We start from the raw sequence: 227,760 nt of genomic DNA on the forward strand, positions 1-227,760 counted from the left end.
GCCTGGACGGGAAAATGTGGATACCATTGGGCACACAATTAAAAATGGCCTATACCTTCCCGCATTTCATGGGCTATCGGTTTGCTTTGTTTAATTATGCTACAAAAAATATAGGGGGAGCGGCTGATTTTGACTTTTTTCATATAACAGGTGCCATTTGATATCAATATTTTTTTAATGGGAAGATGGTCAACTATGGGCGGGAAAACCAGCCTGTTCGACCGGTACATTCATATATAATATACACACCCACATAAATTTAGAACAACAATGAATATTAGAAAGAAAGTATTGAGCCCACTAACAATGGCCGCTGGCATTGCCTTGCTGTTTAGCGCGCAAGGCCATGCGCAGGAGTTGTCTATTAATAAAGGGCCGTTTAAGCCAACAGAGGAATCGTTAAAAGAATATAAATATCCCGATTGGTTCAGGGATGCCAAGTTTGGCATTTGGGCGATGCAGTGAAGCAGGCTATTGTAAACGAAGGTGTAATTTGCAAGCTGGCCCTCTTAGATTATCAATATCAACGTTGCTTAGATGACACCATTAATTAATACTATACTATGATTATAAAGACCAAATTTCCTAAAGTTGTAAAACGTATATTTATTCTAATTGCGTTAATCAACTGTTCATTTTGCGTTTACGCAGCAGATAATGTCTACAATGTTAAAAATTACGGTGCCAAAGGCGACGGAAAATCGATGGACGCACCTGGTATTAATAAAGCCATTGAAGCAGCAGCTGCCAACGGAGGTGGGACGGTATTGGTGCCTGCAGGCAATTATCTGTGCGGTTCAATTCGCCTTAAAAGCAATATTAATTTATTAATAGACCAAGGTGCTACAATTATTGCAGCAACTATTGCCGAAGGTGGTATTTACGACGAACCCGAAGTGCCCGAAAATGATAAATATCAGGATTTTGGGCATAGCCATTGGCATAATAGTTTAATATGGGGTGAAGACCTGGAAAATGTGTCGATAACTGGTACCGGCATAATTCATGGCAAAGGCCTTGTTCGATACAACGAAAAGGGCGATAAAAGGGCAAATAAGTCTATCGCATTAAAACGCTGCAAAAATGTTTTACTGCGCGATTTTACGATATATGAAGGCGGTTGGTTTGGCATACTGGCAACTGGTGTTGACAACTTTACCCTTGATAACCTTAAACTCGACACGAACCGTGATGGAATTGACATAGATTGCTGTCGCTATGTTACTGTTTCCAACTGCCGGGTTAACTCACCAAATGATGATGGCATTTGTTTAAAAAGCAGCTTTGCGCTAAATCAACTTCGCACAACGGAAAATGTTACTATCACTAATTGCATTGTAAGCGGCTACAATATGGGCTCCGTGGTAGACGGTACTTATAAAAAGACGCCGCCATCAAATAATTTTGATCGCGGGCCTTTTGGCCGAATCAAGTTTGGAACAGAATCTAATGGCGGTTTTAAGAATATTACTATTTCAAACTGCGTATTTGACTACTGCCGCGGTTTAGCAATAGAAACAACCGATGGAGCTTCAATTGAGGGTGTAACAGTAAATAATATTACAATGAGGGATATTGTTAACTCTCCCATCTATTTGCGGATCGGAGGCAGAATGCGAGCTCCTGAAGGAACCTCCCCTGGCCAGTTGAAACGAATTAATATTGGAAACATAGTAGCCTATAACGCCGACCCAAGGCAAGCTTCAATTATTAGCGGGATTCCATCAGCTTACATTGATGATGTTAGCCTGCATGACATTCTTATATACACCGCCGGCGGCGGAACGCTGGAGCAGTCTAAGGGAGAGATGCCGGAAGTTATTAAAGACTATCCTGAACCTGAACGACATGGCATAACGCCTTCTTATGGTTTTTATGTGAGACATGTAAAAAACATTGACATGCACAACATTAAAGTAATGTCTTTAACAGCCGACCACCGCCCTGTATTTTTCTTTGATGATGTAATTGGTGCGCAAGCTAACAATCTTGATATAGCAAAGCCGACAGGAGAGCCCCGGATAACGTTTAAAAACGTTGAGAACATCAGTTTAAACGCTGTTACCGAATTAAAGAACATTACAATTACGAAATCTACAACTACAGAGTTAAAGTGAGGTGCCCAAAGGCAGCTTTGCAGAAGTAATCGCGAGAACACTCAAATACACTTAGAATAAAATATAAAATAACATGAAACGCAGGCAACTTTTAAAGCATCTGGCAGCTTCAATTCCGGCAGTGGCATTGGCTAAACATATTCATGCTGCTGATAACCTACTTAATAGTAACCACGAATTTATGGCTTCGGGCCCATTTAAACCAAGCTGGGACTCTCTGTCTTCCTATCAAGCTCCGGAATGGTTCCGTAATGCCAAGTTTGGGATATGGTCGCACTGGGGGCCACAATGCCAGCCAGAGCGCGGCGATTGGTACGCGCGGGGCTTGTATGAAGAAAACTCCGATTATTACAAATGGCATCTAGCCCATTATGGGCATCCTTCCAAAGCAGGTTTCAAGGAAGTAATACACGATTGGAAAGCTGAGAATTGGGACCCGGAGAAACTTGTGGCATTGTATAAACGTGCAGGAGCACAATATTTTTTTGCCATGGCAAACCACCATGACAATCTTGATTTATGGGACAGCAAATACCAGCAATGGAACTCAGTGCGTGTAGGCCCTAAAAAAAACATTGTTGCCGGTTGGGCTAAGGCAGCTAAAAAACACGCACTTCCATTTGGGTTAAGTGTTCATGCAGCTCATGCATGGATGTTTTACGAAACTTCGCAGGGTTCGGATAAGAGTGGCCAATTTGCAGGGGTACCCTATGATGGCAATCTTACAAAAGCTGATGGCAAAGGCACCTGGTGGGAAGGGCTTGATCCTCAGGAATTGTATGCCCAAAATCATCAATTAAGCAAAACGTTCGATTGGGATTGGGAAGATAAAACGCGCTGGCCCTCACCGGCTTACTGCGAAAGGTTTTACAATCGCACTATGGACTTGATCAAGCAATATAATCCTGATTTGATTTATTTTGATGACTCAAGCCTCCCGCTTTACCCGGTAAGCGATGTAGGATTAAGACTTGCGGCCAATTATTATAACCAGAATATGGCAACACACAACGGAAAACTTGAAGCTGTTTTGTTTGGAAAAAAACTTACAGATACAGAGAAGAAATGTATGGTTTGGGATGTAGAACGCGGCGTACTGGATAATGTACAAGCCCATCCATGGCAAACATGCTCGTGTATTGGAAACTGGCATTATGATAGGGGATTGTATGAACGTGGTGGATATAAATCTATCCAAACAGTTATTCAAATGCTGGTTGATATTGTGAGCAAGAATGGCAATCTCCTGCTCAATATCCCTGTTCGCGGCGACGGAACTATAGACGAAAAAGAAGTAGCGATTGTGGAAGGCATCGGCGCGTGGATGGATATTAACAGCGACAGCATATTTGGCACACGACCCTGGAAAGTTTTTGGAGAAGGGCCGGCTACGGAGTCGGTAGCCGCACTTTCGGGTGCGGGTTTTAATGAAGGTAAAGGCAAGTCTTTTGGAGCAGCCGATATCCGCTTTACAACTAAAAATGGCCTGGTATATGCAACAGTACTGGGCTGGCCAGAGAACGGGCAGGTATTAATAAAAAGCATGAAGGCGGGAAACGTTAACCAGGAAAAGGCTGTATCGTCCGTGGAAATGCTTGGTAATGTACAAAAACTCAAATTTAGCCAAACAAATGAGGGCCTGCTTGTAAAATTAAGCGAAAAGCCGAAGCTCTCTTATGCGTTTGCATTGAAGATTTCTTGAGAGCGGGGATGAGTATGGGGTTAAATTATATTGACAACGTGATAAATTTGATACATCGAAGCATCTCTATAAGCGGAGTAAAAGGAAAGTTTATAATTAAATAAAGACCTCGGTAGAATATGATTTTGAGAACGATCAGGTTAAATATAATTCAGTATTAAATAAAGATGAAAGATTTAAGGTTTAAATTTTTAATTGGTATTGCAATTTGTTTAATTGCATTTTGCTCTATTGGCAATGCGCAGACACCTGCTGCTACTGCAGATGCCCAAATGCAACAATGGCGCGATGCTAAGTTTGGGCTCTTTTTGCACTGGGGTTTATACTCGCAGGCAGCAGGCGATTGGAAAGGCAAGCCCTACAAAGGCAATGAGCATTTTATGATCTATGAAAAGCTTTCACTGAAAGAATATGGCAGTTTGGCTAAAGACTTTAACCCAACTTCATTTGATGCCGGTAAATGGGTAAAAGCAGCTAAGCAGGCCGGAATGAAATATATAATTATTACATCCAAGCATCACGATGGCTTTGCCATGTTTAACTCCCATACAAACGATTATAATATTGTAAAACAAACCCCTTTTAAACGAGATCCTCTTAAAGAGCTTGCCGATTCTTGTAAAGCATACGGGATGAAGTTAGGATTTTACTATTCTTTGGGAAGAGATTGGGAGGATCCGGATGTAGCTACCGATTGGCCAACAAAGGGTGCCAGAAGTAATGTAGTTGATTATCCAAATGAAGATGCAAAAGATTTTTCTAAATACTTTGAAAGAAAAGTAAAACCTCAGGTAAAACAATTACTTTCTGAATATGGCCCTGTTAGCGTTATTTGGTTTGATACACCCGAACGGATAAGCAAGCCTCAAAGTGAAGAGTTGTATGCAATGGTCAAATCGTTACAGCCAAATTGTGTAGTAAACAACCGTGTGGGCAACGGGTTAGGCGATTTTAAAGTATCCGAGCAGCAGATCACAGATAAAACAGATAATCAACCATGGGAGTCTTGCATTACCATGAGTAAAGGTTGGGGTTATAATAAGCATGATACGGAATGGAAAAGTCCCGAGCTTATTGTGAGGCAACTGGTTGAGGTTGTTTGTAAGGGTGGGAACCTTTTATTGAATATTGGCCCCAAGGGTGATGGGACTTTTCCTCCACAGGCAATTGAAAGATTAAAGGCTGTTGGGAAGTGGATGAATATAAACAGTGAAGCAATTTACGGCACAAGACCATGGATGGTTGCCGGAGAACAGATATCTGAGGTTGCACTTAGTTCAAGCGCAATAAAAATAGATGTTGATAATGATGCCACTTCTACAGCAATACTGCCCGACATTTATTTTGCGGCAAAAGGGAAGGTGATCTACGTTTTTGCACGTAGCTGGAAGGAACCGGCTATAAATATCAAAAGTATTAGTGCTGATAAGTTTACTGTGGTCAAAGTAACTTTGCTTGGGGCCAAAACTGCGGTTAAATGGGAACAAAATAAAAACGGATTAAACTGTAGTGTGCCATTTGTGTTGCCCGATGAAATACCTGTTTACGTATTTAAAGTGCAATTGAAGTAATTATAGTGCAGCATGAATAATGTTGAAGTATGTTTCCGGTTCCCTAATTACCCTCGAAAATTAGCGTTTCATGCCACCGCTACCCAATGAACGCCCGGGATTCTGATCCTGCCTGTTGTGCTCCCTGAATATATCAAGTATCATCCTGGCAGTTTCCGCTGTGAATTTGTTTTTGAGCCGTTCAGCAGTAATGGTTGTTTTTTGGTCGGTGAGGCTTTGATGGGCGGCATACACCATTGTTTGCAGTTGTTCGAGATAAGCGTTAAAAGTTTTGGATGATTCTTCCTTTGTGCCTTTTAACCGCCCTGCTCTGCTATTCCATTGCATAGGGTCGACACTGCGTGCGGTGGCAGTTTCCGCCCGTTTACCGGCCACGGTAATACGAAGATAGATTGGCACTGGGCCATCTGAGTAGTTTTTGGGTTTCTTCAAGTAGAAGAGTAAGCTGAAATTAGTTTTCATGTTTAATAACATTAAAAGGTGAAACAAAACTAAGCTTGCAGCTGATCATAATCAAGATGTTTAGTTATTGAACATCTTGACAGTCAAAAAGATATGACTAATGAGGTGAGTTTAAGTATCTAAAAATTCACTCACCTCATTACGCACTGTTTTTATGCGATTGGGTGGATATTTTGAGCATTTGATATAAAAACAAAAGCCTGCAATCATTTGACTTGCAGGCTTTTGAATAATTTGATATCAAAATTTGCGGAGAGGGAGGGATTCAAACCCCGGTACCTATAACAGTACACCTGGTTTCGAATCAGGCACATTCGATCACTCTGACACCTCTCCGGATAGGTTCAACAAAACAAAAAATCCTGCCGTTGCAGGATGCATTTTGCGAAAGACAAATATAGCGCAGCTGGCATAAAGCGCAAAATTTAGTTCAATTAAAGTTTATTTAGCTCCGGCGGCATCAACAACAACCTTATTGATAGCTAAGCGCCAGTTCATGTAAGTGCTGTTATGCGTGGCTTTGCGTATTATAGCGACGTAGCTGTCATCAAAATAAGCCGCCAGGGCGAAGGTTTCAATACCATTCTTCGGCTCGAACAAAGTACCGGGCGCGTAACCTTTTTCGTTGTTTTGGGCACGCTTTAAATCAAACGGTACCTTACTTTTCACAAATTCGGGGTGTGTTTTTTCACCCGTCATAAACGGCGTCATGTAATCAACACATTTTTTAATGGACGAACCATTCGCCGTTTGATAAGTAAAGCAGTTTTTGCCGGTTGCCCTGTAAATGGCAATGCAGGCAGATAATAGTGGCTCCAGGTCATAAGTTTGGTAATGAAAGGCATCGCGTTCCAGCAGGTCGTGCGTGGTGCCGTCGGGATTTAGGTTAACGTTCAGTTGTTTCTCCAGTTCCTGTGTGATGATGTTGGTATAGCTGTCATCATGCAGGGTATACGCAATAAGCGTTATCATTTTTATACGGTGCGAATTCCAGTTGTTGATAGCCGTTCCCCTGCCGCTTTTAGCGTACGGACTGTTCACCAGCGTATCGGCAATGCTTTTCATCCAGGCATCTACAAGGGTGCGGGTATCGGGTTTTATTTTCTTTCTTAAGAGGTCGTAAGCAGTTACCATATCCTCCAGTTTGGTTTGGTTGATAGGGTCGCCGGTAGCTTTATTTGTGGTAGCCCAGGCCTTCAAAAAATCGGTGGCCTTAGTTAAATACGTTGCTTTGCCGAAGTAAGTATAGGCCAATGCCAGCGAATAGGTTTTATAAGCGTCCTCAACAGCTTTAAGGCTGGCGGTTTTCCTCGGGTCGCCCGCCAACAAACCCTGCGATAATATTTCCACAATAGGATTTGGCGTTTCGTTCAGCGCGCTGTCTGCCGCTTGCCGATAGGGCTCAAATGCTTTTTTATAGTCGTCGTTACTGTTTATGGCCTTGCGCATTAGCGCGACTTCTTTTTTATTGAGACTGGTAATCTGCGCCTTTACAGCAAATACCGCCGTCATTAAACTCAAAAAACATATCAGCTTTTTCATTTCGCAAAAAATAATTATACGATGTTTATCTAAACCTAATCCAGCTTTATTAGCTGCCGGTACTTACAAAATCCAGTCGTGCCGGGCTAAAGGCATCTACCAGTACGCCATCTTCCAGGCAAACACAACCATGCACCGTAAAGGGAGGTACATAGTAACCATCACCTTCGCGGATGATTTTTACCGTTTCGCCGAGCGTCATTTCAAACGCGCCACTTGCCACATACGCTACCTGCGAATGCTCGTGACTATGCAAGTCACCGCGGCCCCCTTTGCTGAATTTTACTTTCACCATCATCAGTTTATCATCGTAACCCAACACTTTCCGCTGAACGCCCGGAGCTACGGTTAGCCACTCGGTACTATCTTCAAACTGGAACAGATCGCTTTGTATCATCACTAAATTTTTAAATTACCATCGGCGTTTATCACCGGTTTCTTATCTGCAAGGCGCTTTTGGCGAAGCAGGGCCTCAAGGTAGTAGTAATCCGCGTAAATTATCGGCACATCAATTTCGCTGTTGGCCGGTTTATGCCCGGTACTATGTAGTAGCAGAAAACCGCGCGCGCTAGCTGGCTGGGGCTGGTACTCGTTGGTTAAGGAGTTTAGAATTTTATCTGCCTTTTTCTTGTACGATTTTCCATTTGTGCTGTAAGTGCTCAACTCATAAAGTGCTGATGCTGTAACAGCGGCTGCAGAAGCATCGCGCGGTTGGTTGCCTTGTTTGGCTGCGTCGTAATCCCAGTAGGGGACAAGGTCGGCGGGCATTTGCGGGTCGCTAAAAATGTATTTGGCAATCTTTTCGGCTTGCTGTAGGTAGATTGTGTTGCCGGTTTCGCGATAGCACATGGTATAGCCATATAAACCCCATGCCTGCCCGCGCGCCCACGACGAACTATCCGCAAAGCCCTGGTGTGTTTGTTTGTGCGCCACCTGGCCGGTTTCCGGGTCGTAATCTATAACGTGGTAAGAACTGTTATTCGCCCTGAAATGGTTCTTCAGCGTTGTATTGGCATGGGTTACCGCTATTTTATAAAAGCTGGAATCGCCGCTTAATTTGGTCGCCTCGAAAAGCAGCTCGAGATTCATCATATTATCAATAATAACCGGGAACTTCCATTCTTTGCGGTTATCCCACGATTTCAGGCTGCCTACCTTTGGGTTAAATCGGGTTATCAGCGTTTTTGCCGCTTCAATAACATCATCTTTATACTTTTGCCCGTGGGTGAGGCGCCAAGCATTACCCACGCTGTTGTAGACCTTAAAGCCCATATCGTGTGTGCCGCCATTTGTTTTTTCGGTCTCCATAACGGCGGTAAAAGGTTCTGATTGCTCTTTCCAGAATTTATCGCCAGTGTACTCATACAAAAACCACAAGTTGCCCGCAAAAAAGCCGCCGCACCAATCTTTGGGCGATACAAGTACCAGGTTGCCGCTGCCATCCAGCGTACGCGGCGATAATAGGTTTGGCTTGCCAGCCGCTGCTTTTGTTTTAGCTGTTTCGGTTAGTAATAGCCGGGTTTGGCGCTGCGCGAATTGCATTGCTTTAGCATTGTTGCTTTGTGCCGATGCGCTAATGGTTGCCGCGCTAAATAGCAAAAGTGAAAAGATGTGTTTGATTTTCATATTGGTTGGTAATTGGCATATGCTTACAGCGCTTATACCTGGGCGGAACTGGCGCTATCACAAGCCAATATTACAAGGAAATACTTAATAAGCACCTCAGTGGGGCATGTAATTCTACGCAAACGTTATAGTTGACCAATGGTCCTTTAGAGGGAAATAGCCCATAAAAAGACAGCATATTCCATTTTGTAAGCCCTTGTATTAATTGCTTCAGTTTTGCCCTCTTTTACTAACCATTGTGCATAGTTGCGTAGGATTTAGGGTTAACATAACTTAACACAATTTCAATAAAAAATTTCAAATAACTGATAATCAATAATTAAAAAATTACTTGGGTTAACATGTTTTCACCATAATAGTGTCACCATAAATCTGAAAACTTTTATTATGAACACGTAAAGAAATTTAATAAACACTGTATTCTGATGAGCTATTGCTTTTTGGGGAGCAGATGCATTTAAACTCTTCGATAACGTTTGCGTAGAAATAACAAGCCGATTGCTTTTGATTGCTCTGGCATAGTTGTACACTTGCCAAACAATTATAATTTAACCCTAATATTTCTTGTTTTGAAAGTAATACACAGTGTTCATCCTGATGATTTTAAGATCTATCAGACCGAACTGATACGCGAAAGATTTTTGCTGGAAAACCTGGTGCAGTCCGACCAACTCAATTGCGTGTATACCCACTACGATCGTGTTATAGCAGGTGTCGCCCATCCGGTAACGCAACCTTTAACCCTCGATACTTACGACAACCTTAAAGCCGAATATTTTTTAGAGCGACGCGAAATAGGAATTATTAACGTGGCCGGAGATGGCGAAGTAACCGTTGACGGAACTGCCTATAAACTACGGAAGCTGGATTGCCTGTATGTAGGGAAAGGTGTTAAGCAGGTAATTTTTAGCGCCGCCAACGCTGCCAAGCCACCTGTTTTTTACCTGCTCTCCACACCCGCGCATAAAAATTACCCCACGGCGCTGATGACCATTAACGACGCAGAAAAAGTTAACGCAGGCGGCGATGATACCGCCAACAAACGCACCATCAATAAATACATACACAAAGCGGGGATAGCCAGCTGCCAATTGGTAATGGGCTTAACTATTTTGCACACCGGCAGCGTATGGAATACCATGCCACCGCATGTACACGATCGCCGAATGGAAGCGTACTTTTATTTTGATATCCCTGCGGGGCAAAAGGTGTTTCATTTGATGGGAGAGGAAACCCAATCCAGGCATATTTTAATAGACAACTATAACGCGGTGATATCTCCCCCCTGGAGTATGCACTCAGGTGCGGGCACCAGTAACTATAGCTTTATATGGGGAATGGGTGGCGAAAACCTCGACTACACCGATATGGATGCCATCAAGATAGAAAACATCAGGTAATAAGACAGGCGTATAATCTGCAAGATAGAATCATCAATTATGAGCGATACCAAAAAAACCAATTACCGCTGGGTTGTAGTAAGCCTGCTGTTTTTTGCCACAACCATTAACTACCTCGACAGGCAGGTGATAGGCTTTCTGAAGCCAACGCTGGAGAAAGAATTTAACTGGACAGAAGAGGACTACGGGCATATTGTGATGGCTTTCCAGGCAGCTTATGCTATCGGCTTGCTCGGCTTTGGTGGTTTTATTGATAAACTGGGCACCAAGTTGGGGTACACCATCTCGCTTATTGTATGGAGCCTGGCGGCTATGTTACATGCTTTGGTCAAATCAACCCTGGGCTTTGGCGCGGTACGTGCCGCCTTAGGTATCGGCGAATCGGGTAATTTCCCGGCGGCTATCAAAGTAGTAGCCGAATGGTTCCCCAAAAAGGAACGGGCACTGGCAACGGGGATATTTAACTCGGGTGCAAATATTGGCGCGGTAGCGGCGCCCGTGATGGTCCCCTGGATATTAGGGATCTACGGCTGGCAGATGGCGTTTCTGATCACCGGTGCCATCGGCTTTGTATGGCTTATATTTTGGTGGCTGTTTTACGAAGTGCCGACTAAACACAAGCAAATAAGCAAAGCCGAATTTGAGCATATACACAGCGATATCAATGACGAGCCAGAAACTGATGGCCCTCAAGCGAAAGTTAAATGGGTACAGCTTTTCGCCATCAGGCAAACCTGGGCCTTTTTGATCGGTAAATTCCTTACCGACCCAATCTGGTGGTTCTTCCTGTTCTGGCTGCCGTCTTACTTTGCCAGTACGTTTAACTTAAATTTGAGCAAACCCAGTTTGCCCCTGGTTATAGTATACACAGCTACTACCATTGGCAGTATTGGCGGCGGCTACCTGTCGTCGTGGTTTATTAAAAGCGGGATGCCTATTTTTAAAGCGCGCAAAACGGCCATGTTTTTATTCGCGCTGTGCGTTTTGCCCATATTTGGTGCGAGGTATGCCACCAATATTTGGCAAGCGGTTGCTTTAATAAGTTTAGCCGCGGCCGCACACCAGGCCTGGAGTGCCAATATATTTACTACCGCGTCAGATATGTTCCCTAAAAGGGCGGTTAGCTCTGTGGTAGGCATTGGCGGTATGGCCGGCTCGGTAGGGGGCATCATATTCCCGCTGCTGGTTGGCTGGATCTTGGAAACCTATAAGGCGGCGGGCCATATCACGGCCGGTTACAATATTATATTTTCTATTTGCGCCTGTGCTTATTTACTGGCATGGCTGGTGATGCACCTGTTAACACCCCGTATGAAAGTTGTAACTTTATAGTAATATTAAGCTTTATTAAGCAGGAATTTATTACATTGGTGAAATGTTAAAAAACAGCTACCACTGTTATTTAGCAAATAGCCAATATGAACTTCAGCTCAATTACCATTAAAGATATCGCTACGGCGCTAAATCTTTCAGTATCTACTGTTTCAAAAGCGTTACGGGATAGTTACGAGATAAGCGAGAATACAAAAAAACTGGTAAAAGAGTACGCGCAGGAACACAACTACCGGCCAAACCCTATTGCCCAAAGTTTAAAGCAGGGGCGCAGTAAGTCAATTGGTATTGTGGTATCTACCATCGAAAATCAATTTTTTTCGCAGGTAATTAACGGCATCGAATCTGTAGCTTATGAGGCAGGTTTTAATGTTATTATCACCCAAACACACGAATCGTATGAGCTGGAGATAAAGAACGTAGGGCATCTTACGCATCGTTCTATTGATGGCTTGCTGATATCCTTATCAACCGAAACCAACGATATAACGCACCTGAAAACGCTGCATAAGCAAGGCTTGCCTATTGTTTTTTTCGATCGCATTTCCGACGAGATTGACACCCATAAAGTAATTGCCGATAATTTTAAAGGTGGATATGATGCCACCCGACACCTGCTGGATGCCGGGTATAAACGCATAGCGCATATCACCAGTCCACCCAATATATCTATCACCAAAGAACGTTTTGCCGGGTACAGTAAGGCGCTTGAGGAAGCCGGGATGGCTATTGATTATGAGTACATCAAATATTGCCCGCATGGCGGCCGCGATATCGGCGAGATAGAGAATGCGCTGAACGAGTTGCTCTCGCTTAAAGATAAACCCGATGCGATCTTCACCACATCGGACAGGATCACTACCACTACGCTGAGTTTGCTGAATAAATTGAAAATAAAGATCCCCCAGGAAATAGCGCTTATCGGTTATACCAATACTACCCTGGCCGATGTATTGAACCCTTCGCTAAGCTCCGTTTACCAGCCCGGTTTTGAGATGGGGCAGAAGGCCACTCAAAAACTGTTAGAACTTATTTTAGCCAAAAGGCCGGTGTATGATTTTGAAACACTTGTACTACCTACCCAATTGGTTACACGCGATTCTACCGCCCGCCAGTAACCGTAATTTCCACCCTCCCCAACTTACTTAGTGTTTTAGTTTTTTACTGAAATGTTTGTATAAATAATACAACAATAGCCCCAACTATTGAGCAGCGAAAACGATGTCGTAAATAAATATGCCCGATATATCTTAATGGTAAGTTAACAAAAGTACTTTTGGTTTGTGCAGTTGTAAATACGCCAATTATAAACAACGCATAAATTACTAAACATCTCTCTAAAATGAAACGCAAGCTGGCCGTTATCGTGCTCTTCGTGTATTCAGTGGTTACCTGTAAGGCAATGGCTCAAACCGTGGCGCTTGCCTATTATTTTAACCACGAAACCCATACTGCCAGCAACAGGCAAACAGAACCACTACCTGCTTTGCTAATACCTATCGTCTCTCAAACCAATAATCAATACCAGTATCAACTAACTCTAACAGCAATCATGCAACAAACAACCAAAGAAAAAGTAACGTAGCGGCCGCTAATGCCATAACCGGGCAAAATTTAAAATCCAGATTCTCTTGTTAAAAAAAATGCGGTGCACAACCGCCGGGGAATCCTATTGTCAATTTTTAAAAAACCTTAATTCTTAACATATCAATATGAAGAATAGACCTCTACAAAAAACACTAAAAAGATGTGCCGCTTTTGTCGCCATTTCGCTTTTCGCGATGGGTGCAAGCGCACATAATAGCAAAGTGCATCCGGGCGGGGCTACCCCAACCGGCGAAACTATCCCCAATAACAATGTTGCAACCAACCAGGCAAAAATAACCGGTGTTGTTACCGATGAAAAAAACGTGCCTTTGCCGGGCGTAAGCGTAAGAATAAAAGGCACCACCATAGGTATCACAACCGATATAAACGGTAAGTATTCGCTCGATGCAGATGCAGGCGCGGTTCTGGTGTTTTCGTTTATTGGGTATACTCAAAAGGAGATAACCGTTGGCTCTGCCACCGAATATAACGTGCAGATATTGCCAAATTCGCGCGACCTTAACGAGGTTGTAATTATTGGTTACGGTACCCGCGCGGTAAAAGATGTAACAGGCGCTATCACCAGCGTAAAAGCAGATAAATTTGAGAACGATAACCCAACCAGCGTTGCCGATGTGCTGCGTGGTGCTGTACCTGGTATATCCGTAGCGCTTAATACCTCAGCAAAAGGCGGTGGTACAGGCGATTTTCAAATAAGAGGTAAGGCAAGTCTTTCGGGCAACGTATCGCCCCTGATCGTTTTGGACGGTGTTATTTATTTTGGCGAACTGGCCGACATTAACCCAAATGATGTTGACAGGATTGACGTTTTGCGCGATCCAAGCGCCCTGGCCGTTTACGGCGCGCAATCTGCGGGTGGTGTGGTTGCTATCACAACCAAAAAAGGTAAAAAAGGTGGATCTGTAGTTACGCTGAACGCTAACATGGGCGTTGCACAGCTGCTGCAAAACCAGGAATTCCACCAGGGGGAAGACTTTCTGCACTGGCGCTCGGATGTGCAACGAAGTGCAAACACATCAAAACCTTTTTACTTTTACAGCGACCCGCGGGCTTTGCCTGACGGTGTAACCGTTGACCAGTTTTTATCGGGCTCCACCGGCGACCCGGTTGATGTTTATTTACAACGCCTTGGCCTGTTCCCTAACGAAATAACCAACTACAAAGCCGGTAAGGTTACTGATTGGTCCAAGCTGATCTTCAGAGACGGCCTTCGCCAGGATTATACCGCAAGTTTATCGGGCAGAAGTGAAACGGTAAGCTATTACTTTTCGGGTAACTTTACCAATAACCAAAACCTGATCAAAGGTGGCGATTATAACAATACCCGTTTCCGAGCAAACCTGGAAGGTAAAGCGGCAAAATTCTTAACTATTGGCCTCAACGCGCAATTCTCAGTACGTGATGAAAGCCATTCAAGCAATCCGTTCAACGTTGCGGGCTATGATCTGAATGAGGCCGATTGGGGCCAGATCATCAATTCATCGCCTTATGGCGATGTGTATAAACCAGATGGCAGTTTAACGCGGATTGCAACTGATGATAGCGGCTTAAACCAGCGTAACCCTTTCCTGGGTAACAAATACAACCAGAACGTTTACAGGCAAAATGTTCTTTTCTCTACGTTATTTACCCGGGTAGATCTGCCCTTCGGTTTCAAATACACGCTGAATTTCTCGCCTCAGTTTGAAGCATATCGCAACTTCTTTTTCAGGCCGGGCGCAAACCCTAACGAAATAGCTGTAGCAGGGCTTACAGGTACCGCCTATCGCTCGATGGAAGAGCGCTACAGGTACAATTTGGATAACATCTTAAACTGGAACAAGTCATTTGGCGTCCACAGTTTTGATGCTACCTTCCTGTTAAACAAAGAGAAATATCAAACCTGGTACACCCGTACCAATAACTCGCAGTTTAGCCCAAGCGACGTTTTAGGGTATCATAATATTGGCGCGGGTACCCTGCCTATCGAAAGCAGCGATGACCGCGTTTACAATGCGGATGCCTTAATGGGCCGTATCGCCTACAACCTTTTAGGCAGGTATAACTTTACATTTACTGCCCGCAGGGATGGTTTCTCGCCGTTTGGTTTAACGCAGCCACGCCAAAGCTACGCTGATGGTGCTGTAGCGTGGACGTTCAGCGATGAAAGTTTCTTCAAAATCAATTTCTTTAGCTGGTTAAACTATGGTAAACTGCGCGTTGGTTATGGGTCTAACGGGAACCGTTTAGCAAGTGGCACGGCAGATCCGAGCCTGGCGCTGGCCATTATTGCCGGTGCAAAATATCCTACCGTTGCTCCTGACGGAACCATAACCAACAATAACAGTATCGCCATTGCATCGTTGCAAAACAACCTGCTAACCTGGGAGCGTACCACAGGCCCTAACTTGGGTTTAGATTTCGCCATCCTCAACAACCGCCTTACCGGGTCAATAGATGTTTACAACCGTAAAACAACCGGCCTGATTGTTAAACGTACCCTGCCTCCAATTATGGGCTACACTACGCCTGATGTTTATACAAACATTGGCGAAGTAAACAACAAAGGGATAGAGATACTGCTGGAAGGTAAGATCCTTCAGCGTAAGAACTTTAACTGGAGCGCCAGCGGTACATTTTATTTAAATCGTAATAAACTGGTGCATTTGTACGGTACATCTACCACCACAGATGCAGCGGGTAATACCACCGTAGTCCCTGAGAAAAACGACATTGGCAACGGCTGGTTCATAGGGCACGATGTTAACGCCGTTTGGGATTATAACGTATTGGGCGTATGGCAAACACCGGAACTTGAAGAAGCAAAAAAATACGGAGCTGTACCGGGTGACTTTAAACTGGAAGACCGTACAGGCGACTTTAAATTCACCAACGACGACAAGGTGTTCCTTGGCTCAACAAACCCAAAATTCAGCTGGTCGTTACGTAACGATTTTAATTTCTTCAAAAACTTCGATTTCTCCTTTATGCTGGTATCAAGCATTGGGCAGTTAAGGCAGTTTAACCTGGCCACCAATAACCCGGGCAGCGTGGGCAACGGCCGTATGAATGCATACGCATTGCCATACTGGACTGCGGATAACCCAATAAATGATTACGCGCGCTTAAACTCAGGTTCATCGGGTACAACCGTCAACATTTGGCGTAAAGCATCTTTTGTAAGGCTGCAAACTGTTTCCTTAGGTTACAACTTTAGCCCTGCGCTGATCAAAAAACTTGGTATGTCGAGCGCCAAGCTGTTTGTTAATGCCACCAACGCCGCAGTATTCTCTGACTGGCCACTGTGGGATCCACAAAATAACGGCCCAACCCCAAGATTTTTTGCCGCCGGCTTTAACGTCACTTTTTAAAGTATAAAGAAATTAGATTATGAAAAAGATAAATAAAAATATAATAGCCGCGCTGGCAATTGCTGCTGTGTTTGCCGCCGGCGGATGCACCAAACGAAGCGATCTTTTCCCGGAAGCGCCTTCAAAATATACACCGGGTAACACATTGGTTTCGCCCGGGGCTTTCCGGTCGGCATTATTAAACTTAAACCTTAGCGTTAGATTTGAATATTTTGGAGACGCGGCACCTATGCTCACTGAGTCCATTTTTACAGATGCTGCAGTTGAAGGTACAACCGATAAAACAACTCCCGCGCAGGATCTGAACATCAGGATAACACCTTCCGCTAACTTAAACAGCGACGATTATAATAAAATAGGCAGGTACTGGCAGGTTTGGTGGCAAGGTGTGCACGATGCCAACGTGATCATTACCAGGATTGGCGATATCCAATGGCCATCTCAGGATGAAAAGGATAAGGTTTTAGCCGCTGCATATTTCCACAGGGCCTACAGGTATTACCGCCTGGTGCACGAATTTGGAGATATCCCGTTGCTTTTAAAAGAGGAAACTATTGTAAATACCTCATTTGTAAGTACACAACGGATGGTGATTCTTAAAAAAATGAAGGAGGACCTGGATTTTGCAGTAACCAAACTGGTAGATAATGGCAACAAAGGCGAACCATCGAAAGGCGCGGCAGCTCACTTATTAGCCAAAATAGACCTTGCATTAGGTTTATTTGACGAAGCTATCGCAGCGACAAACATTGCGATAAACGGCCCATACGCCTTAATGACCAATCGCTTTGGTATTGTTGCCAGCGATGCTTCAAAGAACGTAGTGTGGGATTTGCACCGCCCCGAGAACAAAGCTATCGCATCTAACACCGAAGCGCTTTACATCGTAATTGACCGTGAAAGTTTAGATGGCGCGACGGTTAATGGTTCGCAGGTGATGCGTAACTGTGTGCCTATGTGGCATAATGGTACCATTTTAAGCCCCGGTGCATTAAAGCCGGGTATTTCTGATAAAATTACCGAAGAGTTCCCGATTACGCTTTGGTACGGCCGTGGTATTGGCCGTTTACGCGGTACGCCTTACGCTACCAAATATATCTGGACAGACAATACCGACCTGCGCCATGCACCAGGTATGTGGATGAACATGACAGACCTGGTTTACAACCAACCCGGGCTTAAAACAACGGATGCTGCCTGGTACGGAAAAAGCCTTGACCAATATACTGCAGCAAACGTAAATCAAAGATTCTTGAACGGCGCTAAGGATACCATCAGGGCATGGTTTGGCTGGCCGCACTATAAAGTGTTCATCGGTTCTGGTAAAACAGCTGCTGATAAATGGTGGTCCCCACCCCGTGGTACCAATACCGATTGGTATGTATTCCGTTTAGCAGAAACCTACCTGTTGCGCGCCGAAGCTTACTGGTGGAAAGGCCAAACAGCGCTTGCCATGGCCGATATTAACAAAGTAAGAGCACGTGCCAAGGCGGAACTGTTAACCGATGACAGTAAAGTGAACATAGGCACTATATTAGATGAGCGCCAAAGGGAGCTTTATTGGGAAGAGCCGCGTAAAACCGAGCTAACACGTATGTCCTTTATTTTTGCCCAAACAGGTAAAGCAGCTTACAATGGTAAAACTTACAGCGTGGCAAGTTTTTCTACCAATAACTTCTTTTACGACAGGATAATGGAGAAAAACGATTTTTATAAGAATCCAGCCGTTGTAACCAACTCGGGTAACCATTTTACCATCTCCCCATACCACGTGTTATGGCCGATACCACAACCGGATATCGATCTTAACATCAATGGGCATATTAACCAAAACAAAGGCTATACGGGGTCAGAGAATAATATCCCGCCTTTAGATAAAATAGTACCGTAGTTAAAAATACGCTTTATTGTTTTTGTATGAGGCGTATATGGTATAGTTGATTATATAATTTGAGTAACCAGGCCCTGAATTTTGCGGGCCTGGTTTTAATATTTATGAATTAATTTAAGCACGATATGATGAAATACCCTGTATTGACGGTGATTTGCCTTTGCGTTGTTCAATTGAGCTTTGGTGAAATTTATAAAGTGGCAACACAGGACGAGTTTTATAAAGCCGCGTCTGTTATTTTGCCGGGCGACGAAATTGTAGTTGCCAATGGTAATTATAGCGACTGGAGCCTCACGCTAAACGCTAACGGAACAGCCGATAAGCCAATTATAGTTAGGGGAGAAAAGGCCGGTAAAGTAGTATTTAACGGGGAGGTTCGCCAGCCTGTATTAAAATTGACGGGAAGTTATATACAGCTTAATGACTTGAAGTTTGAAGGCTGCCAGTTATTTAAGACCAAAGGAACAGACGTTGTTTTGATACAGGTGGATGCGGCAAAACATTGCCGCGTTACCAATTGTGTTTTTACCAAAAACACGGTGGATGCCCAGTTTATGCCCATCGTGGTAGTATCCGGCCACGGCGATCATAACCGGGTAGATCATTGCCATTTCAGCGCCAATTTTAACAACCAGGAAGTACAGGTGCGGGTTGGCAAGGAAGGTGTATCGCTATACACTCTCATCGACCATAACACATTTATGGATAAGGACAGCGTTACCTGGAAGGGCAATAATGGCGGCGAATGCGTACAAATAGGGCAAGACCCTATTCTACTGGGCAACCGTTATTCCTACGCCACGGTACGGGATAACCGCTTTATCCGCTGCAGCGGCGAGCCGGAAGTGATCAGCAATAAATCATCGGGCAATAAATACATTAATAACTATTTTGAAGACTGCCACGGCGAACTGGTGATGCGCGGCGGGCATGAATGCCTGGTTGATAGCAATAAATTTGCGGGTGGCACGGGTTAACGGCACTGCGCATACCATCACCAATAATTCGTTTAAAGAGTTGCCAATAGCTATCAGGCTGATGTATGGCATGGCGAAAGGAAAGATCGATACCGGTTTTTATATCGCGGCAAGTGATTGCGTTATCAAAAACAATAAGATAAACCACTGTGGTACCGGCATTTTAATAGGCGGCAGTAAAAACGCGGATTGGACGGGCAAATTCGATACAAAGCGCTACCCATCCCGCACTATGCAAGATGTAGCGCCTTTTAATAACGAGGTAAAAAGCAACGCCATCAAAAATACCAGGGTGCCGGTGCTTAAAGAAACTGCTCCCTAACGGGGCGGACGGAGAACACTTGGCAATTGTTCAGTTCCGTCAAAATCAGGATATTGAGTTACCCGCCGTGACTTCAAAATCTTCCCGGTGAGAAAACATTCTGCCGTCGTACTCCCAATCGAGGATTAGCTTCCATTTGCCCGCATTACATTCTGTAACCGGTATCTCCAGCAGATCGCCTTTCGAGCTTTGTACCTTCATCCTAAAACAAGACGCCCCAACGCAGCTTACCGGTGTGAAAATGGCATTGCCATTTACCGGATGGTTAAAGTTAAATCGTATGATTTTCATGGTGGTTGAATTTACTAAGGTAAAGTTAAAACATCCATGGCTAAATAAAAGTGACGACCGTCACAATATTTACAAAAATATTTATGCCGGCCGTACTTCGGAGTGCATGTGATAGATATTTAGGGAGCGCTATTGTTCGCGAGGGCTATTTTAGGGTGATCTTTGTCCCATCGGGCAATAAAACCACCTCGGTTTTTGCCGGAGCAGAGTACACTGTAATGTAATTTACCGGAGCGCTATCCACTGATGTGGTACGATAAAAAAAGAACGCCGTAACGCTGATGATAACCGCGATGAGTGCGGCAGATCTAACGTACTGCTTCCTCTTTTTAAGTGCCCATAACCATAGTTAATAATCAACGATGATGGCATCCCTGTTTAGGTGCGTATAAACACGGCCTGTTCGCTTGATGTTTCTGCGGGGCCGGGCGGAAATTTAACCTTAGCGAATTACGATTGTCTTACAAGGCAGTATAGAATGTTTTTTTAAGCAAAAAAACGCCTTGATTGATACATTAAGGCGTTTTTAAACTGCTTTTTGACGTAGTGGCTGCTTTTGATATTTATTTAATGGGTGTGATCAGTGGCTCACCCTTCTTTACAATGTAGGTAGCGAGTTCTTTCGCGTTTCCGCTTCCTACGTTTTTCGCCGAATGGACTGCTCCCGAGGGGATGAACAATACATCGCCGGCTTTCAGGCTAACCGGCGGCTTGCCTTCTACCTGGTATTCTATCACCCCTTCCAGTACGTAGATAACCTCTTCTCCGGGGTGCTTGTGCTTTCCGGCTACGGCACCCGGGGCAAAGTCGACACGTAACTGAACGGCTTCATGGCCGGGAATGCTTAGGTCGTGTTGTTGAAGTTCCACTCGCCCTATTTTGGATTGCTGGGCCCGGGCGGGGTTAGTGAAGGCAAATATTGCTATTGCGCCAATAGCAATAATGCCGGTGAGGGAATTTTTTCTATTTTTCATTTTTTGTGTTTTTAATTATTGAAATTTATATTGATACAGTTGCGGTTAGTATTAACGCAGTGATTTGAACGCTGCACGCAGTTCGTTGGTAAACAATTGCGGCTGTTCCCATGCGGCGAAATGCCCGCCTTTATCCACCTCGTGGAAGTAGATGAGGTTTTTAAACGCCCGGCGTGCCCATGTTTCCGGGCCGGTGTAAACATCTTCGGGAAATAGGGTGATGGCTACCGGTAATGTGATCTGATCAGTTTTCTGCGAACCGGCGCTGATCAACTCTCCATTCCTGTTTTCCCAATAGATGCGGGCGGAAGATGTAGCAGTATTGGTAAGCCAGTATAGCGAAATATCGTCGAGCACGTCGTCTTTAGTTAAGGGTTGTTTAGGGTCGTTACCATACGCCCAGGTAGCAAAACCCGGGTGCAGTAGTAGCCACGCCGCAAGGCCCACCGGGGAATCTGTAATGCCGTAACCAACGGCCTGTGGCCGCGCGGTCATTGTTGTTTTGTAGATAAAACCACCTTCTTTTAACGATTTAACAAGCTTATCAAAAGCAACAACTTCCTGTGAAGAAAGCCCTGCCGGTGCAACACCGCTTCCTAATGCTTTGCCTGCTTCATTAGGTAAGGTAGCGGGTAAGTTGCTATGGATACCCAGTAAACCTGTAGGTGCCTGTAGTGCCATTTCGTTAACAATACCGGCACCCCAATCGCCGCCTTGGGCAACGTAGTGTTTATATCCAAGGCGATTCATCAGCACTGCCCAGGCCTTGCCAATACGGGCATTATTCCAGCCTGCTTCGGTTGGCTTGCCCGAAAAACCAAACCCGGGCAAAGAAGGGATGATAACGTCAAATGCATCTTCAGCATTGCCGCCATGGGCAACCGGGTTAGTTAATGGATCGATGACCTTCAATAGTTCAAATACCGACCCGGGCCAGCCGTGGCTAATGATAACCGGCATCGCATTGCGCTCTTTAGAGCGAACGTGAATAAAATGGATATCTACACCATCTATAGTAGTCATAAACTGCGGGTAAGCGTTCAGTTTTGCTTCAGCTTTACGCCAATCGTAGCTTTTGCCCCAGTATTTTGCCACCCCTTGTAAATCAGAAAGTTTTGCTCCCTGCGACCTGTCGGCAACAGTTTCTTTATCGGGCCACCTGGTTTGCAGTATACGCGACCGAAGGTCTTTTAAACTTGCATCCGCTACATGAATATGGAATGGGCGCACACTTTGATCGGCTGCGTTTACAGACGGGCCGCCTTGTGCGTGGGTAAATGTGCTTTGTAAAGCCATTGCTCCGCTCAGCATCGTGCTGGCGAGAATTTTTGTTGTTGTTTTCATTATTTAAATTTTTTGTGTTTTTAATTGTTGATCAAAAGTACCCTCACAATGGGTTTTGTCCCATCCTTAATGGGCCCATGTAGCCAAAGTTGATCCTCAGCCAGACATTTGTAAGTCCGACATATTTAATGCATCTGTTGAAAGATTTAATGTTGGAGAAGCTGATAGTCCAGCTGATCAGCTTAACGGAACCCTGTACCACGCCGGGTCGTTTTTTCCATCGCCAATTAACGGAATTTCGTAGCTCATAAATCAGCCACTTGTATTAATCTACTGATTGTAAGTATTTTGAATCAATGGCATATCGGTTGTATAAACGCCAATGCATTAGATAGTGGGTAGGGTCGAGATCGGTTTCTGTGATCCAGGTCACATAAATCCAGGCTCTTTAAAATGTGATGTACATCACGTAGCAGATAGCATTTTCCTGCCGTCCTTTGTATCATCAATAAGCGATAGCCTGCGAGGCTGGCTTTAAAAATTGAAATATTTACAACAATTTATAATAAGAAAATGAAAACTCAAAAATTTAACATTGAAAGCTCACAGAGCAGTATCGATTGGACCGGCAGAAAAGTGACCGACGCACACAATGGCACTATCGATATCAAAGAAGGACAGTTAACGCTGGAGAACGGCGACCTTACCGGCGGGAATTTTGTAATTGATACCACATCTATCAAAATTTTGGATGTAACAGACCCGGCCACCAACGCGCAGTTTGCCGGGCACCTTGCTTCGGATGATTTTTTCTCCTCAGAAAAATTCCCCGCTGCTACTTTCGACATTACCGTTGTGATACCAAAATCTGATACCAACTATCACGTTGAAGGTAATTTAACCATCAAAGGCATTACCGAACCTTCATCCTTTGATGTCACTTTAAACCAAAGCAACGAAAGCCTGACAGCAAGCGGCAAGATTGTTATCGACCGCACCAAATACGGTATAAAATTCCGATCGGGAAACTTCTTTAAAGACCTGGGCGACAACCTGATCTATAACGAGTTTGAACTTAATGTATTCATCACTGCCAAGGCTGTTTAAACAGCAGCCTTGCTTAAAAAATAAAGCCATGCCATACGTAAAAATTGAAGTAACCCGCGAAGGGGTTACCCGCGAGCAAAAACAAGCCCTGATAAAGGGCGTAACCGACCTGATTACCGGAACGCTAAACAAAGACCCACACTTAACCCATGTGGTTATCCAGGAAATTGAACTGGACGATTGGGGATACGCAGGCGAGCAGGTATCAGTATTAAGAGAAAAAGGCATCACTGCCGATAAAAAATAAACATCATGAAAAAGCAAACCGTAATCGTTACCGGTGCATCCTCCGGTATTGGAAAAGAGATAGCCCGCCATTTTTTGGCAATTGGCGACAACGTGGTTATTAATTCAATTACCACAGAAAAATTAGCAAAAGTGTTTGAAGAACTTGGCGCGGGCGATAATCTGGCAATGGTTGCCGGTAACGTAGCCGATAAACACACCGGTGAGCAATTGGTGGCAACCGCGATAGCCAAATTTGGCTCGGCAGATGTGCTGATAAACAATGCCGGTATATTTGAAACCAAGCCATTCCTCGAGGTTGATGAAGCTTACCTTGACCGTTTTTTGAATACCAACTTAAAGGGCACGTATTTTACAACCCAGGCGGTTATTCCGCAGATGCTTAAACAGCAAGATGGCGTGGTCATCAATATTGGCACACCATTGGTTAACCACGCGCTTGGAGGCGTACCTATTACCGCTCAAATGGCATCAAAAGGAGCAATACACGCGCTTACCCTTCAACTGGCCGCTGAGTTTGGTAAAGACAACATAAGAGTGAACACTATTGCACCCGGTACCATCCGTACGCCTATGCATGGTGATGACGCCCATAAAAGTGCTGCTTTGCACCTGCTGAACCGTGTTGGCGAAGTAGAAGATGTTGCGGAAATGGTTTATACTGTTGCCAAGAGCAATTTCATAAGCGGAGCTATAATTAACGTTGATGGCGGAATGGCTGCCGGGCATAACCTAAACTGAAATAACGTTGTTTTTTAAACCGTTTTTATGCGCTGCGTTGTGCAGTGCGTAAAAACAAAAAACGGAAAGAAATGGAAACAAATGAACAAGGCAGGGCCGCTATTACGCAGGCACTCGAAAATAATTACTTCGAAGGGATCTATGAAGGCAATATCGGCTTGTTAAACGAGATCTTTCACCCGGGCACGTTGCTGTTTGGTGACGTTAAGGGCGCACCTTACGCCAAAACACTCGAACAGTATTTGGATGGCGTAAAAAACCGCCAAAGCCCGAAAGATTCGGGCAAACCGTTTAAGGGTGAAATTATTGCTATTAAAATAGTAAATTCAATCGCCATTGCCGAAGTAACGGTGAAAATGTACGACTTCAATTACCATGATCTCCTGTCGTTTCACCGGATAGATAATAAGTGGCTCATCGTTAATAAAATGATGAGCGATATAAACGAATAAATTAAAACTTATGTGGTACAACACAAAAGCAACAGCATTATTGGGTATTGAGTACCCTATTATGCAAGGGCCATTCGGCGGCGGGCTTTCCACCGTTGAATTGGTAGCAACGGTATCTAACGCGGGCGGTTTAGGCGGATATGGCGCTTATACTTTAAGTCCGCAAGAAATCTACGAGGTTAATAAGCGGATAATCGCCGCAACCAACAAGCCCTATAACCTCAATCTGTGGGTTTCTGATACCGATGCAATAGACGGTACCGTCTCCGATGACCATTTTGAACAGGCGAAAGCCTTGTTTAAGCCTTATTTTGAGGAGGCAGGTATAGCATTGCCCGAAAAGCCTGCTCCGTTTAAGTCCCGGTTTGAGAACCAGGTTGAAGTGGTGCTGGATATCCGCCCAAAAGTGTTCAGCTTTATGTTTGGCATACCATCGGCAGATATCCTGGAGCAATGCCGCAGGCTGGGCATCAAAACAGTTGGCGCAGCCACTACGCTCGACGAAGCCATTGCCTTGGATGCGGCCGGCGTAGATATGATCATTGCTTCGGGCTTTGAGGCGGGCGGGCACCGTCCATCGTTTTTAGCACCCGCCGAGCAATCCACCACCGGTACCTTTGTATTGGTGCAACTGATCAAAGAAAAAGCGAAGGCAGCGGTAATTGCGGCAGGCGGGATTGCCAATGGGAGGGGAATTGCTGCGGCACTAACGTTAGGTGCAGATGCTGCCCAGATGGGGACGGCGTTTTTAGCTACCGACGAATCGGGCGCGTTGCCTATTCACCGGCAAATGCTTTTCTCAAATGCAGCGAGGCATACCACTTTGTCACTTGCCTTTACAGGCAGGCTTGGCCGCGGTATCACCAGCAGGATAGCGAAGGATTTAATAGGGAAGGAGAGGCAATTTCTGCCATTTCCTTTACAAACAACTTTCATGTCTACCTTGCGAAAAGGGGCGCTTGATCAACAAAAGCTGGACATGATATTGTTTTGGGGCGGGCAAATTGCGCCTATACTCAAACACACCAATGCGGCTAACCTGATGCAATCGTTAATTAAGGAAACGTCTGCAATTATGGGTATCTGAAAATAATCGAGTGGACGCAACACTATGCGCGCCTAATTTTTAAGTGTACCGCCCCGGCACGCTAAGTTAGAAACTGAAGCGCCTTGATCCCAGGAATAAACACTTTCAGGGATGATAAAGGCGGCTAAGGGTCTCCCTCGAAACGCCCAGGTAGGCAGCAATTAAATGTTTGGGAACGATGTTGTACAATTGAGGGTATTGCGCCAACAGTTCCTCGTAGCGATGTTTTACATCATTATTCATGAACGATAGCAATCGTTTTTGCGCTGCCACATAACCTTTGTTGGTTCGCCAGCGAAAAAAGTGGCCTATTTGGGGGATCTCGTTACAAAGCTTTTCCCTGTCGGCGTTGGATAGGCAAAGCACTTCGGCATTAGTGATACAATCTACATTGATAGAAGCTTTGCTGCCGCTGTAAAGTGCCTGGTAATCCGACGCCCACCAGTTTGGCATAGCAAACTGAAGGATAAACATTTTCAGATCGGGGTTAATATAAAAGGATTTGAGGCAGCCATCGAGCACAAAATATTCCCACTCAACCTTGTCGCCCGCCGTGATGATACTTTGGCCTTTTTTGAAAGACGATAGTTTAAAATGCGAGTAAACGTGATCGAACTGCTCGTCCGTTAAGGTTATGGTATTTGCAATATGCCCCGCAAGGGCTTCCCTGGCATCCATCAAACCAAAATTACCTTTTGAATTTTAATTTTCGGCCTGTTTCATGGTTTATTTTTATGCAGGTTCAGCCATTTGATTTTTATGGTTAGTGATTACTGTTTAATTGTATTAAGGCAGTAAATCAATCATTGGCTGCCTTTAAGTGCTTCAATTTCAGCTATCAGGACTTAAAAATTGGAACACGTATTTAGATCGTAACCGTAAAGGATTTTTATTTATCATATTGTATAAATCTTTTATCAAAATTGGTATTTACCTGATAGTCGATTTCTATAGATTTGACTTATAAAATTAACCTACTTACAGCTGTTTAGGCACCGTTAAATTATACACCAAAGCAGCTTAAATTTACACCAGGCAATTATGCCAAAGCTCTTATTAACCCGATAACCTGTAGATAATGCATTTTGCCATTAGAAAAGTACTTACCCTGCTTGGGGTATTAATTTGCGGCTGCTGGGCCGTAGCAAACGCGCAAATAGTGCCTGCGCAATTAGCCTGTGAATTAAGACAAGAGCCATTGGGCATAGATGTTGCGCATCCAGGTTTAAGCTATATACTACAAGCCGGTGTACATAAGCGCGGCTTGCGCCAAACCGCCTACCAGATAGTTGTTTCAAACTCGGCTGATTTTGCTGCGGGTACCAACCTTTGGGATTCTAAGAAAGTAAGCACCGATCAAATGGCTTATATCAGTTACTCGGGTAAGCCTTTGAAATCCGGCCACAAATACTGGTGGAAGGTGAGGATTTGGGATCAGGACGGTATAATTTCAGCATGGAGTAAAACTGCATCCTGGACGATGGGGATACTAAATACTGCCGATTGGAAAGGCAGCTGGATAAGTGCGAAAGGCGCTGATAAGTTTGCTTTGAGTCCGTTTGGCTACAAATCTGCTGATGCGGCGAGCGAAAATACGGAGAAATGGGTTCAGGTAGACCTGGGGGAAGCACAACCCATTGCCGAAATATTATTATACCCGCAATTTTATGCTGATAGAGGTGCCTGGGGGTTTCCGCGGCAGTTTAAGTTGGCCATTGCCGATGAGCCGTCTTTTAAAAATGCCACTACTGTAGCAGATTTTACGCATGCAGATTTTGCGCCGCACCGGTACGCGCTGGCACATGTTTATAAATGCGGGGTTAAAGCACGTTATGTAAGGTTAACCGTAAACAAACTGGCGCAGGTTGGCCAGGGCTTTGCCTTTGCCTTGCGGCAGATAGTGGTGATGTCGGGAGGGAAGAACATAGCTGCCGGACGGCCGGTTGAAGCTGCAGACAGCGACGAAAGCAACGGCTTTATTAAAACTAACCTTACCGATAGGGTAAAGGACGAGCGTAGTGTCCCTAACTACTCGTCGATGTTGTTGAGAAAAGAATTTAAGGTACAACCGCGTTTGGTGCGTGCGGTAGTTTTTGTTAGCGGTTTATCGGCCTACGAATTAACTGTTAATGGCCAAAAAATAGGCAATAGTTTGTTTAGCCCCGGTTGGACAGATTATAAAAAAACGGTACTATACGATACATACGATGTTACGCGGCAAATCAAAAGCGGTGCAAACGCTTTGGGGATTATGTTGGGTAACGGCATGTATAACATTCAGCCGGATACTTTTAGGTATGTAAAGTTCATCAACACCTTTGGCGCGGCGAAAGCTATTGCACAATTGAGGTTGGAGTATGCGGATAAAACCGTTAGATATGTAAATACCGATAAAACCTGGCAGGTTTCTCCCGGGCCGGTTACCTACAGTAACCTTTATGGCGGCGAGGACTACGATGCAAATTTAGAACGGAAAGACTGGAACTTCGCGGGATTTAAAAACGCAGGTTGGGAAACTGCCATAGAAACACCAGGCCCGGGGGGAACTTTAAAAGGTTTATCTTGCTCTGCGCCTCCAGTTACGGCTATTGAAACATTACAGCCTGTTAAAATAACGCAGGTAAAGCCAACCATTTTAATATATGATTTTGGCCAGAACGCCTCTATGATGCCTGCGCTTAAAGTACGCGGTGCCAAAGGCTCTGTTATAAGGATGATCCCTTCGGAACTATTGGGTGCAAATGGCTTGGTGGACCGTAAATCGGCAACGCAGGACGGCGTAAGGCCGGCCTGGTGGCAATACACTTTAAAAGGCACAGGTACCGAAACATGGTTCCCCAAATTTTTTTACCAGGGCGCGCGCTATGTGCAGGTAGAGTTGTACCCGGCAGTTGATGGCACCCTGCCCAAACTGGAACAATTGAATGATGTGATAGTGCATTCTTCGTCTGCCCCTGTTGGCCGCTTCGAAAGTTCTAACCCGCTTTTTAATAAAATTTACAGCCTGGTGCGTTGGGCGCAGCGAAGTAATATGATGAGTTTTATGACAGACTGCCCTCAGCGCGAAAAGATGGGCTGGCTGGAAGAAAATCATTTAAATGGGCCCGCGTTGCGGTATAACTACGATATGGCCCCATTGTTTCGCAAATCCATGAACGATATGGCCGATGCGCAGTTGGCAAACGGGTTTGTGCCAAACATTGCTCCGGAGTATTTTATTGCAGGATCGCCGGACCTTAGCAACAGCTTTCGTAACTCCACCGAGTGGGGCAGCTCGTTTATTATCGTTCCATGGCAGCAATATCTGTTCTCGGGCGATATTTCGCTGTTAGAACGGTATTACGAAAAGATGAAAAACTACCTCGGCTTTTTATCCACGCAGACACAAAACCATATTATAACCACTGGCTTAGGCGATTGGTACGACATCGGGCCAAAGGAACCCTGGGGGTCTCAATTAACGCCGGTATCGTTTACAGGCACCGCCGTGTATTATTATGATAACTGGATCATGTGCCGCATTGCACAGCGGTTAAATAAGCAAGGTGATGCTACGGCTTTTCGAAAGTCAGCCGAGGAAATAAAATTAGCTTTTAACAAGACTTTTTATAACTCCCAAACAGGTGTATATGCTACAGGTTCGCAAACGTGTGCCGCTATGCCGTTGTTTTTTGACCTGTGCCCGCCCGAAAAACGGAAGGAGTTATTGGATTGGCTGGTGAAAGACATCCGCAGTCATAACAATAGCTTTACCACAGGCGAAGTTGGCTACCGTTTTCTGCTGAGGGCGCTTGCAGATGAAGGCCGGTCTGATGTGGTGTACGATATGAATAACCAGTCGGACAGGCCGGGGTACGGCTATCAATTAAAAATGGGTGCTACCAGTTTAACCGAAAAGTGGGATGCCGGTGTAGGTGATTTTGGATCACAAAACCACTTCATGTCGGGCCAGATCAACGAGTGGTTTTTTAACGACCTGGTTGGTATCAGTCCCGATGAATCAGGCCCCGGTTTCAGAAGATTTATCATCAAGCCGGCGGTGTTGAAAGGGCTGGATTGGGTTAAAGGTTCCTATTCATCCGTTAGCGGAGATGTAAAATGTGAATGGAACAGAACCGGTGGTAAAACAACAATAGCCGTCATGGTTCCGCCCAATACATCTGCAACAATTTATTTGCCGGCGAATAAGGGTGACACCGTGTTAGAGGGCGTAACGCCGGTAACGCAGGCCAGAGGTGTTATCCACCTAAAAACGAAGGGCAATGATCGGGTATACCAATTACAGTCCGGGAGTTATCAGTTTACCGTTAATTAAACAAGCAAAAACTTAAGCGAATAAACAAGCAAAAACTTAAGCGAAGTATTACGCTTTGCTAACTATGGCGAGTGACGGGTTCACAAAAATATTTGACAATCTATGCAGCAAAGCAAACTGAAAATTGGATTATTTGGCATTGGCCTGGAGGCATACTGGGAACAGTTTGAGGGCTGAAAGAGCGGCTGGAAGGTTACCTGGCCATAGTGGAAGACAAATTTCCGAGGTTCATCCATCGGTTGTAAATCTTTGCCTGGTAGATACACCAGATAAAGCTTTTTCCGCGGCCCGTAGTTTTAAAAAAAAGACGTTGACATCATCTTTTGTATGTAACCACCTACGCGCTGTCATCAACCGTGTTGCCGGCGCATCACTGTGCCGTAGGCGTAGGGCAAATCAGCAGTAAGCTGCATAAACTTGGCGAACTGCTTAACTTGGAGGTTGTGCAGGTTTGCTGATGCGGAAGACCAAGTAAATAAACACTATATCCATACCATTGCAACCCTTGGATGATTTACTTAAAGCATCCCGTCATTTAACTATCTTCAAAAAGTTTGGAAATGCAGCTTCACCATCCAGGCTCTCCGCTTTTAAATTGATAATATTTTGGCTTTGTAATGCATGCGCGAAAAATGGCGGGCGATTTATCCCCCATGTTACCGAGCTGTTCCTGATAACAATGTTGGTTGCGTTATCCAGGTAAAAGCCGGATGTGTTGGCTTTTATCAGCCCTTCTACATTTGCCGGCCGCCGGTCATATATGCCGCCGGGTATGTTGGTTGTTTTGTTAATGCGTACGTCCACATTATCAAAATAAACACCGTTGATCTTGTCTGAAGATTCGCCGCTGATGTAAACACCATTCTCGCTCTGGCATTTAATGTTGGTGAAATAGATGTTTTTCACCTCGCCCACTTTGCCTGCCTTTTCCCCCGGAGGCAAACGCCAGCCGGCATCTTTATTAGCTGTAGTAGCCCTGCGGTAGGCGGTTACATAAATAGGTTCGGCCTTGCCCCACCATACATCCGAAAACAGGTGTGCATCCACAATAATGTTGGAGAACACCACATCGCTTACTGTTCCTTCATCCCTGTTTTGGATCCCTAACCCACGGTTACTGTTTTTGATAATGCAGTTATTAATGAGCACGTGGCTGATCCGGTCCACATTTTCAGACCCTATTTTGATAGCGCAGGAGCTGGAGGTCATGGTGCAATTGGTTATCACAATATTTTCGCAGGCGCCATATTCCTGGTATTCACGCCTGTTTTTGAGGCAGATGCAGTCGTCGCCCGATTCGATATAACAATCGCTGATGCGTACGTTTTTGCTGTGGTCGAGATCGATGCCGTCGCTGTTGCGAATTTTAACACTGTTTAAAAGCGTGATGCCGCTGATCACCACATCGTTACAGCCAGCCAGGTGTATGGTCCAATAAGCGGAGTTGCAGACAGTGAGATCGCGAATGTGTACCTGTTTGCAATTTACAAGCGTAAGCAAATGCGGCCTCGGATCTACCACGTTAAATGGCTTTAATTCATAGGAGTCATCCAGTTCCTTGCCCATAAAAGCAATGCCGTTGCCATCTATAATACCGCCGCCGCTAATGGTTACATCTACTAAATCCTTACCGCCTATCCAGATGGTGCCTTCACCTTTGTTAGCACGAAATGCGCTTTCTGTATACTTTTTTTCGTCGGCGCTTGCTAATATTTTAGCACCGTGATCCACATATAACTCCACATGCGACTTCAAACTAAACGGACCCGCCACGTAAGTGCCGGCAGGAACAACAACTTTGCCACCTCCACTTAACGAACAGGCATCTATCGCTTTTTGCAGGGCAACTGCGTTATCGGTTTGCCCATCGGCCTTTGCACCATATTTGGTTATATTAAATACATGCTGCGCCTGAGCGAAGGCGATATTGGTTATGAGGATAACAACGACGAATGCTGCCAGGTAACTTAACTTTCTGTAGATCATATATTTTATTTGACAGGCAGGACATACGGTTGACCTGCAGGAGCATTCCCCCTCTATTTATCGGGTTGGTCTAATATCAACATTAAAATTTGTTTATAGTTTAACGGTCAGCGGCAGGTATTTAGCTATCAGGTCTTCGTAATAAGGTTTTAACTCTGATACCACCGGAGGTTTCGGGCTTTTTGAGTACAGGTCATACGGGTTAAATTTATCCACCCACTTAAACATCTCGTGGTCATGTGCATTCAGCAAATGATCGTACGCGTTTTCGCGGTGTTGCGAGTAAAACGAATGGTAACGGATCATATACAAAGCTTGTTCCGGCAGGTGGTTTTTGGTGATGTGGTACAAATACTCATCGTGCCCCCATGACATATGTATATTATCTAAACCGCATTGGTGGGTGTAAACGCCGTATTTGGTGTTGTATCGTTCATCGTCATTATCGGGATTATCCGAAAAAAACTCAGGGAAAACTATCTTGTCAGAAAATTTACAGCCCACGGGGAAGGAATCGCCAACAACGTTCCATTGCGGCTCGCCAAAAAGGCAAAGCACTTTACCCAGATCGTGTATAAAGCCGGTAAGCACAAACCAATCGGGGTGCCCGTCGGCGCGGATAGCTTCGGCAGTTTGCAGCAGATGCTGTAACTGATCAAGCGATGTATCGGGATCCGAATCATCTACCAGCGTATTTAAATATTCCATTGCCGACCACCACGGCATTTCCTTTTTATCGAATTGTAAAAAGTTGGCCTTTTTGGCCAGCACGTTATCGTAGGTCTGATATTTATGATTGAGCCTGTAAAATTCGCGTACGGCTACCTTCTTTGGGTCATCATAATTTCTGAATTCTTCTTTAGCTTTGGCCGGTTTGGGCTCGGGATAGCGGTTTAATACATCATCTTCCCATTCCTCAATGCTTGATAAAGGAGACATTTCTTCCTGTGTTACGTTTTTCATAATAGGTGTTTTACTGTGGCGTTATTGGTTATAGCGGTTGCCGTTTTACGTTTTTAGTGCCTTGATAGACAGTTGTATTATCGGCGTAAAATGTGTTGGTTTACAATACTAATTTGAATAATATAGTATGTAGATTTATAGAAATAGGCGAATTTATTTACTTAATCGGTTAAGTAAACCGGCAGGAAACGCTGCTAAAGTTTAAACTACCGAAACGTTTGTTGATTGCCGTTTGATCAGTTCTGATCTCAATACCATGTTTTCAGCTTCGTAATTGTTGTTCTTAAGCACCTTGAAAAGCATTGTTGCCGCCTGTTTGCCAATTTCATAGGCCGGTTGTGTAATGGTTGTTAAGGAGGGATTGAGGAGTGATGCGCTATCGAGGTTTGAAAAGCTCACGATCTTAACATCTCCAGGGATAGTAATGCCCAGGTCGTTACAAGTGTAATAACACAATTTGGCCAATTTTTCAACGGAAGAAACAATCCCATCGGGTTTTATTACTTTCATTAAATGTTGCAATTTGGCTTGGTTATCATCTTTATTATTGCTGCAATTTATAATGAGGGATGGGTTTAACATAAGGCCGCAATCCTGAAGTGCACTTAAATATCCCTGTAATCGTTGATTTCCAACTTCGAGCCCTTGCAGTATCGATAAAAAGGATATTTGCCGGCATCCGCACTCAAAAAGGTGTTTTGTTGCCTGGTAGGCGCTTTCAAAATCGTTGTTTGTAACATGTAATAAGCTGCCACTATAGGTGCGGTCAAAGAAAACTGTGGGTAGCTTCCCTTGTATTTCGTCAAGATGAGTAAAATCTATACCATCAAACGATACCGAGATCAACAGGCCATCTACATAGCGGCCCAGCAGATCGTTGATGAAGAATGCTTCTCTTTCGGATGAATCGTGACTTAGGTAAATTATTAGGTGATACCCTTGCTGGCGTGCCATTTCTTCGATGCCGTTTATGGCCTGTGCAAAAAAGTTGTCGGCAATTTCGGGCAATATCACTGCAATGGTGTTGCTTTTATGCCGGCGCAGGCCGCGGGCAAACGGGTTTGGGCGATAGTTAAGCGATTTCGCCAATTCAAAAACGCGCCCTTTTGTGGCCTCACTTATTTCGTGACTGTTTTGTAACGCTTTGGAAACGGTAGCGGTAGAAAGCTTAAGCGTTTCTGCCAGTTGCCTGATTGTGATCTCGCCCATTTTTTATCGCTAATTTATCTGTGGTTACTTACTATGCGTCACATTTTCTCAAAAGAAGTTAATGCAAGCACATGTGCATGTTAGGGTACTAAATTTTTAATTATTATTTGGTTGCTTAAGCGGGATAAAGCCCTTATGGTTTATATGTCAAATATATAAGTGTAACCTTCCTGTAGGAAAAATTGGCTCTTATTTAATGTAGTCAATGATTACTGTTTGCAAGTTAATTAAATTTATGAGCAACTATTGCAAATACTTGGTACTCGAAAGAGCTTTTGCTCAGTCCGGATAATTCCGTAAAGAATGTGACTTACCTGTTAAACTTTGAATCGCTGTCTTATTTTTCGAGGCTATTTAAAATTAAAACTGGCTTAACTCCGCAAGAATATAGAAGCATAGGCTTAAAGAAATACGGCAATTAAGATTGCTCTTCTATAGTGAGTTGATTTTTGCGGAACTTTCCCGAACGATCAGATCGCTTTTAACGATCACCGGCTCGGGCAGGAGGGAGGCGTTGGTGTTGTTGATCATTTTTGTAAAATAAAGGCTTGCTGTGGTGCGCCCCAGTTCTTTGCCATGCTGATCTATGGATGAAAGGGCAGGGGAGATCAACTCTGTAAATGATTCGTTTGCAAAGCCTATAATACCCAAGTTTTCGGGAACGTTAACAGACAGGCTTTTTGCCGCAAGCAGTACGCCGAGCGACTGGTGGTCTGATACTGTGAAAAAGGCATCAGGTGGTTCTGCTGCAGTAAGTAATTCGCGGCTCATTTGCATGGCCGCCTCTTTGCCCAATACGTTGGTAACAGTAAAATTGTCAGGTAAGGTCAGCCCGGCCTGTTTAATTGCTTCTATGTACCCTTCTTTCCGGTCGTTGAAGATCTTCATGTGGTGAGGCCCGCCCAGGAAGGCTATCCGTTTATAACCGTCGTTCAACATGCGTTTCACTGCATCAAACGAAGCTTGTCTGTTATCATTGATCACGATGTTGCTCTTGAGAGGATCGAGGTAGCGGTCAAACTGAATCAGCCCGATATCATTGTTTGTGATCTCCTCCAGGTTTGTGGTGGACTGCGTTTCGATACTTACAGAGATAAAAATGCAATCGACATTTTGGCGGATAAGCGTTTCAATGGCCAGGTTTTCTTGTTTTTGCGACTCATGCGACTGGCAAATAACCAGGCTGTGCCCATGTTCAAAGCAAATCTCTTCAATTCCGGCAATGGCGTCAGAAAAAAAGCTTTGATTAATATGCGGCACAATTACCCCAATTGTTTTAGAATGCCCCTGACGCAGGTTAGCAGCCGATGAGTTATGCTTGTAATTTAGTTCGGTGGCTTTTTTCTTAACTAACGCTACAATGGCAGGGCTAACCGAAGGGTAACCATTAAGCGCCCTGGAAACATAGGATGCTGTGAAACCCAATTCGGCAGCTATATCATAAATGGTAACGCGCTTTTTCCCCATATACTAACTTTCCTAAAATATTTGCCTAAGGGCGCATGAAGATAGGATACCTCACAAGCAAAAAAAGAATAATACGGAAAATATTTGGTTGGGAATTTACGAATTGGGGAACCTGATACCTCCAGCATCAATACTGAAAGTTTTAAAAATAGATATTCAACACACCTAAAAGCATTATAAAAAAAATATGAGAAATTATTTGGAAATCGATTTCCAAGATTCTACTTTTAGCATCTCAATTCTTAGTAAAGGAACCAAATAACCTGGCAGATAATTTTATACAGCGAAAGTACAGGGCGGCAGCTGTTGGAGTGCTTTGCTTTATGGCAGAGTGAAAACAGCAATAAGAATGGGGGAGAAGAATTAATATTAACACTAAAACCATGTCCACAAAATCAAATCAGTTCGCAGGAATTGCACTTATCACCACACTATTCTTTTTATGGGGTTTTGCACATAATCTCGACCCGATTCTTATCCCTCACCTAAAGCGGTCCTTTACGCTAAGTACGATGCAAGCTACGCTGGTAGATTCTGCGGTGTTCATCGCTTATTTCCTGATGGCTATCCCCGCGGGTATGATCATTAAAAAATGGGGCTATAAAGGAGGCATTATTTTCGGCCTTGTGGTTTTTGCTATTGGGTGCTATCTGTTTATCCCGGCGGCCAATACGCAGCAATATTCCTTTTTCCTGGTGGCACTGTTTATTATCGCTTGCGGTTTAACAACGCTGGAAACCGCCGCTAATCCGTATATAACAGTTATAGGTGATCCGGCGGGTGCCGCAACGAGGCTTAATTTTGCGCAGTCATTTAACGGGCTGGCAAACGCGCTTGCACCCATCGTTGGCGCGCGTTTAATTTTAGCAAAAGGTTATACGGATGAAGCGCTTAATGCAATGGCTCCCGGCGCCCGGCAAATTGCGCTTGCATCTGAAGCATCATCGGTAAAAGCGCCTTATTTTATATTAGGTACCGTATTGGCTGTTATTGCGGTGTGTTTTTACTTTGTTAAAATGCCGGTGGTGTATAAGCAGGATGCGGGCGACACGGTAAAGAGCGACGGTGTATTTAGAGCGTTGAAACATAAGCACCTGTCGTGGGCCGTAGCAGCACAGTTTTTTTATGTAGGCGCACAAGTATGTGTATTCAGCTTATTTATCCTTTATGCAACGCAATCGGCAGGAATAAGCGAAACTGATGCGGCTTATTATTTAAGTGCCGCAGGTTTTGCATTCCTGGTGGGGAGATTCCTGGGTACTGCTTTAATGAAATTTGTTAGTTCTGATAAGTTATTGTCCTTGTATGCCGCTATAAACGTGGCGCTTTGTGCGGCTGCGGTATTAAATCAGGGGATCATCACTGTTTATATTCTCATCGCCATATGCTTCTTTATGTCTATCATGTTCCCAACCATTTTTGCCTTAGGGGTTAAAGATCTTAAGAGCGATACGGAGTACGGCAGTAGCCTGATCATTATGTCTATTGTAGGTGGCGCTGTCATCCCACGTATTTTCGGTTACATCAGCGATAGCACAGGCGACATCCGGCAGGGTTACTGGGTGCCGCTGGTTTGCTTTATTGTTATTGTAATCTTCGGCCTTAAAGGGCATAAAATAACCCGCAAAGCAGCAGCTAACCCGTCCGCAGCTCAAATACTATAAACCAACTACGCAATCAAATAATAAATCTGTATTAAAAATCTGTATTAAATGAAACTATATCAAACACTCAGCCTTGCCGCAGCCTTAAGCGGTATGGTGTTAATTGCTTCTGCACAGCAGTTGCCTATTAATGATGGCCCTTTTAAACCAACAGAAGAGTCGCTTAAAAATTACAAATATCCGGAGTGGTTTAAAGATGCCAAATTTGGCATATGGGCACATTGGGGGCCACAGGCCGTGCCACGCCAGGGCGATTGGTATGCCAAAAAAATGTACGAGGAAAACAGCACTCAGTATAAATACCATTTGGAGCATTATGGGCATCCCTCTAAATTCGGTTACAAGGATATTATTCCTTTGTGGAAGGCACAAAAGTGGGATCCTGAAAAGCTAATGGCGCTTTACAAAAAAGCCGGGGCCAAATATTTTGTAAGCATGGCCAGCCATCATGACAACTTCTTTTTGTGGAACTCCAAAATTAACCGCTGGAATGCCGCGCAAATGGGGCCGCATAAAGATGTAGTTGGCTTATGGCAAAAAGCAGCAAAAAAGAACGGACTAAAGTTTGGGGTGTCTGAACACCTGGCGGCAAGCTATACCTGGTTTCAGGCTGCCCATTCTGCCGATACGGCCGGCCAATATAAGGGTGTACCTTACGATGGCAATAACCCCGGGTACTTCGACCTGTACCATACCAAAGGCGACCCTAAAGACAGGGGTTGGCTTACAACCAATACCGAATGGCACAAACAATGGTTTGCTGATGTGAAGGAACTGGTGGATACTTATCATCCCGACTTGCTTTACTCAGACAGTCAGCTGCCGTTTGGGGATGTGGGCAGAAGTATGCTCGCCAATTTTTATAATGGCAACGCAGCTTTTAACAAAGGGCAAATGACAGCTGTTTATAATTGTAAAGAGCCGTCAAGAGGTATGTGGGCACAAGACCTGGAACGTGGGGTGCAAGATTCTATCAGCGCTTATCCATGGCAAACAGATACTTCCATTGGCGATTGGTACTACCGTACCGGGCAACAATATAAAAGCGGTACCGACATTATTAGAATGCTTACCGATATAGTAAGTAAGAACGGAAATCTGCTTATTAATATAGTACAAACACCGGAGGGTGACCTGGAGCCCGATATGTTAAACACGCTGGAAGAGATAGGTAATTGGACCGCCGCGAACGGAGAGGGGATTTACGGATCGCGCCCCTGGAAAGTTTACGGCGAAGGGCCTTCAACTATCAAGGCCAACCAGAAGAAAGGGCATTTTGGCGGGCTGAGCGATGAGGGCAAATTCACCGCCTCGGACATACGCTTCACCACCAATGGCAATAAGTTGTATGCTTTTCTGCTTGACGTACCTCCCGGCGACATTCAGATAGCTTCGCTCGGCAAAAAATCTAAGCTAAATGCTAAAAAGGTCCTGTCGGTGAAGCTTTTAGGTAGTAATGCCAGGATAAACTGGCAACAGACGGATGATGCCCTGGTTATAAAGAAACCAGCTAACCTCCCTGCCTGGAAGGTATTGGGCTTAAAAGTGGAGTTAAGCAAATAATATACGGTACTAATTAATAAATGAGATGAGTTTTCCTAAAGTGATATTTGGAACCAGCGGCTTGGGAAACCTATATGTTGCAATGCCCGATGATGTTAAATGCGCTATTGTAGAGGCGTACATTAAGGCAAGTAACGGTAGCCCTTTTTTTGATACTGCTGGAAAATATGGAGCAGGGCTGGCGCTGGAAAGTATAGCCAAATGTTTAATGCAACTCAATGTAGCGCCACATCAGGTACTCATTAGTAATAAACTGGGCTGGCTACGCGTGCCGCTCACTGCAAAGGAGCCCACATTTGAACCCGGTGTATGGAAAGACCTTAAGTTTGATGCCGTGCAAAAGATAAGCTATGATGGTATACTGGAATGTTATGAGCAAGGCAATGAGTTGCTGCAGAGTTACCACGCCAATTATGTTTCGGTGCATGACCCTGATGAATATCTGGCTGCTGCTACGCATGGCGCAGACGAAAACGAACGCTACCACGATATACTACAGGCTTATGCCGCTCTGGGCGATCTGAAAAGATCGGGCAAGGTAACGGCTATTGGTGTGGGTGCTAAGGATTGGACCGTTATTGCCCGCATAGCCGAGGATGTGCAGCTCGATTGGGTAATGATAGCCAACAGCATGACTGTGCATAGTCATCCAAAGGCACTGCTGGATTTTATGAACAAGCTAAAGCAACGGGGCACGGTGATCATCAACTCGGCAGTGTTTAATGCTGGCTTTTTAACAGGAGGGGAATACTACAACTATAAGAAAATAGAGCCGGATACGCCTTTGGGCCAACAATTTTTAAGCTGGCGAGAAGGATTTTATTCGGTATGCGCATCATTTAATATATCGCCCGCAGCGGTTGGTGTAAAGTTTGGATTGCTGGCACCGGGTGTTAAAAGTGTGGCGCTAAGTACAACTAATCCTGGTAGGGTAGCAGCTAACATGGAATTGGTAGATGCCGTTATCCATGAGAAATTATGGCACGAACTTTACAACCGGCAGCTAATTACAGCAGATGGGCTTAGTATGGTGCTCAATGGCACAAATGAGATCGTAAATTAATAAACAATTTGAAGATGAAAAAGTATTGCCTGGCGCTGGACCTTGTTGATGACCCTGACCTGATAGCTGAATATGAACATTGGCACAAGGCAGGAAATGGCTGGCCCGAAATAAAGGATAGCATTACCGGTGCGGGTATTACCCAAATGGAAATTTACCGCACGGGTAATCGCTTGTTTATGATAATGGAAACGGAAGATGATTTTGATTTTAGCAGGAAAGGGCGGATGGATGAACTCAATCCAAAAGTACAGGAATGGGAGCAATTGATGTGGAAGTTTCAACAGCCGATATCCTGGGCTAAAGAAGGCGAAAAGTGGATAATAATGGACAAAATATTTACATTAACCCACTAACTTGCGTTGTCGCTGTTAAGGGCTTAATGCCCTTTATCACTGCTCGCCCAAAGCTTAACCGCTATAATTATAAAGAATGAAAACACTGATATGTACTGAGCCGGGGAACTTAGCCTATGGCACAGCCACAAAACCCGATCCCGCTGACGGGATGGCACTGATCCGGATCAAGCGAATTGGCATTTGCGGAACAGACCTCCATGCCTTTGAAGGTACCCAACCCTTTTTTACCTATCCGCGGATATTGGGCCATGAACTGGCCGGGGAGCTGACAGACACAGGTGGCGCCCCGGGCTTTGAAGTAGGAGAAACCGTAACCTTTATCCCTTATTTTAATTGCGGTAAATGTATTGCCTGTCGCACAGGAAAACCTAATTGCTGCACCAATATTAAAGTGTGTGGTGTGCATATTGATGGGGGCATGGTGGAGTATCTGCAAGTACCGGCAGAGCTATTGATACATGGAGAGGGCTTAAGCGCCGACGAATTGGCATTGGTTGAGCCGCTGGCTATTGGGGCACATGGTGTACGCAGGGCAAATATACAACCCGGTGAATTTGTACTGGTTATAGGGGCGGGCCCAATTGGTTTAGGTATAATGGAGTTTGCCCGTATTGCTGGCGCTAAGGTTATCGCAATTGATTTTAATGAAAAACGACTGGCATTCTGCAAACAAAAGCTCCACCTACCACACGTAATTAACCCGCAAAAGGAAGATGTAACTGCCGCCCTTGCCGAGATCACCAATGACGATATGCCCACAGTAGTTATAGATGCTACGGGTAATCAAAAAGCCATTAACAGCGCCTTTTACTACATGGCACATGGGGCGAGGTATGTGCTTGTTGGCTTACAAAAGGGCGATATTATAGTTAGCCACCCCGAGTTTCATAAACGGGAGGCCACATTAATGAGTAGCCGTAACGCTACGCGGGAGGATTTTGAGCATGTGATCTCGAGCATAAAAAACGGGCTGGTAGATCCGGCCACATATATTACACACCGGGTGGCGTTCGATGAAGCGAAAGATGAATTTAAAAGCTGGCTTGATCCTGATAATGGCGTAATAAAAGCGATGATCTGTTTGTAATACCGTGTAGATCTATGAAACGTGAAATCGATGATAATAAATCGACAAGATGTTTTATTAATCAGGTATCATTAAATTGCCCGGCGTAAGAATTTAAACGAGTTAACTGTTGTTAAATTAACCAGCCAAAAAATGAGATTCCTTGAAATTAAGCGGCAACAAATACTGTTACTTTGCCTGTTATTGTTTGCCGGAAATTTATCCGCTCAAAAAAAAATGATCACCAACCCTATATTTAAGGGTTACTATGCCGATCCTACCGTTGTTAAACACAAGGGGGTTTATTATATATATGCAACTATCGACCCTTGGGGTGGGAGCGAACTGGGCGTACTGGAAACGGTTGATTTTAAGAAATTTACCAAAAGGCACATCAACTGGCCTACTAAAGCGGCCTGTACAAGCCCAACATCAGGCAGTTCAATGGTGTGGGCACCTGCGGTACGCAAAGCACCTAACGGTAAATTTTACATGTATGTAGCCGTTGGCAGCGAGGTATGGGTTGGCGTTGCCGATCGTCCGCTTGGGCCCTGGAAAAACGCCCGGAAAAATGGTGGTCCATTAGTGGCTAAAGACGATTTCCCCAACGTACATAATATTGATGCCGACTGTTTTATAGATGATGACGGTCAGGCTTATTTATATTGGGGCTCGGGTTTTAATTGGATCAACGGGCATTGTATGGCGGTAAAATTAAAGCCCGATATGGTAACTTTTGATGGTACGCCCCGCGAGGTAACGCCGCCCAATTACTTTGAAGCGCCGCACATGATCAAGCGTAACGGCCTTTACTATCTAATGTACTCAAACGGCAAAGCCATTGATGGTACCTACCAGGTTCGTTATTCTACCTCTAAAACACCCATGGGGCCGTGGATAGAAGGGAAGAACGACCCTATCCTGTCTACCACTAAAGATAGCACCACACTCGGCCCGGGTCATCACACCGTGTTTAAACAAAACGGACAGTATTACATATTGTATCATCGTATACATCCGCAAAAAAAGGAATATGTTTTACGTGAGCTTTGTATCGATAGCTTGAATTTTGATAAACAGGGTAACATTAAACGTATTAAGCCCCAAGGCGTAGCCGCTTTTATAAAATAAAGGAGGCATGCCTCTGTACTAATGATGTGCCCATTCTACTTACAACTAACACCGATTATACTACAGATACTGTGGTAGAGTAGTGTACATTAGGATGTTTTATCGTGTACTCTCTACGGTGTAAACAAAGCTATCCGCCTTGTAGTATCCTATATTAAATTCTATTGGCCGTTCCCCCTGGTCAAAAACAAAACGTTTTCGGAATAGGATAGGGCTACCCACTGGGATTCGCAGTTTACCGGCAATAAATTCATCTGAAGCCATGGCGCTTATCTCTTCTTTCGACAGGGTTGCAATAACGGAGTGCTCGTGTTCCAGTAACTCGTATAATGGTCTTTTAAAATCTTCGTCGCCGGTTAAGCCCACGCGGGGGTGAAAGTACGAGGCGAAATACACAAATGGTTCATCCGTTTTGCCCCTTACACGCTCCATTTTTAAAACCTGCTTATCGGGTTTAATTTCAAAAAAGCGAATTACTTCGGTATTGGGCATCTCCCAGGTAACGTGTAATTCAAAGTTCCTGATGGTAATACCCCTCAGTTTCATCTCTTGCGAAAAGCTGAGCCAGTTGTTTGATTTTGAACTAACCCCTGTTTGAGCAACTTTGGTACCCACCCGCTTTTTTCGGACCAAGAGCCCTTCGAAAACCAACTTGTTAATGGCTTGCCTAAGTGTGGTACGTGATATGGCCAGTATTTTTGCCAGTTCAACCTCGTTGGGCATTATCTTACCATTTTGATAATCTTCTTCGGCAATTAATTGCCTCAGGAGCGTTTCCGCCTGGGCGTGTAGTGGGATAGGGCTTTTATGATCTATTGAGTAGCGCATAAGGGTTTACTGTATGCAATAGTAGCAAATTTTTATTAAATTGGCATTATGTTCATACATATTATAAATAAAAAATACTTTATAGTGTAGTTTGCACACTATATTATGGCAATAAATTATTAAAAATTTAATTTTAATAATTAAATAATTTTCTATGTTTGTACATTATTACTTTATAAACCCGTTAATTCCTACAAATTATTGAAATAAAAAGCGACCTGGTCGCTCATTTGTAATAAATTAATATGTACATACATTACTACAAATAAATGAATATCGAAATTAAGAATGATCAGCAAATAGAGTTAGAGGATACCGGCCTGCGCAAAACATCGCAATACCTCATGCCCGCTAAGTTAGATGGCTCATTCACCAAACGTGGCGAATATGACGTGTATCCTTTTTGCAGTTTGGGCGATGGTAAGATCTTCAGCGGATATGAGTCGCTGGCAAGTTGGATTGCGCGGCAGAAAACAGTTATTATCGATGGATATGTTGGTGTGTTTTTCAACAAGATAAAAGACGAACTGGATCAGTTATTGGGGAAGGAAGGCTTTTTAATCAACTGGGTAAAAACAGAGGATTTTTTAAAAGACCCGCAAGAGCTACAACAATTAGTTGCGCCTTACCTGGGCGAGTACGAATCTGTTTGGGGAACCAAATGTACTTTAACGCTTGCGGATCTGTTTAATGCCCGCGAACTCGCCAATCAATCGCCTAACGGGTCTGCAGCCATAAATATTATAATTGGCCCGGGTGCTGCCCTGGCAAATTGGGATGCAGCAATTATTTACATCGATTTGCCGAAGAACGAACTGCAGTTTAGGATGCGGTCGGGCGCAATTACAAATCTGGGAACTCCTGAAATTGCCGAGCCGTTTCAGATGTACAAGCGCTTCTACTTTGTGGATTGGGTACTGCTAAATGATCATAAAAAAGCCATCCTCAATAGAGTAACAGTGGTGGCAGATGGGCAATGGCCAAGCACCATCAACTGGATGTTTAAAACAGACCTTGCGGATGGTTTAAATCAGTTGACCCGATCAACCATACGCGTGCGGCCCTGGTTTGAGCCTGGCGCATGGGGCGGGCAATGGATAAAAAATCACGTCAAAAATATCAATGCGGACGTAGTGAATTACGCCTGGTCGTTTGAACTGATCGTGCCCGAGAACGGGATCGTTTTTGAAAGCGACGGTAACTTACTGGAAGTTTCCTTTGATACGCTGATGTTTCACAACAACCGACAGGTATTAGGAAAACATGCGGATATATTTGGCGACGAGTTCCCTATCCGTTTCGATTTCCTCGATACTTTTAACGGCGGCAACCTTTCTATCCAGTGCCACCCAACGCTTCAATACATCAGAGAAAACTTTGGAGAGAATATCACCCAGGATGAAACCTATTACATTTTAGATTGCGACGAGCGGGCAAATGTATACCTGGGTTTTCAGGAAAATATTGATGCAACAGAGTTTAGGGCAGCACTGGAAGAAAGCCAGGCTAATGGTAAAGAGATAGCTATTGAGGAGTACGTACAGTCGCACACGGCTCAAAAGCACGACCTGTTCCTCATACCTAACGGAACGGTGCACAGCGCCGGCGCAGGGAACCTTGTGCTGGAGATAAGCGCGACGCCGTACATATTCACCTTTAAAATGTACGATTGGTTGAGGCTTGATCTGGAAGGAAATCCAAGACCAATTAATATCGACCATGCGTTTAATAACCTCAATTTTGAGCGTAAAGGCAGCCGCGTGAGCGAAGAACTCATCTCGAAACAACAAGTTATTGAGCAAGCCGATGGCTGGCAAATTGTTCATTTGCCAACACACGCAGATCATTTTTATGATGTGCACCGTGTTGAATTCGACGGCCAGCTTACAATTGCTACCAACAATTGCTGCCATGTATTAATGCTGGTAGAAGGTACCGCTATAGCTATAGAAACGGCAGGTGGCGCTATTAAAGAATATGCCTATGCCGAAACGGTGGTTATCCCCGCTGCTGCAGGGTCCTATAAAATAACAAACCTGGGCAACGGCCGCGCTAAGGTTATCAAAGCATTTTTAAAATAAGCATTATGAGTATCGCTATAAATAGTTCTAAAACGGCTAAAAAGAGCAGCATATACCTTTACCTGGTTTGTTTAGTTGCAGCCTTAGGAGGTTTTTTGTTTGGTTTTGATACCGCAGTAATTTCCGGCACCATCAGCCTCGTAAAAACCGATTTTAACCTGAGCCCGGTAAGCGAAGGCTGGTTTGTAAGCTGCGCGTTGCTTGGCTGCATCATAGGGGTTAGCATTTCCGGAAAGCTGAGTGATAAGTATGGCAGAAAGATAGTGCTTATCATATCAGCTATTTTATTCCTGGCCTCGGCCTTGGGGTGTATGTTCTCCGGCTCGTTTACATCATTAATAATTTTCAGGCTGATAGGTGGCCTTGGTATAGGTGTGGCGTCAATGGTGTCGCCTCTTTACATTTCTGAATTTGCTCCATCCCGGCTTAGGGGAATGATGGTTTCTCTCTATCAATTGGCTTTAACCATTGGTATAGTGCTGGCGTATTTTAGCAACGCTTACCTGGCAAATCATGCATCAGAAACGCATGACAACGATGCGATGCAAAAAATATTTTCGGGCGAAGTGTGGCGCGCTATGTTGGGCCTCGGGGCTTTGCCTGCCGGCATATTTTTATTGTGTTTGTTTTTGGTGCCCGAGTCGCCCCGCTGGTTGCTTTTAAAAGGAAAGGAGCAACGGGCCGCCGAAATATTGGCTAAGATAGACGGCCCCGATGCTGCGGCAAATGAGATAAAGGCTTTTAAAGCGCAGGGAGACGAGAGCAATACCTCTATAAAAGAACTGTTTAAGCCGGTTTACCGCAAAGCATTGTGGATAGGGCTCTTGTTGCCGTTTTTATCGCAGGTATGCGGTATTAATGCGGTGATCTACTACGGACCGCGCATTTTAGAGCAGGCCGGGTTCACCCTCAACAACGCGCTTGGCGGGCAGGTAACTATTGGCTTCGTAAACGTGGTTTTTACGTTTGTTGCCATTTTTACGGTAGATAAATGGGGCAGGCGGCCACTGTTATTTGCAGGCATCGGCGGCGCGGTATTATCGCTGGTGGTTATAGGTGCCTTATTTGCGTTCGGCCTTACCTCGGGCCCCTGGATACTCGTCTTCATCCTTGCCTTTATATCTTGTTTTGCCTTTTCGTTTGGCCCGGTTTGCTGGGTTGTGGTAGGAGAGATCTTCCCTAACGCAATTCGGGGTAAAGCCATGGCACTTGCAACGCTATCCTTATGGATAGGTAATTTTTTAGTTGGGCAGTTAACGCCTGTAATGCTGGAAGGGTTAGGCTCGGCGTGGACCTTCTGGCTGTTTGCCCTATGCTGCTCGCCCGCCTTTTGGCTCACCTGGAAACTCATCCCCGAAACCAAAGGGCTCTCGCTCGAAAATATTGAAGCGTATTGGAAAAGCTCTTATCACAAATCCCCTAAAACTATTAAGTAAGAAAAAGACAGACAAAAGTATTAACCACGCGGAATGAAGAACCGCGTTAAAATAACCCTAAAAATAATCCAAATAAACCAATTGCTATGAGAATGAAATTATTACAAAAACTAAAAAAATTAAGGAGGCTATACTACACCCCCTTTCTGCTGATGCTCTTTTGTATCGCAGCGCTTAATTGCGGCTTTGCACAGGCATCCGCCATTGGCGCTGCCAATACCACCGGGGTAGCCGATATTATCGTTACCGGGCGCGTATTAGATGAACAAAAACAACCGCTGCCTGGTGTAAACATTAGTATTGCCGGCACTACAGTTGGCACCGTTACCGACGTGAACGGTAATTATAAACTCACCTTGCCCGATGCCTATGCAGGCAGAAACCTTACGTTCTCGTTTATCGGGTATACTTCTCAGGAAGTTGCCATTGCAGGTAAAACGCAGATCAACGTAAGCCTGGCGCCGGCCAACAAAAGCTTAAGCGAAGTTGTTGTGGTTGGTTACGGCACGCAATCAAAGGTTACCCTTACCGGGGCCGTTAACCAGGTAAGCGCAAAAAGCATCGAAAACAAGCCCGTACTCAATACCCTTCAGGCTTTACAGGGCGAGGCACCAAACTTAATTATCCAGCAGAGCTCGCTTAACCCGGGCAGTAACGTAACCATCAACATCCGTGGTGTAGGTACGCTGGGTAATAACGACCCATTGGTGGTTATAGATGGTATCATCGGCGGTAACATCAACACGCTCAATCCTAATGACATTGCCAGCGTTTCCGTTTTAAAAGACGCCGGTTCGGCTGCTATATACGGTTCGCGTGCAGCAAACGGCGTATTATTGATTACTACAAAAAGCGGGAAGCTCAATCAAAAACCAGCATTTAGCTACAACGCCAGCTACGGTTTGCAGGATCCTAAAGTGCTGGTGCATAAAGTACACGCCTGGGATAACGCTTATTACAAAAACCAGTCGCTGATAAACTCCGGTTTACCGCCAATTTATACACCTGATGATATTCAGGCATTAAAAGCTGCCGGCGACGGTACCTGGGATGTGGAGCATTTGCTGAAAAACGCACCCCAGCAATCGCACAATGTAAGCATCAGCGGTGGCGGCGAAACCAACTCTTATTACCTTTCTGCAGGTTACCAGGATCAAAAAAGCAACCTGATAGGCAACGGTGGTTCGGGAGCAGATTTTGGCTATACCAAGTATAACGTTCGTTTAAATCAAACGTCGCTTATCGGCATCCTGCGGGTAAACATGATATTGAATTACACCAAAACCCGCAACAAAACCAACAGCGTTGGCGACAATAATATTTTTGCCGATGCTAACCGTGTTCCGCTAAACTACAGCTGGAAAGACGCTAATGGTAACTACTTAACAAATGCGGTAGCCTCACAATATAATGAGTACGGCGTGCTTGAAAAAGGCGGTTTTAACCAGGCAGATAACGACGAGATCTTTGGCAACTTTAACGGCCAGGTAAACATTACAAAAGACCTGAAATTAACCGGTGTATTTGGTGGTACTATTGCCAACAACGGCAATTTCTTCCGCCGTACAAAGGTTAACTATGTACCCGCAGGTGTTTATGGCGATGATCTTTCGGTATTGGATAATAACGGCAAATCGCTGTTGCTCAATACCCAGTTATTGTTAGAATACAATAAAAGGATAAAAGACCATACGTTTAAAGTGCTATTTGGCGCATCAAACGAAAACTTTAGCAACAGGGGTTTCCAGTTACAAAAAACACTTACTGATCCTTATTTAGGAACCGCAACCACCGGCACGCTGATAGATGCTAACAACTCATTTAACAGCATCGCCAACGATCAAACAAGCCTTAATTCGCTTTTTGGCAGGGTTAATTATACCTACAAGGGCAAGTATCTTTTCGAGGCCACCGTACGTGACGATGCCTCTTCAAAATTTGCCAAAGGCAATCGCGCGAGTTTCTTCCCATCGGTGAATCTGGGTTGGCTGGTAACCGAAGAATCGTTTATGCAGTCGATGAAAAACACCATCAGCAACTTAAAGCTGCGTGCAACCTATGGTGTATTGGGTAATCAAAATGTGGGGTCGTACCAGTATCAAACCACTTATTTTAACTATCCGAGCGCTTACGGTTATAACAACTCCATTGTAGGTGGTGCAGGTTTTAACCTGAGCAATAAAGACCTTACCTGGGAGAAAGCAGCAACGCTTAACATCGGTGTGGATCTTGGTTTCTTTAACAACGCGCTTACTGCATCGTTTGATTATTTTAACAAGACAACCAGCGATATTTTGCAACCGCGTTACGATGTGCCAAAAGTATTTGGCGCCGGCCTGCCCGATTATAATGTGGCTAAGGTGCGTAACAAAGGCTGGGAAGCAACTGTCAGCTATAACTTTAATACCAGCGCGGTATCGCACAGCATCAGCTTTAATATTGCCGATAGCAAAAACAAGCTGCTAACCTTAACGGGCGGCACAACAGAACAGATCATTAACCAGGATGTATTCCAGCTGATCAGGAAAGTTGGGCAACCTATCACCCAATATTATGGTTACGAAACCAACGGCTTTTTCCAAAACCAGGCCGATATCGATGCATCCCCCAAAATTGCGGGCGCAACCGTTGGCGCAGGCGACCTGAAGTTTAAAGATCTTAACAGCGATGGCATTATCGACGAAAAAGATAAAACCGTTTTAGGTAACCCTTTCCCTCGTTTTACATTCGGCTTTACCTACAGGCTGGCTTTCAAAGGCATTGATTTCTCTTTCTTTATCCAGGGTGTTGGCAAGCGCGATGCATTCTTACGCGGCGAGCTTGTTGAGCCGTTTCACTACAACTACGGGCAGACATTGTACGACCACATGACCGATTACTGGACACCGGAAAATACCGATGCACGGTACCCAAGGTTGGCTGCTATCGGTTCTGCTTCTAATACTTACAACTGGCGCACCGGGTCTGATCTGTATAAGTACGATGCTGCTTACGCAAGGTTAAAGAATGTTAACATTGGTTACACCTTCCCTAAAAGCATCAGCAAAAAAGCAGGGATGGAGCGGTTGAGAATCTCCCTTATCGGCCAAAACCTTTACACCTTAACAAAACTGAAATTTATTGACCCTGAAACAACGGAGTTTGGTAACAACGTTAGCGTTGGATCCGGTTCTAACAGCGCGCGCTCTTACCCGCTGCCGGTATTTTATGGAGCAGGTATAGATATCACCTTTTAAGGACAATATTAAAAAAGACAAACATGAAATTTCTAAATAAACTTTGTATAGCATTTATGGTGGCCACAGCGGCAACCGGATGCAAGAAACTTGATCTGGCCCCAACCGACAGGTTTTCGGACCTTACCTTCTGGACTGTTGATGCCAACGTATATAACGCGCTTAACAACAACTACAGCTTAATTTATAACAGTGGCATTTACTTTTACAACGAGGCCACTTCTGATAACGCCTACAGCTCATCGGGTGATTATTCGCTGATAGCCAGCGGTAATTATACAGCATCGCAGGGTAAGTTCTTGGGCGACTGGGCATATTATTACAGCACTATTAAATCGTGTAATATATTCCTGGCCAATATAGATCAGAATAAAACACTTTCTGCCGATGTAATTGCCCGTTTAAAAGCCGAAACCCGCTTTATACGCGCTTTTGAGCACTTTAACCTGGCTAAATGGTATGGCGATGTACCCCTGATTGACAAGGACATTACTGCCGACGAAGCAAAAACCATTGCCCGCTCGCCAAAGGCTACCGTAATTAAATTTGTGATAGATGAGCTGGAGGCTGCGGCCGCAGCATTACCTACCAAAGACCAAATCCCGGCCAGCGAGAATGGACGCATTACCAAAGGAGCCGCCCTGGCTTTGGAGGCCCGTGTATTATTGTACGAAGGTAACCGCATGGCTGATGTAATATCGGTTTGTGAGAAGTTGATGAGCGGACAGGCGGGCGCATACAACCTGGTGAGCAAATACAGCGATCTGTTCAGCAACCCAACGGTTAATAAAACCAATAACGAAAGCTTGCTTTCCTTGCAATATGTGCCAAGCATCCGCACCTGGGGCGAGTTTTTCGATTTCGCGCCACGCTCTGTAGGCGGCCGCGTAAGCGGTATGTCGCCCACACAGGAGTTGGTGGATAGCTACATTACCCTAAATGGTAAAGGCATAAACGATGCGGGTTCAGGCTACGTGGAGAGCAATCCTTACGTAAACCGCGATCCGCGTCTTACCGCCACAGTGGTTTATGATAAATTCAATTGGGTAAACGGCAATGGCACAAGCAAAACCATTTATATTAAACCGGGAACCGACCCTGATGCTTCGCGTTTGGATGAGTACAACCCTGCTTCGCAGGCATCATCGCCAACAGGCTATTACTGGAGAAAATATTTCGATCCCATTGCGCAGACCTCTTTTACATCCGGCTCAAACCTGCATTTGATCAGGTATGCCGAAGTGCTGCTGGATTACGCGGAAGCTAAGCAAAGCCTCGGCCAGATGGATGCAACTGTATGGAACAACACCATCGGTCTGCTTCGCCGCCGCGCGGGCTTTACCGATGCGGGTGCTTTGGATTTCCCCGGCACTGCTGATGTGACCAATGTCATCCGTAGGGAGCGTAGGGCAGAGCTGGCTATGGAAGGGCTGCGTACCGACGATATCCGCCGCTGGAAAACTGCAGAAGCCGTATTGAACGGTTTTGCTCACGGTGCCAAATTTGGCGATGCCGGGGTTGATAACGGTTACATCCGCGCACAAAAACGCCAGTTCGATCCGGCTAAGAATTATCTGTGGCCTATCCCGGCGTCAGAAATAGGGCTGGACCCAAACCTTACGCAAAATCCGGGCTATTGATCTTGTTAAACCAATTTAAAAAAATTATAAGCAATGAGAAAATTTATCCAATCGGGCGGTGTGCTGTTAGTGGCCATGCTCGTAATTGCCTCCTGTAAAAAGGAAGTAAAACCATTAAACCTGAATTTAACTGCTGTAGGTAGCCTCAGCCTGCCGGCAAACAACACAGCGGTAGCACTTGCCCCGGCAACACCGGCATCGGTTGAGTTTAAATGGGACGCAGCACAAGCTGCCGATGGCGATTATGTATTGTACCAGATAGCCTTTGATAAAGAAGGCGGCGACTTTAGTAAGCCGGTTTATAAAACCGTATCGAATGGTGGCGGTGTAGAAACTAAAATTACCCTTACGCACAAGGATCTGAACAAAATAGCCAACATGGGCGGGATTGCTGCATCATCAACCGGTAAGTTAAAATGGACCGTCCTGGCATCAAAAGGTACAAATGTTGTTGCATCATCAGAATCGAGAACCCTCCAATTGAGCAGGCCTGCCGGTTTTGCCGAGATTCCGGTAGATATGTACATCACCGGTTCGGCTACCGAGGGTGGTACTGATATTACCAAAGCCGTTAAACTTAAAAAGAATGAAGAGGGGGTGTTTGAAATTTACACTTCGCTAAAAGCCGGGAACTATTTTTTAACTGATAAGCCGAGCGATGCAGGTAAAAAATACTATATAGATGGCGGCTTAATAAAAGAGGGTAGTACGCCGGTAACCGTTAGCGCCGATAAAAAATACAAGCTTACGTTTGATTTTAATGTGGCAACCACTTCCAGTGTAGAAATTCAGTCGGTTGGTTTGTGGATGTCGGCATACGGATCAGAGATAGGGCAGCTTAACTACGTTGGCAACAGCACCTGGCAAATTGCAAATTTGCCCATAGAGTTTTACCAGTTTTCGTGGGGGCGCGATGAGCGTTACAAGTTTGTGGTGCATACCTCTGCAGGTGTCCAGTACATGGGCAGCTCGAGGGGAGATAACGGTCCTCCGGCGGGCCAGGCGGCTTCTTACTTTTTCCTGCTGCCGGTTACAAACGACCAATGGGCCAATACCTATAAATTCGATCCTTCGGCAGATCGCCACAACGTAAAAGTGGATGTGAACTTTAAAACCGATGGTGCCTATACACATACAGTAACTACCTTATAAATAAGAGGAGACGTTCCTTATTAATTGGTCACCTGCAATGGTTTAAAATATTGCAGGTGATCTTTAAAAGCTCATATTATGAAAAACTACTTATACGGATGCATGGCGGTTGTACTTTTATTGGCAGTATCGTGTGGCAAAACACCGGTTACACCTGTTACTCCTCCGATACCACCGCCCGTAACGCCACCCGGTGGCGGCGGCGAGCCAACGGTATCAACTTACCTTACCAAGGCTAAGGAAACGCATGGCTTTATCGTAAGCAACCTTATGACATCGTACAGGAGTTATAAAGTAAACACCACCACCGATCCTAACAGCGCTTTTGAATGGTATAATGCCAGCCAGATCTACGCCGATGCGGCTATGGTTGCCGCGGGCGACGCTACTTACCTTGCCGATATGAACCTCACCTTTAAATGGATGGAGAACATGTGGGATAAAGCGGACTCCAACGGGGGATACTTTGCGTTTGCCAGGTTGGACGGCAGCGGCTCATCGGGCACCAAGTATGCAGATGATAATGGGCTTACCGGTATGGTTTACCTGGATGCTTATGAAGTAACCACGGGTGCCGATAAGGTTGCTTACCTGGATAAGGCAAAACAATGCGCCAACTGGCTCATCAAAAGCGGCCTGTTCGATAATACGTACGGCGGTGGTTTTTGGTGGAACACCGAACGGAAGGTTAAACCCACCCAAACCAATGGCGTGGCTTTGCAGTTGTTCTCCAAATTGTATCTCATTACCGGGGATGCAACTTATAAAGACTGGGCAATATCTGTCAACGCCTGGCTCAACAGCAAAATGTACGATAGTGCAAGCGGTTTATACGTTTGGCAGTTTGAAGAAACAGGTATTCGTAACAACACCATTTTTACTTATGATAACGCCATAATGGTGGAAGCGTTCTTATTATTCGCGCAGGCTACAAACGATAACAGTTATGTATCCCGGGCGCAGGCGGTTGGCAACGCCATGAACCGCGTATTATGGGACGCCCCGCACAACGTTTATATATTTAACACCAACGACAGGAGAATAACCCCCTGCTGGTGCGGTTGGGCAACACAAGCTATGATCAAATTATACCAAACAGATAATAACGCCACCTGGCTAAATTATGCAAAAGGTAATTTGGATGCGATAAATACCGTACTTCGTAACCCCACAAATAACGGATACTTTCAGTTTGCCGGTTTGGATGGGGCGGGCAAGTACAGTAATTACGAAGGTGTAGACCAGGCCTGGATGCAGCGCCTGCAGGTAATGCTTTCCAAATATAAATAAGAATAAGAGCTGCCCGTTGGCGGCACACTATATATACAGTTTTATTATGAAAATATCCTTCAGATCGGGCTTTGCGTTAATAGCTGTTTCGCTGGCATCCTGCGGTGTGCAGCGCGAAAGCGTTCTAAAGTATGTAGACCCCAATATTGGTACAGCGCACAGCCGTTGGTTTTTTTATACGCCTGCCGCGGTCCCCTATGGAATGGCTAAGCTTGCCCCTTCAACCAACGGGCACTATGGTAACCCAAGCGGCTGGGAGGCCGTGGGTTACGATACCCGCCAAAACTCAATAGAGGGCTTCGTGCATTTTCACGAATGGCAGGTAGGTGGCGTAAGCTATATGCCGACGAATGGTGAATTAAAGGTGAAGCCCGGCGATCTGGATGGCCCGGCTTTTGGATACCGCTCTAAATTCGACAGAAAAAACGAGGTGGCCGAGCCCGGTTATTACAAAGTACTGCTGGATGATTACGGTATCACTGCCGAATTAACCGCCACAAAGCGGGTGGGTTTTCAGCGTTATACGTTCCCAAAGAATGGGCAATCGCACATCATACTGGATATTGGCAACAAACAGGGCGAAAGCAGCGATGTTACCGATGCCGGCATCAAAATGATTGACGATACCCATTTTGAGGGCTTTGTATTCACCTATCCAAAGTATGTGAAGATCTACGATCCCGAGGGTAAAGTTGCGATGTTCTTTTATGGCGAACTCAGCAAAAAGCCATTAAACGTTACCGCTTTCAATAAGGATAGCATCAACCCTAACAAAGCTGAAGGCAAAGGCGTTGGCGCAGGTTTGGCCCTGAACTATGAAACCACCGAAAGCGAAACGATAGAGGTAAAAACCGGCCTTTCGTACACATCGGTAGCAAATGCTAAGGCAAACTTTATGGCTGAAGCAACCGGTTTGTCTTTCGATAAGGCAAAAGCAAACGCGCAACAAACCTGGCAGCAGCAACTGGGCAAAATAGTTGTTGAAGGAACAAACGTACCTGATAAGACAAAATTTTACACCGGCTTATTTCATGCTTTGTTAGGCAGGGGTATAGCCAGCGATGTTAACGGCGATTATCCAAAACATGGCGGCGCCACAGGCCGGTTACCGGAGCAAAGCGGCGATTTAAAAGCTGAATTTATTAACACCGACGCCATATGGGGCGGTTACTGGAACATCACGCAACTGTGGGCGCTAAGCTATCCTAAATGGTATGGCAGCTTTGTAAACACGCAATTACAGTTGTATAAGGACCGCGGCTGGTTTGGCGATGGCATTGCCAACAGCGAGTACATCTCCGGCGTTGGGACAAACTTTGTCGGGCTTGCTATTGTAGGGGCCTATAATTCCGGCATCCGCAACTACGATGTTACCCTGGCTTATGATGCAGTTAAGGCCAACGATCTCAACTATAAAAACCGTATTGTGGGTGCAGGTAAGCTGGATACCAAGGCATTTTTAGCCCATGGCTATGTGCCGCACCTGGAGCAAACCGGGCGCGATTTCGTGACCGATTCTAAAGGCTCCAACTTCTCGGGTTCACACACGCTCGAATATAGCTTTAGCGCGTTTGCGACCGCGCAAATGGCAAAATCGATGGGTAAAACAGCCGATTATCAGCAGCTAATTAAGTATTCAAATGGTTGGCGACAATTATTGAACCCTAAAAATAAGCTGATGCAACCCAAGCGGCTCAACGGAAGCTTTGTAGACAAGTTTGACCCATATCAGCCATGGCGGGGCTTCCAGGAAGGGAACGCGGTACAGTACACGTTTTACGTGCCTCAAAACCCAGCCGGCCTCGTAGATGCCATCGGCAAGGATAATTTTAATAAACGGTTAGATAGCATCTTCACCGTGTCGGAGAAATTGGCCTTTGGTGGTGGTAAAACCATCGATGCATTTGCGGGTATCAATTCAATTTATAACCATGGTAATCAGCCTAATCTCCACATCAGCTGGCTGTTCAATTTCTCGGGCAAACCCTGGCTAACCCAAAAATGGACGAGGCTGATAGGACAGGAGTTTTATGGTATAGAACCTATCCACGGTTATGGCTACGGGCAGGATGAAGACCAGGGGCAACTGGGATCGTGGTATGTAATGAATGCCCTGGGTTTATTTGATGTTAAAGGACTAACCGATGCCAGGCCGATAATTGAGTTGGGCAGCCCGCTTTTTGATAAAGCCACTATAACCTTAGGCAACGGCAAAACACTGTCTGTCGAAACAAAAAATAATTCTGCGCAGAATGTGTACGTCCAAACAGCTGAGTTTAACGGCAAACCATTAAACAATTGCTGGCTCTACCGCGATGAATTGATGCAAGGCGGCAAGCTGGTTTTTATGATGGGTAGCCAGCCAAATACCAACTGGGGCATTGCGGTGCCTCCGCCATCAGAACAGTAATTATTAACTATTAATAAGTATGAAAAACACTTTCCGCCCGGCAGTTATATTTTCTTTTGTACTGCTCCTTAATTTTACAGATGCTGCAGCGCAAAAGAAGGTTTCGGCAGTATACTTGTCCAGAGCTCAAACAATGTATGCCAGCATTTGGAAAAACTATCGCGTGCCCGTCTATACGGGCTTGTTTTCCGAAAATTTTCCATCCAATAAAAAAGATAGCCTGAATTATTTCCAGGGAGCCGCTGTTACAGAAAAACCGGTTAGCTTTTTATGGCCATTCTCGGGCATGTTTTCAGCAACCAATGCCTTAATGCGCGTGCCAATGCTAAAAAGTAAATATAAACTATACCAGGATAGTTTAGTGACGGGTGTAGAACAGTACCGCGATAACATCCGCCAGCCAGCAGGATACCAGGCTTTCCCGGTTAGCATGGAAAAGGCCGACAGATATTATGACGACAACGGGCTGGTAGGTATTGATTATATGGAATCGTACTTTAATACCAAAAAGTCCATCTACCTCCGGCGCGCTAAAGAAGTATTTAAATTTATCCAGAGCGGCTGGAACGATGATTTGGGAGGCGGTGTAACCTGGCTCGAAGGGCATAACGATCAAAAACCCGCCTGTACCAACGGCATGGCAACCCTTACCGCGCTAAAGATCTACCAGGGATGTAAAGAGACTTATTATTTAAATGAAGGCAAAAGGTTTTATAGCTGGATGTACAATACCCTGCGCGATTCTACCGGGGTAATTGCGAATGACATTAAACCCGGTAATAAGTTAAACCGCACGTTCTGGAGTTATAATACCGGGTCGTTACTGGAAGCTGCTGTTATCCTGTATAAAGAAACAGGAGATAAAAAATACCTTACCGAGGCGCAACAGATGGCGCGGGACAGTTATAGGTATTTCAGCAATGTGCCTCATGATAGTGCGTTAACCTTACACATCGATCTTCCATGGTTTATGACGGTGTTATTTAGGGGGTATGAGGCGCTGTACCATGTTGACGGTAATTATAAATACATAGCTGCAGTTGAGCACGACCTTAACTATGCCTGGAAAAACTCGAGAGATAAATACGGTTACACCACCCACAGCTGGCTGCCAAAATCTGACGAATTAAAAAAGCCAAAATGGCTGTTAGATGAAGCCTGTATTGCAGAACTATATGCCCGTTTAAGCTCTTTAACAAAATAGAATAGTAGTGTTTAGTTGATAATTGGTTATGAGCTGCCGGAGATGAGAACCGGCGGCTTTTTTTATTGAACGTAAATGCTTGTAACTAACGCCATGATACGTTCAGAACGATTTCGGCTTGGCCGGCGAAAAAAAGCGGTACGACAAACCGTATCTAAAGCGTCTCATGGCATCATAATTAAGATAAGTTTTCCTGATAGATATCTTCAAATGGTTTGTTTTTTTGTTTTTGATACATGCCCGAAAACCTGCTGTTAACGGGTTTAAGCAGTTGAAGGCATAACCGTTTATCATCGTCTGACATATCGTGTAACATCATATTTGCTACCTTAAGTACCCGGTCCTTTGCCTTCATCAGTGTTTGTTCTCCCTTGGCAGTAACCTTCAATCTTTTTACTCTTTTGTCCTGTTCATCGTCAAATTCGGTGACCAGGCCTTTTTTCTTCATTCGAATAAGCATATTGGTGCCGCTGGAGAGTTCAATAATATTATTGTAAATAGCCTCTGATTTTATAGGGTTCCCTCATTGTGAATAGTGGCCAGAATGCCAAATTCTTCAATTTGACTCAAATCCGTGCCTTCCAGTGCTTTGTTTGAATAAGCCATATGAAACTTGCCAATCCTCCTAATCAGTATGATCAATTTACCATTAATATCCGGTATAAGTTTCCCGTCCTCTGCTTCCTGTTTATCTACCTTAATGTTTTGCGCAAGGCTATAACGGAAAAAATCTTCAATTGAATTAATATAACGTCTTTTTTCAAAGCAAAAGACGCTCCGAATAGGTCACCGGAATTTTGAATGTTTTGATATTTTTAAAGGAGCCGAAAACCAAAAACCCCTTAATTAGCGAAATTAAGGGGTTTTTAGTTTTGAAAGCGTTAGGTTCGAATTCTTTCGCATTATATAAAAAAACCCTGTAAGTGTTTGATTTACAGGGTTTTATATTATCAGCGGAGAGCTAGGGATTCGAACCCCAGGACCTGTTACAGTCAACAGTTTTCAAGACTGCCGCAATCGACCACTCTGCCAGCTCTCCAGGGACAAAAGTACAAATCCAGGGCGAATTGCCAAACCCGATGTTAACTTTTTTTTAATTACTTGTAAACTCCTGTACGCCATTGGGTTATTTGTGGGGCGTGTTGGTTTTCGCCTGCGAAACAGCTGTTTTTGGCGCTCTGAAGCTGTTATACCGCGGCTTAACAATGCGTATATTCCGCTTGGAAAGGTCTACACTGGCATTTAATTCGAAACCAATGAGCAGGATGAGCGAGTTTAGGTACAGGTAGATCATCACGACGATAAGCGTACCAATTGAACCATAAACCTTATTGTATGATGAGAAATTGTTGGTGTAATAGGTAAAGCCTACAGAGGTTAATATTGCCAGCGAGGTGGCTAAAATAGAGCCGGGGTTGATAAACTTCCACTTGCGTTTGTTGGAGGGGCCGTAACGGTACAAAATACAAATGCTAACGAAAAATATCACCAGTATAATTATCCAGCGTGACAACGCGATAAGGTAAAACCAATAGTGCGAATTGCTGTAAAACTTATCTTGTATAAAGCCGATAACTGCCTGCCCGGCTATCATAATTACAATAGCTATAAGCAGCGCAATACTTATAACTACAGTAAGTAAAAGCGCTATCGCCCGCCTTTTAAGCCAGGTGCGCGTCTCTAATATCAATGATGATTTGTTAAAAGCCTGCATCAGGTTACTAACACCGTTTGTGGCAAAGTACAGCGCAGTTATAAAACCAATGGAAAGCAATTTTCCGTTTTGGTTCTTAATGATGTCTTCTATGGTGGTTTTAAATGCTTCGTAAGCGTTGGTTGGCATTATCTCCGCAAAAACACTAAGCAGGTCTCGCTGGAAATCGGTTACCGGTATATAAGCTATCAGCGTAAATAAAAAGATGATGGCCGGGAAAAGCGCCAGCATAAAATTATAGGCTAATGCAGCCGCGCGGTTGGTAAGCGACGTTTTTTGAATTTCTTCTATAAAAAAAACAATCACGGTATACAACGGCAGGGGCCTGAACCCAGGGATGTAAACTGATTTTGCCCAGTCGGTTACGTAGTGATAAAACTTAAAATGGCTTAAAAAGCGGTGTATCCATTTCATGGATAAAATTACTCAAAAAAAGGCTTTAATTTATCAATAAATTCCTGCGGCGGCAGGCAGGGGCGGTTTGTTTTCATGTTGATGAAGGCCAGCAAGGTCTCGCCTATATGTATCAGTTCCTGTTTTTCGTTAAAAAGCTCGTACTTAAAATGAATCTTCACACCCGGCATTTTCGCCATAGATACGTTAATGGTGATCTCTTCGTCGTACCGGGCGGGTTTCAGGTATTTGCAATTCAACTCCAGTACGGGCATCATAATGCCCGATGCTTCCATGCCGCTGTAGGTTAACCCCAGGCTGCGGAGCATCTCTACCCGGCCCACTTCAAAAAACTCGGCATAGTTGCCATAATACATGTAACCCATCTGGTCGGTTTCGCCGTAGCGTACCCGTAGTTTGGTAGCGTACTGAAACATTACCGGTATATGTGCCTTTGGTTTAACGCTTCCTGAAATTTATGCGCGTTTATCAGATGCTGTGCCTCGTTGTTGGCAAAGTTGTGGTAGCCCGAAAAATCTTCCTTTGCACACATATACAGGTAATCGTTATGCTGGTAATCCAGCACCGAATTGATGGCGTTGATGGATGGCATCATGATAGGGCCGGGGGGCAAGCCTGCATACATGTAAGTATTGTACGGCGAATCCTTCATCAGATCCTTCCTTAATACACGTTTGATGGTGAAATCGCCCACGGCGAATATGACGGTAGGGTCGGTTTCCAGTTTCATGCCTTTTTTAAGGCGGTTAAGGTACAAACCGGCCACGGCTGGCATATCATCATCATGCAGTGCCTCGGCATCTACAACGGCAGCTAAGATAGATACCTGCTGTTGTGTAAGGTTTATGGCGGCAGCCTTCGCTTTGCGCTCCGGGGTCCAAAATTTTTGGTAATTGGCGTACATCCGGTCAAAGAATTTCTCCGGCGTGGTGTTCCAGTAAAACTCGTATGAATTTGGCAGGAACATGGTGTAAACGTTCTCGGTTGTAAAACCATACTTTTCTACAAAGGCGGCAGAATCCAACAGGCGCAGCATCGACACCGAATCTGTTTCCAGTTTTTTGGCTACAAAGCCCGCAAACTGCTGCTTTAGCCTGATGTTGTGGATAGCCAGTTTCACAGGTTCCTGGTTGCCCGATTTTAGCATATTGATCAACGAACGGTTGCTCATGCCCGATTTTAGACGGTATTTACCCGGCTTTACCCGTGTAACGTAGTTCATGTTCTGAGCGGCCCACATAAAAGTGGTCGTATCTTTAACAATGCCCTTATCTGTTATGGTCTTATAAACATCGTTGAAATTGGAACCGGTGCGGATGTACAAGTATTCTTGTTTATCGCTTACGTTGGGGCCAAAGTAACGCAGATAATAAAATACGCCCGTGCCGGCAAGCGATATGATGATAATGAGCACCAGTGCGATAATGAATTTTTTTAATACCCCGCCCGAAGGCTTTTTTTGTTCTGACATAGAAGATTATGTTGGGAGATGTGTTTTATTTGTTGTTTAATTTTTGCAAAGCTATTAATCCGCCTTTTAAATTCAGCACATTTTGATAGCCTAAAGAGTTCAAAATACCCTGCGCGTTATCGCTGCGGATACCCGCGCTACAGATAACGATTATCTCATCCGTTTTGTTGTAATTAACCAGGTTGATATTGGCAGCGAGTTTGGATACAGGTATGTTTACCCCACCGATATTAAAGGTGGAAAATTCGATCTTTTCCCTAACATCCAGCAGGTTTAATAGTTCGCCATTGTTTAAACGCTGCTGCAGGGTAGCAGCATCAATTTGGCTCATTGGTTTTTTGCCCTTGTGAAACGGTAAGGTTTATGCGCGTACCGATGCTGGTTTGGCTCAGCGAATCTGATCGCATGGGCGATTGGCTCACTACAACGACGTTGGTGGAATCTGTAATACTACCCTCATAGGTAATGGTACCAATAGTTAAACCAGCTCCCCTGATGGAGAATTTGGCCGCGTCGAGATCGAGATTGATGAGTTCGGGGATATCCACTTCGCTGGCACCTTCACCGTTGCCCAATACGAGGTCTAAACGGGAGCCTTTTGGTAGTTTGGTGCCGGGCTTTATTACCTGGCCGTTAAATTTAACTTCCAGTACACGGTCACGGGCTATATCGCTGCGGTAAATGGTGTCGCCCACTTTCAGTCCGTAGTTAGATAGCATGGCCACGGCTTCGCGGTAAATGCTTTGCTCGGTAATCAGATCGGGCAGGGCAACAGGTGGCGCCTGCTGGGTAACCATGGTAAGGTATATGGTACGGCCTTCTTTTACGTTGGTGCCGGCATCAGGGTCCTGCTCTACAATAGTGCCGGGAGTTTGGTCGGGTACGTAAACAGAGTCTATCTTGTAGTTAAACCCCTGTTCTTTAAGTGCTGCCATGGCTTTATCCACATCGAGCCCTTTTAGCTGGGGTACCGGGATGCCGCTGCCGTGGCGGGTATAGTAACCGAGGCTGAAGAAGGCTATTAGTACGATACCGATGACGGTGGATATGACCAATAAAACAGTGTTTCTGAATTGCCTTGATTTTAAATAAGACCCGAATTTACTCATACCTGGTGATGCGATATTAAACCCAAACATAGGGAATAATTTCGGATTTCGGATTTTCGATTTTTCGCGTTGCTCTATGTAATGGCTGCTCAAGAGGGCTACGCCGTTTCGGATTTTCCAGAGGGCAGAATTTGAATTTTGATATAACTTTCTGTGGAATATCTATTTTGAATTAGCTTAATTTTTAAATAACCTTTACTTTAGGGGCTTGGAGATAAATCCGAAATCGAACATCCGACATCCGAACTCAGAATCATGAAACCTATCAACGTAGCCCTTTTGGCCGGGGGATTTTCCGGCGAATACGCAGTGTCGCTCAACAGCGCAAAAAATATAGCCGCAAACCTTGGCACTATCGATAAATACAAGGTGTACACCATCCTCATCAACCGCGATAGCTGGGTTTACGAGAACAATGGGGAAACTGTATCCGTAGATAAGAATGACTTTAGCATCACCCTGAATGGCGAAAAGATAAAATTTGATTTTGCGTTCATCACCGTACACGGCACACCCGGCGAAGATGGCAAGCTGCAAGGTTATTTTGATATGATGGGCATCCCGTATAACACCTGCGACGCAACCACATCCGCCATTACCATGAACAAGGCCTACACCAAGGCCATTGTGAACGGGATCCATGGCTTGCACACCGCAAAATCGATGCAGCTGCATCAGCGCGATATGCACGATACGGCTACTATTGCCTCCACGCTTAAATTCCCGCTGTTTATAAAACCAAACAACGGCGGCAGCAGTGTGGGCATGAGCAAGGTGCACAACGTTGGCGGCTTGCAGGATGCTATCGACAAAGCCTTCCACGAAGACAGCCAGATATTGATTGAAGAGTTTATTAAGGGGCGTGAGTTTAGTATAGGTATCGCACGCCTTAAAGGCAAAATAACGGTGCTTCCCGCTACCGAACTGATCACCAGCAAAGAGTTTTTTGATTATGAGGCCAAGTACAGCCCCGGTTTTACCGAAGAAATTACCCCGGCCGACCTCCCCGCCGAAAAAGTGCGCGAAATAGCCGAAATAGTAACCCAGGTATACATACGCCTAAACTGCCGCGGCATGGTTAGGGTTGATTTTATCCTGCTGGAAGGCTCGCAGGATTTTTATTTTATAGAGATCAACACCACTCCGGGGCAATCATCTGCCAGCTTAATACCGCAGCAGGTGCGGGCGGCAGGTAGGAGCGTGCCAGAGTTTTACAGCGAACTGATAGAAGGGGCGATGTAAAGCATTAAGCGGGGCATTAAAAAATGCCCCGCTTATTAAATGTTGCCGATAGGATGATAGAAGTGTTGGTTTCGCCGAATTGCTGCAGCTGGCCAATGATGGTTTCTAACCGCTTGGTGCTGTAGGTAGCCACCTTCATAATAATGCAATGGTTGCCGGTAATGCTGTAACACTCCAGTATATCGGGGATCTCTTCAATCTTTTTAATAACACCCGCATGGGTAAGGCTCGATTTTAGGGTGATGAAAGCGTTAACCGCCAAACCAACTTTATCGGGGTCCAACTCGGTGGTGTAGCCGGTGATAATTCCCTCATCTTCCATTTTTTTGATGCGCTCGCTTACTGCCGGTCCGCTCAGTCCTACGCGTTTGCTAATTTCGCTTACGGGCAGGCGAGCATCGGTTTCCAACTCGTGCAGTATTTTTGCGTTTGTTTCGCCTATTGCTTTGTTTAATAAATTTTTATCCATGCAATGCTTTAAAAGTATGGTAAAATAAATAATTATACTTAATAAATCAAATACGGATATCTGTGGGGGTAGGTAAATTTGGATAAAATTTATCTCTATGAAGATCTACCTCATTCTTGTATGCTGCTTTTTCGGGCAACTGGCAGCTTTCGGGCAAAGTGCCCCAAAAATATTCCAGCCGGGGGTTATCAGCAAAGGCGATTATGAATCGCACCCGGCCTTTTCGCCCACCGGCGATACGCTTTATTTTATTAAATGCAGTTACGATTTAAATGTCTCCGCTATCTGCGTTTCTTATCTGCGCAATAAGCGCTGGAGCGCACCGAAAATTGTTTCCTTTTCGGGCAAGTATATGGATGCCGACCCGTTTGTGGCTAAGGATGGCAAAACGCTCTATTTTATGAGTAACCGGCCCGATGAAGATGGCGCGGTGCCAAAAAACGACACCGATATTTGGATGGTGAAGCTGGGCGTAAACGATTGGGGTAAGCCACAGCGGTTACCCGCGCCGGTAAACAGCGAGGGGGATGAATATTACCCGGGCATTGCCGATAATGGAACCATCTATTTTGGCTCTACCCGTAGTGGCGGGCTTGGAGGCTGCGATATTTACCGATGCCGTTTTGTGAACGGGAAATACCAGCCTGCCGAAAACCTTGGCGAAGGGATAAATACCATTGGCAATGATTACGAAGCCTTTATTGCCCCCGATGAAAGTTACCTTATTTACAATTCTACCCCCGGCAGCTTTTTTCGGGGACTGGATTTTTATATCAGCTACAATAAAAACGATATTTGGACCAAAGCAGTGAAACTGCCGGTGCCGATAAGCAGCGACGGCATTGACTGGGCGCCTAAGGTTACGCGGGATAAAAAACTGTTCTATTTTTCGAGCACCAGGAACACCCGTACCGCTACTGCCGCAAAAGCCGAAAACTTGCTGCAATTTAACAAGCGTTTGCAGGGTACAGGCAACAGCCTGGCGGATATTTATACGGTGGATTTGCGTTTGCTGGATATCAAAACAGAATAGTTGTTGGCACGCGCTGATTATAAACCTCCTGCGCGGTAACAATGCGACTATTTTTAACGTATTTGTTGTTCATTTTTGTGTTGTTAAGTTATTGGTATAAATATTGTTTGGATAAACTGCTTCTTTTAAATAGCTCATTTGTAACTATTTGAAGCGCCCGAGCGTCCTATTTACCGTAACTACCTATGAAAGCCATGAACAGTGTTAAGAGCAACGCCCGTAAATTGAATAACGCCCTCACCATGCGCGTTATAGACCTGCACGACAAAGGTTACACCCATGATTTTCTGCCTATGCAGAACCAGCATTTCCTATGCCTGCAGGATGAGGTTGATTTTTCTGCCGAGGACCTTAATATAAAAGTGGTGGACCACGCATTTGACCAGCTTACCAAAACCTATAAGTACATCCACATCGTCGAAACCATTAACGGCTCCAAAGGCTTACTGGTAAGTGATATGAATTGCTGCGGCGATGCTATACTGGCGAATTAAACTTTGGATGTGCTGATAGTTTTATTGGCTTTCAATTTCATCTGCATATCTGCACATTTGAAATCTGCAAATCTACTAAATCCCGTAATGTTCTATCACATCTTCCGGCACTTTGGTGCCGCGGCCGGTTGCCATATCAATCATCACGTAATCAAAGTAGCCATCGCAGCATACCTTTTTAGTGGCTTTGTTGGTGATGGTGAAGGCCACGCGGCAGCCTTTATCATTGATGCTTTCGATGCCGGTGCGCACTAAAAAGTAATCGCCCATTACCAGTGCGCGTTTATAGTCCATATACACGGCGCGTACCACCCAGCCAAAGCCTCGTTCCATAAATTTCTCCATGGCCATGCCGTAGCATGTTTCCATCTGTTCGTAACGGGCAGCCAGCACGTAGTCAAAATACTTGCTGTTATGCACATGCTGAAACATGTCTATATCATCCGGGCGTACGCGGTGCTCGGTTTCGAAGGTAGAGTAGGGCATTCTTTTAAGTAAAAAGTTAAAAGTAGAAAGTCAAAAGTAAGAAGATTGTTTACTTGCCTAAAACGATTGTCTTAAACTCATTTAACGTAACGATATTGAATTTGGGAAAGTCAATGGTTTTTAAGGGATTAAAATGTTTATCATTAGTTACAAGGTAATCAGCGTTTCCTGCTATTGTTAGGTCAACAAATTTATTATCATCGGCATCCATTTCAACAAGATTCCATTTGAAATAAGGCTCCTGAAAAATAACGTTGGATGCTACGCTTAAAATAGATAAAACCAAATTAGAAGTGGCTTCAGAATATCGGTTTGTTAGTTGCTCATCGTATTCGGCCATTACTTCATTACTTATAAGCCATTCGAACATCCCTTTTTTGAAGGCGGTGTATAACCAATAATGAGCACTTTGTGGTGGAATGGATGCCAGCAAGCAATTTGTATCAATAACAACAATCATTAACGGTCGCCATTTAGCATATCATCAAAATCTTTTTGAGTATATCCTTTTTCATTGACTACTTTAGTAATTTCCTCATTTAGTAAGTCAGAGTAGTGGTCTACCATTACTTTTTTTAAAGCAAGTGCTTCATCTTCAGACATGGGCCTGTTAAATAACCTTAGAAGGCTTATTTGAACAGGATTAAGCTCTATATGCGTATTTTGAGTTGTTGCCATGACTTTATTGTAGCTAAACAAATTTAACGAATTTAGTTTAAATAAAAAGAATGCTATTGTTTTCGCGCAAAGCCGCAAAGATTTTAAACAGGCGCATTGGTAAATATAGGGGATATGTATTTATCGCCTGTTCAATATATGTTGAATGATAGGTGAAATAAATGGCAAATGCAGGCGTAGTATCCGCCTGAGAAAAAAAGATATACGAGGGTGGCGGGCTTTAAATGGCTCACGGTGATTGATGACTGATATATGCCTGCCTTTTGCTTTTAATTCTTCTATCCATCTATTTCTATCTTGATCGTAGATTTCGTTCCATTCATCAAGCGGTAACGCTGTTACCTTTGTTTCCGGGTTGTAATAAATCCAGCAGTTACATTCGTTAGAAAGTTTTTTTAGTTGATCAATATCAGACTGGATTATTCGCCTGCTGTGCGCTTGGTCGCCTTTTAGTACAGCTTCCCATAAAATGTGAGATTTTATGTCGGCCATATTTTTTATATAAAAGTTACCTGCAGATATATTGTCCATACAATCCGAAAGTTTTTTTTCAGCTGTGGTAAAATCATCGTGCACATCGTAAATATAATGTTTTTGATACAACACTATTTGATTTGACAGTCTTTCAAGCGATAGGAGTGGAAACCCCGGATTGGTGAATGGTTGATAGCGCAGTGAATGGTTATGTTTATGGAAATTTTTATGCTATGTGTAGTTTGAAATTTGAATACCACAATCGTTATCAAACAGGTGAAGAGCCAATTGAAATTCCGGAGGATGCAAAGGCGGAATTTGAAGATCGTGCTTACGATATGTGGGCATCGATATGCGAAGAGTTGAATAGGACGGAAGGGTATATAAAAGGTTTTCTGTCGAAAAATGGGCTGTATGTTGAAAGCGGGCAGGTTATGGCTGTTGATTGGCTCACCGATTACTGCGTAGCTAACGATATACCAAACGCGTTTAAAATTACCAAGGTTTATTTGGATCCGCCTCCTTTTGATAATTTTGAATAGGGCATTAAGCCTGTGCCGCTTTCCCAGCGTTAGCGATGGGAGTGGAAACCCCGGAATGGAGCGCTGCTTCTGTCAGCAGCGCGAAATGAGGAGTTGGAACGGATAGCGCGGGCCGAAGGCAACGCCATAATTGGAGAATAGAGAGTGGTTGAATAGAGATTAGTTCCGTAGCTTGATTAATCTTCGGCGGCGTATATCTAAATAGGGGATGGCTGGGTCTCACCAATCTATGCCTAATAAACAATTATTCACATAATCAACGATCCGCCAAATACCCCTTCACTAATTTAAATCAACTCAATCAATTACTCACTTAATCAACCACTCATAGTCCTCCATGATCAACAATTAAAACCCCTTGCACATATAAAAGTTTAACCGTATCTTTGCGCCACAATTAATAGAATTTTAAACACTTTAATATTATTTACGTAATGTATTTAAGTACAGAAGCAAAGGCAGAGATCTTTGCAAAGCACGGTAAAAGTGCAGCCGATACCGGTACAACCGAAGGACAAGTTGCATTATTCACTTACCGTATAGCGCACTTAACAGGTCACCTTAAGAAAAACAAACACGATTTTTCTACCCAGTTATCGCTACAAAAATTAGTAGGTAAACGCCGCGGATTGCTGGCATACCTGTTCAAAAAAGATATCAACAGGTATCGTGCTATCATCAAGGCCTTAGCGCTGAGGGATATCATCAAGTAATCCTCCTGAATATTTTTCAAAAAGCCGTCCGCATTATGCTGGATGGCTTTTTACTTTTTGAAACCATGAGTTGCTGCCCCTTATAAACCTATAAAACCAGCCAAAATAGCTTCAAAAGCCGCGAGAGAAACCGGCAAAAACATACGCATCGAAACAATATACACACACACATAAACCGGGGTGCTCCTGAAGATGAAAAGTACCCCACAACACACAAAAGATGAGTTTAAACGTAATTAAAAAGGTAATTGATTTAGGTGACGGCCGCACCATTGAGATCGAAACCGGTAAACTGGCCAAACAGGCAGATGGCTCTGTAGTAATTAAAATGGGTGATACCATGTTGCTTGCTACCGTAGTATCATCACCAGACGCTAAGGAGGGCATTGATTTCTTACCTCTTTCTGTAGATTATCAAGAGAAATACGCTTCCACCGGCCGTATCCCGGGTGGTTTTTTACGCCGCGAGGCACGTTTGTCAGACTACGAGGTTTTGATCTCGCGTTTGGTTGACCGCGCATTGCGCCCAATGTTCCCCGAAGATTATCACGCTGATACACAAGTGATGATCTCTTTAATTTCTGCCGATAAAGACATTATGCCGGATGCACTGGCAGGTTTAGCGGCTTCTGCAGCATTAGCTGTTTCTGATATCCCTTTCAACGGGCCGATATCTGAAGTACGCGTTGCTAAAGTTGATGGCCAGTTGGTTATTAACCCAACCCTTACCCAGTTAAAAACTGCAACCCTTGAGTTTATTGTAGCAGGTAACCAGCACGACATCAACATGGTGGAAGGCGAAAGTGCCGAGATACAGGAAGCTGAACTGGTTGAAGCAATTAAATTTGCACACACTGCTATCAAAATACAGTGTTTAGCGCAAATTGAACTGGCTGAAGAAGTTGGTAAAACTGTTAAACGGACTTACAGCCACGAGCACAGCAACGAAGACCTTAAAAAAGCGATCTACGAAGCTACTTACCAGCAGGTTTATGATATCGCTTCTTCTGCTTCTGCAAAAGACGAGCGTTCTGTTAAGTTCAAAGAAGTACGTGATGCTTACATCGCTACTTTAGGCGAAATTGACGATATCACCAAATCGTTAGCTAAAAAATACTACCACGATGTTGAATACGATGCCATCCGTAACCTTGTTTTGGATGAAGGCAAACGTTTAGACGGCCGCCATACCAAAGAAATTCGTTCTATCTGGAGCGAAGTTGGTTACCTGCCATCTGCACACGGTTCTGCTGTGTTCACCCGTGGCGAAACCCAGGCATTAACCACCGTTACCTTAGGCGCTAAGGACGATGAGCAAATGATCGACGGTGCTTTCATCAACGGTTACCAAAAATTCCTGTTACACTACAATTTCCCTGGTTTTTCTACCGGTGAGGTTCGTCCTAACAGGGGTGCTGGTCGTCGCGAAATTGGCCACGGTAACCTGGCTATGCGTTCGTTAAAACGTGTTTTACCGCACGAAGATGAGAACCCTTACACTATCCGTATCGTTTCTGATATTTTGGAATCTAACGGTTCTTCATCAATGGCTACGGTTTGTGCCGGTACATTGGCTTTGATGGATGCTGGTGTTAAAATATCTAACCCGGTATCTGGTATCGCGATGGGATTGATCACTAACGAAATGGGTACTAAATACGCTATCCTTTCTGACATCCTTGGCGATGAGGATCACTTAGGTGATATGGACTTTAAAGTAACCGGTACCAAAAATGGTATTGTTGCTGTACAGATGGACCTGAAAATAAACGGTCTTTCTTACGAAGTTCTAACCAACGCTTTAGACCAGGCAAAAGAAGGCCGCTTACATATCCTTGGCGAAATGGCTAAAACCATTACCGCGCCACGCGAAGATTACAAACCACACGCTCCACGTATCGTTACCATTAAAATCGACAAAGAATTTATTGGTGCGGTTATCGGGCCCGGCGGTAAGATCATCCAGGAAATGCAACGCGAAACCGGTGCTACTATCTCTATCGAAGAGAAAGACAACCAGGGCATCGTACAGGTATTTGCCGATAACAAGGCCTCTATCGACGCGGCTTTAACCCGTATCCGCAACATCGCTTCTAAACCAGAAGTTGGCGAGATCTACGAAGGTAAAGTGAAATCAATTATGCCGTTTGGTGCATTTGTTGAGATCATGCCGGGTAAAGATGGCTTGTTACACATATCTGAAATTGATCACCGCAGAATTGAGACCATGGATGGTATCTTTAATGTAGGCGACGAAGTACGTGTGAAATTGCTTGATGTTGATAAGCAAGGTAAGTTGAAACTTTCGCGCAAAGTTTTACTGCCAAGGCCAGATTCAAGCAAATAATCTTCGTTATTTTATATGCAAAACCCTCCCAAAAGAGGGTTTTGCTATTTAATTAAAAATTTTTGTAAAAAATCAAAACAAAATGCAAATCTTAGCGGTACTTAATAGTATTAAGTAAAGTAACATTGAAAAACATTTAGCCGGATCCGTGTTTTGCAAATGACATCTACCACCAACGATCCTTTAGGTTTTCTCAATAATTCGCGTGGCATGGGGGACGGCCAGCAAACCGACCTGATACAGCAATTATTGTACGAAATTATAAGGGTTAAAGAGCTTATTACCTATTACGATTCCATCCCAAACGGGGCAGGGCAGCTCGGCTCTTCTATTTTGAACGAGTTGGTTACCGAAGCCTACAATTCCCTTGTTAATTACGATACCGTGCTGATGAAAAAATACTACGATCTGTTGCTAAACTGCGATTAGTTGTATTTTAACATTGTTTAAAATTTTATTTCGATTTTGTTTTATTTTCAGAACAATATTTCGTTAATTCGGAATTATTAATGAAAATATTTCCCCATGACGAAGCGCTTCTTCCTCAATCTCCTGTTTACCTGTTTTTCTTTCACTTATTGCTTCGCCCAACAATCATCGGTAATCTGGATAAATGAACATGCTTTACCAATAGACGGCGATAATCAAACAAAATATCTTGCTTATTTGGCTGATCAGCTAAAGGGTAATACTATTTGCGGTTTAGCCGAAGCATCGCATGGCACACACGAGTTCTCGGTAGAAAAAACACATATCATCAATTACCTCATCAGGCATGAAAACTATAAGTCCATCGGGTTTGAGTTTGGGCATTCGCCAATGGTGGCCATCAATAATTACCTGCAAACTGGCCAGGGCGACTTAAAGCAACTGATGAAGGCGCTCCGTTTGTTTGATAACCAGGAGATATTTGAACTGTTCCAGTCTATTAAGGCTTATAACGATGCCCAGGCCCCGGCCAGTAAGGTTGCCCTCTTTGGTTTTGATACCGATTATTTTGCGAGCGACATTGCCGCATCGGCGCTTTATTGCAGCAAATACCTCATAGCTAACCCGCAGCTTTACACCAATACAAAAGCTGCCCTGCCTGTTTTAGACAAGATAGCCGCTCCCGGGGATAATAATTTGTACGATCTATCTGATAGCGAAACGGGTGCTATAGGCAGTTTGAACAACGAAGTGAAAGTTAAAAGTAGTTCAGCCGAATTTAAAAAGCGCCTTTCGCTACTGTACCAGGGTACGCTGGGAAGCAACCCATTAGCAAGGGACGAATTTATGGCGGAGAATATTGCCGATTTTCAGCAGGCGAATAAAGCCAAAACCATTATTTGGGGGCACAATTTGCACTTAGCTAAAGATACCACCATGGCCCAATGTAAAGCGATGGGGTATTATGTAAGGAAAACATACGGCAAGCAATATTACGCTATTGGTTTTGATACTTTTAAAGGTAGTGTAACCGTAATGGATGGCGATGAGTTTGTAAAACACAATTTTGAAACAAAGCCCGCGTCTTTTTCGGCAGTATTTGCAAACGCAAAGTTTCCTGCCTTCTTTATAGCGTTCAGCAATGCCTACGGGGATCCCTTTTATAATGTTACCAATAACATCACCAATATTTACGCCAACTGGGGCAATAGCGGTACACTACCCATGCGGCCGGGAATCGATTTTGATGGGTTGATCTTTATAAAAGAAACTACTGCTTCTATACCTTTAAATTGAAAGAAGATCAACGGGAATTAAGCCAGCACCTTCTCTCGCAATTCCTGCGAAATTTCATCCGTTACTTTAAAGATATCATCCGCTACGTGCCCATTGTTAATGATCACTTTGGCGCACTTATCGCGGTGGGGCAGCAGGTACTCTTTATAAGCCGGTACAACGTGGTTTACCCATTTGTAATAGGCGTCTTCGTTAGAGTAACCGCGTTCGGCCAGGTCGCGTTTTAGGCGGCGACGGAGGGCTATGTCTTCATCGGCTTCGATGAAGATGGTCATGTCGAGATCATTTGCTATTTTTTGGAAGTGGAGGATAAACAAACCTTCCACAATAATGATAGGGGCGGGCTTTATCTCCAATATCTTAGGGACGATATTGGGGTTATTAAACGTATATTCCTTTTGGTACACGGTTTCCCAGCGCATCAACTTGCTGATATCGCTTTCAAACAGGTCGGCATCTATCGTGCTCGGCAGATCGAAGTTATAGAGTTTATTTTCCTCCTTGGTCATGTTATGCGCTACGGGGATATAATAATCATCCTGCGATACCAGGCACACCTCTTCGGGTGTAAAGTGCGCTAAAAAGGACTTCAAAAAAAAGGTTTTGCCACTCCCGCTTCCGCCGGCAACACCAATTACATAAGGTTTATTCATTAGGCGTACCGTAGCTAATGGTTACATGGAAACGTTTGTCGATCGCGCCGATAGATTCAGCAACATTTTTTGTCATTACGATCATTACACCCTGGGTTGACTGATTATCAGTAAAGCGGCCTACCACTTTTGCAAAGGTGCTTTTACCCGTCATAGGGTTGCTGATGCGCATCACCGTGCCAATAGGGGCGGTACGGTGTAATATCAATTTTTTATTAGGGTCCAGGCTGGTATCATCTATCCAGGTGGCCACACCTTTTTCGTTCTTTTCAAACAATCCGTATTTGCTGGCACCGGCACGTCTGTCGGCTAAAGAATCTGCCGGGGATGCCACATAGGTACTATCGCGTTTTGCAAGCGCGGAATCTATAGGATGGGCAGCAGGCGGCGGTGGCGGCGGGGTAGCAGGCACACCCGAACGGATGGTTAACACCTGGCCCGGTACAATGCTGCTTGTTAGTTTATTGGTTGCGGTAATATCATCCACCGTAGTACCAAAACGCTTGGCTATAGAGTAAAGCGTTTCCCCTGCACCTACCTTGTATTGCTGCACGGTAATGCCGCTTACGTTGCTGTTGGCTACTTCCTGGGCGGTTTTTTGCTCTATCTTTTGTTCGGCAGGTTTTACTGCAGGCGGGGTGGTTGTTGTAGATTGCTGGGTTACCACCGGTGTATTAACAGGCGGTGTAGTTACGGGTTGCTGCACCACCGGTTTAGTTTGCGGCTGTTGGGCCGGTGTAGTGGTTACTACAGCGGGTGCTGCTGCCTCGCCGCTAAAAGGGCGTTCAGTAGGTACTTTAATTATCTTGCCAATTTGCATACTGGCGTTACTGTTAAACTCAATAATGTTTTTTGGGGCAACGCCGTATTTGCGACCAATGGAGTAGTAATTATCTTTCGGATCCAGCTTGTGGAGGATCACTTTCTTGCCATTGAGGTTCTCCACCCCAACGGAATCAACCAGCGGGCGGGCAAATAACGATGCCGAAAGCGTAACGAGTATAGTGGATATTAACAGGATCTTTAACTTCATAATTAATTATTATACAGTATTTTAGAGGGGTAATACGATAATTTCTGTTTTGTTTTTAATGTATACCAGTGCATTTTTATGTAATACAAACGCCTCCGGTTGTAATTTTTGTATACTGGTGTTCAATAAATCGGTATACAACACTTCAATACCATCCATAATATATATGTGCTGTTGTAGCACACCGTTTTTTAACGCGTGCAAAGATACAATTCTATAGTTATTGTGATTAAGGTAATGCACTATATTTCCAAAAGGCTCGGCGGGTAACATCCCCGGAACAAATTGGTTTGCAGATGATATTGCAGGTATGACTATACTATTGGGTAAAGGTTTATCCGCGCCTTCATAACCACGCAGCACCTGCCCGGTTTTAATATCTGCCAGCAATAGTTTTTTCGGCAGAAGACTGGTATTGTAAACCACCGGTCCGTTAACGCTCAGATGGTCGAACGCGTAGCTGTAATTGCTCCAAAGCTGTGCGGATGTATTGGTATCAACGGTTATGATGCCTTTATGCTCGGGGCCGCTCTCGTGTTTGTAATAATGGAATAGGGCAACGCCGTTGTGAACAGCTTCTATACCGGTAAGCCAGCGTTCGTCCGTTTTAAAACCCTCAAAATAAATTTCGCCGGTATTGAGGTTGAGGGACGCGAAACTTACCTGTTTATCGGTTTGGTTGCGGATCTCTATCACCATTACGTCGGTAAGCTCATCTATCTCCATCCGCCAGATGGTGCCGCCGAATTGATGGCTGAGTAATGGTTGCAAAATTGTCATTTATGCTGCAAATATGGGCAATTATATCAAATGTGCTTACCTTTATAAACAATGCCGCTAAAGGCATGTTATCCACCAAAACATATACACAATTACACAATGGACGCTAAAGAGATCAGCTTAGAAGAAAAAAAGGTAAAACCGGTTGTAGACCACCTGAACGACCTGTTAGCTAATTACCACATCCACTATCAAAAATTACGTGGTTGCCACTGGAACGTAAAAGGCAAAAGCTTTTTTACCCTGCACGTAAAATTTGAAGAACTTTACACTGTGGCCCTTACCACTATAGATGAATTAGCCGAACGCATCCTCACCCTGGGCAAACCGCCATACAGCACTTTTAAGGATTACATCAGCCAATCGACCTTAAAAGAAATAAACACGATAGGTATGCTGGATACCGATATGGTGAAGGCGATCATAGGAGATATGGCTTCCCTGATAGAGATGGAGCGCGAGATACTGGAGATAACCGACAAAGCCGGAGACGATGGAACCAACGACATGGTGAACCGCTTTATGCAATTCAAAGAAAAGAACACCTGGATGCTTAGGTCGTTTGTGAACGAAGATTAAGTTGGTGAGCGGTGAATAGGGAGTGGTGAATAGTGAGTAGGAAAATTCGCCGCCAGCCACGTAAAGTAATGTCATAAAAAAAGCGATGAGAACGACTCATCGCTTTTTTTATTTATGTAGAAGTGAAAAACCACTCACCACTTTCTATTTACCACCTATTTACCACTCACCACTTAGAACCGGTATCCTAAAGTTAAAAAGCCGTTATTATTGGTCCTGTTTAGCAATACGCTTGGGCTTGCTGTGCCAATTTCATAAGGATATACTGTTTGAGTGCCTGTTGCGTGGGTGTAAGTTGCATCAACATAATAAGCACCAAAACGCAGGCCTACGCCACCGCTTACGGTTTTAATGTCGCTCGCGTTATCGTCACGGCGGGCTTTACCCTGTGTGCCGTAACCGCCACGCAGTAAAAAGAAACTGGTTAACCTTGCTTCGGCACCAACGTGGTAATTTACTGCCGATTGGTACAAGCTGCGGATGGAAGCATTGTCGCCTGTTGCATCAAAATCAGCGTCGCTGCTAATATGGGTGCTGCTATAATCTACATACTCTATATCGCCGGTAATAAAACCAAACGACTTTATAAATACCGATGCCCCACCTGCAAATTTCCACGGTGTACGCATATTATACGTTAACGAATAATTTTGCGGGCCATCTTCGTAACGCTGCCCGTTGCTAATATTGGTTGCAAGGCTTTCGCTGTACGAATCGTCGATGGTGTAATAAGTAGGCGAGTTAATCACCGCGCCTAAACGTACTGCCTCAACTGGTTTAAAAATAGCACCTATCCGACCGCTGAAGCCCGAACCGCGGGTGGTTTGGTCCTGCGAAAATTTGGAGCTGTAATCGCGAGTTACCGCAACCGGTGTAGGGGTGCCCTCTAATACTGATAATGCCCCGTCCTCATAAAAATTGCTGAACGAATTAAAGCGCACATCGGTAAAGCTTACGCCCAAACCAATATAAAATTTATTGCTGTAGTTGGCGCCAAAAGCAAAATCTAAAGCCGACTGGCCACCCGTGCGGGTGATGATGCTCTGCTGATCTACACCCGGGAAAGCGTTGCTTTTATAATTAGGGTTGGCATTTGTGCCGTAGTTATCTATCAGATTATGGTCGTAAGCGTTACCTGCTAAAGTACCTACATCAATGCCGTATAAATTTGCCTGGCCGGCGTAATAATCGTTAATGGAGTTTATGCCGTTGCTGCCCGCGTAATTAATATTTTCATAAAAATTGTTGGTGCGGCTGTAACCACCACCGTAGTTAAAACTCAGCCAGCCTTTGTTTCTGTCGGCACCTTTTGGGCGGTTTAATTGCTGGTATATTACAAAGGCAGCATGGTTTAAATTACCGGATGTTTTGGTATCCATACCGGGTGTGCTCTGGTAGATAGATTTTACCTTAATGTCGTTAAATTCAGGTGTTAAGCTCAATTCAGATTTGGTAAAGAAACCAAGGCCGGCGGGGTTGCCACTTACCGAACTTAGATCGCCGCCGATGGCTGTACCGGCGTTACCAACCGCTTTTATACGGGCCGTAGAGCCTGTTTGCCCTCCCGAGAAACGTATAGCATCCTGCGAATATTGGGCAAAACTATTTTTAGTGACCGCTACTATAGCGATCACACTGAGTAGATATTTTATTTTCATAAACTTTAGGTGTGTAAAAATGAATTATGGTCTTGTTGGCCTGCCGCCACCACCGCCTCCGCCGCTTGATCCGCTGCTGCTACCGCCGCCGCCACTGTTTGATGGAGGAGGAGAGTACGATGGCTGCCTGTCTGGCTGGCGTTCCGAGGTTGCCGGCCTCTGTTGTGGCTGGTAACTTTGGCCGCTTTCGCCACGCGTTCCCCGGGTAGGGCGTGCATTGCTGTAGCCGCCGGTATTGTTAGGACGTGTATTGCTGTAACCGCCGTTGCTACCGTTTCTGCTTGGCCTGTTAGGATAATAACCAATACCATTATTTGGGCTGCCTGTGTAGCCTATACCATTGCGGCCGCCTACACCAACACCCCGCGGGCTGCCGCTACCCCTGTTTGGGCGTGGAGTACCATAACTGCTGTTAGCAGATATTCCGCCCCAGTATTGGCCTCCATAGCCGTAACCATAACCGGTACCGTAGTAAGAGTATGGCGAATAGCCGTAGCCATAACCAAAGCCTCCGTAGCCGTAATAACCGCCGTACCCAAAGCCTGCATAGGGTGAAAACGCGCCATATCCGTAGCCAATTCCGCCATAAAAACCATATGGCGAACCATAAGGTAAAGTAAAGGGACTGTAGCCAAGTCCTATATTGAAACCGTAGTTGCCGTAATTGTATGGGTTGTAGTTGCCATAATAGTTATCGTAGTAACTAAAAGGGGAGTAGTATGCAAAGCGATTTATACGTGATGAGTAATCGTCGTAATAGTAGTAATCATCGTCGCCCTCCTCCTGGTATGCCGCTTCTTCGTCCTGGCGATACACGGGTTTTGGCGCGATGTATTCGGGCGATTCGCCTGCCGTGGCCTGCGAAAAGTATACGTCATCGCTATTTTTTTGATTGGATGCGGTTTTGTTAACGGAGCAGGAACTCAGCGCCATGGCGCCGATCATTGTGATTCCTAAGAGTAGGTTCCTTTTCATTTTGAAGAGAGTATAAAGTTCGAGTTCAAATAAACGTATAAATTTATAAATTTGGCAGTTAGTAATATTAATTATAAAGTCAAATTCTATTCCAATAAATCAGTATATGAGCAAAGGTGTTATTAGTAAAGACGAAGATTATTCGCAATGGTTTAACGACTTAATAATTAAATCTGACATGGCCGAATATTCGCCTGTCAGGGGGTGTATGATCATTAAGCCTTACGGCTATTCTATATGGGAAAAAATACAGGCCCAGCTCGATAAAATGTTTAAAGAGACGGGACATCAAAACGCCTACTTTCCTTTACTTATACCAAAATCTTTCTTCTCCAAAGAAGCCAGCCACGTGGAGGGTTTCGCTAAAGAATGTGCTGTAGTAACACACTACAGGCTAAAGAACGATGGAACCGGCAATATTGTTGTGGATGAGGACGCGAAATTGGAGGAAGAATTAATTATCCGTCCAACCTCAGAAACCATCATCTGGAACACCTACCGCGGGTGGATCCAAAGCTACCGCGATTTGCCTATTTTGGTGAACCAGTGGGCCAACGTAATGCGCTGGGAAATGCGCACCCGTTTGTTCCTGCGCACCAGCGAATTTTTATGGCAGGAGGGGCACACCGCCCACGCAACAGCCGAAGAAGCTGTAGCCGAAACAGAACAAATGCTGGATGTTTACGCCGAATTTGCCGAAAACTGGATGGCATTGCCCGTAGTAAAAGGCCGCAAAACCGCCAACGAACGCTTCGCAGGCGCGCTGGATACCTATTGCATCGAAGCTTTAATGCAGGATGGCAAGGCTTTGCAGGCAGGTACTTCGCACTTTTTAGGGCAGAATTTTGCCAAGGCATTTGACGTGAAATTTACTACGAGGGATAATAAACAGGATTTTGTTTGGGCCACCTCATGGGGTGTGTCAACCCGTTTAATTGGTGCCCTAATTATGGCCCACTCCGATGATGCAGGCCTGGTATTGCCACCGAAACTGGCGCCAATACAGGTGGTTATTGTACCGATATACAAACACCCGGAAGAACTGGATGCCATTACCGAATACGTAAAAGGTTTGACCAAAGAGCTGCGCTCTAAAGACGTTACCGTAAAATTTGATAACCGCGATACCCATCGCCCGGGAGCCAAATTTGCCGAGTACGAACTGAAAGGCGTGCCACTGCGCGTAGCCATCGGCAGCCGCGATATGCAGAATGGTACCGTAGAGCTTGCCCGCCGCGATACAAAAACCAAGGAAACCGTGCAACAGGACGGCCTGGCAGCGCATATTACCGCTTTGCTGGAAGAGATCCAGACTAACATCTACACCAAAGCATCAACCTTCCGTGCAGAGAATACCACAGAGGTAGATACCTACGAAGAGTTTAAACGCATGCTGGATGAGCAGCCTGGCTTTATTTCGGCACATTGGGATGGCACATCAGAAACCGAACAAAAGATAAAAGATGAAACTAAGGCTACAATCCGTTGTATACCTTTGAACAATAAGCAGGAAGAAGGCAAATGCATTTTGACGGGCAATCCGTCGACGCAAAGAGTGCTGTTTGCAAGAGCATATTAGGGAGTTCATAGTTCATGGTTGATAGTTCATAGTAACAGATCGGCTAAAACCATGAACCATGAACTATAAACCATCAACTAACGCACATGAAATTCGCAACAAAAGCAATACACGCAGGGCAGGAGCCCGACCCAACTACAGGCGCTATTATGACGCCGATATACCAAACCTCTACCTACTGGCAAAAAACGCCGGGGGATAATAAGGGGTACGAGTATTCGCGCGGCACCAATCCAACCCGCAAGGCGCTGGAGGATTGTTTAGCGGCTCTCGAAAATGCAAAGTTCGGACTGGCGTTTTCCAGCGGCATGGGCGCTACAGACGCGGTGATGAAACTCCTCGCACCCGGCGACGAAGTGATTACCGGTAACGACCTCTACGGTGGCTCGTACCGCATTTTCACCAAAATCTACGCTAACTACGGTATCAAGTTCCACTTCCTCGACCTGAAAGACCCTGACATCGTTAGCGAATACATCAACGATAAAACCAAGCTCATCTGGATAGAAACGCCAACAAATCCAACCATGCAGGTGGTGGATATCGAGGCTATCGGTAAGATAAGTAAAGCCAATAATTTACTGTTTGTGGTGGATAACACCTTTGCTTCCCCATATCTGCAAAACCCGATAGATCTGGGTGCAGATGTAGTGATGCATTCGGTAACCAAATACATTGGCGGCCACAGCGATGTGGTGATGGGTGCCCTGATGCTGAACGATGAAGAGCTTTACAAAAAACTTTGGTTCATATACAACGCCTGCGGCGCTACGCCTGGGCCGATGGACAGCTTTTTGGTGCTGCGCGGCATCAAAACCCTGCACCTGCGTATGAAAGCGCATTGCGAGAACGGCAGGGCAGTGGCCGAGTTTTTAAAAGATCACCCAAGGGTAGAGAAGATCTACTGGCCGGGATTCCCCGATTCGCCAAACCACGAGGTTGCCAAAAAGCAAATGCGCGATTTTGGCGGTATGATCTCCATCGTTTTAAAAGATGCCGACCTGCAGGAAACCTTCCGCATTGCCGGTTCATTTAAAGTATTCTCCCTTGCCGAATCATTAGGTGGAGTAGAATCACTCATCAATCACCCTGTGAGTATGACACACGGCAGTATCCCCAAAGCCGAGCGCGATAAAGCCGGTGTGGTAGATAACCTGCTGCGTTTAAGCGTAGGGGTTGAGGATATTGAAGATTTATTGGAGGATTTGAAACAGGCGCTGGCGTAATAGTATCGAGTATTTAGTATCAAGTAGCAAGACGGTGGAAACCTCATTTTTTTACTTGATACTTGATACCAGCTACTTGATACTCATCTATGAACGATAACCTCAAAGCATTCCTCGACCAAAAAGTATCCCAATACAACCGCCCCGAGTTTATCGCCAACGACCCGGTGAGCATCCCTCACCTGTTTACCCAAAAGCAGGATATCGAGATCATGGGTTTTTGGGCGGCTACACTGGCCTGGGGGCAGCGGGTTACCATTATCAATAAGTGCAAAGAGCTTATCACCCTGATGGATGGCGCACCTTACGATTTTATTATCAACCACCAGGACCCCGACCTCAAAAAGCTACTGCACTTTAAACACCGCACCTTTAACGATATAGATACGTTATATTTTATCTCGTTCTTCAGGCAGCATTACGAGCGGTTTGATAGTTTAGAAGATGCTTTCATGCCGAAGCCCCCCAGCCCCCTGAAGGGGGAGCCGAATTTTAATAAAGCAGCAATTCAAGAACTCCCCCTTCAGGGGGCTGGGGGGCTCGCGGCTGTAGCTCTCGATCATTTCCGTTCCTATTTCATTTCCCTGCCCGATTTCCCAAACCGTACCAAAAAACACGTGTCCTCTCCCTCACAAAAATCTACCTGCAAAAGGCTTTGTATGTTCCTGCGCTGGATGGTGCGAAAGGACGAGCAAGGCGTAGATTTTGGCATCTGGAACAAATTACAACCGGCCGATCTCATTTGCCCCTGCGACCTCCATGTAGACCGTGTTGCCCGCAAACTCAAACTCATCACCCGCAAACAAACCGACTGGCAAACCGCCCTCGAACTCACCCAAAACCTGCGCGAATTTGACCCACTGGACCCTGTAAAGTACGATTTCGCGCTGTTTGGTTTAGGGATAGAAGAACGCTGGGGGATTGAGGGCATCTTGCCGGAGTTTTAAAAGTCTTCCTGTATCAACTGGTGATTAATGAGTGCACCAGCCCGGTTACCTGCTGCAATGGCAATGGACAGCGACCTGAACATCGTCGTATTATCGCCGGCGGCAAACACACCGTTTACCGATGTTTGCTGCATATCATCTATCTTAATAAAACCTGCTTCGGTAAATTCGCAACCTAAAGCTTTGGGGAGGCCGCATTGCTGCTCAAAAGCAAGTTTAGCGTACATCGCATTTATACTCAGACTGGTGCCATCGGTAAAGTGCACTTCGCGAATGTAGCCGCCATCGTGCACCACTTGCTGTAAAGGTTTTTCGTTAATAATGATGCGATGACGGTGCAAGTCGGCAGTTTGTTGCATGGTAAGTTGCGATGGTCCGTTGGTGAGCAGGGTAAGCTCTTTTGTCCAGTTGTTAATTATTTTGCTGAATTCGTAGGCGGCTTCACCGTTGGCAAAAATAGCGGTGGGCTCGTTACGTACCTCGTAACCATGGCAATAAGGGCAATGCAGTACCGAGATGCCCCAGCAATCGGCAAAGCCCGGTATTTCGGGCATGGTATCTACAATTCCCGTGGCAAAAAGTAATTTTCTTGTAGTGAAGGTTTGGCCTTTGTCGGTTTCAATTTTAAACAAGTTTTCATCCCGTGAAGCTTTGGTTGCTATTCCTTTTTTGATGCGAATGGTAGGGTAGTTAAGCACTTGCTGCAATGCCTGTTGGGCAATATCCGCGGGCTTATGGCCATCATGGGTAAGGAGATTATGCGCATGCGGCGTTTGCCTGTTACACGGTTTACCGCTATCTAACACCAGTACATTTCTTATGGCCCGGCCAAGTGCCATGGCTGCGGATAACCCGGCATAGCTTCCACCAACTATAATTACATCAAAATCTGCTTTCATAAAGTAAATGTAAGTAAGTAATTTTCAAATGCAACAATGTTGCTTTTATTAAAGCAAAAAATGATTTTGAACTGATGTAGGTTTGGCTTAAAGTAAAAGATCTCCAGGCGTACCCGTTTGAAATTTTAGTTATCTTTAAACTAAAATCACAATATGCTACCTGCCGACGAACTTGCACTATCCGCCTTACTTACCGGAAAATCTGAGCATACTTTAATGTTGTTCCACTATTTCATAGCGCAGTTCAAAAACATTGGCGATGTAAAAGTAGAAGCAACCAAAACAATGATAGGGGTATCTAACGGGCATCACCGTATTGCCTGGGTAACGCAATTGGGCAAGAGTTTTATCCATGTAGTGTTTCCGTTTAAGCAGGAGTACCCGGATAATCTTTGTTTTCAAAAAATTGCGCAGGTGCCGGGGCAGGATCAATACAACCACCATTTCAGGATGGTTGCTGCTGAAGACCTGAATGAAGAGGTTCTCGGCTTTATGCAACTCGCGTATAACGACGAAAATAAATGATCGGTACAAAAAAAATTAGCCCCCGCGTAGAAAAACGCGGTGGCTAATTGTATAAATTTTAACGGGTTATTTTAAAAGCCTAAACCAAGCGTAAAACCGCTAAAGTTGCCGGTAAGCGTTGCACCTGCTGTAGCTGCGCCACTGGTTAAGTTAATGGTATAAATTTTGGTAACACCGCCTACGGTAAGCACCGCGTAAGCCGTGCCGCTGGTACTGCCAATATCAAAACCGTTAGCGGTACTCGCGGTAACACCCAAAGCGCCAACATCAACCAGGGTGCCGTTGTTAGGCGGATCCTGTTTTACAAGGCGGCCCGCTGATGCATCTATATCAAACAAAACCGTAGCCGTTGCGCCCGCAAAGTTGTTGGTATAAGCTGCAGCGCTTACAGATGAAGTTATGGGGTTAATTGCCAGGTCTACTGCTGCCACAGCGCCATCATTCGGGTTCAGTCGTAGGTTTTGGCCAAGGTTGCTTACCACTCGTATCCTGTCTACAGTAGGGTTAAAATCAAAACCAAAAGCGGTACCCAACAATGGTGTTGTTAACGTGCCCGTACCCACCTGTGTAGCTACGCCGGATGATGCATTAAGCGTGTACAACCTGCTGGTGCTTCCCAAAGCGTATAACTGGCCATTTACAGGGCGCATATCTACACCTAAAATGGTTTCGCCGGCTTGCAGGCCGATAATGGCTTTAAGTACCGGCGTTGGGGTAGCAGGGTTAAATATAGCAAGCTCGGTATTCGCGGTTACAGCGTAGGCAACCGGCTCGGTTGGTATTGCCAGGCCGATGATATTTGCAGGTAAATTATTTTTAACCCGCACAGCTTTGCCGGTAGTCAGGTCGATAGTGTATAGGCCCTGTTTGCTGGCTACGGTTAGTATGGCCAATGCTTTGCTGCCATCCGGACTGATATCGAAACCGCCGGTAGCTTCTGCATTTACAGTAAGCGCGCCAACTTCTACTAATTTGCCATCATTAGGTGGGTCTTGTTTATATAATTTATCGTTATTCAGGTCAATGTCAAATAATACGGTGCTTGCCGCACCTGCCCGGTTTTGCGTATACGCCACAGCGCTTACGCCCGGGGCCAGTGTAGAGCCGCTTATGGTCCCATCTGTTGCGGCAACCGTACCGGTTTCGGGATTAAGGCGCAGGTTTTGGCCATTGTAACCCACATAGCGGATCCTGTCAACCGTTGGGTTAAAATCGAAACCTGCACCGTAAATACTTGTGGTGATGGCAGGGGTAAACGCTGTTGCGCTCACGGCCCTTGCCACGCCAGTAGTGGTATTAATTATATATAGCCGACTGGTACTCCCAACAGCATAAAGTTGACCTGTAGCGGGCCTGAAATCCATCGCCAATAAGGTTTCCCCGCTTTGAAGGCCTGTTATAGGCGCGGTTGCAACAATGGTAGCCACATTTTTGGCGTTGAGCGTAAGCAGGCGGTTATCATTGGTAAGCGCAAAGAAATTCACGTCCGGGCCGTCGGTTTCCTCGGTAACCACAGGAGTTGGGAATGGGCCTGTATCGTTTTTACAGGATGATGCTAATAGTATAAAAGCAGCTGCGCATACGATGCCCAGCTTAACAGAAAGATTAAATGTTTTCATAATAGATTTTTATGTACAATAAATGTTGTTCTTATGCCCTATGGGCAATTTTTCAGCAGATGGGTTGTATATAAAGATCGGGCGGGGGCGAGGTGACTTTTAGGAAATGGGTGTTTTTGTAATTGTTTTGATAGCCGGTTGCGTGGCTCACCTGTGTGTACCATAGCAAATGCAACGCATCGTAATTTGTGGCACCCGTAAACTCTTTTTCCTTTTCGGTAGGCGAATTACTTTCGGTTTTCTTCTCGCTATCGCTTTCGTTAACCGATGTGTTTTCTTTATCGGCTATTTTGAGGCTCAGAAACACCGGTGCGCTAATTTTGAATCCTATTAATAAGATCAACAACATGCCGGTGGCTATGCGCAAGTAGATACGTGGATTATATATAGCAGCTATCACAAATGTTTAACAATTGGTAAATTGTTACAGATAGTTACGCAAATGCCAGGAATGGAGATTTAGAAAGGGCCTAAATAAAGTATTCGTTTTGGGAGTGAGGAGGTGAATTCTCTATGGTTTTACAGGCTCACCATGCCCCACCACACAATTTGTTTTGGTTAACTTGTTTCGGGACCCCACAGGGCAGGCTTCTACTTTGCGTTTGGGGTACCGAAATAAATTCGGCAAGACGTTGCTTTTTTGATTCTTCCGAATACCCACGGCACAGGTAACTACGCTTCTTCCTTGAAATAAACCTTGTAGTAATTCATCGATTTATCGTCGTCGAAACCCTTTTCTATCAGCTTGTTATCGCCGTGGATGTAGATGTGGAAGTTCTTATCCAGCTTTAGTACACTTTTATAAACCCGGGCCTGCTTTTTTACGGCGTTGCCGGATATTTCGAAGGAATCGCCGATTTTAGTATCAAACTCTTCCTCGTACTGGCTTTTAAAAGTTTTAAACGAGGCGATAGCTTCCGGATTGCTGATCACTTCTTCACTAAACTCGTCCAGGTCGAAGGTTTCTTTTTCCTTAAAGTACTTCATCGAACGGTTCAGCAAATCAATCTTATCGGCCTTGCTCATCTCAAATTCGTCGTCCAGTTTTTGGGTGACGAAGTTTTTGTAGATACCCAGCGTATTGCTGGTTTGGTTGTAGCTGTCGTTACGCACTTTCATTTGCAGGAATTCATCCTTCCAGTACACTGCAGCGTCCTGCCCGCCGGTTGCTTTATCAATAACCACCACTTTGTAGCCGTTCTCTTTTTCGATATTGAAGATGAGCACGCCCTTATCCAGCTTGTTGATGTTGATGGCGTCCTGCTCGTAATCCACTGCGAAACCGCCTTTGTCCGGGTAAACTTTGAGGTAGGTTTCCTTATTTTCCGATTTAAAGATGCCGATGCAATCCAGCGGGTTGCCTTCTATCTGCACTTTGTTGAAATACACCACGTACAGTTCGCCGCCTTTTATATTGGGATGGGTGCTCACGTTATAAAGATGGCGGGCAATGTCCTGCGCCGCTCTCTGAAAGTTTTCTTTATTCTCGAATACCTCTGTGGTAAAATGATGTATCTCGTTCAGTTCCAGGTTGCCGCTGCTGTGCATCAGGTGGTAAACCTCGTTCACTTTTTCGAAAGGCTTTAAAAAATATTGCAGCAGCAGGTTGGGGATAATGTCGTCCTGTAATTCCAGAGGGGTATCAGATAGTGCATACATTTCGTTTTGCGACTGGTTGCCCACGTGGTGAACTGAAATAGTATCAAGCGAAGCTTCAAAAAAAGTTACCATAATTATGGCGAAGGTAAAATTTTTAGTTCATGGTTGATGGATTAGTTCGTAGTTGGTGGTTCATAGTTCAGGAGGTTTTGCGACCGGTTTAAAGGTAGTAGCTGCTTTTTTTGCTATGAGCCATGAACTATCAGCTATCAACCATCGAACTGTTCCAACATTGGTGTTCCAAATTATTTACCATTTTTATTTAAATATTTGTTAATGAATGATTTACGCGTGTCACCTAAAGAACAGGGGTGTTCCAAAGTGTTCCACCAAAAACTATAAAATACTGATTGTCAATATTGTTTTAAAAATATGTGTTCCACAAATAGAAGTGGAACACCTGCACGTCCAATCCAATAATAAGGGACCAATTTCAAAATAAACCAGATGCGTTTGCCCCGGTCATGCTAAATAGCGACTTTTGTTGCCTGAATCAGAATTTTAGAATTGCCGAATCCTGTAAATTCTAAAATTTTGTAAATCCTGATTCAGACTATCTGCTATGAATCAATCCGACACCATCGTTGCGCTTGCCACCCCCAACGGAATTGGGGCGATCGGGGTTATTCGCCTTTCGGGAGCGGATGCTATTACCATCGCCCAAAAGGTTTGGAAAGGTAAAGACCTGACCAAACAGGCATCGCATACGCTGCATTTCGGCCGTATTATGGATGGCGATATGGAGCTGGACGAAGTGGTTGCATCGTTGTTTGTTGCACCACGGTCATACACCCGCGAGAACGTAGTAGAGATCTCATGCCACGGATCCAATTATATTATCGAGTCTATCATTAAACTCTTTATTAAAAACGGTGCACGCTCGGCCAAAGCGGGTGAATTTACCCTGCGGGCCTTCCTGAACGGGCAACTTGATCTTTCGCAGGCAGAAGCCGTTGCCGACCTGATCGCGTCTAACTCCAAAGCTTCGCAACAAATAGCCCTGCAGCAACTGCGCGGGGGCTTTAGCAGTCAACTGCAATCCCTGCGCGATCAACTGGTGCAGTTTGCCTCGCTGATTGAATTGGAGCTTGATTTTGCCGAGGAGGATGTAGAATTTGCCAACCGCGATCAGCTGAAAAAGCTGATTCACGAGATCGCCAAAGTTATTGGGAGTTTAATACAGTCGTTTGAGCTTGGTAATGCCATAAAAAACGGGGTAAACACCGTTATTGCCGGTAGACCAAATGCCGGTAAATCTACCTTACTGAACGCTTTATTGAACGAAGAACGCGCTATTGTAAGCCATATACCGGGAACGACCCGCGATACGATAGAAGAGGTACTCAATATCAAAGGCATCAACTTCCGGCTGATCGATACCGCCGGCATCCGCGAAGCGACCGATGCCATTGAACAAATAGGGGTACAGCGTACCATGGAAAAAATAAGCCAGAGCGCGCTGTTATTGTATGTTTTCGACGCCGAGCAAATTACAGCCGAAGAGCTAAACAGTGACTTGGAAAGCCTGCAAAAGCCCGGCATTGCTATGTTGATAGTGGCCAACAAAGCCGACCTGCTAAACGATGCCCAACTCGCCGCTTTACCGCAAAATGCTCTCATAATTTCTGCCAAAGAAAAACAACACATCGACGAGGTGAAGCAAAAGATCTACGCTGCTGCCATAAAGGAGCAGCTTACCGGGCACGAAACGCTGGTGACCAACATCCGCCACCTCGAAGCCCTCCAGAAAACCGAAGAAGCGCTCATCAGGGTGCTGGACGGCATAGATACCGTAACCTCCGACTTTCTCTCAATGGATATTAAGCAAGCCCTGCATTACCTCGGGGAAATAACCGGCGCGGTTACAACGGATGACTTGCTGGAGAATATCTTTAGTAGGTTCTGTATTGGCAAATAAGCCGTCAAAATCAAACAAACTCAACCATTTCTTAATCAAAATAAACCGCTTAACTACAGTTAGTTATGCGGTTTTTACTTTGTGCTCGACATTTTCAAATTGCTTCAAATTTGATTGTCCCTGCCCCTCAAATGTCCCCCGAAACCCCATTTGTCCCCCGAGCAAAAATCAGGGGTGAAATCATTGCGCTTAATTACACTTAATGTCATTTAACAACACTTAATGATACTTAATCCATTTTAACAATGAGTTCAAATATTAGAATAAACCGTATCTGCCAGCACTGCGGATTGGAGTTTGAAGCAAAAACAACGGTAACTAAATATTGCAGTGAAATATGCGGCAAGCGTAATTATAAAGCCCGCAAAAAGGATGAGAAGGTTAAGGCCAGTAACGCTGAAACAAAAACTGTCCGTGAAAAGCCGATGATAGAAATACTGTCGAAAGAAATTTTGACTGTTCGTGATGCGGCCAAACTATTGAGATGTTCAGTCAGAACAATATATAATCTTGTTGGCAGAGGTACGCTGAACGGTATCCGGTTTTCAGAACGTAAGACCTTACTCAGACGCTCAGATATCGATCGATTTTTTGAAGACGCTTTGACACCGCCTCCCAAACGCCCTGAAAAACCTATCAATATCAAAGATTGCTACCACATGGGCGAGATCCAGTTGAAATTCAATATCTCCGAAAAGGCCCTGTATGACATCATCAACCGCAACAACATACCTAAAATCCAGCAGGGTAAATTCGTATATGCGCCTAAATCTATTATAGACCAGTTGTTAAATCCATTTCCAAATAAATCTTAAAATCGCAACATTATGTCAAAAGTAACATTAAGAAGCAAACAAGGTACTAAGGGAAGGTCATCCTATTTTCTGGATCATTATCCGCCGCTAATCAATCCGGATAACGGAAAACCGCAGCGCAAGGAATACCTCAAAATATTTACCTTCGATAACCCCAAGACGGATGCAGATCGGTTACATAACCGGGAAACGAAAAAGCTATTGGAACATATCCGGGCATCCCGCCAGATCGATGTTCAGAATCAGGAGTTTGGTTTTTTGTCCGACGAACAGAAGAACGGCAGCTTCATTGATTTTTATCGCTCTTTCGCGGTAAAGAAAAGCGGCTCAAATTCGGATAACTGGTATATGTCACTGCGTTATCTGATCAGTTTTGCTTCTCACAACCTGCGTTATTCCGATCTTACTGAATGGTTTTGTGAGGATTATAAGGATTATCTGTTAAGCGGCCCATCCATTAACCAGCGGGGTAAGAAGATCATTCATAACACTGCAATGGCTTATTTTGCCAAATTCAGGAGTGTGCTAAAAAAGGCTTACCAACGCAAAATGATCAAAGATAACCTCTATGAATTTGTCCCGCCCATTAAGGAACAAGAAACCAACCGGGAGTTTCTGACCATCGAGGAATTCCAGAAACTGGCGGAGACAGAAGCCCCCTCTGATCTGTTTAAACGGGCAGCATTATTTTCAGGGTTGACCGGGCTGCGTTTTTCTGATGTGACCACATTGTTATGGAACCAGGCGTGGGGAACGGAGGAGAATTATTACCTGCAATTCCGCCAGGAGAAGACTAATGGTGCAGAGGTCTTGCCGATCGCTGACCAGGCTTATGAACTGTTAGGAGAGAGGGGAGAGCCACGACAGAAAGTATTTGCCGGGTTGACCTACTCTCAGGTACGGTGGTATTTGAGTAAATGGTTAGCCAAAGCTGGTATTGAAAAGAATATTACCTTTCACAGTTTTCGGCATACCTATGCCACCTTACAACTGGAGGCTGGTACGGATATTTATACCGTCTCAAAAATGCTGGGGCATAAGCATGTGAAAACTACCCAGCGTTATACCAAAGTAGTGGACAAGACCAAGAAAGCAGCGACAAAAAAGATCACCCTTAAATTATAGTCTAACGACGGTATGCCCGTCTCGTGGAGGCGGGCATTGAACGGTTTGATGGCAGATAGCGCTGTGCCTCCACCCGGATGTCGTCATTTGTTTTTTTACGGGAACTTCTGACCCAGTCCTGGAGTTCCTGCTTATCAAAATACAACCGCCGCCCGGCTTTAAATGCCGGTAGTTCACCCCGGCATACTTTACTGTAAATGGTTGATTTGGTTAAGCGCAGGATTAGGGTAGCCTCTGCAATATTCAGTGTTTCGTTGACCGGTTCAGCGGGTACCCTTTCCAGCGCCAGTAATTCTTCTATCCGCGCCACCCGGTCGATCAGTTCGCTGATCGCTTCCGGCAGGGTATCAAATGATATGGCTTTTTTTGCGCGCGTCGTCTTTTCCAGTTCACTCATGTTACAATGATGCTCATAAAAGCCAATGGATATAGGCAACTTGCTCAATTTTGAGCGAACCTTAATTTGGGCAAGTTGCCCAAACCTATTTGGCATTATCCGGTGTTTTGCCGTACTAATTCAAATGATATGCAGACTACTGTTTTAAGTTTCTATGACGCCATCGCGGCAGCCCATGAACCAAGGGAATATACTTACCTGCGCGACGCGATCCCATTCGGTACATATGAGGTTACGCTCGATTTTATGATCTGGTCAAAAAAGCTGGCCGGCATCAATTGCTATTGTACCATTACCGAAAGTAAACTGAAGGTGATCCTGCCTGTTTACCGGAACGATGCCGAGGAGTATCTGGCAGGTGAGCTGGATATGCGTAGGGTGACTTTTGCGATTAAGTTGCAGGTCATAGTGGAACCACGCGGCGAACGCGGCGTGATCCTGAAAGTAGCTGAAATAGTTTAACATAAACCACAGGCAGGATCGGTTTTGAAGCGATTCAAAGCAGGCAGGTAATTCAACGTTTCGAACGGTCAGGCAAGAGTGTGCCGCCTGTTTTTTTGGCGGAGTGAAATGTACGTTTGTGATACAAACGGATTTCACCCTGCGCTCCGAAGTCGCTGAGGGATGGACAAAAGCCTCCGAAGTCGGCTTTTGTTAAACACCCTTGTAGCTTTTTATGCAGACAGATTTGACACCCGAAAAGAGCAAACGTACGGAATGGCTGCATATCCGACTAACCCCGGACGAGTACCGGCAGATCAGTGGTAGTCACCAACGGACGACCAGCCGGGAGTTAAGCGCCTTCGCCCGTAAACGTTTACTGGAAGAGCCGCTGACCTACCTGACCCGGAACGCGTCGCTGGACGAGGGTTTGCAGGAGCTGGTAAAGTTGCGCAAGGAACTGACGGCTATCAGCAGCAATTTGAACCAGTTGACCAGGAAGCTTAACAGTTTTACAGCAACGCCGGGTTTAAATGCGATGAGCGCCGCGCTGAAACTGCTGCGGGGGGAATTGGATAGAAAATTAACGGAGATCAGGGATCACACGAATCAATTAGCGGCAGTATGGTTGCAAGGATCAACAGCGGAAAAAGTATCAAAGGGGCATTAAACTATAATGAGAAAAAGGTGGCGCAGGAAAGGGCAAGCCTGTTAATGGTGGAGAACTACCCGCTGGACAAAGAGCTGTTGGACTATGATCAAAAGCTATTGGTCTTGCAGCAATACGCCCGGCTCAATGAACGGGTAGTTACTAATTGCGTCCACATCTCGCTGAACTTTGAGACGAACGAACAGGTCCAGCCGGCCAAGCTGCAACAGATCGTCCAAGACTACATAGCGCAGATCGGGTTCGGCGAACAACCCTACCTGGTTTACCAGCATACGGACGCGGCACATCCGCACGTCCACATCGTTACGACCAACATCCAGCTAGGCGGAGAACGTATCAGCCTGCATAACCTGGGCAGGGAAAAGTCCGAACCTGCCAGGGAGGCTATCGAGTTGAAATACGGCCTGATCCGGGCGCGTGGCAGGGGTGCCGACCAGCAGGTTCGGCAGGAATTGGAACAGCTCAGACCGGGAGCGGTAACGCGGGTGGCGTATGGCAAAGCGGAAACGAAAAAGGCCATTACGCAGATCGTTACATTGGCTTTGCAAAAGTATAATGTGACGAGCCTGCCGGAATTGAACGCGGTACTGAACCAATTTGGCGTTACGGCCGACCGGGGCAATGAGCGATCAAATACTTACAAGCACGGTGGTCTATTGTACCGGATGATCGATGAGCAGGGCAGGCATGTCGGCGTACCGATCAAATCCAGCAAAATTTATAATTCACCGACCTTGAAGAAACTGGAAAGTCGCTTTGAAAAGAATAATCAGCGGCGTCCCCAATTGAAAAATAAGCTAAAGTTTCAGATCGACCGGGTGTTTAAGCGTTATGAGCAGGTCACCAGGGCAACGCTGATCAAAGAATTAGGGAAGCTGGATATCCAGCTTTTATTCCGTGAAAATAAGGACGGCGTGATCTATGGCCTGACCTATATCGATCACCGCAACCGGAGCGTGTTCAATGGTTCTGATCTGGGTAAAGCTTGTAGTGCGAAGGCGATCCTGGAACGGCTGGCGGTGGTTGACCAGAAAATTGTAACTGAACAAGGTCTGACAGGTAATTCAAGTGGAAGGGTTGTGGCTCCTTCCCACTTCCTAAGAATTCCTGCACCAAATCCGCTGCTTAAAGCGCTCGTGGGTAAAAACGATCCGAATCTGGCACCCACCGTTTCGCGCAAAAAGAAAAAACGGAAAGGGGAGCAGGAACAATCCATGAACTTATAATATTAACATTATGCAAACGGGGGAAGATATACAGGGCCTGCGCAAGATCATTGATTTTACGAGGCTGATCAGCATTTTTATTTTGGCGATACATTTTTATATCTGCTGTTACCAAGCTTTCAGGCATTGGCAATGGACAGCCGATATTACGGATAGGATCGTGGGCAATATCGCCAAGACGGGTTTGTTCATCAATATGCTGCGTCCAAAGCTGGCAGCGTTATTATTCCTGGCGATCTCGCTGGTCGGGGTGAAAGGGCGCAAAGACGAGAAAATGCAGAAGCGTACCATCACGGCTTATTTGCTGACCGGCTTGCTGATCTATTTTATCAGCGTGCTTTGTTTTTATTTGAAGGCGGGTATCGACCTGATCGCTGTCGCTTATATGGTGCTGACCGGGACCGGTTATTTGCTGGTACTCACCGGCGGGACTTACCTGAGTCGCCTGATCAAGAACGGACTGAACAATGATATCTTCAATACCGAGCAGGAAACTTTCCCGCAGGAGGAGCGGCTGCTGGAAAATGAATATTCCTTTAACTTGCCCGCGAAATATAAATTGAAGTCGACGGAACGGAATTCCTGGGTCAACCTGGTGAACCCCCACCGCAGTTTGCTGCTGATCGGCTCGGCCGGTGCGGGTAAGACTTATTTCGTGATCCGGCCGATGATCGATCAGGCCATTCGTAAGGGTTCCAGTGTTTTTATCTATGATTTTAAGTTTGACGACTTAACGAAGATCGCTTATAATAAATTGTTGCAATACTGGGGTAATTACCCGGTCAAACCAAAGTTCTATGTGATCAATTTCGAAGATGCGAACCGCAGCCATCGCTGTAACCCGCTGGAACCGGCCGGGATGACGGATATCACCGATGCGACCGAGGCTTCACGGACGATCATGTTAGGTCTCAACCGGGATTGGGCGAAGAAGCAGGGGGATTTCTTTGTGGAGAGCGCCATCAACTTTTTAACGGCGATCATCTGGTATTTGCGTAAATACCGCAACGGCAAGTATTGTACGCTGCCGCATGTGCTGGAGTTGATGCAGGTGGATTATGAGAGCCTGTTCAGCGTCTTGCAGGAGGAGGAAGAGATCAAGATGCTGATCAATCCATTTATGTCGGCTTTGCTCCGCAAGGCGGCACCGCAACTGGAAGGACAGATCGGTAGCTCGAAGATCGCGCTGGCGCGTTTGTCCTCGCCACAATTGTATTATGTATTGAGCGGTAATGATTTTACGCTGGATATCAATGACCCTAAGGCGCCGAAGGTCGTTTGTATGGGTAACAACCCGCTGAAGATCCAGTCTTTTGGCCCGGTTGCTTCGCTGTTCGCCACCCGTTCGCTGAAGGTTTGTAACCAGAAGAATAAGCTGAAGTCGGTTTTCTTTTTTGATGAGTATCCCACTTTAGCTGTGGATACCATCCCGGCGATCAGTACCGGGCGGTCGAACCTGATGTCGGTGGTTTTGGGTATCCAATCGGTGGAGCAATTAAAGGAGAACTACGGTGCGGAAAAGGCGGCGGTGATCACGAGTATCGGCGGTAACCTGATCTGTGGCCAGCAGACCGGGGATGCGGCTAAAAAGCTATCGGAAACCTTTGGCAAGATCATGCAGGAACGGGAGAGCAAGAGTATCAATGCAAGTGATATCTCGATCACCAAGTCGACGCAACTGGAGTATGCGATACCGGCTTCGCGGATCGCTTCGCTTTCTTCCGGGGAGTTCGTGGGTTTTGTGGCGGATAATCCGGAGCAGCGTATCCCGCAGAAGATATTTCATTGTGAGTTGCAAAATGATCATGCCGCTTTGGCGAAGGAAACGGCGGAATTTGAGGACTTGCCGCAGATCCGTGATGTCTCCGCGCAGGATATCCAGGAAAATTATCTGAAGATCAAAGCGGATATCCGCAACCTGATCGCTGATGAATTGCCTGAAGCGGATGAAGAAGAAACGACTGATGAAGATGAGGAGCGTAATGGGGAACAGGCGGCAGCAGTTTCGATGTGATCGCTTTTTATTTTTCACAAACTATTATTTGCAGGTGTTGTTATTTGGAAAATAAATCAATTATTAATTAAACTTACGATTATGGATGATAAAACTAAAACCGGCAGCCCCGGACGGTCTTAATGTCTTTTTCCGATATCTGAATATTCACCACTACAGGTCACTTTTTCGTTGCATTTAAATAAGACCTAACACTTTTTAGACTGATCCACCCTTATAATATAGCCCGTTTTTTGGATTACCCGGAACAGATTATGCACATCTCTATAATCGCTATCGTGGTGCAGATCGGAGGGCTCTCCGTTCTCGGGTGCACCACCTGAAAAGGTATTGTATTGTGGTTTAGGTTATTAAGCCTTTTATTTGTAATAGTATCAATTGATTTCTGCTAGCCTATGCACATTACAAAAGAAAAGAAGGACAACATTCGAAGCCATTATTTAAAAGGCAAAGTAGATATCTACTATCTGGCGGAGATTTTAGAACTACGTGCAGCAACTATCAATTTCTACCTGAATGAATTTAACATCATTAAGGAACATCATCCGGAGAAGCTTAATGATTTTAGCTTTTTTATAGGCAAGGACAAGGTCATAAAGGAAACGATCTGGCACAGAAACTTAGTGGGGATATTGCCGGAGTTGGTTTTGGCAGAACCCGGTCCGGTTCTATACTGCGCCAGGCTTTACCGGAAATACCTATTGTTATTTCCGAATGAGTATCGTGTTCACACGTTCTATGCGCATTTTGTGAAATGGTTCAACCAACATAAGAACGCGCTTTGTGATCAAAAACTCAACTCGAAGTTCACCCCGCAGGAATTAGCCCAGTTAAAAAAATGGCGTAAGGGAAATGACCGCAGGCTTTGGCAGGTTGCTGTACTGTTAATGACCGCTTATACGTATCACTCCATGGGCGAACTGGCCGGCAAGATCGAATGCAGCAGGCACTCCATGCTTGCCTGGTTAAGGCTATACGAACAAAAAGGCCTTCAGGCGCTGAGCTGTCCCGGCTCTAAGAGGCCGATCACCGATGAGCGGAAAGCCGCTATAGAAGATAAGAAGGACGGTCTCATTCACCTTGTAAGGCAACAACCCAAAGCTTATGGCATTGATAAACCAGCCTGGACGATAACAGATCTGGCTTACGTATACGGCAAAGAATCGGGCCACCCGATCTCGCATAGCACTGTGTCCATTTACCTGAGAAACCGGGGTGTCCGATTCAAGCGTTCCAGGGAAATTATTACAAGCACAGACCCTGACTTCCGGGTTAAATATGAGGCTATTCAAACCATCCTGGGCGATCTGGGGGATAAGGAGAAATTCTTTTCCATCGATGAGTACGGGCCCTGTTCGGTCCGGCCCAAAGGAGGGAGGCAGCTTACCATAAAAGGAGAGCAGCCTGTTTATCAGAAAGTGGACAAGGGCAAAGGCTGGTTTATTTGTACCTGCGCGCTTGAATTATCGACAAACCAGCTAACCTGGTTTTATTCCCGAAAGAAGAATACGGATGAAATGATCAGACTCATCGAAGTATTAATTCTTGAGTATAACGGCCAGGAAAGGCTCTATCTTTCTTGGGATGCTGCAAGCTGGCACGCCTCTCAGCAATTGCTCGACTACCTGGACAAGATCAATTCTACTTCTCATCGGATGATCGAATCTGGCAATCCTGAGGTTATCCTCGCGCCATTGCCGGCCCGCGCGCCACACTTAAACGTTATTGAATCCGTATTTAGCGGTATGTCCAGGTCGGTTATCAGGAACAGTGACTATGATAGCCTTGGTGAATGTACAGCAGCTATCGACCGGTATTTCCACAAAAGAAACCTTTACTTTAAAGACAACCCCAAAAAAGCCGGTAAAAAAATATGGGGTAAGGAAAAGGTAAAACCGATATTTGACAAGGCCAACATTTGCAGGAATTTAGGGTAACGCTTTATTTCCCCTGTAAACGGCTTAACAGGCTGGCTTTAACAATTTGCATATCGGAGGTCATTTGTGCATAGACATTTTCATAATGGCCACACATATCGCTGATCGCTTTGTCGTAAAGCGCATACAGATCTGATTTGGAATCCGGCAGCGCATGTTTTAAGGCATCTGTCACATCTAAAACCTTCAGATAAAGCGCTTTAGACCGGTCGTTGGAGGCGATTAACAGATCATCGGTCAGCGATACATCAAAATATAAGCTAACCAGATTACATTTCCAATTTTCAAGATCGAGCTTTTCTAAATAGATATTTAGTTTCACCATTTCCTTGTTCAAAAATTCCAAGCTTGCTTCACTTCTGGAATGATTCCAGTTCTGCCAATAACCAATATTCTTTTTGACGATTGCCATCTTCTCGCCGGTAACGAAATAAAAGCTTTCCGCGATATCTATTTGTTTGTTTCTAAGAGCAGATTTAAGCTCCAGGTTGGATTTTCTTTTATCACCCAGATATCCGAACAGGCCCGTCAAGGCCTGCGTTAAAAGCGCGCCGGTAAGGCCGGAAAAAGCGCTTACCTCTACTAATGTTAATTGATCGGCCATGTTCAACTATTTTTTAGTTTATATGTCTAAGCGCTGTCCTGCTGCGTTCCGAGCATTTTTCACACTGCTCGATAATGCAATGCCTGTTGTTTCATAACAACAACGTTTTGAACAGCGGTGCATAGCTTATACACAAAATTAAGTATAAATAACGCAATATGCTAATATTATTAGCATATTGCGTTATGAAAATTATTTATCGATAGAACGCGTTAAGGATTGTACATTACAAAAGAGTATAAAAGATCACATTAAAAGACTTTCCAACTTTAGTAGCTACATTCTTTTGGAAGAAATCTTTAAACTTCTTTTTGGTAAGCGTGGTATCGATGACCTTAAAGACCACCGCCCGATCATCTTCGTCTAATTCGTTGATCATGTTGATCTGTTCCCTCGCCGGTGTGCCGCGCACCGGCGTACTTACTTGTAATGCTAAGGAACTATTAAATACCGTCCGTTGGGCTGCAAATTATTGCTTACAAAGTTAAATATGTTGTTGTTTTAATAGATGTAATGGTTAGCTTTAGTAAGTCGTTCTAAACCGAAACTTTATTGCCATTATGCCTTCAACAACCACTCAATCGCCTAAATTATACCCATATTGCATTGGGGCTCTTTACAGCCTGCAAACATTCCCTTGATTTTAAATATTAAAACCGGTTGCCCGTTTGTGTTATGGACAGCATGGAAATAGAAACAACTACGCAAAAGACAAAATATACGGACAAGGAACCGGACGAGTTCAAAACACTGATCCTTCAGAAAAAGGCTGTAGCGCAGGAGGAACTGGAATCGTTGTCAAGTTCGCTTAGCTCATCAAATCCGAATGGTACCGATGACACCGGCGGCACGCACAGTACGCTGGAGGACGGCGCGGTGACCCTGGAAAAGGAAGCAATACATCAGTTAGCGGGAAGGCAAAAGAAATTCATCGAACAGTTGGATGCCGCGCTTTTGCGTATTGCGAATAAAACTTACGGTATCTGCCGTTCTACGGGAAAGCTGATCCAAAAAGAAAGGTTGATGGCCGTGCCGCATACCACACAGAGCATAGAAGCTAAACTGAAACAGTATTAACGGGACATATCAGGGACATTTGTAAATAGCCGCAGTCCGGCCCGTTAAAATAACGTATTTTTATGCTTCTATTACTGGTAAGCTCTTCTTACTATTGTGATAAGGTTTCCTCTAAAAATAAAAAGGGTGCATTGTCAAGTTTCGATTTTACACCATCCGGGCATAATTTACTCTGCTTTTTTTATCAGCCTCGCCTGGCATTGGCGCTACCTCATATTTGCAATTCCATTCTTTTATACTTTCTAAAATTGGCAAAAAAGCCAAGCCTTTTTCAGACAACTTATATTCTACCCTGGGCGGTAGTTCCTTATAAGCCAATCTTTCCAATAGTCCATCTTCTTCCAGCTCTTTGAGTTGTTCGGCTAATACTTTTCTTGAAATGAGTGGTACTATGGAATCGAGTTGACCAAAACGAATGGTACGCGTGCCGATAACATTAATGATGATCGGTTTCCATTTATTACCAATAGTGCCAATAGCTCGCGTAAACGGGCAATTGGATGCGCAAAATCTCTCGTCTCTCATATTTTCAAATTTGTAGTTACCTGGCGGTAACCAGAATAAACTATGTTAGTTACAAATATAAACTATTGATAGTAACTTTGTGATACAAATTTAAAATAATTGAAATGAATAGGATAAAAGATAAAGTAGCAGTTATTACAGGGGGTAATAGTGGCATAGGGTTCGGCATAGCCCAGGAATTCAAAAACGAAGGTGCTAAAGGCGTTATAGTCGGCAGAAACCAGGAAACCTTAGACAGCGCTGTGGCCCAACTCGGCGATAATTTTATAGCGATCAATGCCGATGTAACCATCCTTGCCGATCTGGAAAGGGTGTTCGCAGCAACTGCTGAAAAATTTGGTAAAATAGATGTGCTCGTAGCCAATGCGGGTGCCGGAGCGGTAGGAACGGTGGCAACTTTTGACGAAACCGAGTTTGACAAGGCCATCGATCTGAACCTCAAAAGTGTTTACTTCACTGTTCAGAAAGCGTTGCCTTATGTGAATGATGGTGGTTCTATTATTCTGATCGGCTCCAATGCTGCACACCGGGCATATGCGAATTTTACACTTTATGGCGCTGCAAAAGCGGCAGTGATCTATTTAGCCAAAGGATTTTCAAGCGACCTTTTAGATAGAAAAATCAGGGCAAATGTGATCACACCAGGTACAACGGATACACCTGCATTTGACAAGTTTGTTCCCGCAGAACAAATGGACGCAGTAAAAAAACACTTTGCAGATCAAATGCCGATAGGGAGGATCGGGCAGCCTGCAGACATTGGTAAAACAGCGGTTTTCCTGGCCTCTGATGATTCGTCGTTCATGTTAGGTGCTGAACTCATCGTTGATGGTGGTATGACCTATTTGTCTAAGTAATTGACGTTAACCAAATAAAATAATTTCAAAATGAGTATATCAGAAAACAAAGTAGGTAGCTACGCAATAATCGGCTTTGGCAAAATCGGCCAGGCCTTAGCCAAAGCGTTTGCCCGCAAGGGCATCGCAGTATCCGTCGCAACCACACGCAACCCGGAGAGTTTTTCATCAGCCGCGGCCGCAGTCGGGCCCGAGCTCATTCCCACAACACTGGCGGAAGCCCTGAAGGCGGACGTCATCTTTTTGGCTGTGCGTTTTGAGTCGCACCCGAATGTCGCGAAGGCGCTGCCCACCTGGCAGGGGAAAACCATCGTCGATGTGACCAACGCCTATGGCGTGTCGCTTGAGCAACTGGGAGGACAGCCTTCCGCAAGGGTAGTTGCACAAGCCTTCACCGGCGGGAAGCTGGTTAAGGGCTTCAATCATTTGGGCGCGGCTATTCTTGAGCAAGATGCTTCCGTACATGGTGGGAAGAGAGTCGTGTTTCTGGCAAGCGACGATGACAGTGCCGCAGCTGAGATCGGTGAATTTGCAAAAGATCTCGGTTTTTCACCAATCCAATTGGGTGGGCTTTCGGAAGGCGGACTGCTTGTGCAGGCGCACGGAAATAGCTGGGGTAAACTGATCTTTAAGGACCTGGTCAAATTCGACTAATGAATCGTGTTCTCAAATCGTAAATAATAGAAATAATGAGTAAATTAAAAAACAAAGTAGCGGTAGTTACCGGTGCATCAAAAGGAATAGGTGCAGCTATCGCAAAACATTTCGCGGCAGCAGGCGCAAAAGTTGTTGTAAATTATGCCTCAAGTAAAGAAGGCGCGGATAAAGTGGTGCAAGCCATAACCGACAATGGCGGCATAGCCATCGCGGTACAGGCCGATGTATCGAATGAAGCCGATGTAACCAGGCTGTTTGAAGAAACAAAGCGGGCTTTCGGCACCCTGGATATTTTGGTCAACAACGCGGTTTATCAGGGATATGCACCTATAGAATTGATATCAGCAGAAACTTTTCATAGCAGTTTCAACGTGAATGTGCTTGGCCCCATCCTAACTATCCAGGCAGCTTTGAAACTGTTTGGCGATCAGGGCGGGAATGTCATCAATATCAGTTCGGGTGCCAGCAAGATGCCGCTGCCGGGAGCCTCTTTATATTCCGCAACTAAAGCAGCATTAGATGCCATCACGATTTCTTTGTCAAAAGAACTGGGTGCAAAAAACGTTCGTATCAATTCTATTTTGCCGGGCGCTACCGAGACAGAAGGTGCAGCCAGTGCGGGCGTCACTGCTGGCAGTGAGTATGAAAAAATGTTTATTGCCAATACACCGCTTGGTCGCAGAGGTCAGCCCGAAGATATTGCGAAAGCAGCCGTTTTTTTGGCTTCCGATGATGCAGCCTGGATTACGGGAGAGCAAATTTCCGTTTCGGGTGGTATGTATGATTTTTAACTTTCAAGTCCCTGTTTCTTACGGAAACAGGGACTTGAAAAATAACATAATTATCGGGCTTAAATAACCCGGGGGTGGAGTGTTCAACGCCCAGTTTTTTTGAGCAACTTTGATGCATGGCCAGTGCTACGATCCCCTCAACTGCGTTTGACTTTCTCGAAAAGCTTCGCCGGTACAACGACCGCAACTGGTTCACCGCTAATAAGACACACTACCAACAGCAAGCTACCTATATCACCGCTTTTGCCGATAGCCTGCTAAAGGCCTTGAATAAACATGATGTTATCGAAACGCCGAGCGGTGCCAAAAGCCTCTACCGCATTTATCGGGATGTCCGTTTCTCGAAAGATAAAACACCCTTCAGTACCTATTGGGGCGGCCGTTTCAAACGTGCCGGCAAACAGCGTCGCGGGGGCTATTATTATCACCTCGAACCCGGCGATAAAAGTTTTGTGCTTTGCGGTTTTTGGGGGCCAAGCACCCCTGACCTCAAGCTTATCCGGGAAGATATCGCCTTTGACCCGTCACCATTTCGGAAGATCGTGAACCATAGAAAATTTGTCAGCAATTTCGGTCAGCTCCAGGGGGAACAGCTCAAAACCAGCCCTAAGGGTTACGATCCTACGCATGCAGCAATTGACCTGCTGCGCTACAAACAGTTCCTGGTCATGCGGCGATTTACCGATAAAGAAGTGCTGTCCGGTAACTTTCTTCAATTAGCCGACCAGGCCTTTCAGGGCATGCGGCCGTTCCTGGACTACATGAGTGAGCTATTATCAGTGGATGCCAATGGATTCCCGGACCGGCCATAACTTTGCGTCAAAACCTTGTGACGCCACTCGCGTTGCGTGGTTACTCAGTGCGCCTTTCGGGTAGGTACAAGCAAAATAAACGAAATTTAGTATCTTCGCGGCATCTTAATGACTGGCGACCTTGCCGGTCTATTGTGATAAGGTTTAGGTTGAAAGTCCCCGGCTGCGAGTGTTTGGGGACTTTTATTTATCTTTAAAAACCTTACCGGTCATCAGGAAAAACGAATACTTATTGTTTACTGCTGGGTGCATTTGGCACTACTGTTCGCGCACAAACCGTTAATGCGGCTTATGTAAAAGCTCTTTACCAGCAGTACCCGACCCAGCCCTCAGACTTTTGCCCCTCATGTAAACTTTGGGTGAATCCTGTATTATAAATCCATTGCCGATACGGCGAAACATAAGCCGCTCCTTACCGATAGATAAAAATAATATACATAAAGTGAATCAAAATGGGCAAGTCTCAAACAATCTTCCTCGCAATACGGAGGTACTTAGGGACACGCTTGAAACAAAGAATGGACTTAGCAAATAGCATTTTTTACTATTTCTACCGGTGTCTGTATGTAAAGCGCAAGATAAGACCCCGATTAATTATGTAATTCCCAAAAATGTTAGTGAGAAAATCACAACCTATAGTAAAGAACAAAATAACAAAATGGGTTACTATGCGGTATTCCAATATCAGAACGACACTACTTCGATTATAATCAGTTCGTGTCGTAAATCTGGGTTATCGCAGTTAAATGACACAGAAGCTCATTATCGAAAAACAAATCCACGATAGGTATGCTATCATCAATGATCTTTAATGGCTCTTGGCGCGTAACCAAAATGATTGGAAAAACTGGTTGAGAAACTCGCGGGATTACCAAAGCCAACCTTGTACCCAATCTCTGCTACGGTGAGTTCGCCTAATCTTAGTAATTGTAATGCTTGCTGAAGGCGAATCATTCGGATCAGGTCACCCGGAGTATGTCCAATGGTGCTTTTTAGTTTGCGATGCAACTGTGCTTTGCTTAATCCAACTGCATCGCATAATAGATCAACCCCGAACAATTCGTTGCCCAACTGTGAATTAATAACATTGCGTATTTTATCTATAAAGGGCAGTTCCTGCGGAGGCAAAGAGCCAGCGGCAGGCTTCCAGGCCTCCTCACGTCGGTAACGCTCCTGCAACTGCAATCTGTTCCTGACTAAGCCGTCAGCAAGGGCCAGCAGCTCGCCCGGTTCAAAAGGCTTGGATAAGTAAGCATCAGCACCTGTTTCCCACCCTTTGGTGCGACTCTCCGGTGCATTTTTAGCGGTCAGCATCATTACAGGGATGTGGCTGGTCAGTTCCTGTGATTTTATTTTACTACAAACCGCATAACCGTCCATTCCCGGCATCATCAAGTCGGTGATCACCAGGTCAGGTAAATGCTTGCCGGCAAGAAACAGCCCTTCTTCGCCGTTCGGGGCAGTTAACATCCTAAACCCGGCGGATAACGTGGTGCTGATAAATTCGCGTAATTGTGCGTGATCTTCAATGACCAGCAACAATGGGCCCTCATCCGAAAGATCATCTGTTTCCTCTGTTTGTGCGGGTCCGGCATGGGCTTGCAGCGAGAAATCTCCATCCCCGGTATTTGAAAAGGTAATGGTTACCGGCAGTTTTATATGCACCGTAGTTCCTACACCTTCCGTACTGTCGATAGAGATTGTGCCGTTCAATAATTCAACAAGTTCCCTAGTAAGCGCCAGCCCGATACCGCTGCCATCGTTTGAACGGGTATCGGAGGCGTCTGCCTGGTAGAACCGGTCAAAAACATACGGTAACTTAGTTGCCGGAATACCGGTCCCCTGATCTGCAACAGTGAAGACCAACACCGTACCTTCCGGACTTCTTTCTACGTCAGCGGTCATGATAATTTCTCCACCGTTCTGGCTGAACTTTATAGCATTAGAGACCAGGTTCCTAAGCATGATCGTTACCTTTCCTTCATCAACAGTTCCGCTTAGCTGACTGAACCGGCTTTTTAGCGCAAGGTTAACCTGCTTTTGCATAGCGAAGTTGGAAAATGGGAGCAGGACTGTTGCGGCTATCCCCAGTATATCTGCTTCAATCTTGACAACCTCCATTTTACCTTCCTCCAGTTTGCTCAGATCAAGCAACTGGTTGATCAGTAATAAAAGTTGTTGAGCATTCTGCCGGATCAGTTCACCATGTTGCCGGTCACCCGCAGTTCCCGCCTTTTCAGCCAGCAGGCCGGCGGGTCCGATAATGAGGGAAAGCGGTGTACGGAATTCATGCGTCAGGTTAACCATGAACCGCGATTTCAGCTTATCCATCTCCTGTAATTTCCAGGCTTGGCTACGCACCTCCAGCGTACGTTCAACTACAGTTTTTTCGAGGCGATCCGCCTGCTCTGCCAATATCTTTCTTTTTTCCATCTCCTGCGCCATATTCAGGGCAGACAATTCCTCCACTTCCTGCAGCCTGGCACTGAGCTTATGGTTAACGTCGGCAAAGTCCAGGGCGAGATAAACGGAAAAACAAACCGGAATGGCCAGCAGGCCGATACTCATCCATTGGCCGATCAGCTGGTTATCGCCCTTCATCAGCCCGAAAAGGTCACTGCCTGCTACCAAATAAAAGGCGGTAAGGATCAGCATCCCCATCCCGATCAGCCAGACCCTTGGCTTCTTGCGGATCATAGCCCTGACCAGCGCCAAGAGGCCATCCGCTACCACTACCAAAAAATAAATAGCCTCCAGCAGGAAGAACGCCTCTTGTGAGTTGCGGTCCTGCAAAAAATAATCCCCTAAGGTCATCGTGCCCAAAGACGCGATCATGATCACACGCCCGCGCGGAATCCGATCATTACTTACCGCGTATAAAAGGACGCCGGCAAGGAAGATAGAGATGATGATCCCAGCCTCAAAAAGATCTGCAGTGACCCGCTGCATATGCGGATCTCCTGTAACTACCGTAAGGTACCGGAGGAAAAGCACCGTTGCCGTAGCTAACACGAAAAGGCTGTAGTAAAGGTTGAGGCGCTGCTTTGGATAGAAAGCGAAGAGCGCCAGGTGAAGTAATACCAAAGCCAGTTGCGCGCTGATACTCACCAATAAAAAACCATTCATTTTTTGCGCGTCAAGCGCAGCCGCTGATAGTTGTTCATAGGCACCTACCCATAATTGGAAACCTTCGGCCTCCGGAAAAGGAGGCCTGTCATTTACATACCTCACCGCCAACAGGTGTGGTGACTGATCGGGTACCATAAAAGCTAATACGCTGAATGGGGTACGCCCGGAACGGGTTTCCGCATTTGTTTTACCGACATTTCCTGTTCCTCCAATTTTTTTTCCGTCGAGATAGACCGCTGAAGCCCCACTTTGAACGATCCGGAACGCCAGCATATGACCTGTTAATCGCTCATCCACCTTTATCCACAACCTGAACCACCCGCCTCCGTTCCAGCCATTTGGTCTTCCGGTGCTGCTGAATACGGTGTTGGTCGTTGTCCAGGTGCTATCTGCATTAGCCGGGTCGCTATAATTCATGCCGTCCGCTATATGAAAACGCCAGGGAAGACCATGAAGCGCGAAACCCTTATCATGGGCCCTTAAACTATCTGCCCGAAGTTCCTTGACGATAGGCGTCGCAGAAAGCGATCGCATACTGACGACAAGCAGGAAAGGTAATACCATATTAAACCACAGACGGAACATAACGTAAATTTAGGTTTTTTGAAGCATTTGCATCGTTGCATAAGCCATCAATCCGCTGGATCGGTCCGCAGCAGGTTAATACCCATCAGGTAAAACATAACCAGCGGAATGGCGGGCACCGAAACAAGATAACTAATGACTGAAAAAGGTACGGGTGCTGAAGGTGGTATCAGATTGAGCAGGGCGGCAATCAAACTAACAGCGACATAGATACGCACAGCAACCGGCCTGAAATGCCCGGTCCTGCCAAGCGCCAGGGCAAACATGGCACTGGCCAGGTAAATCAATGAGACCTGAATGGTATCGATTAGCAGGAGCAGCTCCTGAAAAGGCTGGTACCAGTCCGGGCGGGCCGCCGTTTTAAAATGATTGAATGCCTCGGAAAGAAAGCTTCCCCAATAAGCCATATTAATCAGGAAAAGCGGCAGGGCCAAGGTCATTAAGCTTATGCCGAGCGTTGTAAACACTTTTTCCTTAGATCGCAAAAACTGGTAGAGCAGCGCGGTGCCCAGATAAGCGATAATACCGCCGGATATCAACAGGCTGTACCGGACATGCTGTTCCCCAACCAATTCCAGCCAGCCCCTGACGGTTTGCGGCGGTCGTCCCATACCCGCAAAAATGGGGAAAATGATCCAGGGCACAATAAGCAACAACGAGGCAACTGTAATGAAAGGATCGCCTGATGGCCGTTGTTTCAATAAGATTTGCAGGGCAGCGAGCATCAGCAGTGTATTGGCCAGCCAGCCTGGAAGATACCATTGCCAATGTACATGACCTATACCGAAACCCAGCATCAAAGTCAAAAAGGGTACCAAAAAAAGGTAAAACAGGCTGACTTTTTGTATGCTGTTAAGTTGGAATCGCGTGTGCGTATTTGGCACTCCGGACGGATCGACCAGTGTGGATTTTAGTTTTTTTTCTGTGATCATAATCAGGTTGTATTATGAAACGGCGGGTTGGCCTGATGCCAATCCGCCGTTATGCTTATTTATAAGTGTAGTTGTAAATTGTCAGGTAGTGTGACGAAGTAGCGTTAAAATAGGTGGTATTTATTGTCATCTGCGTAGGATACCCCTTAGCGTTATACACGTAGGTCAAATCATCCTGTTGATATTTAACAAAACCGTTTTTATTGACATCATAAATTTCGGTGAGTATTTGTTTAGGGTTATTTTTACAATATGCCAGTGCGTATTCCCAGGTGTCGCCCTGGGGATACGATGCCACCCAAAAGCCCTTAACTGCAGAAAATGGTGAAAGTTTATTGTCGAACGAGGTAAAGTTTATGCGCTCATACGTTTCACCAACCCGAACACCCGACAGGCGTACAAATTCGGCGTATGCAAGGTTGCCTTTATCGTCGTAAGTGTAATTATAACGGTAGCCCCCGCCGTCAGCGGTCATCGAATTTACCGGCAAGCCATTTTCATTATTCAAGAACTGCCATAGGCCTCCTGGCTTGCTTTTGACAGGACCGCCTGGCTCATCTTTATCAAAGTAAGTATAGGTAACCTGGGTTGGCGCCTCTTTATAAATATTAACCACAGTATTGGGCAGCCCCGCCATATTATAAAAAAAGCTGGTGGTACTGGTATGGATCAGTGCCTGGTTAGACGATGCATACTGATTAACGTGTACATCTACCTGGTTTGAGCTTATGTTATAGGTAACCACATTATCGGTCCGTGAATATTTTATAAGGTTATTATCCTTATCATACTCGTATTTGAAAGTATATGCCTCACCTCCATTCCTCTTCGTCTGGGTAGCAGGGTACATGGCCTGGACTTTGGCGCTGTCAACAGGCGGAATCGGCTTGGGGTTAGTATCTTTATTTTGGCAATTGCTTAATAACAAAGTTGTGCATAACCCAAGGACATAAACCAGGGGTTTGATGAATTTTTTCATAGTAATAGGTGTTTTTAATGTTGTTTAATGATAATGCCAATGCAGGTAACAGCATCTTGTTACCCGAATTAAACTCCTACAAATAAACTTCAAGGGCACAAGAAATACTTTCGAATTTCTCTCAATTTCATTCGAATTTCTTCCCATGATTTTCTACAGGCAATGATTTGAGGCGACGTTTAACTGATGATGAAAACTGGCTATCGATCATGCTATCTCAGGAGACTAAACTTCTAAGAAGAAAGGACCGGGGAGGTAATTCGATCATATAACGAAATACTAATGAGGGGGTATTGGTGCATCAGGGCGTTTCTCCCAACGGCGATGGCATTAACGATTTCTTGATAATTGATGGATTACCGGTTTATCCAGATAATAAACTAGTGATTATGAATCGTGATGGCGTTAAGATATTCGAAGCGAAAGGTTACGACAACAACTCAAAAGTATTCGATGGCCACTCAAATATCAATGGTGTAATGCAGCAGTCCGGAACATCCTATTATTCACTTAACTACGTCGTAGGCAAGAGCATAATATAAAACAGGATTTATTATCCATAAATATTGATAGGAAGTCCTAAACGAGATGTGAAATGACGGGAACCGGTTTTGGTTTTGTCCTAACGTTTTTTTATCCTTACCCGATACAAATATTGCAGGTATTCCTTCAGATACCTTATTGCTAATATGTCGCCTAGTTTATGTGTTCGTCGTCCTCAATCAATTAAACTCCATTACAAGCCTGTTTTCAAATCCGATAATTACCACATTACTTAACAGTATATATTACGTAAAGAAAATTTATAACAGAAGCAAATGTGCCTCTGGCGGGAATCGCTATGCCCGGTCAACGTGGCAATTACTAACATTGTTTATGCCCTAATTGTGATACAAAACACGATCAATAATCAGTAGTAGTAACATTAAGAGGTAAAAGTTGTATTTCGCTGATACCATGCTCCAATTGCCATTGTCTTATTACGGGTTGTTCCAGTTTTAACTGGCGGTACTCATCGGGGGCCATAATGGGTACGCCATAGATGATAGGATAGTTGCGGCGGCAGGTGGCGCAGCCCAGTAAACCTTCAGTAACATGATGGTCAATGGTTTGAACGAATATCTGTAAAGTCAGGTCTGCCTTATCAAAAGGGCAGCAAAGTTTTTCAATGGTTTTTAATCTCATAGTAATCAGTTTAAATGCCTGCGGCAACTTTATATTGTTTAATTATTTCTGTGGGATCATCTGCACTCATTATACCCGATATTACCGCTATCCCATCAAACGGAATAGTTGCTTTTAGCTGCCCGGCATTGCCCGGTGTTATACCGCCAGATACAAACAGTGGCATAGCAGTAAGTGCCCTTGCCTTTCTCACTGTATCGGGCATCACAATGCTGCAATTCCCGGCTGATGGAGAAGAGAACATGGCGCAAAAAGACACATAATCAAAGCCGTTCGCTTTGGCATAAAACACCGGCTCCAGGTCATCAGTGCACGTAATGCCTGCTATAAATTCACGACCAACCCATGCCCGTATTGCAGCAATGTCACCAGGTATTTCGTCGAAATGAACCCCACCTAGTAATAAATTATTTTCCAGCAAAGCCCAGTCGTTATTGATCAATAAGGGTACATTATGACTTTTACAAAGCCCGCCTGCTTGATTAATTAGCGAATGCTTATCGGCATCCGGAAGCCAGTTATCCCACAACTGCACCGCCTGTAAGCCTGCGTTTAGGGAAGCTTTAAGCTTGTTAAGCAATAATTCTTCATCTATTGCCGGATTGATGACCAGGTACATACCTCCGGTGATGGCAGTGTTAGTTTCTTTCATCATTTCCATCCGTTTTTGTATGCGTTATAAAATGCTGCCCAGTATGGATCTTTACTAAAATAAGGCATTGGGGCAGTTACACCTTCTTCTACCAATAAACAGCGGTGGGCTTGTTCTTTCAATTCGCCTACTATTGTAGCGCTGATACCCTGCGCTTGCAGTTGCTGAACTATAGCCGGCGCATAAGCCGGATCAGCTGCCATTACCATGGCACCGGCACCGATACAAAAGCGGGCGTCAAGATCAAATAAACTGCAGATTACTCGCTGTGGCTGGCCAATTGGGAGCTTATTGTTGTTAACCAATACACCGTTGCCCGATGCAACAGCCATTTCGAAAATAGCACCCAGTACGCCGCCTTCGGTAACATCGTGCATCGCGGTTAGTCCCAATTTGTTGATTGCTTTTGCGGCCAGTGCATCTGGCAATGATGATGTTTGATAGAAGAGTGCGCAGCAGTCGTTATAAACTTCGGTGCCGAGCTTGTTCTTAACCGTTTCCGGGAAGCTCATGGCCAAGATAGCGGCGGAGGACATAGCACATTGTTTAGTAACAATAATGGCATCGCCGGAGCGGGCGTATCTGCTCAGTAATATTTCATCAAAGGGTGCGGTTAAGACCATCGTGCCACCACCTGCAATGGTGGAGTTCTGCCCTTCAATGCTGCCTGTGTGGCCCCCAGTTATCGCTACCCCGATTGCTTTACAATATTGGTGTACAAATTCCCAATAATTTTTAAAATCGGCCTCTGTTAGGGTGGGCGGCAGGTTAAGCACCATTTGTGCGTATTGCGGTGCAAAGCCGGTTGTGGCCATGTCATTAGCCATAAGATGTACCGATAACCATGCCGACTCCTGCAAACCTAACGATGGGATGAGTGATAAAGGGTCGCTGGTAAGTGCCAGCCCCAGTTTACCCGGCAATTCAATCAATGATACATCAACCCCAAAGGCAGGGCCGCTTTTTACCTCAGGCCGTTGCTGACCGCAATAAGGTAAAATGATTTGCTCAAAACCCGGATGGTCTATTTTTCCTGATAATGCCATAGAATAGTTAGTCAAGCAGTTTAACATACAAACCGAAAAAATCGCCCAGCGGCATACTCCATTGCTGCACCGGGAACCATTTTGGCAGGCCGGTACAAGTCCACTCCAGGCTATACTGCCTGCCTTTTAAGGCTTCGTCTATTTTTTTAATAAGCAGTTGAGGTGTATAAAAGGTAGCCGTAACATAAAATGGATTTTTACCGAACATTTGCTGTATACGCCTGCGCAATACTTTGGGCGAGTTACGGTTCATCATGCCGAAGGCAATGCCATGCCTGCCCACACGGGCCGCTTCGCGGATCACCTGTATAGGATCGCGGTAATATTCAAAAGTGGTTATAAAAGCGACCGCGTCAAAAGTATGGTTTTTAAAAGGCATAAAATGCGAATCCGCATTCACCAGATCGCCATCAAAAAGGTGCACTGCCTGGCCCAGCATAAAAGGGGAGATATCTCCTCCGGTTGCCTCAATATCTATTTCGTGCCACCAGCGCGTAAAGCGGGTAGTGCCACAACCAAATTCCAGCAGTTCCTTAACGCGCGAATCCTTGCCAAGCAGTTGGCTCATTACCTTTTTCTGCCATACTTCGGCCCGTTTGTAACGGCCTTCGTACCACTGTTCATAGGTATCGGTGTGTTCGCGGTTGAAAAACCATTCTTTGCGACCCTGCCAGTTGCTGAGGTCGCGGGTAATGAGCCCGAAATTGTTTTGAGGTAATGTTTCCATAAATTGCTGTAAATGTTAAAACCTTGCTCCTTTGCGCCAATAATCGGTACAGGGAACAAGGCCTTATAGTATACAAATACAGCTATATGCTGAAACGTGGATCTAATATGCCCATGCATTCCTACGCCGGTATTATCCGTATCAGGTTATCGGGTATTATCTCAGCCTTTACCAAACAGTAAAGCACCCCGTGCAAGTATGAAACAAATATAGTTAATTTGCCTGCTTTGCAAGCGTATTTTAAACCAGCATATAAAATTTGGATTACTAAAATTTAGAGTACTATAGGGACTAATTGAATATCCAATATTTTTATGTTAACCCCATAATTACCAACGGCTTTACCATTTTAAGCCAGTCATTGATAAAATACTGCTGGAATTCAAGCGCTCTTCAACTAGCTATTTATGCACATATAACTATCCTTATACCTCCCCCGTAGACCGGTAGCGCGAAATCAATTCCGAAAGCTCTAAAGGGTCAACTCCGCCAAATTCCATATTGCAACGTAAACGGTTAAGAACATGCTGTTCAGGTACCTCCGGGTTCGCATTATTATAGAGATCCCGCTATGACTTTTTTCGAACCATTTTATAGAAAATTCAAAGGTGATTGCAACCTCCTAAGTATGGGCCTGGCTCTCTCATATATTTTGAATAACCAAATTCAATAAGCAGGTCATTTATCTGCATCACATGTCAACTGGTGCACTTGTCCAAGCTATCATTTCTTTTGCCCTATTTATCATTAATATCTTTTTTAGCTTGCTTTAGTTTAGATTTAGGTATTTTAGATTGCCGGAATTATAGCAGTCTTAGCATGATATCCAAACCAATTAATAACCTGTTGAATGAAAATTTATAAACCAGTTATGGCGTTTGCCAAATGGCGCCTGTTATGGTTGTTATGCCTATGTCCGCTTTTTGGTGCCACTATTGTACCAGCCTTAAAGTTCACAAATATATCCAGTGATAACGGGCTTTCTAATAGCTCTGTGAATTGCATATTACAGGATAGTAAAGGTTTTATGTGGTTTGGCACCAAAGACGGGTTAAATAAATATGACGGGTATCAAATGGTGGTTTATAAATACAACCAAAAAAACAAATCCAGCATCAGCGACAATTACATCAGGCATATTTATGAAGACAAGCAAAAAAACCTGTGGATCGGTACTTCTAACGGATTGAACATATTTAATCGTGAGGCCGGTACTTTTATTACCTATAAATACCAGGTAAATAATCCCGAGTCGTTATCCGACAATAGCATCGGCCGTATTTATGAAGATCGTCGTGGCAACCTTTGGGTAAGCACCTACAATGGCGGCTTGAATATATTTAACCGGCGGACCAAAAAATTTACAGTCTTTAAAAAAAATACCGCTAATCACCCACTAAACTACGTTAATTACCTGTTTGAGGATAATCAAAACAACTTGTGGGTTGCTGCCAGCTCTGGCTTAAATAAATTCAATTTCGGCGATAGTACATTTGTTGAAGATATGCTTATACCTAATTTTAAAGGCAATGTAAGGGCTATTCAACAGGCTACCAACGGCGATTTTTGGATAGGTAGCGAAAGTGCTGGTATATACGTTGTTGAACATAAAACAAAAAAAATAAGGCATCTTGTCCATAATGAAAAGGATGCATCAAGCATTGGGAGCAATGCTATTACAGAGTTAATGTTTGATCGCAAGGGAAACCTATGGGTTGGTTGCGTAAATGGCGGCTTAAACTTACTTGCTCCAGATAGAAATTCCTTTTATCATTACACAGACGACCATTTAAACAAGCCTGGTACGCTGCCTCAAAGAACAATATCAGCATTTTTTGAAGATAACCAAGGCAACTTATGGATTGGCACACACCACGGAGGAATTGAATTATATACGCCAAAATCACAAAACTTCGAGGCTTTTCAACAAGAAGAGAATAACAATAGCTTAAGTTACAATGACGTAAAAGCTTTTTATGAAGACGCAAAAGGCAACATATGGATAGGTACCGACGGCGGCGGGCTTAATAAATATAACCGCGCAGATAACACTTTCAAACATTATCGCTACAATGCTTTTGATAATACCTCCATTAGTTGCGATGCAGTACTTGATATTATTAATGATGGCAAGGGGAACTTACTAATTGCTACCTGGGATGGGGGCTTAAACGTTTTTAATGAAAAAACTGGGAAATTTAAAAGATTATTGTATAATGCCCGCGACAATTTCAGCATCAGCTCTAACCATGTGTTCAAACTTCTAAAAGACAAAAAAGGGAACATTTGGGTAGGCACCTATAATGGAGGATTAAATCTTTATAATCCGGAAAATAATAGATTCACCAAAATAACGAGGGATCCGCAAGATAAAACCAGTTTTTTAGGTTATAATATCGTATCAATAAGTGAAGATAAAAAAGGCAATATATGGATAGGCACCGACGATGCCGGCCTGAACTGCTTTGACGTAACAACTAATTCCTTTAGGCACTATTTTTTGAGTCAGGAGAAAAACCCTATTGTTGAAGTAATTTATCCAGATAGCAAGGGCCGCATCTGGGCAGGGCAATCTGGACTGTATTTGTATGATGAGGCAAAAGACAAATTTGACGTTTATGCTAAAAGCGGCATATTAGCCACCGAGTTTATAAAGGGAATTGTGGAGGACGAAAGCGGGCTGTTGTGGATATCAACGTTTAACGGGCTCATCAAGTTTAACCCGGAGAATGGCGCCTACAAAAAATATAACAAGGCCGATGGCCTGCAAAATGAAGAGTTTTCTGCAAATGCTTTTTTAAGAAGTAAGGACGGTAAAATATTTTTTGGAGGAATAGGCGGATTCAACTCCTTTTATCCAAAAAATATTATAGTCAATAATTTTATCCCCCCGGTATATTTAACCGATTTTCAAATATTCAACAAAAAAGTAACCTCGTTTGATTATAACTCGCCACTAAAAAGCGATATTAATAGTGCTAGGCAAATTGTTTTATCGTACAATCAGTCCACATTTGCTTTAACATTTGCAGCGCTTAATTATACGGCCACCAGCAATAACCTATACGCCTATAAGCTGGAGGGATTTGATAAACAGTGGAACTATATCGGCCACGACAGAAGAGCCTTTTATACCAACATAGGCCCTGGTACTTATACCTTTAAAGTAAAAGGATCCAATAACGATGGGATATGGAACAACCGTTTTACGACAATCATTATCATTATTACACCTCCATACTGGCAAACCACTTGGTTTCGTGCTTTAATCGCTGCCGTTTTTATAACCGGAGTTTATTACGCTTTAAGCTTTAAGCGCAGGCTGGAACTGGATAAGCTGGAAAAATCAAAAAAAGAAGAATTGCACCAGATACAGCTCCAGTTTTTCACCAATATATCGCACGATTTACGCACACCACTTACTCTGATACTTGGCAGGCTGGAACGGCTGATGCAAGAAGAAGTAAGCATTACTGCCGGTCGGCACTTTGCACCGCTTCTAAAAAATGCCAACCGGCTGATGAACTTGATTAACGAATTAATGGATTTCAGGAAAGTGGAATCGTCCGCCTTATCATTAAACGTAGCGCAGGGAAATATTACTTTGTTTATTGACGAGATTACGGATGAATTTGTTGTGTTAGCGCACGAGAAACAGTTAAGCCTATCTTTTAAGAAGAATTTATCCGTAACCAATACCTGGTTTGACAGGCAAATACTGGAAAAAATAGTCTTAAACCTGATTCATAACGCCATTAAATACACTCCGGCAGGTGGAAAGATTATAGTGGAAATAGCCGAACCTGAAAACATGGACACTAATAGCTATAAAAATGAACTGATAGTTAAAAGTGATTATAAGTATAAAAAATACCTTGCCATTAAAGTTACAGATACCGGAATTGGCATCGACAAGAACTCGTTAAAACATTTGTTTGAACGCTATTACAGAATCACTGAATCTCACCTCGGATCGGGCATAGGGCTGGCTTTTGTGAAAAGCCTGGTAGCTTTGCACAAAGGTGAAATTTACGTATATAGTGAAAAGCATAAAGGCACGGAAGTGATTATAAAAATACCTTATTTAAAGGATGATTATAATAAAGGGGAAATTTGGAATGAAACCATAGCAAGAACCGCAGTAAGGTTAGAAAGTGTTTTACCAGCCCTGCCATATAATACCGATGTAAGCACCGTAGCTATTGATGATTTAATGGACGAAGTAAATACTAATACTGTTAAAAAGCATATTCTAATAGTTGACGATAACGTCGAAATGATTGAGCTAATTAGAGATAGCTTGTGTAATTACTATCAAATTTCGGCAGCCACAGACGGCGCCCAGGGTATAATTAAAGCTAAAGAGGAATATCCCTCGCTCATTATAAGCGATATTATGATGCCCGGGATGAATGGCATAGACTTTTGCAGGCTAATTAAAGAGGACCTGGAAACAAGCCACATCCCTTTTTTATTGCTAACGGCTAAAGATAATATTGATTCGAAAATTGAGGGAATTGGATCGGGAGCAGACTACTTTTTTTCAAAACCTATTAATTTTAAGCTGTTAAACTTAACTATTAAAAATATTTTTGAACAGCGGCAAAAGTTAAAAAACCATTACGCCAAAGACCATCAGCTTGAGGTTAGGGAATTGGTACATTCTGCCCGCGATAAAGAGTTTATTGATAAACTGCTGTTACACATCACTGCAAACATAACTGCCCCCTATTTGGATGCAGACTTTCTTTCGGCAGAAATGTGCATGAGCAAAACCAAGCTGTACAATAAAATCAAAAGCATTACGGGCCAGTCTATTGGTGAGTTTATTCGTACCATAAGGTTGCAAAAAGCAAAGGAAATTATGATTCACGAAGATATATTTATTACCGATGTGCTGTATCGGGTAGGCTTACAAACGCAATCATACTTTACCAGGGCATTTAAAAAAGAATTCGGCAAAACGCCCACCCAATTTATTCAGGAAATAAAGCAAACCAATATGTGATTGATCTACCTGGAAAATGCAGGATGAATTAAACAGATTTATAATATTAAGAGGCCGCCCCGCTTATAGGGCGGCCTCTTTAATGTTAGGGAGTATACCTTTTAGTTCCAGTCGTTGGTGATATCCTTTGCAACGTTTGGGTTCGCATTCTTTTCGGATATAGGAATCGGCAGGAGCACATTTTTGTCTTCAAAGGGCTGTGTATGATCTTCTATAATCCGCTGTGCATTGATGGTTTGTTTAGCAATCCCCCAGCGAATAAGATCGAAGTAACGGGCCTGCTCGCCGGTAAGCTCCAGCTGCCTTTCCAGCATTAGAATTTTAAATGCATTAGCCTGATCGCCCAGTGTTGTATAAATGGGGGCACCTGCCCTCGCCCTTACCTGGTTAATTAATCCTAATGGCTCGGCACCTGTATTGCCCTGCTGAATATAGGCTTCGGCCAAAAGCAACAACACATCGGCATAGCGTATTACCTGACCGTTAATACCGCTTTGCGGGCCTCCATAAACCGCAATTAAATTATAATACTGGTACTTTAAATAATGGTAGCCTTTAGCCGCAAACGGGTAAGCAATCGGGCCTCCGGTACATTGCTGGCAATATTGCGTTTGCCCGCCGCTTGCCGCGTCACCATAAAAAGTGTACGCAGCACGCGGATCAACGTATGGGGCGTTGGTTTGCGGGTTGATATAAGTAAATGCCTTAACGGCTGTTGTAGTAATAAACACGTTGCTCCAATCGTTGAAGCCGTATTCCTGTGCCCGGTCTGAGTGTGTTGCTTTTCCGTTAATTTCTTGCCCGCCAAACACATAATATTGGCTGCCAATGCCCCAATCGGTCCAGGTTTGATTCATTATCTGGAAAATATTTTCCTTATTGTTTTGATTGGTGGTGTTAAACAGGTCGCTATAATTAGGTGACAAAGTATAGGTATAAGGTGCCTGTGTCAATTTGCTCAGCTCAGTAACAGCCAAAGGATATTTTTTTTGATAAAGATACGATTTTCCAAAAAGCGCTGTGGCAGCGCCTTTTGTGGCCCGTCCTAAATCGGCGTTTGTAAAGGCTACCGGTAAATCAGTCTGCGCATCCAGCAAGTCTTTTTCTACGAAGGCCCAAACTTCGGCCACGCTTGCACGGGGTTGCTCCAGGTTATTGATAGTTTCCTGATAGCTGGTGCGCAAAGGTACGCGCCCATATAAACTCACCAGGTTAAAATAAGCGTAGGCCCGCAAAAACTTAGCTTCTGCAATATACTGTTTCTGATGTGCTAATTCTACAGTGGTTACTGCTTTCCATGCGTTGGCCCTGTCTATCACCACATTGGCGCGAAAAACCATTCGGTATAACGATGCCCACATCACATCTAACGTTGGCTGGTTATTACCAAAATTATATTGTGCCAGGTTCAGCAAATCGCCGGTTAAAGGCTGATCATTCTTTGCTTCATAGCCCAAAAGGTCAAAAATAAAGTACCACTCCCTTGCCCATAAACCGTTATGCAATAAAGTGGCATACGTTGCAATGGTTGCCTGGTTCAATACGTTATCGCTCGCAAAATACGTATCGTAGGTATAGGCATTTTTATTTTGCAAGTCTAAATTCTTTTTACAGCTGCCTGCAGTAAGTAATAAACCTGCGCACAGCAAATATTTTATATGTTTTTTCATTGTCTTTTTCGTTATATTTTAAAATCCTACTTGTATTCCCGCTATAAAAGTCCTCGCCTGGGGTAGTTGTCCGTTATCTATACCACGACCAAAAATAAAGTTACTGCCGCTTACTTCCGGATCATAACCCTTGTAACCTGTTATAGTGAACAGGTTTTCAGCAGCTGCAAAAACCCTTAACCTGCTTAGCACATTGCCAGAAAACGCCCTTAAGGTAGTTTTTGAGAAAGTATAACCCAGCGTTAAGTTACGGGCACGTAAATAAGCGCCATTTTCGGTAAAAAAGTCCGATGGACGCAAATTGCCCGATGAAGTAACGCTTTGGCCGGCTCTTGGTAAAGTAGCCACATCGCCGGGTTTCTTCCAGCGGTTTAGTATCGCGGTTGTAGCATTATGCCCGGTTGAAGCGTTTTCGGTAAAAAACTTAAGGGCGTTGGCCAGTTCTATACCCGCCACCCCGGATATCACCAGGTTGATATCAAAGTTTTTATAGCTGCCGCTGAAGTTAAACCCGTAAATAAACTTTGGAATGGCGCTTCCCAATACCTCCTGATCTTTTACATCTACAATACCGTCGCCATTTAAATCCTTAAACAAAAAATCGCCGGGCTTTACACCCGTCTGGTATTGAACTGTGGCATTGCCCGTTTTTTGACGAGCGACCATATTAAACGCATCAATTTCGGTTTGTGTACTTGCCACATGATCGACCCGGTAACCATAAAAAGCGCCAATTGGCGAACCCTGCTGGGTTAGCGTAAGGCCATTCAAATTATTAAAAGCGCCGCTGATAATTGGCGTTTGCGACAGGTTGCCTAATGACAGTGTTTTGTTTTTATTGTAGGAGCCGTTTGCACTGATAGAATACTTAAACTCGTGGTTACTGTTACTCCGGTACGATACCTGCAATTCAAAGCCTTTATTTTCTGCATCGGCGGCATTTGATGTTAATACACTCTGTATCCCATTTATACCGCCAATACCTACGCTGGTTGGTATGGGTACATTAACAATTAAACCATGGCTTTTACGATTGTAATAGCCGGCATTAACTGTTAGCTGATTGTTCAGAAAACCTAAATCAAGGCCCAGGTCCGTTTGATCCGTCTGCTCCCATCGCAAATTCGGATTGGAAATAGTTGCCACGGTAACACCGCCCACAAAGGCCTCGTTGGTGCCTAAGGAGTAAACCAGGTTACCATTCGGATAACCGCTATAGGTAAATACATCGGTTACCCCTAAATTGAACTTATTGTTACCTGTGCGGCCCCAGCCCGCACGCAGCCTGCTGTCTGAAAGGAACGGGAACGCCGACTTTATAAAACTTTCCTCGGTAAACTTCCAGGCAAAGCCTACACCCGGAAAGTTACCATATCTGTTATTGGTACCAAAGTTTGACGACCCGTCTCTGCGAATACTGCCCGAAAGAATGTACCTGTCATTAAATGTATAAATTAAACGCCCGTACCAGGATTGCGCACTGCCAAATTGTGTACCGTAGCCCGATCCATTGCCAGTTGTAGTAACAGTAGGAGCAACACTGATATCCTTGATATTATCGTTGGTAAGGCCCGTACCCAAAACAGTGAGCGCTTTATTGTACCCCGCATCAATATAACTTGTTCCTAATGTGGCGGATACGTTATGCAAGCCAAAGGTTTTATTATACGAAAAGTAATTCTCAAAAGTATAGGTAAATGACGTACCGAATGAACGGCCCACCTGCCTGCCGTAAGCCAGTTTGTTGGATGCCACGTACGGATATTGGTACGAATCTGAATTACTGGTATTGTAGGTTCCTGCAAGCTGCGACCTGAACGTAAGGCCGCTTATTAGCCTTAATTCGCCAAAGACCTGCGGATATAAGGTTAAACTATTGCCTTTGTTTGATTTAACACCCAAATCCTGTAACGGGTTGCCCACATTACTGTTATCATCAACATTGGTAACTATTGAATAGCCCCCCAACACATCAGGATCATATACAGGCTTATATGGGGCGTAAGTAATAGCGCTTACAATGCTGGCCGCCTGCCCCTTTGCCTTGTTATATCGTAAATTTAAAGTTTGGCCAAAATGGAACCGCCCCAGCTTTTCATCAAGCGAGAACCTCGTGAACAACCTGTCGTTTTGGTAACTTCTGACTATGCCTTGCTGCGTCATGAAACTCATTGATAAGTTATATAAGACCTTATCGCCCCCACCGCTAACATTCAGGTCGTTTTCTGTAGTGTAAGCTGTTTTAAATACTTCCTTTTGATAATCCGCACGATCAACCAATACATCGGGCGTATTTAATTTAGCGGGCACGGCAATATTGGTAGTGGCGGCAATATCTTTAAGCAGGTCCACGTAGTCGGCGGCTTTTAAAATATCCAATTGCCGCCATGCTTTTGAGATGCCTGCCTGCGAATTAAAGGTAACTTGTGTAGAGCCGGCTTTTGCTTTTTTTGTTGTGATAATTACTACGCCATTGGCGGCTGCGACACCATATATGGCGGTTGATGATGCATCTTTTAAAACAGTAATAGTTTCTATGTCCTGCGGGCTTATGGTACTAAATACATTACCATCGCCTTGTATGCCATCAATAACATAAAGCGGATCTACACTTGTGAAAGACCCCGTTCCGCGTATGATTATTTGCGAATTAACCACCTGCACCCCGGGCATTTTGCCCACAAGCAATTGTGAAGCGCTTAACGCCGTATTGGCACCGGCTTCTTTAGCAGACACCGTATTAACCGCTCCAACCAAATCTTTTCTGCGGGCAGTTCCGTAGCCGATAACTACAACTTCATTCAATGCTTTATTATCGGGCTGTAAAATAATATTAACTTCAACCTGTCCGTTTACGGCTACCTCCTGCGTAGTAAAACCAACCATCGAAAAAATAAGCGTTGCGTTGGCACTTACAGTGATGGAAAACAATCCGGAGGACGAAGCCATCACAACATTTTGTTTCCCCTTTTCGGTAATCGTTACACCAGCTAAGGGCTGGTTATTATCGCCCGAGATCACCTTCCCTTTAACACTTAATGATTGCGCAAACAGCGGACCGCAAATAAAAGTCAGGAGTATCGGTATTACATAATACCTGATTTTTTTTAGCAGATTTTTTTGATTAGTAATTTTCATTCTCATAATTAATTGGTTTTGATTGGTTATTGGTAAATCCACGTTTGGATTAAACAAATCAACCACTTATCACATTGGTTTACTTGTCCTATTCATCATATCTTTTTACCTATTTATCATAACAAAGCATCTAATACCGATTATTATTAAATCAGTCAGCCATGTTCAAAAAGATTTAGAATAGTTGATAGGGTTATAAGCATTATAGATCTCCTCCACAATCAAACACTTATACAAACGGCAATTGTTTAGCTTAAATGAGTCCCGTATGTACACACAAAAGTGACGTTTACCACCAAGCCATCACGATAATTACGGCTACCGTATTATTGCAATGAAACACCCCCAAAGCATTTAGCGTTTGAGGTTAGTTTCAGGAACTGGTTGAAAACTTCTGTGAGTGAAAAATAAACGGTTGCAAAGGCAGATGGCCGAAATCCGCGGTGGGATGATAACTCCGGGCCGTTAATAACAACGTTTTAGGCGGTTAAAATAGATTCGAAACAAAATGAGATTATACCACCCCATCTGTCGGACTTAAGTGCACGGGGCAAGCTTTTATCGGGTAGTGATGGCATTAAAGTAAAAGAGTTGGTTACATCCTGCATCAATGGCCTGCGTTGCTCTCTAATCCGAGCATTAAACGGCAGCTTTAGTCTTAAAAATTCAGTTTAATATCCAAATGCAGGTATCTTCAACTGTTTTACCCCGGTGTTTAGCCACCATTTTAATGGTATTCTTCCCTTGGTGTAGCTTTACCTTCTCCCAAACCATCCTGTTCAGTCCATCGTTGATATTAACACCAGCCGATACCCCATTTATAAATAGCTCTGCTTTATTTAGGTTGCAAAAGGCCTTTATCTGTGTGGCGCTTTCTTTTCTATCAGCATTCCGCCGACCCGCTATATAAATCATGGGTTCCGGGTTCCAGTTGGCTTTATAAAAATAGAACGCATCCTTTTTTATAGCCCGGTCATACGTAACCAACCCTTTGTCGTTTATGCCGTTAGCTATGCCCTCGGTCCGTACTGATGAGCCGAAGTCCGCCAGCACCCATATATATTTACCCCATACAAACGGCCTCGCCACCAGCTGTTTCCAGCTTTGTTCATGAAACAACGTTTGCCATTCTTCGGGATGGAACCTGCCGGTTGGCGATGGCTGGGTTGCGTTTTCCTGGTGCTGGAAAGGACTACCACCCGCGCCATATTCACTTATAGCAAAAGGCTTTTGAGGGAACTGACGGTGCGTTTTATCAGCCCATACGCCCAAATCGCCGAAGCTGGAGCCGTACCAGCCAAAATATTTGTTCCATGCAATTACATCGCTAACGCCATTGTAAGTATCATCATCTTTAAGCGATGCGCAGGTAGTGATGCGGCTTGGATCTTCAGTTTTGGCTATTACATTCAGGCTGTCTAAAAATGGTACAGGGTTATCATAATCCAGCTTCAGCTCGTTGAACAGCCCCCAGAAACATACCGACGGATGATTGAAGTTCTGCCGGATCATCTCAGTAAGCACTTGTTTGGCCTGTTGATGAAACTCCGGGGTTTTGATATACCCAGCACCTGTATAACCGCCAGGACCAACAAAGGGTATCTCGCTCCAGACCACTACGCCTGTAGAATCGCATAATTCGTATAAATATTGCTGGTGCGGATAGTGTGTAAACCGCAGGGCCGTAGCGCCAACTTCTTCTATCAGCTGCATATCTTTATACAAATCGGCAGTGGTTAAGGCAGAGCCCTTGCCCGCTACGTCTTCGTGCAGCCCGAGGCCGTGCAGATCCAGGTATTTCCCGTTCAGGAAAAATCCTTTGCCAGCATCAACGCTAAAGTATCGTAAACCCAAAGGCTGTACAACTTCATCAATAACCTTATCCTTATATAATAGTTGTACACGTGCCTTGTATAAATACGGATCGGCTTTACCATTCCACAGGTGGGGATTCTCTATAACAATGCTTTGGTTAGCGCCATCTTTATCTCTGCCGGTTAACGCAGTTGTAGTTGTGGTAACTATCTTATGATGATTGTCGAAGATAGTTGTTTTGATCGCTAACGAGTCGGTATATGTTGTTGATAGCTTGGTTACGACAGTTACTTCCGCTTTTTTTGAAGAGACATTTGTGGGAACGAGGTAAACACCCGGCGAAGCATTGTCCAGCGGGGAAATGCAATTTTTGAAGTGACAAGCAGGTTTACCTTCCTATGTAGCCCTCCGTAAATATTAAAGTCGCCCGTAAGCGGCAGTACGTCCGTACGGTAAGTATTACTCACCTGTATGGTTATATAGTTTTCGGCACCTAACTTTACAAAACGGGTAATCTCAAAATAGAAGGCAGTATAACCGCCTTTGTGCTCGCCCACGAAACTGTTATTTACAAACAACGTAGCAACCGAATTTGCACCTTCAAAATACAGGAACAGGCGATTATCTTTCTTATCTGCATCTACCAGGATTTTCTTTTCATATATCCCGGTTCCCCGCTCATAATTCAGCACTCCTTTTTCCACCTCTCCGGCATCCCAGGTATGCGGCAGGTCCACCGTTTGTTTCTTTGGAGTTTGGCTTACGTCATAGTTGTAATGAAACTCCCAGGCAGAGTTTAGTGGGATAACCTCCCTTGGTGTTGCAGCCTGGGATTGAGCCAATACATTGCTGCCACTAATAAAACCGGCAAGCAAAAAAACTAACGCTATTTTAAACGAAATTTTCATCATAATTTGAACCATCTGTAACATAGTTTTGTATTTTGGCCTATCATCAGTTAAGTTGCTTATTGGCGGCAACTTGCTGAAAGCCCATGTCCTATCGCAGCACTTGTCGGCTACTTATTACATAGAGCAAATAACCGTAAAAATTGGGCCCTTTATTTGTCGTAATCGTCATTTCTTTTGACCTATTTATCATTACCGTTAGAGAATCAAGTCGTGTTTTGGCGATACCAAAACGACTTGCTCACCTTCAATGCTCACTTCGTTCACGTGGTGGTTCAGTCTTATAAAGACCTATAAGAGACCTCAAATAAACAGTGCATGGTAAGCTACTGCCAATCAACAGATATTCGTTAAGGTACAAATTCCTCCCGTAGTTCCGCATCAAACTACTCAGCCTACAAAACGCCCAAAAGATTGCATTATTGGGGTGACCTTTCTGAACTCCAATATATCATAGTGTTCGGGCAGGATTCCGCTCACCTTTAAAACTTCATACACGCTTTACTTGTCGACTATCCTATTCACAAGCAGTTTACCCTGATAAGTATTTAAGGCAGAAGCAGGTGAGTCATTTAGCGAGACAGGAAAAGTGAATGGCAAACGGCCCGATGGGTTCAGCACACCTTTTAAGACATCTGCAAGTGCATTACCGGCCTCCGATCCATTAAACCAGGACCAAACAATAGTATAATTTGACTCTTTGATTTCATTCAGATCGTATGGGGCGCTGGCCATAATTACAATAACAGTATTAGGACTGGCGGTACTAACCGCATTAACCAATGCCTGCTCTCCAAAAGGCAGCGCCAGATCTCTACGATCATGACCTTCGCTTTCATATGAGTCGTTAGATACATCAAAACACACTCAACAATCAAACGAAAGAAAGGAGCGGAATACGATGACCTGACGTTTCCTTTTTAACCCAATCGCGATTGAAAGACGACGAAAAAAACAACTACAATGTGAGCGGAAGCTTTAAGAGCGGGTTTGATTTGATGCTGATTTTATGTGCGGTTGCTATTGTAAGTGCAGTTATGGTGCGGCGCTTCGCTCCAACTACTTAAATCAAACCCTACAGGATGTTCCTCTATTTACTGGCAAGTATACCCACCATCTGCAGCGATCAATGCCCCGGTGATAAAAGAACTGTCATCTGAGAAAAGGAAACGAACAGTGTTGGCAATTTCCTCTGGCCGGCCTACACGCCCCAGGGGTTGAGCGCTATCCAGCGCAGCATATACTGCAGATGCTTCTTGTCCCGACTGGTTAACAAATTGTGCCACTGCATTATCAAGTAATGGTGTCTGAATTGTTCCCGGGCAAATACAGTTCACCCTTATATTAAACGGAGCGTAATCTATAGCAGTGCTCTTGGCAAGTTGGCCTATAGCTCCCTTGGTCATTCCATATACAGCGCTGCTGCCTTTCCCTACAAAACACTGGTCAGACCCCATCAGCACAATACAGCCTTTTTCCTGTTGTTTCATCAGGGGGATCACCGTTTTTAACAGGTAGAAAGTACCCATCAAATTAATGCCTACCAATGTTTCCAGTTGCTCGTAACTGGTGTCTTCAATATTGGCGAAAAGATGCCGCCCGGCATTTGAAAATAGAAAGTCGATTCTTTTTTCTTTATCATAGATCGTTCTGATAGCTTGCTCCACACTTAACCTATTGCTTACATCACAATTAATAAAATAGGGGTCGGGTTGCTCAGATGGCACATTGTCAAGGTTGTACACCAGGCTGCCCTCATTTCTTAAGAGTTGCAGGGTGGCCCGGCCAATTCCCGAGGTGGCACCGGTGATAATGGTAACCGTATTTTTCCATTCCATAAATTTGATTTTTAATTACCCCATAGGGGGGTGCAAGCAAACGCCCCGGACCCTGGTACGTGGCGGTTAAGACAAATCCGTACGCAATATAACCGGTTGAAGTGAATATTCGTCTAATTTTGAACTACTGACTGTTCCATCAAAATATTCTTAAACAAAAAGCCTCTCAGATTTTATCCAGTCGACTTTATCAGCTCCCCTTAAATAAGCTACTGCAAAGACTATAAGCCCTAAAATAACAATTATCATGAGAATGATTCCGAAGGTAAGTGACAGGTACATGATGGTCACTATGTTATAATGATTCAATTCGATATTTCTTGCAGCACCAAATGAGGAGATGAAGTTTAATGCAGCAATTAAATTACCACCCTTTGTAATGACCCCCTCAAAGTTTCTTCCCAGCGCAAGAGTTAGTTTGATTTTTACCTATGTCATATTCAGTTTTAAATGCAATTCACCATGATGGCTTAATTAGGTTTTTATTGATAACGTTGATCTGTTATACTGGTTTGCGCATCCGCTTCTTTAAACTGTAGTTTAATACTTTTCCTCGATTAGTCAATTGTTTGGTCGAAATAAAATAATGTAGTAACAATTATAATAAGATAATTATGACTGAATACTTACTTGTGTAAGGTACTGTGTACATTGGCTATTTAGTGTTATCTTAATTTGTAAATGTTGTAAAGCAAGCAAAGCATTATTTCCAATTCTTATCTGTTTCAACCATTTAATGATGAAACATACACATTATGAATGGTTGAGGGAGCAATTGCTAACCCTCAATCAGTCATAATATTCATTCAAAACAAGTATCCTTAAAGCTTAGGTAAATAATAAGTTTTTCCTCCGTCCTCAAACACTATATTCTCGCCGGATGGCTGCCCTTGATATTCCGGTTTTGCTACATATTTGCTGAAGGCATTACCTGCAAATTTTTTGAGGTAACCAACCAATACGCTGTTCTTTTTTAGATTACCGGCAAAAATGTAGATGATCTTAGATACGTCGCCACCGGTATCCTTGTAGTTTTGCGGATGACCATTCCACCCATAGGCTGGCAGCCACCAGTTAAAGTGGAACATGAGCTGTACGGCATCTTTGCTCCATTTACTTGCATTTACATGCGCGATTAAATTTGCGTTAAAAGTTTTAACAAAGTTCCATTGTGCATCTAAGAAAACTTCTTTGTACTTATCGTTCAATGATATGTCTACCAGGAAATCAAGAAGCTTCTTATCAGCTTTAATAATTTGAAGGGCAAAGCTTCCTTCTTTAACGCAGTTTTGGGTGGTGTCAACCACCTGTAGTATGCCATTTGCATTTAGGGCTACACCAACGTTATTAAACTCGGTTTGTATATCACTATGGGCGCCGAACACACTTTTAAGCACTTTGGCAATATTGGCGCCTGCTACTCCCCGTCCCCAGGTAACCACCATATTATCATAGGTATTAATTGAGGTGTAACTGCCTTCGCTCCTTAGTTCTTCCCAGATCCATGCCTCTACAGTATTGGGTTGTATAGATGCCGGCTGCGGCTGAGGTTTGCCCGAGAACGGATCGTACATATAACCGTTCTTTACCTTATTTTTATCAGTAAGATGATCTGGCACGTTCGCCCGGTTGGCTTTAATAGCTGTGATAAAAGTTGCCAGCTCATCACCGGGAGATGTAACCGGCGACTGGCTCAAATTGCCGGGCCATGCCACAGCAACCGGCGGTGTGCTAACAGTGTTTGTTTCTTCGGTCCCGGCTTCCTGTCCATCGTTATGTACTGTCTCATTCTCAATTTCGTGGCTTTCATGTTCTTCCTCTTCGGAATTACCTTCCCCGTTCTCAGATTGCTGACCTTCGGTAGTGTTGCCTTCTTCCGTATTATTTTCCTCATGCTCAGCTTCCTGCCCTTCGATGTTAGCTCCCTCCTCTGTGTTGTTTTCTTCAGTTTCAGCTTCCGGGCCTTCCGTATTATTTTCATCTACGGCGCTTTCATCTGAATTGGTATCATCTTCAGGGGTAGCGTTCTCATCGGTTGTTTCCTCGCCCGAGCCATTGTTTTCGTCAGTTGCGCCTTCGTCAGAGCCGGTATCTTCGTCAGAGGTAGGGTTTTCGTCGGTTGCGCCTTCATCAGAGTTCGTTTCCTCATCCGAGGTAGGGTTTTCGTCAGTTGCGCCTTCGTCAGAGTTCGTTTCCTCATCCGAGGTAGGGTTATCGTCAGTTGCGCCTTCGTCAGAGCCGGTATCTTCGCCTACAGTAGCATCCTCATCAGTGGCACCGTCTTCGCCGTTGGTTTCTTCACCTGCATCTGTTGAGGTGTCATCAACAGGTTGTTCGTCATCGCCGCCCTCGTTTTCATTTATGCCGGGGCTTCTGTAAAATAGTTGCTGTTTCATGGTTTTATATTGTTAAGTGTTGTTTAGTTTAATCCTAATGATGTGGCGGTAAGATTGATCACCTTGCCTATTCTGTTGATGTCATCAATCAGCACCGGGTCTGTTGCTAACTGAGCTGTACCATCTGTGAATGATATCACTGTGTAATAAATGGCCGACCAGTTACTTAAGTAATTAGCTACAGGCAAAATAAAAGGGATGTGATTTATAGCTCCGTCTTCGGTAATGCTCTTTGTTGCGGATGTAAGCACGTTCGCCGGGTCTGTATCTCCGGATTTGGTGATGCTGATGTTAAAATCTATTTGCTTTATGTTGTGCTTGGCAAACAAGCCTGTATTATTGGTTACAATAATACTGTCATCAACCTCATCGGCGTTAAAACGCAACTCTTTAAGAACCTGCTTTACGTAGTCATCGTTTGCTTTATAAGCGTAGTTTAAATCGCTTACATTGGTAATTGCCGGGCCAAAACTTAAAGCTGAAGTTGCTACCGTATTGTTACCTTCAATCAATGCAGCAGGAGTAACATCTGCGGATGTCCCGTTGTTAATGTAGCTATTGATAATTACATCATACAAGCTGTTGTTAGATAGGTATTTGGCATCGTTGGCAACATCTACCATATAACGCAGGGCATCGCCGGTAACTGTAAACAGGGATAGCTTAACTGCAGATTGCACAACAATATCTGCAGGGGTATCAACTTTCCAGACAAGTTTATCTACCAGGCCGCCGGCCGTTGCTTTTAGCAAACCTGCTATAGTTGCAGCTGTACCATCATGAATAGGCACTTGCTTAAACTCAATATGAAATATGTTTAAGCTATCAGCTTTGCTAGTAGCAGTACCCTGGTTTACTGCCTCTACTACCGGGATGTTGTGCCCGTTAAATAATTGCTGATCCTGTGCGTTATCTAAAACCTGCGGATATTCTATGTAGATATCATTAACGGTCTTTCCCAGGTTTTGGGGCAGGTTTTTTACGATCAGTTCCTTTATTTTACGAACCTGCCATGCCGATAAATTAGGTGCAACATTAAACTTAAAGTTCGCGGTTGATTTGCTTATACCATCCGCATCGTTAAAATCTACGGTAGTATTAAGATATGCCGATGGAACAAGCTGCCCGGTGTCAGACGGATCTTCTAAAACTATCAGGTACTGCTCTGGTACAATCAGGTAGTTGTTATTTAACTGGTTCCGGTAAATAGCGTTTATGCCATAATGCTGTTCTGAAAGCGAACCCGTTAAGATAGAAAATGGTGCATAAGTGTGTTTCCTTACAATGCTGGTATCAAAAGGAGGGTTACATCCAAAAACTGTTTGGCTATCGCCATCTGTAACTATGTAATTGTTAGGATAAGTTGCACAATCAAAACTTACAGGTATAATCGTAAGATATGGCACATTGCCTACCTGTTCATATTTTGGCGCATCATCTTGTGGTATTACCTCCGGTTCGGGTTCGGGCGTATTGTTAATTTCCGGTTCTACATAAGGCTCAGGTTCCGGCTCCGTAGGGGTATTGTTCTCTGGTGCTACATAAGGGTCCGGAAGATCGGTAATCTCCGGCGTTTCAAACGGTTCCAAAGTTTTTAAAATGCGGCGATTTACAGAAAATGCCGGTTGCACTTCCAATGGTTTAAAGCGTGGCTTAAAAGTTATACCCCGGTTTAGCTGCACAAAATTCCGGAACTTGATTAATTTTTGCGGCGCTTCCTTTTTCCTGAAACCCCAGTAAGTGCCCTGAATAACAAGTGTACAAAAAGGTGATGATGTAGGGTCTGACAGGATCGTGTAGAGTTTTGTTAAAACGCCCAGGTCATCTGCATTAAAAGTTAAGGTGCAAACCGTGCCCGCTATTGCAACAACCGGTTGATAAGTAAGCACCTGCCCATTGGCCAGTTTAAAATTAAGAACTGCCGTAATGTTATTTAAGGGCAATACTTTATCCCCTGCCACCGTAACATCCTGATCTGGAGCCGGCAAATTGGTATCAAGGTTAATGGTTACGGTACCCGTATAATTATCAATAATGTTACCAGCACTATCGCTTGTTTTACCGTTTTTTATACAGGTAAAATTAAAGCCACCCTGTAATGCATCTTTTTTGGTAAAGGTTGGCAGGAGCCACTGCCCATTGCCGTGCACATCCTGGAATACGGTTGTAGCACCATCATCAAGGATAGGCCCGGTAACTGCTACCTCTGCCGGCATAATATAATCTACCCTTGGCACATCAGCAACTTCCTGAAAAGCTATCCTTGTATTAAGCCTTGCTATTGCAGCGCTAACCGTAGCAGTATCCGGCGGTGTGTTTGCTATAGGTTGTATCCGGGTAAAAAGCGCCGGGTTAATTTTGTTGAATCGAATGTTTGTCATTGTACTATCCCCCTAATTAATTGTTATGGTTACCAGGCAACTGGTGGTTGCATCGTTACTCACCTTTATCATGGTTTCTGACGAAAAGGTATCCGCAAGGCCCACCGCTTTTGCCTTTTGCAGGTTAAACTGTAGGGTATATCTCACCAATACCGTATCGTTGCTGTTACCGGCAAAAGCTGTTTTTAATATGCTGCCGCTATTACTGGCTACCCAAATCATCGGTTGCAAGGTTTGCCGATCGCTATTGAGCAAGGTGCCTGAGTTTTTAAAGGCAAAGTAGTTACTGCTATCCGGGTAACCGGTTTGCATTAATATCTTGTCAATCAGTGTCCCGTCAAAAGCATCTCCGCTATTCTCGTTAATGTATACTGATGCAGTGAAGGATATTTTGCCAAAAGCGTCGCTGCTTTGCTTCACCCTAAGGTCCAGCCGGGCTATAACACCCGGAATGGTTGGCCATTCCAGGTGTTGCTTATTGGTTTCTTCTATTGTTTTTATTTGTGGCATGCTGGGTTATTAAAAGTCTACCAGGTCTTCAGCCGCTTTTTTAAGCTTTTCTATCTGCTCTTTAATATCAGCAGGTGGCAACGGCGTTTTGGCAATAAGCGGTACGCTACCGGCCATTTCAATCTCTTCGCCGGTGTAAGTAATGGATGGTATGCCCGGTACACGGCTTTCAATTATCAGGGTTACCTGGTAACTCCATTTTACGGCATCCTTAGGGTCGGCCGTAAAGGCTTCAAAAAATTGCGGGTTACCAAGTGTATCAGCCGTAAACCTTAGCGTAACCGGGTCGCGATCGAGCCTTTTAAAGGTGATCATCATTTTGGTACGGTCATCAAGCGTGGTATCCAGTTCAATAGGGCCAACACGCAGGGTGCCTAACACTTCCGCTTTTACTTCGATGCTGTGTTCTGAAGTAGCCTCATCTTCGATATTTATTGTACGGCCTGGCACCTCCACGTTAGTTTTTTCCAGAAAACGGATTTCGCGTTTAATATAAATGGTGCTTTGTTTATCAGCCGGCAGGTTATTTTGGCGTTCGAAATCAAAAATGATGATCCGGTCTTTAAACTGGCGGGTCCATATAGCCGGTGCGGTTGCTGTAGATTTTTCTGCACCCACATTATCCATGAACAACCCGGAATTTTTATATACGATAGCACCGGTACTATCGGGATACCCAACTTGCAGTAACAGCCTGTCTATTGGGTCGCCTCCGTTGCCGTTTTCGTCCGGCCAAAAAGCACGGGCAGATGCAATCACGTGGATCTTGCGGAAGCCTTCAGCCATGTGCACCGTATCAAAATACTTAGCCTCGTTGGCAGGGTCGTCTTTTAAGGTCTCATAAAAACCCATCAGGTGGGCAGATATGGTGTTATCTTTTATATAAGTTTCGTTGATCTCTTCCTGGAAATCAAGCTGTAAATGCGTCTCGTTGTGCTCAAATTTCAGCGCAAAGCTCACACCTATTGCGCCGGTATCGGCCGCCTTTGCATTTTCTACCTTTGGCGGTTGCGGATCAAAGATCACTTTTTGGGCCGCTTCCATGAACTTGTCGAAGGTTTTGTCTACCTGCGCCTCGTATTGCTTTTCGCGTTCGGGTGTCAAAACTTCGTTATCAATAGTGATTGATTTTTTGATGATACCCTTCTGAACTGCGCTGTTGAACGCGGCCTGTATTTCGCCTTTTACAAACAGGTATGATGCCTTTACATCAGCAGAAAAGTGGTTGTAAATTGCGCTCCAATCGCCATGGATGGATGCGCTGAAAGAGCCTGTGTAAAACTTATGCTTTAAGGTGTTATGCACAAATATCGGACTTGACGCACCGTGAAAGCCAGCTTCTAATAATTGCGCCGGGTACTGACCCACCATAGCAGTGTAAGCGTTATTACCTACCGGGTTAATGGTTCCTTTACCTTCGCCCTGCATTTTCCATAACCATGGGTTATCCGGTCTTTGCGTGTTGGGGTCGGCAATGTTTTCAGGCGATAAAGATGAAATGTAAACATCGTTATCTATAATTGGTACCACACCAAGGTCTACCAATTGAGTGTCGCCCCCGGCTTTAAACAACCTGTCGGCACTGTACCTTGGGTTGTTGGTGATGTTCTGTTTAAGCTCGGCAATAGCATTAGTAATAACGCTATCGGGTATTTTTAATGTAGATGTAAATGCCAGTACACCACCGGCCACTTCTAACTGCCCGGGCGAGGCCACCGCAATATTATCGTCTGCTGTTAAAACACCGGCAAATTTTGTAAAATGGAACATATAATCGCCATTCTCAAAACGGGCCATGCGGGGCGAATCCGGCAAGTACCAGAATTGAAGCGGCCTGCCCGCTGCCCGCAGCTGTTCATTAAACAGATCCGGAAATATGTTAAGCTGATAAGTATTCCCTTCTTCGTCGTTTTTTACAACCAGCATTCTGTTTGCGCCATAGTAAGGACCAATTGGCGTTCCTGTAAATTCGTAAGGCATGATCATTTAATTTTGTGGGTGAGTATTTTTGTTTGATAAACCTGCACGGTTTAACCGTGCAGGTTGCTGAGGAAAGGCTTAGGCATCAAGCTCGTCGAGCTGTTTAGACTTTTGCTTGTATTCCGTTAAACGGTCAAGCAGGCCATCGGGCATTTTAGGCAGGTTGATAGAGATGCCATTGGGGTAACTGCCAGACATTGCAACTTCGTCGCCTTCGTAAATAATGGCATCAAGCGGGCCGTAGCTTTTGTAAGTTACTTTTACCTTGTATGACCATTTCATTACCTGACCGGCATCAGCTGTCCAAATTTCAAAAGAGGGTTTTTCTGTGGCATTGTCGGCAGTGAACATGATGGTCGATGGCGAAAAGCCGTCTTTATTGAAAGTCACTTCAACCTGCATGTGCTTATTCAGATCTGCCGCCAGGTAGATTGGCGCTACCTTTAAGTGCCCTACCAAGTCCGCTTTGATCTCTACCTGCGTATTGGTGGTTGTTTCTTCGGGTATTTCAACAGTATTATCATCGTCTATTTTAACACGCTCATCTTCTTTGTAAGTGATGGTGCGCTTAATCGATATCTGGTTACGTTTGTCGGCAGGTACATTGTCATCTACCGCAAAATCAAATACGTATACCCTGTCTTTGTTATCCTTTGTCCAGATGGCGGGGGCAAAGTCTTCAGAAAGTTTGCCGGCCAGCGTATCATAGTACCTGCCGGAGTTACGATACTGCACAACGCCGTTTGAATCACGATAACCTACCGATAGCAGTAGCTTATCTAAAGGTTGTTGGATGGTTTCAGTTGGCCAGTTTGCCCTTGATGTTGCTATAACGTGGATTTTTTTGAAGGCATCACCCATGTTTACAAAGCTGAAGTACTCATCCTTTGCTTTAGGGTCTTTACTCAGCTCCTGAAAAAAGCCGCGCATATTGCCGCTTACTACGGTTGTTTTAAAATAGGGGCCTTGTATAACGGTGCTGTCTTCCATGTGGACGGTATCAGCAGAGAAGTTTTGGTTTAGTGCGTAGCTGTAACCATTATCACTGTCTTTCCAGCTATAAGTGGTGCTGCTTGATTTTACCAGGCCAAGCCATGATGATGACCTGTGCGATTGGATCTCTAACTGCCTTGATTTGGTTTCCGCAGCTTCGGCAGGAGCCAGTTGAACCGGCTGGCGGTCAAATATGAACTTTTTAACGTTCTCCATTATCAGCGCCTTGCCCTGGGCAGCCATATCGTTGTAAAGCTCCTTGTCCTTATCAGTTAGTTCTGCATCACCATAGGTGATGATCGTTTTGCAAAACCCGGATAAGTTGTTTTCTTCAAACATGCTATGGATGTTGCTCTGCGTCCAATTGTCTTTATACTTGGAATTTGTGGCATAGGCGCTATGGATCTTTGAATAATCTGCCACCACTTTGATCTCGATAGATGGGATATAAAAGCGCAGCTTAAGTGCATTTTGTACAAATAGCGGCCCGCTATCTCCCTTAAAGCCGGCTTCAACCAGCGCTGCAGGGAATTGGCCCATCATGGCAGTGCAGGCGTTTTTACCGTTCGGGTCAAGAGAGCCCTTACCGTCGCCCTGCATTTCCCAAAGCCATTTATCGCTGTCTTCCTGTTGTTTAGCAGGGTCGTTTATCTCATTAAGCGAGGCGGTAGATATGGCTACTATATTCTCTTCAACCGGCACAAAACCCAATTCAAAAGCTGGCGCATCCGGGTTTTTAAACATAAATAGCGGGTGGCTGTTGAGGCTGGCATTCTTTTTTATTTGTTGCGCAATCTGGTCTTTCAGGTTATCTATTACGCCCGGTGGCAACTCCAGTGTGGAGGTGAACGATACCATACCACCTGCCACTTCCTCCTGGCCCTTGGTGCCAATGTTGCTGTCTTCTGTTAAAATGCCGGAAAACTTAGTGAAATGGAACTGGTACTTGCCATCGTCATTCCTGGCCATCCTTACCGAGTTTGGCATTATATAGAAATGCATCGGTTTACCGGAGTTTTTAAGATCATCATTACAGATATCAGGGAAGATTTGTAAAGTATACGTTTCGCCTGCATCTGAGTAAGCTACCTGAACGGTATTTACGCCCCAAAGAGGGCCTTTGGCCGAGCCATTAAATTCTACATACATGGTAAAAAAGATTAGTGGTTATTAATTAGATTGAATGTTTATTTGATATTAACTGCTTACAATGGCGGGTTTGCCTCATAGTTAGTAGCCCCTATTTGCACATGATAGTGGTTGGCATGTGCTTTTCTGAGTGCAGCGTCGGGATGATCGGGGTGGCAAATGAAGGACGAAACCGTAGGCCGGTTGTATTCCAACATTCTATCGGCTTGTTCGCTATCGCTCAGCAGGTCATCCTGGTTTTGTGATTTATCCTGGCAGTGTTGCATAGTGTAGCCATAATAGTCGCGGGCCAGGTTGTAAATAAGGCCATCACTTTCCTGCAACCTGAAACAGGTTTTGCCGCCGCTGGTAACTTCGGGCTTTTTACCCCAATCGTTCAGGATGTTGAGCGTAAAAGGCGACCCGTCTGACTGCGTGCCCGCGAGGCCGCCAAAATCAATTGCCCTGCCGGTATTGTGGCAGTCAAAAAGGTGGTTTGGGTTACCGTGGCCTATGCCAATATGATGTACCTCGGTAACGGTGCAATTGTTATTTGGCCCCCAAACATCTCTAAACCAGGTAGTCATTTTGTAAAGGAACACGATCATGCGGGGGTCTATATTATCCATAAACCCTATCACCCTGGCAGTAGTACCGGTTAGATACTTAAACTGAATGCCGTTTATAACATCAGGCTTAATGCGATAGGCACGCACAACAGCTTTTGTTTCGCCATTGCCACTTATTACGTTAGTAACATTGGTTTGATTAACAGCGCCGCCGTTTATCTGCAACTGGGCATCAGGCTGGTTTATTAAATAATCTACAATTTGTAATGCCTGCCCTACGGTAATTTTACGGGTAGGGTAATCGTTACTCAGCCAGGTATCAATTTCAGATGGCACGGCCGGCGTTTCTTCGTTAGTAATCTCCTCATCTGAAGTGCTTTCTTCCTCAGTAGTAGTATTTTCTTCTTCAGGTATATTCTCTTCATCTGAAGTGCTTTCTTCCTCACTAGTGGTGTTTTCTTCTTCAGATGTATTTTCTTCTTCAGATGTATTTTCATCTTCTGATGTGGTGTTTTCCTCTTCTGATGTATTGGAGCCACCATCATAATATGCTTCTATGGCCCCATCTGTAGTTGTCCATGTAATAACACCGTTTGCAAATTCACTTTTGCGCGCAATAATTGCGTTATCCGTTGTATCATCCTGCTCATCGCTTACCGGGTAACCCAAATAACTTTGCTCTGCACCAAGGTATAGGTACCTTGCCAATATGTCGCCGTTCACCTCAAATGCGCCGTAATCCGGATGGTAATAAATGGTGCCACCATCATAAGACCGGCTGTACCCAACGCCGTCGGCCAAAGGCGTTTCATCAGTTATTGCTCCTCCAAGATCTACCCCCTGCGAGAGCAGATCATTGTATTTTTCATCAATTGCAGACATAGTAAAAAGTATTTATCTTTAGTTAATTATTTTGTTATCGCCTATTGTTCTCATAAGCGGACAATTCAAAGTTGAGGCAAATTCAATTGGAGGTAAACAGTAGGTATACTGAAAGTTATGCGTATTGCTACGTAGATATTTGCGTATAAATACGCATGGGTATGGCTGATGCTTTATTTACTTTTGGTTGGTATAATTAACTATAGATAAATTGTTCTGATAGCCCTGTAACCCACAAAATCGATGCATATGATCACTTTTAAATCTTCATTTACCCTGCTGGTGCAGGGAGTATTAACGGCAGCTTTGTTAACCGCATGCCAGGAACAAAAGCACGGTACCGGAGAGATACCCTATGACCAAAGGAATGCGCAAAGGCATGTTATATCTGTAAGTAAAGCAGTAGAATTAACTAAACGTTATCGCCAGGGGAAAATTGAGTTATTGAGACAACTTAGAAACCCCGATTATCTTGACAAAAGCTTTAGTATGCCCGAGGCAGAAATGTTTAACCGCGACGCAATTGCCTTATTGTTGAACCAAAAAGGAGCAAAAGGTATGCGTATTTATGTTGGGCAGGATGATAAAGGCCTTATCCGATTTGTGTTAGTAGGTGTTGATGCAAAGGGAGAGGATATCCTCGGCAAACGCGATACTTTGAAAAGAATGGCTTATACTGCTTCTTCCGACCGTTCTTCGGCGATCATATTGGAAGTGGGGCAGCGATGCCCGACATTGTGCAGCACTTTAAGCACTGTTAACTAAGCCTGCTTAGCATGAGAACAGTATTCACCTTTCTGTTGAGCGAGTCTATTCTGCTGCCCATTATAGTGGGTTTGCTTGCTATAAAAAAGATAAAAGACTGCTGGTTGCCATTTTTTTGCGTGCTATTAATGTCATTTGCAGCAGAGTTACTTAGTTATTACGACATTGAATATTTAAGGGCAAGCAATGCTTTAGTAATCAACATATACAGCTTGTGTGAATGCTGTTTAATAATTTATCAGCTTCATATTTTAAACAGCAGGCAGTCGCCTGTTATTTTCTATGGCTTAATTATAGTATGTGCCGTGTTTTGGCTTACGGAGAATATAGCTTTTAAAAACATCGACAATTTCAGCCCTTATTTTAGGGTATTATATGCCTTCCTGATCGTGTTATTAAGTATCAATTTAATAAACCGGTGTATGGTAGATCAGCGGAATAGCTTAGTCAAAAACCCGGTTTTTCTGTTGTGCCTTTCATTTATAATTTTTTTCATCTATCAAATAATTTATGAGGCATCTTTTTTTATAGGTTCAGACAAATCTGTAGTTGCTAATAAGATAATTGTACTATTTGCCTATGTAAACGCAGCTATTAATGTGATGTATGCCTGCACCATATGGCTTATTTACAGGTATAACTACGTTGCCTGCAGTAATAAGAAAAACAACTTTCAAAGTTATTAATGGAGGATAAATTATTTTACACCGTTGTTAGTACTTCAGTTATCATAGCGCTGATCATCATGTTTTTTGTGATATCAGTTGTAAGATATCACAGGCGTTATATACGATTGCAGAAAGATATGATACGCGCAGAAATAACCATGCAGGAATTAGAGCGCAAACGTATAGCAAATGATTTGCATGACAGCCTTGGCCCGCTGCTCTCCTCGGTAAAATTGTATATGCAAAGCATCGAAAATATCAGTGCAGAAAATAGGGAGTTGCTTAATATTGCTAACACACACATAGATGATACGATCACCGGGTTAAGGCAAATTTCTTACAACCTTTCGCCGGAAGGCCTAAGCAGGAACGGTTTGATAAAAACGATAGAAGAGTATCTTTTCAGAATAAACAACGCTAAAACGTTAGAAATTGATTTTGATGCTAAAATGGACATAAAGCTGCCCCAAACGATTGAGATTCACCTTTTTCGGATCATTCAGGAGATAGTGAACAACACTATGAAACATGCGATGGCCAAAAATTTGAGATTGATCATCGCTTTTGCAGGCAAGCAAGTTACGGTGATGTCTATTGATAACGGTAAAGGTTTTAACCCTACTGAAACCGGGAAAGAAACCAGGGGCTTAGGGTTGAGCAGCATCAGAAGCCGTTGCGAAATATTAAATGCCAGTTTAACGCTTACATCAGATGTAAATCATGGGTGTACCTATTTAATAAAAGTGCCTATCCATTAAGTTCTGATAACGTTAATTTTTAATTTTAGTTGAATAAAAGGTAAACTAATAAATCATAACCATGCATCATAATATTGATATTGTAATAGCAGATGATCATGAAATTTATCTGGATGGATTATCTTTAATGTTATCTCGCCAACAGGGATTTAATGTAGTTGGCCGGGCAAGCAATGGCGAGCAATTGCTGAATATTGTTAAAAACACCAACCCTGATGTGGTTTTGACGGATATTAAGATGCCTGTTTTAGATGGGATAGCCAGTGCCCGGCAAATGTTACAAGTTCAACCAGAACTTAAGGTTATCGCCCTATCTATGTTCAACGAAGAAAATCTTATAGTGGAAATGCTTGAAGCAGGGGCTAAAGGGTATTTGCTAAAAAACGCGCACAAAAACGAAATATCTGAAGCTATAACTACCGTTTACGAAGGCAAAAATTATTATTGTGCTAAAACATCAACCGCGCTTGCCGGTATGATTGTGCGCAGCAAATTCAAAGCAAGTACGCCGGAGCCAATTATTGACCTAAGCGAAAGAGAAAGAACCATTATACAGATGATCTGCCGGCAGCAAACGGCACAGGAAATAGCAGATACTGTTTATTTAAGCAAACGTACGGTTGAGGGCTGCAGGATTAAAATTTACGAAAAGTTAAAAGTTAAAAATTTAGGCGGGTTAATAATTTTCGCGCTAAAACATAAATTGATTTATGAGGACGACCTCATTTAATATTAGCTGGTCGCTTAAAAATTCTGACCTTGGATTACTGTTTCTTTAATCAACGAATGAGAATACACTGAGCGCAAAATAGTATGATCTGCTTAGTCACTTATAAATAAGGTCTTTATTAAATTATCTTTTTATGTCAGAAGAAAAAAACTTTTGGACAACACTGCCCGGAATTATTACCGGCTTAGCTGCAGTAGTAACTGCGGTTACCGGCTTAGTTGTGGCATTAAATGGGGCAGGTGTATTCAGCAAGCCGACAGGGGGAAACAAGGCGCCTGCTAAAAAAGATATAGTAGTGAAAAAAGATGCAGACAGCTTGCCTGGTAAACAAGCAGAGCAGCAAACGGTGGTTAAAAAAGTTAAACCGGTATTTGCTTTAACGGCTGTAAAAATTGAAGATCACGACTATAAAATACTTGGCTCATCACTTGAGGCCATAACACCGGAAACCAACTTGCTAAAAATTAAAATCAATTACAAAAACAACAGCAATTATTCTCCGGCTACCTTTTGGAACGAAGGGTTCAGGCTAAGTATTGATGGATCTCTTACCGCACCTTCGGGAGATTTAAGTGAACTGGTTGCACGCCACGCAGAACAGGTTGGGACCATAACTTTTGAGGTACCGAATAGTGTCAAGGATATAGCTTTGCACATCCTTGACGTTGAAAAAGATATATCAATTCCTATTAAACTGGTAACAAATTAACGGTTAATCATTTACGATACGCCGGCTATAAGAAAGATGTTTTCTTAGTTTGGGCTTTAGAAGTATTAACGTTCGTTGTTAAAAATCTGCTTAAGTCTATAAAATCAAGTTTCTGTAGACCGGTTTGTCTACATCTGAATCCTTAAGAAAAACCCAATTACTAATCAAAATAGTTGAAGAAAGGCCATTACCTGTAAAAAATATGTATAATGTAAATTCTAACTACTTTAATAGGAAATTGTATGGAATATAGTAAGTGAAAACAAAAAATCCACGAACTTTCCGTAAAGTTTCGAGGGTTTTGCAGTTTAGCGGGTACGGTTTTTTTGCGCCGAACATCAAATCCGCCGGGATTATTTTGGGCGATTGCGATGGAAATAAGATAGGGAATTCCTGGTCATCGAAACCAAACCATGCATCCGTTACGATTTGCTTTGTAGCATTAATATAATCCGTTGTTAGCTGATTTTCGTCAAAGGGCATACTTACTTCATCGTACCGTTCACATAAACGATTTCATAATTTGCCGCAGCCGCGCCCTGCACGACTATCGGGTAGTCCCCGGGGGCCGAGGAAATGTCCGCAGCCGTACTGACGGTCGGGGCGGTTTGAAGCGCCGAAGGCCCCTCGCTATAGGCAAAACCGACGTAGCTTACGGTAAGAACAGGATTGGCTATGTTACCCTGGCGTACCTGATGATCCGCCGTGATGGTCAGCGTTGCTGCTTGTACCAAAAATGTTTGCTCTACCGGGTCAGCAGGTAAATAGGCAGCATTGCCGGGCTGGCTTGCCCTGATCGTAACGGTCCCCGTGCCGGTAATGACCACCTTGCCGCCGATCATATTTGCCACCGCATGATCGCTGCTCGTATAATCAATGGGAATTGTCGGATTGGTACTGGTCGCACCCGGGAAAAAGGCGGCATCTCCATAGGTCCTGGCAGGTATCGGCGCAAACGTAATGGTTTGTGGCTGGGGCTCCTTCACTTCCAGCGGCCGGGTTACCGGCGTTGCTGCCAGGTATTCCGTATTGCCGGCCTGGCTGGCCGTGATGTTCGTTAAACCAGCAGCCCTGATCACGATCTTTCCGCTTACGATTTCCGCTACAGCAGGATGATCGCTGGTATAAATGACCGGGATCGTTTTATTGGTACTGGTTGCACCCGGGTCAAAGGTGGCATCGGCGGTTGTTTTTACCGGGATAGCAGGAAATGTATTTATTATACATAAACAGGAAATACATAGTGACGCAGTACATATTATTATGGGCTTTCAATTGGAATTAACCTACAAGTATTACAATGCCAGCTATACCTTAACCGACATTGTAATTTAAACTTGGTGGAAATTAGTTATCAATACATTCTTGTATGATAAAACCACTCACTGTTGCTTTGTCGAACATTTGATCATAGCATGTAAAAACAATTTTAGTTCCTTCATATCCGTCCGCTGCGGTACCGGAAGTGTCTGGCAGGCTGTATAAACCAGGTTTCAGGTTAGTAATTTGCGTAAACTGTGTTATGTTTTCTCCGGGGTCAAATATGCCTAAGGATCCATTATTCCCTTCAATTACGGTCCTTTGCCCATCATTGGTATTATATTGCCAACCAGTTGCGTGTCATTACGGAATCCCGGAATATTACCATTATTGATCTGGAGATTTGTCACTGAACTATACCAGTTAGTAGACATACCTTTAAGTTCTACACCGTTGATATAAATAACCACCCTAGATTGGTCACGCGGGCGAATCTTTAAAAATTCAAGGGGGTGGCTTATAGTAAAACGCACAATATTCCCGGGGTATGCTACCTGTGGACTAAGTATTGGGTTACTATCCGTATTCTTTGCAGGCATGATGGCATCTGCCTTTGCATTGTTTTTTTCTTCTTTGGTCGTATGAACCGTCGATATCTTGATTACTCTGGGCAACGGGGCTACCAGAACCGGGGAGTTATTATTACCCATCGTAACAGGAGTGCCTTGCACAGGCTTATCCTTAATAAGAGATGTCGTATCGACTGCCCCCAAAGCCAGGTTAAACGAGAAAAAAAACAACAAAAGCACAAGCAATTTACTATACATAAAAGCAAGAATTTAATGAATATGTGAAAAGGTCGTCCGGTCATGGGGGAACCGGTTTTGTAAATCTATGGATAATATTTTTGATAAACTGTAACTTAGACGAAAATCGGAAAATAAATCCTTCCCTTATTTGAACAAGTTAAAGTGCTTTTTATAACTGCCAATAATTGTTTTTTTTGCAATTATTATACCATTGATTTACGCTGTTTTTAATTAATAGACAATAGCCATTGTGAAATTTACAAAATCTCAAATCGTCATTATAATGGGGTTTGATCCCTTGTCAACATGTGTGAGTATTTAAATTGATTGCCAGGCGCTAATAGCGGCGTAAAACCCATTTTCAGGCAGTTACATTGATTTAAAAACTTATGTCCTTGATGATAGATTGTATTCAAGGTCAACCATGCCACAAAAGTGTTACGTTTAAAACCTTGTACGGCCACCTGGACACCGACAATCGCGACAACCTGTTTTTATCAAAGGAGTTTAAAAGCCCCGCGGTATCCATCAGCAGCGTAAGCATGCCGGCTTTCCTAAACCTTTGGTTGTTTAAAGGGCTGGCGCCAACAGACGATAAATCTGTAGAAGTGGTGATCCATAGCTTTAAATTTACGGCAAAATAGCATTTAGCACAAAAAAATATTAAGATAAAACCGGCAACCGTGAAAGGCCGAAAAAATTGAGTTTTGTACAAATTGGTTAAAAATAAAGAGATCACCTTCGGACTCTACAGGCCAATATAGTTTAGGTCATCACCTGATGATCGTTACCGGCCCGGACAATGGACCAGTTCCGTTTTGAAGATCTATCAGGAAGTAGTAAGTGCCTGCGGCAAGCTGTTTGCCATTGTAAGTGCCATCCCACGGTTTGGGATATCCCCTGGCCCGATAGACCAAATCGCCGTACCTGTTAAAAATACACACCGTAGAATGTGGGTAGTTGGCCAATGCGTTGATGGTCCAGGTATCATTAATGCCGTCGCCATTTGGGGTAAAAGTATTGGCAATCGTGATGGAGGAATAAATGACCAGCTCACCGTTGACTGGCAAAATAGTGTAATTGAGAGAAGCGCCCCCGGTAACGATAATGGGATAAGTGCCGTCAGGAGAATTGGTGCCGGCAGTAGTGCGTAATTCAGGCAGCATGATTAATTGTGAGACGGTCTCGTTATTCATAAATCCCTGGTATGTGGCTGTTAAAACAGGGTTCGCTGTTCCATAGGGTTTCCTTTGGCTATCAGCAATAACAGTTAATGTGGCTTGGCTGATGATTAAGTTGCCCGGCACATAACTGATAATGTAATTATTGGGGCTAAATGTGCCTCCCTTTGCCGCTGAACCTATTATAGCACCGGAATAGGTGCCGGCGGCATCGGTTCCCGCTGCACCCGCCGAATAGCCTAACGATATTGTGCCAACCGTTTCACCGTTTTTGACCCCGGATAATTTGAATGCGGCAGAACCGGATGCGCCGGCCAGTATGTTCCCGTATTTTTTTGTGGCATTGTCAACCGTGATGGTTAACGGCGCTGGTATTACCATACCGCTAACTGCCAGATTTATAGTAGCTGCCCCCGTACTACTGAGAACAATGCTGCCGGAATAATTACCGGCAAAAGAGGCAGGCTTTAGGCGTACATACACGAGCATGTTGGTCGTGTTTGCCGCGGAACCGACCGATAGATTATTGTTAAAATTTATATTATCGGTACTTAATTCAAAGTCTGCAGGTGATATTAAGCTGATTCCTTCGGTCAGGTTAATCCCGGATACGGAAAAACTTGGCGCGGCAGATGCCGAACCGTAGGTCGTGTTTAGCATGATCGTGCCAGAAGTGCTGATGTTTGGAGCTGGTAGAGTCGGGCTTATCTCCATAGTAAATTGAATCGCCGCGCCGTTGCAGGTTGAATTTACACCCATTGGCGTTACTGTAAAAGTTGCCGTAATCGCAGAATTGCTGTTATTTATAGCAACAAATGATGGGATATCGCCTGTCCCGCTTGCAGGCAAACCAATGCCCGGCGTATTGTTAACCCAGTTGTAGGTTGCCCCGGTTCCGGTGAAATGAATGGCTGTAGTCTTATCGCCTGCTTTAATGCGTTCCATGGTAACCGGATCAATGGCAGGCACCGGGATTATACTACCTGTTACGCCAACCATTTGGTTGGTTGCACCGGTTGAAGCCAGGATAATATCACCCGAAATAGTGCCCGCAGGTGCCGTAGAAGAAGATCGTACATATACTAGCGTATTATCGACCGTACCGTTTACCGCGCTAAGCGCTATACTGCCTGCAAATCCTGCACCCGGAGATATTGAAATTTCAAAATTATCAGGAGCTGCTACCGTTAAGTTCCCCGCTAGCTTGCTTGCTGAAACCGCAAATTGCTGCACATTTGGATTTGCGGATGCAGAACCTGAACAGGACGAAATGGTACCGCTTATGGCACCGGCCGTGATTGTTGGCGGTAGTGTAGGATTAACTGTAATTGTAAATGTTACTGCCTTTTCGTTACAATTTACAATTCCATTGATAAAGTTACCGAGGGCTAATGGAAAAGAACCAACGGGTATTTCGGCAGTGATGATGTTTGTAGCAGTATTAATGACTGATATGGTGCCGGTCACGAAATTGATCGCGTACAGCCAGTTGCCTTCCGGGCTTAAACAAACACCTGTAGGCGAGCCAACAACCGGCGTTGCGATGGTTGCGATAACTTTGTTGGTTGCTGTATTGATCACCGAAATATCCGCTCCGCCGTTATTGCTCTGGTACACGCGGCTGCCGTCGGGACTTATTGCAATGCCATATGGATGGGAGCCTGTAATGATGGTTTCAATTACTGTATTGTCGATGGCGTTGATAACGGATACACTTCCCTCAAAACTGGTATTGGTATGGTTGCCATTGGTGACGTATACCCGGCTTCCATCAGGTGAAACGACCGCGTTAACGGGATTATAACCAACGGGTATTGTACCGATGACATCAAAGCTGGCCGTATTGATCACAGAAACCGTGCCTGAACTATTATTAACTACATAAGCACGGGTGCCATCCGGGTTGAAGGCTATACCTTGAGGGCTTGAGCCTACCGTTATGGTAGCCAGAATAACTTTGGTTGCTACATCAATTACTAAAACACTTCCGGATTCCGTGCCGGAGACATATAACCGGCCACCATCCGGGCTTACTACAACGTTACCGGGTTTTACACCGGCATCTATAGTTGCTACAACTGCATTGGTTGTCGTGCTGATCACAAATATATTTGTAGTGCCGTAGTCACTTACATAAACACTCGTACCATCAGGGCTAACATACGTACGGCTCGGATTGATACCGACGGGGATAGTTGTTGTTATTGAATTAGTAGACAGGTTAACCACAGAAACCGTGCCTTCATAATAATGGCAAATATATGCGTAACCTGATGCTACCGGCGTAGCTGTAATTGTGGCAATAATGGGTTTGCTGCTTGTATTCACAGCAGTAAATGAAGCAATATCACCTGTGCCGCTTTCGGGTAGCCCTATACCTAGTGCGTTGTTCGTCCAGTGATATAAACATTCAGCACCCTTAAAGTGCGCAGGATCTGACGGCTGACCGTTGTTTAAAATCTGATCTTCCTGGGCTTTTGCTTGCCTGGATAATAGAGCAAAAGCAGAAAATAAACTTAAAACAAGTAGAAGCTTAGACATGTGTAAGGTTTAGACCAAATATACAATTTATCTGGAGGGCAGTTAAATTCGTTTCATTACATTGAAAATTATTGGATATACCTTGACGTTAAGGACATTCAAGACGATGCCGATGAACTAGATTAAATATTAAAACCGCCAAATGGGAAGGGCGGCAAATTAGAAAAGACTTGCCTGTTCTGCCGGTGGTTCTTCCCTGCCGTAAACCGGCAATTTTGTACCCCAGTCATAATAAGCGTCCGGTATGATACCCTCAGGTTTTGGTTTGCGGCTGCGAATGGAGTATACCGGGTAATGTGCGATCGCATCAGATGGCATTTCGAAGTGAAAAAATTCATCCATATCATCATCGCCCAGGGCATCCAGTACCCAGGCGTGTTCAATTTCCGGTGTCAGGAATAATGGCATCCGGTGTTTATTGTCTCCGGCATTATGGATCCACTGCATTTTTTCGTTGGCGTGCCGGGTGATCATGGTGAATGATGCCAAATTGTATAGCTCGCCGCTGTGCTGATCTACTTCCTGGCTGACCTGGTAAAGCGCCGGTACATAAAATCCCTTGCGTCCTTCCAGGCTGACATGGTAAGGGATCTTGTTCTTAAACCCTTTGACTTCCCGGTATTCATAGATGCCGGTAACCGGGATCAGGCAGCGGTTATTGCGAATCCTGTACCAGTAAGTTTTTTTATCCCCTATAATTCATTCCGACCGGGCATTAACATAATTCAGCCGCTGTTTTTGCCTTTCGTTGGGGTCGTCAATAAACGCTGGCACGACACTCCAGCTCCTATTGCCGAGGACTAAAGCTTTCCTGTTGACCACAATGTGATATACGCTTCCACAGTAATTACGTTATTGCTATCAATCAATGAAAAATATAAAATTACGGACGGTCACACTGATTTAATGGTATATGCCCAAGTCGTCATTGCCATCAATCTTATACTAATCGTAAGTTATCTAATCCTTGATTTCCAAGCCACCTATATATTCTCAAGGGCGGAACGCACCCGGACACTTCAATATTTAGATAACTCTTTTGATGCTAATTTCGCGGGAAGGAAAATAGAAAACTATTTTTCCCTAGATAAGCTAAATGCCGGCTTTTATAAATTATCAGTTAACTGTTTCGAAAACGCCTTCCATACTTTCTCAATCATCAAGGAAATGCAAGCAAAGGCGTACTATAAAGCAGTAGCAGTTATTTTGGCTTTCATTTTCTCAGCTGCTGTAGAAGATAAAGGGATCGTGAGGTCGCTAATTGAAGCGATTTTGCCGTTAGCTTTGCTACAAGATGCAGTCAAAATATCTTTCTTTATTTCGCGGTTAGAAAACTTACTTGATAACTTTAAGTCATTCTTTACAAATGTTAGAAACACAGATTTTGTAAATAAAGAGCCGGAGGCAATGCGTTACGTGATCGAATATGAAACTACGCTTGCCTGGGCATCTACACCAACCGAAAGTGCTGTTTTCTTTGCAATGAAAGACCAATTAGCACTGGAATGGGACGCATTAAAGGCAGAATATAAAATAGAATAAAGTAAAATCAAAAATTTAAATGAAACGAAAACCGTAGGAATCGGACAATAGCCTAAACCCTAAATGTGAACAATGCGGCAATCATAAGGAAAATGCTATCATGCGAATTATAAGTGGTCCATGCGATAGCTGCAAAAACCCAGTAAAGGTCGCTATGCTCCGGTCTTACAGTACCTTAGGCCCAGACGAATTTACACCGGAACAAATTGAATTTGCAGAAAGTAACGGAGTGATACTCAGAATGCAACACGCTACACCGCAGAGGAGACATATCTCGCCAATGCATGCGAATGTGAAAGGTTTGTAGGTAGATTTTATTTATTTACTGGATTTTGGCAGCCTTACGAATATGGGGACAAAGACTATTCACTCGTTATAGAAAATAGTGTAGATTTTCATTATTGCGAGAGCTGCATCGCCAATCGGTTTAGCGGCAATTAATTTAACGCAGTCATGTCCTTCATAGTTCTAAAAGATAGCAACCAAATCAATTTATAACGACCTAAAACGACAATTACATGCGGCGATCATCCTTCGTAATTAACATATTATAATTTGTAAAAAGTTCTGAATTGCTAAAAGATGGAGCTACTAAACATAGGGAAAACGGATCGATTGCGGATTCTTTTACAGGAGGATTATTTTGTTAAATATTTGAATCAATTCTTTATTATATATTACACTGGATTTTGTACTTAAACCTTAGTCGCCATGGATGATATAATAAAAACTACCATTGAAGCATTCATAAAAATATATGTTGCCGATGCACGAAATTTGTTCGAAGATTTGTTCGATAGCGGAAAGCAATTCTTGGAGATTGGTCTCAAAAAGTACCTGATAAAGTGCGAAAATCGGTACTCTAAAGTAAAAACTCTTTTACACGGTAATACTCCTGTTAAACTATATTCGATTTACCACCACTTTAACATTTTTATTGACAAGAGTCAATTTTATTCTACGAAAAATATTTCTAATATTTTCGCACCGAGGAAAAATTGTGTCACGATAATTGGAGAAGCGGGAAGTGGGAAAAGTACCTTGATAAAACATCTTTTTTTAAACTGTATTGCCACAAATTTTGGTATTCCAATACTTCTGGAGCTACGCCATTTAAATGAATTCGAGGGTAATATAGAAGAAGCTCTATTCAAAATTCTATTAAAAGAAGATATTGTAGTTAATCATGATGTTATAGATGCATTGCTTCAAAAGGGCAAGTTTGTTTTTTTTCTTGATGGTTTCGATGAAATTCCTAGTCGCCTTAAAGATGAAGCTATAAAAAGCTTGACCGATTTCATAAATAAATATGAATCTAACAAATATCTTCTTACAACTCGACCGCACGCAGATGCCGAGCATCTGCAGCGATTTTATAATCATAGAATAGGCAAACTTGATGCTATAAGTGATATGTCAGCTTTCATTAGAAAGCAATTGTCGGTAGATGAGGATGGAAGAGATATTGCCGAAAAGATTATCGAGTCTATTACTAAAAGTGAGCATAAATATATTTTTAGTTTCCTGACAAATCCTTTATTATTATCTATTTATATTTTAACGTTCCAAACAAATGCTCTGATACCAGCTAAAAAACACATTTTTTATGAGAGAGTTATCATCGCTCTATTTTCGGAACATGATAGTCGTTCTAAACTAACATTTACAAGAGAGCGCTTATCTAATTTAACACAAGAACAAATTGAAGACTTGTTAGGATTATTTTGTTTATACTCCTTTTTTGAAAATAAATATGACTGGGATAAAGGTTATGTCCGCGATAAATTCCGTTCGATTAAAAAAATGTCATTTACTAAGGAAGCTCAATTTGACGTTGATAAATTAATAAAGGACTTGACTACAGGATTGTCATTATGGACAGAAGATAGTGGTATTTTGTCATTTGCTCATCGCACATTACAAGAATATTACACAGCTAGGTTGGTCAAGAATTTAAAATCTGATGAAAAAATCAATTTTTACCAATTGCTGATCTCCAAATATGTTAAAAAGAGTGATCATCCATACCTCCTTAGCCTTTTGGGGTTCTTATTGGAAATGGATACGTTTTCTTATAAGAAACATTTCATGTTGCCGATATTGAAAGAGGTGGAACAACACTTTGAAACTTTCGATGAGGAAACATTCGCAGTACAGTGTTTAGATTATTTTGGCTACAATATATTTAAACACCCTGGATCGTCTGTTTCCCAAAACATAATACCATTAGGTAAGTACGTTCCAATTATTGGAAAATTGAATCAATCGTTAAAAGAAGTAACTTCAAGATTGCAGAAACCGATGTTAAACAATAATTCTTTTGATTCAAGCAATATAATTATACCTGAAAATACACATAGTTCTAAAGATCTAACTGATAAAAGAAAGGATTTAAATATAGATATTGAAAGTTCAAATTGGGACATCTTCCAAAACTTCTTGGAAATCGAGGATGACGATGAATATGAAAAACAACAACTTTTAAAATCAAAGACTAGCTCAGAATTTTGGAAACGTGATAAAATAACTAAAAAAAGGGGGGAGGCCTTGGATAGGTATATTCGTAAAACTGTTCAAGTATTTGTTAGTGATTTACGCTTTCAAATATCGGAAATAGAGGATTACATTAAAGCCACCGAGGAGGATGAAAGCAAAATTATATCAATATTTTCCAGTATAAGTAATGCTAATCGTGGCTATCTGGATAGCTAACTTCAACTCGACTGTATTATCTAAGGCAGCAAATATTTAGGGGTTATAAATGTCTTAATAAAAATCTACACTTGAATAACGATTATATAATTGATAAAATCAAAGAAGATATAAAGTCAGGTTTGAAGGCTGGTTATCGAGAAAATTTATTATTCACTCAGAACGAATCCGATCTACAATCGAAAATCGTTGAATACCTCGTTGTGGTCAATATTGCTCAAAAACTTAAAGGTTTTTGCTGGGATAGTGACATTAAAATTAACTTAGAACATTCGCTCAACGATTTTTACAATTGGGCATTCCCATCCACCACCTTGGTTGGAACAGATATCTTCAATTTGGTTCTTAATAGCAGGGGTGAACATGCACCAGAAAATAGTATAAGCCAAAGATTAGATATAATTTTAACTAAAGAACTTCAACTGTCAGGAGATTTTTCAACGAAACGAAGGTCATTTGTAGGAATCGAGGTCAAAGGGATAAATCAGTACGACCCTAAAATTAAAACCGATGTTAAGCGCTTAGCAATAGCTATGAGTTTAAATGATTCGATTGGAGCAAATAGCATTGTGTGTAGCTTTGCTTGTTTTTTTAAAAGATTAGATTCCGATACCTCTTATATTTCTTCCGCCGACATTGCGAAAAAAGTTGCTGCAGAACAAGGGAAATGGTTTACCTACTTTGTGGAGATAAAAAAAGAATTTACTGATTTAGATTTTGAACTAATTGAGGTTAATATAGTTAATTCCCCTGCCGATGAAATACATTTCGAGCAAAGCGATTTCGATAATGATCTTGATTTGCTTATCCAAATGTCAGGACATGTAAATGCCTACATAATAAAAATTAGTAGGGACAGTTCACTTGTTGTGTAATGATCAATGATTATTCAGTAAAGTTATGCAGGAGGTTTGATACACGGCAAGGGATTTCCGGTATAAGCACTGGCTCTCGCACAGGCTTTCATTTATGCCGTTCCTCCTTGCATTTATTCAAACCTTGCACCTGTTGAGGCATCATGATCATTCATTCACTAATTCAAAAACAATATGGAAAATTTGAAAAACTGCGCCAAAGCCTCTTGAATTGAATTTAAAATGATTAAATTTCAATAAAAAACACTAACAACATTTCTAAAGCTAATACAAATCAAACATATTTAAATATGCACTTATAGCTTCTATAAGCAGTTTTAAGCAATAAAACAGCCCCTTGGATATCTTTAAGAGGCTGTAACGGTAGGTGCGTCCACCTGGGCTCGCACCGGCGACCATCTGATTATGTGTCTTTTAGTCTTATAGTCTTATAGTTATAAAATCTATGTCAGACATTTTCTCTCACAAATAATATCCGCCCAAACTCATCCCTTCTTTCTTTGTCTAATTTAGGTATCCTACTTTCTTATTTGTATAAAAATTCAACACTTTGATCATATTAAGAGGGTGAAAGTTTGTCCCAAATATTAACTTACCTTGCTTGAAAATATCTAATGCCCGTTTTGGTTCGGCGAAGAATGTTCCTTCCAAAAGTTCTTCAAGATAAGCCATTACCTCTTTGTAGGATAGCAAAAGGGGCTTGGGAAGTTCTACATGCTTGTCTTCTTCCGTACTATTAAGATTCCTAATTTTTCCTCGTTTCCATTTAAAGTGAAGTTTCGGAAAAGAACGCTCCCCGATTCTTTAGCACTTTTTTTGATCTCATAAACGTACTTAATATCACCCGTCTAACATTTATTATATTTCAGTAAAATTAATATTTTCCAATATAAAGCGAAGTTTATCTGATACAGATTGAAATAATATCTTTCCTCATCTTTGCATCGCCTTTAATCAGTAAATGCGACAGCGCGTAATCTTTTATTAGCTTGTTGGTTTCCGCTTACGTCAGTAAAGCATAATTGAATAAAAAGATACTTGCTTTTGATTCTATTGAAAGTAAATTAATGCGTGATCGTCCAAAGTATTGACATTTAACCTGTAGAAAAATCATTCCATTGTAAAACTAGATGGCTACTTTCTTTAAATTTTCTACAAAATAGTTAGGGCAACCCATACTTTGGTCATCATCCCAGGTAAGCGGACATTGCCAAGCGCAAAGAGCACTTATAAATAAAGCCTCTTAAACTGGCGGTAATAGTTGATACCACTTTAACATAGGTCGACTACACATGTCGTCGACCTCATTTTTTAAGCAACCTTCAACTCATTCAAAAACTTCAATTGTTCCATCAATTGGTTCGAATTATGTCCAGTCTGGGATGAATTACAACGATTTTACGGATAAGGCCATTTCATTGGGTGCCAATAATGTTTATGGTGCCATCTTAAAGCATGAAAATCACGTGAGTAGCGATACAACTACGAGAGCGAATGATCATTGCTATAAATTCCCTATTTACTGTATTTGGGATGCACATTAGTAGATGCACTTAAGTAAGACTGAAGATAAGGGCGGTATATGCTCATATCCAGTTTAATGAAAAAGGTGGTAACCTACACAATCTTTGGGATAACAGACTGAATAATGAAGGTAAGGCTTTTGACCAAATGGCTAAGGATTACGATATGGCCACGCCTACGCAGATCGAAAAATGGAAAAAAGACGTGCCGATGCGATGGGTATTCGAGAGGTATATGCAACAGGTAAGATCTACACTGATCTTTATTTATCGGTAATAAGCTAATGAAGCTCGGTGTGGTGCGGCAGCGTATTGATATAGCGGGTATCCGGTTGGCGGTGTTTTAATTTATAATTTTGAATAATATTCTTAATTAGCTCCTGTTAATCAGCGTTTTCAATTTATATTATTTACTTTTAGTCGTTAGCCTTATCACAGCTACCGACCAGACAATGAAGTTTGCTAAATGCTCTTTTAGCATATTTCCATGCGGGTACAGTTTAGGCAACGATTTATTATAGATTGACCTTAACCAACTTGCTGTCCACAATGAAACGTTTATTTTTATTTTTCTGTTGCGCGCTCGGTTTAACCTCGATATCCCTGGCGCAAACCTCTGATCGAGTTAGTTATAATATTGTGTTTGATGTTTCGGGTAGTATCCCGATCTTTGATAATAATGGTAATTTAAAAGCGCTACTGGAGCAAATGATCCAAGCGACCAACGCGGCAGGCTCCAAAAGTGGCAGAATTAATTCTTACGCTGATTTTCATATTTACTTTATCGGCAAGGAATCTAATAAGATACTTCGGGGAGTAAAATATCTAACCGTGAAGGCCAACGATAAAAACCAAACTAAAAAGATTTTAGATGCGATTAATGAACAAACTGCGGATAGCCGAAACCAAAAGTTTACGCATTTACATACGGCGTTGGATGATATTCTCAATGAAAAAAATCCACCGCATGTAGCGGGCGGGGTATTTATTTTTACTGATGCTCAGATCACTGACGGCGATTTCAAGGAGGTAAAGGGCGATACCGTATTAGCCGATCTGCCGACGTATGTTAAGGCAATCAATCTCCGCATCGCGAAAATTCAAACCCAACGGCGGATGCCAGTTTTCCTGGTGCAGTCCTATCGGATGCCACAAAACGATTTTACGTTGATCCCCGATTCAACCAAGCGTCCGAATGTGGATAAGGAATTGATCCGCACCGCAAATTGGTTTTGGATGCGAAACAGTTTGGTGGCTGGTAGCGAGCAGGTTCAAAAAGAATTTCAGCAATTTATCGACCAAGCAAATGTTATGATCGTGGATTATAACCGATTACCGCCCAAATACGATAAAGTACTTGCAGCCATTAGTATCGAGCAGGTGTTGGAGCTGGTACGCAATATTAATTCAGTAAATATTGCGCAATACATCAATCAGGCTAAGCCAGGTAACATGAGTGCGGGGGAGTTAAAGGCATTGCAGGACATCATCAAGCTATCGGGGGACAGCAGCTACACGGATGTGAAAATCCGGCTATTACAGGACGCGGTAGAGTCCCTTAGAAAGGCACCTCAGGTATTGCAGGACCTCGGCGTCAACTTATCCAAAAACCTCGGCTCCAAGTTATCGCTGATCAGTGATCAGTCTCTGAATGCGGCCAAATACCCTGCTGTTAAAGCAGAAGTAGCAGCGGTTAAAGATGCGAAAAGTGAAGATTTAAAGGCGATGATTATTAATGGGATCGCCAAATATCTTGTTGAACGGGTCAAACAGGAGATCGCTTTTTATTTTATTGGACAGGTTAATGAACATACCATCAATAAGCCCAATAAATATAGGGAAATCGGGGAATATCTGCTGGCCAATACCAAGCAGATAATCAGTAAGCCAGAGAATTATAAAGACATTAATACACTGCGCACCGCGTTGTTGCAAGACGTCGCTGATCTCCCGTATAACATTACGCGGCACCCGGAGCTCTTCAGCCGCTCAGAAGGGCTGGTCACTTTGACTTATTTTTATCAATTATACAATCATATTAGGCAGACGAATTCACTGGAACTTTCCTTTGAAAAACTGGCTGATCAAATTGAAAAAAAAATGAAAGCCAAAGCCCCAAGTATGGTTAATTTCGGGCCAGACGGGCTGGATCGGAAGATATCCAAAATGGAGCAAAGTATATTGTTCACATCACGTCTGGTCGGTTACCTGCGTAACCATGACCTATCGAAAGTTTTTATCGAACAACAACCAGACACATTGGCCAAAATGCTAAGTTTATTGTCGTTGGACGGCGACTATGTAAAAAAGATCCAGGATGTCCAGCAACTGGGACCAATTCTTAATAACATCTACCTAAAATACCAGGATCTTAAAACGACCGCTGAACGCAGCGAGCAGATCTTCAAAGCTCCGATAGAGGGTAATGTGGAAGAATTTCAGAGAAACCAGTTCCGGGCGGTAAACGATCTTTTAATTCGAGTAAGTGATTTGTTGCTTTCGGGTTCAGATATTTTGAACCTTATTCAGGTAGACCCTGCGGATGTGATCAGCCGGTATATTGCTCCGATTCAGGGTAAGATTAAAGTAGCGGAAGCGCTGACACTTAAACTTGATAAGGATTATGCATTTAAATTTGCAGTCAACGGCAAAGATATTTCGCTGACGGTGACTGATATTAAACAAGCTGCCAATACCTATACTATTAGCAAATTGACGGATGAAATTAAAAAAATCACGATCGGTATCACTGATTATAATATCCATCTTTTTAATTATGATAAGAAGGGCCTGTCTGGTGAAAAAATTGCTTTTGAGATCGAACAAGTAAAGAATCAATTAACTACCGATTTTACCAGTCAGTCTGTGGTCCGCAGTGCAAGTAATACCATGCAGGCTTATTTCCTACTGCGCGATCATCATTACCTCGATGCCGTGAATTTGCTGATACCCGAATTGCAAACAGCATTGCGTGATCGTGTCGGAAACGATACCGAGGTACTGGAACATCTGGAAAAATTGCTGCGGATCGCCGGAGGTGTGGTCAATGCCCAAAATTCGGATGATATTGAAAGCGTGATCGCCAAGAACGCGATGGGGCCTGGTGGCTATCGGGAAAAGCGAGAGTCAAAAAAGACATTTTATCTCAATGCCTATGCCGGAGGCGCCTTGACCTACTATTCCGGTGATAATAAGGTATCTGGTGCACTGTTCGCCCCCGTTGGTTTCGAGTTGGCCTGGGGGCGTAATGGATCGTCAAAAAGTTACAAGTCCTGGGGTATCATGGTTAGTGTAATAGAAGTCGGCAATATCATCAACTATCAGCTAGCCAATAATGGCGCAGATCAGAAAGATGTAACTGCGCTTTCGCGGGTGTTTGCACCAGGTATTTATGGTAGCTGGGGGATGAGCACGCGCCATCCTTTATCTATTATTGCTGGCTACCAAGTCAACCCGGGTCGTGTAAATGTCGGCATTGCATTTGATCTGCCTATATTTCCTTTTCTACAAAGAAAATAACAAGGCAATGAAAAGTATCCTATTCATTATCTCCTGCTGTAGCGGTATTTGGCATGCTAATGCCCAAACTAGCTATGGTAATCAAATTACAGTGCTTTTATAAAAATATACGACACAAAAGTAGGACTTTCGACTTTTGCCAGTACTGTAAGCTTTAGGTTAACCGATATTACAAGATTGAGAATATGTTAAACCATCAGCCCTTGTTCACTTACATAATTATATTAAAGCACATCATTTGGAACAGGAAAGCACTGATACCCATCGTACAAAAGTATACACAGCCTGGCATGCTATGGGCAACCGAATAAAACCAATGTCTACAAAGAAGCTAAAGGCCAGTCACCTAATGATCGCTTAAGGCCATTGCCTGGTTTAGATACTTATGGCTTGGTGCGCTGAATTTGCCATTCTTTACGACATCTTTACTTTCAATGCCGCTATGAAATATCAGGGGCAAAATGTTGTACGGAGATCTCCAATGAAGACCTGTGCCAGAACTATAAGGATTCGATTCATATTAGGCAACTACTAGATTATTTAAAATCTTTAACTGCTTAACCAATTGGTTCGAATTATGTCCAGTCTGGGGAGCAATTCCGCGCAATTCCTATAGAAACTTATATGTCAAAAATAGCCTTATGACTTATAAAAAATATTTAGTAAAACAAGCTAATTGCTAGTCGAAAGTTAGTTGTTTAGCTAAGGGCCATCTGGGGTTGCAGCTTAGTAAAGTATTTTATATATTAATTCCGTTCATGCTTTAGACTGTGAATCCTTTAAAACGCCCGAGTATTGCCTGCCAATGGGAATTTCTAATTCCCCGATCTCTACATCTTGATTGGTATAGGCCGTGATCTTATCAACGGAGACAATAAAAGATCGGTGTATCCTGATAAACATCTTTTTAGGCAGCATTGCCTCCAATGTTGAAATGGATTGCTTTACCATCAAAGGGCTATCACCTGATCGATATATTCGGATATAATCCTTGAAGCTCTCAACATACACTATGTCTGACAGGAATACTTTTATCATTTTCCTTTCTGCCCGGAAGTATAAAAAGCCTTGCATTGGCTGAGGTTCCGTTACAGGCCCGGCATTATTTGTGCTGGTTACTTTGTTTATAGCCTTTAAAAAACGCTCAAATGAGATGGGTTTCAATAAGTAATCAACCGCATCCAGGTCAAAAGCGTCAGTAGCAAATTCTTTGTAAGCAGTGGTAAAAATCACTTGGGGGGGATGTTGTAAGGTTTTCAGAAAGCTGGTGCCCAATAATTTAGGCATTTGTATATCCAGAAAAAGCAAATCAACTTTATTAGATTTTAAAAACTCGATAGCCTGTAACGCGTTTGAACAGCTGCCTGTAACTTCCAGCTGCTCTACCATTTCCGCGTAACTTTTGATGATTTTTATTGCAGGCGGCTCATCGTCTACAATCAAGCATTTCCACTTCATACCGCTTCTTTTTTTGCAATAGCATATTCAAGGGCTTCATTTGCCGGTGATTCCGATAGCTTTATTTCAAGGTTTACCACGTAAACCTCATCTTTCATCAACATGTCCAGATGATAAAGGCCGTTATATAACAGGTCGAGCCGGCGCTTTACATTTTGCAAGCCCAAACCACCTGTTTTGTAATTAGCTGGTTCCTGCTCACGGTCAACACTATTTACCAGTTTAAAATACAATAAACCCTCATCAACCGACATTGTGAGGCTTATCCAACATTGATCAAGTTGGTTACTGGTGCCGTGTTTAAATGCATTCTCCAAAAACGGAAGCAATAATAAAGGTGCAATTTGATGCAGGTTTGTATCGCCAGTAATTACTGTAGATACATCCAGCCTTTCGCCGTACCTTAATTTTTCCAGCGAGATGTAGTGCTCCATCAGCATAATTTCCTTTTCCAGTTCAATACGATCTGAACTTTCGTAGATCATAAACCGAAGCAGCGCAGAAAGCTTTAACACAATTTCTGGTGCCTTTGGCGATTGTTCCAGTGTATGGCTATATAAATTATTTAACGTATTAAATAAAAAGTGAGGATGAAGCTGTGACTTTAATAATTGCAGTTCAGCTATAGTTCGCTGCTGTTCCGCCGCTATGGTTTGCTGCTTTTGTTTGTACCAATAGCTTAATAACTTAATAGAAATGGCGATACCGCCAACATGAAAAAAAGGAAGAATAGCCCTGCCCGTGGTCATGGTAAAATCTCCCGGGTTACTTTTAGCCCCCAAGGTGAGCTGCATCGCCCTTGCATAAGCAGTGCAGCAAGCCACTGTTAAAAACAAGCCGCCAAAAAAGTGAAGGAATTTTCGTGTAATAAGATAACGGGGAACCAGCAAATACAAAGATACGTACACGATGAACATGTGGCCCGGCAGGTAAAACAATGCGTTTAAAAACGATTTTTTATAATTAAGGTTAAACCCGAAACCCCAGGCAAAATAGGTCACGATCAGGACCCAAAAGAGCAGGTGAAGTAAAAATCTCCGCACCAAAGCTTTATAGTCTAATTTGTTATCACTGATATGCATATCTATCTAAAGTTACCCAATTTAAGCGGATAAATATCATCGGCCATTAATTGAAGTCATACAGCATGATTTCGCAAACAAACAACAGGTAAACACAAGGAAATGCAGTTCGTCTTTTATAATCAGCCGTCGGTCGGTAAACTGTGGGTAAATAGCTACTATTTAAATTGGGGATAGATATTCCATTTATGTTTAGGGCAAATCAACCCATCAACATATGAAAAAGCCAATGTTTTATCTCTTGTGTACTACCGTGATCAGCATCAGTATGTTATCCTGCAAAAAAGACAAACCAGCAACACCCGACGTTACCGAAACTTACAGTGCCGGGATGGTACTGAAATGGAACGAAGCCGGGACTAAGGCAGTTGCCAAAACCACCGGTATACAACCGATGCCCGAATCACGCATATATGCCATGATTAACCTGGCTATGCACGATGCTTTGAACGCTATTGTTCCAAAATACGACACCTACACTTCAATTACCTCAAGCGACAGCGAAGCTAGTCCGGATGCGGCGGTTGCACAGGCTGCTCATGATGTGATGTTAGCGCTGTTTCCTGTTCAGCAAACAACAACGGATAGTTTGCTGAACAGCAGTTTAGCAGATCTATCTACAGGAAGGGAAAAAGGAATAGCAATTGGCAAGGCGGCAGCAAAAGCGATGCTGGACAAACGAGCAAACGATGGTTCTATGACTGCGCAATATCCCTTTACCCCGGGTATCCTGCCGGGAGAGTACCGTGCTACGCCACCGTTTGATATGCCGCCTTACAACGGATTGGTTGTTTTGCCAGGCTGGGGGAAAGTGAAAACGTTTGGTGTTATTTCTGCAGATCAGTTTAGAGCGCCGGCACCCTACGCCATTAACAGCGATGCTTATACAGCTGATTTTAATGAGATCAAAACCCTGGGCTGTATGGGCTGTACCGCACGCAGTACAGATCAGACACAAATTGGCTTGTTCTGGCTGGACAATATTCCGCTAAGCTGGAACCGGATTGCCCGCACGCTAATTTTACAGAAACACTTGAACGGATGGAAGGCAGCACGGCTGCTGGCTTTGCTGCAAATGGCAGAAGCCGATGCTAACATCAGTGCTTTTGACGGTAAATTTTATTATAAATTTTGGAGGCCGATAACTGCGGTAAGGCTGGCCGAAACGGATGGCAATCCCAACACAGCAGGCGATGCGGCCTGGAACTTGTTATCGCCGCCAACACCGCCGGTACCCGATTATCCTTCAAACCACGCGCTTGATGGCGGTGCAGCAGCAGAAGTTTTAAAAAACTTTTTTAACACGGATGCTATGGCTTTTTCCTGCAGCAGTAATGCCCTTCCCGGTGTTACCCGCAGCTTTACAAATTTTTCTGATGCGGCAAGGGAAGTTTCGCTTTCGAGAATTTATGTAGGTTTCCACTTTAGAAATGCCGTTATGCAAGGCGAAACCCAAGGCAGGAAAGTAGGTAATTATATTTACCTGAACTGTTTAAAAGAACGAAATTAGATTATTAGAGTAAAAAATCATGAATCATTAAATCTACTACCCATTAAAATTTATCCAACCCTCTTTAAATTTAAAAGTATTGAGTTCTGTGGGTATACCTGGAAGTGGTTATCGGGACAACGACGGCTACAGCCTTTATAGGGTTAACCTTAATTAAAAAAACGGCAGGCAAAAGGTTTCTCTTGCCTGCTCATTGAAGCTCCCCAGGCATAATTCGAACCGCTTAGTGGAGCAATTGAAGATTTTGAGCGATTTAAAAGTAGCTTGAATAATATAGAACAGTCGCTAGCTAAACTCTTAAGAGATATATAGATCAAGATACCCCACAATTTCATTATAGCGCCAGGGATACCACATTTCCCGGTCAAAATAAGCTTCAGCCGATCGGAAAGATTCAGGCGCGATAAGCTTGTTTTCGGGTTTGGCAACCTTGATTTTCTCTTGTTCTTGCTCTTGGGTGTGTTTTGATTGCGGTACCCGGTAAATGGGGATTTCAAAAAAGATAGGTTCGGTCATAGTGATAATTGCTTTAGTTTGTATGGAATTTTTTGCCGGTCATCCAACGTTTCATGCCCTCATAAAACGTATTCAATAATGGATAATAGCTTGATTTAAGGATGTCCTCGCTTTCTATGTCCAGGTCTTCCCAATCACTGATGAACTGGTCTAACACGGTGAATAACTGCTGATCAAGTTTATCCAGCGTTTCAAAACAAGGCTCATAATCAAAAGCGTCGTTGAAGTCGGCGCACATGCCAAAGAATTTGCCAATAAAGAGATTGACTGCGTCCCGGTTATAGCTGCCGTTTTGTTTATAATACTTTTTGAGGTCAGTAAGTTCGTCAGCACTGCATTTATGCAGGTCATAATCCAGGATGAATTTTTCCGGCTGAAAGCCCAACTGCTCGTAATGATCGAACATTTTAATATGGTCCAAACAATTACCCACATGCTCGGTCAAACGGTCATTCAACAGATTCTTTAAAATAGTGCTGCTGCCGATCGTATTAGTAAACGCGGCCCCTATAAATACCTTTTTATAACGCAGGTAAACATGCAGCAGCTCATGCGTAAAAGAATCTGGGTTTAAATCAGCCTCAACAACATAAAAGGTCGCCCGATCACTGATCGAATACACACTGTACTCGTTATTTAACGATGGTTGTACATCTATCGTAAAATGTTCATTCAAGGTATCCCAAAGCGCTTTATTGCGCTCGTCGACGAGTTGGTTTAGGTCAATCATTTTTGGTGCTTATGGTAAATATGAGGTCATAGCCCTCGGTAATATTGCCCCAGATTGATTTTTCCAGGGAGATGAAATAAATGCCCTGCCTAAAATGAATGTTCTTTTTCCTGGAGATGGCATTCGTTAGTTTCAGCGGGGCCTCAACTCCGGTCGCGTTCTTATAAAGCAGTGCTACGCGTTCTTTAAAAATAGCATGGAGTTCGTCCAATTTTTTCGACTCATACGCTGCCAGGCGCAGTTCGAGATGATCCGCCGCCAGCCGGGTGCCGGTAACGCTGTAGGTAATACCATTGCCCGACCAGTCCTTATCCAGTTTCAGGTTGCCTGATCTGGCTGACCACTTTTCCTCATAAGCAGGATCATAAAACGCCGGCTTTAATTTTTCATCCGGCAGCCAGTCTTTAGCAACATAAGGTGACCAACCTTGTTGCGGCAATACGACCGGAGGCGCTTTTTCCAAATATTGTTGCGTCTTAAACGCGTCGATAGTGACCAGTATCTCTTCGCGGGTTTGCGGATGTGATAAATTCCAGCGGTTTACCCAGCGCTTTAGTCCGCGCAGATCGGTATTGAATTTAAGTATGGCCTGGCGTTTGCTAAATCGCAGCAGTTTTTTATCCCGCAATTTGAAACTCAGCATAATAAATTGCTCTTCGTAGACCATACGCAGCGACAAGACATAAAGAAAAGGAATAAAGACTAAGGTTAAATTCGGGACGAGTAAGATCTGCCTAAGGACACCGAGCGAAAGCAGCTCATGGAAGTGCTGGATTACGGAATCCACAACATGATATATGACGAACCCTCCGGAAATGAACCAAATACTGTTAATGAGCTTATTAACCGCTGCATATTTGGCATCGTTGGCTGCGAAAGCCTGCATACCCGCCAACAACACGGCTGCAGGTACGATCAGTAGTTCCACCCACAAATCGAAAGTGTATTGCCCGATCAGGAACTCCAGCAAAATACCCGCCTTCAGATTATCCTTAAGCATTTCCAGAAAGAAATGCTTGTCCTCGCTGATCTTATTTGCTTTGAACATGCTGACCGTTGCCGAAAACAAGATGTAGAAAACCGTGTCCTTTAACAGATCAGGTGTCCATAGCCCGATCCGATAAAACAAGTAAATAAAGGCCGAGATATAAACCGCCATCCCCGCCAGCCAACTCATCAAATTCCAAACAAAAAGCGCTTTCAGCACACCGCCAAAACCGCTCCGGGTAGATTTTCCAAATAGAACTGCTATTATAGCAATCATTAACCATACCCCTAATGCAATTTCCCTGCTGTTGAAAAGATCGGATACCATCGTCATATAGCGTCACCTGGTTTCCGGTTATCAAAACGGTTGAGTAACAAACCCTTTTCCTTCGTAAAGATTCCAAAATCAATTTGGTGCGGTATCCAGGTCAGGTCACTATAAATAGGCCGCACAAAATAAAACACCCCCTCATTCCTTTGCAAATACCTTTCCATCGACCGAAACAATTTGCCCTGCGCCGAAAGCCCACGGTTCAACTCCTTCAATTGAGGATATAAATTCTGATCGATCTGCCCATCATTACAATGCGCGATAAAATGCCCCTTATCATAACCCACATACTCCGGCTGGTTCTTAAACGCCCCGAGAAAAGCCCGCATCCGTTTACTATCACGATCTTTGGTGCCGGCTGACGAACGACCATAAACAAACACCACCCGCGCCGCACGGGAATAAATATCATCGCTCTCGCAATCCTCCGTACAATCAAAGAATAGGGTGTAGAGCCGCCGCGCCGCATCATTAAAATGCCGCACCTCCGCATCCGAAAACTCCTCCTCATAAGCCGCCGTCAACGCATAACGCAGCTCCTGCTCCAAAAAAGCCACACAACTCTCATAGTCACCATCCGGAATATCCCCAAACAATTTATAATAAGCGATCATGCGATCAATTTACCTTTTAATCGCGATATCTAAAAGAAAGCGGTGAATTGCCCGGACTACGTTGGCCGAGAAAATATATATGCGATTATAATCGGATAATTAAATATATTTCCAATTCTAATCGATTATTTTTGCGCTTATGAATACGGAAGTCAGACCAAATGTGGATATGCTGAGCTGGGCGATCGCCCGGGCCGGGCATGATCTGCGCGACTTTACCGCACGTTTTCCGAAAGTTCAAGAGTGGTTGTCCGGTACGAAACAACCGACGCTGAAGCAGTTAGAAGATTTCTCTCACCGGGTGCATTTGCCTTTCGGATATTTATTTCTGGACCAGCCGCCACAGGAGGCCCTGTCCTTTCCATTCTTCAGGACCGGCGGCGGACAGCAGCAAAGCGTCAGTTTAAATGTTTACGACACGATCCTGCTGATCCAAAAAAGGCAGGACTGGCTGGCGGAATACCTGGTAGATAATGAATTTCCGGCCTTGAATTTTGTCGGCAGTGCGGCGGGTGAAACCGATCCGATGGTGATCGTGAATAGTATTCGCCAGACGTTGAACCTGGAGCCTGTTTGGGCCAGCCGCGTGAAAAGCTGGGCGGATGCGCTGGATTTTTTAGCGGCCAAGCTGGAAAACGCGGGCATTCAGGTGGTATTTAATAGTGTAGTGGAAAATAATAACCACCGCCCTATCGAAGTGGAGGAATGCCGCGGATTTGTATTGGTGGACGCGCATGCGCCATTTATGTTTGTCAACGCGGCGGACGGCAAAGCGGCGCAAATGTTCACCATCGCGCACGAACTGGCGCATATCTGGATCGGTCAAAGCGCCGGCTTTGATATGCAGCAATTATTACCTGCTGACGATCCGCTGGAAAAACTTTGTGACCAGGTCGCGGCGGAACTATTGGTACCCGCGGATGAGTTCACCCGTTTTTGGAACCGGAACCCGGATATTCAGGCGATGGCCCGTTACTTTAAAGTAAGTCCTATTGTCCTGGCCCGGAGGGCATTGGATCTGGGTAAAATAAGCCGGGCGGCTTTTTTCCAATGGTACCGCGAATACCAGGAAGCGGTTAAATACAAGAAAGACACCACCACCGGCGGCGGGGATTTTTACCTGACGCAAAAGAAACGCCTGGGACTGCGTTACGTATCACTGGTCGACCGCGCCGTACGGGAAAAGCAATTGTTGTACCGCGAAGCTTATCAGCTAACCGGCCTGAAGGGCGATACCTATCAAAACTTCATGAACAAACTATAGCAGATGGAGCCGCTGATCGTTGATAGTAACTTCTTTATCCAGGCCCACCGTGATACCTACCCGCTTGATGTCGCCACCAGTTTTTGGGCAAAGATCAGCGAATTAGCTGTCGCCGGGCGGATCATCAGTATTGATAAGGTTAAAGCGGAACTGCACCGGAATAAAGATGCTTTGACCGGCTGGTGCGACACGAACCTGCCCGCCGGATTTTTTGCCCCATCCGCACCGGTGATCGGGCAATATGCGCAGGTCATTAATATCGCCCGCTTACGCCAGCCCCCTTATAACCAACGGGCACTCGATACCTTTTTTGATGCAGACGAAGCCGATGCCTGGCTCATTGCTCATGCTTTAGCGGGCAGGAACACCATCGTCACGCACGAAACCAGCCAGCCGGCCAAGATCGCCCGCGTCAAGATCCCCGATATCTGCGCCCCGCTCGGCATCCGGACCATCACCACCATCGAAATGTTCCGCGAACTGGGCGAGCGGTTTTAATAGCCTAGCTTTGCTTAGGTAATTCATCTTCCAGTCCGTACTGCCGGGCAATGGGTCGGTAAGCCTCCATCTTAGCACGTTCTTTATCTGCCAGCATCTCGATCACAAATTTCAGATTATGGGCAGGGGAATTAATTAGATCAAAAGAGATGCCCTGCTGATAGGTTGCCAGATTGATCGCTTTGATCAATTTGATTGCAATGGCGAGCAGATTCCGCGCTTCCATAAGACTGGTTTTGTTGACTACCGTTTGATTATTCCTGTCTTCATGTGCATACAGCTTATCTCTTTGCTCCATTAAATTTTTGATGACATCATCATTATGGTCAAGCTCAACGAGCCATTTATCTAATGTGCTGTCCTGGACGGCAAACTCACCAAAATAACCGTCCCGTCGGACCTTTTTTATAAAATGGCGGATATTAAATTTTTCACGGTTATCCGTTTCTTCTTTTTTACCGGGTTTGAAGTAAAATAATTTGACCAGTTCCATTACTGCAATCTGCCAGTAATTGGCAATCGAATAATCAAAAAACATATTCATTCTTTTTTGATAGGCCCGGTAATCGTCGGTTTCAGGTTCGAGCAAATAAGCCACGATTTCTACCGCCTCCTGGGCTTTAAGCAAGATATGATTGATACGCAGGATTTCCTGACTGAGTTCTTCTTTCTTCTTCATTCACGAATTTCAATAATATGTCTGATATTTAGGCAGGAACCAGATCATGATTAAACTTATTACCAATAGTAACGCTTCCATTTCGCATCACCAATTACTAACCGATCTATTAGCCGATGCTACGGAAGTATACATGGCCACGGCATTCTTAAAGAAAGCCGCCATAAATATTTTATTGCCGTTTTTTAATAAACCTATACGGTTCAAGATTATTGCCGGCTATAATTTTGGCATCACAGATCCCGAAGCCTTGACTACACTTAAAGTTCACGCCGAACGTTCATCGCTGATTAGCGGCTATCTCGTGAATATGAATTTGAAACAGGTTTTTCATCCGAAGCTTTATCTGATTAAAGACAGGGAGTATTGCCATATCATTTCGGGATCGGCCAATATGACAAATGGCGGATTAAACGTGAATAATGAAGTTTCACTGTATTTCCGCTGCGCAGGAGACAACCCGATGTGGCTGGATTCCCTGGCTTATTTTTCAGATTGCATTTCGCCGGCTAAAGCCGATCTGTTAAGCGAGCGGATCATCGCTATCTACCGGGATTATCATAAAAAACAGAAAAAGATCATAGTGCAGGCCGAGGAATTTCCCGACAAAACCGGCAGCCTGATCTACAATCTGAAAAAGCTAAAGGCGCATTATACTAAGCTTGACCAAAAGGAGATCAACGCAGGCTTTAAGAAAAAACGGGCGGATTACCTGGAGGCTAAAGAAGTATTAGATAGTATTGCCGACACGCAGCATACCCCAGCGCAGTTTAAAGTGCTGGTAGAAGATATGGTCGGCAAGGCCGGTACGCCTGGATTATGGTATTCGAACGGCATGTTCCGCCTGAAAACCGGGTTATTTAAACAGCAGACAGGGTTCCGGAAACTTATAGTAGCTATTCGGAGCAACAAAGACAAAAGCCCGAGTTATATTTACCAGATAGCTAAAGACATTACCAAGAGTATCAAAGGCGTCGGCCCCAACTTTATCGGCGAGATCATGATGACCTACGCTCCGAAAAAGTTGGCTAATATCAATCAAAATCCGATCACCGTATTGCGGGAGGAAGGGGGTATGGATATCAAAGCGTACTCCTCCAGTTACAATGGCACCGATTATGAAGAGTATAGCGCCATTATCCGGGAGATCGCAGAGAAACTGGGACTCAAAGACATGCTGGAAATAGATTACTTCTTTAACATCGTTTATCAAAAAATAAAAAAAGAGCTGTAGTCCGCGCTTATATTTGCAGGAACCGCTATCACAATTATACCTAATGGCTAAAAAACATATTCCCGATTTCGTTTTTATGATCGGCTTGCTGATCATCATCTGGTTGGCAGGCAGCAATGACGAAAAAAACAAGAAGATCGAAGAATTATCACTGGCGCTCAGCGCAAGTACCGGCATCAACGATGAGATCAAGAAGAAATTAAAAGAGTTGGTCGCCGCCAATCCACACATAGAGGCGGATGTAGCGGCCGAACTCAATGATATTCACGACTTGGTCGATATCCAGCAAGATAGCAAGGCGATCTTAGCGATGGCCAAGGTCATCGAAAATCTGCTGAAAAAGATCTATAGGAATGACGCCGCTTTCAAAATCAAGATGCTCAAACGCAAGCCGACGTTCCAGGATTACCTGAATTATGCCCACGAACAAAAGCTGATCAGTAACGAAGATTTCCATCATATTTCTATCATCAAGATTTACCGGAATGAGGAAGCGCATGAACTGGATGTAAAAAAAGAAAAAAGTAAAGTGTTTTCCAGTATGATGTCCGGCTTTAGCATTATTTCAACGCTTTGCGGTATGATACCCGGCCTTGCCAAATGAATATTAGCGATTACCGGCGTTTAGTCACAGCGAAGAATTTTAACGAATATCCTGACTATAATACAGGCACCGAACTGGTGAGCGCCTTCGTGATTTATGGGGAGGCCGATCGTGAATTAAAGCAGTAAATATGCGGATATGGCTGCTTTTTCTGCTTTCGGTATCGAACTCGCTAATTTGTAAGGTGAAACGCGGCTTTTTTTTATTTCTAATGCTGGCAGCGTGCTTCGTATTAAAAGCCCAAACCTTACGCACTTACGATGATACCCGCGCGATACTTACTTTTTATAAGAGTGGGCAGAACATGACGTCTTTAGATGCACTGAAATGCTTGGCATTACTAAAACCTTATTTATCCCAAGATCAAACAGGAACTGTCGCAGATATTCAAACTCACTTAGCACAGAACCCCTTATTCAAATTTGCTCCTGATTTTTTGCAGCGGTAACATAGTTTATATTTAAATGGTTACACACATAGAAAGGGTATTAATTGTAATCGCAAAGCAGTTATATCTTAATAAAAGTTTGACGCTGTAATTCTTATTTCGATCAAAAACAACCGGCGATTTATCGAAATTAATGTAAATGCATAGAGGAGGAATTCACAAATAACATCCGCCCAAACTCATCCCTTCTTTCTTTATCTAACTTAGGTACCCCACTTTTCTTATTTGTATAAAAATTCAACACTTTAATCATATTGCGAGGATGAAAGGTTATCCCAAATTTCAACTGACATTGCTTGAAAATATCTAACGCCCGCTTAGGTTCCGTGAAAAATATCCCTATCAAAAGTTTATCGATGTAAATCTTAACATCATCGTATGTAGATAAGAAAAGCTGAGTGGCCGGTTCAACATGCTTATCTTCTTCTGTTACGATTAAGATCTCTGATTTTTCTTCGTTTTTATCTAATGTGAAGTTTCGGAAGAGAACGCTACCTGATTCTTTAGCACTTTTTCTGATCTCGTAAACAGGTATTCTTTTATCACCAGGATAAGAGGTTACTTCAAGTTGGTAGTTGTCTTGTAATGCTTCGGCAGGTATAATATCCTTCCAACTAAGATTATAAATAAGCAGGATATAATTCGCATCGTCAATATTATAACGCTTGGATTTAAGCGGATTTTCTACATCCCGCACGAATAAGTCCGTTTTACCCAGCAGAAAAGATTGCTCGTAAGCAGAATATCCCGATGCCAGCCGGTGGAACATCACCATATAAATTTTATAAAACTCAACGGTGCTGATCGTTATTTTACTGTGGGTTTTTTGATTGCGTTTTGGCTGCGCCATTGGCCAGGTACGTTTTAGATGGGCAATATAAAGATTGCTTTAAGCTTTTTTATATTTTGGCTCATTTTCCCCGAGTCGTTGAAGCTTTTGTGTTGCCTCCGCACGCGCCACAACAGACGTGAAGTCGGTAGTTTTCCATTCTTTGCCTGCGAATTCATTACAATAATCTGTGATCTCTTTTACGGTACGCCATTCATTAAAAAGAGGATCTTTGTTTTCCAGAAGCAAGTTTAATGTGCCGGTTGCTTGCAAATTCTTTGGTATTGAATCTATGGTTTTTTCAACAGATATTTCAGATAAAGGTCCGCTTGGATAAAAGTCAAGAATTATATATTCTGATTTTCCCTTTCCTAATTGTTTTGCTTTTTCGCTAAAGATTTTTGCTATAATATTTAAATGACTGTCGTTATATGTAGTAGGTGTTTTTTCACTTTCAACAAGACCGATAAGATTAGTGTCGGATAAAGAATCAAATTTTTTTGATAACGCCAGCTGCGTTATATCTAGTTCTAAGCGAATTACTCTAACTGTGTTAATAATATAATTATGCAATTCGGAGATTGAAATTTTAGCCATGCGGCAAATGACTAAAAATCAGTTTTATACTATTTTATATAAATAATTTGTATTTAAATAAATCATTGATTATATTTGATTTGTGGAAATTGTTAGCCCAAATAATGGCAGTTGGCAATCCCGAGTATTAGAATAGGTATTAATTAAGAGTCTTGCGGTCACATTCTGAAGCCGTTAACGCAGGACAGCAGAATTATACCCACAGCTATGTTTCCGATATGTATATTTGCATATAGAACTAGGTGTGGGCTCTGCTGTAATTCCGTGTTAACTTAAGGCTTCAGAAACTTTTATGTGACCGCGGTTTGTAGAGCCCACACTTATTTTGTGGTGGCGCCAAACAAGACTCGTAGCCATATGAGTCGATGAGAACAGTTTTTGTAAACGACAACTCCGGTAAGACAGGTACGCTAAAAGAGATAACAGCCGCATTTTTTGTGGCTTGGGATCCGCTTGGGGTAGAGAAGGTGCTATGGGAAGTTTTTGCATTTGCCTCCATTGGCGGGCTGGGCGAAAGGGTGGTGCTGGGCACCGCTGTGTTGCCGGCTGACGAAGTTGCCTCGCTTTTTGATCAGTTAATTGAGCTTTTAAAGGCCTGCGAGGGGCTGCAGGAGCAGGGCGGGGCAAATGTATTGTTACCGGAAGGAGGGAAGCCCCATGTTTAGCGGCACTATTTCTCCCTGGTTCCTCGTCATCTGTCCGCCCGAATGACGTTCCCGGTTCAGCTTTGCTGAACAGCTGCATGGGGCTTTTAGCCCGGTTTAACGTCTGTTAACACCGCAGCGGTCAATTCTCAATTTTTTTTATGGATCAAAGAATAAAAAATGAAGCACAAGATATGCTTCCTGGCTTTGCTATGCTTATTTTTGGCGGCAAATGCGCAGGAACCTCAACTGAAAATATATGCGGAGAACATCACTAAAGGTGGTATCTCCATTGGTGATAAAGTACCCGGTGTCCACCTCAGCAACGTTCGTAATCTGAAACTCCACGGTAAACCCGTCACGGAACTGAACCTGTCGGCCTTTAGCGGCAAACTCCTGATCCTCGACTTTTGGGCCACCTGGTGCGCGCCCTGCCGGCAGATGGTGCCGGTGATGGATTCGCTGCAGAAGGTGTTCGGTGACAGGATACAGTTCCTGCCGGTTACCTATCAGCGGCAGGAGGTGGTGGCGCCGGTGCTGGCGCAGATGCGGAGGGACAGGTCTTTTAATTTACCGGAGGTGACGGGGGATGTGCTGCTGCATGATCTTTTTCCGCACCGCTCTTTGCCGCATTTTGTATGGATCGACGGGAGAGGTACGGTGGTGGCGATTACGGAAGAGCAGGAGGTGACGGCGGATAATATCCGAAAGTTGTTGCTTGCGGACGGGGGTATTTTGAAGGAAAAGCGCGATACGGTGGTGGCCTATCACCCCGGTCGGCCTTTGCTGATCGCCGGTAACGGCGGGGAGGGCAAACAATTGGTTTACCACGCTGTGCTGTCGGGGTTTTTGCCCGGGGTGGCGGGTGGGGTATCCATTACGCCTTTGGACAGTTTGCGCGGGCAGACTTTCGGGGTGCGGAACGCGCCTTTTCCCTGGTTGTGCCGGCTGACGTTTGGCGAGGGCGGTCGGGTGTTCCCGCGTTCCAGGACGCTGCTGCGGAGTGTGGATTCCGCTAAAATGGATACCCGGCTTTCGGGTGATGTGTATAATCAGTGGCTGGCCTCGGGTAACGGCTGGAGTTATGAACTGGTGCTGCCGCCTGCTTTGGCCAAGGATGGTTTTGCCTGGATGCAGGAGGACCTGCGGCGGCTGTTCCCGGCGTACCTGGTGCGTGTTGAAAGGCAGCAGGCGCGCTGCCTGGCGCTGGTCAGGACTACGGGGGAGGATAGGTTAAAGAGTGCGGGCGGTGAGCTGCTGGTGGAGATCAGCCCTTATGCCGCTAAGCTGCATAACGCGCACCTGTCCCAGCTGATGATGCGCCTGGAGCGCCAGTACCTGCAAAACGCGGCGTTACCCGTGATCGATGCTACGCATTACACGGGCCGTGTCGACCTGGATATTGAAGCTAAATTATGGGATGTGGCGTCCCTGAACGGCGCGCTGGAAGCTTACGGGCTGGCGCTGAAAGAGCAATCCGCGGAAGTCGAAATGCTCGTCATCCGGGATAATCCTGATTACAAAAACCTTAAACCTTAACCGTATATGAAATATTTTTATGTATTCGCTTTTTTGGCTTTATCGCTGACCGCGGCTGGCCAGGGGCTGTCCGGCCGGGTGTCCACGGCCCCGGGCGGGCCGCTCCCGGGAGCCAGTGTGTCCCTTGTCGGGACCTCGTATGGTACGCTTAGTGGTGCCGGGGGGAAATTCACGCTTGCCGCGCCCGCAGGTCCGTACCGTTTACGGGTCTCTTATGTCGGGCTGCGCAGCCGGGAACTTGCGGTTACGCTGCCGGCAAAGGATTCCCTGCTGGTGGTGCTGGAGGGGGCGCCGAATGAACTGTCGGAGGTGATGGTATCGACCGGTTACCAGCAGTTGCCGAAAGAGCGGGCGACGGGGTCCTTTGTGCTCATTAACCGGGCCTTGCTGGAACGCAGTACCTCGACGGATGTGCTCGACCGCCTGCGGGACGTCGTGCCGGGGCTGAGTTTCAACAGCATCGGCACGCGCTTCAGCGTCAGGGGGCAAAGTACGCTGTTCTCGAACGCGGAACCGCTGATCGTGGTGGACGGATTTCCTTATAACCAGCCCATCGAAAACCTTAACCCGAACGATGTGGAGAGTATCACGGTGTTGAAGGACGCGGCGGCGGCATCCATCTGGGGGGCCAGGGCGGGTAACGGGGTGATCGTGATCACTACCAAAAAGGGACGCAATAACCAGCCCCCGCAGGTCACCCTGACGGCCAATGTGACCGTGGGGGAGAGGCCGGATCTGTTCTATGTCCCGACAATGAGTGCGGTCGATTATATCGGCCTGGAAAAGCGGTTGTTCAGCGAGGGGTATTTTGACGGTGCGGAACAGGGGGACGGGCATTTGCCGCTTTCACCGGCGGTGGAACTGCTTATCCGGCAGCGGGAGGGGCAATTGTCAGCTGCCGGCCTGAACAGCGGGCTGGCGGCATTATCGGCGCATGATAAGCGGAACGACCTCGCCGGGTACTTTTACCGGGCTTCGGTTAAACAGCAGTATGCGGCGAGCCTGAGCGGCGGTACGGATATGCAGCGTTATTTTGTGTCCGGCGGGTATGACCGGAACCTGGACCAGCTGGCGGGGAACGGCTATAGCCGGTTTACGCTGACGACGAGTGATACCTGGGCGCTGATCAATAAAAAGCTCGAGTTCTCGCTGGGGCTCAACTATACGGAAAGTGACACCCGGCGGAATAACCCCGGGAGCCTTACCTGGAACAGGGGCGATGCCCTTTACCCGTACGCTGATCTGAGCGGCACGGTGACCAAAGATCACCGTACGGCCTTTGTGGAGGCCGCGCCCGCTGCGGGGCTGCTGGACTGGAGCTACCGCCCGCTGGATGAACTGCGGCAGGCGGATAACCGCGGCAAGGTGGCTGATGTGAGGGTCAGCACGGGGCTGAAATATAAATTGCCTTTTGGGTTCAGCCCACAGGTGCTTTACCGGTATGAGCGCAGTAATGCCGTTGGGCGGAACCTGTTGGGTGAAAGCAGCTATTTTACGCGCAACCTCGTTAACCGGTATACGCAGGATGACGGCAGCGGTACGCTCAGCCGGGCGATCCCTTCTGGCGGTATCCTGGACCTGGACAACACGGTGTCGGTGAACCGGGACATCCGCGGGCAGCTTAATTATGACCGGTCGTTTGGCACCCGGCATGAGGTTACGGCCATTGCCGGCTACGAAGTGCAAAGCCTGCGGGTGCTGGGGGACAGTTACCGGCTGTACGGTTATGATGCCGGACATGCCACCAGTAAGGACGTGGACCTGGTAACCCAGTACCCGTATTATGATAACCCGGGGGCATCCAATGCCATCCCGTCCAATACCGCTGAACTGGACGCGACGGATCATTACCGCTCTTATTATGCCAATGCGGCCTATACCTACGACGGGCGCATCACTTTTTCGGCCAGCGGCCGTATCGACCAAAGTAACCTTTTTGGCGTGCGGACCAACCAGAAAGGCGTGCCGTTGTATTCCCTGGGCGCGGCCTGGAACATCGGCCGGGAGGGTTTTTATGGATTAGATTGGTTGCCGGAGCTGAAGTTGCGGGCGAGTTTTGGCTATAACGGCAATAGCAACAAGAGTCTGTCGGCGTTTACGACGGCCACTTATTTTGACGGCAGCGATTCCCAGACCCGGCTGCCTTACGCGGTTATCGCGAATCCGCCTAACCCCGGGCTGCGCTGGGAGAAGGTACGCCATATTAACCTGGGGCTTGATTTTGGTATGAAGCGCTTTTCGGGCAGCATCGAATATTTCTTTAAAAAAGGCGGGGACCTGATCGGCAGTACGGCTTTCGCGCCGTCTACGGGCATCAGCGATTTTACGGGAAATACGGCGGATACCAGGGGACATGGTTTCGATCTTTCGCTGGAAAGCCGGAATTTAACAGGGGGCTTTGGCTGGACGACCAATTTTATCGCCAGCTATGTGACGGACCGGGTGACCGGTTACGATAAACAATCCGCCGCATCAAATTACCTTATCAGCGGGAGTTACGGCTTTTATGCGCTCGAGGGGCGCCCGCTTTACGGGGTTTACAGCTATGCTGCTGCGGGGCTGGACGGGCAAACCGGTGACCCGCAGGGTTATCTGAATGGTGCGGTAAGTCGGGACTACGCGGCAATCCTGGCCGCCGCCACTCCGCAGAACCTGGTATTCCACGGCTCATCGCGACCCACGCTGTTCGGGTCGCTGCGTAACACGTTTACTTATCAAGCGCTTAGCCTGTCCGCGAATATCAGCTATAAGCTGGGCTATTATTACCGCCGCGCTTCCGTCCGTTATGGCAATGACCATGGGCTGAGCCAGCAAAGCGGCGATTTTGCGCTGCGCTGGCAGCAGCCGGGCGATGAAGCCCACACGGTTGTGCCGTCGATGCCCGCCGGGGTAAATTTCCAGCGCGACGAGTTCTACAGCTATTCGTCCGCGCTGGTCGAAAAAGGTGACCATATCCGCCTGCAGGATATCCGCCTGGGCTACCGGATCAAAAACGGTCCGGAGCTTTATCTCTATGCCGCCAATATCGGCATCCTCTGGCGTGCTAACCGGTCACATACAGATCCGGAGGTATCGGGGAGTTATACCCTTCCCCGCACGGTTGCCGGGGGATTTCGTTACAACTTTTAATCCAAGGCCATGAAAATAATAACCTATCTGTTCTTTATGCTGTTGTTCAGCTCGTGTTTATCCGGTTGCAAAAAAGGCTTCCTGGATGAGAAGCCTCAAAAGTCTTTGCTGGTGCCGGCGACCACGGCGGATTTCCGGGCGATGCTCGATAATACCCTGATCTTTAATACCACGCCCGGTCTGCCCTTTACGGCAGACGGGGACTTTTATACTACGGATGCCGGCTGGAATGAATATTATCTTTTGCAGGAGCGTACGAGTTATACCTGGGCGGCCGATATCTTCGGGAGCGAGACCTCCGGGGAGTGGAATAAGCCTTACCGACAGATATTTTACAGCAATATCGTGCTGGAAGGGGCGGCGAAACTGCCGGAGGACGCGGAACAAAAAGAGGTGAGGGGCACCGCTCTTTTTTACCGTGCCTTTGCGTTTTACAACCTCGCGCAGCAATTCGCGCCGCCTTACCGGGCGGCGACCGCCGAGGTCACTCCCGGAATACCCCTGCGTACAAGTGCTGATGTGACGCAAAAAGCAGGGAGGGGCACCCTGAAGCAGACCTATGCGCAGGTGCTGGATGACCTGCGCCGGTCCAAAGGCTTATTGCCTGCCGCGGGCAATTATAAGACCCGCCCGGTCATCGCCGCGGTTTACGGGCTGCTGGCGAGGGTATGCCTGTCCATGGAAGATTACGTGCTGGCCGGGCAGTACGCGGATTCCTGCCTGCAGCTCCGCCCCGGGCTGATCGATTACAATACGCTCAGCACGACAGCGGTGCGCCCTTTCCCGCGGGCATCGCCCAACGGGAACAATGAGGTGATCTTTTACGCGCTGGCGCTGGATTATACGTTTGGTGATTCCTCTTCACCTACCTATGTCACACCGGCGCTGTATAATTCGTATGCTGCCAATGACCTTCGCAAAGCGATCTTCTTCCGGCAGATCACCCCGGGAAATTACCGTTTTAAAGGGAATTATTCGGGTATCCTGTCTTATTTCACGGGTTTGGCCACCGATGAGCAATACCTCATCAGGGCAGAGTGCCGCGCCCGGGCCGGGAACACCGCCGCAGCCCTGGGGGATCTGAATGCGCTGCTTGTTAAGCGATGGAAAGCGGGCACTTTTATGCCGTTTACGGCGGCGACCGCTGAAGAGGCACTGGCTTTGATCTTAACGGAGCGCCGGAAGGAGCTGACCTGGCGGGGGACCCGCTGGACGGACCTGCGCCGCCTGAACGGTGACCCGCGCTTTGCGGTAACGCTCAGCCGCCAGCTGAAGGGACAGGCTTATCAACTGGAGCCGCAAAGCAAGCGGTATACGTACCCGATACCGCCGGATGAATTGCAACTGAACCCGATGCCGCAAAATGAAAGGTAGAAAAATAAGGGCGCAAAAATGCCCGCCCCGGTTCAGGGGCGGGCATCGGGACGGGTGGCCGCAATTACTGGCTGAAATTACCCAGGATGATGTTTACCGGGGTAACGGTACCGGGATGGGTGTCGCCGGCCTGGTTGTTCGGGTCGACATCGGCCGGGTACTCTTCCGTACAGGAGTTCGCGCCGTCCTTACACTTGTAATCCGCGGGCGAGCTCTGCCCGGTCACGTCTGTGTAGACGCCGGTCAGCGGGTCGCGGCCCCATTTCTTGTTGGTAAAGGAATGGTTCGCGGTGGTGGCGAAGGCGCTGCCGATACCCAGTACCAGGGCGGCAAGCGATACAGATAACTTTAAATTTTTCATAATGATGAACGCTTTTCAATTCAAAAACGGACGAAAACTTTTAGTTAAAATGAACGGTGCCTACTCTTTTCGAAGGTTTTCGGCTTTCCCCTTTTTATCAATCAGCGCGGTGATGCTCAGGAACAGGAAGAACAGGTTAAATGCCAGGTGCTGTCCCCAACCCATGCCCCGGAGCACGCCGCCGCAGGAACAGGGGACACTATCCCAGAATCCGCCCAGCACCAGCAGGATATACCCGCTGAACACCAGTAGCAGGAAAGCGGATAATAACAGCCCCGCCACTTGTGTCCTGCTGAACAGTAACAGTACCGCAGCAAGCAGCTCGAGGCCCGGGACCAGGTATACCAGTACGGACGCGGCTTCAGGCGGCACGTTCTGGTTATGCATCTGCCAGTTAAATGCAGGAAAGTCCAGCAGTTTGCTTAGCGCTGCATATACGAACAGCAGGATCAGCAGGGCAGGGGCGGCGGTTCTTATAAATTTCCTCATGGGCTGGCGATTGTTGGAACAAAGTAACGGGGCGCTGCGATATCAGAACAGTATGAAATGGGTAGTATACCCTTATTGAGGAGCAGGATGGAACAGGATTATACTTTTTTCGATCAGCTTTTTTTAAGGGCGCCTTATTATAGTTTCGCGCTGTATGAACCGGAGCGCCTGCCGGAGGTGCTGGGCGAACAGGTGTTTCGGAACGCGATCTTCCTGGCCAGCCCCGGGTTTTACCGGGTTATGGAAAAAAAAGCGTTCGATTTCGGCCGGCTGAGCGACAAGGAACAGCATACTTTATATAAGTATTATAACCGGATGTGTTTCCGGCCGACGCCTTTCGGTAGTTTCGCCTCTTTTACGATGGTGAACTGGCATGCGTCCGGTATTACCCGTTTAAAGCCTGACCGGGAGGCACTGCTCCATTTGCTGCCGGACCGGCAGCAAATGGAAGCCGCGGAAAAAGCGGGGCCTTTGGCCGCTGAGGCCGTGTTGTCCTTAAACCCCTTGCTGTACCGGCTGGGCAAAGATTTTCGTTTCATTCATACCGCGCCGGGCGAAAACGGGAACTATGCGTTTGGTACCGGCAGTTTTCCGGCGGTTCCGTTTTACAAAGCAATGCTCCGGTATGTCAGGGGTAAAACGGTCACCGCGGGCGAGCTGGTATCCTGGATGGAAGCCAAGGCGGATTGCAGCCCGGAGGAAGCCTTGTCGCACCTGCAAAAGCTTTTAAAAGAACAGATATTATTATCCGGCGCGATGGCGTCGCTCATCGGCCCGGAAAGCCAGCCTCCGGTCAATCAATTGCGCCGGTTACCCCTCATGGCAGGGAGCCTGGCACAAACGGCCGGCGCGTTTATATGGGGTGATTCGGGCCGCGCCGCGCCGCATCTTTTTTACGCGGCCCTGGAAAGGCCGCTTGAAGAAGGCGGGCCGGATCCGGCAGACAAGTGTGCGTTGGAAAAGGCCCTGCACTTGCTCCAGCGCCTGGCGGTACCGGCAACGCCATCCGCCCTGAAGCAATTCGCCATTGACTTCGAGGCCCGTTTCGGGCAGGAGGCGGTTCCGTTGCTGCTGGCGCTTGACCCGGACTACGGCATCGCTTACGGGGATATGGCTACCGGTGCCGGTAACGGAACGATACTGGATGGTATTCCTTTTCCACCCCCGGTCACCCCGGTTCATCAAACTGCATTGTCCCCCGCCCACCATGTTTTGCTCAAAAGCTGGTTGCAGAATCCACGCTCAGGGCGATATGCGGAAGTGCAGTTAAGGGACGAGGATCTGGAGGGGGTAGTCCGTGTCCCCGGGCAAACGTTCCCGAAAAGCACGGCGGTGCTCTTCCGGAAAACCGCTGCCGGTCTGTGCATTGAGCAGGCGGGCGGCGCTGCCGCAACCTCATTGATCGGCCGTTTTTCCGTGTTTTCTGAAGAGGTGTATGAACTTTGCCGCAAACTGGCCGCAGCGGAAACGGAGGCCGGCCCGGGTACGCTTTTTGCCGATATCGGCCAGTTGTCCGGTGACCACGTCGATAATATCAACCGGAGAATGCCTATATACCCTTACGAAATCCCCCTTAACGCGGTATCAAACCTTCCCGTGAAACAGCAGCTGCCCCCCGGGGACCTGCTGGTTTGCGTGCGCAACGGAGAGGTGCTGCTTTATTCGGCCAGGTACCGCCGGCAGGTGATCCCGCGGCTGGCGACGGCGTATAACCCCCTGCATAATCCGCTGGGTATCTTTCGTTTTCTGTGCGACCTGCAATACCAGGGCAGCTGTGCGAATTTAAGCCTGGACCCCGGGCGGCTGTTCCCCGGAATGGACTTTTATCCACGGGTGAGTTATCAAAAGGTGGTGTTGAGCCTGGCCAGGTGGCACCTGGGCCGCGGGGACATTGATACGCTCAACGAAGGACCGCTGCCGTTTTCGGAACGCCTGGCCAATTTCCGTCAGGCATACGGGCTGCCGCTGAAATTAAGTGTGGGGCATGCTGACCAGCAATTGGTTTTTGACCTGGCTAACCGGGATGAGGCCGGGTTTTTTGCCGCTTGTCTTAAAGGGCTCGATAAAGCGACCTTATATGAATACCTGCCACCGGGCAAACAGGCCAAATGCGGCCACCTGCCGCTTGCGGGCCAATACGCCGGGTTCCTGCATCACAAAGGGAAGCCGGTCGCTCCTGCCATTACCCTGCCGGTTAGCAGAGAAGGACAGGTGGCGCGAAATTTCCTGCCCGGCAGTGAATGGTTGTATTTGAAACTTTACTGTACTCCGTTTTCGGCGGACAAGATCCTGGAGGGCGTCATCCTGCCGCTGGTCGAACGGCACCGGAAGCTGATCAGGCGCTGGTTTTTCATCCGGTATGCGGAAGGGGGGCATCATATCCGTCTTCGTTTTCATTTGGATCCGGCAGATGCCGGCCGGTTGATGGCCTCGTTGTCCCTCAAACTGAAGGCCGGGGGATACGGCCAGCTCGTTAAGAACCTCCAGGGAGATACGTACCGGCGGGAACTGGAACGCTACGGGCCGCAACTGATGGGGCTTTTAGAAGATTTGTTCGAGGCTGGCAGCGAACTGCACCTCCATACGATGGTGGGTCTTGGCCGTCGCGGGGATAGAGATGCCCGGAGTGAATTTCGTTTGGGCTTTGCGGTTGCTTTTTATGTTGTACAGGCTTTGTCACCGGGCACGGGCCTGCTTTTCGCGGAGGAGATGACCAACCGGTTCTTATCGGAGTTTAAAGCGGTTAAAGCTACCCGGGTGGCTTTGGGCCTTAAATTCCGGGAATTAAGGGGGCATATCACGGAGCTGGCAGCTTTGGCAGGGCCGGCAGATATCCGGCGGTTTGATGCCGCGCTGGAAAAGATCCGGGATGCCGCCGGATTTTCAACGGCCGGAGGCCAGGGGGTATTGCTGGCCGACATGATCCATATGCAGCTCAACAGGACCTTCCAAAGCAGCCAGCGGAAACAGGAAATGCTGGTCTATTACTGCCTCCATCAGCATTTACGTTCTTTGAAATCGAGAAAATGAAGGGTTAATCCTGCCCGGGCGTTCGTTTGCTGACAAGCAGCAGGCGTTTCATCTTTTCCATGAATGCAGCGCTATAGGTGCGACCGATGGGCAGCGCGGTGCCGTCGGCCAGCTTCGCCCGGAAATTTTCAATGGATTGGATATGATCATGCGATACGATAAAGGATTTCTCGATCCTGGAAAATTTTCCGGGCGGTAGCTGCTCGTATAATTCGCTGAGCGTTAAGTAGGCAATCAGTTTCTCCTTGCCGAGATAGATCTCTACATAATTGCCCAGGCTCCTGATATAGGTGATATCCGGGATAGGAACGCGCACCATTTTTCCTTTGGCTTCTGTTTTTATGAAAAAGAAAGTTTTTTCCGCCTCCGCCCGGTGACTTCCCGGCTCCCTTATTTTTTGGACGCAGGCCAGGAAACGCTCGTAGCTGATGGGTTTTAGCAGGTAGCCGGCGGCATTTTTTTCAAACGCTTCCGCACCGTATTCCCGGAAGGAGGTCGTAAATATGACCGCCGAATGCTGGTTGATCATCCCGGCCAGCGCTATACCTGACAGTTCCGCCATATCGATATCCAAAAAGGCCAGCGCGGGCGGCGCCTGGGTCATTTCGGCCAGCGCGGCCAAAGGGTTAGCGTGACTACCCGCCAGCGAAAGCCCGGGCGTTCTGTTGATGTAATCGACCAGTACCGCTGTCGCGTGCGGTTCGTCATCCACAACATAGCAAGTGTAATTCATAACGATATATTTAGTGTTAGATCGAACCAGTTTTCGTCTTCCCTGATGACCAGCTCATACTGATCCGGGTAAGCGTAATCCAGCCTTACCCGGGTGTTTTGTAAGCCGATGGGATTGGCCCGCCCGGCAGCCCGCTTAGCTTTTTTCCGGTTCCGGGTATGAAAGGTCAGCTTATCCGGGGCATCCGCCCGCAGCGTTAGCCGGGCCGTTGGGTGTTCCCCGGTGAGGTCCCCATGCTTAAAGATGTTTTCGGTTAAGGTGATCAATACAAGCGGGATGATCTTCATGTTGCCAAAGTCACCGGTAAATTCCGTGGCCAGGTAGAAGCGCGGGCCGTAACGCAAACGGTTGATGGTGATCAGGTTTTCGAGTTGCGCGATTTCATCGGGAAGCCTTACCGGGCCCGTTTCTGCTGTATTTTCTAGGCTATACCTGAGGATATCGGATAGCAGCAGGATGCACCGGGCGCCTTCTTCCGAATGTTGATAAACGCTGTTATAGATAAAATTCAGCGAGTTGAACAGCATATGGGGGTTGAGTTGCTGCTGCAGGTAGGCGTTTCTTGTCCGTGCGAGCCTGGTCTCCAGTTCTGTTTTGGCTTTCAACGCTAACCATTCCTGTTTTTCCGCAGTATCCGCTTTTTTGCGGTAACCGGCAATATTGCCGGCGACCCAGAAAAAAACGGCTAACAGGGAGAAATTCAACGCCCTGAAAAAATCAATCGGCAAAAATGCCTGTGCATAGGCCAGCCTGCCGCTGGTATTCAGGTTGCCTGGGGCCAGCCAAAGATCTGCCAGCCATTTCAGCAGGAGCAGGCCGGTGAACTGTAAGGCAAAACGTAAGATGATCTTTAGCCTGGAGGTATGCGGCCGGGCCAGGCCGTTCATCAGGACGAGCTGGTTATAAAAGACAGCGATGTTGATCGTGTAGAAGACCGCGTAATTGAGCCATGCGCCAACGGTATGCTGGGCATAATACACAAAACCGATCTCGTAAGCGATGTAACAGGCCCAGCAAATGATATGGAGCCACAGTCCCCTGTATCGTCCTTTAAGCATTTTGGTAAATATTGCAGGTTTCGCCATGTTAATCATGCAGTTGGTGTAACGGGCAGGCCGATATCTGTTTACAAGTATAATTTAGCAAAAACAAATTAATTATCATGAATATAAAATCAAACAAGCTTCCCGAACTGAAAACGGAACAATGGTATCTTCAAAAAAAGGCAGACGGCTTTTCGGAAACGACGACGACGTCGCAAACAGACCCGACCATTTCCACCGTTACCACTTTTACCACCACCACCCATATCTGGCAACAATAGCCCGGGGGGCGATGCGGTATGGTGTCCACCCGGCTTTGCACGTTGCAATGCCGGGTTTAAAGAACACTTGCTATGTTAGGCGACGAATTAGAAAATTTAAAGAACGCTGTCGCGGCAGGTATGCGGCCCTTTTCGGGAGAACAATATGCCCCGGGTGCCCTCGCCGAGGAAGGTGCGCGGATCAGGCGTTCCTGGCAGGCCGCGGTATTTTCTGACGCGTCAGACCATACGCTCAAACGTTATTTTCAGCAGCATTTGACCGGCCTGGTGAAGCTATGTGATGATCCCGGTGGCATCGGCCATCCGGGCAGCTGTCAACCTGTTCTCCTGGAGCTGATCAGACACCTTCAACAGGATTACGCTGTGTTTTTTGCCTGCGGTGAGGCGGCTCCGCTGGCCTATCACGAGGATCTGTTGGAAGCTATGGCCGGGAAGCTGCGATGCCTGAAAGGTCTTTTGGCCGCGGCTGACGCTCCGGCACCCCTTCGAAAGTGCCTGTTGGGGTACCTGGCGGAGATGGCTGAACCGAGCACCACCGCGCGGTATTCTTTTCGCTCCCTGTCTTACTTTTCCGAATGGGCGAAACAGTTAAGCGCGGCCAGGCTGGGGGAAAGTGGCGCGGAGGAACGCCTGAACGGCCTGCTCTACCCATTGAATTTTAACCAGTTGGGTTATTTTGTTTATTTGAGAAATAAGCTCATCGCGGCTGGACCGGATGGCATGGCGCAATTACTGCAAAGCGAAAAGTTTGCCTTTCTTTTTTTACCGGTCCGGCCGGAAACCGCTTACGATGACAAGTGGCCCTCACTCGAACACATGGCGGCTACCTGGAGGAGAGAAATATTTGTTGCGCCTCCCCTGAAGGAAGGGATCCAAACGGTGCCGGGCATTAAGATGCCGCTTCAGTTACCGGTCGCCCACCTGGCCTTTTTGGTGCGGCTCTTTTATGAGGAAAGCCAGTTGCCCACAACCAGCCTCACGGCCATTTTTAAATTCATATCCGGCCACTTCTCGACAAAACGCCAGCCGGCCATTTCCCATGGTAGCTTAAGTAAAGAATTCTACAGCACCGATCAGCAAACTGCGGCCAGGGTCCGCGGACTGCTGCAAAGAATGATCACGCGGATCAACCGGAGCTTTTTCCCGGTATTGGTTGTAGCAAATGCAATAATTGGCGTTCTTGCAGGAAAGTGACCAGTTCCACCAGCCACTCATAAGTAAAGCCTTCCCTGCTGACCAGTTCCCGCGGTTCCAGCAGGAAAATATCATCCGGCACCGCAAAACCCATGACGTTGCACCGCGTGCAAAAATCTTCGCTAAAACCCAGTAAATCAAAAGTTGTCTGTTTTAATTCATGACCGTCCATACCCAAAAATACTAATTGTGTATCACATTAGGTACATCTTATATGGGGTACTTTTACCGGGTTCGAATAATTTATTTTACAGCATGGCCAATCGCCCTGCAGCAAATGAACCACGAGGAAACATACAATCAAGCGTTTTTTATAAAAGTCAGTGCAAGGATCAAAGAATTGCGTATTGCCAAAGGTTATTCCAACTATGAACACTTTGCTTTTAAATTCGGGTTTTCCCGGTCGCAGATCGCCCGCTATGAAAAGGGGGAGGACCTCCGCTTATCCACACTGGTGCGGATATTGGTCGCGCTGGAAGTCTCCCCGAAAGAGTTTTTTAAGGGATTTGATCTGTAGTATTATTTGTTTGCTCCAATCGTATCTTTATAGGGCAGTTTAAAGCGTTCCCCACTGAACAGGTAATCGCTCCATTGCCAGAAACGCCAGGGTTTGATGGTAAACGTACGGTAAAGTTGCCGGTCTGTTTTCGCTTTCTCAGGATTTTTTTCTAAAAACCTTTTATAACGGCGGCGTCCCATTTCGAAATTGTATCCTGCACCGCCGTGTTCACTAAACTGGAAACTCATGTCATAATTACTGTAAGTATAATCTTCTTTTAATATATACGACAGCGGCGTGAGGTTAAACAGTAATACAACTGCGATTAAGATTATGATTAGCGTTTTCATATATGATTAATTACATGGACCGTGAGTTTCACCTGTAGTCCCGCCAGAAGTGTTTGTATTACCGGTATTTCCAATGTTCCTGATGGAACTTCCTAATGCACCTGGTACCATGCCGGTTTGCATTAATCCCATGTTTCCGGTAGCGTCAGGCAGCGATATACCGCCCGTTTTACACGCGTCAACAACAAAGTTCGTGCAGTTGTAGCTAAAAGCGTCATAGGTGTCGGGCGGATCACTGATAAAGGAGGCGATCCGGTTAAAGCTGGAGGCAATCACATCATACTGTATGCTTACATTGTACTCTAAGTCAGAATTATCTAAGATTCGGGATGGTGCGTGCATTTTACTTTTTCCGGTGGCATCGGGATAAAAACCGACCACCTGGGTGATGCTTTGCCCGTTATAGGTTTTTGTGAGCCCTATCGCGGTATGCCCTACGGAATTCGGGCCGACATTGAATGGCAGTCCGGGGGCGGGCTCCTGGACATAAACCGTGATGGTCATCTTGGATCCGATGTCGGGTAATGTGCCGAAGCAATCCATATAAGATTTCGGATCGATCTTTTGCCCGTCTTCGCCGGGCAGATTGGATGGTTCCGGGGAGCTTCCGCCGTTCCCACCCTGTGGCGCTATCGGGTCTTCAGCCGGTGGATTGCCAAACGAACCGGGACCGCCACCTTCAGTTGGGTTAAAGCCATCATCATAGCTGCTGTATGAACAAATTTTTTCGGAGTAGATCACCAGTACCCCATCCGCGTCGGTGTAACTGGAATCGTGCCACTGGCAATCTTCCACCAGCTGCAAAGCATCTGTGTGCAGGTGCTCTCCGGTGGATGGTTTGATCTCGCCCGCCTGTTTTCCGTTAACATATATCCTGCCGGCCAGCAGTTGCTTGTTGTTATTATAAATAAAGACGCGCCCGGTGAAGTCCGCGGTAGTTACCTTGCCTTTCCGCTGGAAATAAGCGGCATCCGGTATGATGTCCAGGTGACGGCTGATGATACTGCCGGTGCTGTCGCGCAGAAAAGCGGTTTTCCGGTAACCCTGTTTAATGCCATTTAACTCCGGTTGCCCCGGCATGGGCACCAGCCAATAGTTGCTGCTGCCCCGGGGGATGCTTTCCGCATTTGCCCAATCCATTGTGATCCCCGGGTTGCTTACCGGTTGTTTCCGGAACCAATCTTTTACTTGCTGCAAAGTAAGTATTCCGGAGGTATCCGTTTTCCCCGGTATTAAACTGTTGTCCGGATTGATAGTGGTGTCTTTTCTGCAAGCTGCCGCGAGGAGGAGTAGCAGCAGGGTGAGGAGAATTGGTTTTCTGTTCATGCTATTTCATTTAAGTCAACATTTCTTTGGTCTTTTTTGATTTATGTCAAAATACTTTTCCGGCCGCGTACCCGGCTGAGGGTTTCCTGGCTAATGCAGAGGTAGGACGCGATCTGCCCGAGGCTTGCTTTTTGTAGAATGCCCGGATGGGTTTTCAGCAATAAATGATAGCGTTCTTCCGCGGTTGATGTCCGCAGGAGCAGGGCCCGTTCTTCGCTGAGGATATAATATTTCTCCGTCACGATGCGCCCGATGTAATTATATTCCGGAAAGTCAGCGTAAATACTTTGTAATTGGTTCCAGGAGATGGATTGGATAATACTATCCTCCAGTATTTCAATGTTTTCTGCGGCAGGCCGCTGTGTCAGGAAACTGTAGACCGAGATCATGATATCGCCCGTTCCCATGAACCAGCAGGTACATTCTTTGCCATCCTTAGCCAGGTAATAGGCTCTCGCGAAACCTTTTTTGATAAAATATACCCGTTTGCACACCTGTCCTTCGTCTAACAGGCGGTGTTTTTTGGCGTAGGTTTCTTCGACAATGTAGTTACCGAAGGCCTTTTGCAGACCGGCTGAAAGCGGCGCGATAAATGCCAGCGTTTGAAATAAATCAGCTTCCATATTTCTGTTTTAATCCTAAAAAATGGCTTGGTTTTCGCCGCTTTACTTTATAATTATTGAAATATTGCTTAATGGTTAACTTTATTTTTTAGGGATTATTGCCTTAAATCCGGGAAAATTTAGTCATTCCCTGGCGTTTGGCTTGCCCCGTAACGGTAAACAAAGGCTATCATGCCGTTCGTTTACAGGAATCCGCCGGTAAAGTTGCCTTCCCGGTTGGGCTGCAAGCCTGAGATTTCTTTCAGGTGAAAGCGCCTTATTCCTTCATTTCTCTCATCAGTATTGCTAATTTATCCTGACAGGATTCAATAGCGTGTTTATGTTTCTTGTGACCTACCCGAAGCGCAGCGGTAAGTGTCCGGAATGGAAAATGCAGCTCCCCTGAACGATTTTGATTTTAATCAAAATGGGACTTAGCCCGATTAGGTTACTTTGTGATCAAAGGCTGTTTGCTTATTAATTAACTGACAGGTTTAATGGATATGATCAAATAAACGGGCCCGGTGTAGCGGCCGGGTTTTAACGGGTCGTTAGGATGCCAGGGGGTTAAGCAAAATATAGTGCCTGATCAGTTAAGGGGTTTTGTGAAATATAAATAAAAGGTAAGATATGGAATAACAACTACTTTTTGCTGCGTGGATGGTCAGGCACAGGGATGTACCGGTCCGCGCGGCGCTCATTTAAATGCTTAACAATGTGGAGAGGATTAAGTGAAACCTGGTACCTCGGTTTGACGGAGGCACTGGACGGGATTTCAAGGCAGGGTTGGAGTCCGCTGGAAGAAAAGGCCGCTTCGGTAAGGGCGGCCAGGGAAACTTTAGGTGTGATGCGGGCTTATGTCGCCTCACATCCCTTTGAAGATGCGGCGGAGGAGATCTTTTTTTTTAAGGTAACGAAACCGCGCTGTTATGCGCTGCTGATCTTCCAGGTGGCGCAATTTAACCTGGAGTACCATAAACCGGTGGCGACGCGTGAAGAATTGCGCGATTATTACCTGGAGGAACTGGAGGCGATCCGCCGTTTTTACCGGCGGTATGCATTTTTGTATGCCTACTTCCGTCAGGAGATGACAGAAATGGACCACGTTTATTTTATCCGAGGTAAAAGCCCGCATCATCTGCTGTTGTCTGATGTACCGGAGCCCGATCCGGATTTTTCTACCGGCGCTGATTATATCTTTTCAAAATTTACGGCTTTGGAGCGGCAGCAGGAATGGCTGGTGCGGGAGATCCGTGACCTCGAACCGGCCGGTAGTGCGGTAAAAAAGGCGCGCTCGCTGCGCTGGACGGGGGAGAGTATTAACCTGGTGGAGCTGGGGTATGGTTTGTTTGACAGCGGGCAGCTGAATGAGGGTAAGGCGGGGATCGGGGAGATCTTTTCCTGGCTGGAAGAGAACTTTCAGGTGAGTATCGGTATCCCGGCCCGCAGGTTCGTGGAGATCAGCCGGCGGAAGCGGCTGAGCCGGACGAAGTTTTTGGATCAGCTGCGGGATGCGGTGAACCGCAAGGCGGAGGAGGGTGATGCTTTTGTGCCGGGTAAGGGGAACAGGAGGTTTGACTAAGGCAGGTGGCTGTGAAGGAAACTGGAATGGTTAATGTTTCAAAGCGGTGGTGGCGGCGGTTAGGATGATGCAGGTAGAAAAACCGGCATTTTTAAAAAACAGGTGCAAAAAAGAGGCGGTAAATTTGACGCCTTATGACGCTGCATTGTTACAGTCGATAGGAGCGGACTTCGTCTGCCTGAAAACCGGCAACTGCCGGTCCATGACCTCAAAATTGAAGCAGGCGATCAAGCAATTCGGCGGATAAAGATAGACTTAAATATGCCCTTTGAGGGGGCTAGGACGCGGAACGTTATCATTTAATTTGCTGTTATTCCTTATTCACCAATGAAGCGAACATAGCCACCATCGGGTAAAAAATCAAGCATATATTTCTGCAAAAAATAATGATACATCGCACGTATTCAGGTACATTGTACAAGGTACTTCTAAACCAACGGTAATTTATACCGATCAGAGTGGAAATACCCAAACAGTTAGTAACCCAGATGCAAATTAGATCATATCATTACGACAACCAAATACGGCTCGTTAGTTAAACTTACAGCGGTTAGTATTGATGGTACCAGTAACGTTGGCGGAAAAATATTTATTAACGATGTTCAAACCGCACAAAGCAACGGAAGCGCAAGCAGCATATCTATATCTACTACGCTTCCATAAGTAAATATTGTTTTTCCAATAGGCGGCCTAACGTTCAATTTTAAACCGGATGTATGAACTTTTTTGATAATAAGGAGTATATATTCAATTAAAATTATAAATTTATAACTTAAGGCGGGTCTGTCGTAAAAGTCTTATTGGTAATTATCTCAGGGAACGGGAGCGTCGTTAACGATACGGCAGAAATTCAACGACAAAAAACGTGATGCTATTTTTCAATTGAATGAGAACAAAAATATGGCTTAGTATTATAGGTCTTTTTTTTAGCAATTTGTGCTGGGCATACCACTATAAATGTGAACCGGATAGCCTTCGGGACGAATTACTTAAATCAATAGCAGGTAAGAAACAGTTAAAAGACACTGCCGCGGTAAATAATTTAAACAAACTAGCCCTTGCCTATACCTCCAGCTATCCCGATAGTACCATTTATTACGGGCAAATGGCTACCCGTATATCCCGCGGTATAAGCTATAGTAAAGGCATTGCGGATGGCTTACTGGCCTCAACCACCGTATATATCAGCCAATCAAAATACGATAAGGTAATTAAAAACCTAAAGGAAAGCATAACCTTGTACACCAGGGAAAATGACCTATTGGGCATAAGCAACTGTTATAAGCTTTATGGCAATTTATATTACCAGTCCAGTGCTTATGATAAAGCTTTGATATTTTATAAAAAAGCCCTCTCAATAAAACTTAAAATTAACGATGTGGCTGGTTTATCGCGCTTGTATTTAAGCATGGGCAACAACTATGATAACCTTGGGCACCCATCCACAGCGCTCGATTACTATTTTAAGGCGCTTAACATTGATACTAAGCTTCATAACAAAAAATCCATATCCGCAGATTATAATAACATTGGCGTTATGCTGCAAAATATGGAGATCTATCCGCAGGCGCTTTCTTATTTTACAGAGGCGTTAAAAACGTGGACGAAAATGCACTCCGATGGTGGCATCTCTGTAGCCAAACAAAACATCGGCGAGGTGTTAATTTCACAGGGAAAGTATGATGAAGCTATCAGGTATCTCGCAGATGCCCTTGCTATTAATCAACAACAGGATGACAAGGATGGTATCAGTTCGTGCTATAATGATCTGGGGTTAATTTATATTTATAAAAATCAAAATCAAAAAGCGTTAAGTTACCTGCAGCAGGCATTAAAAGTATCATCAGATAATCAGATCGACTTTAACAAGGCAGCGACGCTGATCAATATCGCCCTGTATTATAACGTAAACCACGACTATTCCAAGGCGTATAATTTTGCGCGGCAGGCCAAAACGCTTGCCGATCATATAGGCAGTGTTTTGTTGCGTACCAATGCGTCTGTTCAATTGATTGAAACACTTGGCGGGTTAAAATTATACCAGAAAGCATTTGTGGCCCAAAAGGATTTCGACAAATTGAAGCTTTCTTTCAAAAAGGACGAAAGTGTGCAGAAGTTTACCTTATACATTACCGAATATAACTACGCCGAAAAGCAACGGCAGCAAATGTTACAGCAAAAGGCGAGCGCTTTATTGTACCAGCAAAAACTACATGATAAGGATTTGTTAAACATTATATTTTTTGTCATTATAAGTGCGGTATTATTAATTGCATTTATGTATTACCAGCAAAAGCAGCGACAATTACAGATAAACACTCAGCTTAAGGACAAAAATAATGAGGTTTTGGAACAAAAGGTCAATATAGATCAACAAGCCGACAAGTTAAATGACCTTAATAACTTAAAAGATAAGCTAATATCCATTTTAGCACATGACCTTCGGTCTCCTCTTAGCACTTTGCGCGGTGTGTTCGATCTCCTTTCCGACGAAACTATCACTCACCGGGAAATGCTGGAGATGATTCCATCGGTAGTACAAAAACTTGAATATACTTCAGATTTTCTGGATACGCTTTTGTTCTGGATCAATAGCCAGCTGGAAAACTTCAATTGCTCGGGCAAAAGTTTTTTAATTTACGATGTTATCCAATCAGAAGTTCGAAATCACACCGAACAGGCTTCGTTAAAAAAAATAAATGTAACATGCGGCGAAAATAATGAACTATTGGCGCTGGCCGATCCTAATTCCATCAGGATAGTTATCCGGAATTTAATTACCAATGCCATTAAGTTTTCCGCTGCTGGTGCTGTTATCGAAGTATCGGCAATTGAGCAGGATGAAAATGTGATGGTATCTGTGACAGATACTGGCGTGGGTATGTCGGCGGGGCGGGTAAATAAGCTTTTTAAAAGCCAAGTAACCAGTAAAGTAGGTACTCTCAACGAATCGGGTACTGGTATGGGACTGTTGCTTTGTAAAGATCTGGTTGAAAAATGTGACGGGCGCATTTGGGTAACCAGCGAAGTAGGTATTGGTACCAAATTCTTTTTTGTGATTCCGTTGCAATTGATTGCCAACCTCTATTGACAAAACAGCTTCAAATCATAAATTAAAAGGATAAAAGCCGCCCAATGAAACTTCATGTTACGAATAATAAGCTATTGTTGTGGTTCAGACGTCTAACTTACCCCGCTTTCAACGATCTGTTCTACCAAACATTCAATACCCTTTTCCGTTTTTAGAAGTTTGAAACAAAAAACTCACCTTGCACTGAAAATTTGGCATTTTGGAACTGCAAATTTTTCCGGAATGCTGCTTTTTTTCGGTTCGCAAAAGCCAAAAATGACTTTGGCATCTCCCTTGAATGGGATTTGTTAGTTTAATTAATTATAAGTTTTAATCATTAAATTATTTAAGGAGGACGACCCATGACATTGGTTAAATTTAATCCCGAAAAACGTAACAACGGTTCATTACTGCCAGGCTTTAATGACGTTTTCGAATCCATTTTCAGTGACACTTTTTTCAATGACCGAATGGTGACCCGCGTACCCGCGGCGAACATCAGCGAAACCGAAGACCATTTCCATGTAGAACTGGCAGCACCCGGTTTGAAAAAAGAAGATTTTAAGATCAACCTGGATCGTGATAGGTTGAACATTTCAGCGGAACGTCAGCAGGAAAATAATGATGTACAAAAGAATTACAGCAAACGTGAATACAGCTATAGTTCGTTTGTACGTTCCTTTACCTTGCCGGACAGCGCCAACGCGGAGAACATCGAAGCTGCCTATAACGATGGCGTGCTGAAGATCGACATCGCTAAACGCGAAGAAGCTAAAGCGGTGCGCCGTCAGATCGAAATCAAATAACAAGTGTTGGTTAATTAATCAGGCTCCCCCTGTTGGGAGCCTGACTTTTAGTTATGGAAACACAGTTTTATTTATTGTTAAGCCTGAAGACCCCGAGAGGTTTTGAAAACTACGGTCAGTATTTTTTAGGTGATGACCGGGAAGCGGCACATGGGCTATTTGAAAGCCTGAAAGGCAAAGGTGAGATCGACGGAGCGGCTCTCCTGCATACTGATCTGATGGAAACGGTGAACGAATTACCGGTAAAGATCAAAACGATCGCCTGTACGCTGGAGGAGCAGGGTTGCAACAGCAAACTGATCGCACGGGAGATCTTCCGGCAGAGAAATCTGGATAGCTATGAAGAATAAGGGTTTTTTGATCACGGCGTTTGTCATTGCGCTTTTACTGGTCAGCATTTGCTGGGAACTCTGCCTGTTCATCATGTCACCGGATCACCGGCTGGCTGAATTACCCAAACAATTGATGTTAGGCGCAGCGTTGTTATGGATTGTGACCGTTTTGTTTAGCCAAAACCAGGACGATGATGACTGGGCAGGTCAATATTAGTAAACAACTTTTTAAGGTATTTATCATCTGTTATAAAAGGAAAGATCATGCTGCTCAATAAGACTATTCCTCTTTCATACATTCTTGGAAAGATCAGGAATGAAGTACCCTATGTATTGGTCATTGGGTTTTTAGTGAACTTTTTAACCGGGCATTTTAGAAACTTGATCCCGCAGATGCCTATCGCCATTCCGACATTTACCGGTACGGCGATATCCGTGATCCTTTCGTTTAAGATCAACCAGTCCTACGACCGATGGTGGGAAGCACGGAAGATCTGGGGTATGATCGTTAATGACAGCCGGACATTTGTGTTACAACTGCAATCGTTTATTTCGAAAGACAAACAAAAGCAGATCAAAGAGATCGCTGAATCCGCCGGTTACGTTTAACCAGCGCTGTTGATGATCGTGATAACCGACAACAGGACATTCTATATATAAATTAATGCGTTGTTTTAATGCGCTTGCCATTGCTTCTAAAACAGCCCTGCGATGTTTTTTTACGATCTGCAACATCGCCTCCTCTAACGACATTTCTTCCTCGGGCAAGTATCCGAACAGCTCTTTGGTACGCGTGGAGGGCAGGAATTTTTTGGTTGCGGTATCAATGATCCACAAACCAATATTAGCAGAATGGATCGCGATTAGGGCCAGATCAATGGCAACGAAAGGTTCGTTGCCATTGGATGCCCGATCGTCATCCGTAGCCACATTTTTTTCCCGGTTTTTAGTCATATTTAAGTGTGTTCCTTTTTAAAGGCAAAAATAGTTATTTTCCTTTTAAATAATTAAATGTTAGTCGGGGGGGCGTGACGGCTGTATCCTAATACACAGGAAATCTTCCCTGTGGAGAGCAACTTTGTACGGTTTTTGGGTTTTCCGCTTGCCGGAAAGTAGGCCCTGCAGAACGAACAGTTTGAGCCAGGGCTAATCAAGCATCCGGTATTTCAGGTTCTATCAGTTTAACGAATTTTTCCAGCGACTCCTAACCCGGATAACATATTTCGACAGGTATCAAGCAGGTATTCCTTCCTGCAGCACTTTTAGTTCTGTACCAGTTTATTGAGTTATCCAAGGATCGTCATTCCTTCTTTCAATTTGATAAGGTATACCTGTTCTTAGCAAATATTCAGGATAGCGCTACCCAAATACTGTTTCTGACCCCTATTGGTTCGTTTTTTAACGGTTGTTTTCAATTTGGGGGCAAATTATTGTTAATTTAATATTAACCTTGTTTTCAATATCGCTTTGAAAATGAACGGCCGACAATCTTTGTAAATCCATTTTGATCGGGTTGCTGGTATTGCGCAGAAATGGCGCCAATATTGCCGTTTACGATAAATTCAGCCATTAATTTAATTAAAATGCCTTTAACTGGCTTTTATACAATTTTGAGATATCATCTCCGGATAATGCTTCTTTGTATACCATAGCCCTGTTTATATAACCATGATATACCCGCTCTGCCGGGAATTCTTCGTTACGGCCAAGTGTCCATCTGTTAGTGTTGGAAAGGTTTACCGCTTCATCCGTTACTGTTGTACCCTTTAAAACACCATCTATATAAACCGAGAGGATTCTACCACTGCACACCCCGGCAATATGGTGCCATGTATTGCACCAATTGTCAGGCAACGACACGGTACAATCTCCGCGGCCCCAGCCCCCGGCAAAAAAGGTAAGCGTTTTACCGTCAGTAACCTGTAGCACATGGCTGTCGCCCTTTGTGAATATGTCTACCAATCCCGGCTCCCCTCCAGTTGGTTTTACCCAGGCCATCATACTAATGGTTTGATCAAGTCTGTCCAAACTGGAAGAATTAGTCACCTCAACATAGGCGTTTTCTCCTAAAACAAACGCGGTATCTTTTAATGACAACTTATTCACTGTTGGCAATAATGTGCCGTTATTAGCGAAGCCGGAGTTGTCTTTAATTACCCCACCGGCAGTATGGTTTGCCGGCGAGAGATTAAGTAAAAGCGATTGTGCCGCATTATCGTAAACCTTAAATCGTATAGTTGCATTATCGGTATATATTTTCTGAAAACCGGTATCCGTTACCAAAAAAACATGTTCAATCTGTCTTTTTTCGCCGGGCATTAGGGCCACCTTATCAGCACCTATTACGTTGTTGTTCAATTTTAATGGGATATTGAAAACCCGTTTGAAACCACCTGTGTTTTGAACCGTATAGCTTACCTGCTGCTTTTCGTTTTGTTTAACCATTGGCCTTGCTGTAAAACTGCTTATCGCATAAGGATGGGGATTAAATAAAACCGGTTGTTTAACGGTTATGGTAACCACTGGTAATTGCCCGAGCTTTAAGCGAGTTCTCCCTACAGCAAATAGCCTTAACTGAACTGAATCTGTTAATTTTTGACCGGCCTCTAACACACTGTTTTTATAGGCATAGGCCTTTCCGCTCACATATATGGTAATTTTTTTTGTACCGATACTGCCACTATTCCGCAATGTGAGTTTAACCATAAAGGGTTGGTTGGGTACAACAGTTCTGGTGCTAACTGTATAATCTAACAGTTTAATGATTGGGCTGGTTTTAGTTGCTGATAGTACTAAAGGGCTTTTATTTGCCGGCCAGCTACTCGCATGGCTGTTCATGGTAAAATCAATAATCCCCCCGTTCATCAACATGTTGTGCGGTAGCACCAACTGCTGCCATGGGCTGCCGTTAACTTTTAGTGCCTGAATATAATCACCCGCAATAACGTTATTGCTTTGTATAGTCAAATTTTTACGGTCAGGCAGATGCAGGGTCACTTTTTGAAAGATAGGGGCACCGATGCTGTAATATGGGCTACCCGGGCAAACCGGATATAAGCCTATCGCGCTGAAAATATACCAGCTGGATGTCGAACCCAGGTCATCGTTACCCGGCAACCCGCCCGGCGTGGCGCTAAACCTGTTCAGCATTATTTGCCTGCACCACTTTTGTGTTAACGCCGGATAACCGGCCTGGTTAAACAGGTAAGGCAAGTGGAACACCGTTTCGTTATCAAACAAAATTACCTGATTGGTTAAGGCCGAATCTAAACGGGCGGCAAATTCCTTCTCCCCGCCGTTTAGGTTGATCAGATCTTTTGCATTCTGAGGTACGAAATAACTGTAAACCCATTTATCGCCTTCTTTATACCCGGACATGCCCGGCTCCTTTTTCCATTGGGCACCATCACGGGGGAGCATAAACAACGCGTCTTTATTAAACAGGTTGCGGTAGTTGTAGCCCATTTTTAATAGCTTGTTACAATCAGCCGTCTGGTTGCTTATCGTTTCGGCATATTGCGCCAATACCCAATCGTCATATGCGTACTCCACCGTGCGCGTTACCGATTCTGAACGGGTAAACGGAACGTAACCTCTTTGATTGAATAGTTGCATATCCGGCTGAATAAAGGGCGGTTCCAACACGCTCTTTTTCATAGCCGTATAAGCCAGCTGCTTGTCGAAACCCTTAATACCTTTCAGATAACTGTCTACAATGATGGGAATAGCGTGGTTACCTGTCATGGATTCGGTGGGCAGGTGACCCGTTTGCTTGTAACTATCCAGCATGGATAAGATCACATCCTTTTGTTTTTCGGGATAAAGCACGGTTAACAACGGGTGCAGCGAGCGGAAGGTATCCCAGGGCGAAAAAGCGCCGTATTGGTTATTGCCGCTCTTGTGTTGGGTCAGTCCGTCGGCTCCTTTATACTGGCCATCGGCATCATCAATTACCCAGGGAATTAAAAGTGAATGATACAGCGCGGTAAAAAAACTGGTTTTATGGTTAACGTCAGCATCGGTAACATCAACAACGGCGAGCATTTTCATCCAGCTATTCTGCGTGCTTCTGCGGATGTCATCAAAACTTAAACCACCTATTTCTTTATCAATGTTGTTTTGTGCCCCTTCAAACCCAAGGGATGATATGCTCATTTTCAGCACAATAGTTTTGTTACGACTATCCCCTGGCTTAAAAATGAACAGCCACCCACCTTTAACCTGTTTTTTATCCAGAAAAGCTTCGCTGAAATTTAGAACAGTATTACGGTTTGATGCATGCACCACATTATTCACCGGAGTAGTTATGTCTTCTGCATCGCCAATAAAAAGCTGAGGCGTGGTGCCTTTACTAAACGTAAAACGAAACAGCCCGGCTCTTGGTGTAGCCGTTGCTTCTACCATGGTGTGGTTATCATCAAAAATAACTTTATAATAGCCGGGCGCAGCTGTTTCGTTTTGATGAGCAAATATCCGGCTGTATTTACCCGCTTCAAAATCGCCCTCACCCAATACCGGCATTATTAAAAAGTGCCCTGCCGATCCCTCCGGGAAACCGCTCATGTGCCCAAAGCAGCTAAAGTAGTAAATTACGCTATCGGCGTAATCATACCCTTTAGTACCCGAAACGCGCGTTTCGGGGCTTAGCTGAAGCGCACCAGCCGGCGCAACCGCACCGGGATATGTGCCACCATTGTTACCCCATTTGGTAAGCACATTACTTTTAGTTGTCCCAATAAATAGGTCGATATATTGCAGGTTATTGCTTTGCTGCGCACTGGCGTTGATACACCAAAGTAATGCAGCAATACAGGCAAACAAATTACGCAGCGCGATTGATTTCAACATATTTGATTTAAGTAAGCGTGCGGTATTACCCAACATATTAACTCTTTAATTATATTTTAATGTATATATTTTTCTTGTCCATGGCATCGGCAACCACCCAGCAAAGCAGCATGTAACCAATAGCGAATACCAGCGTACCCAAAGCACCGGGAAATAAACGCTGATAAAATACCTGGTTTATCCAATCATAAAAACTAAGCTTAGGTGCCACCCATATTACTTGCAGAGCGGTTAGCAACAACTCGGATAAAAGGTAAATAGCAAGCGGGTTCTTACCAAACACCAGGAAAAAGTTAGTGCCGCGCTTTACTTTTTCAATCTCAATAACATATATTAACAGCCCCATTATACAAAGATCTATCCCGATGGTGAGCAGGGTGAAGGAACTGGTCCATAATTTTTTGGCTATCGGGAAAAACTGGCCCCAAAACAATGCTAACGCAATTAGCGCGGCACCGCAGATAAAAAGCTTAGCCACTGCTTCGTAGCTTTTGCCTTTCTTTTGGATAAAAGCCCCGGCCAGGTAACCGGCTATTACGTTTACGATGCCGGTGAGCGTACTTAGCAGCCCTTCGGGTTCAAATGCAATCGGGCCACCTTTATCATGGTATAAATGATCGTTCCCCAAAATTAAAATATCCAGTTTGGTGCCTGCATTACCCAGCATAGTATAAATATTACCCGGCTCGCCAAGCCATATTAAAAACGCCCAGTACCCCAACAAAAGCAAAATGGATAGCATTACCGCCGTTTTTTGGGAACAATAATGCACAATAAGTGCCCCGAAGAAATAGCAAAGTGCAATACGTTGCAATACGCCCATGATACGGGTATGGCCTAAAGTGTTAAATTCCCACCCGGCAGCACCGCGATGAAAGAACGGGAACCAGTACATGAGAAAGCCCAGCAGGAATATGATAACAGTTCTTTTAAAAATCTTGGTAAGGAACGTTTTATCGGTCTCCGGTTTCTTTTTTGAAAAACTTAAAGCATTACCCACCGCGAATAAAAAGGATGGAAATACCAGATCGGTAGGGGTGAACCCAAACCATGCTGCATGATCTAACGGAACCCATACTGATGCACCCGACCCGGGTGCGTTGACGATGATCATGAAGCAAATGGTTAGTCCGCGGAATACATCAAGGGCGGTAAATCGTCCGGTAGCTATTGCCATATACGGGTATAGTAAATTATTGAGTTTGTGCAGATAATGTTTGTATAATTCTGCCGGGCGTTGGCTCCGCAATCACCCTCACCGTCATTGGCAGTCTGCCATCTTCATCATATATTACAAATTGATTGTTTCTGATGTTTAACCAGCATTCGGGTATATAAAGCCCGGCAACGGCTATTTTCTCCGGATACCGGCCAAGGTTATGCCCGTTCACCCAAATGGAACCATGCCCCATACCTTTAGGGTCAACCCGCCAAATGTTGGTATGTCCGGCAACTTTATCAACTTTAAATGCCGACCGGTAAAAATCCGGCCCCGCAGCAACAGTTACTTTTCCGGTCAGTTTTTTCCTTCCGGTGGGTTCGGCGGCGTTACCCGGTCCGCCCTTCATTGCCCAGCCCGTTACCGCAGTTGCCACACCGATGGTATGTAATATTACCTGTTGGTCCCCAAAAAATAAAACAATGCGCTTATTCATCTTATACTTAATAGTTGGCTTGCTGCACCAAAGTGCCATATTTAGCAAACATCTTTTTCGCTATTTCTATCTCGTCGCCCTTAGCAACATCCGGGTAAGTGTTATCATGGGTATTTACCCATGCCCATTCCCAATCTTTAACCTGCTTATCAAAGCTTTTTGCATCAAATGGAGTTCCTGCACTTAAAGCCTGATCCATTTGTTTAAAAAACATGGCCCAGCGTTTTTTATAATAGCCTTTTATTAAACCCGACCACTGCCTGTTGGAGTACTCGCTCAGGCCGCTCTCCTTATCGCCCCAAAGGGTAATCAGACCGCGGGCGTTCAGTTCATACAATTTCTTTTCTGAAGGGTTAATGCCATTAGCCCTTGCTTCGTTTATCCATTTACCCAATAAAAAATCTTTACGGGTAGCCAGCAGCTCATCCATATCGTCCATCACCTGTAAAAACGCTGCACTGTTTTTTTTGAAGGCAGGGATGTTTTTATCGTTACCAGCAGCAGCCATTTGCTGTTGCAGCGGTGTGGCATAATTGGCCAGTACCTGCCGGGTTACGTCCACCAGATCATACCGGAAACCGTCGCTTCCTTTCAAACTATCAGTAGCCGCTATCAACTTAGCCCAGGCGGTTACCAGTTGTTTAGGGTCGTAATTCAATTTGGTTAATACGCGGCTTACCGTTTTTTTTAAGGTCGGCCGGGCTACGATGATCGATTCCGGGCCGCCTTCGGTAAGGCCGCCGCTGTATACGGTGTTCAGTAAAATATGCCAGGCATCGTTCGCATTTTGGTTAATGCTGCCATAACGCCGGCGTGCGTAATCTTTTAGCCAGGCATCAGCATCAATTGGCGTATCGCGCCAAACGTTCTCCAGCATTAGCGCAAACAGCGCAGGGTTTTGTTCTATCCCCTCGGGGGTGATGCCAATACCCCGCATTTTGTTTGATTCAGGATCGTGCAGGGTAATCGCCGGGTCGGCTGCTACGTGGCGCATACGGCCAAACAGGCTGATGTTGCCGCCAAAATTCTGCAGCATGCTCCATATCCACGGTTTGCCGTAATAAGCCTCTGTCCGATTCCACACGGGGTGTGCATCGCTGTACAGATCCAGGACGATCATTTGCTCGTTGGGTACCGCGTTTAACAGTGCTTTGATCTGCTGCGGCTGCCAAAATTTGTTGTTGTAGTGAAACATCCAGCCCTGCATTACCCAAACGGCTTTCGGATCGGCAGCGGCCATGGCGTTAAATACTTTTTTACTCATCCCATCTAAATAGGTAGAATCGTTGGTGGGCGGTATATTCTCGTTAAAGGTATCTGCCGAGTACAGGTGATCTGTACCAAACGCCTTGTTTTGAGCTTCGATGTACTTTTTGCCGATGCTTTCAAACATCGGGTCGTCCGGGTCCAGGATGTAAACATCAGGGAAGCCGGCATCCCAATTGGTCTTTTTTACTTTCGCCCCCGGGAACTTATCTTTAAAAGACGGCGGAACGTGGCCGGTAAAAGACGACAGCACGGGCTTCATTCCAAAGGAGCGCTCGCGTTCCAGTATCTGCTTTTGCAGCGCTCTATGGGTATCCATCCAATGCTGCGGCAGCGGCCCGCCCCAGGCATCAATATTGCCCATCCAAAACCAGGAAAAATACGCCGGGCCGCTAAAGAAATCATCCAGCTGTTTATTAGTAAAGCCCATTTCTTTATACACATCCTGCCAAACAGCCTCTTCGCCGGTTATGGCCAGTGGCATGTTAATACCGTTCAGCGCCATCCAGTCTATCTCTTTTTGCCAGCGCGCCCAATCCCACCAGGACATGGAGTAGTTAAACGTGCAATAATTAAGGTAATAGCGGTATTGATAAGGGGTAGTTTTGTGGATAGTGCCTGGTACCTGCGGTAAAACGGCAGGCAAATTTATAGCCGTGTTCCAACTAACCTCTACCAGGCAATAATTTTTGAGGTAGTAATTTAAGGCCGATGCAACCGATAGCCCGTTGTTGCCGCGTAAAACAATTTTACCGTTACTGCCGGCCAGTTCAAATACATCCTTGCCGTTTTCCTGCGGGATGCTCTCGACAATAAATGCATCAGCCTTGCCGGGCATCACCCGGTTTATCAACGCTTTGGAGGCCTGCTGGTTCACCTGTGCGCCGGCATGCCAACCCAAAAACAGTCCAATAAAAACAATTAACCACTTTCTCATTTACTGATATTGCTTTAACAATGAAATTTTTAATAATTGATCGTTAACAGAAGTTAAATGAACTTAAGAAGATATTATTGTTAACGGTTTTTTAGATACGCACACCGCCCGGTACGCTTATGTATCAAAAAAACATTTAAACATTAATTTAATAAAAAGCCGGCAACCTGCATAAGCTACAAAATAATATAGTATGAAAACAGGCTACCGGCTAATTGGAGTTATGTTTAGAAGTTGGGGTTTTGTATTAAAACGCCTTTACTCTTATCTATCTCTACCTGCGGGATAGGGAAGTAATAGTTTTTAGGGCGTTGGAAGGTGATCGTTTTGTTTTGATCTATCGGAGCTTTTGACACCGCCAGGTTGTATATGGCTGCTATATCCACCAATTTAGCTTTGTCCCAACGCATCAGGTCCTGGTGGCGCTGGTCTTCACCTGCCAGTTCAACACGGCGTTCGTGGATCAGTTCTTTCATCCCTGCACCAACAACCGGTGGTAAAGCAGTTGAGGCACGGCGCCTTACCTGGTTAATTAAAGCATCACCGGCACCTACACCTTGTGTGCGGATCAGCGCTTCTGCTACCAGCAGATATATATCTGCCGAACGCATTAACGGTACTGCAAAAGTGTGGTCTACACCGCCGCCCGCTGCTTCGGTATTAAATACCGCATACTTTTTAAAGGCAAACCCGGTTGCAGAAAGATCTGATGTAAAAGTGGTTAAGCCATTACCATCGCCCAAATTCACTTTATCGCCCAGGCTTAATAACGTAGCTTGCTTACGCGGATCGTTAGCTTCAAACTCGTTGGCCAGGCCTTGTAACGGCTGGCTAAAACCATATCCGCCCCACGCCCTGGGGATGTAGTAGATGGTAAAGTCGTTCTGCACAACGTTTTGCACCGCCTGTATAGAAAACAATAGTTCGGTACTGCTTTCGTTGGCGCGGGTAAAGTTATCCTGGTAGTTGGCTGCCAGCGCATAATTGCTGTTAGCAATTACCTTTTGGCCGGTTGCAATAGCCTGCGGTAGTTTTTCCCAATACATGTAAAGCTTGGTTAATAAGCCAAGCGCCGTGCCCTTGCTTACCCGCCCGCGATCTGCACTGCTGTAGCTTTCCGGTAGTAAATCAACCGCTTTTAAAAGGTCAGCTTCAATTTGTTTGCGTACATCCTCTATCGAAGATTTTGGCACATTGAAGTTTTGCTTTGCATAATCTGCATCGGTAATGATAGGTACATCGCCATGGATAACCATTAAGCGCCAGTAACCAAATGCCCTTAAAAAGTAAGCCTCGCCCATGCTGCGGTTTTTAACAGCATCAGAAATTGACGTAATTTTTGGAATATTGATGATACAATTAGTAGACCGGTTGATCTCCTCATAACGCCATCTCCATGGGTACCTTATCGCCGCGTTAGAGGCATCATAGGTTAAGTTTTCAATTCCTTCGTCCTCACCATGGTCTCCCGAGCGCCAATAGTCATCAGATGGGGTATCAAAGGTAGCTTCGGCGTGGCCTATATAGTCCTCTTCTTCTAACAAGCTGTATATGCCTGTTACTGCGTTTACCGCATCTGTTTCGTTGCGGAAGTAATTACCTGAGGTATAAACCCCCTGCTGGTCAAGATCAAGTGCTTTTTTACACGCGCTGTTAAATAACGCCAGCACAGCTACTGCATATATTATTTTTATTGATCTCATGATTTTATAGTTTAACTGTTAAACCGAATGTAATTGTTCTAACCGATGGGTATTGCGCCACATCAACGCCTCTTTGCAGGTTTCCGGCGGTGTAACCCAGCTCCGGCGTGTATCCCTTGTAATTGGTAATGATGAACACGTTTTGGCCCGACGCATACAACCTCACACTATTTAACGAAGCCTTTTTAGTCCATGCTGAAGGAAGTGTATAACCCAGCGTTACATTTTTAAGGCTAAAGTAATTGCCGCTCTCTACAAACAGGTCTGATGTGCGGTAATTATCATTAGAAGGATCTAACGACAAACGCGGTATGGTGTTACTGGTACCGGCACCCGTCCACCTGTTTAAAGTTTCGGCATACAGGTTAAAAGGGTAAGTTGGGTCTATACCCTGCATCCTGTCGGCATTGTACAAGCTTACGCCAAACACGCCCGTAAAATTTGCAGACAGATCAAACCCTTTGTAAGATACGCTGCCCTGTAAACCGGCAGTTACATTAGGGTTGGGGCTACCCAGGATGGTGCGGTCGTTACCATCTATCAAACCATCGCCGTTAAGGTCGCGAAAGCGAACATCACCGGGCTTTATATTCCCCTTGCGCGAATCGTTTGCAAGTGCCGGGTCGCTGTCTATCTCGGCTTGTGTTTGGTACAATCCGTTGGTTCTGAAGCCATAAAATGATGCGATAGGCTGCCCCTGGTAGGTACGGGATATTTCCCGGCTGGAGCGGCCGTATACCACTGTATTAAAAAAAGTGCCTTCGCCGTTAAGTCTCGTTACCTTATTTTTAATGAACGAAGCGTTGGCACCAACCGAGTATCGCACCTTATCGCCGCCCTGATAATTCAGTTCAACCTCCACACCACGGTTATTCATAGTGCCTATGTTTTGGTCCGGGATAGTTACCGAGCCGGCAGAACCTACGGTAGGTGCCGGGATAAGCATATCTTTAGTATCCTTATTAAACCAGGTAATGGTGGTATTTAATTTACTGTTTAAAAACCCGGCTTCGAGGCTGATGTTGGTCATCACCGCGCGTTCCCAGGCAATATCCGGGTTAGCTATACTGGTAACCGCAGCACCGCTTACACCCGTACCGCCAAATGCATACCCGCCGTTTTCGTAAGTACTGCCAATTTTGATTAAGCTTAAATACTGGTACGGCCTCACGTTTTGGTTACCCAGTTCGCCATAGCCGCCGGTTAGCTTAAGGTTGCTTATCCATCCGATATCTTTTATAAATTGCTCGTTAGATAACCTCCAGCCTAATGAAAATGCCGGGAAATAGCCCCATTGATTTCCCTTGGCGAATCTTGAAGACCCATCTGCACGGAAGGTTACCGTGGCCAGGAAGCGGCTGTCGTAATCATAAAACACCCTGGCAAAACCCGATTGCAAAGAAGATGGCTGAGGCTGGATGCTGGTATTGAATTGTGCATTACCCGTACCCAATACGCGTTGGTCAGGAGCGGTATCGTCATATCCGAGCCTTGAAGCGCTAAAACCGTAATCTTTAAAGTTTTGGTAAGAATAACCACCGGTGAAAGTAAGGTGGCTTTTGCCAAACACTTTGTCATAAGTAAGGAACGATTCCAGCAGTTGCGATGATATTTCCTCTTCGGTTTGGGTTAACGCCGATGTGGTATTTTGCCTCACCTGGTTTACATCTGCTATGTTAAAATTATAACTGCGGTTGAATGTTCCGTCAAATGCATAGTTAACACGCAATTTTAATTCTTTCAGGAAACTGATCTCCGCAAAGGCGTTAGCCAGCGCACGGTATTTTTTGTTATACCTGTCGGCTTGCTGAATAGTGGAGTAAGGACTATTGATATCCCCTAACTCCGAATTTGCTTTAGCGGTACCATAGGTACCATCGTCATTAACCAGTGGTATAGCAGGGTTAAAACGTAACGCTGAAAAAATGAGGCCGGTTTGCGAGTTATTATTATCAAAGCCATTTGTTTGGCCGTATGATAGCTGGATGTTTTCGCCCAGTTTAAACCAGGGTTTAATTTTATGCTCGGAGTTGATACGGGTGCTAACGCGTTTAAAGTCCGACTTATCGATGATCCCTTTCTCATTATAAATAGAGGTAGAGAAGTAGTAGTTAGATACATCGTTACCACCCTGTATATTTACATCGCCGTTGGTAACACGACCTGTACCCATAATGGCGCGTTGCCAATCGGTACGCTGTGTGGCGTAATAATTGTTATTCCAAAGGTCATTGATCGGTACACCATCGTTGGTATAACGCTCCCTTTTCAATTTATACAGATCGGACGCGGTTAGCAGGCTAAGATATTTAGCAGGGTTAGAGAAACCGTTGTAAAAATTAACCGTAGTATTTAATTTTTGATTGTAGCTGCCTTTTCTGGTCGTAACCAAAACTACACCATTTGCCGCGCGTGTACCGTAAATAGCACTTGAGGATGCGTCTTTTAATATATCAACCGAAGCAATATCATTGGGGTTAATATCGCTCAAAGCATCCGGGTTACTGGTTGGCACGCCATCGATAACAATAAGCGGGTTGGCATCATTTATGGTACCGGTACCGCGTATCCTGATGCTCGGTGCTGCGCCCGGCGAACCATCGTTACGTACAATATTTACACCGCTTGCCCGGCCTTCTAATGCTTGTGCGGCCGAGCTTACCGGCAGGTTTTGAAAATCGCTGCCTTTAATACTAGCTACCGAACCGGTGATATCAATTTTTTTACTGGTACCGTAACCTACAACCACAACTTCTTTAAGTGCGGCGGGCAGCTCTTCCATTGTAATGGTTAAAGTTTCGCTGCCGCTTATCTGAACGATCTTTTTTACGTAACCAATATAAGTTAATTCCAGTACGCTATTATCCGGCGCGTTCAGGCTAAAGTTACCGTTAACATCCGTTATAATACCAATGGTGGTTCCCTGGATTTTAACGCTTACGCCAATCAGCGGCTGGCCCGCTTTATCAACCACCTTCCCTTTAACCATTATTTGGCTGCTGGCTTCATCAGGTGTAGTGATGATGACTACATTATTTTCGGCCAGTTTGTAGGTAAGTTTGTTATCCATAAGAAATGCCAGGATCTGATCGATCGTCGCATCTTTTACATTCAGATCAACCTTACCCAGTTTTTTAACCGAGGTATAGTTGTAAAAAAAGCGGTATTCGCTTTGTTTTTGAATTTTTGTGAGTATGTTGCTCACATCGGTTTGCTTTACGTTGAGCGTAAACTTTTGCTGTGAATAGACCTTAGCAGACACCTGCAGGCATGTAACCATAATTAGAAAGAAAACCGCTTTCATCAGCAAAATAACTTTAAGGCATACAGGGGCACCATGACAGGCAAATACCCTTCTTGTTTTTTTCATTACATTTGTTTTGAAAATTAATGGATAGAGTAAGTGTGCTAAACTCCTTACTCTTAATAATAAAATCCCGGATTTTTGCAGGGAAGAGCGCCAACTCTTCCCTTGCTTATTTTATAGGGACCAATCAGGAATCGGGTAAGTAAAGATTTTTCTCCATGCGTATAGTTTAATTTGTTTATAAAATTTTTATTTGTCCAATCGGCTGATGTAAACGGTATCACCCGTAATTCTCCATTCAAATGCAGTGATCTGTTTCAGTATCAACATTGCGCTTTGCAAATTCTCATCTTTTAACACCCCGCTTAGCTGTTCTTTTTTAAGTGCTTCGTCTTTAAATACAATATTTACTTTGTACTTACGCTCCATACTTACTGCAACATCTTCAAAATCAATATTGGTGAAAACCAGCTTATTCTCCAGCCACGCTTTTTCCTGGTATTCATCATTATCAACCACCGGAAGGACCGATAGCTCGTACTTAAGCTTAGCAGCATCTTTTGGGCGTTTAGCCGCACGGTTTGCCGGCGCGGCATCGTTCAATACAGTTAGTTTTTCCCGCGGAGCCAAAACTATATTCCGCTCGGCATCACCATTCAGTTCTATTTGTACTTTGCCTTTAAACAAGGTAGTTTCGGCTTTTTTATCTTCTCTATAAGCCTTTACATTAAACACCGTACCCAACACCTTTACAGTAAGCGCGGCCGTATGTACCATAAATGGTTTTTTTGCATTTTTAGTTACCCGGAAAAACCCTTCGCCGTCAAGTGTAACTTCGCGTCGTTCGCCGGTAAATTTTTCGGGATACCAAAAGTGGCTGCCTGCGTTTAGCTTCACCAGGGTCCCATCAGCTAGGGAGATGGCAAAGGTTTGGCCATAAGGCACATCTATACGGTGCTTAACAATAACTAATGAAAGCTTGTTATTCGCTGCAGGACGGTAAAACAGCATGCCGGCAACACCTATCACCAATACCGCTGCTATACCGGCCGCCCATTTCAAATATTTGCTTATCGGCACAATTCTTTCCGCACCGGAATCCTGTATGTCTTCAGCAGTCCTGATATTGACCCACAGCGCGTCAAGCTTTGTGTTGATATCGCTTTGCTGCAAGTTGGCATCAGTATGTGGCAATCCGCTTTTAAGTTCGCGGGTTAGATCCTGCATTTTTTTAAAATGCGGATATTGCGCCAAAAAGCCTTCAAGCTCTTTTAGTTCTTCTTTGCTGGCCGATTTGTCCAGACTTTTTGCCATCAACTCAATAAACCTCGATTTTCCCATGGTTAGTCACTCTATTGCAAGGACACGCATTGGCAACATTTTTCCTAAAAGAATTTTAAATAAATTTCCACAGCCACCGGGCGGGGCTATTTGATCGTAGCTTCCAGTTTTTTCAGGGCTATAGCTAATTGGGCAAAAACGGTTTTTGGCGACAGATCGAGCACCTGCGCAACTTCGTTACATGAAAGGCCGTCTTCTTTCACCATTTTAAATATCATTTTGCATTTGGGGGGCAACTCATCCACAGCACGCAAAATACTATTGTGAAGCTGCTTGGAAATAAGCAGTTGCGAAGGGTCCGCAGCGAGCTGAAAGTAATAGGCCTGGTTTACATACTTCTCGTTAAGTTGTTTGGTGTTTTGGCTGCGGATGGCATTCAGGCAGGCGTTTTTCACCGCTACGTACAAATATACTTGCACATTTTTAATTACAGGCAGCTTATGCCTGCCTAACCAAATCTTAAGAAAAACATCCTGCACAATTTCTTCTGCCGGTTCCTTATCGCCAAAAAAAGAAAAAGCATACCTATACAAATTAACGTATTGTAGCTTATACAACTCGTTGAAAGCCGATTCATCGCTGTTATATTGAATAAGATATAGTAACTCTGCTATTGTCAATTGATCAGGGGTTCAAACTTATAGCTAAACAATATTAAAGTTGTACTTAAAAGACCCTAAACTACAAAATGTATAAATATTAATATGGATTATTAGTTATTGACCTGCAAGGTAACAGGTCGTATTCGGTGTTCACAAATTAGGTTGGCTGGTCGCTAACGTGTCTTCCCTGTTAACATCGCAATAACCGCTCTTTCTGGATGCCCATCTTATTCGCCGGGACACCCGCCTGGTATTGTTACAGGCGAACAGTGATCACCGCAAAGCATGGAAGCCAAGCTGAAACCGAATTAACGGGGACATATCAGGGACATTTCTAAATATGCACAGTCCGTCCGGTTAAAATAACGTATTTTTATGCTTCTATTACTGGTAGGCACCTCTTACCATTGTGATAAGGTTTCCTCTAAAAATATAAATGCATTTATGTATAAATGATATATCATTGCACATTAAACTGAACCAGATACTCTTTTAGTGGATATCCGTTTTGAGACTTAAAGCCTTTGCCGGTAATCTTGAAATTATAGCTTTTTCCTGCCTGTAGCGAAAGCTTGACTTTAAATGACTTCATATCATCTGTAAAGCCAATTACATCGGTTAAAGGAAAATGTTCTTTACCTCCTTCGCCGAAAGAAATAGACACACCTTTACCCATTGGTTCAGAAAAGTTAAAAGTGAGTTCGTTTAGGGTTGCCGACACATTTTGTTGTGAATTAATTGCTGGATATATGCTTGATATAAACGGTTGTAACTTTTCAAATTCCGTTAATAATTGTTGCTTGTTGACTGGTTTCTTGAAATACTCTGACTGATCAAGGAAATCTACTACTTGTTGCTCATTGCTATAGTCCAACTCTATTATGTTTCTGATAGCTTGTTCTTTGTTTGAATGTTGCTGATAATAGGCCTTGCAAATGGCATAACCTATAAAGTAGCCCAAATCTGCATGGGAGTTATTAGTACCATTGTATAACCATAGGCCTGTGGCAGTACTAAACATATCAATGTTGAATTTTTGTTTCAATTCCTTTTCATGTTCCCTGCCATAGATTACGTAAGCACTGGTATTTGGAGTTTTTGTTACCAGTTCTGCTATGAAGTCTGCGGCGCCTTCTCTTATACATTGTACGAGTACTGTGTTGCCTCCCAGCTTTTGTTGGGTATGTACGTATTCGTGAATATTCAGGCCAACAATGTTCGAGATTTGTTGATTTTTAAAAACAGTTTTCAACCAATCACCGAGTTCCGAAGCATCAGTGTGATTATCAGCTGTCGCTATTTCCGCGCCAACTAAAACCATATCACCTGTAGTAGTACCGCCCGAACGCAACCCGCCAATCGTGAAATACATTTTAGCCGGTCGCATTTCAGGATACATTTTTTTTAATGTTTCAACGGCAGTTGTAATCAAATTTACCTGGCCTTTCACCGATAAAGTGTTGGCTTTAATGCTTAGCCAAAATTTAGGATATTTGTTAATGAGTTCGACCCACAACTTAGCATCATAGTCCCGCGCTTGCATAAACGCTTTTAGGCCTTCGGAGCCTTTGTCCACGTAGAGTTTCTGAACAAACTGCACTTGCTTAGCTGTATCGTTTGTAGAGCGTACACTGTCAAAAGCACTCCAAAACCTATCTATATCTGAGGTATATACAATGGTATTTTTTTGATGCTGAGCTTGCACAAAAAATGGAAAAATAATGGCAATCGCTAAAATGTATAATCGTTTCATATTCGTGGGTAAGACGCTTCCTTCAAGATAGATGTTACAACTTTATTTAAATAAGTTGCTAAACCCCTAAATGCTTTAGGACCTTAATTCAAAAGCAGAACAACTATGACAAAAGCTATCAAATCTGATTAAAAAAGCACAAGGTGACTAAGAGTAATAATCAAAGCAACACCATTTTTTCTGTCACTCAATTTTAATAAATAAGTTTCCTCTGCGTTCTCATGGAACAAGCCTGGGTGCTATCTACAGTTTTGGCAGCTTAGGTTTCAGACTTTTTGTTCTATTACCTTTTTCGTCCTTTTAGTGTTTTCAATCAATATTGGTTTGAGGCCACGAAAGCTTTGCGTTATGATACAATGCTGCTTTAGCCTGCAAGTCCACAAAGTGAGCTATGCCCTTTTCTTTGTAAATAGTCAGTGTTTCTAATGTGTTATATACCACTTTGAGCAATCTTCTTGCAACAGCCACAATAGCTTTTTGCGCCTTCATGCGCTTGCGTAACTTATCGAATAAAGCATGCCAATAGGAATCTTTCATACGAACAGCGGCCCATGCCGCGCCAACAATGGCAACACGTAAATAACTGTTACCCTTTTTAATTGATGTGTTTTTTCGCTTACCTGCACTCTCATTGTTTCCGGGCGCAATGCCGCACCACGCTGTAAAATGGTCAGAGATGGAAAACGGCTCATATCTTTTCCGGCTTGGCTGATAATGATTTCTGCTGATTTATTACCTATGCCGCTGATGGTATCGAGGCATTCGAATGCCTGTGCATAATGCTCACTGATTATTTCAGTAATTGATTTGTCTAAAAAATCGACTTGTTTTTGAACATGATCATAATCTTCCAACAGCATTTGTAGTTGAGTAAGGTGATAGCCTTGTAATGTGCCATCCAACGCTTTGATCAATAGGTCTTTCTTCGACTATACTTTACCTCGGGCGCAATTAAGTAATTGTTCCTGATCCGTAACTCCTTTGGCTAATAACCGTATCATATCCATAGCAGATAATGTATGGATCGAACCGATTACAGAACGTAGTTTGATGTTATTGCTTTCCAGTATCTTAAGTAAACGGATCCTTATTCTGTTGAGCTGCCAAGTGTAGAACAATCGATTTCTGCAATAATCCCTGATTATCCGCTGGGTGTTATCCGGCATAAAGCTTGGCCGCACTAATCCATGCAACAATAATGTACAAAGCCATTTGGCATCTTTGCGATCAGTCTTCCGCTTCGGCATCTGCTTGATATGAACAGAATTTGCCACAATGACTTCAATACCCACTTCGGTAAGTATGGCGTAAAGACTCATCCAATAAATACCCGTGCTTTCCATCAGGCAATGATGAATATCGTTTTCCTGTAACCAGTCCCTGATCTCTTTGAGTTCACAGGTGTAAGTACCAAATTCCCTGAACTCCTGATTGCTGCCATCCTTACAAGATATAAAACCGACGATCTTGTCTTTGTGCATGTCCAAACCACAGGCCCTGTCTAATTGAGGCATAATGTTCACATCTTCAATTACTTGTTGTTTCATAAATATCCTCCGTTGATTGTCTACGAAATACATTTTTATGAGTCCGGGTGTTTTTGGAAATCATAATACTTAGGTTAAAGCCTCCGAACAGCGAGTGTTAGGGGGCTTAATTCTTTTACCCGACAGTTTGATTCAACGCGACAATAGCCGTTTTAAATTGTTCCCTTGCGATCAGGAACTGGATATTTACTTTTCGCAGGGCAAAGCCGGCGCTGACAATATTGATATCGTTTTTGGCTAAAGCAGTAGCTGCTTTGGCCAAAAGGCCAGGTTGGTCCATATTACTGCCAAGCAGGCAAACCATCGCAACAGGCTCGACAGATATCTTTTCAAAAAGCGATTGCAGATCAGTGATGAGCTCTTCCCTGAAATCCGCTTCCCAGATGACGATGGAAATGCTATTCGCGCTGGTCGTTTTGAAGGTATAGCTGACACCGTGTTTATAGAACAATTGCATGATCTGTAAATCACTGCCGACATTGCCAACCATCAAAGGGTCAAATACATCGATAAGGGTCAGTTTATCGATGCCGGTGATGACCTCGACCCGCTTCAAGGTCGATACATAGGAGCGGGTGATCAGGGTACCGGGATGAGCAGGCTCAAAGGTGTTTTTGATGCGCAGGTTGATGCCCGCCATTTCTAAGGGCTTGGATGCCTTGGGGTGAATGGCTTCCATTCCTACATCGGCCAATTGGTCTGCAATATCATAGTTCGTATTGCCAACGGGTTTGCAGTTTTCGATACCTACCAATGCCGGGTCAGCCGTCGACAGGTGATACTCTTTATGGATGATCGCTTCTTCCGGTTTTAAAACTTCCGCGATCTTGCTGAAGGTCACTTCGGAATAGCCGCGGTCAAATTCCCGCATGATCCCTTCTGTACCCTTGGCGTAGCCGGTAACGATACAGATGCAGTTGGCGAGGTCTATATCCACAAACGCATCTTTAATGCGCTGGTCGATAGTAAAGGGTCTTTGGTCATCAAATCCGCTCAGGTCGATAAATAAGGCATTTAAGCCTTTACCCTGCAATATATTGGTCAATACGAAGGCGGAGTGTGACTCGCCTAAGGAAGCCAGGATCTCGCGGGCCGCCTGCAGGATGCCGTCACGGCTTACATAACCTGATGCGAGGACCTGGACGAGGTTCTCCAGGTAAGCTTTCGCTTTACTCACGTGTGCCTCGACAAACTGGTTGGCGGCATCCAGGTCAATACCAAGCGCGGCGTATCCGGCGTTGATCTCTTTCAGCTTTAGGATAACATCCTCCAGTGAACGGTAGAAACCTGTGCCATTAACGATATGGTGGTACACACCGGGCTTGCCTGTCTTTTTATCTTCCAGCAGCCAATTGGTTACGCCGGAAAACGCGGACACGACAAACACGCGGTTGTTAAACGTTTCTTTCGTTCGTTCGAAATAGATAATATTTTGAATGACCTCGTTCAATGCACTCATGGATGTGCCGCCAATTTTCTCTACAGTAAGCATAGGGTTAGGGGGTATTAACGGAGCGAAAGTACTAATTTCAAGAATGGAACACTGGTTTTATGTTCTTAGTTACAGCCCGGAAGCCATTTCTGTCATTGATCTCCATAATGCTTTGATAAAAAGATGCATAGCCTTTTTGTCTTCCAGGTAATAATGCAGCCCCTGTTCCTGGTTCTTCGAACCACTTATGCCCGATGTACTAAAGGAATAACCCGCGCGGACTTTTTCCGCCTCTCCCTGATAATCACAACCTCATGTTGTTGCACCCGCATGCGGTGCAAGGAATTGGGATCTCCCGCAAAAACCCCTGATCATCAGCACCCTCCCCAAAACAGATTCCGGTGAAAGGGCTTTTCAGCGAAGCTTATGGCACAATTGCAATAAATATAGGATTGCGCTAAAATGATCAGGGTAGATTCCGGACTTCATTTGGCTGGTGTGGTTAACTTAAGATTAAATCGTTCGCAGCGGTTACGTTTAAAAAAGCTTTTTTAGCCCTTCAAAAAAGGTTGTTTTTATCTTTTTTGAATACGATCCAAACTGCGATATTGCGGTATAGTAAAGATCATTGCGGAAGTATCTTATCAGGCAATGACGCTTTCCTGTTACTTAATCTATTTAAGCCGAAGCTGTCGTCTCTTGCGAGTTTACCTTTTTATAACCCTACCTCATTTTTATGACTTCACGATGTGTAATCTATGCCCGGCTTTTTCTGCCCCTGTTTTTTTGTTGTTTTTGGCGAGCCGGTTTTGCCCAGGGCTCGCTCGAGATCTACCAGCTCCGGGCGGGCCAGGCCGATGCGGCGATCCTGGTGACGCGGCTTACCGCTAACGGTCCGGTAAATAAGATCGTCGTCATTGACGCGGGCCTTAAACGGTCAAGTTATAACGATATGCCGGTGAAATATCTCCAGAATGAACTCGGATGCCGGGATAAGGATATCGATATCGCGGTCGTCAGTCATTACCATAGCGATCATATCGGTGGTTTTCAGGATTATATGGGTTATCTCAAGGGAGCCGGCCATAAGATCTTAAAAATGATCACGCCCGGTGGTGCAGAATATATATCGCTGGTCCATCAGCCTACCGGGGAAGATGACTGGGGGCCGATGATCGATAATAGCAGGACGTTGCAGTCTTTTTTGAAGAACGCCAAGAATCCGGATTTTGTGAAAGAACTAATAGAGGTTAGCGCCGCCGCGCAAAGAGCAGGCGGAGTAAACAAGCTTTCCTATCAGATCGATGAAATTGATCATATCCCCGTGGTTATGAAGCTTGTTGCCGGCGTAGGGCGGGTCGGAACCGATGCGCAGCGGCTTATGCCACGGACTAAAAAGTTTCAGAACGCCAATAACGACTGCCTGGCCTGGGTGATCGAGTTCGGGAAATTCCGGTATTATACGGGGGGGGACCTTGGCGGAATACTAACGGCTAAGAAGGATGCCGATGACGGGACTTATATCAATCAGGAAACGGCCCTGGCCAAATACATCTCCGATACCTATACCGCTAAGCCACTTAGCCCTCTTATGGCAGGCCCGGCCGTGAAAGGCCATGTTTGCGTAATGAAAATAAATCACCACGGGAGCTCCAAAAGCAATACCCCGGGATTTTTGAACAGTTTAAGACCAACGGTTTTTGTTACATCTACGGGCGAGGGCAGGGACCAGATCCCCAGGGCATTGGTACTGAACAGGATGAGTAAAATCCTGCCGGCCATCAGTTATGATGGGGTACGGGGCGTCTTCTTTACAGACCTGGTATCACAGCTTAAAGCCAACACTTTGTTTTATAACAAGCCCGAATACGTCTATAACAAAAGCAGTGATGTCCTGATCACCGTGGTTTCGGAAAACCAGGTACAGGAAGACCAGGCCGGTACGCAGGTGACCATACCAAAGAAAATTGACCAGGAAAGCGCCTTTACGGTTACTTACCGTGATCAGGGCCAATATTGGAATTATCATTTTCAATGCCATGAGTAATCTTACCCCGATGACTTTAGCAGAGATAAAAGACTTTTGTGATCAGCAGGCGGTGGCGGAACTTTCAGCAGCCTTATTGAATACGCCGAAAAGCCAACAGTTCTTTGCCTTACTGGGCACCCCGGTAATTTCACTGGAAGATCCAAAAGCGGTTTTTTCTGCAGACAGAAAAAGCCTGTCGATAAGCGCAAAAACGAGTTGGCGCGGCCTGACCGGACTGCCGGTTACTTTGGTCTGTTATCTGGATGAACGCGGGTTGATGCAGTTTGCATTCAGTGCCTCTGCCGAACAAATCGCTATAGGCAATCTTTTACAATGGTGGGCGGTGAGCGTTAACGCGGAACTTCCCCCGTTCCATTTTCCCGCGGTAGGGATCGAAATCGATACCAAAAAGAACCTCGCGGTACTGAAGTCGACCGGCACGGTAGGGGAAAGCTGGCTTCTTTTTGGGATACCTACCCTTTCGTTGAGCAACCTGTCTTTTGTCGTTTCGTACCAGCATTTTGGTGTTCGGCAAGGTGCGACCCTTACGCTGGAGATCGGCGGGGATATGCGTGCAGGACCAAATGTTATCCGCGCCAGGGTGCTCCTGCCGCTATTAGGCAATTTCCCCAAAAAAACATATGTTTTAACGTTAAAAGGGCTTACGCCGATCAATCATGCGCTGGACGGTCTGGGCGCTTTCCTGTGCGGTGTACCACCCGGAACGCTATTGCCGCCATCATTTTCCAATGTTCCGGAGGTTTACCTGACGGAGCTGACGGCGGAACTGGATGCCGCCCAAAAGAAGATCAGCAGGGCGTTCATACAGCTGGACGTCAAAAAACCATGGTTATTGACGGAGGGACTGGCTGAATTGCAGCAGGCGAGCTTAAAGCTGACGATCGATCCGCCGGCGGGGAATTTTCTGCAGATCAAAGCGGTTATCCAAACGGGGCCAGTGCAGGCCAGTATCACGATAGACGCGGGCGCGCCCGACAGCGACTGGGAAATTAACCTTACCAGCGCGATCAAACTACCTGCGCTGAAACAGATCACCGGTTTATCGACCGCATTGGCGATGGATACCTGGCAGCTCCCGGAGAGTTTGATCAGTGAGCCGGTGGCGGTCAGGGTACAGGAACTGCGTTTCGTTTTTAACCCTGCTCAAAAGCTTATATCGGGTTTCCGTTTCGCGGCCGAAGTGAAGCAAGTTTGGGCGTTATTGCCGGGACTGCAAGTCGGTAATGGCGCCATTTGGATAGAAAAGGAAACGGGGAGCGGCTTTACCGGGGGCGTAAGTGGCCAGATCCTGATCAATGAAACGGTAACGATATACCTGGGCGGGGAGCGGACCGCGGATGGCTTTGAGCTGGAAGGGGACCTGGAAACAGAGCAGCCCGTTATGCTCCCGGACCTGATGCAAAAGCTGCTGCCGGGCTTCGAAATGCCGGAAAGCTTTTCCGCATTCGGCATCAGGGGAGGTAGCCTGAAGATCCGAACCGCGGATAAAGAACTGGAAGTTCGGGCAGATGGCCTTTACCGGGAAAAAGAATTCCGGATCGGCCTTTTTCTCGGTGCAAACAAAACATTAAAGGTCTCAATAGAAAATATAACGCTGGAGATGGCCGCGGGGCTCCTGGGTCTTCCTTATCCAGGCGACCTGCCCAACCCCAAGGTAACGCTGTTTAAGTTCAGCATCAATAAAGATGGAGAAATAGAAGCTGGCCTTAACGTCACCGACTGTTCCCCCGCGGATTCGCATGTGCAGGTTTCGGCGATCGATTTCGAATACCAGCGGACAAAATCGGGAAAGGAACAGGCAGTCAAAGCAAAACTGGCTTTCCGGGCCTCAGCCCATATTCCGGGTATACTGGATATCGATCAGTTCAACCTGGGATTTACCTGCGCACAGTCCGGAACGGCAAAGACGGCCGACTGGGAACTCCGGCAATCCCTCGAGGGGAAACTGATGGGTAGCCAGGTCAAACTAACCGCCGCTTACTCAGGGGAAAAAGGGCGTAAAAGCATCGGTCTGAAACTCGAAGGGGAACTGCCCGCGATCGGCCTGCCCGGCCTGTTCAGCCTAAAGCTCCTCTCGGGGGAGCTGCGGGTCACAAAAGCGGATAAGGAAACCCCGGCCGGGATCCGCCTGGTGGCATCGGCCAGCCTCAGCACCCCGCTTTTTACCTTCGATCAGCTGGGAACGGTTTTCTACCACGAGGGCGAGAAAACCGGGATCGCCCTGACTGCCGGCAGTGCCGATATCCGGCTCCTTGGCGAGGGTATGCCCTGGTTCACACTATGCGCCCCATCGCTGAAGGTGTCTTACGATAGCGCCGAAAAAGCCTGGGGTTGCGAGGGCGACGCCCTATTCATGGCCCGGGATATACCGGAAACGCTGCGACATATCCTGCCGGCTGAAAAGGTCAGCGCCGGGTTCGTCATCAGCCGGCAAAAGGCGGAGCTCCGTATCAGCACGGCGGATCTGATCCGTATCCCTTTGCCGCCGCAGGTGCCCGGCCTGGATATGAGCGCGATCGCCGATATCGGCGACCTGTATCTCGGGGTCAGTGCGTTCCGGGCCGATATCAGGAACAAAAAGATCACAGCGAGTGTGGCCATTGGTCTTCCTAAAAACCTGAACCATGTTTTCAAGACGGGAAAAAGCACCTTCCTGGACCTTTTTCGGGTGTATGATCCCGATGGTGCCAGGGAGACGGTGCAATTCAGCCTGAGCGCCGGTGAAGACGGCCTGGGCTTCCAACTGGAGAGTTCGCCGTTCCGGAAATTCGGAACCGTCACGAAACCGGCTGGCCGGCCTGTGCTCGACCTGGATATGGGCGATTATGGCCGGATCGAACTGCTTTTGCCGGAGTTCTCTTTGAAAACCGACGGCAGCCTGAAGGCAAGCGGCGGTTTTCATATCAAAAAGGACCTGGCGATACCCTTGCTGCCGCTGACTTTTTTGCTGCAGCAACTCGGCTTACAGGATATCGCCAAGGTGCTTCCGTCCGGTATCCCTTTAAAAGGCATTTCTTTTGTCGATAAGATCAAGACCGATCGTGGCGAACATCTCGAGTTCCGGCTGGAGAAGTTTTTTGGGCTGTTCAGTGATCCGCAAGCGATGCCGCTTCCCGCATCCGTCAAAGAAACTTTTAAAACGGTCAATCAATATCTCTCGAGGCTGCCGGACAGCTTTCTGGAGTATGCCGATATCGAGATCCCCAAAGATCTGTTCTTTCACCTGGAATTTACCCCGGCGGGCAGCTTTAAAGGCGAACTAAGCGTCAAAGATCCGGCAAGACCCGATGCGGACACCAAACCGCTGAAACTGATCCTGCCGCAGTTCCCGGTATTTGTGGGAATTCAGTTAAAGAGCTTGTCGGCCGGGGAACTGTTCGCCGGAAGCCTGTTCCGGGTCGACGTGGATGCCGTTATCGATATTTTTGATGTGCCGACGCTTGGCGCATCGCTGCTGATCGACCCGGAATTGCCGGTGGTACAGGCCCTGTTGCCTGATATCAAATCGCTCCGGCGCCAGGTCACCCTGAAAAACCTGACCACCCTGGTCATTTACCAAACCGGTATACCGGTACCCATCCCGCTGTTTTATGACAAGCTTGGGTTTTCCGCCCTTGGGCTGGACGGCACGGAGATCGTTTCTTCGTTTGAATTCCCCATGCCGTCCGTCGGCCTGGGTACGCTGAAGGACTTCGCGCTGATCTCCAGTCAGCTTGTGGGCTTTTTCCGGGACGGCAGGCCTTTTGACAGGGAGAAACTTAAAACCATCCAGTTTATCCATTTTACCGTGGGCCCGAATTTTATCCGGTTGCCGAAATATGTGGCCAAAGAAAAACCTGTTACCGGGCAAGCGATAAAAGGCCAGCTCATTGGCAGCGAAGAAGGCTTTACCATCGATCCGCTGGCCATCTTCCTGGCGGTCACTGACTCGATCAGTAAAGGGTCGGTGAACGCGCTGATCCGCAGCATAGAACTGCGGCGCCGGGTAGGAACTGTCGACATCTGTTTATTTGACGCGCTGGAGCTAAAGACCCAATACGCCTTCACTACGCCTTACGAATTTCAGGAAGAAGCTTACCAGCGCCTCGGGATCAAACCGGACGAAAGCTCCGCTTACCTCAGGTTGCTGCCGGCGCCTCGGGATTATAACGAGGAGCCCGGCACGATCCGCAAGCCGCGCATTTTGCTGCCGGAAACGGAGGGCCTGATCATTTTTATGAGTTCTTCGCTGAATTTGCAGAAGCTGCTGGATTTTAAGATAGGTTTCGCGTTGATGGCTATGGAAGAGGGCATCGGGATGGGCGGCCGGTTCGCGGGAAGGATCGCCGCCGCTGAGCCGGCGGCACCCGCCTTACTGGATATTGATCTGCAGGGCCTGATCCGCGTCGGCCCGGAAAACGGCGCTCAACTGGAGGGTGCCGGTCACTTAACACTGCTGGGGCAAAATATCGTACAGGGTGATTTTTATTTTGATAAAAACCGCCTCCGCCTGGATGGGAAATTGGGCGAAAAAGGCATGCCTTTTTACGCCAGGGGAAACCTGGAGGGCCATTTTACCAAGACGAAATTCCTTCTTGAAGGAAGTACGGAGATCGCTATACTGGGTTTCGCGTCCAAAGGCCGTTTACTGCTCGATATCCGGGAAGATGCGCAACGCTTCCTGCTGGAAGGCAAGGCGGACATCGGCCCCCTCGCGCACGTGTCTACCGGGATCGCTTATGCAAAAGACGCGGCGGCCGCCTTTATTGCAATATATTTTGACGGTTACCTCGGCCCGCTCGATCTGCAACTTAACGGCCGTTTGGCAGCAGGTCCCCGCGGGATCGCCGCCCATGGTGAGTTGATGTTTACCTTTGCCGGCGAGCCGGTTCTCCGTTGCGAATGCAGTTACACGGAACAGCAATTTACCTTCGATGGCTCGCTGGACCTGTTCCCGAAAGTTCCGAAGGAATTGCTGGAAGCAGCCGGGCAGGTGAGCGGGCGTTTTTCCCCGGAAACCTACCGGATGGAAGGGGGGATCCGTTTGCGGATCGCGGGCTTCACGATGCTGAACGCGACCTTTTTGCTGGATACGGAACAAGCGCTGCTCAGTGCGGGCTTTTCCGGCTTGCAACTCAACCTCTGGATGGAACGCGGCGACGGTGTTTTGCGTGGCAGCATGCAGGCCATCTACCTCGGAACCGCATTGGTGATCAGGAGCGCCGGCCCGGCGTCGTCCCCAGCGGCCCGCAGCCTTGGCGGCCCGGAGCTGGCCTTAAGCACAGCACCTGCCGTCCTGACCTTGTCCGGAAAGGCGCAGCTACTGGGTATGGAAACTACGCTGGAGGGGTTGAGTGTCCGGGAGGGGGCTTTTGAACTGGTTACCAGCGGCCATGCCTTCGGCCTGGTTAAAACGGATCTGCGCTTATCCTGGATCAGCCTCAGGGCGGGGGCGTCCGCAGCGATACACGGCGCGGTGCACCTGGAAGAAATCGCGGAGGAGTTGTCCGCTTATATTACCGAAGCTGCCCGGCAGATCCGCGACAGCCTGGAGCGGGCCTTCATGGACCTGGCCACGGCGCGGGAGAACGTAAAAAAAGCAGCCGAGGCAGTTGCCGAAAATATCCACGAAAAGGTAGCCGGGTTTAAAAAACAGCTGGAAGGGCAGGAGAGATTTTTAACCGAACGGCAGGCGGAAGTTAACCGTTTATCCGGGCTCATCAGTGCCTGCTATAACGAGATCGCCTCCCTCAAGGAAGAGATCGAGGGTAAAAAGCGCTGGTACAACGATTCGGGCATTTTACAAAAGGCCTATCGCTGGATCGAACTGGCGGCAGTCGTGGCCGAAAAAGGCCTGGCGATCACCCGGAACTATGCACTGGCCGGCCTGCTGGAAGGCTTGCAATACACCGCCATCGGCTTGCTGGAAGCCGCTAAAGAAGTGACCAGGGGGATCGAAAAACTGATCGGCGAGGCCGAAAAGGCGGCGGACGCCGGCCTGGAACTGTTACAGCAAGCTGCGGATCAGGCCCTGAAGAACGCCCAAAGCGCGCTGGTGATCATCTCGAACACCGTCGGGATGTTTGAAGACTGGAGCAAACGGGTGCTCGCGGCAGGCAAAGCGGTCGTGGAAATCGAATCGGCCACCTTTGACGCCTACCTCAGTAAAGCCGCCGGGGGGGAGGTGCTCCTGGAGATCAAATTGAAAATGCTTGGCGAATTCAGGGAGATACAAGTAGGCTACACGCTTTTCTCCAGGGAACACAACCTCGCCGCAATCACCCATACGCTGAAAGCCGGGACGCCAAGAGCCGATGAACTGGCCATTACGGCCAAAAGCAATGCGGTGGACGTGTTGAGCGCAGCCAAACAAATCATGGAGGTCTACGTGGACCTGACACCCGCGCAGCTCAGCGTCGCGCTGCTCCGCGGCGGTTATGAAAGGCGTTCGGAGGTACAAAAGATTGCGCTTTATGAACTTTTCGTCAAACCGGAAAAGGTGGACGTATCGGAAATAGCCGCGGCGATCATGATCGGCCAGCGCTATTTGGAATCTTATGAAAAAATGAAATAACCATGCCGGAAAACCAAGAAACAAGAGCAGCACTCGAACAGCAGTTAGATCGGCTGAACCAGGGGATACAATACATCAGGGGGCTGATCGACGCAGAACGGAACGGCCCGTCGCCGGTAAACCCCGTCAGCGATGCCGCGCAAAACGAAGCCGGGCTTGACGGGGAAATAGCAGCCGCTAAAAAGGCTATCCTCGAACATAAGGCCCTGATCATCGAAAAAACGGCGCGTTACGACGCGCTTGCCGGAGAGGAAAAAAACGACAGTTGGAGCCTCCTTACCCGGCAGCTCGAACCCAACACACAAGCGGTTATCCGCCTTCAACTGGAGATCGGGGCGCTGGAGCATCAAAAGTTTGCCGCCTTCCTCGAAAAGGAACAGGAGGAGATACGCGCCGGCCTGTCCGGCGGCCCGGTCCTGGATTCGCAGGGAGAAGATCCCCGCCTGTCTGCCGCTTATGCCGAAAAAAACGAAATTGAATACCGATTAAACCAATTAAAAACGATTTGACCACATGGAAAATCAATACCCATACGAAGAATTGATCCTGAATTTGCTGAGCCTCCACCTCAGTAATTACAAAGAAATGGGCAGCTCCCTGCGCGAGGCCATTAAAGCGTTCAACCTCTCAGCCGGTGAGCAGAACGCCAACCGATTCGGTGCCGGCCTGAACTGGCAGGAACAGGTGCGGGTGGAACGCCTGGTAGAAGTGGTCTCGGCCTATTATGAGCATTCTACCGCGCAGGAACTGGCTATTGAACTCAAGGAGGACTTCCGGTATGATGCCCCGCATGTCATCAAAGGGGTGCTCACCCAGTTCCGTATGCTGAAAGCATCCGAACTCTGCGGCATCATGCTGCATCCGCAGGTTTGCCCGGAGTTTGCAGGCGAGCCCCTGGGTATGGGGAAACTGATCAAAGCCAATCCCGTAGTAAGCTATGACGAACAGGACTTGCTGGCCGCGCTGACCCTGAACTACCCGAAACTCCCGCCGGATGAAGCAGCGGAATACGTGAACCAGATCTTTGGCAGAAAAAAGAAAGATCCGATCGCGGCGCTGGCGGGTACCTATGTGACCGACGCGAAATGGTGGGGGGCGTATTTCAGCCCGCTGGTTATCCGGGAAGACGGCGCGGTCACCCTGGGCCTTGTACCGATCAGGTACACCTACAACGACGATACAAAAAAACTACGGTTTGAACACGAGGTTTCGCCGGGGACGAACTGCTGGGGAGATGTTACTTTTGCCGCCGGCGGCCGTAGTTTCAAAGGCGGGATACAGCCGCGTCCGCAGGATGGCGGTGTTGATTTTGAGGGTAACCGGCAATAGGGGGCGAGGGCTGTTTAGCATGCGATCACCGGCAATTTTTTAGGTGACCGGAGGGAAGGTAAGCTCTTTGTGCAGCTGCATCGCATGGATAACTTTTATATGGAGCTCGTTTACGATGCGGAAAGTAATGAGATCATCCGCTATGAGGGCTTTACCAGTACGATGCGGCTGGCACCCTATGTCAAGCTCAATTAAAGATGGCTTTGGGGGCAACCAAGTTTAGTCATCTGGCCCGGATAGCTGATCACACGGCTTTCCAGCAGGCTTCTTTTCTCACCGTGCTCGTGGGCATCCAGTAACAAAGGATGATATCGCCACCAACGTTATGGTCTTTGCACTGAGTGACTATGTATTGATTATCAGTGCTTTGCATTTTAAAAAGTTCCTTATTCTACGAATGACGCATACTGTAGCGTAACTTTTGTATAGTTATTTTGTCGGTTTAATTGGGTATTAGACCGGCAATTGCTTCCATCCTTGATCTATGGAAAGAAAATGACCCGTTGCCATGTCTCATGGTTGCTATGGATGTGGTTTGCGCTAAAGTTAGCAGGCTTTACTTTTTATCGCCTATGATATAAGCCACTGCGCGTTTGATTTCCTTTCGGTTTTTATCTGATATAGGGGGAATATTTAGATCTTTCTGGCCTACAAAGCTTAAGCTGATGGCCCTGACCGCGTTATTAAGCAAAGGTATTAATTGATCAGCCTGCACCACCGCTACAAGCGACGACCTGAGAAATCCGTGGTCATCGAGTACGGTATACTTGCTAGTGTCAATCGGAAAATGGTATACGCTGTCGTTTTTAAGTTTTATGCTAATGGCCATCGTTTTTAAAATTTTCGCCGACCATCCCTCCAAAACCCTTCCTTCTACAAATTCAATCAATTTTTCATCTCCTGAAGAAAAAAAGTTTAATTGCTGCCCCATGCCGTTACCCAATAGCGTAACTGCCGATTTAATCTCCTTGCCGGTTTTTGCGTCTTGCTCGGTTTTAACGATTTGAGACCTGGACGCTGTGCTTATGGCCAGGCCAATAAGTAAAGTATAAAAGTGCTTCATATTGGTTGGTTTCGACTGTAAAAATGCTAATTTCCTTGATAAATAGCAATAATCTGTCTCCGAGACATCAAAAGCGTTATCGACAGTTTTTAGCGTTCAATTTTGCGCACTATTAATGATGATTTTTTTGAATTAATAGGTGACCCGGCCGAAAAAGAGCAGGTCAACATCGTCTATCATTCCGGGTTAAATAATCCATCAGCTCTTCACTGGGATTAAATAGTATGTGATCGCTATAGCCATCAAGGCTGATAGTCATACCAAAACTTACCATGCTCATGAGTCAAATATTAGGTTTGATTTTGTTAATTTTACGGGATGGAGACGGGAATTCCCGGATTGAGTTGCGAGGAGTTAAAACTCAAAGGGTTTAAGGTGCATGAACTGCCGGCGTCGGTGGAGGTGCCAGACAGGGCGGGTCGGCGTGATTTTTATAAGATGGGTTTGGTGAATGGCTATATGAGGATCGATTATGGTGGTCGGGTTGTAGAGATCAAAGGCACGATATTGTTTTTTGAGAATCCGGAAGTGCCGAATTCCCTGGTGAGGCGGGTGAACCGGACCGGCGGCTATGCGTGTATATTTACCTAAACTTTTATCAGCAGCCGGGAAATGCAAAACTCGCCTCTATTCGGCATTGGGGATAACCCGGTCATTTCACTGAGTGAGGAGCAGGCCTTATTTATGCGGAGTATATTCCGGAAAATGCTCACAGCCTACAATGGAGATTACCCGCATAAAAGCGATCTGATCAAAAGCTGCATCACCTTAGTGATTCACGAAGCCCTGCGGATACAACCTTCACAGCAAACCACGTCCTTTAAAAATGGCGCGGTCCGGATCACGCACTTGTTTATGGATTTGCTGGAAAGGTAATTCCCGATCGAGCGCAGCAACGACCCGCTACAGTTGCGGACGGCGCAAGACTTTGCTGCCGGGCTTTCGGTGAATGTGAATTACCTGAACCGCGCTGTAAAAGAGATCACGGGCAAACCGACCTCGGTGCATATTGCTGCACGCATCGTTGCAGAAGCGAAGGCGCTTATGTTGCATAGCGACTGGAGCGTGGCGGAAATCGCTTATGCTTTAGGTTTTGAATACCCGGCTTATTTCAATAACTACTTTAGGCGCGTGACCGGGATGACACCCAACTCTTTTCGAAAGGTTTGAAAATCATAGTTATTGGTTTGATTGTAATTGTTCAGAATGAACAATTACGTTAAACTTTGTCCTATGAAAATTTTAGTTACAGGAGCAACAGGAAAGATCGGGAGCAGGTTTGTTCCCCGCCTGATAGCCAAGGGCAATGATGTTACGATATTAGTGCGGGATGCTGCCGAAGCCTTTCCGGGAGCCAACATCGTGGTTGGCGATCTCTATGATCCCGGCACTTTGCCACCTGCGGTAGCAGGTATGGACGCGGTCATTCACCTGGCCGCCTTATTCCGCACGTTTACCGATAACGAAGGTGTCGTCAAGACCAATCATACCGGCTCGGTCGCTTTAGCCCAGGCTGCCCTAGCAGCAGCTGTTAAACGATTTATTTTTGTCAGCACCGGCAATGTATATGGTTCAGGCTATGGCCATCCGGCCAAAGAAGATGACATCGTCGATATTAATGATCCCAGGGCCTATTCGTCTAGTAAGATCGCAGCCGAACAAGCATTGCTGACACTGGAGCTGGATGTGCGCGTGCTGCGTTTAGGTTTTGTGTATGGCGACAAAGACCCGCATATCGAAGAGATCATACCCATACTGATAAACTGGGGACGCCACTCTGGTTCAAGAATACATATGGTACATCACCTGGACCTAGCGCAAGGACTATTCCTATTATTGCAACAGGATAAGCTGAACGGCGAAATATTCAATATTGTGGATGATGCCCCCATTACCCTTTATGAACTGGCTGATTCAGTCGGAAAAGCAGTCGAAATATTTGATGAAAACGAGGGCCCGCTCGTCGATCTGTTCGAAGGGATCATGGATAACGCTAAACTTCGGAAAATTGGCTTCAGGCCATTAGTACCCAGCTACTGTGTAGCCAGGAATCTGGATATATTGTAGGTATAGTCCACCCGTTATCCCGATTGACCCCTAAGGGCTATTTAAGAGTGCTCCCCGTTAATTCTTTTTTCTAATTAAACAATTGGGAATATTTTTGTTTATAACCTAAACATCTTACAACCCTGGGAACCCTTTAAAATGATGGAACTTAATAAGTTGCTCCGATTTTCGGCTGATCTGATCTGTACGATCGATGGAGCGGGCCTGTTTGCCGATGTTAGCGATGCTTCACTCGGCATTCTGGGATATTCGCCACAGGAGTTATCCGGGAGATCTTTTCAGGATCTAATTGTACCTGCGGACCTTGACGCGGCAAACCGGATAATGGCAGAACTTCTCGACGGGCAACTTACGGTGCAAATGCAGAATCGCTTTATTCATAAAAACGGGCACATCGTTTCGCTGCAATGGTCGGCTCAATATGATTCACAGGACGGTTTGGTGTATTGTATTGCTCGTAGCGGGAAGGTAACTGAGCAAGGGGAATTGATGAGGTCCTCACTGGAGGACAGCAACTTGCGTTACCAATATGTTTCCAGGGCCACTTCCGATGCGATCTGGGATTGGGATATTGTAAATGGCACCTTATACTGGGGGGAGAATTTTGAAACGATTTTCGGTTATCAGCTTGCCGGGGTTCCGTCGGGTATTGAGTCCTGGACCGCACATATACATCCGGATGACGTGCAACGCATTTTAAAAAGTATTTATGCGGAAATAGATGGGTCGGACACTAATTGGAAGGAAGAATACCGTTACCAAAAAGCGGACGGGACGTTTGCGGACGTGGTCGACCGCGGCTTTATTATCCGTGATACTGCAGGTATCGCGATCAGAATGGTTGGCGCGATGCATGATATCAGTGAGCGAAAGAAGGGTTTGAAAGAAATGAAACGCGTGACCGATGACCTTTATAAGCATAACCGGGAGTTACATGAATTTGGCTACATTGTCTCCCATAATCTGCGGTCGCCTGTCGCTAATATTATGGGTATCAGCAACCTGATGGAATTGGACAAAGACGAGCCGGAAACGATCTCGTACTGCCTGAAGAATCTAAAAAGTTCCGTATCCCGGCTGGATGAAGTCATCAAAGACCTAAGTAAGATCCTCAGTACAACGGACAGTTCAATGGACCTGATCATAGAACAGGTTGACCTCGCGGAAACGGTACGGAACATTAGAAAAGACTTGGCGGAAAAGATCGTGAGAAGCCATACTCGAATCAACATCACACCAGGCACTTTTCGCGTCTACTCGCATAAAGCGTATATCTACAGTATCTTTTTTAACCTCATCAGCAACTCCATCAAATACAGTGATTATTCCGGGGAAAGTATACCACCATTCCGCTGCAAAAGGGGCCAGCATTTTAAGGTGTAAACGAGCAGTCAAAGCTCCATCATCACTAAGCAGTGTGATTTGCAGTAAACTTAGTGATTTTT

The 227,760-nt window shown here is 45.1% G+C and carries 192 protein-coding genes, 2 tRNA genes and 1 riboswitch; of the genes, 101 read left to right on the plus strand and 93 right to left on the minus strand.

Annotated features, from left to right (window positions below):
* Positions 1-14 precede the first annotated feature (14 nt).
* The 5 genes from ABIX36_RS21445 (at position 15) to ABIX36_RS21465 (ending at position 5,390) form a co-directional block, all read left to right on the plus strand.
* The gene (locus tag ABIX36_RS21445) at positions 15-161 is read left to right on the plus strand and encodes a hypothetical protein (protein ID WP_348084402.1); all 147 of its coding nucleotides are present in this window, start codon (positions 15-17) and stop codon (positions 159-161) included.
* A gap of 109 nt (positions 162-270) precedes the next feature.
* Positions 271-465, plus strand: coding sequence for an alpha-L-fucosidase (locus ABIX36_RS21450; protein WP_348084217.1), 195 nt, complete (start codon positions 271-273; stop codon positions 463-465).
* Positions 466-563: 98 nt separating this feature from the next.
* Positions 564-2,117, plus strand: coding sequence for a glycoside hydrolase family 28 protein (locus ABIX36_RS21455; RefSeq protein WP_348084218.1), 1,554 nt, complete (start codon positions 564-566; stop codon positions 2,115-2,117).
* Between the two features lie 73 nt (positions 2,118-2,190).
* A complete protein-coding gene (locus ABIX36_RS21460; RefSeq protein WP_348084219.1) occupies positions 2,191-3,819 on the plus strand; it encodes an alpha-L-fucosidase in 1,629 nt (542 codons plus the stop codon).
* A 167-nt stretch (positions 3,820-3,986) separates the two neighbouring features.
* Positions 3,987-5,390, plus strand: a complete 1,404-nt coding sequence (locus ABIX36_RS21465; RefSeq protein WP_348084220.1) for an alpha-L-fucosidase — start codon at positions 3,987-3,989, stop codon at positions 5,388-5,390.
* 60 nt (positions 5,391-5,450) lie between these two features.
* On the opposite strand, the gene ABIX36_RS21470 is transcribed toward ABIX36_RS21465, so the two are convergent.
* The 5 genes from ABIX36_RS21470 to ABIX36_RS21490 all read right to left on the minus strand — a co-directional run bounded on the left by ABIX36_RS21470 (position 5,451) and on the right by ABIX36_RS21490 (position 9,020).
* The gene (locus ABIX36_RS21470; protein ID WP_348084221.1) at positions 5,451-5,852 is read right to left on the minus strand and encodes an Arm DNA-binding domain-containing protein; all 402 of its coding nucleotides are present in this window, start codon (positions 5,850-5,852) and stop codon (positions 5,451-5,453) included.
* 250 nt (positions 5,853-6,102) lie between these two features.
* Positions 6,103-6,188, minus strand: a tRNA-Ser gene (locus ABIX36_RS21475).
* A gap of 105 nt (positions 6,189-6,293) precedes the next feature.
* Complete coding sequence (locus ABIX36_RS21480) at positions 6,294-7,394, minus strand: alginate lyase family protein (protein ID WP_348084222.1); 1,101 nt, start codon at positions 7,392-7,394, stop codon at positions 6,294-6,296.
* A gap of 49 nt (positions 7,395-7,443) precedes the next feature.
* Positions 7,444-7,791, minus strand: coding sequence for a cupin domain-containing protein (locus tag ABIX36_RS21485; RefSeq protein WP_348084223.1), 348 nt, complete (start codon positions 7,789-7,791; stop codon positions 7,444-7,446).
* Between the two features lie 2 nt (positions 7,792-7,793).
* Positions 7,794-9,020, minus strand: a complete 1,227-nt coding sequence (locus tag ABIX36_RS21490) for a glycoside hydrolase family 88 protein (RefSeq protein ID WP_348084224.1) — start codon at positions 9,018-9,020, stop codon at positions 7,794-7,796.
* A 569-nt stretch (positions 9,021-9,589) separates the two neighbouring features.
* Between ABIX36_RS21490 and kduI the strand changes: the two genes are divergently transcribed.
* From kduI to ABIX36_RS21530, 8 genes are all read left to right on the plus strand, one after another.
* Entirely contained in the window at positions 9,590-10,420 is an 831-nt protein-coding gene (gene kduI, locus ABIX36_RS21495; RefSeq protein ID WP_348084225.1) for a 5-dehydro-4-deoxy-D-glucuronate isomerase, read from the plus strand.
* 39 nt (positions 10,421-10,459) lie between these two features.
* Positions 10,460-11,752, plus strand: coding sequence for an MFS transporter (locus tag ABIX36_RS21500; protein WP_348084226.1), 1,293 nt, complete (start codon positions 10,460-10,462; stop codon positions 11,750-11,752).
* 86 nt (positions 11,753-11,838) lie between these two features.
* Positions 11,839-12,870: a LacI family DNA-binding transcriptional regulator gene (locus ABIX36_RS21505; protein ID WP_348084227.1), complete on the plus strand. Its 1,032-nt coding sequence runs from the start codon at positions 11,839-11,841 to the stop codon at positions 12,868-12,870.
* Positions 12,871-13,094: 224 nt separating this feature from the next.
* Positions 13,095-13,337, plus strand: a complete 243-nt coding sequence (locus tag ABIX36_RS21510; protein WP_348084228.1) for a hypothetical protein — start codon at positions 13,095-13,097, stop codon at positions 13,335-13,337.
* Between the two features lie 127 nt (positions 13,338-13,464).
* Positions 13,465-16,710, plus strand: coding sequence for a SusC/RagA family TonB-linked outer membrane protein (locus tag ABIX36_RS21515; RefSeq protein ID WP_348084229.1), 3,246 nt, complete (start codon positions 13,465-13,467; stop codon positions 16,708-16,710).
* Between the two features lie 19 nt (positions 16,711-16,729).
* The gene (locus ABIX36_RS21520; protein ID WP_348084230.1) at positions 16,730-18,601 is read left to right on the plus strand and encodes a RagB/SusD family nutrient uptake outer membrane protein; all 1,872 of its coding nucleotides are present in this window, start codon (positions 16,730-16,732) and stop codon (positions 18,599-18,601) included.
* Positions 18,602-18,726: 125 nt separating this feature from the next.
* Positions 18,727-19,578 (plus strand): chondroitinase-B domain-containing protein, encoded by an 852-nt coding sequence (locus tag ABIX36_RS21525; RefSeq protein WP_348084231.1) that lies wholly within the window; start codon positions 18,727-18,729, stop codon positions 19,576-19,578.
* Complete coding sequence (locus ABIX36_RS21530; protein ID WP_348084232.1) at positions 19,565-19,900, plus strand: hypothetical protein; 336 nt, start codon at positions 19,565-19,567, stop codon at positions 19,898-19,900. The genes ABIX36_RS21525 and ABIX36_RS21530 overlap by 14 nt, the downstream gene beginning before the upstream one ends.
* Before the next feature lie 45 nt (positions 19,901-19,945).
* Here ABIX36_RS21530 and ABIX36_RS21535 read toward each other — a convergent pair whose 3' ends face one another.
* From ABIX36_RS21535 to ABIX36_RS21545, 3 genes are all read right to left on the minus strand, one after another.
* The gene (locus ABIX36_RS21535; RefSeq protein ID WP_348084233.1) at positions 19,946-20,191 is read right to left on the minus strand and encodes a hypothetical protein; all 246 of its coding nucleotides are present in this window, start codon (positions 20,189-20,191) and stop codon (positions 19,946-19,948) included.
* A 563-nt stretch (positions 20,192-20,754) separates the two neighbouring features.
* Positions 20,755-21,165: a cupin domain-containing protein gene (locus ABIX36_RS21540; RefSeq protein WP_348084234.1), complete on the minus strand. Its 411-nt coding sequence runs from the start codon at positions 21,163-21,165 to the stop codon at positions 20,755-20,757.
* Positions 21,166-21,216: 51 nt separating this feature from the next.
* Positions 21,217-22,509, minus strand: a complete 1,293-nt coding sequence (locus ABIX36_RS21545) for an epoxide hydrolase family protein (RefSeq protein WP_348084235.1) — start codon at positions 22,507-22,509, stop codon at positions 21,217-21,219.
* Positions 22,510-23,022: 513 nt separating this feature from the next.
* On the opposite strand from ABIX36_RS21545, the gene ABIX36_RS21550 reads away from it, so the two are divergent.
* The 5 genes from ABIX36_RS21550 (at position 23,023) to ABIX36_RS21570 (ending at position 26,082) form a co-directional block, all read left to right on the plus strand.
* Positions 23,023-23,556, plus strand: coding sequence for a YceI family protein (locus ABIX36_RS21550; protein WP_348084236.1), 534 nt, complete (start codon positions 23,023-23,025; stop codon positions 23,554-23,556).
* Between the two features lie 28 nt (positions 23,557-23,584).
* The gene (locus ABIX36_RS21555) at positions 23,585-23,803 is read left to right on the plus strand and encodes a 4-oxalocrotonate tautomerase family protein (protein ID WP_348084237.1); all 219 of its coding nucleotides are present in this window, start codon (positions 23,585-23,587) and stop codon (positions 23,801-23,803) included.
* Between the two features lie 5 nt (positions 23,804-23,808).
* Positions 23,809-24,543: an SDR family oxidoreductase gene (locus tag ABIX36_RS21560; protein WP_348084238.1), complete on the plus strand. Its 735-nt coding sequence runs from the start codon at positions 23,809-23,811 to the stop codon at positions 24,541-24,543.
* A gap of 71 nt (positions 24,544-24,614) precedes the next feature.
* Positions 24,615-24,995 carry a nuclear transport factor 2 family protein gene (locus ABIX36_RS21565; RefSeq protein WP_348084239.1) on the plus strand — a complete coding sequence of 127 codons (381 nt, stop codon included), beginning with the start codon at positions 24,615-24,617 and terminating at the stop codon, positions 24,993-24,995.
* A 10-nt stretch (positions 24,996-25,005) separates the two neighbouring features.
* The gene (locus ABIX36_RS21570; protein ID WP_348084240.1) at positions 25,006-26,082 is read left to right on the plus strand and encodes a nitronate monooxygenase; all 1,077 of its coding nucleotides are present in this window, start codon (positions 25,006-25,008) and stop codon (positions 26,080-26,082) included.
* Between the two features lie 105 nt (positions 26,083-26,187).
* Here ABIX36_RS21570 and ABIX36_RS21575 read toward each other — a convergent pair whose 3' ends face one another.
* On the minus strand, positions 26,188-26,760 hold the full coding sequence (locus tag ABIX36_RS21575; protein ID WP_348084241.1) for a Crp/Fnr family transcriptional regulator: 573 nt from the start codon (positions 26,758-26,760) through the stop codon (positions 26,188-26,190).
* A 400-nt stretch (positions 26,761-27,160) separates the two neighbouring features.
* Here ABIX36_RS21575 and ABIX36_RS21580 point away from each other — a divergent pair, with 400 nt between their 5' ends.
* Entirely contained in the window at positions 27,161-30,397 is a 3,237-nt protein-coding gene (locus tag ABIX36_RS21580; RefSeq protein WP_348084242.1) for a family 78 glycoside hydrolase catalytic domain, read from the plus strand.
* Positions 30,398-30,928: 531 nt separating this feature from the next.
* Here ABIX36_RS21580 and ABIX36_RS21585 read toward each other — a convergent pair.
* The 3 genes from ABIX36_RS21585 to ABIX36_RS21595 form a co-directional block, all read right to left on the minus strand.
* The gene (locus ABIX36_RS21585) at positions 30,929-32,383 is read right to left on the minus strand and encodes a glycoside hydrolase family 28 protein (protein ID WP_348084243.1); all 1,455 of its coding nucleotides are present in this window, start codon (positions 32,381-32,383) and stop codon (positions 30,929-30,931) included.
* Positions 32,384-32,476: 93 nt separating this feature from the next.
* The gene (locus ABIX36_RS21590) at positions 32,477-33,346 is read right to left on the minus strand and encodes an inositol oxygenase family protein (protein WP_348084244.1); all 870 of its coding nucleotides are present in this window, start codon (positions 33,344-33,346) and stop codon (positions 32,477-32,479) included.
* Between the two features lie 201 nt (positions 33,347-33,547).
* The gene (locus ABIX36_RS21595; RefSeq protein ID WP_348084245.1) at positions 33,548-34,555 is read right to left on the minus strand and encodes a LacI family DNA-binding transcriptional regulator; all 1,008 of its coding nucleotides are present in this window, start codon (positions 34,553-34,555) and stop codon (positions 33,548-33,550) included.
* A 275-nt stretch (positions 34,556-34,830) separates the two neighbouring features.
* On the opposite strand from ABIX36_RS21595, the gene ABIX36_RS21600 reads away from it, so the two are divergent.
* On the plus strand, positions 34,831-34,977 hold the full coding sequence (locus tag ABIX36_RS21600; RefSeq protein ID WP_348084246.1) for an AraC family transcriptional regulator: 147 nt from the start codon (positions 34,831-34,833) through the stop codon (positions 34,975-34,977).
* A gap of 10 nt (positions 34,978-34,987) precedes the next feature.
* Here the strand turns inward: ABIX36_RS21600 and ABIX36_RS21605 are convergent, their stop codons facing one another.
* Positions 34,988-36,022, minus strand: a complete 1,035-nt coding sequence (locus tag ABIX36_RS21605) for a LacI family DNA-binding transcriptional regulator (protein WP_348084247.1) — start codon at positions 36,020-36,022, stop codon at positions 34,988-34,990.
* A 383-nt stretch (positions 36,023-36,405) separates the two neighbouring features.
* Here ABIX36_RS21605 and fucP point away from each other — a divergent pair, with 383 nt between their 5' ends.
* The 6 genes from fucP to ABIX36_RS21635 all read left to right on the plus strand — a co-directional run bounded on the left by fucP (position 36,406) and on the right by ABIX36_RS21635 (position 42,868).
* Positions 36,406-37,686 carry an L-fucose:H+ symporter permease gene (gene fucP / locus ABIX36_RS21610; RefSeq protein ID WP_348084248.1) on the plus strand — a complete coding sequence of 427 codons (1,281 nt, stop codon included), beginning with the start codon at positions 36,406-36,408 and terminating at the stop codon, positions 37,684-37,686.
* A 48-nt stretch (positions 37,687-37,734) separates the two neighbouring features.
* A complete protein-coding gene (locus ABIX36_RS21615; RefSeq protein WP_348084249.1) occupies positions 37,735-39,249 on the plus strand; it encodes an alpha-L-fucosidase in 1,515 nt (504 codons plus the stop codon).
* A 25-nt stretch (positions 39,250-39,274) separates the two neighbouring features.
* Positions 39,275-40,312: an aldo/keto reductase gene (locus ABIX36_RS21620; protein ID WP_348084250.1), complete on the plus strand. Its 1,038-nt coding sequence runs from the start codon at positions 39,275-39,277 to the stop codon at positions 40,310-40,312.
* A gap of 14 nt (positions 40,313-40,326) precedes the next feature.
* A complete protein-coding gene (locus ABIX36_RS21625) occupies positions 40,327-40,668 on the plus strand; it encodes an L-rhamnose mutarotase (RefSeq protein ID WP_348084251.1) in 342 nt (113 codons plus the stop codon).
* Between the two features lie 76 nt (positions 40,669-40,744).
* The gene (locus tag ABIX36_RS21630; RefSeq protein ID WP_348084252.1) at positions 40,745-41,758 is read left to right on the plus strand and encodes a zinc-binding alcohol dehydrogenase family protein; all 1,014 of its coding nucleotides are present in this window, start codon (positions 40,745-40,747) and stop codon (positions 41,756-41,758) included.
* Between the two features lie 132 nt (positions 41,759-41,890).
* Positions 41,891-42,868, plus strand: a complete 978-nt coding sequence (locus tag ABIX36_RS21635) for a family 43 glycosylhydrolase (RefSeq protein WP_348084253.1) — start codon at positions 41,891-41,893, stop codon at positions 42,866-42,868.
* A gap of 99 nt (positions 42,869-42,967) precedes the next feature.
* On the opposite strand, the gene ABIX36_RS21640 is transcribed toward ABIX36_RS21635, so the two are convergent.
* On the minus strand, positions 42,968-43,696 hold the full coding sequence (locus ABIX36_RS21640; RefSeq protein WP_348084254.1) for a GntR family transcriptional regulator: 729 nt from the start codon (positions 43,694-43,696) through the stop codon (positions 42,968-42,970).
* A 269-nt stretch (positions 43,697-43,965) separates the two neighbouring features.
* Between ABIX36_RS21640 and ABIX36_RS21645 the strand changes: the two genes are divergently transcribed.
* From ABIX36_RS21645 to ABIX36_RS21680, 8 genes are all read left to right on the plus strand, one after another.
* Positions 43,966-45,777 carry a class I mannose-6-phosphate isomerase gene (locus tag ABIX36_RS21645; protein WP_348084255.1) on the plus strand — a complete coding sequence of 604 codons (1,812 nt, stop codon included), beginning with the start codon at positions 43,966-43,968 and terminating at the stop codon, positions 45,775-45,777.
* A gap of 5 nt (positions 45,778-45,782) precedes the next feature.
* Positions 45,783-47,213 carry a sugar porter family MFS transporter gene (locus tag ABIX36_RS21650; protein WP_348084256.1) on the plus strand — a complete coding sequence of 477 codons (1,431 nt, stop codon included), beginning with the start codon at positions 45,783-45,785 and terminating at the stop codon, positions 47,211-47,213.
* 92 nt (positions 47,214-47,305) lie between these two features.
* Positions 47,306-50,449, plus strand: a complete 3,144-nt coding sequence (locus tag ABIX36_RS21655) for a TonB-dependent receptor (protein ID WP_348084257.1) — start codon at positions 47,306-47,308, stop codon at positions 50,447-50,449.
* 23 nt (positions 50,450-50,472) lie between these two features.
* On the plus strand, positions 50,473-52,089 hold the full coding sequence (locus ABIX36_RS21660) for a RagB/SusD family nutrient uptake outer membrane protein (RefSeq protein WP_348084258.1): 1,617 nt from the start codon (positions 50,473-50,475) through the stop codon (positions 52,087-52,089).
* 33 nt (positions 52,090-52,122) lie between these two features.
* Complete coding sequence (locus ABIX36_RS21665; RefSeq protein WP_348084259.1) at positions 52,123-53,241, plus strand: SusE domain-containing protein; 1,119 nt, start codon at positions 52,123-52,125, stop codon at positions 53,239-53,241.
* 78 nt (positions 53,242-53,319) lie between these two features.
* Positions 53,320-54,531 (plus strand): glycoside hydrolase family 76 protein, encoded by a 1,212-nt coding sequence (locus ABIX36_RS21670; RefSeq protein WP_348084260.1) that lies wholly within the window; start codon positions 53,320-53,322, stop codon positions 54,529-54,531.
* 46 nt (positions 54,532-54,577) lie between these two features.
* Positions 54,578-56,941 (plus strand): GH92 family glycosyl hydrolase, encoded by a 2,364-nt coding sequence (locus ABIX36_RS21675; protein WP_348084261.1) that lies wholly within the window; start codon positions 54,578-54,580, stop codon positions 56,939-56,941.
* 19 nt (positions 56,942-56,960) lie between these two features.
* Positions 56,961-58,145, plus strand: coding sequence for a glycoside hydrolase family 76 protein (locus ABIX36_RS21680; protein ID WP_348084262.1), 1,185 nt, complete (start codon positions 56,961-56,963; stop codon positions 58,143-58,145).
* 178 nt (positions 58,146-58,323) lie between these two features.
* Here ABIX36_RS21680 and ABIX36_RS21685 read toward each other — a convergent pair whose 3' ends face one another.
* The 7 genes from ABIX36_RS21685 to ABIX36_RS21715 form a co-directional block, all read right to left on the minus strand.
* Complete coding sequence (locus ABIX36_RS21685) at positions 58,324-58,593, minus strand: hypothetical protein (RefSeq protein ID WP_348084263.1); 270 nt, start codon at positions 58,591-58,593, stop codon at positions 58,324-58,326.
* A gap of 506 nt (positions 58,594-59,099) precedes the next feature.
* Positions 59,100-59,184: transfer RNA gene (locus tag ABIX36_RS21690), tRNA-Ser, on the minus strand.
* 87 nt (positions 59,185-59,271) lie between these two features.
* Positions 59,272-60,273, minus strand: coding sequence for a YihY/virulence factor BrkB family protein (locus tag ABIX36_RS21695; protein ID WP_348084264.1), 1,002 nt, complete (start codon positions 60,271-60,273; stop codon positions 59,272-59,274).
* 8 nt (positions 60,274-60,281) lie between these two features.
* Entirely contained in the window at positions 60,282-60,689 is a 408-nt protein-coding gene (locus tag ABIX36_RS21700) for a thioesterase family protein (RefSeq protein ID WP_128536464.1), read from the minus strand.
* The gene (mltG, locus tag ABIX36_RS21705) at positions 60,689-61,744 is read right to left on the minus strand and encodes an endolytic transglycosylase MltG (protein WP_348084265.1); all 1,056 of its coding nucleotides are present in this window, start codon (positions 61,742-61,744) and stop codon (positions 60,689-60,691) included. The genes ABIX36_RS21700 and mltG overlap by 1 nt, the downstream gene beginning before the upstream one ends.
* A gap of 25 nt (positions 61,745-61,769) precedes the next feature.
* On the minus strand, positions 61,770-62,075 hold the full coding sequence (locus tag ABIX36_RS21710) for a rhodanese-like domain-containing protein (protein ID WP_348084266.1): 306 nt from the start codon (positions 62,073-62,075) through the stop codon (positions 61,770-61,772).
* The gene (locus ABIX36_RS21715; protein ID WP_348084267.1) at positions 62,062-62,853 is read right to left on the minus strand and encodes a PASTA domain-containing protein; all 792 of its coding nucleotides are present in this window, start codon (positions 62,851-62,853) and stop codon (positions 62,062-62,064) included. Before ABIX36_RS21715 ends, ABIX36_RS21710 begins: the two co-directional genes overlap by 14 nt.
* A gap of 255 nt (positions 62,854-63,108) precedes the next feature.
* Here ABIX36_RS21715 and ABIX36_RS21720 point away from each other — a divergent pair, with 255 nt between their 5' ends.
* Entirely contained in the window at positions 63,109-64,095 is a 987-nt protein-coding gene (locus tag ABIX36_RS21720; RefSeq protein ID WP_348084268.1) for a D-alanine--D-alanine ligase, read from the plus strand.
* Between the two features lie 16 nt (positions 64,096-64,111).
* Here ABIX36_RS21720 and ABIX36_RS21725 read toward each other — a convergent pair whose 3' ends face one another.
* A complete protein-coding gene (locus ABIX36_RS21725; RefSeq protein ID WP_348084269.1) occupies positions 64,112-64,564 on the minus strand; it encodes an Lrp/AsnC family transcriptional regulator in 453 nt (150 codons plus the stop codon).
* A 97-nt stretch (positions 64,565-64,661) separates the two neighbouring features.
* On the opposite strand from ABIX36_RS21725, the gene ABIX36_RS21730 reads away from it, so the two are divergent.
* Together ABIX36_RS21730 and ABIX36_RS21735 are read left to right on the plus strand one after the other, a co-directional pair.
* Entirely contained in the window at positions 64,662-65,597 is a 936-nt protein-coding gene (locus ABIX36_RS21730; RefSeq protein WP_348084270.1) for a hypothetical protein, read from the plus strand.
* Positions 65,598-65,782: 185 nt separating this feature from the next.
* The gene (locus ABIX36_RS21735; protein WP_348084271.1) at positions 65,783-66,091 is read left to right on the plus strand and encodes a hypothetical protein; all 309 of its coding nucleotides are present in this window, start codon (positions 65,783-65,785) and stop codon (positions 66,089-66,091) included.
* Positions 66,092-66,166: 75 nt separating this feature from the next.
* On the opposite strand, the gene ABIX36_RS21740 is transcribed toward ABIX36_RS21735, so the two are convergent.
* The 4 genes from ABIX36_RS21740 to ABIX36_RS21755 form a co-directional block, all read right to left on the minus strand.
* Complete coding sequence (locus ABIX36_RS21740) at positions 66,167-66,577, minus strand: acyl-CoA thioesterase (RefSeq protein WP_348084272.1); 411 nt, start codon at positions 66,575-66,577, stop codon at positions 66,167-66,169.
* Positions 66,578-66,626: 49 nt separating this feature from the next.
* The gene (locus ABIX36_RS21745) at positions 66,627-67,037 is read right to left on the minus strand and encodes a putative toxin-antitoxin system toxin component, PIN family (protein ID WP_348084273.1); all 411 of its coding nucleotides are present in this window, start codon (positions 67,035-67,037) and stop codon (positions 66,627-66,629) included.
* On the minus strand, positions 67,037-67,180 hold the full coding sequence (locus ABIX36_RS21750; RefSeq protein ID WP_348084274.1) for a hypothetical protein: 144 nt from the start codon (positions 67,178-67,180) through the stop codon (positions 67,037-67,039). The genes ABIX36_RS21745 and ABIX36_RS21750 overlap by 1 nt, the downstream gene beginning before the upstream one ends.
* Positions 67,181-67,375: 195 nt before the next feature.
* Positions 67,376-67,831, minus strand: a complete 456-nt coding sequence (locus ABIX36_RS21755; RefSeq protein ID WP_348084275.1) for a hypothetical protein — start codon at positions 67,829-67,831, stop codon at positions 67,376-67,378.
* Positions 67,832-67,914: 83 nt separating this feature from the next.
* Here ABIX36_RS21755 and ABIX36_RS21760 point away from each other — a divergent pair, with 83 nt between their 5' ends.
* The 5 genes from ABIX36_RS21760 (at position 67,915) to ABIX36_RS21780 (ending at position 73,056) form a co-directional block, all read left to right on the plus strand.
* A complete protein-coding gene (locus ABIX36_RS21760; protein ID WP_348084276.1) occupies positions 67,915-68,271 on the plus strand; it encodes a hypothetical protein in 357 nt (118 codons plus the stop codon).
* Between the two features lie 434 nt (positions 68,272-68,705).
* Positions 68,706-68,984 (plus strand): 30S ribosomal protein S15, encoded by a 279-nt coding sequence (gene rpsO, locus ABIX36_RS21765; RefSeq protein WP_128536456.1) that lies wholly within the window; start codon positions 68,706-68,708, stop codon positions 68,982-68,984.
* Between the two features lie 220 nt (positions 68,985-69,204).
* Entirely contained in the window at positions 69,205-71,331 is a 2,127-nt protein-coding gene (pnp, locus tag ABIX36_RS21770; RefSeq protein WP_348084277.1) for a polyribonucleotide nucleotidyltransferase, read from the plus strand.
* 159 nt (positions 71,332-71,490) lie between these two features.
* Positions 71,491-71,760 carry a hypothetical protein gene (locus ABIX36_RS21775; protein ID WP_128536454.1) on the plus strand — a complete coding sequence of 90 codons (270 nt, stop codon included), beginning with the start codon at positions 71,491-71,493 and terminating at the stop codon, positions 71,758-71,760.
* Positions 71,761-71,856: 96 nt separating this feature from the next.
* Positions 71,857-73,056 (plus strand): erythromycin esterase family protein, encoded by a 1,200-nt coding sequence (locus ABIX36_RS21780; RefSeq protein ID WP_348084278.1) that lies wholly within the window; start codon positions 71,857-71,859, stop codon positions 73,054-73,056.
* A gap of 17 nt (positions 73,057-73,073) precedes the next feature.
* Here the strand turns inward: ABIX36_RS21780 and ABIX36_RS21785 are convergent, their stop codons facing one another.
* Genes ABIX36_RS21785 through ABIX36_RS21795 form a run of 3 tightly spaced genes read right to left on the minus strand, consistent with a single transcriptional unit; the run spans position 73,074 to position 75,513 of the window.
* Positions 73,074-73,709, minus strand: a complete 636-nt coding sequence (locus tag ABIX36_RS21785; RefSeq protein WP_348084279.1) for a uridine kinase — start codon at positions 73,707-73,709, stop codon at positions 73,074-73,076.
* A complete protein-coding gene (locus tag ABIX36_RS21790; protein ID WP_348084280.1) occupies positions 73,702-74,742 on the minus strand; it encodes a LysM peptidoglycan-binding domain-containing protein in 1,041 nt (346 codons plus the stop codon). The genes ABIX36_RS21785 and ABIX36_RS21790 overlap by 8 nt, the downstream gene beginning before the upstream one ends.
* Before the next feature lie 21 nt (positions 74,743-74,763).
* Positions 74,764-75,513 carry a DUF4905 domain-containing protein gene (locus tag ABIX36_RS21795; protein ID WP_348084281.1) on the minus strand — a complete coding sequence of 250 codons (750 nt, stop codon included), beginning with the start codon at positions 75,511-75,513 and terminating at the stop codon, positions 74,764-74,766.
* A gap of 108 nt (positions 75,514-75,621) precedes the next feature.
* Here ABIX36_RS21795 and ABIX36_RS21800 point away from each other — a divergent pair, with 108 nt between their 5' ends.
* The gene (locus ABIX36_RS21800) at positions 75,622-76,101 is read left to right on the plus strand and encodes a DNA starvation/stationary phase protection protein (RefSeq protein WP_348084282.1); all 480 of its coding nucleotides are present in this window, start codon (positions 75,622-75,624) and stop codon (positions 76,099-76,101) included.
* A 173-nt stretch (positions 76,102-76,274) separates the two neighbouring features.
* On the opposite strand, the gene ABIX36_RS21805 is transcribed toward ABIX36_RS21800, so the two are convergent.
* Together ABIX36_RS21805 and ABIX36_RS21810 are read right to left on the minus strand one after the other, a co-directional pair.
* Positions 76,275-77,759, minus strand: a complete 1,485-nt coding sequence (locus tag ABIX36_RS21805) for a hypothetical protein (RefSeq protein ID WP_348084283.1) — start codon at positions 77,757-77,759, stop codon at positions 76,275-76,277.
* Positions 77,760-77,783: 24 nt separating this feature from the next.
* Positions 77,784-78,734, minus strand: a complete 951-nt coding sequence (locus ABIX36_RS21810) for a hypothetical protein (protein ID WP_348084284.1) — start codon at positions 78,732-78,734, stop codon at positions 77,784-77,786.
* A 106-nt stretch (positions 78,735-78,840) separates the two neighbouring features.
* On the opposite strand from ABIX36_RS21810, the gene proS reads away from it, so the two are divergent.
* The 3 genes from proS to ABIX36_RS21825 all read left to right on the plus strand — a co-directional run bounded on the left by proS (position 78,841) and on the right by ABIX36_RS21825 (position 82,486).
* A complete protein-coding gene (gene proS, locus ABIX36_RS21815; protein ID WP_348084285.1) occupies positions 78,841-80,313 on the plus strand; it encodes a proline--tRNA ligase in 1,473 nt (490 codons plus the stop codon).
* Between the two features lie 65 nt (positions 80,314-80,378).
* Entirely contained in the window at positions 80,379-81,539 is a 1,161-nt protein-coding gene (locus tag ABIX36_RS21820) for a cystathionine gamma-synthase (protein WP_348084403.1), read from the plus strand.
* An 89-nt stretch (positions 81,540-81,628) separates the two neighbouring features.
* Entirely contained in the window at positions 81,629-82,486 is an 858-nt protein-coding gene (locus tag ABIX36_RS21825; RefSeq protein WP_348084286.1) for a TIGR02757 family protein, read from the plus strand.
* Here the strand turns inward: ABIX36_RS21825 and ABIX36_RS21830 are convergent.
* Positions 82,483-83,385, minus strand: a complete 903-nt coding sequence (locus ABIX36_RS21830; protein ID WP_348084287.1) for an NAD(P)/FAD-dependent oxidoreductase — start codon at positions 83,383-83,385, stop codon at positions 82,483-82,485. The two genes, ABIX36_RS21825 and ABIX36_RS21830, sit on opposite strands and share 4 nt — an antisense overlap.
* A 153-nt stretch (positions 83,386-83,538) precedes the next feature.
* Here ABIX36_RS21830 and ABIX36_RS21835 point away from each other — a divergent pair, with 153 nt between their 5' ends.
* Positions 83,539-83,910, plus strand: coding sequence for a DUF5655 domain-containing protein (locus tag ABIX36_RS21835; protein WP_348084288.1), 372 nt, complete (start codon positions 83,539-83,541; stop codon positions 83,908-83,910).
* Between the two features lie 71 nt (positions 83,911-83,981).
* Here the strand turns inward: ABIX36_RS21835 and ABIX36_RS21840 are convergent, their stop codons facing one another.
* The 3 genes from ABIX36_RS21840 to ABIX36_RS21850 all read right to left on the minus strand — a co-directional run bounded on the left by ABIX36_RS21840 (position 83,982) and on the right by ABIX36_RS21850 (position 87,260).
* Positions 83,982-85,529, minus strand: coding sequence for a DUF4394 domain-containing protein (locus tag ABIX36_RS21840; RefSeq protein ID WP_348084289.1), 1,548 nt, complete (start codon positions 85,527-85,529; stop codon positions 83,982-83,984).
* A 52-nt stretch (positions 85,530-85,581) separates the two neighbouring features.
* Complete coding sequence (locus ABIX36_RS21845) at positions 85,582-85,929, minus strand: hypothetical protein (protein WP_348084290.1); 348 nt, start codon at positions 85,927-85,929, stop codon at positions 85,582-85,584.
* A 272-nt stretch (positions 85,930-86,201) separates the two neighbouring features.
* The gene (locus tag ABIX36_RS21850; RefSeq protein ID WP_348084291.1) at positions 86,202-87,260 is read right to left on the minus strand and encodes a nucleoid-associated protein; all 1,059 of its coding nucleotides are present in this window, start codon (positions 87,258-87,260) and stop codon (positions 86,202-86,204) included.
* A gap of 490 nt (positions 87,261-87,750) precedes the next feature.
* On the opposite strand from ABIX36_RS21850, the gene mnmE reads away from it, so the two are divergent.
* The 3 genes from mnmE to ABIX36_RS21865 all read left to right on the plus strand — a co-directional run bounded on the left by mnmE (position 87,751) and on the right by ABIX36_RS21865 (position 91,046).
* Positions 87,751-89,106 carry a tRNA uridine-5-carboxymethylaminomethyl(34) synthesis GTPase MnmE gene (gene mnmE / locus ABIX36_RS21855; protein WP_348084292.1) on the plus strand — a complete coding sequence of 452 codons (1,356 nt, stop codon included), beginning with the start codon at positions 87,751-87,753 and terminating at the stop codon, positions 89,104-89,106.
* 245 nt (positions 89,107-89,351) lie between these two features.
* Positions 89,352-89,921, plus strand: a complete 570-nt coding sequence (locus tag ABIX36_RS21860; protein WP_348084293.1) for a helix-turn-helix domain-containing protein — start codon at positions 89,352-89,354, stop codon at positions 89,919-89,921.
* 12 nt (positions 89,922-89,933) lie between these two features.
* Positions 89,934-91,046, plus strand: coding sequence for a site-specific integrase (locus ABIX36_RS21865; RefSeq protein ID WP_348084294.1), 1,113 nt, complete (start codon positions 89,934-89,936; stop codon positions 91,044-91,046).
* A gap of 1 nt (position 91,047) precedes the next feature.
* Here ABIX36_RS21865 and ABIX36_RS21870 read toward each other — a convergent pair whose 3' ends face one another.
* Entirely contained in the window at positions 91,048-91,539 is a 492-nt protein-coding gene (locus tag ABIX36_RS21870) for a helix-turn-helix domain-containing protein (protein ID WP_348084295.1), read from the minus strand.
* A 33-nt stretch (positions 91,540-91,572) separates the two neighbouring features.
* Here ABIX36_RS21870 and ABIX36_RS21875 point away from each other — a divergent pair, with 33 nt between their 5' ends.
* The 5 genes from ABIX36_RS21875 to ABIX36_RS21895 all read left to right on the plus strand — a co-directional run bounded on the left by ABIX36_RS21875 (position 91,573) and on the right by ABIX36_RS21895 (position 97,731).
* Positions 91,573-91,905, plus strand: a complete 333-nt coding sequence (locus ABIX36_RS21875) for a hypothetical protein (protein ID WP_348084296.1) — start codon at positions 91,573-91,575, stop codon at positions 91,903-91,905.
* Positions 91,906-92,119: 214 nt separating this feature from the next.
* The gene (locus tag ABIX36_RS21880; protein WP_348084297.1) at positions 92,120-92,554 is read left to right on the plus strand and encodes a hypothetical protein; all 435 of its coding nucleotides are present in this window, start codon (positions 92,120-92,122) and stop codon (positions 92,552-92,554) included.
* Entirely contained in the window at positions 92,509-93,780 is a 1,272-nt protein-coding gene (locus ABIX36_RS21885; RefSeq protein ID WP_348084298.1) for a relaxase/mobilization nuclease domain-containing protein, read from the plus strand. The genes ABIX36_RS21880 and ABIX36_RS21885 overlap by 46 nt, the downstream gene beginning before the upstream one ends.
* Positions 93,781-93,790: 10 nt before the next feature.
* Positions 93,791-95,794, plus strand: coding sequence for a conjugal transfer protein MobC (gene mobC / locus ABIX36_RS21890; RefSeq protein ID WP_348084299.1), 2,004 nt, complete (start codon positions 93,791-93,793; stop codon positions 95,792-95,794).
* A 395-nt stretch (positions 95,795-96,189) separates the two neighbouring features.
* The gene (locus ABIX36_RS21895; protein ID WP_348084300.1) at positions 96,190-97,731 is read left to right on the plus strand and encodes an IS630 family transposase; all 1,542 of its coding nucleotides are present in this window, start codon (positions 96,190-96,192) and stop codon (positions 97,729-97,731) included.
* Positions 97,732-97,735: 4 nt separating this feature from the next.
* Here the strand turns inward: ABIX36_RS21895 and ABIX36_RS21900 are convergent, their stop codons facing one another.
* Both ABIX36_RS21900 and ABIX36_RS21905 read right to left on the minus strand, forming a co-directional pair.
* Complete coding sequence (locus tag ABIX36_RS21900) at positions 97,736-98,335, minus strand: hypothetical protein (RefSeq protein ID WP_348084301.1); 600 nt, start codon at positions 98,333-98,335, stop codon at positions 97,736-97,738.
* 226 nt (positions 98,336-98,561) lie between these two features.
* Positions 98,562-98,714, minus strand: coding sequence for a hypothetical protein (locus tag ABIX36_RS21905; protein ID WP_348084302.1), 153 nt, complete (start codon positions 98,712-98,714; stop codon positions 98,562-98,564).
* A gap of 296 nt (positions 98,715-99,010) precedes the next feature.
* Between ABIX36_RS21905 and ABIX36_RS21910 the strand changes: the two genes are divergently transcribed.
* A complete protein-coding gene (locus tag ABIX36_RS21910) occupies positions 99,011-99,412 on the plus strand; it encodes a TraR/DksA C4-type zinc finger protein (RefSeq protein WP_348084303.1) in 402 nt (133 codons plus the stop codon).
* A gap of 147 nt (positions 99,413-99,559) precedes the next feature.
* On the opposite strand, the gene ABIX36_RS21915 is transcribed toward ABIX36_RS21910, so the two are convergent.
* Positions 99,560-99,937, minus strand: coding sequence for a helix-turn-helix domain-containing protein (locus tag ABIX36_RS21915; protein WP_348084304.1), 378 nt, complete (start codon positions 99,935-99,937; stop codon positions 99,560-99,562).
* 104 nt (positions 99,938-100,041) lie between these two features.
* On the opposite strand from ABIX36_RS21915, the gene ABIX36_RS21920 reads away from it, so the two are divergent.
* The 4 genes from ABIX36_RS21920 (at position 100,042) to ABIX36_RS21935 (ending at position 103,054) form a co-directional block, all read left to right on the plus strand.
* Positions 100,042-100,794, plus strand: coding sequence for a glucose 1-dehydrogenase (locus ABIX36_RS21920; protein WP_348084305.1), 753 nt, complete (start codon positions 100,042-100,044; stop codon positions 100,792-100,794).
* Between the two features lie 30 nt (positions 100,795-100,824).
* A complete protein-coding gene (locus ABIX36_RS21925; protein WP_348084306.1) occupies positions 100,825-101,448 on the plus strand; it encodes an NAD(P)-binding domain-containing protein in 624 nt (207 codons plus the stop codon).
* Between the two features lie 35 nt (positions 101,449-101,483).
* Complete coding sequence (locus ABIX36_RS21930) at positions 101,484-102,242, plus strand: glucose 1-dehydrogenase (RefSeq protein WP_348084307.1); 759 nt, start codon at positions 101,484-101,486, stop codon at positions 102,240-102,242.
* Positions 102,243-102,358: 116 nt separating this feature from the next.
* A complete protein-coding gene (locus tag ABIX36_RS21935) occupies positions 102,359-103,054 on the plus strand; it encodes a DUF2461 domain-containing protein (protein ID WP_348084308.1) in 696 nt (231 codons plus the stop codon).
* 798 nt (positions 103,055-103,852) lie between these two features.
* Here ABIX36_RS21935 and ABIX36_RS21940 read toward each other — a convergent pair.
* The 7 genes from ABIX36_RS21940 to ABIX36_RS21970 all read right to left on the minus strand — a co-directional run bounded on the left by ABIX36_RS21940 (position 103,853) and on the right by ABIX36_RS21970 (position 112,289).
* The gene (locus tag ABIX36_RS21940) at positions 103,853-106,747 is read right to left on the minus strand and encodes an ATP-binding protein (RefSeq protein WP_348084309.1); all 2,895 of its coding nucleotides are present in this window, start codon (positions 106,745-106,747) and stop codon (positions 103,853-103,855) included.
* A 68-nt stretch (positions 106,748-106,815) separates the two neighbouring features.
* Positions 106,816-107,700 (minus strand): hypothetical protein, encoded by an 885-nt coding sequence (locus ABIX36_RS21945; RefSeq protein WP_348084310.1) that lies wholly within the window; start codon positions 107,698-107,700, stop codon positions 106,816-106,818.
* A gap of 55 nt (positions 107,701-107,755) precedes the next feature.
* A complete protein-coding gene (locus tag ABIX36_RS21950; protein WP_348084311.1) occupies positions 107,756-108,679 on the minus strand; it encodes a hypothetical protein in 924 nt (307 codons plus the stop codon).
* A 903-nt stretch (positions 108,680-109,582) separates the two neighbouring features.
* Complete coding sequence (locus ABIX36_RS21955; RefSeq protein WP_348084312.1) at positions 109,583-109,864, minus strand: Trm112 family protein; 282 nt, start codon at positions 109,862-109,864, stop codon at positions 109,583-109,585.
* A gap of 10 nt (positions 109,865-109,874) precedes the next feature.
* Positions 109,875-110,519, minus strand: coding sequence for a thiamine phosphate synthase (locus ABIX36_RS21960; protein WP_348084313.1), 645 nt, complete (start codon positions 110,517-110,519; stop codon positions 109,875-109,877).
* Positions 110,516-111,562 (minus strand): AIR synthase family protein, encoded by a 1,047-nt coding sequence (locus tag ABIX36_RS21965; protein WP_348084314.1) that lies wholly within the window; start codon positions 111,560-111,562, stop codon positions 110,516-110,518. The genes ABIX36_RS21960 and ABIX36_RS21965 overlap by 4 nt, the downstream gene beginning before the upstream one ends.
* Before the next feature lie 7 nt (positions 111,563-111,569).
* The gene (locus tag ABIX36_RS21970) at positions 111,570-112,289 is read right to left on the minus strand and encodes a class I SAM-dependent methyltransferase (RefSeq protein ID WP_348084315.1); all 720 of its coding nucleotides are present in this window, start codon (positions 112,287-112,289) and stop codon (positions 111,570-111,572) included.
* Between the two features lie 101 nt (positions 112,290-112,390).
* Positions 112,391-112,490: riboswitch (TPP riboswitch) on the minus strand.
* Between the two features lie 700 nt (positions 112,491-113,190).
* On the opposite strand from ABIX36_RS21970, the gene ABIX36_RS21975 reads away from it, so the two are divergent.
* Positions 113,191-117,297, plus strand: a complete 4,107-nt coding sequence (locus ABIX36_RS21975) for a two-component regulator propeller domain-containing protein (protein ID WP_348084404.1) — start codon at positions 113,191-113,193, stop codon at positions 117,295-117,297.
* 101 nt (positions 117,298-117,398) lie between these two features.
* Here ABIX36_RS21975 and ABIX36_RS21980 read toward each other — a convergent pair whose 3' ends face one another.
* From ABIX36_RS21980 to ABIX36_RS22000, 5 genes are all read right to left on the minus strand, one after another.
* A complete protein-coding gene (locus tag ABIX36_RS21980) occupies positions 117,399-118,967 on the minus strand; it encodes a RagB/SusD family nutrient uptake outer membrane protein (protein ID WP_348084316.1) in 1,569 nt (522 codons plus the stop codon).
* Between the two features lie 18 nt (positions 118,968-118,985).
* Positions 118,986-122,105 carry a TonB-dependent receptor gene (locus ABIX36_RS21985; protein ID WP_348084317.1) on the minus strand — a complete coding sequence of 1,040 codons (3,120 nt, stop codon included), beginning with the start codon at positions 122,103-122,105 and terminating at the stop codon, positions 118,986-118,988.
* A gap of 666 nt (positions 122,106-122,771) precedes the next feature.
* Positions 122,772-123,959, minus strand: coding sequence for a glycoside hydrolase family 2 TIM barrel-domain containing protein (locus ABIX36_RS21990; RefSeq protein WP_348084318.1), 1,188 nt, complete (start codon positions 123,957-123,959; stop codon positions 122,772-122,774).
* A 248-nt stretch (positions 123,960-124,207) separates the two neighbouring features.
* The gene (locus ABIX36_RS21995) at positions 124,208-124,831 is read right to left on the minus strand and encodes a sugar-binding domain-containing protein (RefSeq protein WP_348084319.1); all 624 of its coding nucleotides are present in this window, start codon (positions 124,829-124,831) and stop codon (positions 124,208-124,210) included.
* A gap of 498 nt (positions 124,832-125,329) precedes the next feature.
* Positions 125,330-125,695, minus strand: a complete 366-nt coding sequence (locus tag ABIX36_RS22000) for a glycoside hydrolase family 3 C-terminal domain-containing protein (RefSeq protein ID WP_348084320.1) — start codon at positions 125,693-125,695, stop codon at positions 125,330-125,332.
* 68 nt (positions 125,696-125,763) lie between these two features.
* Here ABIX36_RS22000 and ABIX36_RS22005 point away from each other — a divergent pair, with 68 nt between their 5' ends.
* Complete coding sequence (locus ABIX36_RS22005; protein ID WP_348084321.1) at positions 125,764-125,895, plus strand: hypothetical protein; 132 nt, start codon at positions 125,764-125,766, stop codon at positions 125,893-125,895.
* Positions 125,896-125,922: 27 nt separating this feature from the next.
* On the opposite strand, the gene ABIX36_RS22010 is transcribed toward ABIX36_RS22005, so the two are convergent.
* From ABIX36_RS22010 to ABIX36_RS22040, 7 genes are all read right to left on the minus strand, one after another.
* The gene (locus tag ABIX36_RS22010) at positions 125,923-126,666 is read right to left on the minus strand and encodes an SDR family oxidoreductase (RefSeq protein ID WP_348084322.1); all 744 of its coding nucleotides are present in this window, start codon (positions 126,664-126,666) and stop codon (positions 125,923-125,925) included.
* Positions 126,667-127,487: 821 nt separating this feature from the next.
* Complete coding sequence (locus ABIX36_RS22015) at positions 127,488-129,062, minus strand: hypothetical protein (protein WP_348084323.1); 1,575 nt, start codon at positions 129,060-129,062, stop codon at positions 127,488-127,490.
* A 23-nt stretch (positions 129,063-129,085) separates the two neighbouring features.
* On the minus strand, positions 129,086-131,443 hold the full coding sequence (locus ABIX36_RS22020; RefSeq protein ID WP_348084324.1) for a hypothetical protein: 2,358 nt from the start codon (positions 131,441-131,443) through the stop codon (positions 129,086-129,088).
* Positions 131,444-131,455: 12 nt separating this feature from the next.
* Positions 131,456-131,953: a hypothetical protein gene (locus ABIX36_RS22025; RefSeq protein WP_348084325.1), complete on the minus strand. Its 498-nt coding sequence runs from the start codon at positions 131,951-131,953 to the stop codon at positions 131,456-131,458.
* Positions 131,954-131,962: 9 nt separating this feature from the next.
* Positions 131,963-133,933, minus strand: coding sequence for a hypothetical protein (locus ABIX36_RS22030; RefSeq protein ID WP_348084326.1), 1,971 nt, complete (start codon positions 133,931-133,933; stop codon positions 131,963-131,965).
* Between the two features lie 78 nt (positions 133,934-134,011).
* Complete coding sequence (locus ABIX36_RS22035) at positions 134,012-136,075, minus strand: hypothetical protein (protein WP_348084327.1); 2,064 nt, start codon at positions 136,073-136,075, stop codon at positions 134,012-134,014.
* A 56-nt stretch (positions 136,076-136,131) separates the two neighbouring features.
* On the minus strand, positions 136,132-137,505 hold the full coding sequence (locus ABIX36_RS22040; protein WP_348084328.1) for a hypothetical protein: 1,374 nt from the start codon (positions 137,503-137,505) through the stop codon (positions 136,132-136,134).
* A gap of 249 nt (positions 137,506-137,754) precedes the next feature.
* On the opposite strand from ABIX36_RS22040, the gene ABIX36_RS22045 reads away from it, so the two are divergent.
* The 4 genes from ABIX36_RS22045 to ABIX36_RS22060 all read left to right on the plus strand — a co-directional run bounded on the left by ABIX36_RS22045 (position 137,755) and on the right by ABIX36_RS22060 (position 141,135).
* Complete coding sequence (locus ABIX36_RS22045; protein ID WP_348084329.1) at positions 137,755-138,270, plus strand: hypothetical protein; 516 nt, start codon at positions 137,755-137,757, stop codon at positions 138,268-138,270.
* Positions 138,271-138,955: 685 nt separating this feature from the next.
* Positions 138,956-139,696 (plus strand): ATP-binding protein, encoded by a 741-nt coding sequence (locus ABIX36_RS22050; protein ID WP_348084330.1) that lies wholly within the window; start codon positions 138,956-138,958, stop codon positions 139,694-139,696.
* A gap of 61 nt (positions 139,697-139,757) precedes the next feature.
* Complete coding sequence (locus ABIX36_RS22055; protein WP_348084331.1) at positions 139,758-140,426, plus strand: response regulator transcription factor; 669 nt, start codon at positions 139,758-139,760, stop codon at positions 140,424-140,426.
* 133 nt (positions 140,427-140,559) lie between these two features.
* Positions 140,560-141,135, plus strand: a complete 576-nt coding sequence (locus ABIX36_RS22060; protein ID WP_348084332.1) for a hypothetical protein — start codon at positions 140,560-140,562, stop codon at positions 141,133-141,135.
* A 485-nt stretch (positions 141,136-141,620) separates the two neighbouring features.
* Here ABIX36_RS22060 and ABIX36_RS22065 read toward each other — a convergent pair whose 3' ends face one another.
* The gene (locus ABIX36_RS22065) at positions 141,621-142,214 is read right to left on the minus strand and encodes an MBG domain-containing protein (RefSeq protein WP_348084333.1); all 594 of its coding nucleotides are present in this window, start codon (positions 142,212-142,214) and stop codon (positions 141,621-141,623) included.
* A gap of 49 nt (positions 142,215-142,263) precedes the next feature.
* Between ABIX36_RS22065 and ABIX36_RS22070 the strand changes: the two genes are divergently transcribed.
* Positions 142,264-142,470, plus strand: a complete 207-nt coding sequence (locus ABIX36_RS22070) for a hypothetical protein (protein ID WP_348084334.1) — start codon at positions 142,264-142,266, stop codon at positions 142,468-142,470.
* A 236-nt stretch (positions 142,471-142,706) separates the two neighbouring features.
* Here ABIX36_RS22070 and ABIX36_RS22075 read toward each other — a convergent pair whose 3' ends face one another.
* On the minus strand, positions 142,707-143,222 hold the full coding sequence (locus ABIX36_RS22075) for a hypothetical protein (RefSeq protein WP_348084335.1): 516 nt from the start codon (positions 143,220-143,222) through the stop codon (positions 142,707-142,709).
* 380 nt (positions 143,223-143,602) lie between these two features.
* Here ABIX36_RS22075 and ABIX36_RS22080 point away from each other — a divergent pair, with 380 nt between their 5' ends.
* On the plus strand, positions 143,603-143,848 hold the full coding sequence (locus tag ABIX36_RS22080) for a hypothetical protein (protein ID WP_348084336.1): 246 nt from the start codon (positions 143,603-143,605) through the stop codon (positions 143,846-143,848).
* Between the two features lie 129 nt (positions 143,849-143,977).
* Here the strand turns inward: ABIX36_RS22080 and ABIX36_RS22085 are convergent, their stop codons facing one another.
* Positions 143,978-146,926: an MBG domain-containing protein gene (locus ABIX36_RS22085; RefSeq protein ID WP_348084337.1), complete on the minus strand. Its 2,949-nt coding sequence runs from the start codon at positions 146,924-146,926 to the stop codon at positions 143,978-143,980.
* A gap of 159 nt (positions 146,927-147,085) precedes the next feature.
* Complete coding sequence (locus ABIX36_RS22090) at positions 147,086-147,556, minus strand: SOS response-associated peptidase family protein (protein ID WP_348084405.1); 471 nt, start codon at positions 147,554-147,556, stop codon at positions 147,086-147,088.
* Positions 147,557-147,781: 225 nt separating this feature from the next.
* On the opposite strand from ABIX36_RS22090, the gene ABIX36_RS22095 reads away from it, so the two are divergent.
* The 5 genes from ABIX36_RS22095 to ABIX36_RS22115 all read left to right on the plus strand — a co-directional run bounded on the left by ABIX36_RS22095 (position 147,782) and on the right by ABIX36_RS22115 (position 157,097).
* On the plus strand, positions 147,782-148,468 hold the full coding sequence (locus ABIX36_RS22095; RefSeq protein WP_348084338.1) for a hypothetical protein: 687 nt from the start codon (positions 147,782-147,784) through the stop codon (positions 148,466-148,468).
* A 711-nt stretch (positions 148,469-149,179) separates the two neighbouring features.
* The gene (locus ABIX36_RS22100) at positions 149,180-151,180 is read left to right on the plus strand and encodes an NACHT domain-containing protein (RefSeq protein WP_348084339.1); all 2,001 of its coding nucleotides are present in this window, start codon (positions 149,180-149,182) and stop codon (positions 151,178-151,180) included.
* 71 nt (positions 151,181-151,251) lie between these two features.
* Entirely contained in the window at positions 151,252-152,055 is an 804-nt protein-coding gene (locus ABIX36_RS22105) for a hypothetical protein (protein ID WP_348084340.1), read from the plus strand.
* Between the two features lie 1,671 nt (positions 152,056-153,726).
* Positions 153,727-153,855 (plus strand): hypothetical protein, encoded by a 129-nt coding sequence (locus ABIX36_RS22110; RefSeq protein WP_348084341.1) that lies wholly within the window; start codon positions 153,727-153,729, stop codon positions 153,853-153,855.
* 272 nt (positions 153,856-154,127) lie between these two features.
* Positions 154,128-157,097 carry a hypothetical protein gene (locus ABIX36_RS22115; protein ID WP_348084342.1) on the plus strand — a complete coding sequence of 990 codons (2,970 nt, stop codon included), beginning with the start codon at positions 154,128-154,130 and terminating at the stop codon, positions 157,095-157,097.
* 756 nt (positions 157,098-157,853) lie between these two features.
* On the opposite strand, the gene ABIX36_RS22120 is transcribed toward ABIX36_RS22115, so the two are convergent.
* Both ABIX36_RS22120 and ABIX36_RS22125 read right to left on the minus strand, forming a co-directional pair.
* Complete coding sequence (locus ABIX36_RS22120; RefSeq protein ID WP_348084343.1) at positions 157,854-158,555, minus strand: LytTR family DNA-binding domain-containing protein; 702 nt, start codon at positions 158,553-158,555, stop codon at positions 157,854-157,856.
* A complete protein-coding gene (locus ABIX36_RS22125) occupies positions 158,552-159,637 on the minus strand; it encodes a histidine kinase (protein ID WP_348084344.1) in 1,086 nt (361 codons plus the stop codon). The genes ABIX36_RS22120 and ABIX36_RS22125 overlap by 4 nt, the downstream gene beginning before the upstream one ends.
* Positions 159,638-159,854: 217 nt before the next feature.
* Between ABIX36_RS22125 and ABIX36_RS22130 the strand changes: the two genes are divergently transcribed.
* On the plus strand, positions 159,855-161,147 hold the full coding sequence (locus ABIX36_RS22130; RefSeq protein WP_348084345.1) for a vanadium-dependent haloperoxidase: 1,293 nt from the start codon (positions 159,855-159,857) through the stop codon (positions 161,145-161,147).
* Positions 161,148-161,444: 297 nt separating this feature from the next.
* Here the strand turns inward: ABIX36_RS22130 and ABIX36_RS22135 are convergent, their stop codons facing one another.
* From ABIX36_RS22135 to ABIX36_RS22150, 4 genes are read right to left on the minus strand one after another with little or no spacing between them, the layout of a single operon-like run.
* Positions 161,445-161,663, minus strand: coding sequence for a hypothetical protein (locus ABIX36_RS22135; RefSeq protein WP_348084346.1), 219 nt, complete (start codon positions 161,661-161,663; stop codon positions 161,445-161,447).
* Between the two features lie 13 nt (positions 161,664-161,676).
* Entirely contained in the window at positions 161,677-162,393 is a 717-nt protein-coding gene (locus tag ABIX36_RS22140) for a hypothetical protein (protein ID WP_348084347.1), read from the minus strand.
* Positions 162,386-163,714 (minus strand): hypothetical protein, encoded by a 1,329-nt coding sequence (locus ABIX36_RS22145; RefSeq protein WP_348084348.1) that lies wholly within the window; start codon positions 163,712-163,714, stop codon positions 162,386-162,388. The genes ABIX36_RS22140 and ABIX36_RS22145 overlap by 8 nt, the downstream gene beginning before the upstream one ends.
* The gene (locus tag ABIX36_RS22150) at positions 163,711-164,325 is read right to left on the minus strand and encodes a DNA/RNA non-specific endonuclease (RefSeq protein WP_348084349.1); all 615 of its coding nucleotides are present in this window, start codon (positions 164,323-164,325) and stop codon (positions 163,711-163,713) included. The genes ABIX36_RS22145 and ABIX36_RS22150 overlap by 4 nt, the downstream gene beginning before the upstream one ends.
* Before the next feature lie 139 nt (positions 164,326-164,464).
* Here ABIX36_RS22150 and ABIX36_RS22155 point away from each other — a divergent pair, with 139 nt between their 5' ends.
* Together ABIX36_RS22155 and ABIX36_RS22160 are read left to right on the plus strand one after the other, a co-directional pair.
* Positions 164,465-165,589, plus strand: a complete 1,125-nt coding sequence (locus ABIX36_RS22155) for an ImmA/IrrE family metallo-endopeptidase (RefSeq protein WP_348084350.1) — start codon at positions 164,465-164,467, stop codon at positions 165,587-165,589.
* Positions 165,590-165,592: 3 nt separating this feature from the next.
* Positions 165,593-166,087, plus strand: a complete 495-nt coding sequence (locus ABIX36_RS22160; RefSeq protein ID WP_348084351.1) for a DUF4411 family protein — start codon at positions 165,593-165,595, stop codon at positions 166,085-166,087.
* 4 nt (positions 166,088-166,091) lie between these two features.
* Here ABIX36_RS22160 and ABIX36_RS22165 read toward each other — a convergent pair whose 3' ends face one another.
* A complete protein-coding gene (locus tag ABIX36_RS22165; RefSeq protein WP_348084352.1) occupies positions 166,092-166,766 on the minus strand; it encodes a hypothetical protein in 675 nt (224 codons plus the stop codon).
* 46 nt (positions 166,767-166,812) lie between these two features.
* Here ABIX36_RS22165 and ABIX36_RS22170 point away from each other — a divergent pair, with 46 nt between their 5' ends.
* Positions 166,813-168,000, plus strand: a complete 1,188-nt coding sequence (locus ABIX36_RS22170) for a phospholipase D family protein (RefSeq protein WP_348084353.1) — start codon at positions 166,813-166,815, stop codon at positions 167,998-168,000.
* Between the two features lie 43 nt (positions 168,001-168,043).
* Entirely contained in the window at positions 168,044-168,604 is a 561-nt protein-coding gene (locus ABIX36_RS22175; protein WP_348084354.1) for a hypothetical protein, read from the plus strand.
* Between the two features lie 578 nt (positions 168,605-169,182).
* Here the strand turns inward: ABIX36_RS22175 and ABIX36_RS22180 are convergent.
* Together ABIX36_RS22180 and ABIX36_RS22185 are read right to left on the minus strand one after the other, a co-directional pair.
* Positions 169,183-169,902 (minus strand): hypothetical protein, encoded by a 720-nt coding sequence (locus ABIX36_RS22180; RefSeq protein WP_348084355.1) that lies wholly within the window; start codon positions 169,900-169,902, stop codon positions 169,183-169,185.
* 39 nt (positions 169,903-169,941) lie between these two features.
* A complete protein-coding gene (locus ABIX36_RS22185) occupies positions 169,942-170,478 on the minus strand; it encodes a hypothetical protein (protein ID WP_348084356.1) in 537 nt (178 codons plus the stop codon).
* A 365-nt stretch (positions 170,479-170,843) separates the two neighbouring features.
* Here ABIX36_RS22185 and ABIX36_RS22190 point away from each other — a divergent pair, with 365 nt between their 5' ends.
* The 4 genes from ABIX36_RS22190 to ABIX36_RS22205 all read left to right on the plus strand — a co-directional run bounded on the left by ABIX36_RS22190 (position 170,844) and on the right by ABIX36_RS22205 (position 177,164).
* A complete protein-coding gene (locus ABIX36_RS22190; RefSeq protein ID WP_348084357.1) occupies positions 170,844-171,143 on the plus strand; it encodes a hypothetical protein in 300 nt (99 codons plus the stop codon).
* 159 nt (positions 171,144-171,302) lie between these two features.
* Positions 171,303-172,661: a TlpA disulfide reductase family protein gene (locus ABIX36_RS22195; protein WP_348084358.1), complete on the plus strand. Its 1,359-nt coding sequence runs from the start codon at positions 171,303-171,305 to the stop codon at positions 172,659-172,661.
* A gap of 6 nt (positions 172,662-172,667) precedes the next feature.
* A complete protein-coding gene (locus ABIX36_RS22200) occupies positions 172,668-175,790 on the plus strand; it encodes a SusC/RagA family TonB-linked outer membrane protein (RefSeq protein ID WP_348084359.1) in 3,123 nt (1,040 codons plus the stop codon).
* Between the two features lie 9 nt (positions 175,791-175,799).
* Entirely contained in the window at positions 175,800-177,164 is a 1,365-nt protein-coding gene (locus tag ABIX36_RS22205) for a RagB/SusD family nutrient uptake outer membrane protein (RefSeq protein WP_348084360.1), read from the plus strand.
* A 64-nt stretch (positions 177,165-177,228) separates the two neighbouring features.
* On the opposite strand, the gene ABIX36_RS22210 is transcribed toward ABIX36_RS22205, so the two are convergent.
* Both ABIX36_RS22210 and ABIX36_RS22215 read right to left on the minus strand, forming a co-directional pair.
* On the minus strand, positions 177,229-177,525 hold the full coding sequence (locus ABIX36_RS22210; protein ID WP_348084361.1) for a DUF6520 family protein: 297 nt from the start codon (positions 177,523-177,525) through the stop codon (positions 177,229-177,231).
* 60 nt (positions 177,526-177,585) lie between these two features.
* Positions 177,586-178,014 carry a MauE/DoxX family redox-associated membrane protein gene (locus ABIX36_RS22215; RefSeq protein WP_348084362.1) on the minus strand — a complete coding sequence of 143 codons (429 nt, stop codon included), beginning with the start codon at positions 178,012-178,014 and terminating at the stop codon, positions 177,586-177,588.
* Positions 178,015-178,101: 87 nt separating this feature from the next.
* Here ABIX36_RS22215 and ABIX36_RS22220 point away from each other — a divergent pair, with 87 nt between their 5' ends.
* The gene (locus ABIX36_RS22220) at positions 178,102-181,044 is read left to right on the plus strand and encodes a lantibiotic dehydratase (protein ID WP_348084363.1); all 2,943 of its coding nucleotides are present in this window, start codon (positions 178,102-178,104) and stop codon (positions 181,042-181,044) included.
* A 4-nt stretch (positions 181,045-181,048) separates the two neighbouring features.
* On the opposite strand, the gene ABIX36_RS22225 is transcribed toward ABIX36_RS22220, so the two are convergent.
* Positions 181,049-181,777 carry a LytTR family DNA-binding domain-containing protein gene (locus ABIX36_RS22225; RefSeq protein ID WP_348084364.1) on the minus strand — a complete coding sequence of 243 codons (729 nt, stop codon included), beginning with the start codon at positions 181,775-181,777 and terminating at the stop codon, positions 181,049-181,051.
* Positions 181,774-182,862: a histidine kinase gene (locus ABIX36_RS22230; protein ID WP_348084365.1), complete on the minus strand. Its 1,089-nt coding sequence runs from the start codon at positions 182,860-182,862 to the stop codon at positions 181,774-181,776. The genes ABIX36_RS22225 and ABIX36_RS22230 overlap by 4 nt, the downstream gene beginning before the upstream one ends.
* 77 nt (positions 182,863-182,939) lie before the next feature.
* On the opposite strand from ABIX36_RS22230, the gene ABIX36_RS22235 reads away from it, so the two are divergent.
* The 3 genes from ABIX36_RS22235 (at position 182,940) to ABIX36_RS22245 (ending at position 184,812) form a co-directional block, all read left to right on the plus strand.
* Complete coding sequence (locus ABIX36_RS22235; protein ID WP_348084366.1) at positions 182,940-183,101, plus strand: hypothetical protein; 162 nt, start codon at positions 182,940-182,942, stop codon at positions 183,099-183,101.
* Positions 183,102-183,173: 72 nt separating this feature from the next.
* Entirely contained in the window at positions 183,174-184,295 is a 1,122-nt protein-coding gene (locus tag ABIX36_RS22240) for a hypothetical protein (protein WP_348084367.1), read from the plus strand.
* Positions 184,296-184,572: 277 nt separating this feature from the next.
* On the plus strand, positions 184,573-184,812 hold the full coding sequence (locus tag ABIX36_RS22245; protein ID WP_348084368.1) for a helix-turn-helix transcriptional regulator: 240 nt from the start codon (positions 184,573-184,575) through the stop codon (positions 184,810-184,812).
* Between the two features lie 2 nt (positions 184,813-184,814).
* Here the strand turns inward: ABIX36_RS22245 and ABIX36_RS22250 are convergent, their stop codons facing one another.
* Genes ABIX36_RS22250 through ABIX36_RS22260 form a run of 3 tightly spaced genes read right to left on the minus strand, consistent with a single transcriptional unit; the run spans position 184,815 to position 187,093 of the window.
* On the minus strand, positions 184,815-185,144 hold the full coding sequence (locus ABIX36_RS22250; RefSeq protein ID WP_348084369.1) for a hypothetical protein: 330 nt from the start codon (positions 185,142-185,144) through the stop codon (positions 184,815-184,817).
* Between the two features lie 6 nt (positions 185,145-185,150).
* A complete protein-coding gene (locus ABIX36_RS22255; protein ID WP_348084370.1) occupies positions 185,151-186,470 on the minus strand; it encodes a hypothetical protein in 1,320 nt (439 codons plus the stop codon).
* Positions 186,471-186,511: 41 nt separating this feature from the next.
* Complete coding sequence (locus ABIX36_RS22260; RefSeq protein ID WP_348084371.1) at positions 186,512-187,093, minus strand: Crp/Fnr family transcriptional regulator; 582 nt, start codon at positions 187,091-187,093, stop codon at positions 186,512-186,514.
* A 694-nt stretch (positions 187,094-187,787) separates the two neighbouring features.
* Here ABIX36_RS22260 and ABIX36_RS22265 point away from each other — a divergent pair.
* From ABIX36_RS22265 to ABIX36_RS22290, 6 genes are all read left to right on the plus strand, one after another.
* Positions 187,788-188,654 (plus strand): RteC domain-containing protein, encoded by an 867-nt coding sequence (locus ABIX36_RS22265; protein ID WP_348084372.1) that lies wholly within the window; start codon positions 187,788-187,790, stop codon positions 188,652-188,654.
* 886 nt (positions 188,655-189,540) lie between these two features.
* Positions 189,541-191,745, plus strand: a complete 2,205-nt coding sequence (locus ABIX36_RS22270; RefSeq protein ID WP_348084373.1) for a tetratricopeptide repeat-containing sensor histidine kinase — start codon at positions 189,541-189,543, stop codon at positions 191,743-191,745.
* A 341-nt stretch (positions 191,746-192,086) separates the two neighbouring features.
* The gene (locus tag ABIX36_RS22275; RefSeq protein ID WP_348084374.1) at positions 192,087-192,530 is read left to right on the plus strand and encodes an Hsp20/alpha crystallin family protein; all 444 of its coding nucleotides are present in this window, start codon (positions 192,087-192,089) and stop codon (positions 192,528-192,530) included.
* Between the two features lie 53 nt (positions 192,531-192,583).
* Complete coding sequence (locus tag ABIX36_RS22280; RefSeq protein ID WP_348084375.1) at positions 192,584-192,880, plus strand: hypothetical protein; 297 nt, start codon at positions 192,584-192,586, stop codon at positions 192,878-192,880.
* On the plus strand, positions 192,870-193,079 hold the full coding sequence (locus ABIX36_RS22285; RefSeq protein WP_348084376.1) for a hypothetical protein: 210 nt from the start codon (positions 192,870-192,872) through the stop codon (positions 193,077-193,079). Before ABIX36_RS22280 ends, ABIX36_RS22285 begins: the two co-directional genes overlap by 11 nt.
* Positions 193,080-193,126: 47 nt before the next feature.
* Positions 193,127-193,471 (plus strand): bestrophin family ion channel, encoded by a 345-nt coding sequence (locus ABIX36_RS22290; protein WP_348084377.1) that lies wholly within the window; start codon positions 193,127-193,129, stop codon positions 193,469-193,471.
* Here ABIX36_RS22290 and ABIX36_RS22295 read toward each other — a convergent pair.
* The 14 genes from ABIX36_RS22295 to ABIX36_RS22360 all read right to left on the minus strand — a co-directional run bounded on the left by ABIX36_RS22295 (position 193,394) and on the right by ABIX36_RS22360 (position 213,313).
* Positions 193,394-193,816, minus strand: coding sequence for a hypothetical protein (locus ABIX36_RS22295; RefSeq protein ID WP_348084378.1), 423 nt, complete (start codon positions 193,814-193,816; stop codon positions 193,394-193,396). The genes ABIX36_RS22290 and ABIX36_RS22295 overlap by 78 nt on opposite strands.
* Positions 193,817-194,440: 624 nt before the next feature.
* On the minus strand, positions 194,441-197,710 hold the full coding sequence (locus ABIX36_RS22300; protein ID WP_348084379.1) for a GH92 family glycosyl hydrolase: 3,270 nt from the start codon (positions 197,708-197,710) through the stop codon (positions 194,441-194,443).
* A 49-nt stretch (positions 197,711-197,759) separates the two neighbouring features.
* The gene (locus ABIX36_RS22305) at positions 197,760-198,887 is read right to left on the minus strand and encodes a heparan-alpha-glucosaminide N-acetyltransferase domain-containing protein (protein WP_348084380.1); all 1,128 of its coding nucleotides are present in this window, start codon (positions 198,885-198,887) and stop codon (positions 197,760-197,762) included.
* Positions 198,888-198,903: 16 nt separating this feature from the next.
* Complete coding sequence (locus ABIX36_RS22310) at positions 198,904-199,365, minus strand: hypothetical protein (RefSeq protein ID WP_348084381.1); 462 nt, start codon at positions 199,363-199,365, stop codon at positions 198,904-198,906.
* 7 nt (positions 199,366-199,372) lie between these two features.
* Positions 199,373-201,568: an alpha-N-acetylglucosaminidase gene (locus ABIX36_RS22315; RefSeq protein ID WP_348084382.1), complete on the minus strand. Its 2,196-nt coding sequence runs from the start codon at positions 201,566-201,568 to the stop codon at positions 199,373-199,375.
* Positions 201,569-201,795: 227 nt separating this feature from the next.
* Positions 201,796-203,271 carry a RagB/SusD family nutrient uptake outer membrane protein gene (locus ABIX36_RS22320; RefSeq protein WP_348084383.1) on the minus strand — a complete coding sequence of 492 codons (1,476 nt, stop codon included), beginning with the start codon at positions 203,269-203,271 and terminating at the stop codon, positions 201,796-201,798.
* Positions 203,272-203,275: 4 nt separating this feature from the next.
* The gene (locus ABIX36_RS22325; protein ID WP_348084384.1) at positions 203,276-206,641 is read right to left on the minus strand and encodes a TonB-dependent receptor; all 3,366 of its coding nucleotides are present in this window, start codon (positions 206,639-206,641) and stop codon (positions 203,276-203,278) included.
* Between the two features lie 186 nt (positions 206,642-206,827).
* Positions 206,828-207,919, minus strand: coding sequence for a FecR domain-containing protein (locus ABIX36_RS22330; RefSeq protein ID WP_348084385.1), 1,092 nt, complete (start codon positions 207,917-207,919; stop codon positions 206,828-206,830).
* Positions 207,920-208,005: 86 nt separating this feature from the next.
* Positions 208,006-208,539: an RNA polymerase sigma-70 factor gene (locus tag ABIX36_RS22335; protein ID WP_348084386.1), complete on the minus strand. Its 534-nt coding sequence runs from the start codon at positions 208,537-208,539 to the stop codon at positions 208,006-208,008.
* Positions 208,540-208,981: 442 nt separating this feature from the next.
* Complete coding sequence (locus ABIX36_RS22340; protein ID WP_348084387.1) at positions 208,982-210,274, minus strand: Ig-like domain-containing protein; 1,293 nt, start codon at positions 210,272-210,274, stop codon at positions 208,982-208,984.
* Positions 210,275-210,583: 309 nt separating this feature from the next.
* Positions 210,584-210,811, minus strand: coding sequence for a hypothetical protein (locus ABIX36_RS22345; protein ID WP_348084388.1), 228 nt, complete (start codon positions 210,809-210,811; stop codon positions 210,584-210,586).
* A complete protein-coding gene (locus ABIX36_RS22350; protein ID WP_348084389.1) occupies positions 210,808-211,188 on the minus strand; it encodes a hypothetical protein in 381 nt (126 codons plus the stop codon). Before ABIX36_RS22350 ends, ABIX36_RS22345 begins: the two co-directional genes overlap by 4 nt.
* 15 nt (positions 211,189-211,203) lie before the next feature.
* Positions 211,204-211,821, minus strand: a complete 618-nt coding sequence (locus ABIX36_RS22355; RefSeq protein WP_348084390.1) for a transposase — start codon at positions 211,819-211,821, stop codon at positions 211,204-211,206.
* 115 nt (positions 211,822-211,936) lie between these two features.
* Positions 211,937-213,313: an aspartate kinase gene (locus tag ABIX36_RS22360; protein ID WP_348084391.1), complete on the minus strand. Its 1,377-nt coding sequence runs from the start codon at positions 213,311-213,313 to the stop codon at positions 211,937-211,939.
* 676 nt (positions 213,314-213,989) lie between these two features.
* Here ABIX36_RS22360 and ABIX36_RS22365 point away from each other — a divergent pair.
* From ABIX36_RS22365 to ABIX36_RS22380, 4 genes are read left to right on the plus strand one after another with little or no spacing between them, the layout of a single operon-like run.
* Positions 213,990-215,300 carry an MBL fold metallo-hydrolase gene (locus ABIX36_RS22365; RefSeq protein WP_348084392.1) on the plus strand — a complete coding sequence of 437 codons (1,311 nt, stop codon included), beginning with the start codon at positions 213,990-213,992 and terminating at the stop codon, positions 215,298-215,300.
* Complete coding sequence (locus ABIX36_RS22370; protein WP_348084393.1) at positions 215,221-221,856, plus strand: hypothetical protein; 6,636 nt, start codon at positions 215,221-215,223, stop codon at positions 221,854-221,856. Before ABIX36_RS22365 ends, ABIX36_RS22370 begins: the two co-directional genes overlap by 80 nt.
* 2 nt (positions 221,857-221,858) lie before the next feature.
* Entirely contained in the window at positions 221,859-222,365 is a 507-nt protein-coding gene (locus ABIX36_RS22375) for a hypothetical protein (RefSeq protein ID WP_348084394.1), read from the plus strand.
* Between the two features lie 4 nt (positions 222,366-222,369).
* Positions 222,370-223,185, plus strand: coding sequence for a hypothetical protein (locus ABIX36_RS22380; protein ID WP_348084395.1), 816 nt, complete (start codon positions 222,370-222,372; stop codon positions 223,183-223,185).
* 556 nt (positions 223,186-223,741) lie between these two features.
* On the opposite strand, the gene ABIX36_RS22385 is transcribed toward ABIX36_RS22380, so the two are convergent.
* The gene (locus ABIX36_RS22385; RefSeq protein WP_348084396.1) at positions 223,742-224,248 is read right to left on the minus strand and encodes a hypothetical protein; all 507 of its coding nucleotides are present in this window, start codon (positions 224,246-224,248) and stop codon (positions 223,742-223,744) included.
* A 318-nt stretch (positions 224,249-224,566) separates the two neighbouring features.
* Here ABIX36_RS22385 and ABIX36_RS22390 point away from each other — a divergent pair, with 318 nt between their 5' ends.
* The 5 genes from ABIX36_RS22390 (at position 224,567) to ABIX36_RS22410 (ending at position 227,698) form a co-directional block, all read left to right on the plus strand.
* Positions 224,567-224,839 (plus strand): hypothetical protein, encoded by a 273-nt coding sequence (locus ABIX36_RS22390; protein WP_348084397.1) that lies wholly within the window; start codon positions 224,567-224,569, stop codon positions 224,837-224,839.
* Between the two features lie 21 nt (positions 224,840-224,860).
* Positions 224,861-225,124 (plus strand): hypothetical protein, encoded by a 264-nt coding sequence (locus tag ABIX36_RS22395; RefSeq protein ID WP_348084398.1) that lies wholly within the window; start codon positions 224,861-224,863, stop codon positions 225,122-225,124.
* Between the two features lie 33 nt (positions 225,125-225,157).
* The gene (locus tag ABIX36_RS22400; RefSeq protein ID WP_348084399.1) at positions 225,158-225,418 is read left to right on the plus strand and encodes a helix-turn-helix domain-containing protein; all 261 of its coding nucleotides are present in this window, start codon (positions 225,158-225,160) and stop codon (positions 225,416-225,418) included.
* A 63-nt stretch (positions 225,419-225,481) separates the two neighbouring features.
* Complete coding sequence (locus ABIX36_RS22405; RefSeq protein WP_348084400.1) at positions 225,482-226,315, plus strand: NAD(P)-dependent oxidoreductase; 834 nt, start codon at positions 225,482-225,484, stop codon at positions 226,313-226,315.
* 138 nt (positions 226,316-226,453) lie between these two features.
* Positions 226,454-227,698: a PAS domain-containing protein gene (locus tag ABIX36_RS22410; protein WP_348084401.1), complete on the plus strand. Its 1,245-nt coding sequence runs from the start codon at positions 226,454-226,456 to the stop codon at positions 227,696-227,698.
* The last annotated feature ends 62 nt before the right edge of the window (positions 227,699-227,760 follow it).

Origin of the sequence: Mucilaginibacter sp. (assembly GCF_039925265.1) — a bacterium.
Taxonomy (GTDB): domain Bacteria; phylum Bacteroidota; class Bacteroidia; order Sphingobacteriales; family Sphingobacteriaceae; genus Mucilaginibacter.

What these genes read in the sequence shown, in the direction of transcription:
- ABIX36_RS22355 (WP_348084390.1), bottom strand. Translation starts at nt 211,821, where the DNA reads ATGAAACAACAAGTAATTGAAGATGTGAACATTATGCCTCAATTAGAC.
- ABIX36_RS22405 (WP_348084400.1), top strand. Translation starts at nt 225,482, where the DNA reads ATGAAAATTTTAGTTACAGGAGCAACAGGAAAGATCGGGAGCAGGTTT.
- ABIX36_RS22165 (WP_348084352.1), bottom strand. Translation starts at nt 166,766, where the DNA reads ATGAAGAAGAAAGAAGAACTCAGTCAGGAAATCCTGCGTATCAATCAT.
- ABIX36_RS22135 (WP_348084346.1), bottom strand. Translation starts at nt 161,663, where the DNA reads ATGACCGAACCTATCTTTTTTGAAATCCCCATTTACCGGGTACCGCAA.
- ABIX36_RS21545 (WP_348084235.1), bottom strand. Translation starts at nt 22,509, where the DNA reads ATGAAAACAACAACAAAAATTCTCGCCAGCACGATGCTGAGCGGAGCA.
- ABIX36_RS22080 (WP_348084336.1), top strand. Translation starts at nt 143,603, where the DNA reads ATGATAGATTGTATTCAAGGTCAACCATGCCACAAAAGTGTTACGTTT.
- ABIX36_RS21590 (WP_348084244.1), bottom strand. Translation starts at nt 33,346, where the DNA reads ATGAAAAACGTAACACAGGAAGAAATGTCTCCTTTATCAAGCATTGAG.
- ABIX36_RS21635 (WP_348084253.1), top strand. Translation starts at nt 41,891, where the DNA reads ATGAGATTCCTTGAAATTAAGCGGCAACAAATACTGTTACTTTGCCTG.
- ABIX36_RS21500 (WP_348084226.1), top strand. Translation starts at nt 10,460, where the DNA reads ATGAGCGATACCAAAAAAACCAATTACCGCTGGGTTGTAGTAAGCCTG.
- ABIX36_RS21620 (WP_348084250.1), top strand. Translation starts at nt 39,275, where the DNA reads ATGAGTTTTCCTAAAGTGATATTTGGAACCAGCGGCTTGGGAAACCTA.
- ABIX36_RS21900 (WP_348084301.1), bottom strand. Translation starts at nt 98,335, where the DNA reads ATGGCCGATCAATTAACATTAGTAGAGGTAAGCGCTTTTTCCGGCCTT.
- ABIX36_RS21720 (WP_348084268.1), top strand. Translation starts at nt 63,109, where the DNA reads ATGAAACCTATCAACGTAGCCCTTTTGGCCGGGGGATTTTCCGGCGAA.
- ABIX36_RS22260 (WP_348084371.1), bottom strand. Translation starts at nt 187,093, where the DNA reads ATGGAAGCTGATTTATTTCAAACGCTGGCATTTATCGCGCCGCTTTCA.
- ABIX36_RS22340 (WP_348084387.1), bottom strand. Translation starts at nt 210,274, where the DNA reads ATGAAACGATTATACATTTTAGCGATTGCCATTATTTTTCCATTTTTT.
- ABIX36_RS22100 (WP_348084339.1), top strand. Translation starts at nt 149,180, where the DNA reads ATGGATGATATAATAAAAACTACCATTGAAGCATTCATAAAAATATAT.
- ABIX36_RS22180 (WP_348084355.1), bottom strand. Translation starts at nt 169,902, where the DNA reads ATGGCGCAGCCAAAACGCAATCAAAAAACCCACAGTAAAATAACGATC.
- ABIX36_RS22255 (WP_348084370.1), bottom strand. Translation starts at nt 186,470, where the DNA reads ATGAACAGAAAACCAATTCTCCTCACCCTGCTGCTACTCCTCCTCGCG.
- ABIX36_RS21575 (WP_348084241.1), bottom strand. Translation starts at nt 26,760, where the DNA reads ATGGATGCCAGGGAAGCCCTTGCGGGGCATATTGCAAATACCATAACC.
- ABIX36_RS22120 (WP_348084343.1), bottom strand. Translation starts at nt 158,555, where the DNA reads ATGAAGTGGAAATGCTTGATTGTAGACGATGAGCCGCCTGCAATAAAA.
- ABIX36_RS22270 (WP_348084373.1), top strand. Translation starts at nt 189,541, where the DNA reads ATGAGAACAAAAATATGGCTTAGTATTATAGGTCTTTTTTTTAGCAAT.
- ABIX36_RS22380 (WP_348084395.1), top strand. Translation starts at nt 222,370, where the DNA reads ATGGAAAATCAATACCCATACGAAGAATTGATCCTGAATTTGCTGAGC.
- ABIX36_RS22035 (WP_348084327.1), bottom strand. Translation starts at nt 136,075, where the DNA reads ATGTATGTAGAATTTAATGGCTCGGCCAAAGGCCCTCTTTGGGGCGTA.
- ABIX36_RS22225 (WP_348084364.1), bottom strand. Translation starts at nt 181,777, where the DNA reads ATGAATTACACTTGCTATGTTGTGGATGACGAACCGCACGCGACAGCG.
- ABIX36_RS21980 (WP_348084316.1), bottom strand. Translation starts at nt 118,967, where the DNA reads ATGAAAAAACATATAAAATATTTGCTGTGCGCAGGTTTATTACTTACT.
- ABIX36_RS21885 (WP_348084298.1), top strand. Translation starts at nt 92,509, where the DNA reads ATGGTTGCAAGGATCAACAGCGGAAAAAGTATCAAAGGGGCATTAAAC.
- ABIX36_RS21450 (WP_348084217.1), top strand. Translation starts at nt 271, where the DNA reads ATGAATATTAGAAAGAAAGTATTGAGCCCACTAACAATGGCCGCTGGC.
- ABIX36_RS22360 (WP_348084391.1), bottom strand. Translation starts at nt 213,313, where the DNA reads ATGCTTACTGTAGAGAAAATTGGCGGCACATCCATGAGTGCATTGAAC.
- ABIX36_RS21445 (WP_348084402.1), top strand. Translation starts at nt 15, where the DNA reads ATGTGGATACCATTGGGCACACAATTAAAAATGGCCTATACCTTCCCG.
- ABIX36_RS22115 (WP_348084342.1), top strand. Translation starts at nt 154,128, where the DNA reads ATGAAACGTTTATTTTTATTTTTCTGTTGCGCGCTCGGTTTAACCTCG.
- ABIX36_RS21835 (WP_348084288.1), top strand. Translation starts at nt 83,539, where the DNA reads ATGCTACCTGCCGACGAACTTGCACTATCCGCCTTACTTACCGGAAAA.
- ABIX36_RS22015 (WP_348084323.1), bottom strand. Translation starts at nt 129,062, where the DNA reads ATGAAACAGCAACTATTTTACAGAAGCCCCGGCATAAATGAAAACGAG.
- ABIX36_RS21725 (WP_348084269.1), bottom strand. Translation starts at nt 64,564, where the DNA reads ATGGATAAAAATTTATTAAACAAAGCAATAGGCGAAACAAACGCAAAA.
- ABIX36_RS22330 (WP_348084385.1), bottom strand. Translation starts at nt 207,919, where the DNA reads ATGGGAAAATCGAGGTTTATTGAGTTGATGGCAAAAAGTCTGGACAAA.
- ABIX36_RS21480 (WP_348084222.1), bottom strand. Translation starts at nt 7,394, where the DNA reads ATGAAAAAGCTGATATGTTTTTTGAGTTTAATGACGGCGGTATTTGCT.
- ABIX36_RS21985 (WP_348084317.1), bottom strand. Translation starts at nt 122,105, where the DNA reads ATGAAAATTACTAATCAAAAAAATCTGCTAAAAAAAATCAGGTATTAT.
- ABIX36_RS21595 (WP_348084245.1), bottom strand. Translation starts at nt 34,555, where the DNA reads ATGGGCGAGATCACAATCAGGCAACTGGCAGAAACGCTTAAGCTTTCT.
- ABIX36_RS21715 (WP_348084267.1), bottom strand. Translation starts at nt 62,853, where the DNA reads ATGAGTAAATTCGGGTCTTATTTAAAATCAAGGCAATTCAGAAACACT.
- ABIX36_RS22150 (WP_348084349.1), bottom strand. Translation starts at nt 164,325, where the DNA reads ATGATCGCTTATTATAAATTGTTTGGGGATATTCCGGATGGTGACTAT.
- ABIX36_RS22215 (WP_348084362.1), bottom strand. Translation starts at nt 178,014, where the DNA reads ATGAGGAAATTTATAAGAACCGCCGCCCCTGCCCTGCTGATCCTGCTG.
- ABIX36_RS21830 (WP_348084287.1), bottom strand. Translation starts at nt 83,385, where the DNA reads ATGAAAGCAGATTTTGATGTAATTATAGTTGGTGGAAGCTATGCCGGG.
- ABIX36_RS21485 (WP_348084223.1), bottom strand. Translation starts at nt 7,791, where the DNA reads ATGATACAAAGCGATCTGTTCCAGTTTGAAGATAGTACCGAGTGGCTA.
- ABIX36_RS22295 (WP_348084378.1), bottom strand. Translation starts at nt 193,816, where the DNA reads ATGACTAAAAACCGGGAAAAAAATGTGGCTACGGATGACGATCGGGCA.
- ABIX36_RS21750 (WP_348084274.1), bottom strand. Translation starts at nt 67,180, where the DNA reads ATGTCTGAAGATGAAGCACTTGCTTTAAAAAAAGTAATGGTAGACCAC.
- ABIX36_RS22390 (WP_348084397.1), top strand. Translation starts at nt 224,567, where the DNA reads ATGGAGACGGGAATTCCCGGATTGAGTTGCGAGGAGTTAAAACTCAAA.
- ABIX36_RS21840 (WP_348084289.1), bottom strand. Translation starts at nt 85,529, where the DNA reads ATGAAAACATTTAATCTTTCTGTTAAGCTGGGCATCGTATGCGCAGCT.
- ABIX36_RS21695 (WP_348084264.1), bottom strand. Translation starts at nt 60,273, where the DNA reads ATGAAATGGATACACCGCTTTTTAAGCCATTTTAAGTTTTATCACTAC.
- ABIX36_RS21550 (WP_348084236.1), top strand. Translation starts at nt 23,023, where the DNA reads ATGAAAACTCAAAAATTTAACATTGAAAGCTCACAGAGCAGTATCGAT.
- ABIX36_RS22275 (WP_348084374.1), top strand. Translation starts at nt 192,087, where the DNA reads ATGACATTGGTTAAATTTAATCCCGAAAAACGTAACAACGGTTCATTA.
- ABIX36_RS21785 (WP_348084279.1), bottom strand. Translation starts at nt 73,709, where the DNA reads ATGAATAAACCTTATGTAATTGGTGTTGCCGGCGGAAGCGGGAGTGGC.
- ABIX36_RS21950 (WP_348084311.1), bottom strand. Translation starts at nt 108,679, where the DNA reads ATGAAAAAATTCATCAAACCCCTGGTTTATGTCCTTGGGTTATGCACA.
- ABIX36_RS21650 (WP_348084256.1), top strand. Translation starts at nt 45,783, where the DNA reads ATGAGTATCGCTATAAATAGTTCTAAAACGGCTAAAAAGAGCAGCATA.
- ABIX36_RS21540 (WP_348084234.1), bottom strand. Translation starts at nt 21,165, where the DNA reads ATGAAAAATAGAAAAAATTCCCTCACCGGCATTATTGCTATTGGCGCA.
- ABIX36_RS21960 (WP_348084313.1), bottom strand. Translation starts at nt 110,519, where the DNA reads ATGATGAAAGAAACTAACACTGCCATCACCGGAGGTATGTACCTGGTC.
- ABIX36_RS22195 (WP_348084358.1), top strand. Translation starts at nt 171,303, where the DNA reads ATGAAGCACAAGATATGCTTCCTGGCTTTGCTATGCTTATTTTTGGCG.
- ABIX36_RS21995 (WP_348084319.1), bottom strand. Translation starts at nt 124,831, where the DNA reads ATGATGAAAATTTCGTTTAAAATAGCGTTAGTTTTTTTGCTTGCCGGT.
- ABIX36_RS22155 (WP_348084350.1), top strand. Translation starts at nt 164,465, where the DNA reads ATGAATACGGAAGTCAGACCAAATGTGGATATGCTGAGCTGGGCGATC.
- ABIX36_RS21675 (WP_348084261.1), top strand. Translation starts at nt 54,578, where the DNA reads ATGAAAATATCCTTCAGATCGGGCTTTGCGTTAATAGCTGTTTCGCTG.
- ABIX36_RS21580 (WP_348084242.1), top strand. Translation starts at nt 27,161, where the DNA reads ATGCATTTTGCCATTAGAAAAGTACTTACCCTGCTTGGGGTATTAATT.
- ABIX36_RS21525 (WP_348084231.1), top strand. Translation starts at nt 18,727, where the DNA reads ATGATGAAATACCCTGTATTGACGGTGATTTGCCTTTGCGTTGTTCAA.
- ABIX36_RS22070 (WP_348084334.1), top strand. Translation starts at nt 142,264, where the DNA reads ATGACCGGGATCGTTTTATTGGTACTGGTTGCACCCGGGTCAAAGGTG.
- ABIX36_RS21640 (WP_348084254.1), bottom strand. Translation starts at nt 43,696, where the DNA reads ATGCGCTACTCAATAGATCATAAAAGCCCTATCCCACTACACGCCCAG.
- mobC (WP_348084299.1), top strand. Translation starts at nt 93,791, where the DNA reads ATGCAAACGGGGGAAGATATACAGGGCCTGCGCAAGATCATTGATTTT.
- ABIX36_RS22020 (WP_348084324.1), bottom strand. Translation starts at nt 131,443, where the DNA reads ATGACAAACATTCGATTCAACAAAATTAACCCGGCGCTTTTTACCCGG.
- ABIX36_RS22210 (WP_348084361.1), bottom strand. Translation starts at nt 177,525, where the DNA reads ATGAAAAATTTAAAGTTATCTGTATCGCTTGCCGCCCTGGTACTGGGT.
- ABIX36_RS21915 (WP_348084304.1), bottom strand. Translation starts at nt 99,937, where the DNA reads ATGAGAGACGAGAGATTTTGCGCATCCAATTGCCCGTTTACGCGAGCT.
- ABIX36_RS22230 (WP_348084365.1), bottom strand. Translation starts at nt 182,862, where the DNA reads ATGGCGAAACCTGCAATATTTACCAAAATGCTTAAAGGACGATACAGG.
- ABIX36_RS22375 (WP_348084394.1), top strand. Translation starts at nt 221,859, where the DNA reads ATGCCGGAAAACCAAGAAACAAGAGCAGCACTCGAACAGCAGTTAGAT.
- ABIX36_RS21585 (WP_348084243.1), bottom strand. Translation starts at nt 32,383, where the DNA reads ATGATCTACAGAAAGTTAAGTTACCTGGCAGCATTCGTCGTTGTTATC.
- ABIX36_RS21810 (WP_348084284.1), bottom strand. Translation starts at nt 78,734, where the DNA reads ATGAAAAGGAACCTACTCTTAGGAATCACAATGATCGGCGCCATGGCG.
- ABIX36_RS21470 (WP_348084221.1), bottom strand. Translation starts at nt 5,852, where the DNA reads ATGAAAACTAATTTCAGCTTACTCTTCTACTTGAAGAAACCCAAAAAC.
- ABIX36_RS22265 (WP_348084372.1), top strand. Translation starts at nt 187,788, where the DNA reads ATGTGGAGAGGATTAAGTGAAACCTGGTACCTCGGTTTGACGGAGGCA.
- ABIX36_RS21945 (WP_348084310.1), bottom strand. Translation starts at nt 107,700, where the DNA reads ATGATCACAGAAAAAAAACTAAAATCCACACTGGTCGATCCGTCCGGA.
- ABIX36_RS22125 (WP_348084344.1), bottom strand. Translation starts at nt 159,637, where the DNA reads ATGCATATCAGTGATAACAAATTAGACTATAAAGCTTTGGTGCGGAGA.
- ABIX36_RS21490 (WP_348084224.1), bottom strand. Translation starts at nt 9,020, where the DNA reads ATGAAAATCAAACACATCTTTTCACTTTTGCTATTTAGCGCGGCAACC.
- ABIX36_RS21970 (WP_348084315.1), bottom strand. Translation starts at nt 112,289, where the DNA reads ATGGAAACATTACCTCAAAACAATTTCGGGCTCATTACCCGCGACCTC.
- ABIX36_RS21850 (WP_348084291.1), bottom strand. Translation starts at nt 87,260, where the DNA reads ATGGTAACTTTTTTTGAAGCTTCGCTTGATACTATTTCAGTTCACCAC.
- ABIX36_RS22185 (WP_348084356.1), bottom strand. Translation starts at nt 170,478, where the DNA reads ATGGCTAAAATTTCAATCTCCGAATTGCATAATTATATTATTAACACA.
- ABIX36_RS21460 (WP_348084219.1), top strand. Translation starts at nt 2,191, where the DNA reads ATGAAACGCAGGCAACTTTTAAAGCATCTGGCAGCTTCAATTCCGGCA.
- ABIX36_RS22030 (WP_348084326.1), bottom strand. Translation starts at nt 133,933, where the DNA reads ATGCCTTACGAATTTACAGGAACGCCAATTGGTCCTTACTATGGCGCA.
- ABIX36_RS22280 (WP_348084375.1), top strand. Translation starts at nt 192,584, where the DNA reads ATGGAAACACAGTTTTATTTATTGTTAAGCCTGAAGACCCCGAGAGGT.
- ABIX36_RS21870 (WP_348084295.1), bottom strand. Translation starts at nt 91,539, where the DNA reads ATGCCAAATAGGTTTGGGCAACTTGCCCAAATTAAGGTTCGCTCAAAA.
- ABIX36_RS22290 (WP_348084377.1), top strand. Translation starts at nt 193,127, where the DNA reads ATGCTGCTCAATAAGACTATTCCTCTTTCATACATTCTTGGAAAGATC.
- ABIX36_RS22240 (WP_348084367.1), top strand. Translation starts at nt 183,174, where the DNA reads ATGTTAGGCGACGAATTAGAAAATTTAAAGAACGCTGTCGCGGCAGGT.
- ABIX36_RS21565 (WP_348084239.1), top strand. Translation starts at nt 24,615, where the DNA reads ATGGAAACAAATGAACAAGGCAGGGCCGCTATTACGCAGGCACTCGAA.
- ABIX36_RS21780 (WP_348084278.1), top strand. Translation starts at nt 71,857, where the DNA reads ATGACGAAGCGCTTCTTCCTCAATCTCCTGTTTACCTGTTTTTCTTTC.
- ABIX36_RS21680 (WP_348084262.1), top strand. Translation starts at nt 56,961, where the DNA reads ATGAAAAACACTTTCCGCCCGGCAGTTATATTTTCTTTTGTACTGCTC.
- ABIX36_RS22325 (WP_348084384.1), bottom strand. Translation starts at nt 206,641, where the DNA reads ATGAAAAAAACAAGAAGGGTATTTGCCTGTCATGGTGCCCCTGTATGC.
- ABIX36_RS21825 (WP_348084286.1), top strand. Translation starts at nt 81,629, where the DNA reads ATGAACGATAACCTCAAAGCATTCCTCGACCAAAAAGTATCCCAATAC.
- ABIX36_RS21860 (WP_348084293.1), top strand. Translation starts at nt 89,352, where the DNA reads ATGAGTTCAAATATTAGAATAAACCGTATCTGCCAGCACTGCGGATTG.
- ABIX36_RS21905 (WP_348084302.1), bottom strand. Translation starts at nt 98,714, where the DNA reads ATGATCAACGAATTAGACGAAGATGATCGGGCGGTGGTCTTTAAGGTC.
- ABIX36_RS21605 (WP_348084247.1), bottom strand. Translation starts at nt 36,022, where the DNA reads ATGGGGAAAAAGCGCGTTACCATTTATGATATAGCTGCCGAATTGGGT.
- ABIX36_RS22250 (WP_348084369.1), bottom strand. Translation starts at nt 185,144, where the DNA reads ATGAAAACGCTAATCATAATCTTAATCGCAGTTGTATTACTGTTTAAC.
- ABIX36_RS21965 (WP_348084314.1), bottom strand. Translation starts at nt 111,562, where the DNA reads ATGGCATTATCAGGAAAAATAGACCATCCGGGTTTTGAGCAAATCATT.
- ABIX36_RS21520 (WP_348084230.1), top strand. Translation starts at nt 16,730, where the DNA reads ATGAAAAAGATAAATAAAAATATAATAGCCGCGCTGGCAATTGCTGCT.
- proS (WP_348084285.1), top strand. Translation starts at nt 78,841, where the DNA reads ATGAGCAAAGGTGTTATTAGTAAAGACGAAGATTATTCGCAATGGTTT.
- ABIX36_RS21625 (WP_348084251.1), top strand. Translation starts at nt 40,327, where the DNA reads ATGAAAAAGTATTGCCTGGCGCTGGACCTTGTTGATGACCCTGACCTG.
- ABIX36_RS21775 (WP_128536454.1), top strand. Translation starts at nt 71,491, where the DNA reads ATGACATCTACCACCAACGATCCTTTAGGTTTTCTCAATAATTCGCGT.
- ABIX36_RS21645 (WP_348084255.1), top strand. Translation starts at nt 43,966, where the DNA reads ATGAATATCGAAATTAAGAATGATCAGCAAATAGAGTTAGAGGATACC.
- ABIX36_RS21920 (WP_348084305.1), top strand. Translation starts at nt 100,042, where the DNA reads ATGAATAGGATAAAAGATAAAGTAGCAGTTATTACAGGGGGTAATAGT.
- ABIX36_RS21735 (WP_348084271.1), top strand. Translation starts at nt 65,783, where the DNA reads ATGAAAGCCATGAACAGTGTTAAGAGCAACGCCCGTAAATTGAATAAC.
- ABIX36_RS21925 (WP_348084306.1), top strand. Translation starts at nt 100,825, where the DNA reads ATGAGTATATCAGAAAACAAAGTAGGTAGCTACGCAATAATCGGCTTT.
- ABIX36_RS21875 (WP_348084296.1), top strand. Translation starts at nt 91,573, where the DNA reads ATGCAGACTACTGTTTTAAGTTTCTATGACGCCATCGCGGCAGCCCAT.
- ABIX36_RS21535 (WP_348084233.1), bottom strand. Translation starts at nt 20,191, where the DNA reads ATGAAAATCATACGATTTAACTTTAACCATCCGGTAAATGGCAATGCC.
- ABIX36_RS22060 (WP_348084332.1), top strand. Translation starts at nt 140,560, where the DNA reads ATGTCAGAAGAAAAAAACTTTTGGACAACACTGCCCGGAATTATTACC.
- ABIX36_RS21630 (WP_348084252.1), top strand. Translation starts at nt 40,745, where the DNA reads ATGAAAACACTGATATGTACTGAGCCGGGGAACTTAGCCTATGGCACA.
- ABIX36_RS22110 (WP_348084341.1), top strand. Translation starts at nt 153,727, where the DNA reads ATGGCTAAGGATTACGATATGGCCACGCCTACGCAGATCGAAAAATGG.
- ABIX36_RS21955 (WP_348084312.1), bottom strand. Translation starts at nt 109,864, where the DNA reads ATGAGATTAAAAACCATTGAAAAACTTTGCTGCCCTTTTGATAAGGCA.
- mnmE (WP_348084292.1), top strand. Translation starts at nt 87,751, where the DNA reads ATGAATCAATCCGACACCATCGTTGCGCTTGCCACCCCCAACGGAATT.
- ABIX36_RS21895 (WP_348084300.1), top strand. Translation starts at nt 96,190, where the DNA reads ATGCACATTACAAAAGAAAAGAAGGACAACATTCGAAGCCATTATTTA.
- ABIX36_RS21935 (WP_348084308.1), top strand. Translation starts at nt 102,359, where the DNA reads ATGGCCAGTGCTACGATCCCCTCAACTGCGTTTGACTTTCTCGAAAAG.
- ABIX36_RS22320 (WP_348084383.1), bottom strand. Translation starts at nt 203,271, where the DNA reads ATGAGATCAATAAAAATAATATATGCAGTAGCTGTGCTGGCGTTATTT.
- ABIX36_RS21660 (WP_348084258.1), top strand. Translation starts at nt 50,473, where the DNA reads ATGAAATTTCTAAATAAACTTTGTATAGCATTTATGGTGGCCACAGCG.
- ABIX36_RS21685 (WP_348084263.1), bottom strand. Translation starts at nt 58,593, where the DNA reads ATGAAGAAAAAAGGCCTGGTCACCGAATTTGACGATGAACAGGACAAA.
- ABIX36_RS21665 (WP_348084259.1), top strand. Translation starts at nt 52,123, where the DNA reads ATGAGAAAATTTATCCAATCGGGCGGTGTGCTGTTAGTGGCCATGCTC.
- ABIX36_RS21465 (WP_348084220.1), top strand. Translation starts at nt 3,987, where the DNA reads ATGAAAGATTTAAGGTTTAAATTTTTAATTGGTATTGCAATTTGTTTA.
- ABIX36_RS22050 (WP_348084330.1), top strand. Translation starts at nt 138,956, where the DNA reads ATGGAGGATAAATTATTTTACACCGTTGTTAGTACTTCAGTTATCATA.
- ABIX36_RS22410 (WP_348084401.1), top strand. Translation starts at nt 226,454, where the DNA reads ATGATGGAACTTAATAAGTTGCTCCGATTTTCGGCTGATCTGATCTGT.
- ABIX36_RS21740 (WP_348084272.1), bottom strand. Translation starts at nt 66,577, where the DNA reads ATGCCCTACTCTACCTTCGAAACCGAGCACCGCGTACGCCCGGATGAT.
- ABIX36_RS21670 (WP_348084260.1), top strand. Translation starts at nt 53,320, where the DNA reads ATGAAAAACTACTTATACGGATGCATGGCGGTTGTACTTTTATTGGCA.
- ABIX36_RS22285 (WP_348084376.1), top strand. Translation starts at nt 192,870, where the DNA reads ATGAAGAATAAGGGTTTTTTGATCACGGCGTTTGTCATTGCGCTTTTA.
- ABIX36_RS22220 (WP_348084363.1), top strand. Translation starts at nt 178,102, where the DNA reads ATGGAACAGGATTATACTTTTTTCGATCAGCTTTTTTTAAGGGCGCCT.
- ABIX36_RS21745 (WP_348084273.1), bottom strand. Translation starts at nt 67,037, where the DNA reads ATGATTGTTGTTATTGATACAAATTGCTTGCTGGCATCCATTCCACCA.
- ABIX36_RS22310 (WP_348084381.1), bottom strand. Translation starts at nt 199,365, where the DNA reads ATGAATAAGCGCATTGTTTTATTTTTTGGGGACCAACAGGTAATATTA.
- ABIX36_RS21760 (WP_348084276.1), top strand. Translation starts at nt 67,915, where the DNA reads ATGGTTGATAGCGCAGTGAATGGTTATGTTTATGGAAATTTTTATGCT.
- ABIX36_RS22190 (WP_348084357.1), top strand. Translation starts at nt 170,844, where the DNA reads ATGAGAACAGTTTTTGTAAACGACAACTCCGGTAAGACAGGTACGCTA.
- ABIX36_RS22040 (WP_348084328.1), bottom strand. Translation starts at nt 137,505, where the DNA reads ATGTCTGCAATTGATGAAAAATACAATGATCTGCTCTCGCAGGGGGTA.
- fucP (WP_348084248.1), top strand. Translation starts at nt 36,406, where the DNA reads ATGTCCACAAAATCAAATCAGTTCGCAGGAATTGCACTTATCACCACA.
- ABIX36_RS21560 (WP_348084238.1), top strand. Translation starts at nt 23,809, where the DNA reads ATGAAAAAGCAAACCGTAATCGTTACCGGTGCATCCTCCGGTATTGGA.
- ABIX36_RS21555 (WP_348084237.1), top strand. Translation starts at nt 23,585, where the DNA reads ATGCCATACGTAAAAATTGAAGTAACCCGCGAAGGGGTTACCCGCGAG.
- ABIX36_RS21710 (WP_348084266.1), bottom strand. Translation starts at nt 62,075, where the DNA reads ATGAGCCAAATTGATGCTGCTACCCTGCAGCAGCGTTTAAACAATGGC.
- ABIX36_RS22025 (WP_348084325.1), bottom strand. Translation starts at nt 131,953, where the DNA reads ATGCCACAAATAAAAACAATAGAAGAAACCAATAAGCAACACCTGGAA.
- ABIX36_RS22175 (WP_348084354.1), top strand. Translation starts at nt 168,044, where the DNA reads ATGGCTAAAAAACATATTCCCGATTTCGTTTTTATGATCGGCTTGCTG.
- ABIX36_RS22300 (WP_348084379.1), bottom strand. Translation starts at nt 197,710, where the DNA reads ATGTTGAAATCAATCGCGCTGCGTAATTTGTTTGCCTGTATTGCTGCA.
- ABIX36_RS22085 (WP_348084337.1), bottom strand. Translation starts at nt 146,926, where the DNA reads ATGTCTAAGCTTCTACTTGTTTTAAGTTTATTTTCTGCTTTTGCTCTA.
- ABIX36_RS22010 (WP_348084322.1), bottom strand. Translation starts at nt 126,666, where the DNA reads ATGGAATGGAAAAATACGGTTACCATTATCACCGGTGCCACCTCGGGA.
- ABIX36_RS22205 (WP_348084360.1), top strand. Translation starts at nt 175,800, where the DNA reads ATGAAAATAATAACCTATCTGTTCTTTATGCTGTTGTTCAGCTCGTGT.
- ABIX36_RS21655 (WP_348084257.1), top strand. Translation starts at nt 47,306, where the DNA reads ATGAAATTATTACAAAAACTAAAAAAATTAAGGAGGCTATACTACACC.
- ABIX36_RS21505 (WP_348084227.1), top strand. Translation starts at nt 11,839, where the DNA reads ATGAACTTCAGCTCAATTACCATTAAAGATATCGCTACGGCGCTAAAT.
- ABIX36_RS22200 (WP_348084359.1), top strand. Translation starts at nt 172,668, where the DNA reads ATGAAATATTTTTATGTATTCGCTTTTTTGGCTTTATCGCTGACCGCG.
- ABIX36_RS22395 (WP_348084398.1), top strand. Translation starts at nt 224,861, where the DNA reads ATGCAAAACTCGCCTCTATTCGGCATTGGGGATAACCCGGTCATTTCA.
- ABIX36_RS22145 (WP_348084348.1), bottom strand. Translation starts at nt 163,714, where the DNA reads ATGACGATGGTATCCGATCTTTTCAACAGCAGGGAAATTGCATTAGGG.
- ABIX36_RS21730 (WP_348084270.1), top strand. Translation starts at nt 64,662, where the DNA reads ATGAAGATCTACCTCATTCTTGTATGCTGCTTTTTCGGGCAACTGGCA.
- ABIX36_RS21570 (WP_348084240.1), top strand. Translation starts at nt 25,006, where the DNA reads ATGTGGTACAACACAAAAGCAACAGCATTATTGGGTATTGAGTACCCT.
- ABIX36_RS22235 (WP_348084366.1), top strand. Translation starts at nt 182,940, where the DNA reads ATGAATATAAAATCAAACAAGCTTCCCGAACTGAAAACGGAACAATGG.
- ABIX36_RS21940 (WP_348084309.1), bottom strand. Translation starts at nt 106,747, where the DNA reads ATGGTATTACCTTTCCTGCTTGTCGTCAGTATGCGATCGCTTTCTGCG.
- ABIX36_RS22345 (WP_348084388.1), bottom strand. Translation starts at nt 210,811, where the DNA reads ATGAAAGATTCCTATTGGCATGCTTTATTCGATAAGTTACGCAAGCGC.
- ABIX36_RS22045 (WP_348084329.1), top strand. Translation starts at nt 137,755, where the DNA reads ATGATCACTTTTAAATCTTCATTTACCCTGCTGGTGCAGGGAGTATTA.
- ABIX36_RS21510 (WP_348084228.1), top strand. Translation starts at nt 13,095, where the DNA reads ATGAAACGCAAGCTGGCCGTTATCGTGCTCTTCGTGTATTCAGTGGTT.
- ABIX36_RS21800 (WP_348084282.1), top strand. Translation starts at nt 75,622, where the DNA reads ATGGACGCTAAAGAGATCAGCTTAGAAGAAAAAAAGGTAAAACCGGTT.
- ABIX36_RS22170 (WP_348084353.1), top strand. Translation starts at nt 166,813, where the DNA reads ATGATTAAACTTATTACCAATAGTAACGCTTCCATTTCGCATCACCAA.
- ABIX36_RS22160 (WP_348084351.1), top strand. Translation starts at nt 165,593, where the DNA reads ATGGAGCCGCTGATCGTTGATAGTAACTTCTTTATCCAGGCCCACCGT.
- ABIX36_RS21865 (WP_348084294.1), top strand. Translation starts at nt 89,934, where the DNA reads ATGTCAAAAGTAACATTAAGAAGCAAACAAGGTACTAAGGGAAGGTCA.
- ABIX36_RS22365 (WP_348084392.1), top strand. Translation starts at nt 213,990, where the DNA reads ATGACTTCACGATGTGTAATCTATGCCCGGCTTTTTCTGCCCCTGTTT.
- mltG (WP_348084265.1), bottom strand. Translation starts at nt 61,744, where the DNA reads ATGTCAGAACAAAAAAAGCCTTCGGGCGGGGTATTAAAAAAATTCATT.
- ABIX36_RS21805 (WP_348084283.1), bottom strand. Translation starts at nt 77,759, where the DNA reads ATGAAAATAAAATATCTACTCAGTGTGATCGCTATAGTAGCGGTCACT.
- ABIX36_RS21515 (WP_348084229.1), top strand. Translation starts at nt 13,465, where the DNA reads ATGAAGAATAGACCTCTACAAAAAACACTAAAAAGATGTGCCGCTTTT.
- ABIX36_RS21790 (WP_348084280.1), bottom strand. Translation starts at nt 74,742, where the DNA reads ATGAAGTTAAAGATCCTGTTAATATCCACTATACTCGTTACGCTTTCG.
- ABIX36_RS22130 (WP_348084345.1), top strand. Translation starts at nt 159,855, where the DNA reads ATGAAAAAGCCAATGTTTTATCTCTTGTGTACTACCGTGATCAGCATC.
- ABIX36_RS21910 (WP_348084303.1), top strand. Translation starts at nt 99,011, where the DNA reads ATGGACAGCATGGAAATAGAAACAACTACGCAAAAGACAAAATATACG.
- ABIX36_RS21615 (WP_348084249.1), top strand. Translation starts at nt 37,735, where the DNA reads ATGAAACTATATCAAACACTCAGCCTTGCCGCAGCCTTAAGCGGTATG.
- ABIX36_RS21930 (WP_348084307.1), top strand. Translation starts at nt 101,484, where the DNA reads ATGAGTAAATTAAAAAACAAAGTAGCGGTAGTTACCGGTGCATCAAAA.
- ABIX36_RS21700 (WP_128536464.1), bottom strand. Translation starts at nt 60,689, where the DNA reads ATGTTTCAGTACGCTACCAAACTACGGGTACGCTACGGCGAAACCGAC.
- ABIX36_RS22305 (WP_348084380.1), bottom strand. Translation starts at nt 198,887, where the DNA reads ATGGCAATAGCTACCGGACGATTTACCGCCCTTGATGTATTCCGCGGA.
- ABIX36_RS22385 (WP_348084396.1), bottom strand. Translation starts at nt 224,248, where the DNA reads ATGAAGCACTTTTATACTTTACTTATTGGCCTGGCCATAAGCACAGCG.
- rpsO (WP_128536456.1), top strand. Translation starts at nt 68,706, where the DNA reads ATGTATTTAAGTACAGAAGCAAAGGCAGAGATCTTTGCAAAGCACGGT.
- ABIX36_RS22245 (WP_348084368.1), top strand. Translation starts at nt 184,573, where the DNA reads ATGAACCACGAGGAAACATACAATCAAGCGTTTTTTATAAAAGTCAGT.
- ABIX36_RS21455 (WP_348084218.1), top strand. Translation starts at nt 564, where the DNA reads ATGATTATAAAGACCAAATTTCCTAAAGTTGTAAAACGTATATTTATT.
- ABIX36_RS21880 (WP_348084297.1), top strand. Translation starts at nt 92,120, where the DNA reads ATGCAGACAGATTTGACACCCGAAAAGAGCAAACGTACGGAATGGCTG.
- pnp (WP_348084277.1), top strand. Translation starts at nt 69,205, where the DNA reads ATGAGTTTAAACGTAATTAAAAAGGTAATTGATTTAGGTGACGGCCGC.
- ABIX36_RS22055 (WP_348084331.1), top strand. Translation starts at nt 139,758, where the DNA reads ATGCATCATAATATTGATATTGTAATAGCAGATGATCATGAAATTTAT.
- ABIX36_RS22315 (WP_348084382.1), bottom strand. Translation starts at nt 201,568, where the DNA reads ATGAGAAAGTGGTTAATTGTTTTTATTGGACTGTTTTTGGGTTGGCAT.
- ABIX36_RS22075 (WP_348084335.1), bottom strand. Translation starts at nt 143,222, where the DNA reads ATGTATAGTAAATTGCTTGTGCTTTTGTTGTTTTTTTTCTCGTTTAAC.
- ABIX36_RS22140 (WP_348084347.1), bottom strand. Translation starts at nt 162,393, where the DNA reads ATGATTGACCTAAACCAACTCGTCGACGAGCGCAATAAAGCGCTTTGG.